Source organism: Streptomyces sp. NPDC044704, from assembly GCF_056433525.1.
The window spans coordinates 1-207,697 of sequence record NZ_JBWKGY010000014.1 but is presented as its reverse complement, the minus strand read 5'-3'; the positions used below and the strand labels follow the sequence as shown (position 1 = coordinate 207,697).

183 protein-coding genes, 2 pseudogenes and 1 riboswitch are annotated in these 207,697 nt (G+C 72.7%); of the genes and pseudogenes, 97 read left to right on the top strand and 88 right to left on the bottom strand.

All coding sequences use genetic code 11. From position 1 onward, the window contains the following. Together AC07B0_RS29310 and AC07B0_RS29305 are read left to right on the top strand one after the other, a co-directional pair. Positions 1–162: adenosylhomocysteinase (locus AC07B0_RS29310; protein WP_469382357.1), on the top strand; the 162-nt coding region annotated here is incomplete at its 5' end. After that, positions 159–833 carry a maleylpyruvate isomerase family mycothiol-dependent enzyme gene (locus tag AC07B0_RS29305; RefSeq protein WP_356876476.1) on the top strand — a complete coding sequence of 225 codons (675 nt, stop codon included), beginning with the start codon at positions 159–161 and terminating at the stop codon, positions 831–833. The genes AC07B0_RS29310 and AC07B0_RS29305, both read left to right, overlap by 4 nt. Positions 834–912: 79 nt before the next feature. Here the strand turns inward: AC07B0_RS29305 and AC07B0_RS29300 are convergent, their stop codons facing one another. After that, positions 913–1,656 carry a PIG-L deacetylase family protein gene (locus tag AC07B0_RS29300; RefSeq protein ID WP_356876466.1) on the bottom strand — a complete coding sequence of 248 codons (744 nt, stop codon included), beginning with the start codon at positions 1,654–1,656 and terminating at the stop codon, positions 913–915. A 282-nt stretch (positions 1,657–1,938) separates the two neighbouring features. Here AC07B0_RS29300 and AC07B0_RS29295 point away from each other — a divergent pair, with 282 nt between their 5' ends. Both AC07B0_RS29295 and mshA read left to right on the top strand, forming a co-directional pair. Then, a complete protein-coding gene (locus tag AC07B0_RS29295) occupies positions 1,939–3,513 on the top strand; it encodes a class I tRNA ligase family protein (protein ID WP_469382313.1) in 1,575 nt (524 codons plus the stop codon). 175 nt (positions 3,514–3,688) lie between these two features. Beyond that, positions 3,689–5,005 carry a D-inositol-3-phosphate glycosyltransferase gene (gene mshA, locus AC07B0_RS29290; protein WP_469382358.1) on the top strand — a complete coding sequence of 439 codons (1,317 nt, stop codon included), beginning with the start codon at positions 3,689–3,691 and terminating at the stop codon, positions 5,003–5,005. Between the two features lie 500 nt (positions 5,006–5,505). Here the strand turns inward: mshA and AC07B0_RS29285 are convergent, their stop codons facing one another. The 9 genes from AC07B0_RS29285 to AC07B0_RS29245 form a co-directional block, all read right to left on the bottom strand. Continuing rightward, a complete protein-coding gene (locus tag AC07B0_RS29285) occupies positions 5,506–6,558 on the bottom strand; it encodes a helix-turn-helix transcriptional regulator (RefSeq protein ID WP_356876462.1) in 1,053 nt (350 codons plus the stop codon). A 234-nt stretch (positions 6,559–6,792) separates the two neighbouring features. After that, positions 6,793–7,230 carry a Fur family transcriptional regulator gene (locus AC07B0_RS29280; protein WP_469382314.1) on the bottom strand — a complete coding sequence of 146 codons (438 nt, stop codon included), beginning with the start codon at positions 7,228–7,230 and terminating at the stop codon, positions 6,793–6,795. Between the two features lie 113 nt (positions 7,231–7,343). Continuing rightward, positions 7,344–8,252, bottom strand: a complete 909-nt coding sequence (locus tag AC07B0_RS29275) for a class I SAM-dependent methyltransferase (RefSeq protein WP_467292972.1) — start codon at positions 8,250–8,252, stop codon at positions 7,344–7,346. 264 nt (positions 8,253–8,516) lie between these two features. Next, positions 8,517–8,996, bottom strand: a complete 480-nt coding sequence (locus AC07B0_RS29270; RefSeq protein ID WP_356876456.1) for a GNAT family N-acetyltransferase — start codon at positions 8,994–8,996, stop codon at positions 8,517–8,519. Between the two features lie 131 nt (positions 8,997–9,127). Next, complete coding sequence (locus AC07B0_RS29265; protein ID WP_469382315.1) at positions 9,128–10,033, bottom strand: M56 family metallopeptidase; 906 nt, start codon at positions 10,031–10,033, stop codon at positions 9,128–9,130. Continuing rightward, complete coding sequence (locus AC07B0_RS29260) at positions 10,030–10,425, bottom strand: BlaI/MecI/CopY family transcriptional regulator (protein WP_356876452.1); 396 nt, start codon at positions 10,423–10,425, stop codon at positions 10,030–10,032. The genes AC07B0_RS29265 and AC07B0_RS29260 overlap by 4 nt, the downstream gene beginning before the upstream one ends. 162 nt (positions 10,426–10,587) lie before the next feature. Beyond that, the gene (locus tag AC07B0_RS29255; RefSeq protein WP_469382316.1) at positions 10,588–10,869 is read right to left on the bottom strand and encodes a metal-sensitive transcriptional regulator; all 282 of its coding nucleotides are present in this window, start codon (positions 10,867–10,869) and stop codon (positions 10,588–10,590) included. Positions 10,870–10,878: 9 nt separating this feature from the next. After that, on the bottom strand, positions 10,879–13,140 hold the full coding sequence (locus AC07B0_RS29250; RefSeq protein ID WP_478863621.1) for a heavy metal translocating P-type ATPase: 2,262 nt from the start codon (positions 13,138–13,140) through the stop codon (positions 10,879–10,881). 95 nt (positions 13,141–13,235) lie between these two features. Continuing rightward, entirely contained in the window at positions 13,236–13,526 is a 291-nt protein-coding gene (locus AC07B0_RS29245; protein WP_478899269.1) for a cation transporter, read from the bottom strand. A 187-nt stretch (positions 13,527–13,713) separates the two neighbouring features. Here AC07B0_RS29245 and AC07B0_RS29240 point away from each other — a divergent pair, with 187 nt between their 5' ends. From AC07B0_RS29240 to AC07B0_RS29225, 4 genes are all read left to right on the top strand, one after another. Then, positions 13,714–14,709 carry a hypothetical protein gene (locus tag AC07B0_RS29240; RefSeq protein ID WP_478899267.1) on the top strand — a complete coding sequence of 332 codons (996 nt, stop codon included), beginning with the start codon at positions 13,714–13,716 and terminating at the stop codon, positions 14,707–14,709. Between the two features lie 46 nt (positions 14,710–14,755). Continuing rightward, a complete protein-coding gene (locus tag AC07B0_RS29235; RefSeq protein WP_356876442.1) occupies positions 14,756–15,037 on the top strand; it encodes a metal-sensitive transcriptional regulator in 282 nt (93 codons plus the stop codon). A gap of 22 nt (positions 15,038–15,059) precedes the next feature. After that, complete coding sequence (locus AC07B0_RS29230) at positions 15,060–15,923, top strand: GNAT family N-acetyltransferase (RefSeq protein WP_478899265.1); 864 nt, start codon at positions 15,060–15,062, stop codon at positions 15,921–15,923. 139 nt (positions 15,924–16,062) lie between these two features. Further along, the gene (locus AC07B0_RS29225) at positions 16,063–16,596 is read left to right on the top strand and encodes a hypothetical protein (protein ID WP_478899264.1); all 534 of its coding nucleotides are present in this window, start codon (positions 16,063–16,065) and stop codon (positions 16,594–16,596) included. 7 nt (positions 16,597–16,603) lie between these two features. Here the strand turns inward: AC07B0_RS29225 and AC07B0_RS29220 are convergent, their stop codons facing one another. The 6 genes and pseudogenes from AC07B0_RS29220 to AC07B0_RS29195 form a co-directional block, all read right to left on the bottom strand. Then, entirely contained in the window at positions 16,604–17,845 is a 1,242-nt protein-coding gene (locus AC07B0_RS29220) for an erythromycin esterase family protein (protein ID WP_478899262.1), read from the bottom strand. A gap of 428 nt (positions 17,846–18,273) precedes the next feature. Then, positions 18,274–18,459 (bottom strand): annotated as a pseudogene (locus AC07B0_RS29215) (CorA family divalent cation transporter); the annotation flags it as partial. A 541-nt stretch (positions 18,460–19,000) separates the two neighbouring features. Beyond that, positions 19,001–22,021 carry a pPIWI_RE module domain-containing protein gene (locus AC07B0_RS29210; RefSeq protein ID WP_478899261.1) on the bottom strand — a complete coding sequence of 1,007 codons (3,021 nt, stop codon included), beginning with the start codon at positions 22,019–22,021 and terminating at the stop codon, positions 19,001–19,003. Positions 22,022–22,103: 82 nt separating this feature from the next. Then, the gene (locus tag AC07B0_RS29205) at positions 22,104–25,775 is read right to left on the bottom strand and encodes a pPIWI_RE_Z domain-containing protein (protein ID WP_478899260.1); all 3,672 of its coding nucleotides are present in this window, start codon (positions 25,773–25,775) and stop codon (positions 22,104–22,106) included. Beyond that, the gene (locus tag AC07B0_RS29200) at positions 25,768–27,003 is read right to left on the bottom strand and encodes a pPIWI_RE_Y domain-containing protein (protein WP_468478843.1); all 1,236 of its coding nucleotides are present in this window, start codon (positions 27,001–27,003) and stop codon (positions 25,768–25,770) included. The genes AC07B0_RS29205 and AC07B0_RS29200 overlap by 8 nt, the downstream gene beginning before the upstream one ends. After that, a complete protein-coding gene (locus tag AC07B0_RS29195) occupies positions 27,000–28,652 on the bottom strand; it encodes a PD-(D/E)XK nuclease family protein (RefSeq protein ID WP_478899258.1) in 1,653 nt (550 codons plus the stop codon). Before AC07B0_RS29195 ends, AC07B0_RS29200 begins: the two co-directional genes overlap by 4 nt. Before the next feature lie 160 nt (positions 28,653–28,812). Here AC07B0_RS29195 and AC07B0_RS29190 point away from each other — a divergent pair, with 160 nt between their 5' ends. Then, on the top strand, positions 28,813–30,360 hold the full coding sequence (locus tag AC07B0_RS29190) for a serine/threonine protein kinase (RefSeq protein ID WP_478899257.1): 1,548 nt from the start codon (positions 28,813–28,815) through the stop codon (positions 30,358–30,360). Positions 30,361–30,368: 8 nt separating this feature from the next. On the opposite strand, the gene AC07B0_RS29185 is transcribed toward AC07B0_RS29190, so the two are convergent. Beyond that, a complete protein-coding gene (locus tag AC07B0_RS29185) occupies positions 30,369–32,447 on the bottom strand; it encodes an N-6 DNA methylase (protein WP_478899255.1) in 2,079 nt (692 codons plus the stop codon). Between the two features lie 723 nt (positions 32,448–33,170). Between AC07B0_RS29185 and AC07B0_RS29180 the strand changes: the two genes are divergently transcribed. Further along, entirely contained in the window at positions 33,171–34,268 is a 1,098-nt protein-coding gene (locus tag AC07B0_RS29180; RefSeq protein WP_478899253.1) for a hypothetical protein, read from the top strand. 48 nt (positions 34,269–34,316) lie between these two features. Here the strand turns inward: AC07B0_RS29180 and AC07B0_RS29175 are convergent, their stop codons facing one another. After that, positions 34,317–34,814, bottom strand: coding sequence for a very short patch repair endonuclease (locus AC07B0_RS29175; RefSeq protein ID WP_478899251.1), 498 nt, complete (start codon positions 34,812–34,814; stop codon positions 34,317–34,319). A 167-nt stretch (positions 34,815–34,981) separates the two neighbouring features. Next, positions 34,982–36,040: a serine hydrolase domain-containing protein gene (locus AC07B0_RS29170; RefSeq protein WP_478899250.1), complete on the bottom strand. Its 1,059-nt coding sequence runs from the start codon at positions 36,038–36,040 to the stop codon at positions 34,982–34,984. Between the two features lie 192 nt (positions 36,041–36,232). Here AC07B0_RS29170 and AC07B0_RS29165 point away from each other — a divergent pair, with 192 nt between their 5' ends. Further along, positions 36,233–37,264, top strand: coding sequence for a phosphotransferase (locus tag AC07B0_RS29165; RefSeq protein WP_478899249.1), 1,032 nt, complete (start codon positions 36,233–36,235; stop codon positions 37,262–37,264). On the opposite strand, the gene AC07B0_RS29160 is transcribed toward AC07B0_RS29165, so the two are convergent. The 4 genes from AC07B0_RS29160 to AC07B0_RS29145 form a co-directional block, all read right to left on the bottom strand. Next, the gene (locus tag AC07B0_RS29160; RefSeq protein WP_478899247.1) at positions 37,261–38,346 is read right to left on the bottom strand and encodes a glycosyltransferase; all 1,086 of its coding nucleotides are present in this window, start codon (positions 38,344–38,346) and stop codon (positions 37,261–37,263) included. The two genes, AC07B0_RS29165 and AC07B0_RS29160, sit on opposite strands and share 4 nt — an antisense overlap. Beyond that, positions 38,343–38,960, bottom strand: coding sequence for a nucleoside/nucleotide kinase family protein (locus AC07B0_RS29155; protein WP_478899246.1), 618 nt, complete (start codon positions 38,958–38,960; stop codon positions 38,343–38,345). Before AC07B0_RS29155 ends, AC07B0_RS29160 begins: the two co-directional genes overlap by 4 nt. Continuing rightward, entirely contained in the window at positions 38,954–39,511 is a 558-nt protein-coding gene (locus AC07B0_RS29150; protein WP_478899244.1) for a PIG-L deacetylase family protein, read from the bottom strand. Before AC07B0_RS29150 ends, AC07B0_RS29155 begins: the two co-directional genes overlap by 7 nt. A gap of 349 nt (positions 39,512–39,860) precedes the next feature. Then, positions 39,861–41,027, bottom strand: coding sequence for a magnesium and cobalt transport protein CorA (locus tag AC07B0_RS29145; RefSeq protein ID WP_478899243.1), 1,167 nt, complete (start codon positions 41,025–41,027; stop codon positions 39,861–39,863). Between the two features lie 152 nt (positions 41,028–41,179). On the opposite strand from AC07B0_RS29145, the gene AC07B0_RS29140 reads away from it, so the two are divergent. Together AC07B0_RS29140 and AC07B0_RS29135 are read left to right on the top strand one after the other, a co-directional pair. Next, complete coding sequence (locus tag AC07B0_RS29140; protein ID WP_478899241.1) at positions 41,180–42,316, top strand: winged helix DNA-binding domain-containing protein; 1,137 nt, start codon at positions 41,180–41,182, stop codon at positions 42,314–42,316. 45 nt (positions 42,317–42,361) lie between these two features. Further along, positions 42,362–44,041 (top strand): AMP-binding protein, encoded by a 1,680-nt coding sequence (locus tag AC07B0_RS29135; RefSeq protein ID WP_469382330.1) that lies wholly within the window; start codon positions 42,362–42,364, stop codon positions 44,039–44,041. 24 nt (positions 44,042–44,065) lie between these two features. Here the strand turns inward: AC07B0_RS29135 and AC07B0_RS29130 are convergent, their stop codons facing one another. Together AC07B0_RS29130 and AC07B0_RS29125 are read right to left on the bottom strand one after the other, a co-directional pair. Next, positions 44,066–44,554 (bottom strand): glutathione peroxidase, encoded by a 489-nt coding sequence (locus tag AC07B0_RS29130; RefSeq protein WP_356876402.1) that lies wholly within the window; start codon positions 44,552–44,554, stop codon positions 44,066–44,068. A 47-nt stretch (positions 44,555–44,601) separates the two neighbouring features. Further along, a complete protein-coding gene (locus AC07B0_RS29125; RefSeq protein ID WP_478899239.1) occupies positions 44,602–45,429 on the bottom strand; it encodes a hypothetical protein in 828 nt (275 codons plus the stop codon). A 266-nt stretch (positions 45,430–45,695) separates the two neighbouring features. On the opposite strand from AC07B0_RS29125, the gene gcl reads away from it, so the two are divergent. Next, positions 45,696–47,483, top strand: coding sequence for a glyoxylate carboligase (gene gcl, locus AC07B0_RS29120; RefSeq protein ID WP_356876398.1), 1,788 nt, complete (start codon positions 45,696–45,698; stop codon positions 47,481–47,483). Between the two features lie 248 nt (positions 47,484–47,731). On the opposite strand, the gene AC07B0_RS29115 is transcribed toward gcl, so the two are convergent. Beyond that, positions 47,732–48,313 (bottom strand): TetR/AcrR family transcriptional regulator, encoded by a 582-nt coding sequence (locus tag AC07B0_RS29115; protein ID WP_469382333.1) that lies wholly within the window; start codon positions 48,311–48,313, stop codon positions 47,732–47,734. 198 nt (positions 48,314–48,511) lie between these two features. Between AC07B0_RS29115 and AC07B0_RS29110 the strand changes: the two genes are divergently transcribed. Both AC07B0_RS29110 and AC07B0_RS29105 read left to right on the top strand, forming a co-directional pair. After that, positions 48,512–49,573, top strand: coding sequence for an agmatine deiminase family protein (locus tag AC07B0_RS29110; RefSeq protein ID WP_478899238.1), 1,062 nt, complete (start codon positions 48,512–48,514; stop codon positions 49,571–49,573). Then, positions 49,570–50,505, top strand: a complete 936-nt coding sequence (locus AC07B0_RS29105) for a nitrilase-related carbon-nitrogen hydrolase (protein ID WP_478899236.1) — start codon at positions 49,570–49,572, stop codon at positions 50,503–50,505. Before AC07B0_RS29110 ends, AC07B0_RS29105 begins: the two co-directional genes overlap by 4 nt. Before the next feature lie 473 nt (positions 50,506–50,978). Here the strand turns inward: AC07B0_RS29105 and AC07B0_RS29100 are convergent, their stop codons facing one another. From AC07B0_RS29100 to AC07B0_RS29090, 3 genes are all read right to left on the bottom strand, one after another. Continuing rightward, positions 50,979–52,436, bottom strand: coding sequence for a catalase (locus tag AC07B0_RS29100; protein WP_478899273.1), 1,458 nt, complete (start codon positions 52,434–52,436; stop codon positions 50,979–50,981). A gap of 228 nt (positions 52,437–52,664) precedes the next feature. After that, positions 52,665–53,555: a 2-hydroxy-3-oxopropionate reductase gene (locus tag AC07B0_RS29095; RefSeq protein WP_356876390.1), complete on the bottom strand. Its 891-nt coding sequence runs from the start codon at positions 53,553–53,555 to the stop codon at positions 52,665–52,667. Positions 53,556–53,630: 75 nt separating this feature from the next. Beyond that, entirely contained in the window at positions 53,631–54,464 is an 834-nt protein-coding gene (locus AC07B0_RS29090) for a TIM barrel protein (RefSeq protein ID WP_356876388.1), read from the bottom strand. A 126-nt stretch (positions 54,465–54,590) separates the two neighbouring features. Between AC07B0_RS29090 and AC07B0_RS29085 the strand changes: the two genes are divergently transcribed. From AC07B0_RS29085 to AC07B0_RS29050, 8 genes are all read left to right on the top strand, one after another. Further along, positions 54,591–54,842 carry a thiamine-binding protein gene (locus AC07B0_RS29085; RefSeq protein WP_356876386.1) on the top strand — a complete coding sequence of 84 codons (252 nt, stop codon included), beginning with the start codon at positions 54,591–54,593 and terminating at the stop codon, positions 54,840–54,842. Next, complete coding sequence (locus tag AC07B0_RS29080; RefSeq protein ID WP_356876384.1) at positions 54,839–55,234, top strand: helix-turn-helix domain-containing protein; 396 nt, start codon at positions 54,839–54,841, stop codon at positions 55,232–55,234. Before AC07B0_RS29085 ends, AC07B0_RS29080 begins: the two co-directional genes overlap by 4 nt. Positions 55,235–55,388: 154 nt before the next feature. After that, on the top strand, positions 55,389–55,895 hold the full coding sequence (uraD, locus tag AC07B0_RS29075; RefSeq protein ID WP_478899234.1) for a 2-oxo-4-hydroxy-4-carboxy-5-ureidoimidazoline decarboxylase: 507 nt from the start codon (positions 55,389–55,391) through the stop codon (positions 55,893–55,895). 2 nt (positions 55,896–55,897) lie between these two features. After that, a complete protein-coding gene (uraH, locus tag AC07B0_RS29070) occupies positions 55,898–56,287 on the top strand; it encodes a hydroxyisourate hydrolase (protein ID WP_281204049.1) in 390 nt (129 codons plus the stop codon). Position 56,288: 1 nt separating this feature from the next. Then, positions 56,289–57,212, top strand: coding sequence for a factor-independent urate hydroxylase (pucL, locus tag AC07B0_RS29065; RefSeq protein WP_356876379.1), 924 nt, complete (start codon positions 56,289–56,291; stop codon positions 57,210–57,212). A gap of 190 nt (positions 57,213–57,402) precedes the next feature. Beyond that, positions 57,403–58,806, top strand: coding sequence for an 8-oxoguanine deaminase (locus AC07B0_RS29060; RefSeq protein WP_356876377.1), 1,404 nt, complete (start codon positions 57,403–57,405; stop codon positions 58,804–58,806). A gap of 352 nt (positions 58,807–59,158) precedes the next feature. Continuing rightward, on the top strand, positions 59,159–60,550 hold the full coding sequence (locus tag AC07B0_RS29055; RefSeq protein ID WP_356876375.1) for a nucleobase:cation symporter-2 family protein: 1,392 nt from the start codon (positions 59,159–59,161) through the stop codon (positions 60,548–60,550). Positions 60,551–60,935: 385 nt separating this feature from the next. Next, positions 60,936–62,027, top strand: coding sequence for a Rossmann-fold NAD(P)-binding domain-containing protein (locus AC07B0_RS29050; RefSeq protein ID WP_356876373.1), 1,092 nt, complete (start codon positions 60,936–60,938; stop codon positions 62,025–62,027). Positions 62,028–62,144: 117 nt separating this feature from the next. Here the strand turns inward: AC07B0_RS29050 and AC07B0_RS29045 are convergent, their stop codons facing one another. From AC07B0_RS29045 to AC07B0_RS29030, 4 genes are all read right to left on the bottom strand, one after another. Beyond that, a complete protein-coding gene (locus tag AC07B0_RS29045) occupies positions 62,145–63,347 on the bottom strand; it encodes a GDSL-type esterase/lipase family protein (protein WP_356876371.1) in 1,203 nt (400 codons plus the stop codon). A gap of 320 nt (positions 63,348–63,667) precedes the next feature. Further along, the gene (gene aceB, locus AC07B0_RS29040) at positions 63,668–65,287 is read right to left on the bottom strand and encodes a malate synthase A (RefSeq protein WP_478899233.1); all 1,620 of its coding nucleotides are present in this window, start codon (positions 65,285–65,287) and stop codon (positions 63,668–63,670) included. Positions 65,288–65,528: 241 nt separating this feature from the next. Beyond that, positions 65,529–66,215, bottom strand: a complete 687-nt coding sequence (locus AC07B0_RS29035) for a nucleotidyltransferase family protein (protein WP_478899231.1) — start codon at positions 66,213–66,215, stop codon at positions 65,529–65,531. After that, positions 66,170–66,376 (bottom strand): hypothetical protein, encoded by a 207-nt coding sequence (locus AC07B0_RS29030; protein ID WP_478899230.1) that lies wholly within the window; start codon positions 66,374–66,376, stop codon positions 66,170–66,172. The genes AC07B0_RS29035 and AC07B0_RS29030 overlap by 46 nt, the downstream gene beginning before the upstream one ends. Before the next feature lie 88 nt (positions 66,377–66,464). On the opposite strand from AC07B0_RS29030, the gene yczR reads away from it, so the two are divergent. Next, on the top strand, positions 66,465–67,952 hold the full coding sequence (gene yczR, locus AC07B0_RS29025; protein WP_356876363.1) for a MocR-like transcription factor YczR: 1,488 nt from the start codon (positions 66,465–66,467) through the stop codon (positions 67,950–67,952). Between the two features lie 9 nt (positions 67,953–67,961). On the opposite strand, the gene AC07B0_RS29020 is transcribed toward yczR, so the two are convergent. Both AC07B0_RS29020 and AC07B0_RS29015 read right to left on the bottom strand, forming a co-directional pair. Next, the gene (locus AC07B0_RS29020) at positions 67,962–68,594 is read right to left on the bottom strand and encodes a response regulator transcription factor (protein ID WP_356876361.1); all 633 of its coding nucleotides are present in this window, start codon (positions 68,592–68,594) and stop codon (positions 67,962–67,964) included. Continuing rightward, positions 68,594–69,787 carry a sensor histidine kinase gene (locus tag AC07B0_RS29015; protein WP_478899229.1) on the bottom strand — a complete coding sequence of 398 codons (1,194 nt, stop codon included), beginning with the start codon at positions 69,785–69,787 and terminating at the stop codon, positions 68,594–68,596. The genes AC07B0_RS29020 and AC07B0_RS29015 overlap by 1 nt, the downstream gene beginning before the upstream one ends. A 134-nt stretch (positions 69,788–69,921) precedes the next feature. Between AC07B0_RS29015 and AC07B0_RS29010 the strand changes: the two genes are divergently transcribed. Both AC07B0_RS29010 and AC07B0_RS29005 read left to right on the top strand, forming a co-directional pair. After that, a complete protein-coding gene (locus tag AC07B0_RS29010) occupies positions 69,922–71,010 on the top strand; it encodes an ABC transporter permease (protein ID WP_356876357.1) in 1,089 nt (362 codons plus the stop codon). Next, positions 71,007–71,696 (top strand): ABC transporter ATP-binding protein, encoded by a 690-nt coding sequence (locus AC07B0_RS29005; protein WP_356876355.1) that lies wholly within the window; start codon positions 71,007–71,009, stop codon positions 71,694–71,696. The genes AC07B0_RS29010 and AC07B0_RS29005 overlap by 4 nt, the downstream gene beginning before the upstream one ends. Positions 71,697–71,761: 65 nt before the next feature. Here AC07B0_RS29005 and AC07B0_RS29000 read toward each other — a convergent pair whose 3' ends face one another. Beyond that, positions 71,762–72,565 (bottom strand): IclR family transcriptional regulator, encoded by an 804-nt coding sequence (locus AC07B0_RS29000; RefSeq protein WP_356876353.1) that lies wholly within the window; start codon positions 72,563–72,565, stop codon positions 71,762–71,764. A gap of 337 nt (positions 72,566–72,902) precedes the next feature. Here AC07B0_RS29000 and allB point away from each other — a divergent pair, with 337 nt between their 5' ends. Together allB and alc are read left to right on the top strand one after the other, a co-directional pair. Then, positions 72,903–74,237: an allantoinase AllB gene (gene allB, locus AC07B0_RS28995; RefSeq protein ID WP_467293459.1), complete on the top strand. Its 1,335-nt coding sequence runs from the start codon at positions 72,903–72,905 to the stop codon at positions 74,235–74,237. Positions 74,238–74,239: 2 nt separating this feature from the next. Continuing rightward, positions 74,240–75,373: an allantoicase gene (gene alc / locus AC07B0_RS28990; protein ID WP_356876349.1), complete on the top strand. Its 1,134-nt coding sequence runs from the start codon at positions 74,240–74,242 to the stop codon at positions 75,371–75,373. Between the two features lie 112 nt (positions 75,374–75,485). Here alc and AC07B0_RS28985 read toward each other — a convergent pair. Next, positions 75,486–75,882 (bottom strand): annotated as a pseudogene (locus AC07B0_RS28985) (SDR family oxidoreductase). A 178-nt stretch (positions 75,883–76,060) separates the two neighbouring features. On the opposite strand from AC07B0_RS28985, the gene AC07B0_RS28980 reads away from it, so the two are divergent. The 3 genes from AC07B0_RS28980 (at position 76,061) to AC07B0_RS28970 (ending at position 78,998) form a co-directional block, all read left to right on the top strand. Then, positions 76,061–76,678, top strand: coding sequence for a dihydrofolate reductase family protein (locus AC07B0_RS28980; protein WP_467293094.1), 618 nt, complete (start codon positions 76,061–76,063; stop codon positions 76,676–76,678). A gap of 145 nt (positions 76,679–76,823) precedes the next feature. Continuing rightward, a complete protein-coding gene (locus tag AC07B0_RS28975) occupies positions 76,824–77,738 on the top strand; it encodes a DMT family transporter (RefSeq protein WP_478899228.1) in 915 nt (304 codons plus the stop codon). A gap of 75 nt (positions 77,739–77,813) precedes the next feature. Continuing rightward, positions 77,814–78,998, top strand: coding sequence for a cytochrome P450 family protein (locus tag AC07B0_RS28970; protein WP_356876341.1), 1,185 nt, complete (start codon positions 77,814–77,816; stop codon positions 78,996–78,998). 34 nt (positions 78,999–79,032) lie between these two features. On the opposite strand, the gene AC07B0_RS28965 is transcribed toward AC07B0_RS28970, so the two are convergent. Beyond that, positions 79,033–80,037: a Gfo/Idh/MocA family protein gene (locus AC07B0_RS28965; RefSeq protein WP_356876339.1), complete on the bottom strand. Its 1,005-nt coding sequence runs from the start codon at positions 80,035–80,037 to the stop codon at positions 79,033–79,035. Positions 80,038–80,179: 142 nt separating this feature from the next. Here AC07B0_RS28965 and AC07B0_RS28960 point away from each other — a divergent pair, with 142 nt between their 5' ends. The 12 genes from AC07B0_RS28960 (at position 80,180) to AC07B0_RS28905 (ending at position 90,166) form a co-directional block, all read left to right on the top strand. Beyond that, positions 80,180–81,190, top strand: coding sequence for a sugar ABC transporter substrate-binding protein (locus AC07B0_RS28960; protein WP_478899227.1), 1,011 nt, complete (start codon positions 80,180–80,182; stop codon positions 81,188–81,190). Beyond that, positions 81,187–82,224, top strand: coding sequence for an ABC transporter permease (locus AC07B0_RS28955; RefSeq protein WP_356876335.1), 1,038 nt, complete (start codon positions 81,187–81,189; stop codon positions 82,222–82,224). The genes AC07B0_RS28960 and AC07B0_RS28955 overlap by 4 nt, the downstream gene beginning before the upstream one ends. Then, a complete protein-coding gene (locus tag AC07B0_RS28950; protein ID WP_469382343.1) occupies positions 82,221–83,081 on the top strand; it encodes an ATP-binding cassette domain-containing protein in 861 nt (286 codons plus the stop codon). The genes AC07B0_RS28955 and AC07B0_RS28950 overlap by 4 nt, the downstream gene beginning before the upstream one ends. Positions 83,082–83,097: 16 nt before the next feature. After that, positions 83,098–84,270, top strand: coding sequence for an ROK family glucokinase (locus tag AC07B0_RS28945; RefSeq protein ID WP_469382344.1), 1,173 nt, complete (start codon positions 83,098–83,100; stop codon positions 84,268–84,270). Next, positions 84,267–84,857 (top strand): hypothetical protein, encoded by a 591-nt coding sequence (locus tag AC07B0_RS28940; protein ID WP_356876329.1) that lies wholly within the window; start codon positions 84,267–84,269, stop codon positions 84,855–84,857. The genes AC07B0_RS28945 and AC07B0_RS28940 overlap by 4 nt, the downstream gene beginning before the upstream one ends. 30 nt (positions 84,858–84,887) lie before the next feature. Beyond that, a complete protein-coding gene (locus AC07B0_RS28935; protein ID WP_469382345.1) occupies positions 84,888–85,520 on the top strand; it encodes an MBL fold metallo-hydrolase in 633 nt (210 codons plus the stop codon). 30 nt (positions 85,521–85,550) lie between these two features. Then, complete coding sequence (locus AC07B0_RS28930; RefSeq protein ID WP_356876325.1) at positions 85,551–86,330, top strand: exodeoxyribonuclease III; 780 nt, start codon at positions 85,551–85,553, stop codon at positions 86,328–86,330. Between the two features lie 83 nt (positions 86,331–86,413). Continuing rightward, positions 86,414–86,854 carry a DUF6278 family protein gene (locus AC07B0_RS28925; protein ID WP_356876323.1) on the top strand — a complete coding sequence of 147 codons (441 nt, stop codon included), beginning with the start codon at positions 86,414–86,416 and terminating at the stop codon, positions 86,852–86,854. A gap of 110 nt (positions 86,855–86,964) precedes the next feature. After that, positions 86,965–87,708, top strand: a complete 744-nt coding sequence (locus tag AC07B0_RS28920; protein WP_356876321.1) for an amino acid ABC transporter ATP-binding protein — start codon at positions 86,965–86,967, stop codon at positions 87,706–87,708. 12 nt (positions 87,709–87,720) lie between these two features. Further along, positions 87,721–88,629 carry a glutamate ABC transporter substrate-binding protein gene (locus tag AC07B0_RS28915; protein ID WP_356876319.1) on the top strand — a complete coding sequence of 303 codons (909 nt, stop codon included), beginning with the start codon at positions 87,721–87,723 and terminating at the stop codon, positions 88,627–88,629. A 17-nt stretch (positions 88,630–88,646) separates the two neighbouring features. Beyond that, a complete protein-coding gene (locus AC07B0_RS28910) occupies positions 88,647–89,291 on the top strand; it encodes an amino acid ABC transporter permease (protein ID WP_356876317.1) in 645 nt (214 codons plus the stop codon). Continuing rightward, the gene (locus tag AC07B0_RS28905; RefSeq protein WP_356876315.1) at positions 89,288–90,166 is read left to right on the top strand and encodes an amino acid ABC transporter permease; all 879 of its coding nucleotides are present in this window, start codon (positions 89,288–89,290) and stop codon (positions 90,164–90,166) included. Before AC07B0_RS28910 ends, AC07B0_RS28905 begins: the two co-directional genes overlap by 4 nt. 42 nt (positions 90,167–90,208) lie before the next feature. Here the strand turns inward: AC07B0_RS28905 and AC07B0_RS28900 are convergent, their stop codons facing one another. After that, the gene (locus AC07B0_RS28900; RefSeq protein WP_478899226.1) at positions 90,209–91,798 is read right to left on the bottom strand and encodes an alpha/beta fold hydrolase; all 1,590 of its coding nucleotides are present in this window, start codon (positions 91,796–91,798) and stop codon (positions 90,209–90,211) included. Between the two features lie 201 nt (positions 91,799–91,999). Next, a complete protein-coding gene (locus AC07B0_RS28895) occupies positions 92,000–93,220 on the bottom strand; it encodes a L,D-transpeptidase (RefSeq protein ID WP_478899225.1) in 1,221 nt (406 codons plus the stop codon). A gap of 305 nt (positions 93,221–93,525) precedes the next feature. Between AC07B0_RS28895 and murJ the strand changes: the two genes are divergently transcribed. Genes murJ through AC07B0_RS28870 form a run of 5 tightly spaced genes read left to right on the top strand, consistent with a single transcriptional unit; the run spans position 93,526 to position 99,201 of the window. Further along, positions 93,526–95,199, top strand: coding sequence for a murein biosynthesis integral membrane protein MurJ (murJ, locus tag AC07B0_RS28890; protein WP_478899223.1), 1,674 nt, complete (start codon positions 93,526–93,528; stop codon positions 95,197–95,199). Positions 95,200–95,239: 40 nt separating this feature from the next. Then, a complete protein-coding gene (locus tag AC07B0_RS28885) occupies positions 95,240–95,920 on the top strand; it encodes a response regulator transcription factor (RefSeq protein WP_356876307.1) in 681 nt (226 codons plus the stop codon). A 6-nt stretch (positions 95,921–95,926) separates the two neighbouring features. Further along, the gene (locus tag AC07B0_RS28880; protein ID WP_478899221.1) at positions 95,927–97,375 is read left to right on the top strand and encodes an ATP-binding protein; all 1,449 of its coding nucleotides are present in this window, start codon (positions 95,927–95,929) and stop codon (positions 97,373–97,375) included. Next, positions 97,372–97,896: a hypothetical protein gene (locus AC07B0_RS28875; RefSeq protein WP_469382348.1), complete on the top strand. Its 525-nt coding sequence runs from the start codon at positions 97,372–97,374 to the stop codon at positions 97,894–97,896. The genes AC07B0_RS28880 and AC07B0_RS28875 overlap by 4 nt, the downstream gene beginning before the upstream one ends. Positions 97,897–97,941: 45 nt before the next feature. After that, the gene (locus tag AC07B0_RS28870) at positions 97,942–99,201 is read left to right on the top strand and encodes a cytochrome P450 (RefSeq protein WP_356876301.1); all 1,260 of its coding nucleotides are present in this window, start codon (positions 97,942–97,944) and stop codon (positions 99,199–99,201) included. Here AC07B0_RS28870 and AC07B0_RS28865 read toward each other — a convergent pair. Then, positions 99,161–99,886, bottom strand: a complete 726-nt coding sequence (locus AC07B0_RS28865; RefSeq protein WP_356876299.1) for a hypothetical protein — start codon at positions 99,884–99,886, stop codon at positions 99,161–99,163. The genes AC07B0_RS28870 and AC07B0_RS28865 overlap by 41 nt on opposite strands. 119 nt (positions 99,887–100,005) lie before the next feature. On the opposite strand from AC07B0_RS28865, the gene ggt reads away from it, so the two are divergent. Next, positions 100,006–101,805: a gamma-glutamyltransferase gene (gene ggt / locus AC07B0_RS28860; protein ID WP_478899219.1), complete on the top strand. Its 1,800-nt coding sequence runs from the start codon at positions 100,006–100,008 to the stop codon at positions 101,803–101,805. A gap of 14 nt (positions 101,806–101,819) precedes the next feature. Here the strand turns inward: ggt and map are convergent, their stop codons facing one another. After that, a complete protein-coding gene (map, locus tag AC07B0_RS28855) occupies positions 101,820–102,587 on the bottom strand; it encodes a type I methionyl aminopeptidase (RefSeq protein ID WP_478899218.1) in 768 nt (255 codons plus the stop codon). A gap of 65 nt (positions 102,588–102,652) precedes the next feature. Here map and AC07B0_RS28850 point away from each other — a divergent pair, with 65 nt between their 5' ends. Next, a complete protein-coding gene (locus AC07B0_RS28850) occupies positions 102,653–102,904 on the top strand; it encodes a helix-turn-helix domain-containing protein (RefSeq protein ID WP_356876293.1) in 252 nt (83 codons plus the stop codon). 25 nt (positions 102,905–102,929) lie between these two features. Here AC07B0_RS28850 and AC07B0_RS28845 read toward each other — a convergent pair whose 3' ends face one another. Next, positions 102,930–103,175: a hypothetical protein gene (locus AC07B0_RS28845; RefSeq protein ID WP_356876291.1), complete on the bottom strand. Its 246-nt coding sequence runs from the start codon at positions 103,173–103,175 to the stop codon at positions 102,930–102,932. A 505-nt stretch (positions 103,176–103,680) separates the two neighbouring features. Between AC07B0_RS28845 and AC07B0_RS28840 the strand changes: the two genes are divergently transcribed. Beyond that, positions 103,681–103,872, top strand: a complete 192-nt coding sequence (locus AC07B0_RS28840) for a hypothetical protein (protein ID WP_356876289.1) — start codon at positions 103,681–103,683, stop codon at positions 103,870–103,872. A 33-nt stretch (positions 103,873–103,905) separates the two neighbouring features. Here AC07B0_RS28840 and AC07B0_RS28835 read toward each other — a convergent pair whose 3' ends face one another. The 4 genes from AC07B0_RS28835 to AC07B0_RS28820 all read right to left on the bottom strand — a co-directional run bounded on the left by AC07B0_RS28835 (position 103,906) and on the right by AC07B0_RS28820 (position 109,875). Further along, positions 103,906–105,525 (bottom strand): glycosyltransferase family 39 protein, encoded by a 1,620-nt coding sequence (locus AC07B0_RS28835; RefSeq protein ID WP_478899217.1) that lies wholly within the window; start codon positions 105,523–105,525, stop codon positions 103,906–103,908. Then, positions 105,522–107,024, bottom strand: coding sequence for an ArnT family glycosyltransferase (locus tag AC07B0_RS28830; protein ID WP_356876470.1), 1,503 nt, complete (start codon positions 107,022–107,024; stop codon positions 105,522–105,524). The genes AC07B0_RS28835 and AC07B0_RS28830 overlap by 4 nt, the downstream gene beginning before the upstream one ends. A gap of 281 nt (positions 107,025–107,305) precedes the next feature. Then, positions 107,306–108,331, bottom strand: coding sequence for a glycoside hydrolase family 26 protein (locus AC07B0_RS28825; RefSeq protein WP_478899216.1), 1,026 nt, complete (start codon positions 108,329–108,331; stop codon positions 107,306–107,308). Next, entirely contained in the window at positions 108,328–109,875 is a 1,548-nt protein-coding gene (locus AC07B0_RS28820; RefSeq protein ID WP_356876283.1) for a glycosyltransferase family 2 protein, read from the bottom strand. Before AC07B0_RS28820 ends, AC07B0_RS28825 begins: the two co-directional genes overlap by 4 nt. Before the next feature lie 487 nt (positions 109,876–110,362). On the opposite strand from AC07B0_RS28820, the gene AC07B0_RS28815 reads away from it, so the two are divergent. The 7 genes from AC07B0_RS28815 to AC07B0_RS28785 all read left to right on the top strand — a co-directional run bounded on the left by AC07B0_RS28815 (position 110,363) and on the right by AC07B0_RS28785 (position 118,845). After that, positions 110,363–110,743, top strand: a complete 381-nt coding sequence (locus AC07B0_RS28815; protein ID WP_356876281.1) for a PPOX class F420-dependent oxidoreductase — start codon at positions 110,363–110,365, stop codon at positions 110,741–110,743. Between the two features lie 45 nt (positions 110,744–110,788). Further along, the gene (locus tag AC07B0_RS28810; RefSeq protein WP_478899214.1) at positions 110,789–112,327 is read left to right on the top strand and encodes a hypothetical protein; all 1,539 of its coding nucleotides are present in this window, start codon (positions 110,789–110,791) and stop codon (positions 112,325–112,327) included. Between the two features lie 167 nt (positions 112,328–112,494). Continuing rightward, the gene (locus AC07B0_RS28805; protein WP_467293142.1) at positions 112,495–113,337 is read left to right on the top strand and encodes a nitrilase-related carbon-nitrogen hydrolase; all 843 of its coding nucleotides are present in this window, start codon (positions 112,495–112,497) and stop codon (positions 113,335–113,337) included. Then, on the top strand, positions 113,334–114,629 hold the full coding sequence (locus tag AC07B0_RS28800; RefSeq protein ID WP_469382353.1) for an aspartate aminotransferase family protein: 1,296 nt from the start codon (positions 113,334–113,336) through the stop codon (positions 114,627–114,629). The genes AC07B0_RS28805 and AC07B0_RS28800 overlap by 4 nt, the downstream gene beginning before the upstream one ends. 10 nt (positions 114,630–114,639) lie before the next feature. Beyond that, positions 114,640–116,040, top strand: a complete 1,401-nt coding sequence (gene hydA / locus AC07B0_RS28795; RefSeq protein ID WP_356876273.1) for a dihydropyrimidinase — start codon at positions 114,640–114,642, stop codon at positions 116,038–116,040. Positions 116,041–116,053: 13 nt separating this feature from the next. Then, entirely contained in the window at positions 116,054–117,055 is a 1,002-nt protein-coding gene (locus tag AC07B0_RS28790; RefSeq protein ID WP_356876271.1) for a TIGR03842 family LLM class F420-dependent oxidoreductase, read from the top strand. Between the two features lie 296 nt (positions 117,056–117,351). Beyond that, entirely contained in the window at positions 117,352–118,845 is a 1,494-nt protein-coding gene (locus tag AC07B0_RS28785; protein ID WP_478899212.1) for an IMP dehydrogenase, read from the top strand. A gap of 52 nt (positions 118,846–118,897) precedes the next feature. Here AC07B0_RS28785 and AC07B0_RS28780 read toward each other — a convergent pair whose 3' ends face one another. The 3 genes from AC07B0_RS28780 to AC07B0_RS28770 all read right to left on the bottom strand — a co-directional run bounded on the left by AC07B0_RS28780 (position 118,898) and on the right by AC07B0_RS28770 (position 120,831). Continuing rightward, positions 118,898–119,044, bottom strand: coding sequence for a hypothetical protein (locus AC07B0_RS28780; protein ID WP_356876266.1), 147 nt, complete (start codon positions 119,042–119,044; stop codon positions 118,898–118,900). A 289-nt stretch (positions 119,045–119,333) separates the two neighbouring features. After that, positions 119,334–119,528: a hypothetical protein gene (locus AC07B0_RS28775; protein ID WP_478899210.1), complete on the bottom strand. Its 195-nt coding sequence runs from the start codon at positions 119,526–119,528 to the stop codon at positions 119,334–119,336. Between the two features lie 202 nt (positions 119,529–119,730). Then, entirely contained in the window at positions 119,731–120,831 is a 1,101-nt protein-coding gene (locus AC07B0_RS28770; RefSeq protein ID WP_356876262.1) for a glutamate--cysteine ligase, read from the bottom strand. 224 nt (positions 120,832–121,055) lie between these two features. On the opposite strand from AC07B0_RS28770, the gene AC07B0_RS28765 reads away from it, so the two are divergent. From AC07B0_RS28765 to AC07B0_RS28755, 3 genes are all read left to right on the top strand, one after another. Beyond that, complete coding sequence (locus AC07B0_RS28765) at positions 121,056–121,880, top strand: inositol monophosphatase family protein (RefSeq protein ID WP_356876260.1); 825 nt, start codon at positions 121,056–121,058, stop codon at positions 121,878–121,880. Positions 121,881–122,130: 250 nt separating this feature from the next. Continuing rightward, the gene (locus AC07B0_RS28760; RefSeq protein WP_356881011.1) at positions 122,131–123,549 is read left to right on the top strand and encodes a phytoene desaturase family protein; all 1,419 of its coding nucleotides are present in this window, start codon (positions 122,131–122,133) and stop codon (positions 123,547–123,549) included. Next, positions 123,549–124,067 (top strand): O-acetyl-ADP-ribose deacetylase, encoded by a 519-nt coding sequence (locus tag AC07B0_RS28755; RefSeq protein ID WP_478899209.1) that lies wholly within the window; start codon positions 123,549–123,551, stop codon positions 124,065–124,067. The genes AC07B0_RS28760 and AC07B0_RS28755 overlap by 1 nt, the downstream gene beginning before the upstream one ends. Before the next feature lie 4 nt (positions 124,068–124,071). Here the strand turns inward: AC07B0_RS28755 and AC07B0_RS28750 are convergent, their stop codons facing one another. Then, positions 124,072–124,554: an Lrp/AsnC family transcriptional regulator gene (locus tag AC07B0_RS28750; protein WP_356881015.1), complete on the bottom strand. Its 483-nt coding sequence runs from the start codon at positions 124,552–124,554 to the stop codon at positions 124,072–124,074. A gap of 145 nt (positions 124,555–124,699) precedes the next feature. Here AC07B0_RS28750 and AC07B0_RS28745 point away from each other — a divergent pair, with 145 nt between their 5' ends. The 7 genes from AC07B0_RS28745 to AC07B0_RS28715 all read left to right on the top strand — a co-directional run bounded on the left by AC07B0_RS28745 (position 124,700) and on the right by AC07B0_RS28715 (position 132,585). Further along, positions 124,700–125,695 carry a DMT family transporter gene (locus tag AC07B0_RS28745; RefSeq protein WP_356881017.1) on the top strand — a complete coding sequence of 332 codons (996 nt, stop codon included), beginning with the start codon at positions 124,700–124,702 and terminating at the stop codon, positions 125,693–125,695. After that, positions 125,688–126,893 carry an amino acid aminotransferase gene (locus AC07B0_RS28740; protein WP_356881019.1) on the top strand — a complete coding sequence of 402 codons (1,206 nt, stop codon included), beginning with the start codon at positions 125,688–125,690 and terminating at the stop codon, positions 126,891–126,893. The genes AC07B0_RS28745 and AC07B0_RS28740 overlap by 8 nt, the downstream gene beginning before the upstream one ends. A 191-nt stretch (positions 126,894–127,084) precedes the next feature. Beyond that, the gene (locus AC07B0_RS28735) at positions 127,085–127,666 is read left to right on the top strand and encodes a BTB/POZ domain-containing protein (RefSeq protein ID WP_356881021.1); all 582 of its coding nucleotides are present in this window, start codon (positions 127,085–127,087) and stop codon (positions 127,664–127,666) included. Beyond that, positions 127,663–128,871, top strand: a complete 1,209-nt coding sequence (locus AC07B0_RS28730; protein ID WP_356881023.1) for an MAB_1171c family putative transporter — start codon at positions 127,663–127,665, stop codon at positions 128,869–128,871. Before AC07B0_RS28735 ends, AC07B0_RS28730 begins: the two co-directional genes overlap by 4 nt. Next, the gene (locus AC07B0_RS28725) at positions 128,868–129,806 is read left to right on the top strand and encodes a DNA-binding protein (RefSeq protein WP_478899207.1); all 939 of its coding nucleotides are present in this window, start codon (positions 128,868–128,870) and stop codon (positions 129,804–129,806) included. Before AC07B0_RS28730 ends, AC07B0_RS28725 begins: the two co-directional genes overlap by 4 nt. A gap of 89 nt (positions 129,807–129,895) precedes the next feature. Next, positions 129,896–130,375 (top strand): DUF3574 domain-containing protein, encoded by a 480-nt coding sequence (locus tag AC07B0_RS28720; protein WP_356881027.1) that lies wholly within the window; start codon positions 129,896–129,898, stop codon positions 130,373–130,375. 152 nt (positions 130,376–130,527) lie between these two features. Continuing rightward, on the top strand, positions 130,528–132,585 hold the full coding sequence (locus AC07B0_RS28715) for a SpoIIE family protein phosphatase (protein ID WP_478899205.1): 2,058 nt from the start codon (positions 130,528–130,530) through the stop codon (positions 132,583–132,585). Between the two features lie 37 nt (positions 132,586–132,622). On the opposite strand, the gene AC07B0_RS28710 is transcribed toward AC07B0_RS28715, so the two are convergent. Beyond that, positions 132,623–135,445, bottom strand: a complete 2,823-nt coding sequence (locus AC07B0_RS28710; RefSeq protein ID WP_478863662.1) for a SpoIIE family protein phosphatase — start codon at positions 135,443–135,445, stop codon at positions 132,623–132,625. Further along, positions 135,442–136,428 carry a GlxA family transcriptional regulator gene (locus tag AC07B0_RS28705; RefSeq protein ID WP_356881031.1) on the bottom strand — a complete coding sequence of 329 codons (987 nt, stop codon included), beginning with the start codon at positions 136,426–136,428 and terminating at the stop codon, positions 135,442–135,444. Before AC07B0_RS28705 ends, AC07B0_RS28710 begins: the two co-directional genes overlap by 4 nt. A gap of 113 nt (positions 136,429–136,541) precedes the next feature. On the opposite strand from AC07B0_RS28705, the gene AC07B0_RS28700 reads away from it, so the two are divergent. After that, complete coding sequence (locus AC07B0_RS28700; protein WP_478899203.1) at positions 136,542–137,150, top strand: cysteine hydrolase family protein; 609 nt, start codon at positions 136,542–136,544, stop codon at positions 137,148–137,150. Here AC07B0_RS28700 and AC07B0_RS28695 read toward each other — a convergent pair. Together AC07B0_RS28695 and AC07B0_RS28690 are read right to left on the bottom strand one after the other, a co-directional pair. After that, positions 137,108–137,620, bottom strand: coding sequence for a GNAT family N-acetyltransferase (locus tag AC07B0_RS28695; protein WP_478899202.1), 513 nt, complete (start codon positions 137,618–137,620; stop codon positions 137,108–137,110). The genes AC07B0_RS28700 and AC07B0_RS28695 overlap by 43 nt on opposite strands. Positions 137,621–137,746: 126 nt before the next feature. Then, positions 137,747–138,895, bottom strand: coding sequence for a glycerate kinase (locus AC07B0_RS28690; protein WP_356881037.1), 1,149 nt, complete (start codon positions 138,893–138,895; stop codon positions 137,747–137,749). Positions 138,896–139,038: 143 nt separating this feature from the next. Between AC07B0_RS28690 and AC07B0_RS28685 the strand changes: the two genes are divergently transcribed. Genes AC07B0_RS28685 through AC07B0_RS28675 form a run of 3 tightly spaced genes read left to right on the top strand, consistent with a single transcriptional unit; the run spans position 139,039 to position 141,795 of the window. Then, positions 139,039–140,757 (top strand): BCCT family transporter, encoded by a 1,719-nt coding sequence (locus AC07B0_RS28685; RefSeq protein ID WP_478899201.1) that lies wholly within the window; start codon positions 139,039–139,041, stop codon positions 140,755–140,757. A 52-nt stretch (positions 140,758–140,809) separates the two neighbouring features. Next, entirely contained in the window at positions 140,810–141,307 is a 498-nt protein-coding gene (locus AC07B0_RS28680) for an NUDIX domain-containing protein (RefSeq protein ID WP_478899200.1), read from the top strand. A 59-nt stretch (positions 141,308–141,366) separates the two neighbouring features. Further along, positions 141,367–141,795 carry a hypothetical protein gene (locus AC07B0_RS28675; RefSeq protein WP_356881043.1) on the top strand — a complete coding sequence of 143 codons (429 nt, stop codon included), beginning with the start codon at positions 141,367–141,369 and terminating at the stop codon, positions 141,793–141,795. Position 141,796: 1 nt separating this feature from the next. Here AC07B0_RS28675 and AC07B0_RS28670 read toward each other — a convergent pair whose 3' ends face one another. The 11 genes from AC07B0_RS28670 to AC07B0_RS28620 all read right to left on the bottom strand — a co-directional run bounded on the left by AC07B0_RS28670 (position 141,797) and on the right by AC07B0_RS28620 (position 154,966). After that, the gene (locus AC07B0_RS28670) at positions 141,797–142,288 is read right to left on the bottom strand and encodes a methylated-DNA--[protein]-cysteine S-methyltransferase (protein ID WP_356881045.1); all 492 of its coding nucleotides are present in this window, start codon (positions 142,286–142,288) and stop codon (positions 141,797–141,799) included. Between the two features lie 11 nt (positions 142,289–142,299). Then, positions 142,300–143,784: an AlkA N-terminal domain-containing protein gene (locus AC07B0_RS28665; RefSeq protein ID WP_478899199.1), complete on the bottom strand. Its 1,485-nt coding sequence runs from the start codon at positions 143,782–143,784 to the stop codon at positions 142,300–142,302. Between the two features lie 175 nt (positions 143,785–143,959). Next, entirely contained in the window at positions 143,960–144,820 is an 861-nt protein-coding gene (pssA, locus tag AC07B0_RS28660) for a CDP-diacylglycerol--serine O-phosphatidyltransferase (protein ID WP_467293173.1), read from the bottom strand. Further along, a complete protein-coding gene (locus AC07B0_RS28655; protein ID WP_356881049.1) occupies positions 144,807–145,463 on the bottom strand; it encodes a phosphatidylserine decarboxylase in 657 nt (218 codons plus the stop codon). The genes pssA and AC07B0_RS28655 overlap by 14 nt, the downstream gene beginning before the upstream one ends. A 186-nt stretch (positions 145,464–145,649) precedes the next feature. Further along, positions 145,650–146,855 carry an acyl-CoA dehydrogenase family protein gene (locus tag AC07B0_RS28650; protein WP_267720682.1) on the bottom strand — a complete coding sequence of 402 codons (1,206 nt, stop codon included), beginning with the start codon at positions 146,853–146,855 and terminating at the stop codon, positions 145,650–145,652. A 2-nt stretch (positions 146,856–146,857) separates the two neighbouring features. Further along, complete coding sequence (locus AC07B0_RS28645; protein ID WP_073909130.1) at positions 146,858–147,370, bottom strand: MaoC family dehydratase; 513 nt, start codon at positions 147,368–147,370, stop codon at positions 146,858–146,860. A 4-nt stretch (positions 147,371–147,374) separates the two neighbouring features. Next, positions 147,375–148,349, bottom strand: a complete 975-nt coding sequence (locus tag AC07B0_RS28640; RefSeq protein ID WP_453433369.1) for an HpcH/HpaI aldolase/citrate lyase family protein — start codon at positions 148,347–148,349, stop codon at positions 147,375–147,377. Further along, complete coding sequence (locus AC07B0_RS28635) at positions 148,346–150,406, bottom strand: protein meaA (protein ID WP_356881054.1); 2,061 nt, start codon at positions 150,404–150,406, stop codon at positions 148,346–148,348. The genes AC07B0_RS28640 and AC07B0_RS28635 overlap by 4 nt, the downstream gene beginning before the upstream one ends. Before the next feature lie 32 nt (positions 150,407–150,438). Further along, positions 150,439–151,776, bottom strand: a complete 1,338-nt coding sequence (ccrA, locus tag AC07B0_RS28630) for a crotonyl-CoA carboxylase/reductase (RefSeq protein ID WP_356881056.1) — start codon at positions 151,774–151,776, stop codon at positions 150,439–150,441. A gap of 411 nt (positions 151,777–152,187) precedes the next feature. Continuing rightward, on the bottom strand, positions 152,188–153,000 hold the full coding sequence (locus AC07B0_RS28625; protein ID WP_356881058.1) for a TetR family transcriptional regulator: 813 nt from the start codon (positions 152,998–153,000) through the stop codon (positions 152,188–152,190). A 163-nt stretch (positions 153,001–153,163) separates the two neighbouring features. Next, positions 153,164–154,966, bottom strand: coding sequence for a 3-hydroxyacyl-CoA dehydrogenase family protein (locus AC07B0_RS28620; RefSeq protein WP_356881060.1), 1,803 nt, complete (start codon positions 154,964–154,966; stop codon positions 153,164–153,166). A 380-nt stretch (positions 154,967–155,346) separates the two neighbouring features. Here AC07B0_RS28620 and AC07B0_RS28615 point away from each other — a divergent pair, with 380 nt between their 5' ends. Beyond that, positions 155,347–155,916, top strand: coding sequence for a HEAT repeat domain-containing protein (locus AC07B0_RS28615; RefSeq protein ID WP_356881062.1), 570 nt, complete (start codon positions 155,347–155,349; stop codon positions 155,914–155,916). A gap of 61 nt (positions 155,917–155,977) precedes the next feature. Here the strand turns inward: AC07B0_RS28615 and AC07B0_RS28610 are convergent, their stop codons facing one another. The 3 genes from AC07B0_RS28610 to AC07B0_RS28600 form a co-directional block, all read right to left on the bottom strand. Then, entirely contained in the window at positions 155,978–156,403 is a 426-nt protein-coding gene (locus AC07B0_RS28610; RefSeq protein WP_356881064.1) for a RidA family protein, read from the bottom strand. Positions 156,404–156,428: 25 nt separating this feature from the next. Then, on the bottom strand, positions 156,429–158,027 hold the full coding sequence (locus AC07B0_RS28605; RefSeq protein ID WP_478899198.1) for an alpha/beta hydrolase: 1,599 nt from the start codon (positions 158,025–158,027) through the stop codon (positions 156,429–156,431). A 112-nt stretch (positions 158,028–158,139) separates the two neighbouring features. Then, positions 158,140–159,216, bottom strand: a complete 1,077-nt coding sequence (locus AC07B0_RS28600; RefSeq protein ID WP_469382285.1) for an Rv2578c family radical SAM protein — start codon at positions 159,214–159,216, stop codon at positions 158,140–158,142. Positions 159,217–159,390: 174 nt separating this feature from the next. Here AC07B0_RS28600 and AC07B0_RS28595 point away from each other — a divergent pair, with 174 nt between their 5' ends. The 4 genes from AC07B0_RS28595 to AC07B0_RS28580 all read left to right on the top strand — a co-directional run bounded on the left by AC07B0_RS28595 (position 159,391) and on the right by AC07B0_RS28580 (position 164,305). Further along, positions 159,391–159,834: an SRPBCC family protein gene (locus tag AC07B0_RS28595; RefSeq protein WP_356881070.1), complete on the top strand. Its 444-nt coding sequence runs from the start codon at positions 159,391–159,393 to the stop codon at positions 159,832–159,834. A 262-nt stretch (positions 159,835–160,096) separates the two neighbouring features. Beyond that, a complete protein-coding gene (locus tag AC07B0_RS28590) occupies positions 160,097–160,930 on the top strand; it encodes a M55 family metallopeptidase (RefSeq protein ID WP_356881072.1) in 834 nt (277 codons plus the stop codon). Between the two features lies 1 nt (position 160,931). Next, complete coding sequence (locus AC07B0_RS28585; protein ID WP_467293460.1) at positions 160,932–162,275, top strand: M20/M25/M40 family metallo-hydrolase; 1,344 nt, start codon at positions 160,932–160,934, stop codon at positions 162,273–162,275. Then, on the top strand, positions 162,272–164,305 hold the full coding sequence (locus tag AC07B0_RS28580; protein WP_478899197.1) for a S9 family peptidase: 2,034 nt from the start codon (positions 162,272–162,274) through the stop codon (positions 164,303–164,305). Before AC07B0_RS28585 ends, AC07B0_RS28580 begins: the two co-directional genes overlap by 4 nt. Positions 164,306–164,374: 69 nt before the next feature. Here the strand turns inward: AC07B0_RS28580 and AC07B0_RS28575 are convergent, their stop codons facing one another. After that, positions 164,375–165,097 carry a hypothetical protein gene (locus AC07B0_RS28575; RefSeq protein WP_478899196.1) on the bottom strand — a complete coding sequence of 241 codons (723 nt, stop codon included), beginning with the start codon at positions 165,095–165,097 and terminating at the stop codon, positions 164,375–164,377. 37 nt (positions 165,098–165,134) lie between these two features. On the opposite strand from AC07B0_RS28575, the gene AC07B0_RS28570 reads away from it, so the two are divergent. The 3 genes from AC07B0_RS28570 (at position 165,135) to AC07B0_RS28560 (ending at position 168,679) form a co-directional block, all read left to right on the top strand. Further along, on the top strand, positions 165,135–165,713 hold the full coding sequence (locus AC07B0_RS28570) for a GNAT family N-acetyltransferase (protein ID WP_478899195.1): 579 nt from the start codon (positions 165,135–165,137) through the stop codon (positions 165,711–165,713). Between the two features lie 4 nt (positions 165,714–165,717). Further along, a complete protein-coding gene (locus AC07B0_RS28565) occupies positions 165,718–166,617 on the top strand; it encodes an arginase family protein (RefSeq protein WP_478899194.1) in 900 nt (299 codons plus the stop codon). 64 nt (positions 166,618–166,681) lie between these two features. Beyond that, entirely contained in the window at positions 166,682–168,679 is a 1,998-nt protein-coding gene (locus tag AC07B0_RS28560) for a DUF5107 domain-containing protein (RefSeq protein WP_478899193.1), read from the top strand. Here the strand turns inward: AC07B0_RS28560 and AC07B0_RS28555 are convergent. After that, on the bottom strand, positions 168,676–169,575 hold the full coding sequence (locus AC07B0_RS28555; protein ID WP_356881086.1) for a LysR family transcriptional regulator: 900 nt from the start codon (positions 169,573–169,575) through the stop codon (positions 168,676–168,678). The two genes, AC07B0_RS28560 and AC07B0_RS28555, sit on opposite strands and share 4 nt — an antisense overlap. Positions 169,576–169,685: 110 nt before the next feature. Between AC07B0_RS28555 and AC07B0_RS28550 the strand changes: the two genes are divergently transcribed. Next, positions 169,686–171,059, top strand: a complete 1,374-nt coding sequence (locus tag AC07B0_RS28550; protein WP_469382292.1) for an MFS transporter — start codon at positions 169,686–169,688, stop codon at positions 171,057–171,059. A gap of 52 nt (positions 171,060–171,111) precedes the next feature. Here AC07B0_RS28550 and AC07B0_RS28545 read toward each other — a convergent pair whose 3' ends face one another. Continuing rightward, positions 171,112–171,999 (bottom strand): methyltransferase domain-containing protein, encoded by an 888-nt coding sequence (locus AC07B0_RS28545; protein ID WP_478899192.1) that lies wholly within the window; start codon positions 171,997–171,999, stop codon positions 171,112–171,114. A gap of 286 nt (positions 172,000–172,285) precedes the next feature. Here AC07B0_RS28545 and AC07B0_RS28540 point away from each other — a divergent pair, with 286 nt between their 5' ends. From AC07B0_RS28540 to AC07B0_RS28525, 4 genes are read left to right on the top strand one after another with little or no spacing between them, the layout of a single operon-like run. Next, positions 172,286–173,545, top strand: a complete 1,260-nt coding sequence (locus AC07B0_RS28540) for an aminotransferase class I/II-fold pyridoxal phosphate-dependent enzyme (protein WP_469384574.1) — start codon at positions 172,286–172,288, stop codon at positions 173,543–173,545. Positions 173,546–173,569: 24 nt separating this feature from the next. Further along, entirely contained in the window at positions 173,570–174,646 is a 1,077-nt protein-coding gene (locus tag AC07B0_RS28535) for an MBL fold metallo-hydrolase (RefSeq protein WP_478899191.1), read from the top strand. A gap of 43 nt (positions 174,647–174,689) precedes the next feature. Further along, complete coding sequence (locus AC07B0_RS28530; protein WP_469384578.1) at positions 174,690–175,397, top strand: formylglycine-generating enzyme family protein; 708 nt, start codon at positions 174,690–174,692, stop codon at positions 175,395–175,397. After that, positions 175,384–176,802, top strand: a complete 1,419-nt coding sequence (locus tag AC07B0_RS28525) for an amidase (protein WP_478899190.1) — start codon at positions 175,384–175,386, stop codon at positions 176,800–176,802. Before AC07B0_RS28530 ends, AC07B0_RS28525 begins: the two co-directional genes overlap by 14 nt. Before the next feature lie 36 nt (positions 176,803–176,838). Here the strand turns inward: AC07B0_RS28525 and AC07B0_RS28520 are convergent, their stop codons facing one another. Together AC07B0_RS28520 and AC07B0_RS28515 are read right to left on the bottom strand one after the other, a co-directional pair. Then, the gene (locus AC07B0_RS28520) at positions 176,839–177,462 is read right to left on the bottom strand and encodes a DedA family protein (protein WP_467293210.1); all 624 of its coding nucleotides are present in this window, start codon (positions 177,460–177,462) and stop codon (positions 176,839–176,841) included. Next, the gene (locus AC07B0_RS28515; protein WP_356883158.1) at positions 177,459–178,235 is read right to left on the bottom strand and encodes an MBL fold metallo-hydrolase; all 777 of its coding nucleotides are present in this window, start codon (positions 178,233–178,235) and stop codon (positions 177,459–177,461) included. The genes AC07B0_RS28520 and AC07B0_RS28515 overlap by 4 nt, the downstream gene beginning before the upstream one ends. Positions 178,236–178,375: 140 nt before the next feature. On the opposite strand from AC07B0_RS28515, the gene AC07B0_RS28510 reads away from it, so the two are divergent. The 5 genes from AC07B0_RS28510 (at position 178,376) to AC07B0_RS28490 (ending at position 185,584) form a co-directional block, all read left to right on the top strand. Continuing rightward, positions 178,376–178,780, top strand: coding sequence for a hypothetical protein (locus tag AC07B0_RS28510; RefSeq protein ID WP_356883160.1), 405 nt, complete (start codon positions 178,376–178,378; stop codon positions 178,778–178,780). A gap of 212 nt (positions 178,781–178,992) precedes the next feature. Then, positions 178,993–181,110: a phage holin family protein gene (locus AC07B0_RS28505; protein ID WP_478899189.1), complete on the top strand. Its 2,118-nt coding sequence runs from the start codon at positions 178,993–178,995 to the stop codon at positions 181,108–181,110. Positions 181,111–181,185: 75 nt separating this feature from the next. Then, the gene (locus tag AC07B0_RS28500; RefSeq protein WP_478899188.1) at positions 181,186–182,616 is read left to right on the top strand and encodes an amino acid permease; all 1,431 of its coding nucleotides are present in this window, start codon (positions 181,186–181,188) and stop codon (positions 182,614–182,616) included. Between the two features lie 95 nt (positions 182,617–182,711). Beyond that, positions 182,712–183,773, top strand: a complete 1,062-nt coding sequence (locus AC07B0_RS28495) for an ATP-binding protein (protein ID WP_356883166.1) — start codon at positions 182,712–182,714, stop codon at positions 183,771–183,773. After that, complete coding sequence (locus tag AC07B0_RS28490; protein ID WP_478899187.1) at positions 183,770–185,584, top strand: vWA domain-containing protein; 1,815 nt, start codon at positions 183,770–183,772, stop codon at positions 185,582–185,584. The genes AC07B0_RS28495 and AC07B0_RS28490 overlap by 4 nt, the downstream gene beginning before the upstream one ends. A gap of 13 nt (positions 185,585–185,597) precedes the next feature. Here the strand turns inward: AC07B0_RS28490 and AC07B0_RS28485 are convergent, their stop codons facing one another. Beyond that, positions 185,598–187,175, bottom strand: coding sequence for an RNA polymerase sigma factor (locus AC07B0_RS28485; RefSeq protein WP_478899186.1), 1,578 nt, complete (start codon positions 187,173–187,175; stop codon positions 185,598–185,600). 235 nt (positions 187,176–187,410) lie between these two features. Further along, entirely contained in the window at positions 187,411–188,172 is a 762-nt protein-coding gene (locus tag AC07B0_RS28480) for a methyltransferase domain-containing protein (RefSeq protein ID WP_467293222.1), read from the bottom strand. A gap of 57 nt (positions 188,173–188,229) precedes the next feature. Then, positions 188,230–188,322: riboswitch (ZMP/ZTP riboswitch) on the top strand. 51 nt (positions 188,323–188,373) lie between these two features. Between AC07B0_RS28480 and AC07B0_RS28475 the strand changes: the two genes are divergently transcribed. Next, positions 188,374–189,219 (top strand): bifunctional 5,10-methylenetetrahydrofolate dehydrogenase/5,10-methenyltetrahydrofolate cyclohydrolase, encoded by an 846-nt coding sequence (locus AC07B0_RS28475; protein WP_478899271.1) that lies wholly within the window; start codon positions 188,374–188,376, stop codon positions 189,217–189,219. Between the two features lie 71 nt (positions 189,220–189,290). Here AC07B0_RS28475 and AC07B0_RS28470 read toward each other — a convergent pair whose 3' ends face one another. The 4 genes from AC07B0_RS28470 to AC07B0_RS28455 form a co-directional block, all read right to left on the bottom strand. Continuing rightward, positions 189,291–190,499, bottom strand: coding sequence for an MAB_1171c family putative transporter (locus AC07B0_RS28470; protein WP_356883174.1), 1,209 nt, complete (start codon positions 190,497–190,499; stop codon positions 189,291–189,293). After that, a complete protein-coding gene (locus AC07B0_RS28465; RefSeq protein ID WP_478899185.1) occupies positions 190,496–191,950 on the bottom strand; it encodes an NAD(P)/FAD-dependent oxidoreductase in 1,455 nt (484 codons plus the stop codon). The genes AC07B0_RS28470 and AC07B0_RS28465 overlap by 4 nt, the downstream gene beginning before the upstream one ends. A gap of 90 nt (positions 191,951–192,040) precedes the next feature. Next, complete coding sequence (locus AC07B0_RS28460; RefSeq protein WP_356883178.1) at positions 192,041–192,604, bottom strand: toxin-antitoxin system, toxin component; 564 nt, start codon at positions 192,602–192,604, stop codon at positions 192,041–192,043. Beyond that, entirely contained in the window at positions 192,601–193,740 is a 1,140-nt protein-coding gene (locus AC07B0_RS28455) for a hypothetical protein (protein ID WP_478899184.1), read from the bottom strand. Before AC07B0_RS28455 ends, AC07B0_RS28460 begins: the two co-directional genes overlap by 4 nt. Before the next feature lie 309 nt (positions 193,741–194,049). Between AC07B0_RS28455 and AC07B0_RS28450 the strand changes: the two genes are divergently transcribed. Further along, positions 194,050–194,475: a hypothetical protein gene (locus tag AC07B0_RS28450; RefSeq protein WP_478899183.1), complete on the top strand. Its 426-nt coding sequence runs from the start codon at positions 194,050–194,052 to the stop codon at positions 194,473–194,475. Here AC07B0_RS28450 and AC07B0_RS28445 read toward each other — a convergent pair. Further along, complete coding sequence (locus AC07B0_RS28445; RefSeq protein WP_356883184.1) at positions 194,461–195,252, bottom strand: helix-turn-helix domain-containing protein; 792 nt, start codon at positions 195,250–195,252, stop codon at positions 194,461–194,463. The two genes, AC07B0_RS28450 and AC07B0_RS28445, sit on opposite strands and share 15 nt — an antisense overlap. A 146-nt stretch (positions 195,253–195,398) precedes the next feature. Here AC07B0_RS28445 and AC07B0_RS28440 point away from each other — a divergent pair, with 146 nt between their 5' ends. Beyond that, positions 195,399–195,704: a 4a-hydroxytetrahydrobiopterin dehydratase gene (locus tag AC07B0_RS28440; protein WP_469384594.1), complete on the top strand. Its 306-nt coding sequence runs from the start codon at positions 195,399–195,401 to the stop codon at positions 195,702–195,704. A gap of 28 nt (positions 195,705–195,732) precedes the next feature. Then, positions 195,733–196,467 carry a class I SAM-dependent methyltransferase gene (locus AC07B0_RS28435; RefSeq protein ID WP_469384605.1) on the top strand — a complete coding sequence of 245 codons (735 nt, stop codon included), beginning with the start codon at positions 195,733–195,735 and terminating at the stop codon, positions 196,465–196,467. A 28-nt stretch (positions 196,468–196,495) separates the two neighbouring features. Here the strand turns inward: AC07B0_RS28435 and AC07B0_RS28430 are convergent, their stop codons facing one another. The 7 genes from AC07B0_RS28430 to AC07B0_RS28400 form a co-directional block, all read right to left on the bottom strand. Continuing rightward, positions 196,496–196,921 (bottom strand): RICIN domain-containing protein, encoded by a 426-nt coding sequence (locus AC07B0_RS28430; protein ID WP_478899182.1) that lies wholly within the window; start codon positions 196,919–196,921, stop codon positions 196,496–196,498. A gap of 10 nt (positions 196,922–196,931) precedes the next feature. Further along, a complete protein-coding gene (locus AC07B0_RS28425; protein ID WP_356883190.1) occupies positions 196,932–197,780 on the bottom strand; it encodes an aldo/keto reductase in 849 nt (282 codons plus the stop codon). 131 nt (positions 197,781–197,911) lie between these two features. Next, positions 197,912–198,682: an ABC transporter ATP-binding protein gene (locus AC07B0_RS28420; protein WP_356883192.1), complete on the bottom strand. Its 771-nt coding sequence runs from the start codon at positions 198,680–198,682 to the stop codon at positions 197,912–197,914. Next, on the bottom strand, positions 198,679–201,546 hold the full coding sequence (locus tag AC07B0_RS28415; protein ID WP_478899181.1) for an ABC transporter permease subunit: 2,868 nt from the start codon (positions 201,544–201,546) through the stop codon (positions 198,679–198,681). Before AC07B0_RS28415 ends, AC07B0_RS28420 begins: the two co-directional genes overlap by 4 nt. A 15-nt stretch (positions 201,547–201,561) precedes the next feature. Beyond that, positions 201,562–202,830: an ABC transporter substrate-binding protein gene (locus AC07B0_RS28410; protein ID WP_478899180.1), complete on the bottom strand. Its 1,269-nt coding sequence runs from the start codon at positions 202,828–202,830 to the stop codon at positions 201,562–201,564. Between the two features lie 167 nt (positions 202,831–202,997). Further along, complete coding sequence (locus tag AC07B0_RS28405; protein ID WP_356883208.1) at positions 202,998–204,821, bottom strand: AMP-dependent synthetase/ligase; 1,824 nt, start codon at positions 204,819–204,821, stop codon at positions 202,998–203,000. Positions 204,822–205,107: 286 nt separating this feature from the next. Beyond that, positions 205,108–205,959, bottom strand: a complete 852-nt coding sequence (locus AC07B0_RS28400) for a LysR substrate-binding domain-containing protein (RefSeq protein ID WP_356883198.1) — start codon at positions 205,957–205,959, stop codon at positions 205,108–205,110. 178 nt (positions 205,960–206,137) lie between these two features. Here AC07B0_RS28400 and AC07B0_RS28395 point away from each other — a divergent pair, with 178 nt between their 5' ends. Together AC07B0_RS28395 and AC07B0_RS28390 are read left to right on the top strand one after the other, a co-directional pair. Further along, the gene (locus tag AC07B0_RS28395) at positions 206,138–207,175 is read left to right on the top strand and encodes a bile acid:sodium symporter family protein (protein ID WP_478899179.1); all 1,038 of its coding nucleotides are present in this window, start codon (positions 206,138–206,140) and stop codon (positions 207,173–207,175) included. A gap of 9 nt (positions 207,176–207,184) precedes the next feature. Beyond that, positions 207,185–207,610: a (2Fe-2S) ferredoxin domain-containing protein gene (locus AC07B0_RS28390; RefSeq protein ID WP_356883202.1), complete on the top strand. Its 426-nt coding sequence runs from the start codon at positions 207,185–207,187 to the stop codon at positions 207,608–207,610. Positions 207,611–207,697 lie beyond the last annotated feature (87 nt).

Sequence of the window (207,697 nt, the reverse complement as noted above, 5' to 3'; positions counted from 1 at the left end):
CCGACCGACGTCTACGTGCTGCCCAAGCACCTCGACGAGAAGGTCGCCCGACTCCACCTCGACGCCCTCGGCGTCAAGCTCACCACCCTGCGCCCGGAGCAGGCCGCCTACATCGGCGTCAAGGTCGAGGGCCCGTACAAGCCCGACCACTACCGCTACTGACCGCCGTGGAGACCGCCGACGAAGTACGCGATCCCTGGCTCCCGGACCTGCTGCTGCGCACCGAACGGGACGCGCTGATACCGCTGTTGCGCCGCACGCCCGAGGCCTCGTACGGGCTGCGCACCGCGTGCCCCGGCTGGACCGCCCGGGACGTCCTCGCCCACTGCGCGGCCGCCCTCGTACGGATCGTCGAAGGCCGGCTGGAGGAAGGGGTCTTCCTCCCCGCCGCCAACGCCGCCGACGTGGCCGAGCGCGCGGACTGGCCGGTGCCCCGGATCGTGGACGAGCTGGAACGCGGGCTCAGCGAAGCGGGCGCGGCCATCGCCGCGGGCGACGGCACGCTGGACGCGGTGGCACTGGGGGAGTGGATCCACGCGGGCGACGTCCGGGAGGCGTTCGGGGCGCCGGGGGCGTACGCCGGGGACAGCCTGGCGCTCGCCCTGCCCCTGCTCCGGACCGCCAGCCGCAGGCGGGAGACGCCACGCCTGCTCGCCGACATCGACGGGCACGCGGGACCGTTGGTCCTCGGCAACGCGGTGCCCGGCCGGCCTCCCGCCCGGTTCGGCGGGGACGCGGCGACGCTGATCCGCCTCTACTCGGGCCGTCCGCTGGTCGCGACCCGCTACGAACTGGCGGGCGCGGCTGAGGAGGAACTGCTCATCTACCGGTGACCCCGGAAAACGGCCGGGCCGGGTCCCGTTCCGCCCACCGCGGCGGAGCGGGACCCGGCCCGGCCGCGGGCGCGTCCGCTCAGTCGATGCGCACGACCTGGAAGGCCTCCGCCATCCTTCCCGCGGGCAGCCCCGCCGACCGCGCGTGCTCACCGAGCCAGTTCCGCAACAGGCCCGCCAGGTCGTCGAAGTGGGCGGTCTGCGAGGTGTGGATGCGCAGGGCCTCCACCTTGCGGTCGAACACGGGGGTGACGTCGACGTACCGGTTCGGCGTGGGGCCCGTCATCAGCCACAGCTCCGGAACGATCCACGGCTCCAGGCCCTCCTCCTTGAGGAGGGACGGGTGTGCGAACGGATTGCGGGCCTCGGGATAGACGGCGCGCAGGGCGGCGTCTCCCACCGCACGGTGGTCGGGGTGCAGGTCGGCGATCCGCGCCCAGTTGATCTCCGGGCTCGGGATGATCGCGCGTTGCGGGCGGACCTCCCGGATCACCCGGCACAGGTCGCGGCGCAGCTCCACGCTCGACTCGACGTAGCTGTCGGGGTAGCCGAGGAAGCGGACGTCGTCGACGCCGCTGCGCTTGGCCGAGTGGACCTGTTCGGCGCGGCGGAGGTCGCCCATGGCCTGGCGCGGCAGCATCTCGTCGTAGCCGCCGGCGCCGCCGTCCGTGACGATGCAGTACGTCACCCGCGTCGTGCCCTGCGCGATCCACCGCATGACCGTCCCGCTGACGCAGAACTCGATGTCGTCCGGATGCGCGGCCACGACCAGCAGGGATTCCGGGGCGCTGAGGTCTGTGCGGTCGGTCGCGAAGTGATCCATGAGATCAGCGTGTTGGGCGCGGACGCGGGCCGCAAGGCGGCCCCTCTGGCGTACTCGCGACATGTCATCTCTACGCCACGGCCCCGCCTTCCTGGCGTTTCCACGCAACGGCGTGAACGCGCAAGCCCGAACCAGACCGTACGGTTCGTTTCTCTGTCAGGCTTTGTATGGGCACCCCGTTCTCCCCTTCCCCTCCCGCCGGAGCGCGGAGCGGGGAGGGCGTCCGCCCCTTCCGTTTCGAGCCTCGCTGCGTACTTCGCACCACAGCGTCAAGGAGGTCCCATGAGCACCCCCGTATGGATCACCGCGACCCCGCCGGCCACCCACGGCGAACTTCACGTCGGCCATCTCGCGGGACCTTACGTCGCGGCGGACGTGCTGTCCCGGTACCTGCGGGCCGAGGGCGAACCCGTCCTGTTCACCACCGGTACCGCCGACCACACCAGCTCCGTCCACGTGCGGGCGCTCCGCGCCGGCCGCAAGCCGGAGGAGGTCGCCGAGGGCTACCGGGAAGCGATCACCGCCGACTGGCTGCGCTCGGGCGTCGAGTTCGACCACATCGTGCGCCCGCGCCAGGACAAGGGCTACGGCCGCTGGCTGGCCGACCTCTTCCGGCGGCTCCACGCGGAAGGCGTCATCGCCGCCCGCACCCGCCTGACGCCGTACTGCGAACCCTGCGGGCGCTGGCTCCACGGAGCGCACGTCACCGGCTCCTGCCCGCACTGCTCGGCCGCCAGCGACGGCGGCATGTGCCACGAGTGCGCCCGCCCCAACGACGGCGGCGACCTGCTGGAGCCGCGCTGCGTCCAGTGCGGCTCCCCGGCCGCACCCCGGCGCTGCCGGCGCCTCTACATCCCCCTGGAGCCGCACCGCGAGGCCCTCGCCGCCTACTGGGCCGCCACCGGCCTCCCGCCGCGCCTGGCCGCGCTGTGCGAGTCGCTCGCCGAGGACGGGCTGCCGGACATCGCCGTGTCCCACCCCGCCGGATGGGGGCTCCCCGTCCCCGTCGACGGTTTCCCCGAGCACCGCATCGACGGCTGCTTCGAGGCGGCCGCGATGCAGCTCTTCGGCCACGGCGACCGTCCGTTGCCCGAACGGGCCATCCACTTCTGCGGCTTCGGCCACGCCTTCTGTCACGCCGTCCTGCTGCCGGTGCTGCTCTTCGCCCAGGGGGTCGAGCTGCCGCAGCGCTTCTGCGTCAACGAGGCGTACGTCATCGACGACGAGGCGCTCGTCTGGGGCTCGGGCCAGAAGGCCTGGGCGCTGGACCTGATCACCGAGTACGGCTCGGACACGCTGCGCCGGCACGTCCTCCAGGCCCGGCCCGTGGCCCCCCGGACGGAGTTCCACACCGACCGGCTCGCCGCCGCCCGCCGGGAACTGGACGAGAGCTGGAACCACTGGCTGTCGCGGCTGTTCACCGCCGTGCGGGAGGAGTGCGCGGGACTGGTTCCGGCGGCGCTGCCCGGCGGCACCGGCTGGGAGGTGCTGGAGCGGCGGCTCCTGCGCGGGGTGGAAGACCTGCGCGAGGCCTATTCGCCCGAGGCGTTCGACCCGCGCAGGGCGGTCGCCCTCCTCGACGAGATGGTCCGGTCGGCGTCCGACTTCGGCCACGTCAACGCGCACGAGGCACACCGCCCCACCGCGGGCCGCCGGCACGAGCCGGTGCTGGCGGCGCAGCTGGCCGTGGCCCGCGCGCTCGGCGCCTGGGCGCGGCCCGTGATGCCCGAGGGCGCGGACCGGCTGGCCGCCGCCCTGCGGGTGCCGCCGGGAGGGCCGGTTTCCGCCGAGGTGCTCGCCCCGCCCGCCCCCGGCACCCGGCTGGCGCCGCCCTCGGGACCGGTGTTCGGCTTCTGACCCCGCCGTCCGACCGGACGGCACCACGGCTCACGGCACGGCAAGACGGCAAGACGGCAAGACGGCAAGACGACAGAAACCTCCCTTCGCCGCGTGACCCCGCGCCGGTCGCACGGCGCGCGAGGGTACGCGCGGCCCCTCCCCGTAGGAGCTCCACGTGTCCCTGCGCGTCGCCATGCTCAGCGTCCACACCTCGCCGCTGCACCAGCCCGGCACCGGGGACGCGGGTGGCATGAACGTCTACATGGTCCAGCTCTCCCGAGCCCTCGCCGAACTGGGCGTCGAGGTCGACCTGTTCACCCGCTGCCGCGGCGAGGCCCGCCCCCGCTGGGCCGACCTGGGCCCCGGCGTCCGGCTGCGGCACCTGGAGGCCGGCCCGCGGGCCGCCCTGCCCAAGGAGGACATGCCCGCCCTGGTGGTGCCGTTCTCACTGGCACTGCTCAAGGAGGAACGGCGCTACGACCTGGTCCACTCGCACTACTGGCTCTCCGGGCAGGCAGGCCGCATCGCCGCCGTCGGCTGGCGGGTACCGCTCGTGCACACCGCCCACACCCTCGCCCGGGTCAAGAACGCGGCCCTCGCGGACGGCGACACCCCCGAGCCGCAGTCACGGATCCGCGGCGAGCACCAGGTGGTCGGCTCCGCAGACCGGCTGATCGCCAACAGCGCCGACGAAGCCGTCGCGCTGCGGAACCTGTACGGGGCCGAAGTGCGAAGAACGGAGGTCGTCCGGCCCGGTGTCGACCTGCGCACCTTCGGCCCCGGCCGGGGCCGGGCCGCCGCGCGGGCCCGGCTCGGCCTGCCGGCCGACGCGTTCGTCCCCCTGTACGCGGGCCGCATCCAGCCCCTCAAGGGGCCGGACGTGATGGTGCGCGCCGTCGCCGAGCTCCTGAGGGAGGTCCCGGCGCTGCGCCGGCGGACCATCGTCCCGGTGGTGGGCGGCAACTCGGGGGCCGGGCCGCGCGGCGACGCCTGGGAACTGGCCCGGGAGCTGGGGGTGGCCGACGTACTGCGGCACCACCCGCCGGTGCCGCCGGCGGAGCTGGCCGACTGGTACCGGGCGGCGGACGTCTTGATGGTGCCCTCGCGCAGCGAGTCCTTCGGGCTGGTCGCCCTGGAGGCGCAGGCCTGCGGTACGCCGGTCCTGGCGTCGGCCGTCGGCGGACTGCCCACCGCCGTACGGGACCGGGTGACCGGCATGCTGGTCCGCGGCAACGATCCGCTGGAGTACGCCCGGTGGCTGCGCTGGTTCGCGGAACACCCGCGGGCGGGCGCCGCGATGGGGAGGGCGGCGGTGCGGCACGCCCGGACGATGAGCTGGCAGACCGCGGCCACCCGGACCCTGGAGGTCTACCGGGACGTGCTGCGGGAGGAGAAGCCGGGCCCGGAGACGAATGAGGCAGGAGCGGCGGCACGCCCCTGCCTCGCCGGCGCCTCTCCCCTGGAGGGTCGAGAAGGCCGGAATTCCACACTAGCAGCACTTTTGGGTTGACCAAAGGAGCGCAAGTGTAACGTCTCCATGAACTCCAGCCGGAATGCGCGGAATTGGCACGGAGCCCTGCCCGCCCGCCGGGACTCCAGATCCGCCTCAGGTGCGCTACAGGAAACTGGTCCGGCCGCGGATGCCGTACGACAATGGAGATGTCTTCGACGGAATGCCGGCGGCACGGACCCGCGGAGACGAAATCGGCAATTCACATTCCTGGAGGAAATCATGTCCGCTGCGCACATCACCCGAATGCACGGGAACACCGGACGCTCCGGCCACGCCCACCCGTCCTGTACCGTCACCGCGCGGACGTCGGCCCGGTCGAACGACAACGGCTGGGACTGAACCGCCCGGCCCCTTTCCGCAACAGAGCCTCGTGATCGCCCCCCCCCGGCGGCCGCGGGGCTTCTCCATTTGCCCCGACCGGGGTGTTGCGCCGGTATTTCGGGCGGGTCATCCGGAGGGGATGCCGGACGGGGCCTCCGGGGTCGGTGTGGGGTGAATCAATCCAGCCAGCCGAGCCGCTGCGCCCGTACGCCGGCCTCGAATCGGCTCGACGCCCCCATTTCCTGCATCAGTTCGGACAGCATGCGGCTCACCGTCCGCAAGGACACTCCCAGATTCCGGGCGACTTTCTCGTCCTTCATGCCCGAGGCGAGCATCTTGAGCGCGGCCCGCTGCTGCTCGGACAGCCCGTCCCCGCCGAGTTCCGGCGCGACGTCGTCGCCGTACGGTGTGGCCGCGTGCCAACAGTGCTCGTACAGCGCCAGGTAGGAGCGCACGAGGGCGGGGCCGCGGGCGAGGATGGCGCCGGCCGACCGGTCGTCGGGGTGGACGGGCAGCACGGCGAACTGCTGGTCGGCGATGATCATGTTCATCGGGGCGGCGGGCGACAGCCGGATCTCGACCCCGGCCTCGACCCGGCGGCGCAGCATCTCCACCGCCTCCGGCGAGGTGGTGATCCGCTGGTGGTAGATGGCGCGGATGCGCACCCCGTTGTCGATCTGTCTGCGGTCGCGGCTGAGCACGCGGTCCGCGACCTCCCGGACCAGGGCCGTCACGTGCATGGACGTCAGGTCGTGCCGGATGACGTCCGTGATGTCCTCCAGCACCTGCTGGATCCGCCCGTAGTCGTCGATGATCTCCACCTCGACCTCGGAACCGCTCAGCGAACCGGGCCGCAGGAACCTGCCGACCAGCGTCTCCAGCGCGCTGTAGGTCCGGTCCGACTCGTCCAGGTGCTCGCGCAGCCGCTCGCGTTCGCGTTGCAGCATCCGCAGCAGGGCGATCTCGGGGTCGACCACGGCGACCGCGTCCGGGCCCGGCCGCCAGGCCTCCGACTGGAGATCGGCGCGCGTCGCGTGCGTGCTGTCCGTGGGCACGATGAGGCCGAGGTCCATCAGCTCCGCACGCCGGCTCTCGCGCTCCTCGGGCGCCAGCCCCAGTTCCGCGAAGACGTCGTTGAGGTTGGACACCCCGCGCAGGCGCAGCTCCTGATAGAGGGCCAGCACCCTGTCGGCCGACTGGATGCCGTCCCTGCCATCGCCCGTTGCCATCGCGAAGCGACCCCCTCGTCTTACGAATCGACAGTCACACTTTGGCACATGCCGGTGAGGGAGTCCCCGCCCCGCGGAAACGGATGTGACGGGCGTCACAATGCCCGGCCGGGGTGATCGACTCTGCTTCCGGGCGGCCGGGACGGGCCGCCCCGGGGCCGCCCGGAGGGGGCTCGCGGACCCAACTCCCGTGCGGGCGCGGCGATGTGGGGCCGGGGGGTGTGAGGGGCCGGGTCAGTCCTGCGCCGTGCCCAGGCAGTCCGGGCACAGCCCCTTGAAGGTGATCTCCGCGTCGCCCATCCGCCAGGCGCGGAGTTCCTCGCCCGCTGGTTCGGGCACCTCGGCCCGTACGTTCTCCACGCGGCCGCAGCGCAGGCAGAGGGCGTGCTGGTGCGGCGGGCCGGAGACCTCGAAGACGGCGGGCAGGCCGGGGCGGTCGAACTTCGCGGCCAGTCCGGTCTCCAGGAAGTGCCGCAGCATCTCGTACACGGCCTGGCTGGTCAGGGTCCCCAGCCGTTCGCGGGCGGCCGCCGTGATGGACTCGACGTCCATGTGCCCGCCCGCCGCCAGCACCTGGAGCACTTCGAGGCGCGGCCCGGTCACGCGCAGACCCACGTCACGGAGGCGCTGGATCACCGCCTCGCGGCCGGTCGACTCCTCCACGACAGCCATCGCTGCGCCACCATCCGTCATCTGGTCCGCTCAAACCTTTGGAGGCATCGTACCTCTTGTCCGCCCCGTGGAACGGGGGAGGGGAGGGCGGATCGGCCCGCGCGGGGCGGAGGTCATCCGTCGGCCCGGCACACGAGGAGGACGCTCTCGGTCCGCTCGTCCAGGCGGTGGCGCCGACGGCGTTCCACGCGCAGTCCCGCCGCCTCCAGTTCGGCGTCGAGGCGTTCGGGGTCCACGATCCACTTGCGGGTGCTCCGCACGACGCGTTCGGTGCTCAGCTTGCCGGTGCGGACGCAGTGGTAGGTGATGTGCTCGCTCATGCCGTCCAGGTCGAAGACCTGCCGGGCCACGGCCCACTCCTCGACGCCGTCGAAGCGGGGCACCTGGAACGCCCAGGTGCGCACCGGCTCGTCCGACAGCCCCCGCAGCCCGTGCGCCGTGAAGTCGAGGGCGAGCGCACCGCCCGGTTCCAGGTGGGCGGCGATCTCGCGCAGCAGCCCGGGGCGGGCGCCGGGCGGGACGGCCGCGACCGTCGTCCCGGCCAGCAGGGCCAGCCGGTACGTCCGCCGCAACCGCAGTTCCGCGAGATCGGCCCGGGTGGTGACCAGACGCCGCGACACCTGGGGTCCGATCCGCCGGCCCCAGGCCCGCAGCCGCTCCAGGCAGGCGGCGTCCCGGTCCACGGCCTCGACGGAGAAGCCCTGGCGGGCGAACGGGACGGCCAGCCGGCCCGCTCCCGAGCCCAGGTCCAGCACCGGGCCGCCGCCGCACCGCCGCGCGAGGCTCAGGTAGCGGACGATGTCCGCGCTGTGCGGACCCAGCAGCGCGTCGTACAGCCACGCGTCGTCCTCGGCGGCCGGCGCGGCCGACTCCAGGCCGGGCAGGAACTCCACGGACGCCGGCAGGGCGCTGCCGCCGCAGGGCGGGACGCCGGGGGCCGCGTACGGGAACGGCGGGACCGGTGCGGGCGCGGTGGGCACGACCGGCATGACGGTCAGGGAAGTGCCGCTCGGTGTGTGCATCGCTCCTCCAGGGGCTCGCTCGGTCCGGCCGTCCGGGCGGGGTTCCCGTGCCGCCGGGACCGCGCCGCTGGTGAAATCCTGTCCTGCGGCGCGGGGTCCGGGCCAGAGCGGCGGGCTGCGTGAACACGCGATGGCGTGGATCTGCCACGCCCGCGGGGTGGAGGAAGGACGGCGGGCCGGCGACCGGGGCGGGCAGCCGTCGCAGGCGGGCGGCCGTCAGAACGTGCGGCCCTCAGAGCGTGCAGCTGTCAGAACGTGCGGCCGTCAGAACGTGCGGCCGAGGCGGACCGGCGTGAGCGCGGTGAACCCGTGATGGGTGAAGAACGGCAGGGCCGGGGCCTGTTCCACGGGCAGCCCGATCCGCTGGGACGTCGCCCCGTGCTCCCGCATCCGTCCGGTGGCCGCCGCCAGCAACGCGGTGCCGATGCCCTGCCGGCGGTGGGCCGGAGCCGCGCACAGGGCGTAGATCTCGCCTTCGGACGCGACGGGGACGCCGCCCGAGACGGCTCCGACGACGGCGCCGGCCGCGTCGGCCGCCACCAGCCAGCCGAGCCAGCCGGGCGCCCCGCCGGGAATTTCAATTTCCGCTCTTATGCGGGGCAGGGCGCAATGGTCCGACACCAGTCGGCGGGCACGGATTTCACCGAGGAGGTCGCCGTAGTCCCCGCGAATCGCCTCGGCGAGGAGCCGGGATATCGCCGTCGCGTCACCGGGCGCTGCCGTCCGCACGTCAGCCAGCAGCATTTGTTCCGCACCTCTCGCCGTACCGGTCCTGAGCCCGCACGCGCCCAGAATAGCGGGCAATTCGAGTGGTCGGGGGCGAGGCGAAATCTACGAATTGGCTTAGTAAATAGCCGGGTTGAGGGGAGCCGCTATCACGTCCAACAACAGGCGACGATCGTGGGAACGATCACCGACACCGCCGCGGTCACCGCGAGCAGCCCGCGCAGCACCGCGTGCCCCACCCGGTGCGGGGTCAGGATGCGGTGCATCCGCACCGCCGCCGACGGGCCGCCCGCCGCGAACGCCCGGCGGGGCGCGCGTCCGGCCGCCAGCGCGTAGAGGGCCGTGGCCAGCGAGTCCCGGGTACAGCCGCGCAGCGCCCGGTCGTCGGCGGCCATCTCCAGGAGCAGCGGCACGGCCTGCCCGCCGATCCGGGCCAGCGGCAGCCGGCGGAAGACGGTCGAGTACGCCCCGGCCGCGGCGACCAGCAGGTGGTGCCGGCCGGCGATGTGGGCCCGCTCGTGCGCGAGGGCGGCGGCCAGCTCCTGCTCCGAGAGGACCTCCACCGCTCCCGAGGAGATCACGACCCGGCGCGAACGCCCCGGCAGGCAGTACACCGCGGGCCGCGCGTCGTCCAGTACCGTCACGCCGAGCTCCGCGTCGTACCGGCCGACCAGCCGCAGCAGTTCGGCGTGCCGGCCGCGGGCCCTGCGCGCCCGCACGAGCTCCCGTACGAAACCGGTGCCGGGCAGCGCCAGTACCGCGAGTGCCGACGCGGCGGCGAGGAGCTCGCGCGCCGTCCCGTCCGCAAGCCGGCGCGGCGAGGGCGGGCTGAGGGTCAGGGCCGCGTCGATCAGCCGGTGACTGGTCTCCGCGGGGAGCAGCAGCTGCGCGGGGAGGATCGCCGTCGACAGCGCGAAGAGGGCCCCGCACGCGATCCACACGGCCAGGCCCAGCCGGGGCACCTGCTGGGCCCAGCGGGCGCGGAGCAGCATCCAGGGGATCAGCAGGCCCGTGATCAGGACGAGTCCGAGGGGCGGCAGGACGTGGTGGTTCACCGGCCGCCTCCGGTGGGGCCGGCGGGGCGGTCGGGCCGGGCGGCGCGCAGGGCGTCGTCCAGCGCCTCGACGTCCTCGTGGGACATGCGCTCCACGAACCGGAGCAAGGTGGCCCTGCGGTCCTGGCTGTCGCCGAGGGCGTCCTGCATGAGCGCCGCGGTGTACTCCTCGCGGCTGCGGACCGCCTGGTAGATCCAGGCCCGGCCGGACTTCTCGCGGCTCAGCCAGCCCTTGCGGTACAGGATGTCGGCCACGGTCATGACGGTGGTGTAGGCGACCTTGCGGCCCCGGTTTATGTCGTCGACGATCTCGCGGACGGATGCGGGGCGTTCCCACTGCCACACCCGGTCCATGATCTCGGCCTCCAGCTCTCCCAGCCGGCGTACGCGCATCCCTCTCGGCCCCTCCCGCTCGCGAGCGGCTCATGGTACGGCCAGCCCCCGCGGCGGGCGCATACCCCCGCCTGGTACGCCGGCCCGGCGCCGGTCCGGGAACGCCGGCCGCCCCTCCACGAACTGCGCGGTGTGGAGGGGCGGTTGACGGGACGGGCGGGGTTACGTACGGATGAGCCGGGCGATGGCCTCGGTGGCCTCGCCGACCTTCACCCGCGCGCCGTCCCCGCCCTGTGCGACGGCCTCGGTGACGCAGGAGCCGAGGTGGTCGTCGAGCAGGGTCACGGCGCAGGACCGGAGCGCCGCGTTGACCGCGGACACCTGGGTGAGCACGTCGATGCAGTAGGCGTCCTCGGTGACCAGCCGCTGCACCCCGCGGACCTGTCCCTCGATCCGCCGCAGGCGTCTGATGACGTCTTCCTTGTGTTCTGCGTAACCGGCCACGGGAGCTCCTCAGTTGGTGGCGGCCCGGAAGCCGCGCAGACGCAGGCTGTTGCCGACGACGAACACCGAGGAGAAGGCCATGGCCGCTCCCGCGATCATCGGGTTGAGCAGTCCCGCCGCGGCGAGCGGCAGGGCGGCCACGTTGTACGCGAACGCCCAGAACAGGTTCGAGCGGATGGTGCCGAGCGTCTTGCGGGCGAGCCGGATGGCGTCGGCCGCCGCCCGCAGGTCGCCCCGTACGAGCGTCAGGTCGCCGGCCTCGATGGCCGCGTCGGTGCCCGTGCCCATGGCCAGGCCCAGGTCGGCCTGGGCGAGCGCGGCCGCGTCGTTGACCCCGTCGCCGACCATCGCGACGCTGCGGCCCTCGGACTGGAGCCGCTTGACGACGTCGACCTTGTCCTGCGGCATCACCTCGGCGATGACCTCGTCGATGCCGACCTCGGCCGCGACGGACTCCGCGACGGCCTTGTTGTCGCCGGTCAGCAGGATCGGCGTGAGGCCCAGGGCGCGCAGCCGGCGGATCGCCTCGGCGCTGGTGTCCTTGACCGCGTCCGCGACCTCCAGGACGGCCCGCGCCTCCCCGTCCCAGGCGACGGCGATGGCGGTGCGCCCGGCGGCCTCGGCCTCGGCCTTCGCCCGCTCCAGGTGCGTGGGCAGGGCCATCGCCCACTCGGCGAGCAGCTTCTCGCGGCCGACGAGGACCGCGTGTCCGTCGACGACGCCCTGCACGCCGAGCCCGGGCACGTTGGCGAAGTCCTCGGGGGCCGGCAGGGCGCCGACCCTCGCGGCCGCGCCGGCCGCCACGGCCTGGGCGATCGGGTGCTCCGAGGCGTGCTCCAGCGCACCGGCCAGGCGCAGTACGTCGTTCTCGTCCACGCCCTGCGCGGTGTGCACCCGGAGCAGGGTCATCCGGCCGGTGGTGACGGTGCCGGTCTTGTCCAGGACGATGGTGTCGACCTTGCGCGTGGTCTCCAGGACCTCGGGGCCCTTGATCAGGATGCCGAGCTGCGCGCCGCGACCCGTGCCGACCATGAGGGCGGTCGGGGTGGCCAGCCCGAGGGCGCAGGGGCAGGCGATGATCAGTACGGCGACGGCGGCGGTGAAGGCCGCGGCCAGGCCGGAGCCGGTGCCGAGCCAGAACCCGAGCGTGGCCAGGGCGAGGCCGATGACGACCGGGACGAACACCGCGGAGATCTTGTCGGCGAGGCGCTGCGCGGCGGCCTTGCCGTTCTGGGCGTCCTCCACCAGCTTGGCCATCCGGGCCAGTTGGGTGTCGGCGCCGACCCGGGTGGCCTCGACGACCAGGCGGCCGCCGGCGTTGAGGGTGGCTCCGGTGACGGCGTCCCCGAGGGAGACCTCGACCGGGACGGACTCGCCGGTGAGCATGGAGGCGTCCACGGCGGAGGAGCCCTCGACGACGGTGCCGTCGGTGGCGATCTTCTCGCCGGGCCGGACCAGGAAGCGGTCCCCGACCTGCAAGTCGGCCGTCGGGACGGTGACTTCGCTGCCGCCGCGCAGCACCGTGACCTCCTTGGCGCCCAGTTCCAGCAGAGCCTTGAGGGCGGCGCCGGCCTTGCGCTTGGAGCGGGCCTCGAAGTAGCGGCCGGCCAGGATGAAGGCGGTGACCCCGGCCGCCGCCTCCAGGTAGATGTTCCCGGCGCCGTCGGTGCGGGCGATGGTGAACTCGAAGGCGTGGGTCATGCCGGGGGTGCCCGCGGTGCCGAAGAACAGGGCCCACAGCGACCACAGGAAGGCGGCGGTCGTGCCCACGGAGATCAGCGTGTCCATCGTGGCCGCGCCGTGCTTGGCGTTGGTCCAGGCGGCGCGGTGGAACGGCCAGGCGGCGTACGTGACGACCGGCGCGGCCAGCGTCAGCGACAGCCACTGCCAGTAGTCGATCTGGAGCGCCGGAACCATGGCCATCGCGATGACGGGCACGGCGAGGGAGACGGCGGTGACCAGGCGCTGCCGCAGCGGGAGCAGCTCGTCCGCCTCTTCGGCATCGGCCCCGCCGGCGCCGGACCCGCCCTCCGTACGGGGCGGAGCCGGCTCCTGCGCGGTGTAGCCGGTGGCCTCGACGGTGGCGATCAGGTCCGCGACGGAGATGTCGGCGTCGAAGGTGACCTTCGCCTTCTCGGTGGCGTAGTTGACGGTGGCCTCGACGCCGTCCATGCGGTTGAGCTTCTTCTCGATGCGGGCCGCGCACGAGGCGCAGGTCATGCCGCCGATGGCGAGCTCGACCTGGGCGGCGCCGGGAGTGATGGTGGTCATGAGGGCTGCTCCTCGTTCGAGCGCGGGGTGGGGGCCGGGGCCCGGTGGACGGACCGGGTCCCGGCGGCCGGGTGGGTCGGGGGCCGGGCGGAGCGTCAGGCCCGGCCGGTCAGCTCGTAGCCGGCGTCGTCGATCGCGGCACCGATCGCGGCGTCGTCGGGGGCGCCGGTTGTCTTCACGGTGACCAGGCCGCCGTCCACGTCCACGTCCACGGAGAGGACCCCGTCGAGCGCGCCGACCGACGCGGTGATGGCGGTCCTGCAGTGTCCGCAGCTCATGCCGGACACGCGGTAGACGGTGGCGGTGGTGTCTACGAGGGCCGTCGCGGTCGTGGCCGCTCCGGCGTTCGTGCCGCAGCTGCCGTCGGGGGTGCAGCAGGAAGACATGGAACTCTCCTTGATCGGTTCAGAGGGTGTCCGGATACCCGGTGGGGGTATCCAGGACCGCTCTTAGGTATACCCCCCGGTGGTATGGTCCCGCAAGGGATCCCACGGCTTGACTTGATACCCCCCAGGGGTATGGTGAAGTCACGGAACCGCTGGACGCGGCACTACGTCGTACGGGAGAGCAGCCATGAACACCGGAGTGAAGACCGCCACCTTTGCCGCCGCGCTCGCGGCGGCCTTCGGGGCCGCGTACGGGGTCGGAGCGGGCGTCGGCCCCGTGGGCTCACCCGCCAAGGCGGAACACGGAGGCCACGCGGCCGCCCAGGCGCCGGCCGGCGCCGACGCCGGACACGGCGGGCACGAGGAGGCCGCCCAGGCCCCGGCCGCCGGCGGGCTCCAGGTGTCCGAGGGCGGCTACGCGCTGAGCCTCGACACACCGCGCGTCGAAGGGGGCGTCGGCGAGCTCAGGTTCTCGATCAAGGACGCCTCGGGCCGCAAGGTCACCGCCTTCAAGACCGAACACGGCAAGGAACTGCACTTCATCGTCGCCTCGCGCGACCTCACCGTGTACCGCCACCTCCACCCGGTACGGGCCGCCGACGGCACCTGGTCGACGCCGGTCGACCTGCCGGCGGCGGGCGGCTACAAGGCCTTCGCCGACTTCGCCCCGGCGGCGGAGGGCGCGAAGGGCGTCACCCTCGGCGCGGACCTCTCGGTCCCCGGCGCGTACGCACCCAACCCGCTGCCCCCGGCCGCGAACACCACGGACGTGGACGGGTACCGGGTCGCGCTGGGCGGAACCCTCGACCCGGGCAAGGCGGGCGAACTCAAGCTCACGGTCAGCAAGGACGGCAAGCCCGTCACGAACCTCGAACCGTACCTCGGGGCGTACGGCCACCTCGTCGCCCTCCGAGACGGAGACCTGGCCTACCTCCACGTCCACCCCAACGAGGGCGGCCCCGGCCCCGACGTCTCCTTCACGGCGACCGCCCCGAGCGCCGGCTCCTACCGGCTCTTCCTCGACTTCCAGCACGAGGGCAAGGTCCGCACGGCCGCCTTCACGGTGAACGCGGGAGGCGGGGCGGCCCCGGCCGCGGACTCTCCCGCGAGCACGCCCGCCGGCAGCCCCGCGGGCACCCCCTCCGGCACCCCTTCGTCCGAATCCGGCGCCCACTCCCACTGACCGCGGTCCGCCGGGCGGCCGGCTCCGACGGAGGAAAGGGATCGCCGTGCACGGATACACCGCACACAAGGACGACGTCCTCAAGCGCCTGCGCCGCCTCGAAGACCACGTGCGCGCCCTGCAACGCATGGTCGAGGAGGAGACCTACTGCATCGACGTGCTCACCCGGCTCAGCGCCGCCACCGAAGCCCTCCGGTCCTTCGGACTGGCCGTACTGGAGGACCACCTCAACTCCTGCGTGGCCGCCGCCGTCGCCGAAGGCGGCGACGGGGCCCGCGACAAGGTCGACGAAGCGTCCCGCGCCATCGCCCGCATGGTCCGCTCGTGAACCCGTTGTCTAGGGTGAGGGGATGAACGGGATGGCGATCGTCACCGACCGGGACGACTGGCGGGGCGGCTTCGAAGAGCGGGTACTGGACGGCTACCGGGCCGCGGGCTGCTCGGAGCCACTGGCGCGGGCCCTGCTGGAACGGGCGACGGAGGGAATCGACGGCTGGACGGTCGCCACCGACGGCACCGGCTGGGTCGCCGTCGGCGTGCGGGAGGCCAACGGCGTGACCGTGGGCCGCATCCACGACCTGACGGCCACTCAGGGACGCGAGTGGGCCGAGCGCTGGTGCGCGGAGAACGGCGCGCAGCGGGTGGAGGTACGGCTGGCAGGAGGCGCGGCGGGACCCTTCGCCGACTACACCGTCCAGCAGCAGATCCGCAAGCGCGCGGTACCCGAACAGCCGTCCCTCCCATCCGAGCTGACGGTCCGTCGCCTGACGGAGGCGGAGTACCCGGCCTGGTACGCCGGCGAGGAGGACGCGTACATCGAGGACATCGTCCGGGCCGGATCCCTGACCCGGGAGCAGGCCAAGGCGAAGTCCGACGAGGACTTCGCCCGCCACCTCCCGCAGGGCTACCTGACCCCGGGGCACGCCTTCTACGCGATGGAGGCGGACGGCCAGGTGATCGGCACCGGCTGGGTCAACCACGGCTTCCTCCCCGGCGTCACCTTCGGCTTCTCGCTGGAGGTCTACGAGGAACACCGCGGCAAGGGCTACGGCCGCGCCGCGATGACGGTCGGCGCATGGGCCACCCGGCAGGGCGGCGACGAGACGATGATGTTCAACGTCTTCGGCGGCAACGACGTCGCGATGCGCCTGTACGACAGCACCGGCTTCACCATCCTGGACGAATACCGCTCACTCGACCTCCCCCGAACCTGACGTCCCCGGCCCCGGGCGGGCGCGACCCCCGAAGCCCGTCGTCGCCGCTCGCCTCTGGCCGCAAAGGAGACCGGCCCTCCGCGTCCGGACGCGACTGGGGGAAGATGATCACCAGGACGAGCAGGAGGCAAGGGTCCCGATGAATCCGTACGCGCACGTGCCCGCCGACGATCCGCTCTTCGGCACGGTCCGGATCGAACTCGACCACGAGGCCGGGACGCTGGGCGTGAGCGGGGACGGCCTGCCGCCGGTCGACATCCGGCGGGCCCCGAACACAGTGCCGGAGAGCCATGTGCCGATCGGGACGCGCGACCCCGAGCACCTCACTCTGCTCGTCGACGGTGCACAGGAGACCCTGCGGCCGTCCAAGGGATTCCTGACCCGGCGCTCGTACCGGGTCGAGGTCGTCTCAGCGGCCCGGGAGTGCCACTATCTGCTGGTCCCGGACTCCCTCGGAACCAGTCGGCTGTTGCGGGACGATCGGCTGCTCGGCGTCTTCACATCGAGCGGCGACGGGCGCGTGTCGGCCGACTGGGAGGCGGAGAGCGAGTCCGAGCGTGCCAGGGACCCGTACGACGCGTCCGTGGGGTACGGGCTCGCCGCGGCATTCGGCACCGGTGCCGAACCGATGTGGCAGCTCACTCTGAACGCCGCGCTCGACCTGTGGCCGTGAGGGAACCTCAGTCCTCCGCCGGGGGCAGCAGGTGGGAGCAGGTCGAGCGTGCCACGAACGCGATGCCGTCATAGTCCTCGGCCGGGACGAGCGGGGCGGTGTTCAAGCGGTAGAGGAACCGTGGGACGTTGGCGCCGAAGCTGCGCTGCGCCTGCGGGGCGTGCAGCCAGGGCGCGGCGTCGGCGGGGGAACCCGCGGCGCGGAAGTCCGCGTAGTAGTCGCCGGGTACGGCGTGCGTGAGTCTGGCCTCCAGGGAGCGGAGGCCGGTGCCGATGCGGTGGCGGGCCGGCGGGCGCTGACGCTCCTTGCCGCGACGGGCCAGGAAGGAGCCCTTGCCGAAGAGGAGGGCCAGCGCGTAGTAGGCGTCGCCGTACCGTTCGCGGAGTTTGCTGCCGAGGGCCGGCACCTGGTCCCCGTACGTGCCCTTCGCGATGTGCCCGTTGTGCGCCCAGACCATGACGCGGGCCTCGGGGTCGTCGTCCACGAGCCGTGCGGCGGCGTCGGCCATGTAGCGGTCACGCGCGGCGAGCACGCCGTCCTCGCCGGCCGGGGCCTCGAAGGGCCGGGTCACCAGGTCGGCGGCGCGGACGAGGATCCGCGCGTGCTCCAGAGCCTCGCCGGCGTCGTCGCCGGGACCCGGCCGCTCGGCGTGGTCCGCGATGAGACGGGCGATCTCCTCTGCGCGTCGCATCAGGGCCTTGTCCGGGTCCGGAAGCGTGCCCGGGCGGGCCCGGGCCAGTACGTCCAAGGCGCTGACGCGCCCGGCCTGTTCGGGCGCGGCCCGGAGCAGAAAGGCGGCGACGGCCTCGACCGAGTCGGCGCACAGCTGGGGGTCGGTTCCCACGAAGCGGACCCGGCGCTCTTCGGGCAGATCGCGGTTGTGGGCGCGCAGCCACTCGACGAGGTCGACCATCTCGCGGGTGCGCCAGGTCCAGAAGCCCAGCCTGGCGACGAGCCGTTCGGGGGAGCCCGTGCCGTACCGGACGTACGCGTCGAGTGCGCGGGCCGCGGACTGGCTGGCCTCCATGGCGAGGGTGGTGAACCCCTCCTCGCGGACCAGGAACTCCACGATGCGGTGCTTCAGCCGGAAGAACTCGCCCGTGCCGTGGGTGGATTCCCCCAGCCCGACGATCCGTGTCCCCCGCAGTGCCTCGCCCAGGGGTTTCAGGTCCTCCACCGGCGCGCCGGGGGTCAGGGTACGCAACGGGTTGGCGTGCTCGTTCAGCCATCGGGAGATGTCGTCGGGCACCGTCTTGCCTCTCCTAACCGCGTACGGGAGGGCGGCACGCGGTCGTGCCCCGGCCTCTCTCACACGTTCATGGGCCAGTTCGTCATCGGTTGTAGCGGCGACCACCGAAAGAACCTGATGCACCGTCATGATCGGGCAGCCGGCAAGGGTGCAAGTCGGCCACGTCTTCGCGAGTCCCTGGTTGACTGCCTGGCCCGCTGACCTGCGCGCAGGCTTTCCGGCCGTGCGTCACGCAGTGGAAATACAGGGCGGACCGAATGGCCGGTTCCTGCGGAGTGCGGCAGGCGACGACTGCGCCGGGCGCCGCCCCGTTGAGGCGGGGGCGCTGTGCGTGGTCGACCCTCTGCCGCGCATTCTCCCCACGGGGACTCTGGGGGCGTGATCCATGGTCGCCTGCGCAGAGCCGGTCAGGCGTGTGAGGTGGGTCGTTACAGCCAGTCGCGCTTCTTGAAAATGACGTACAGGCTCACGCAGACCACCGCCATTAGCAAGATCGCGAAGGGGTAGCCGGCTGCCCAGTGGAGTTCGGGCATGGTCTCGAAGTTCATGCCTTAGATGGTGCCGACCAGGGTGGGGGCGAAGAGGATGGCGGCCCAGGAGCAGATCTTCTTGAAGTCGTCACCCTCACACCGCTGACCTGCGGAAATCGCCCGAACGGTCGGTCCGACCTGCGGCGATCGGCCTTTCCGACCCTTTCGCTGTGCTGCCCGTTTGTACGGCCGATCCTCCCCAGCTGCTCCCCAACGGGCCTCATTCTCCCCGGATTCTCCCCAGCGGAGGCTGCTTGGATGGAGGCTTTCCGCTGGCCGGGCGACGATCTGAGCGACGGGAAGGGTTACGCGATGTAGTGGTGGCGGGGCGGGAGTAGACGGCAGAGGTGGCGCCGGCGGTCTGTTACTTTGCCCACCACTCATCATCTGCTCTGAGCGGCCCCGAACAGCGTTGCTACGTCCTCACGGTCCCGCCCCGCCGCCAGCGCGGCCACTGGCCGGAGCTGCAGGACCTCCTGCGTGGACGGCAACGGATTGCCGTCCAACCACCCATAACCCGGACTCTTTCGGATCCGCATCTTCTCGAAAGCGTTCCCCGCTCTGTCGTCGCGGAGCGGGGGACCCACCCGGTCGGCTTCACGATGCGGGTGCTGGCCGTGGGTGGTCAGCTGTCGAACAGCGTCAGCTGGTCGGCTGTCTCGACTACGTCCGCCTCCTCTTCGAGACCCGGTGCCTGGCCCTGTGCAGGGTCGGAGTCTTTGACCGGGTCAGAGATCTCGGAGACTTCCGAAGAGGTCTCAGGAGACGCACGATGCGGCAGCACGTAGTCCTGGCCGAGACCCGCCAAGTGCAGTGGGAGCGGCAGGGACAGAGCCTCCGGGTAGTCCGGGGGCTGCCGGAGCAGGTGGACTGCGGAGGCGAAGGACTCCGGGGCGTCGCCGGCTTCGAGGTGGCAGCCGAGGACTGCGATCTCCAGGAAATCAGGAGTCCATCCGACCATTCCGGTGTCGATGGTGGGCTCACCCTTGCGCTTGCCCATCCGGATCGGGCGTGGCGCGAGCTTGTCCGCTTCGACGGCGGAAGACTTGAACTGCACCGGCTTGGAGTTGGCCGAGTGGAAGACCCGCCCATCGGGGCCATGACCAGCGGGCAGCCACAAGCCGGCTGCAATGCCGTTCGCCCCGCCGCCTGGATGGACGCCCCACCACTGTGGGGTCTCCCTGCCGCGCCCCGTGCGGACGCGCACGAGACGAAGATCGGGGTCGAGGCGCCGGGAATCCGCCTCACCGTCCCGCATGCGGTCGGGTTCGGTACGGCCGTCCTGGAGCCAGGTCCAGTGGGAGCGGGCGTTCTGGGCCTCGGCCAGGAGCAGAGTGGGTTCGCACCGGAGAGAGGCGCGGATTCGCTGCAGCCATTCCTCGGCGCGACGGCGCTGTTCGGCACGGTCGGCGTGCCAGCTTCGGCGCTTGGGGGCGTCTTCCTCGTCACGCGGCCCGGGCAGCAGAGGACGTACCTCGGCGAGCCGGGTCAGCCTGATCAGCATGGTCGGGTACGGGACCCAGGCCCCTGCGCCGTCGTCGGCATTCGGGTCCCACCCCTGGATCCGGGCCAGCCCCGCGCCCTCGGGGGTCACCAGGACCGCCACCGGTACATCGGTGGCCCACCGGTTCCTACTGGTGCGGTTCCTACGGACCATCCAGACGGCCGCATGGCGCAGGCCGCCGGGAAGACCACTGGCGATGCCGAGCTCGGGATATACCCGTGCGCCGAGCTGGCGCAGCCCGTCGTCCCAGGCCATGCGGGCGCGGTGGTGCTGGTTGTCGACCGTGTTGTAACCCTTGATCTTCTTGGGTACGGCGAGGAACTGGGTGACGTAGCCCGCGTCGGCGAAGCCGAGTCGCAGTGCGAACTTCGGATCATGTTCGGTGCTCGCGAAATCGTCGGCCCGGTCGATTTCTACCAGCGCGAGCGCGGGAGGCGAGCTCGCCTTCGGCGCACGTCCCTTGACGCCGTTGAGCCAGTCGGCGATCTCTGCCCGACGGGAGTACAGAGCGGCTGACACGACGGCTTCCGGACGCCGCGGTCCTTCGGGGAGCTCCAGGCCGTCGGTGAACGAGACCGTGCTGTCGTCGGCTCGACGGTGGACGGGCCGATAGCAGTTCAGCCGGACGGCTAGTTCAGAGGTGACCCATTCCAGTACAACGGGACTTTCGGCACGGGCGTCGAGATGGGTCGCCTCGTCGTGTTCGGGCGCTGCCTCGGGCAGACCGAGCAGCTCCACGAGCGCCGAGATCGTGGTCTCCCGCAGCTCGGAGGTCTGCCACACCAGCTGAAGTTCGAGGACCGGCCTGTCGTCTTCGTCCGGGCCGTTGTAGGCAGAGACCGCGAGGGCGGCGGCGCGCCGCCGTTCGGCCGTCCTGCGCGCCTCATCGGCAGTCCTGTCCTCGGGCTTCACGTTCGTCGGAGGGGCATTGACCGGGCGATTACCAGACAGGACGGACCGGGAGTGGGGTTGTGCGGCGCCGAGCCCTTCGGGCACCGCCTGCTCCGCCCATTCCGTGAGCCGGGAGACCTGGTCCGGCATCAGACCGGGTCCCACCTCGTGACGGCCCATCGCCGTGCGGTAGACGATGCTGGCACGCATCCCGTCGGTGAGCCATTTTTCGGGAGAGGTGAGTAGGTCGTCGACACCGGGGAGTTCGTCACCGAGGACGACTCCACCGAGGAGCCTGGCGGGGCCTCCGTGTGACCAGCGCTCCGAGAAGGTGCCCGTCTCGCGGTCGCGGTACCGCTCCAGCTGAGCGACGGCGAAGCGTTCGCTCAGCGGCACGCCCGGGAGGACAGGAACCCTGGGGCGCAGCAGTACGGTCGTGCGGCTGCCATAGGGAAGGTGCAGGCGCCCGCTCTTTCCGCTCACGCGCGTCGCCCAGCGGCGGATGCTCCAGTGCAGGTGGTAGCGGGGGAGGGGGTCGAAGGGGACGGTGTGCAGGGTGATGTTGAGGACGATCGCGAACCACCACGTGCCCTTGGAGCCGCCCGGCTCGTACGGAATCGGCTGAGAGACGAGTTCGGCGCCCTTGTCGCGGGGCCCGCGAGGCATGGCCCGGAACCGGAGCGCACCGCCTTCGAACGGGTAAGGGCCGAGATCGAGCACGCGGCGGGCCAGCCAGTCGGGGGTGAGCGTGAACTGGTGTCCGGCCGGGGCGGCGGTGCCCCCGTCGGTGTGGCCACACGCGACGAGTTCACGACCTACGGACTCCCACTGCGGGGTGTGCGCGGCGAGTTGGGCACGCACCTCACGGAGCAGGCCGCGGTGCTCGGGTTCGGGACGGATGTCGCGGAGCCAGTGGGCGATGAGAGTACCGAGGACCTCAGGGGGCAGCGGATCGGCAAGGTCGGCGTCCGCGTACAGCCAGCGTGCCGAGTCACCTTCGGGGCGGGAGCCGAAAGGCCGCGGCATGGCCAGGACATCGGGGGCGTAAGCCTGGATCGCCTGTTCCAGGGCTCGGGTGGGGGCCGTGCGCCAAGGCTCGGAATCCTTGTCGCGGCCGGCGTTGCAGAGTTCGAGGACGCTGTCGCGCCACTCCTCGGGGAAGGGCAGGGCCCGGTATCGGCCCATGACGGAGATGTCCTGGCGGTCAGGGAGCCAGGCCGTGGTGCGCACGCGGCGGTAGTTCACGGGCATGTCAGGGTCTTCCTATGAGGTCGGGACGCACGACGTCGAGGCGTCTGCCGTCCGGTGTGGGAAGGAGCCGTGGGTGCTGTTCTCAGGTGGTGCGGTTGAGATGGTCGATCCGACCGAGGGCGCTGTAGAGCGGGGCGTACAGCAGACGGGCGACTGCGGCGTCGGCCGGGTCCGCCGCTCCGGATTCGGCTCCGGGCGACGAAGTGCCGACGAAGTACGGGGCGAGCACGGCCCGCACGGCGTGGAGGAGGCCGGGGCCGGGCCGACGGCCGCCGATGGCCCTGAGCGCGGGGGCCGAAGCCCACGCAGCGGCCGGGGCGAAGGCCGCGTCCACGAAGAGGACCCGGGCGGGTACGCCGCCGCGTACCAGGCGGCCGATGACCTGCCACATGGTGACCATTTGGTCCCAGGCGAAGGCGCGCTGTTCCCAGGGACGGAGGGCGGAGTAGGCGTAGCGGCGGGAGAGCAGCCGACGCCATTCCTTGCGGGCTTCCTGACGCAGCGCATGGCCTGCCTGGTCCAGGTTCTCCGCATTGCGGACCAGATCGGTGAAAGTGGCAGGGCCCACGAGGTCGTCGTTGCGTGATTGGTCGCGGATGAAGCGGGTGATCCAGTCGTTGAGGGCGTACACGGACAGGGACAGGTCGTCGGGCCGGGGATGCGGCCGGGCGAGGAAGACGGCGGTGCCGAAGGCTGCCCTGCCCTGGCCGTTGAGAATGTTGTGGCCGCGTTCCACGGCCATCAACGGGGCCACCAGGATCTCGGCCATGCGGTCCTCGGCAAAGGCGGCGAGGTCGCCCCGGCGGAGGCTTGCCAGCAGGGCCGGGCCATCCACGCCGGGCAGGTGACCCAGGTCGGCGTCGTCCGGCACGAGGACGCGGACCCGGCCCTTCCACCGTTCCGAGCGCTGTCCGTCAATGGTCTCGGCTACGGCGTACGCTTCGCGATAACTGCCGACCAGGACTAGGACGCGTCGGCGGTGGTCGTCGGCGATGCGGGCGAGCTCTTGGTCGAGGACGCTGCCGGCACCTCCGGCGCCGGGCCGGGCGAGCCGGTCGGCCATGGCACGAGCCTGGGGGATCCGAGCTTCGAGCTCGGTGCCGGAGAGCCGCATGGGCTCCCCTGCGGCGTCGTAGAGGAAGTGGGTGGCGAACCGGGTCTGCCCGACACCTTCGAGGGACTTCTCCGACGGCATCAGGACGGCGCCGACAGGAGCGAGGATGTGGGCCCGGGTGGATTCCCCAGCCCAGCTGGTACCTGACATCAGGACGACGTTGGGGCCAGGGCGGCCGATCGCACGGTCCTCGCCGAGACCGGTGAGGGAGAGCAGCAGCTCGCGGCCGACCCCCGTGCAGCGGAAGAAGCGCAGGGTGCCGCTGGTGCGCCCCACCTCGTCGTAGGTGTCCTCCTGGGGCTGGTACTGATAGCCGAGAACGTTGCCCATGGGGGCTTCGGGGATGATCGGCGCGTAGTCGAGCGGTGCGCGGCGGGCCAGTTCCTTGCCCTGCCGGTCGAGGCGGAGAGCCGCTTCCACCATGGGCCACAGATAGGTCAGCCGGTCGAGGCGCTGATGGAGAACGGAGAGGAGGAGCACGAACTCCAGGCGGTCACGGGTGATGCGCTTCCACTCGTCCCGGTCTTCCGGAGTCAAACGGTCGAGGACTGGCGTTCCTGCGAGGAGCGCGTCGAGCAGGGACTGGACCCGGGTACGGGAGGCCGCCGGCGACAGTGTGTACAGCAGGTCCTTCGCGGCGGCGGACAGAGTCGTGGAGAGCGGGTCCGTGAAGTCCCCGTCGCCAAGCGGATCGTCCCGGAAGTCGTCGAGGACGGCGGTGAGCGCGGCACGACGAGGATCGGGCTCCGGCATCGCCGCTGTGGAGTCCTCCGCCCCTTCCGAGTCGTCCTCGTACCCTTCGTAGAGGCTCCGCTCGTCTTCGACTGCCCCTTCGAAGGGTTCGGGGTGTTCCGGATGGCGCGGTAGCTCGAACCATTCCGCGATCAACTTCTCCTGCAAGGCCCAGGGGCTGAAGTACTCCTGGTCCACCCACTCGCGGAGGGTGGTGTCCGAGATGAGCCGTTGGTAGATCCGATCGGCGGCAGTGGCGACCACGGAGAGCGCCGCGTTCCACTGCTCCACGTCCCGGTCGGCGAGCAGAAGCCTGCCACGCCTGCTCAACTCCTCGATCTTGTGCGTGTGCAGCTGGTCGAGCCAGGATTCGGTGCCAGGCTTCACCAGGGTCGCGGAAGGAGCGAAGAGTTCGTCGAAGCGCATCTGGACGGAGTCGGCCTCGTCGACGAAGACCAGGTTGCTGCGCAGACAGGCGAGTTCCAGCTGGCGGAGCCGTTCGTCGTTGAGGTGCGCGGGTACAGGGCTTTGGACGAGGCTGGACGGGTTGGCAACCCAGATGAGTCCGTCGACCTGGTGGCGGGCGGCTCGGTGCCGGGGGCACCGTGACCACAGGGGGCAGCCGTGCGGAGTCGCCAGGGCGGTGCCGTTCGGGCCCCGGTCGGCGGGTTGGCGGGCTGGTGCCGACTGCACGCCCGAAGGGCGCCATGGCGCGGGCAGCGATGCGGCTTCCGTAGTCGTCCCGGCCTCTTGCGTCTCCTTCTCCGGGTGCAGTCGGGTGCACGGCGCATCGCTGTAGGCGAGTGGTTCGATCGCCTCGTTGGCCCGCAGGGCGTCGGCGATGCAGATGGTGCTGAGATTGTCGAAGGCGGGCGCGTGGTGGTCGAGGAGGTTGTCGTGACCGCGGGAGGCGAGTCTGCGGTGGAGGCGCTGTACATGGGTCTCGCGGGTGGAGACGCCGAGCACGGGGACGGCGGGCAGCCCGACGGTTTCGAACAGCTCGCAGAGCCTGAGCTGTTCGGCTGCGTCGCCCACTACGAGAGTGGTCCGCATACCGCGTCGGGCCGCGGTGGCGGCGGCCAGGACCATGAAGGTGCTCTTGCCCGCCCCGACCATGCCGACCAGGTGCAGTGTGCCGTCCAAGACGATGCGGTCGTGCTCGGTGAAATCTCGGCCGTCGGCGTCACGCGGGGCGATGCGTACCTCGGTGAGTCGTTGCTCCCAGCGGCCCGGCCGTTCGACGCCCTCGTCCTCCTCTACCTCGTCCATCCACCGTGCGGTATCAAGGAGTTGTTCGCGGGTGATCTCGATCGGGCCCGATCGGACCGGAGGTCCGGCGCTGAGTTCGTGCCCCTCGATGCCGTCCTCGATCAGGTCGGCCGGAAAGCGCACCGACGCCGCCCGGTTGCCCTCCTGGAACTCGCTGCGTCCTGCCGGCGCGAGCGGCAGCGGGCGGCGCACGAAGTCAGGTACCCGCGAGAGCGCCTCGCTGTAGACAGCGTGGCGGTCGGCCGCAACGGTGGGGACGATGCGCCGGGGCGGGGTCTGCGCACCGGGTTCCGGCAGGTGGTACGCCCGTAGCCGGTCAGGTACGCGCTCGTACCGGGAAAGGGCCTGACGCCATGCGTGGCTGCGGCGCAGTGTCCACAGCAGATGCCGGCCGGCGATGAGGGCCGTCCGATGCTCCTCGCTGGTGACCAGGCCCGCGGCCTCGGCGTACGGGTATCCGCCAAGGAGGACGTATGCGCTCTCGGCGGGCTGGTCCGGGGCGACGAGTTCGAGAAGGTGCAGGGCCAGTTCAACCTGGCAGAGATGGGAGGGTTTGAGGCCTTCGAGACCGGGGTCCCCCGACCAGACTCTCTTCAGTTCCCGGACGACGGATCGGTTCCACTCGATCTGGTCACGCATGGCGGGCTCCGTCGGGGGTGGTTCGATTCGTGCGGGTCGTGGTGAGTCCTGCGGCCCGGGGGCGGGGGCGCGGGGTCCCGATCTCGCGGAGCCGGGCTGTGGCTCGTGAGACCAGGGCGCGGTCGGTGAGCAGAGGCAATCCGCGGGCGCGGGCCGGCCGGGCACGGGCGAAGGCGGCCAGGTAGCCGGGCCGGGCGGCAACCCGGTACTGGGGAACAACCCAGAACCCGTCGTCGTACGGCGGGTCGGCGGGGACCGGGCGGGCGGAGCGGCCGAGGAATACGGGATGGGCCCAGTCCTTGACGTCGATGGCCCAGCGGTGCCCGTCGGGGAACGTGACCAACAGGTCGTAAGCGTCGTACCCGGGCCACATCCGCACATCGAGACCCAGGTCGAGTAGCTGTCGCTCCAGATCGGCCTCGGCCCGTCCCGGTCCGGTGACGAACTGCCTCAGAGGGCGCTCGAGTTGGACCGGTCGTCCGGTCGCCGCCCGTTCCAGTCGTCGTCCCAGCGGCGCCGGCCCGGTCCGGCGGCAGCGGTCCCGTTCGCACCACCATGAGCCGTCGCGTACGGGAACCAGCAGGGTCAGGCAGCGCCCGCAGGTGGTGTAGTGGTCGTTGCGGAGGTAGCTGTCGGGCACGTCCTGGTAGATGCGCATGATCAGTTCGTGGACGGGTTCGAGGACCAGATCTCCACCGAGAGCCGACAGCTCGGCAACGGTGAGCACCGGGCGCCGCACGAGGAGCCTCCTGAATTCTGTGTACGCCTCCTCCTCGCCGTGCTCCCGGCACAGCCTCAGCGCGGTGTGCACGATCATGCGGTCGCGGAACCGGGCAGCGGTGTCGGGACAGCGCTCGGCCCACTCGTGGCACAGGTCACCGGGCCTCCCCGACACCGGGTCGAGAAGCATGTCCTGCGGGCCTGCCGCGTCGGCGGGCAGGTCGAGGGGCCACTCGGCGAGGGGCAGGGTGCGGCAGCGGTCGATCAGCTCGGCGAGCGACGCGGGTGGTTCCTCACCGCGCACGAGGCAGGCGAGAGCCGTGCGGTCCAGCGCGCGCTGGGCCTCGGCGGGATAGGGCAGGGTGAAGGACTCCAGGTCGGCGGTGTCCTCCAAGATGAGCAGCGCCTGGGCGAGCGTCTTCAGCAAGGGCACGCCCTCGTGGGCGGCCCACTCCTCGGCGGGCAGTGGCAGGAAGTCGTCGCTCATGGGGGCGTTCGGGCGGGTCATGCCGCACCGTCCACGGTGTTGGTGCGTTCGCGGCCCGTGGCGCACCAGCCGTGAACGTCGCATGAGCGGCAGTCGGTCCCGGAGGAGGGCGCGGCCTGGTAGCCGCGGTCGGCGGCCCAGTCGGCAACGAGCTCGCGGAGCAGCGCACGGGCGCGGCCGACGGTACGCGAGTCGTGGGGGTCGAGCTCTTCGAGGCGGGCACCGTCGGGGCGCAACACCTCCAGTTCGACGCGGGAGCGGAGGGCGTCGCCGCCGAGGGCGCCACCTTCGACGAGGAGGACAGCGAGGGCCAGTTGTGGGTACTGCCGCATCAGTCCTCCGCCGTGGGTGTAGCTGCTCGTGGTCGTCTTCGTCTCGCGGACCACCACGCCACCCCGGTCGGTGTGGATCAGGTCGCAGTCCGCGACGAGCACCACGTCGGCCTGTGGGTCGTAGGCGACGATCCGCCGTTGAGGTTCGACCGTCTCGTGATCGGCCAGTCCGTCGAAGGGGCAGTGGGCCCGGTGCTGGTGGAGCATGGCGAGGGCTTCGTACTGCTCGTCGGCTGTGAGACCGGGCAGGTGCTCGGGCAGGGGCACCGCACGGCAGGATCCACGGGCGGGATCTGCATGCCGCCCGTTCAGCCAGGCGTCAACCGCCCTTCCCCGGCGGATGGCAGCGCTCTCAGTGCGTCCGTCGCGGAGCTTGAGTACGCGGGTGGCGTGGTACTGCTCGGCGCAGTTCCCGTAGGCCCGAAGGTCGCTGACGGACAGACTGCGACGTTTCCTTGGAGTGGCGGCCACGCCGAGGAGTCCCGGAACCCGCGGGACGGCCACGCAGTCGGGCAGTCCCACACAGCGGACGCAGTCGGCGCTCGGGCGGGCCTCGGTGGCGTCGGCGAGGTCGGCCATCGAGGCAGCGACCTCGGCTCTCAGATAGCGATGCTCGGTCTCCTCCGCCGTCCAGTCGGCGAGTGTCTTTGTACCTCCGTCGGCGAGCCCTACTCCGACCACACGGATCCGCTCCGGCCGGACGTGAGGTCCGGGGAGGGGACTGGAAGGGGCGCCGAACGGCGTCAGGGAGGGTGTGCCGGTCAGCAGGACGTGGGCGACCGCGGCGATCTCCACCGCCGGCCTGTCCCGCTTCACGGTGCCCAGGGAAGGGATCCAGATCTCGCGTACACGCCCGTCCCGAGAGGCGTACCCTCGCCCCCACACGGTGCGTTCGTACTGCGTCACCCCACGGGCATCCGGCTGCGCCAGCTTCTTGCTCCCGGCGACCCAGGCAGGGGCGACCGGCAGGAGGGGGGACTGGCCTGCTGCGCCTTGCGAAGCTTCCCGGTCGGTCCTGGCCGTCAGGTAGTGGTGGGCGGCCTCGCGGGCCCAGGCGACATGGACCGGGGTGCACTTGCGGAAGTTCGCCGGATCTGCAGCAGCCTCGACGAGGCTCCGGCCGCCGTGTTCGACAGCGTCGAGGAGAGCGAAGAACGGCTTGAAGGAGAAGTCCTCGACCGGCTTGGCAGGGAGCCGTCCCGGCGCCTTGACCAGGGCCCTGGCCCGCAGCGCGCGGCCCAGGGGGCAGCCGGCAGGGTCGGGGCGCACCAGCGAGGCGCCGATCCGCAGCAGGGTGCTGTCCCCGATGGAGTGTGGCGGCTTGCGGAACGCGGTCATGGGCCGCTCCTCATGGCTGGTCGTCGGTTGGTCCCTCGGTCGACTCTGGAAGAACCATGGCGTGGTGCTGTGAACAAAGTCAAGCGATGCCGTGAGGGTGCGTCAGTTTCCGCTACTCTGTGCCTCGGTCTGGATCACCCAGGAACGGGGAGGCGTCCACGTGGAGCGCGGAAAGATCGTTGATGGACGTTTCCGGATCGACGGAACCCCATCCGTAGGCGGGATGGGTGCGGTATGTCGTGCGACCGACCTGACGGACAACTCCGTTGTCGCCGTCAAGTTCCTCATTCCCGACGCCGCAAGGTCCGCCCTGGATAGCTGGAGCGTCGAGCCGACGCTCACGGAGTTGCGGCGCTTCGAGCGAGAGATTCGTTTGTATGACCGTCTGGGTGGTGAAGGCGTCCCGTTCCTGGTGCACCACGGCCGTTTTCGGCGCCGCCCCTATCTGGTGATGCAGTACATCGAGGGAACTGACCTGCGGAAATACCTGAATACGAACCGCAGGCACGTCGGAGTGGCGGTCTCCGTCGCTGTCCAGATCCTGGAGACTCTGACCCGAGTACATGAAGCGGACACGGTGCACCGTGACGTCAAGCCCCACAACATCCTCTTGGAAGATGCCACCGGTCGTGCCTACCTGGGTGACTTCGGCATCGCCCTGCTCACCGATCACGACGCGACCCGGTACACCGAGGGGCAGACCCCCGGCACGATGGGGTACAAGGCTCCGGAGGTCCTGGACGGGGAGGAGAACCCCACGGGTGCGGCGGATGTCTATGCCGTAGCCTGTCTGTTCTTCGAACTGGCGGCAGGTCGACCAGTCTTCGTCCACCCGGCAAGTGACATCCAGATGGCGCAGGCCCATTTGCATGAACCACCGCCCCGTCTCGACCGGGTTCTGCCTGGCTTCCCCTCCCAGGTGGCAGATCTGGTCGACTGGATGCTCGCCAAGGACCCTGCTCGGCGTCCTTCTGCGCGCAGTGCCGCCGAGGCGTTGCGGCCGTACCTGCCCCAGCCCGACGACCCCGAGCCGGACCCGGCGGTCTACCCCGACCTCACTCTTCCCTTCCGGCGGCCGGCACCTTTGGCTCGTCACCAGCCGAAGCGCGCCGCACGTCAGGGGGGCCGTTCCCGGGTTCGGCGCCCCGGGGGAGCAGTTGACCGGGACGGCCTCAAGCACGCTCTCGCCACGGCCTACGACGAGATCCACGGTGCTGGCTCAGTGCCGGGTCCGGTGGCCGAGCGGCTGACGGAGTTGCTTTCTCCGGCACAGAGGCGCTGGGGGGTGTTCGATTCCGATGTGCTCACGGCGCGCGTCCTCGTCGCTGACCGGGAGCGGATCCATCATGACGGAGTTGGCGCGGACAAGCGGTACCGGGACGTCGTCCGTGACCTGAGGGGAGTGGCTCAGCCCGGCGAGCCGGCGTTCGCGGCGCTACTCGCGGCCCGCCTGGGGTTGGTGGAATGCCGAGTGTCGTTGCCCGGCCAACGGGACGAGGCTCTCGCCGAGTGGGCGCGGTGCGCGGCGCAGGTCTGGAGTGCACCTGTAGACGGACTCCTCGGGCAGCGCCACCTGCTGTCGCTCATCCGCGAGCTCGGTGCGTTCATGGCCGAGTGCCCGGAGAGGGACTGCTCGCACTCCGAATGTCGTCCCCCGGAACTGATCGAAGTCGTCCTGAACGACTTGCCGGAGGCAGGTCAGGGCTGAGTCGACGCTCAGCGATACGCCAGGCGCCCCGTCGCTAGGAGCGCGGACAGCCCGTCGCTCAGCTCTCGTCCGACGCCCCCCAATTCCGCGAGTGCCTTTTCCATCTCGACCAGCTTCCTGTGTACTTGGCCGTACGCCTGCTGTTCTTCCAGCGGCAGCCGCAGCGCGTGGAGTCGGCGGACGTCAACCCGCGAGGTGTTCGAAGCGTGGGTACCGGCTCGCCTGGCATTGGACCTCTCCCGCAAGCAGGCGGCTAGGAACCACGGGTCGAGGCGTTCTGGATCGACCCGGAGGCGGTACACGTGGTGGCCCAGAGCTCGCGGAGCGGCCGTCTCGACCCATGCGTCGAAGCCGTGCGCGGTCGCTACGACGACCACGTCACCGAACGACGTCAGCGGGAACAGCCCCTCCTGGTGCGCTTGTTCGGCAGCAGTCCGGTCGAGCCACTGCTGTTCTTCCGGGCCGATCGCGAGGAGACCTGTGACCAGTCCGACCCCGTCGTCCGGGACGTCGCCCCGCCGTACCGTTTCCTCCGGCAAGGCGATGCCGGAGAGGATGCTGAGGGCCTTCGCCCGTTCCAGTTCGGCGACGCTCACGGTCCCCAGACTGACGGTGCCCTGCACCGCAGAGAGTTCGCGCAGGGACCTCCCCGCGTCCTGGGTGGCGAGCAGCCCCTTCTCGTACCGGGTCCAGAGGCGACGCAGGTCCACCGGCCTCGTCGGTCCAGCGGCCGCGGCGTGCCGGGCCGGCGTGAGGTCGGTCTCCTCGCCGAGCAGGTCGGTCACTGGAACGGACACGCTGCCAGGCCCTTCACCGCCCTGAAGTGCGTTGAGGATCCGGTCTCCTATCGCATCCCAGTCGATGGCCGGTAGGCGGGGGGTCGAGACTGTGGATGGTGTGTGGCGGCAGTCCGACGCGTCCACCAGGACCACCGAGTCTTGGGAGCGCGGCGCGGGCGCGGCGAGGACCCACAGGTGGAGTCCGATTCCGTAGGGCGGCGCGGCCCCGGCCGGCAGAGCGACCACTGCGCGGATCACTCCAGCCCGGAGCAGGCCTGCACGGATGCGCCGCCCGGCGCGGCGGGCTGCCACCCCCGGGGGCAGGAGGACCACGGCCACACCGCCGTGCCCGGTGACGCCAGCGCCCTTCCCTTCGTCCAGCATGGAGACGACGTGTTGGACCCATGCGAGTTCTGATTCCGTGCGGGGCGGTTGTCCGTACGTCCAGCGCCGGTCCGTGGCGAGTTCCGTGTGGCCCCAGTCGCGTTCGTTGGCGGGCGGATTGCAGAGTACGACGTCGACCGGTTCGGACGGCGGACGGAAGGTGTCCCGCAGCGTGTCCATGGCAGTGACCGAGACCAACGCCTGCTGTCCGGCCTCCAGGATCAGCCTGGCGTCTGCGATCGAGGATAGAACCGGGTCGCGATCGTTCCCCAGGAGCCCAAGAGGGCGGAGGTCGCTCCCCGCTTCTGGCTCGGACCATCGGCGAGCCGCGGCGAGCAGCAGCGTGCCGGTGCCGCAGGCGGGATCGGCGACCGTCCGCACCGGCGCCGCCCCGCGCGCCGCAGCCGCGATGGCAGCCATAAGGGTGGCGAGCGGGGCCGGCGTGGTTGCGATCTGCCGGACGTGCGTGCCAAGCCACCGGTCGAGCAGGAACCGGAAGGTCTCGGCTCCGCCCTCGGTGCCAGCCATGCGCACGGCCTCGTCCACGAGCGCCTGCTCCGCCGGGTCCAGCGCTACATCCTGCTCCGTGCGGCCGGTCACCAACTCCCCGTCAGCCGCCGGAGCACTTGCGAGTCGTGCGCCGACACCCGCGACCACTCGGCCCATCCGGTCCCGATCACTCAGGTCCGCGACCCGCGGCCACAGCCGATCCAGCGGACCGGCGGTCGCCGCGATCTTGTCGTTCTGCTTCAGCCATTCCTCGACAGCCTCGAGGGCGAACTGAGGGCTGGCATCGGTGCCGCCGACGGGCTCGGGGAAGTCGGGGTGCCTGCGCCGCCAGTTGCTCACCGCCGCGCGACCTACCCCCGCAAGGCGGGCGATCGCCGCTAGGGTCACCGACACTTGATCCGTACGTTGGGCCATCTCGCTCCTCCCGGAACGCCAGGTGCCGACAGCCGTCCGGCATGAGCAAGAACCGGCACGTAATCTGTAGCTTGACTTTGCTTTCAGTATATCGATCCAGGGTGCCGGGCACATCTACCGGATCCGGTGTTCCGACTCACCCGCTCGTTGTGTGTGCCCTTTTCCCATAAGGGTGTACAGGATGACGCAGAGACGCCGCTGAGTGGTCGGATGGTGTCCTGGAACCGGCGCAGACTGCGATCTTGGACAGCGCCACGCCAGCCGCCGTTGGGTCGAGCGCCTGCCGCGCGGTGCCCCGACTTCTGCCGGTCCGTGGGGTGCCACTCGTTCACCGGCTTCGCCGCGTGCACCAGCGCGCGGTGATCGCTCAGGCTGTCGTGTCCATCGCCGGTCAGGTCGGCGACCGGGAGGGTGGTCGGCAGCAAGCAGACGGGTGGTGCCATGCGGATGATGGCCAGGGGAGCGACAAGTAGGCGCTTGACGCGATGCAGGGTCACCACCGCTCGGCCTACTGACGAACCAACCAGAGGTCTGGGAACCCCTTTCGGTGCTGATGGCCGATGATGCCTCGGGTGCTGGCGGTGTACGACGGGAGATTCTGGCCGAAGCGAGGGTCCACGAACGAGCCGGTTCTGTGCCCGTACCTCAGTTCCGTCTGCCAGGCTCGGAGTTGTGACGTACGTAGTGACGGCAGACATCTGTAGCCCGGAAGGCGCGTCGGCGATGGATCCGCTGCAGCGTGCCGGAGCCGCGGCGCTGATCGAGAACGGCTTCGCCTCGATCGACGGCATCGAGGGACCAGACGGCATGGAGGTGGACTTCCTCGACACGATCGTGGCCGTACACCCGAGCGGGGCAGTGCTCAAGGTGTTCGTCGACGCCGAGGCGCTCGAGTTCGCGGAGGACGCGGTCCGGGAAGTGGTAGGCGAGGTGCTGACGCGGTCCGAACTGCTCGCAGACTGGGAGGTGAAACGGTGCGAGGTCGACCTGCATCCGGAGCTCGCCCAGGAGAGCCTCACTGGGGCTGACGGCCCCGACGTTCCGCCAGACGATCCCGCGGCCCGGAAAGCACGTCATTCCGAACCACCTCCAGCTGTCGAGGGAAGCGAATACGACGCTCCGGCGAAGGCCGAGGAAGTGCGTGCCCGGATGCTCGTATTGGCAGACGAGCTGCGTTCCTTCCCACCCGTCATGTTTGGTGTACCCGATGACCTCGAGGGCGAGGACGGCAACGATCGGGACTTCGTCGTATCGCCCGAGGACGCTCGCTTGGCTGCCGGCGCCCTGGTCTACGCCATCGATGTCGTGATCGACGAGTTGTTCGATGACGTGCACACCCTGGAAGGGGAGGAGAGCACCGTCGGGGAGTGCGACGGCTCCCTGTGGCACCTGGAGGACCTGCCCGAGAGGTACGTCCTGCAGTACGACACCCGATTCGCCCGCCGCTTCCTGGTGACAGTGATCGCCATGACCACCCGGTTCACGGCCGGGAACTTCGGCCAGCTGAGTTGCATCGCCGAAGAGCTGGCCTTGAGACTGCTGCTGCGTCAGGCGAATGCGAACCTCGAGCTGTTCGGACTCCTCGAAATGGGCGTTTCGGCTGCCCTTGCGACCTTCGCCGACAGCGTGTACGAGGACATGGACCACGAGTGGCTGTACGACGATTCGATGGACGGCATCGACGAGAGCGAGGTCGGCTCCACCCTGGGGGTGGCGCCCATGTCGTTCGATGCTTGGTTCACCCCGTTCAATGAGGGCAGGTACGTGCACCCGTCAGCGGCAGACGAACCGGGTGCTTCAGCGGGAGCCGTATCGTCCTAGTCAGGGCGATGACGCCGTCGTCCGTGGTGGTGCTGTTCCGGCCTGGAGTCACGTGTCGACGTCCCGGGCGTCCAGCCGCAGGGCCAGGGGATGGCCCCGGGTGGCGAGGGCCGCCGTCACGCGCCGAACAGCGCCGTCCACGCTTTCGTGCTCCCAGATGCGGAGTGGTAGCCAGCCCAGGAGCGCGAGGTGCGCATCGGTCTCCTCGTCCCGGTGAACGTTGGTGTCGAACTTCCTGCGCCACCACTCGGAGTTGTGCTTCGGAGCGTGCTGATGTGTCGGGCAGGCGTGCCAGAAGCACCCTTGGACGAACACCGCCGTCCGCCAGCGTGTGAAGGTGACGTCAGCGCGCCGACGCGGCATTCCTGGGATCGGCAGGTCCACGCGGTAACGGAAGCCCAACGCGTGAAGGGCGCGTCGCAGCGTCAGCTCCGGCGCAGTGTCCCGGTTGCGTTGGGCGGTCATCACCTTCCGGACGTTGGCGTCCCGCGGCGCTGGCACGCCCCTACGACTGCCTCTTGTTTCCACCTCCGGACAACTACTCATTGTTCATTCGGTAACCCCGCGGGGTCGCGCTCCCGTGCCTGGTCGGGGTGGAGGCCGCCGCACCGCTGCCGTGGCGTATCAATTCGGACCAACGCAACAAGAGCGACGCGCTACAAAGGACCCTCAGTGAGTTGACGCCTGCGTAAGGCACGCGGACGCAGTTGCAGTCAGGCTTGGATCCTCGGAACATCCGCCGGGAATGCGCTGAGACGGTAGCCGTTGCGGATCTCCGCCAGGGGTTCGCGGTCGCGGTTGTAGCGGAGCTTGTTGGTGAGGAGGACGGCCCAGCGGCCTTGGACCAGGCTGATCCACATGGCCGTGCCGGTGAAGCCGTAGTGGACCCAGACGTCCTCGGCGGGGTCGGTGCCGGGGGCGGGGTGCCAGAAGAGGCCGCGGGCGGGGGTGAGGGCGCCTGTGTGGATGCGGAGGGAATCCTTGGTCCAGGTCGGGCCGAAGGCGACCTGGGTGGGGGAGAGCATGTGGCGGAGGAAGAGAGCGAGGTCGTCGAGGACGGAGAAGGTGCCGGCGATGCCGCAGACGCCGCCCAAGAGGCGGGCGGAGAAGTCGTGGGCGGTGCCCTTGAGGTGGGTGCCGGTGGTGTCGTCGTACTCGGTGGGGGCGCAGCGGGCAGCTTCGGTGGCGGAGAGGGGGCCGAAGCGGGTGCGGCTCATGCCCAGGGGGTGCCAGACGCGGTCGGTGGCGAGTCGGTCCAGGGGCTGGCCCGAGAGGTGTTTGGCGAGGTAGCCGAGGATCAGTGCGGCCCGGTCGGTGTACTCGACGGCCTCGCCCGGCGGGCGGTGGAGGGCCTCGTGGAGGGCGCCGTCGCGGATGTCCTGGGGGTCGGTGCCGTAGAGGTTCTTCAGGTTGGCGCGCAGGGGCAGGCCCGCGGTGTGGGTCAGGAGGTGGTGGGCCGTGGCCCGGGCCAGGGGATGGCCGGCGACCTCGTCCCAGAAGGTGCCCAGAGGGGCGTGGAGGTCGAGTTTGCCCTCTTCAACGAGCGTGCCGATCGTGGACCAGACGGCGAGGATCTTGGTGAGGCTGGCCACGTCGAATACGGTGTCCAGCCGCATCGGTTCGTCGGGCTGGTCGGGGTCGAGGAGGCCGACGGCTCCGCTCGCGCGGACGCCGTCGGCGTCCCCGACCGCCCACACCGCGCCGGGGTAGACCGCCTTGCGAACGCCGGTCTGCAGGAGGTCCTCGATCCGGGCGGTGGAGGGCGTGGTCATGGTCTCCCGATCGTCGTACGGCCGCGGGTGGTCCGTCGGTCAGGGTAGTGAGGCCGCCAGGACTGTTCCGGCTCCGCCACGGGCGAAGTCAGGCGAGTTGGTGACGGAAGCGATCTCGGCTCGCCTCTCCCTCCGACTCTCAGTGGGGATCTGGGTGACGAATTCGGGTGCGGGATTCGGCGTCGGCGTACCGTGCTGGGGGTGACGGATACGACTCGAGAAGATGCTCTGACGGCAGTGCTGCCTAGCCTGTCCGACGCGTTCGGGCTGGGCGCGGTAAGTGATCGGCGGTTCCTTGCCCACGGCCTGATGAACCGCAACTGGCGGCTCGTGACCGCTGCCGGGGTGTTCGCGCTCAAGGAGATCACCGACGTTCCTCTGCCGAAGGTCCGCAGGAACCTTGCGGTCCTCCTGGACCTGGCTCGCGAGGGCATCCCCGTGCCGGCGCCGCTGAGCGCGGCCGACGGCGACCTCGTGGCGGAAGTCGGTGGTCACGGTTACTGCGTCCTGCCGTGGGTGGAGGGCGAGCACCTTCAAGGGACGGATCTCCCGCTCGACCAGGTCCGCGATCTCGGTGCTCTCCTGGGCCGCCTGCACGAGGGCTTGCGGCGGCATGGGCCCGGCGCGGTTCCGGAGCAGGTACCGGCGGCGAAGGTCCGCGACGTGGCCGAGGCAGACCGTGCCGCTGCTGGTCTCCTGAGCCGCTTGCCTTCCGCTCCGGTGACGGACTTCGACAAGGCCGCCGTCGAGGCCCTGCACGACCGCCGCGGCCTTCTCGCGCGGTACGCCGACGCCCGGCCGGACGGCGATGTGCCGACCGGGCCCCACGGGTGGACGCACGGTGATTTCCAGTACCGCAATCTGCTGCGCCGGGACGGCCGGGTGGTGGCGGTACTGGACTGGGACCGGCTCGGGGTCCGGGCGTACGGGGAGGAGGTCGCGCGGACCGCGCAGGTGCAGTTCGGGGTCGGCGGTGTCTTCGACCTCGACCGTGTAGCCGCGTTCTGCTCCGGATACCGGTCCGTGATCGATCTGTCCGAGGGCGACCTCGCCGACTCGGTGAAGCGGCTGTGGTGGAAGCGGCTGACCGACTTCTGGCAGCTGGAGTTCTACCTCGACCGCCAGGACCCCACCTTCGGCGAGATGTTCCTGACGGACGAGGCACTGCTGCACTGGTGGACCGACCGCGCCGACGAGGTGCAGGCCGCCTACGCGGCCCGTTAGCCGGCGGCTGCTGCCGCCGGGATGAGCCCGGCGGCAGCCAGCTCGGGCAGGCCCGGCCGGACCAGCGGCGCTGCTCTGGCGCGGGCCTTCGCGCCGAGGCCGGTCCGGTCGGCCGACTCGATCGCCTGCACCCAGCCGTCCACGTCGTCGGGGTGGAGGATCACTCCGCCGTCCCCGACCGCCTCGGGAATGCCGCCGCGGGACGAGCCGATCGTGGGGACGCCGTGGAGCCCGGCTTCCACGATCACCCGGGGGAAGGCGTCCTCGACCTGGGAGGGCACGAGCAGCAGGTCGTTCGCCGCGTAGATCGAGCCCATGGCGTAGGTGCGGGACACCCAGTGGACGTTCGGGTACGCGGTGAACTCGCTGGCCGTGTCCCACCAGCCCTCGACGAGGGTGAACCGGAGGGCGGGCAACCGGCGGATCAACTGGTGCAGGAGGGCCGCGCCCTTGGCGGGGATGGGATTGACCATCAGCACGCCGCCGGGGACGCGGCCGGCTGTGCCGCGCCCCGCGCCGAGGAGGGGCCCGGCGCCTTCGGCCGGCGCGAACGGCGGGTAAAAGACGACTACCTTCGTGTCGGCGTGGGCCTGGGCCCGTCCCGCGACGAACTTCGACGTGGCGAGGGCGGCGTGCGGTCGGTCGTGGAGGACGCCCATGCTGTTGGCCGAGACCGAGTGCAGCCATCCGGCGACCCGCGAGGACGGGCGGGCAAGTGTGGCGAGGCCGGCCGACCGTTCCTGCGAGGTCACCACCAGATCCGGCCGGGCCTCGGCCAGGAGTCCCTTCAGCGCCGCTTCCACCCGGTCCTGCGGCACGGCCCGGCACGAGACGCCGTTCCACTGGTAGCGGAGCTCCCCGCCGGCCTCATCCCACACGGTTCCGTGGGCCCGGAGGTGGGCGCGCAGGTGGCCGATCTGGGCGGACCCGTTCCAGGGGGCCTCGTGGCTGCCGAGGTAGACGACCCGCCAGCCGGCCCGGACGAACTCTTCTGCCAGGAGCTGCTGGGAGACCTCCGCGCCCCCGATCAGTAGCGGTGGCGGGGTCCGCCGCCATACGAACACCACCGTCGGGCCGGTCACCGGACACCCGCCCAGTACGTGAAGAGGGCTTGCACCACGGCGGCCGTCTCCTGCCGGTCGCCGTCCTCGGAGGCGATGGCCAACTCCGCAGTCGCCGGGCGGTGGGCCGGGCGGCAGAAGTAGTCGCGGAAGTGCGTGAGGAAGGCGGGGTCGTGGAGGAAGTACTCCGGCTCGACCTCATGGTGTCCGGCCGCCTTGCGCCGCAGGTGTAAGAGTTCGGGCGTCACGTCCAGGTACAGGGTGTGGTCCGGCCGCAGGTGTGGCATCTCCTCGGCCCGTCCGGTCAGTTCGGGCAGGACGTTGAAGCCGTAGATCTCGTCCATGGCGTGAGCGTGGGCGAAGAGGGTGTCGACGGTCCGGTCCAGGACGACCAGTCCGCCGTGGCGGCGAGCTGCGTCTACGCGCTCGCCCTCGATCTCCATGAACGTCATGAACGCCTTCACCTGCTCGGCTGCCGACCGGGTGGAGGAAGTGGGGATGTCCTCGCGGCGCGCGAACGACTTCACGTAGCAGGAGATGAACAACGCGTCCTGCATCGCCGGCACCCGGCGCAGCTGCCCCAGGGCAGAGGTCTTGCCCCCGTACGAGGGGCCTTCCAGGCCGAGGATCACCACGACCCCCCGAGCCGGTAGAAGCGTTCCGCGAACTGGCCCCGCGGACGGCCGTCTGGGTCGGGCAGCAGGCTGGCGGCGACGGTGTGTGCGTGCCGGATCGGCCGGTACATCTTCCGCGCGGGGTGCATCTGCGAGCCGTGCATGTGCAGCAGGGTCACCTTGTCCAGGACGGTGGCCGTGATGTCCTCCAGCTCCGGCTCGAAGACGTCGCGCACCCGCTGCCGGAACAGCTGCCGGTCGCATCCGGACAGCCCGTAGGTGGACCAGAAGGCGGCGTCCTCCCAGAACCACCGGCAGCCCAGGCGGCGCGTCGCCTCGTGGACGGCGAGGTGGTCCGGGTGGCGCGTGACGGCGGCCGGAGCGAGTAGCTCCGCGTCGTCCATCCCGTCCAGTACCTCGGCGAGCTCGGAAGTGATCCGGTCCACCTGGGCGGGCTCGGGGGCCCGGTACGGCTTCTCGGCGTCCTTGTGCTCCAGGCCGACCCGGGCCGCCCCGAGGGGCAACAGGGACTGGGCGGCTTCGCGGTCGCGGAGTCCGGAGACCACCTCCACGCTGTTGTAGGTGTTTCGAGGGAGGGGTGGACGCTGCGGGAGCGGGTGAAGACGGTCACCACGGTCAGCGGCCGGGGACGGGCGAGGAAAGTTCCGGAGGCGGACAGGACGAAGTCGTCGTGGTGGGGTTCGATGACGAGCACGGGCCGCCCGGACGGCTTGCGGGGCTCGATCCAGTACGGCGCGAGGGTCAGAGGCCTGGCCGCCATGGGTGGCACAGCCCCAAGGTGCGGGGGAGCGCCCGGCATGGGCGGGCTGCGGATTCTCCCCAGATTCTCCCCAGGGGGTCCTGCAGGCCACTTCTCGGCGTCCGCAGGAGCTAAGTTGATCAATGGTGCTACTGTGTGGTCTACAGCCAGTCGCGCTTCTTGAAGATCACGTACAGGCTCGTGCAGACCACCGCCATCAGCAGGATTGCGAAGGGGTAGCCCGCCGCCCAGTGCAGTTCTGGCATGGTCTCGAAGTTCATCCCGTAGATCGTTCCCACCAACGTGGGTGCAAAGAGGATGGCCGCCCACGAGGAGATCTTCTTGATCTCCTCGTTCTGTTCGAAGCCCGCTTCGGCCAGGGCGCGCATTTCCGCGTTCTGTTGCTGGGAGACCAGGGTGGCGTTGACCGTGAGGATTTCGGTGAGGGCCTGGCGGAAGCCGTCGACGCGTTCGCTGGTGTGGGTGACGTGGTCGGCGACGTCGCGGAGGTAGCGCTGGAGTTCCTCGTCGGTGCCGTACTTGGCGAAGCCGGCCATCAGGCCGTGGAGCATGCCGACCAGGGGGCGGGTGGCGCGCTGGAACTCGACCATCTCGCGGGAGAGTTCGTAGATGCGGCGCGAGACCTCGGGGTCGCCGCGGAAGACCTCGGTCTCGATCTCGTCGATGTCGGTCTGGACGCCCGCGACGACGGGTGCGTAGCCGTCGACCACCGCGTCGAGGATCGCGTACAGGGCGGCCTCCGGGCCGAGGGAGAGGAGTTCGGGGTTCTCCTCCATGCGGCGGCGGACGGAGGAGAGGTCGGGGGCGCCCCCGTGGCGGACGGTGATCAGGAAGTCCGGGCCGACGAAGACGTGCAGCTCGCCGAAGTCCACCTCCTCCAGGGCGTCCAGGTAGCGGGCCGCGCGCAGGACCACGAACAGGGTGTCGCCGTAGCGCTCCAGTTTGGGGCGCTGGTGGGCTTCCAGGGCGTCCTCGACGGCGAGTTCGTGGAGGTTGAACTCGCTGGCGAGGGAGTGGAGTTCCGTCTCGGTGGGGCGGTGCAGGCCGATCCAGGCCATGCCGTCCGGCTGTTCCCGGAGCCGGCGGAAGGTGTCGGCGAGGGTGGTGGGCGAGGCGACGCGCAGGCCGTCGCGGTAGACGGCGGAGTCGATCAGGCTGCGGTGGTCCGGGGGGACCGTGGCGGCGGGGGAGGGGCCGGCGGCGGCCGGAGGCGCGGCGGCCGGGGGAGTGGTACCGGGTGCCGACGGGCGGAGCCGGCCCGGGCGCTTCGCGGGCGGGGAGGGGCGGCGGTCTGGGCGCTCCGGCATCGCAGGTCAGCTCCCGGTCGAACGTACGTTTACGGGCAAGGGGCAGGATATAGGGCGAACCGGATGCGGGGGGCCGCGAGGGCCGCCTCCCCGCCACCCGTCCGTTCGAGTTGCGGACAGAAGTCGTCCGCAAGGGCGGATAGCTTGCTGTCATGGCCTCCAGGACGAAGAACCCGACCGGCGAGAGCGCGACGACCACCCCCGTGCTCGGCACCCGTGCGCTGAACCGTGCCACCCTCGCCCGCCAGCTGCTGCTGAGCCGCGCCGAGATGTCCGCGCGGGACGCCGTCGCCCACCTCCTCGGGCTCCAGGCCCAGAACGTCAAGCCCCCCTACTTCCAGCTCCACGCCCGCCTCGCCGGATTCCGGCCCGAGGAGCTCGCCGGGCTCATGGAGTCCCGCCAGGTGGTCCGTATGGTCACCATGCGCTCCACCATCCATACCCACACCGCGGACGACGCCCTCACCCTCCGCCCGCTCGTCCAGCCCGCCCGCGACCGGGAGGTCGCCTACTTCCGCAAGGGCCTCGTGGGCGTGGACCTGGACCTGCTCCGCGCACGCGCCCAGGACTTCGTCGAGGCCGGGCCCCGCACCATGGCCGAGATCCGCGAGGAGCTCCTCACCCACTGGCCCGCCGCCGACCCGCAGTCCCTGTCGGTCGCCGCCCGCTGCCTGCTCCCGCTCGTCCAGGTCACCCCGCGCGGCGTGTGGGGCCGCAGCGGGCAGGTCCGGCTCACCACCGCCGAACAGTGGATCTGCGAGAGCCCCGGCCCGGCGCAGCAGATCGACGACGTCGTGCTGCGCTACCTCGGCGCCTTCGGTCCGGCATCCGTCAAGGACATGCAGACCTGGGCCGGCCTCACCCGGCTGCGGGAAGCCTTCGAACGGCTCCGGCCGCGCCTGCTCACCTTCCGGGACGAGAACGGCACCGAACTGTTCGACCTCCCCGACGCACCCCGCCCCGACCCCGACACCCCCGCCCCGCCCCGCTTCCTGCCCGAGTTCGACAACCTGCTGCTCTCCCACGCCGACCGGTCCCGCGTCGTCGCCCCCGAGATCAAGGGCCGCACCTGGACCGGCAACCAGGCCCACTGCACCCTCCTGGTCGACGGCTTCCTCGCCGGACTGTGGCGCCTCGACGGCACGGGCCCGGACCCCGTCCTCACCGTCGAGCTGTTCGGTACGCAGTCCCGCGCACGGAAGGAAGAGATCGAGGCCGAAGGACGGACCCTGCTCACCGGGATGGCCGGCGGACCCGGATCCGTGCGCTTCGGGTCAATCCACGGCTGACGCCGCCCTGGTGGACCCCGCACCCGGCGCGGCACGATGCCTCTCATGACGGAGAACAGCGCCACCGACAGCTTCCTCGCCGCACGGGACTTCCTCCTCGCGCGCCGCGGGGACTACGACGCCGCCCACACCGGATTCACCTGGCCCCGCCCCGACCGCTTCAACTGGGCCCTCGACTGGTTCGACCGCATCGCGGCCGGAAACGACGCCGACGCGCTGCGCATCGTCGAGGAGGACGGCGCCGGCCGCAGCATCTCCTTCGAGGACCTCAGCGGCCGCTCCGCCGCGGCCGCGAACTGGCTCCGCGCCCAGGGCGTGGACGCCGGCGACCGGATCCTGGTCATGCTCGGCAACCAGGCCGAGCTGTGGGAGGTGATGCTCGCCGCGATGAAACTGCGCGCCGTCGTCATCCCCGCCACGCCCCTGCTCGGCCCCGCCGACCTGCGCGACCGGGTCGAGCGCGGCGCGGTCCGCCACGTCATCGCCCGCGCCGAGGACACCCCGAAGTTCGACGAGGTACCGGGCACCTACACCCGGATCGCGGCAGGACAGGACGTCCCCACCGGATGGCGGCGGCTGGAGGACCTGCGCGGCGCCGCCCGGGAATTCCGTCCGGACGGCGAGACCCTCGCCACCGACCCGCTGATGCTGTACTTCACCTCGGGCACCACCGACCGCCCCAAGCTGGTCGAGCACACCCACGCCTCGTACCCGATCGGGCACCTGTCCACCATGTACTGGCTCGGCCTGCGACCCGGCGACGTCCACCTCAACATCGCCTCGCCCGGCTGGGCCAAGCACGCCTGGTCCAACCTCTTCGCCCCCTGGAACGCCGGCGCCACCGTCTTCGTCCACAACTACGCCCGCTTCGACGCCGAACGGCTGATGGCCGAAATGGACCGGGCCGGAGTCACCACCTTCTGCGCCCCGCCCACCGTCTGGCGCATGCTGATCCAGTCCGACCTCACCCGGCTGCGCAAGCCCCCGCGCGAAGCCGTCGCCGCGGGCGAACCGCTGAACCCCGAGGTCATCGAGAAGGTCCGGCAGGCCTGGGGCCTGACCATCCGCGACGGCTTCGGCCAGACCGAGACCACCCTCCAGGTCGGCAACTTCCCCGGCGCCCCCGTCAAGCCCGGCTCCATGGGCCGCCCGGCACCCGGCTACACGATCGTGCTGCTGGACCCCGTCACCGGCGAGGAGTCCCCCGACGAGGGCGAGCTCTGCGTCGACCTGCGCCCCCGCCCCGCCGGAGTGATGACCGGCTACCGCGACGACCCGCAGCGCACCGCCGAAGCCATGGCGGACGGCCTCTACCGCACCGGGGACATCGCCTCGCGCGACGCCGACGGCTACCTCACCTACATCGGACGCGCCGACGACGTGTTCAAGGCCTCCGACTACAAGATCAGCCCGTTCGAGCTGGAGAGCGCCCTGCTGGAGCACGAGGCGGTCGCCGAGGCGGCCGTCGTACCGGCCCCGGACGCGCTGCGGCTCTCCGTACCGAAGGCGTACATCACCCTCGCCGCCGGCTGGGAGCCGGACAAGGAGACCGCCCGGGCGCTCTTCGAGCACTCCCGGGCGGTCCTCTCCCCGTACAAGCGGATCCGCCGCATCGAGTTCGCCGAGCTCCCCAAGACCGTGTCCGGCAAGATCCGCCGGGTGGAGCTGCGGGAGCTCACCGCCGCGGGTTCCGCGGAGGAGTACGACGAGGCCGACCTGCGCTGAGCGGGCGCACGCGGGCCGGGGGCCTCAGGCCGGCAGCTGCGCCTCGATCGCGGCGATGACCTCGGGGGCCTCGGGCTCGGTGCGGGGGCGGAAGCGCGCCACGACCTCGCCGGCGGGGGAGATCAGGAACTTCTCGAAGTTCCACTGGATGTCCCCCGCCTCGCCCTCGGCGTCCGCGGTCTTCACGAGCTCCCGGTACAGCGGGTGCCGGTTCTCCCCGTTGACCTCGGACTTCTCCAGCATCGGGAACGTCACGCCGAAACCGGCCGCGCAGAAGGTCTGGATGTCCTCCGCGTTGCCCGGCTCCTGGCCGCCGAACTGGTTGCAGGGCACGCCGATGACGGTGAACCCCTTCTCCTCGTACTTGAACTGCAGCCGGGCCAGGCCCGAGTACTGGGGGGTGAGCCCGCACTGCGAGGCGGTGTTCACCAGCAGGATCGCCTTGCCCTTGTGGGCCGCGAGGCTGGTCGGCTCGTCGTCAAGGGTGGTCAGCGGGATGTCGTACAGGCTCACAGGGCTCTCCTCAGCAGGCAGGGCGGCGGCAACAACAGCCTCCGAGCCTAGGCCCCCGTGCCCACGAGCGCGTCCGCCGGGTCGTTGACCGGCTGCGGCATGCCGGTCAGGTCCATCACGAACAACGGTATGCCCAGGTCGTCCGCACGGGTCCGGGCCTCCTCCGTGTAGCCCGCGAGCGAGAAGTAGACGCTGGTCGCGGAGGCCGTCAGCCCGTTCAGCCAGACGCACTCCACCGCCCGCAGCCCGGCCGGCGTCGTCGTCGGGTCCACCTGCGCGACCACCCCCGGCGCCCGCAGGTCGACCGCCGCCGAGGGGATCGGCAGCCCGTCCGGCTGGCGCACGTCCTGGAAACCGAGCCACCGCAGGTACAGCGCGGCCGTCGCCACCGCGTCCCGGGCCGTCCGGATGGTCACCGGCCGGAACGCCGGCCGCGGCACCGGGGTCCGCCCCGACGCGCTCGTACGCGACTCGGACCGCCCCGGAGCCCCGGCACCCCGACCGGCCCCGTCCGCCCGTACGCCGTCCCGCGCACCCGGCGCCCCGCCGCCCTCCGAGCCCTCCGGTGCGCCCGGCCCGGCCCCGGACGGGCCCTGCGGCTCCGCCTGCTCCGGCGGGTGGACCGGGAGCAGCACCACCGTCCCGCACGAGCCGCACCCGACCTCCGGGTGCGGCCACTCGCTCTCCCGCCCGCAGGCCCCGCAGCGCACGGCCACCCAGCTCTGCGACCAGGTGCGGTGCGTCAGCGGGAGCGGTGGCGAGGACAGGTCCAGTGGAGGCGTCACCGGACTCCCGCAGGCGCAGGGGAAGACCGGGCTGGTGTAGCCGTTCTCGCGCATGCACGCCGGGCAGCGCACCGGTACCGCTTCCGCCATGAGAAAAGGACCCCCTCGTCGCTGTGCGTGGGTCCATGCTCCACCACCCGCGACCACGGGGGCGTGCGAGCCCTCGGATTCCACCGGAATCGCGCCGAAGACCCGGCCATTTGTGCAACTCACCGAAAGAGATGCGGCTTTTGGTGGGTTCCGGGGTGACCCACCGCCTTGACGTGCGCGAAGCCGCCGCTTAGCTTGTTCCGTATAGCAGAACAAAACTTCCGGATTACGGAAAAGCCTGACCGTCGGACCCGCAGGAGAACTCGATGCCCCGTATGACAGCCGCCGCCGCTGCAGTGGAGATCCTCAAGCTCGAGGGCGTTTCGCAAGCCTTCGGCGTGCCCGGCGCAGCGATCAACCCGTTCTACCGGGAGCTCAAGAACGTGGGCGGCATCAGCCACACGCTGGCCCGCCACGTCGAGGGCGCCTCGCACATGGCCGAGGGATACACGCGTGCCAAGGCGGGGAACATCGGTGTCTGCATCGGTACCTCCGGCCCCGCCGGCACCGACATGATCACCGGCCTGTACTCGGCGATCGCCGACTCCATCCCGATCCTGTGCATCACCGGTCAGGCTCCGGTCTCGAAGCTCCACAAGGAGGACTTCCAGGCCGTCGACATCGCCTCGATCGCCAAGCCCGTCACCAAGGCCGCGACCACGGTCCTGGAGGCCGCGCAGGTCCCCGGCGTGTTCCAGCAGGCCTTCCACCTGATGCGCTCCGGCCGTCCGGGCCCGGTCCTGATCGACCTCCCGATCGACGTCCAGCTGACCGAGATCGAGTTCGACCCGGAGACCTACCAGCCGCTGCCGGTCTACAAGCCGCAGGCCTCCCGCGCGCAGGCCGCCAAGGCCATCCAGTTCCTGCTGGAGTCCGAGCGTCCGCTGATCGTCGCCGGTGGCGGCATCATCAACGCCGACGCCTCCGACCTGCTGGTCGAGTTCGCCGAGCTGATCAACGTCCCCGTCATCTCCACCCTCATGGGCTGGGGCACCATCCCGGACGACCACGAGCTGGCGGCCGGCATGGTCGGTGTCCAGACCGCGCACCGCTACGGCAACGCGACGTTCCTGGAGTCGGACTTCGTCCTCGGCATCGGCAACCGCTGGGCCAACCGCCACACCGGCTACAACATGGACGCCTACACCAAGGGCCGCAAGTTCGTCCACGTCGACATCGAGCCCACCCAGATCGGCAAGATCTTCGCCCCGGACTTCGGCATCGCCTCCGACGCCAAGGTCGCGCTGGAGCTCTTCATCGAGGTTGCCAAGGAGCTCAAGGCCGAGGGCAAGCTGCCGGACTTCTCCGCCTGGACCGCCTCCGCGCAGGAGCGCAAGGCCACCCTGCAGCGCCGTACGCACTTCGACAACATCCCCCTGAAGCCGCAGCGCGTCTACGAGGAGATGAACAAGGCCTTCGGCCCGGAGACCCGCTACGTCACCACCATCGGCCTCTCCCAGATCGCGGCCGCGCAGTTCCTGCACGTCTACCGCCCGCGCAACTGGATCAACTGCGGCCAGGCCGGCCCCCTCGGCTGGACCATCCCGGCCGCGATCGGTGCCGCCACCGCGGACCCGGAGACCCCGATCGTCGCGCTCTCGGGCGACTACGACTTCCAGTTCATGATCGAGGAGCTGGCGGTCGCCGCCCAGCACAAGGTCCCCTACGTCCACGTCCTCGTGAACAACGCCTACCTGGGCCTGATCCGTCAGGCGCAGGGCAACCTGGGCATCAACTTCGAGGTCAACCTCGAGTTCGAGAACATCAACACCCCCGAGCTGGGCGTCTACGGCGTCGACCACGTCAAGGTCGCCGAGGGCCTGGGCGTCAAGGCCATCCGCGTCACCGACCCGGACAAGCTGGGCGAGGCCTTCGAGGAGGCCAAGAAGCTGGCGCAGGAGTTCCAGGTCCCGGTCGTCGTCGAGGCCATCCTGGAGCGCATCACCAACATCGCGATGAGCAAGACGGTCGACATGAGCGACGTCACCGAGTTCGAAGAGCTCGCGACCGAGCCGGGTCACGCCCCGACCGCGATCCTCCCGCTGACCGTCTGACCGGTCCGGCAGCGCCGAACGGCCCCCGTCCCTCCCCCCGGAGGGGCGGGGGCCGTCCCGCGTCCGCGGACCTTTCCGGTCACGGCACTAGTGCCGTGGCCGGGAAGGTGTGCCGGGTCGCGGCGTCCGGTGCGGTGCATCTCAAGGCGGAGGGCCGCGGTTCGTACTGGACGTACCTCCGTGGTCCGACAACGCGGAGAGGTGCCGTGCCGGGCGTCGCGACCCGGTGGACATTTCCGGTCACGGCGCTAGCCGGGGTGCGGCCCCAGTTCCGCGTCCACGGCGCCCTCCAGCAGGGTGCGGGCCCGTTCCAGGCTCAGGGAGCCGCTCAGCCAGCGCTCGCTGAGCCCCTCCACCAGGGCGGTGAGCCGCTCCGCGGCGTCCAGCGGCACCGCCCGGAGGTCGGCCAGGCCGGCCGTCTGGGCGTCCGCCACGGCGTCGGCGGTGTCCTGGGTCCAGCTGCGGGTGGACTCGGCCAGGGGCTCGCGCAGGTCGGTGTCGAAGATGGCGCTGGCTCGCAGCTCGCCCCAGGCGATGCTGTTCTCGCGGACGCGCGGGACCTCCTGGAGCTCGCCGAGCAGCAGCTGGAGCAGTACCGCACGGGCGTCCTCGGTGTCCTCCAGGGCCTCGTCGGTGTAGCCGGTGGCGCGGTCGCTGATGAAGGCGAGCGTCCGCTGGACCAGGCCGGCGCGATCCTTGAAGTGGTAGTAGATCAGGGCGGTGGAGACCCCCGCCTCGGCCGCGAGCTCCTCGACGCGCAGGCCTCTGACCCCGTTGCGCGCGATCACCCGTACGGCTGCTTCCAAGATCAACGCTTGTCGGTCGGCCACTCTTGCTCGCACCTTTCGGTCGTTCACCCCTTGACTGACCTTTCAGTCAGGACCCACGATAGTCCCCACCGTGCCCCCTGACCGGATTTTCAGCCGCCTGTCCTTCTGACTGAAATTTCAGTCAGGAAGACTCCCGCACACCACGGCCCGGGACCACACACCCGCACACCCGCACACCCGCACCCGAGGAGCTCTCCGATGAACCCGCGCATGCCGGCCGAATGGACCGAACACGAGGCCTGCCTCATGGCCTGGCCGACCCGCCGCGAACTGTGGGGCCCGGCCTTCGAGGCGGCCAAGCGCGAGTACGCGGCGGTCGCCCGCGCCATCTCCGCCTTCGAGCCCGTCCTCATGACCGCCGCCCCCGGCCTGGCCGACGAGGCCCGGGCCGCATGCGGCGCCGACGCCCCCGGCGGCGAGGGTGCCACCGGCCGCGAGGAGGCGTCCGGCACTCACCCCATCGAGGTCATCGAACTGCCCATCGACGACTCCTGGCTGCGCGACTCGGGCCCGATCTTCGCCCACGCCGCGGACGGCACCCGCGTCGGCGTCGACTTCCGCTTCAACGCCTGGGGCGAGAAGCACCACCCCTGGACCGCCGACGACAAGTTCGCCGCGCTCCTCCTGGACCGGCTCCGCATCCCCCGCGTCCACTCCTCGATGGTCCTCGAAGGCGGCGCCCTGACCGTCGACGGCGAGGGAACCCTGATCACCACCGAGCAGTGCCTCCTGCACCCCAACCGCAACCCCCGCATGAGCCGCGCCGAGATCGAGGACGAGCTCAAGCGCCGCCTCGGCATCGAGAAGATCATCTGGCTCCCGTACGGCGGCCTGGAGGACACCGAGACCGACGGGCACGTCGACGGCGTCGCCGCCTTCGTCGCCCCCGCCACGGTGGTGGTCTCCCTCCCCGACGACCCCGCCCACCCCGACCACGCCCGGATGCGCGCCAACCTCGCCGTCCTGGAGGCCTCCACCGACGCCCGGGGCCGGAGGCTGGAGGTCATAGCCGTCCCGCAGACCTCCCGCGGCGAGGTGGAGGGCGTCCCGATCGAGATCGGCTACCTGAACTTCTACCTCGCCAACGGCGGCTGCGTGGTCCCCGTCGCCGGCACCCCGCGCGACGAGGAGGCGCTCGCCGTGCTCGCCGCCGCCCTGCCCGGCCGCAAGGTCGTCGGCGTACCGGCCCCCGTCCTCGCCTACGGCGGCGGCGGTGTCCACTGCATCACCCAGCAGCTCCCGAAGGAGGCCCGCGCGTGACCCCGTACGCACTCCTCACCTCCCACGGCTCCCCGCTCGGCTCCCCGGCCCGCACGGAACCCGCCGAGCGCGGCATGCTGCGCGTCGGCCTCGTCCAGACGCGCTGGTACCCCGACGCGAACGAGCACGACGACCGGATCCGCGAGGGCGTCGCCCTGGCCGCCGCACAGGGCGCCACGGTGGTCTGCCTGCCCGAACTCACCCGCAGCCCCTACTTCTGCACCACCGACGACCCGATGGCCGACGGCGCCGCACGCCACCTGGAGGACCTCGACACGGGACCCACCGTCCGGCTGGCCGGCGAGCTCGCCACGGACCTCGGCGTCACCGTCCACGCCTCCCTCTACGAGCGCGCCGAGGACGGCGGCCTCGGCTACAACACCGCCGTCTGCGTCGGCCCGGACGGCAAGCTCATCGCCCGGACCCGCAAGAACCACATCCCGGCCTTCCCCGGCTACCGCGAGGACCTCTGCTTCCGCCCCGGTGACAGCGGGTTCCCCGTCGTCTCCCACGAAGGCGCCCGCTTCGGCTTCCCCACCTGCTGGGACGAGTGGTTCCCCGAACTCGCCCGCGCCTACGCCCTGCACGGCGCCGAGATCCTCGTCCACCCCACCGCCATCGGCTCCGAGGTCGGCCTCCCGGACTTCGACACCCGGCCGATGTGGGAACACGCCATCACCGCCAACGGCCTCGCCAACGCCCTCTTCATGATCGTCCCCAACCGGGTGGGCACCGAGGGCCGTTCCACCTTCTACGGCTCGTCCTTCATCTCCGACCCCTACGGCCGAGTCGTGCTGCGCGCCCCCCGCGACCGGCCCGCCGTCCTCGTCGCCGACCTCGACCTCGACCAGCGCCGCGACTGGCTGGCGTTCGGCCTCCTCCAGACCCGCCGCCCCGAGCTCTACGGACAGCTCACCGAGCCGCTGGCGTAGGGGCCTCCCGCGCCGGGAGCACCGCACGGCGGGAACGACGAAGCCCCCCGAACGGCAAAGCCCCCCGAACGGCAAAGCCCCGGGAACGACAAAGCGCCGGGTCACGGGACCGTCCGTGACTCGGCGCTCTGGCTGGTACCGCCCGACGGAGCGAGGCTGGCGCGACAGGACGTTCGCACCGCCGGGCGGAGTTGTCGGGGGGAGGTGGTCCCGCGCACGGAGGGGACGCTGTGCGTGTCCCCTATATGCGCGGGAGATGGCTGGGACCGTGGCGGGCGGGCGACGAGAACTCCGGCGTCGTCTCCCTCAGGTCAAGAGACGGGCCTCGGAACCCATTACCACCGCACTGGCTCGCTCGCTCGCCACGGTCCTCGTCCGGCCCTCACCGCGTACCACCCCTCATCCGGGTCCACGGGTCGGGCTCAGTACCCGGGGCCTGACCTCCCGTCAGGCCCCCGGTACAGCTGTGTGGCTCAGGCGTCGCGCAGGGCGCGGACGGCCTCCTCGACGCGCTTGCCGTAGTCGGCGTCGGCGGCGTGGAAGTGAGCCAGGTTCTTCTCGATGACGTCTTCCAGGGTGACCTGGGAGAGACCGCCGGCGATGTTCGCCACCAGACGCTCCTTCTCGGCCTCCGACATCAGGCGGTAGAGCTCACCGGCCTGGAAGAAGTTGTCGTCCTTGGTGTGGGCCGGGGCCTCGTGGGTGCCCGTGTAGCCGGAGACGGCCTTGGGGGCGCCCAGCGCCAGACCGGTCTCGGCCGGACCCTGGTACGAGTTGGGCTCGTAGTTCTTGTCGCGGCGCGAGCCGTTGCGCAGCGCCATGACGCCGTCGCGGCCGTAGTTGTCGGCCGTGGTGGCCTTCGGGGCGTTGACCGGCAGCAGGGTGTGGTTCACACCGAGGCGGTAGCGCTGGGCGTCGGCGTACGCGAAGAGACGGCCCTGGAGCATCTTGTCCGGCGAGGCGGTGATGCCCGGGACGAAGTTGTTCGGGGAGAACGCGGACTGCTCGACCTCGGCGAAGACGTTGTCCGGGTTGCGGTCGAGGACCAGACGGCCCACGCGCTGCAGCGGGTAGTCGCTGTGCGGCCACACCTTGGTGAGGTCGAACGGGTTGAAGCGGTAGTCCGCGGCCTCGGCGGCGGGCATGATCTGGACGTAGAGGGTCCAGCTCGGGTTCACACCGCGCTCGATGGCCTGGAGCAGGTCGGTCTGGTGCGAGTTCGCGTCCTTGCCGACGAGCTCGGCGGCCTGCTCGCCCGACAGGCAGCGGATGCCCTGGTTCGTCTTGAAGTGGTACTTGACGAAGAAGGCCTCGCCCTGGGCGTTGGTCCACTGGTAGGTGTGGGAGCCGTAGCCGTTCATGTGGCGGTAGGACGCGGGTATGCCGCGGTCACCCATCAGCCAGGTGATCTGGTGCGTCGCCTCGGGGGCGTGCGCCCAGAAGTCCCAGACGTTGTCCGGCTCCTGCTTGCCCGTGAAGGGGTCGCGCTTCTGGGAGTGGATGAAGTCGGGGAACTTGATCGGGTCCTTGATGAAGAACACCGGGGTGTTGTTGCCGACGAGGTCGTAGTTGCCCTCTTCGGTGTAGAACTTCAGCGCGAAGCCGCGGGGGTCGCGGACCGCGTCCGCGCCACCGAGCGAGTCCGCCACGGTGGAGAACCGCAGGAAGGTCTCGGTCTTCTTGCCGACCGTGTTCAGGAACGCGGCGCTGGTGTACGCGGTGACGTCGTCGGTCACCTCGAAGTGGCCGTACGCCGCCGAGCCGCGGGCGTGCACCACGCGCTCCGGGATGCGCTCACGGTTGAACCGGGCAAGCTTCTCGAGGAGCTGCTGGTCCTGGACCAGGAGCGGGCCACCGACGCCGGCGGTGGCGGAGTTCTGATTGTCGGCGACCGGGGCGCCGGACTCGGTCGTCAGCGTGCGCTTCGACATGGTGACCTTCCGTACGGGTAACTGCTGACGGAAAGCGTCTTCCGTCATGCGGAACAGCCTAATTTCGGCGAGAACTAAACGTCAACAGTTTGTTGAACAAAGATTGAGGAGAGGAAATCCGGACGGTGCCGGCGCTTGGGCGCGACAGGACAGGTGTCAGCACCGGCACCATCCGGAAACTCAGGGCCCCGTGAGGGGAGGGGTACTCAGATCTGGATCAGAACCGGATCAGATCTGGGCGCCGGAGAGGCGCTCGACCGCGCGGAGCAGCGCGGAGTGGTCCAGACCGCCGTCACCCTGGGCGCGCAGCGAGGCGACGAGCTGGGCGACGACCGCGCCGACCGGGAGGGCCGCACCGACGTTGCGGGCGGCGTCGGTGACGATGCCCATGTCCTTGTGGTGCAGGTCGATCCGGAAACCGGGCTTGAAGTCGCGGTTCAGGAAGTTGTCCTTCTTGCGGGTCAGGACCGTGGAGCCGGCCAGACCGCCGTTGAGGACGTCCAGGGCGGCGGTGAGGTTCACGCCCGACTTCTCGAGGAAGACGACGGCCTCGGCGCAGGCCTGGATGTTCACCGCGACGATGAGCTGGTTGGCGGCCTTCACCGTCTGGCCGGAGCCGTGCGGACCGCACAGGACGATGGTCTTGCCGAGGGCCTGGAGGACCGGCAGGGCCTCGTCGAAGTCGGCCTGCTCGCCACCCACCATGATCGACAGGACGGCCTCGATGGCACCGGCCTCGCCGCCGGACACCGGGGCGTCGATGACGCGGATGCCCTTCTCGGCGGCGTTCTTCGCGAGGTCGATCGAGGTCTGCGGGGTGATCGACGACATGTCGACGATCAGCGCGCCGGACTTCGCGTTCTCCAGGATGCCGTTCTCACCGTAGGAGATGGCCTCGACCTGCGGGGAGGCGGGCACCATCGTGATGATGACGTCGGCGTCCTTGACGGCCTCGGCGATCGAGCCGGCCGCGCTGCCGCCGGCGGCGGCGAGGCGGTCGAGCTTGTCCTGCTCCAGGGTGAAGCCGGTGACCGAGTAGCCGGCCTTCAGGAGGTTCTCGGCCATGGGGGAGCCCATGATTCCGAGACCGATCCAGGCGATCTTGGGGAGGTTGCTCATGATGAGGGTCCTTCTCTTAATGCTTTGTACGAAAAGTGCGGGGGGTGCCTGGCTGATCGCCTGGACTTTGTCCGCCTATCGGGCGGCGCGGGCCTCGGCCGGCAGCCACTCGAAGGACGCGGCGGCGTCGGCCGCCTTGTACTCGAGGCCTACGTAGCCCTCGTATCCGGCCTTCTTCAGCTGGTCCAGGAGCGCCTCGAGGGGCAGCTCGCCGGTGCCGGGGGCACCGCGTCCCGGCTTGTCCGCGATCTGGACGTGGCCGGTCTTGGCGGCGTACTTTTCGATGACCTCGGAGAGGTCCTCATCGTTCATCGCCAGGTGGTACAGGTCGAGCAGGAACTTGGCGTTCCCGAGGCCGGTGGCCTCGTTGACCTTGTCCACGACCTCGATGCCGGCCGGTGCGCTCACCAGGGGGTAGAGCGGCGACTCGGGCTTGTTGAGGGTCTCGATCAGGAGGATCGCGCCGACGCGGTCCGCGGCCTGAGCGGCCACGACCAGGTTCTTCAGGGCGAGCTCGTCCTGGACGGCGGGGTCCACGCCTTCGACGCGGTTGCCGTACAGGGCGTTCAGCGCCTTGCAGCCCACCGAGGCGGCGAAGTCCGCCGCGACGTTGATGTTGGCGTTGAAGCGGTCCGACTCCTCACCGGGTACCGAGACCGCACCGCGGTCCGGTCCCGGCAGCTGTCCGGCGTAGAAGTTCAGGCCCACCAGCTGGGTGCCGGCGTCCTCAAGAGCCTTCTTGAGGGCGTCGAGTTCCGCTTGAGCGGGGGTGGGGGTCTCGATCCAGGGCCACCACAGCTCGACCGCCGTGAAGCCCGCCGCGGCGGCAGCCGCGGGACGCTCCAGAAGCGGGAGTTCCGTGAAGAGGATCGACAGGTTCACATCGAAGCGCTGGTCCGTGTATCCCATGAGGGGTGTGCGCTCCTTCCGTATTGCGGAAGTTATTTTCTGCTTGATGGAAGACTGCATGGGCTTGCGCGCGGATGTCAAGTGCGGACTCTCGAAAAATCCTGACCGCGCAGTAGGTTGACCTGCGTGCGATTGAGAGTGGAGTTCACGACCGAGCCCTTCGACCTCGAAGAGGCCCCCGCCCATGCCGTGGCCGCTCGCGAGGTCATCCAGAGGGCGCAGCTGGACGCGGTGGACGTCGGCCCGTTCGGCAACACCGCCGAGGGCGAGTCCGACCGGGTGCTGAGCGCGGTGGCCGCGCTGCTGCGCGACTCCCTGGAGGCCGGCGCCACGCGCGTCTCGCTCCAGGTGAACGTGATCCGGGAGGAGACCCCGTGACCGAGCCCCGTGACCACCCGTTCGTCGCCGCGGTCAAGCCCCTGGTGGACGCGATGGGCGGCGAGCTGATGGATCCGGCCCTGGCGCAGCCGGACGACGTGGTCTTGACCTGGGAGGGCCAGGAGCTGCTGGCGGTGCGGCTGCCCCAGCTCTCCGACTCGCTGGACCACATCCTGGCGGCCCTGGAACGCCGGCACGGCGTACCGTTGGCCCAGCTGGACCGGAAGTCCAAGCAGGACGTGGTGCGGATACTCGAGGCGCGCGGTGCCTTTTCCGTCCGGCACGGCGTGGAAACGGTCGCGGGAGCCCTCGGTGTAAGCCGCTTCACGGTCTACAACTACCTGAACAGGGATTCCGCCACCCCGAAAGGGCCGAAGAGCAGCCAAGAGTGAAGGACGAGTCACCGCTGGTGACGAGCCGCCGCCCAATTCACCCGGGCGGCGGCTTTTGTGTACGGGAAGTTTCAACAAAGTGTTGACGCCGTGTTGTCGAGGGCGTTAGCTATGCGCAGCCCGTCTAAGCAACAACAGGCCACGGAGGCCTACCGTGACTTCGAGTCCGACCCCGGGTCTCACCCGGTTCAACGCCTTGGATGACAGCGAGGCCACGGCCGAGCTGCACGAGGTGTGCGCCAGCTCGGCGTGGGGCGGCAAGCTCCTCGCCCAGCGCCCCTTCGCCACCGCCGACGCCCTGTTCGCCGCGAACGAATCCGCCATGGCGGAGCTCACCGCGGAGGACCTGGGCGAGGCGATGGGCGGCCACGCGCCGATCGGCCGGCCGAAGCCGGGGGACCCGACCTCCGCCCGCGAGCAGCGTGGCATGGCCGGTGCCTCGGAGGAGCTCAAGACCGAGCTCCTCGAACTGAACCTGGCCTACCAGGAGAAGTTCGGCCACGTCTTCCTCATCTGTGCCACCGGTGCGACCGGTGAGTTCATGCGGGACGCGGTCAAGGTCCGGATCGACAACTCGCCGGAGCAGGAGCGGGAAATCGCCCGCGGCGAGCTCGTCAAGATCAACAAGATCCGCCTGACCCGACTCGTAGAAGGAGAGTGACCATGAGCACGGCAACCACCGCGTCGGTGTCCACTCACATCCTGGACACCAGCATCGGCAAGCCCGCCGAGGGCGTCGCCATCTCCCTGTCGGCCCGTACGGGTCTCGACGGCGAGTGGGCGGCCCTGGGCGGATCCGCCACCGATGCGGACGGGCGCTGCAAGGACCTGCCGGCGCTGCCGGAGGGCACCACCCACGTGCGTCTCGACTTCGAGACCGAGACGTACTTCTCCAAGAAGCAAGCCGAGGCGCAGCAGGACGCCCCCCGCGTAAGGGACAGCGGTGCGTTCTTCCCCGAGGTCACCATCACCTTTGCGGTGAACCCGGGCGAGCACTACCACGTACCGCTGCTGCTCAACCCGTTCGGCTACTCCGTTTACCGAGGGAGCTAGCATGGCCACGATTCTCGGCCAGAACCAGTACGGCAAAGCAGAGAACCGCGTCGTCAAGATCACGCGGGACGGCGACACCCACCACATCAAGGACCTGAACGTCTCGGTCGCCCTCTCCGGCGACATGGACGACGTCCACTACTCCGGCTCGAACGCCAACGTGCTGCCGACGGACACCACCAAGAACACGGTGTACGCCTTCGCGAAGGAATACGGCATCGAGTCCGCCGAGCAGTTCGGCATCCACCTGGCGCGCTGGTTCGTCAACAGCCAGGAGCCGATCCAGAAGGCGCGCATCCGGATCGAGGAGTACTCCTGGTCCCGGATCGCCACCTCGGACGCCAACTCCAAGTTCATCGGCTCCGACGAGGTGAACCACTCCTTCGTCCGCAACGGCGGCGAGACCCGCGTCACCCAGATCACGTACGACGGCAAGAACTGGGAGGTCATCTCCGGCCTCAAGGACCTCGTCGTCATGAACTCCACGAACTCCGAGTTCTGGGGTTACGTGAAGGACAAGTACACGACGCTGAAGGAGGCCTACGACCGCATCCTGGCGACCCAGGTTTCGGCTCGCTGGCGCTTCGCCTGGTCCGATGACGAGCAGCGGATGCCCAACTGGGAGAAGTCCTACGCCGAGACCCGCAAGCACATGCTCCAGGCCTTCGCGGAGACCTACTCCCTCTCGCTGCAGCAGACCCTGTACCAGATGGGTTCGCGCATCATCAACCACCGTTCGGAGATCGACGAGGTCCGCTTCTCGCTTCCGAACAAGCACCACTTCCTCGTCGACCTGGAGCCCTTCGGGCTCAAGAACGACAACGAGGTCTACTTCGCCGCCGACCGCCCGTACGGTCTGATCGAGGCGACGGTTCTCCGCGACGGCGTTGACGCCCGTATCCCCGTGGACATGACCAACCTCTGAGCGCGGCACGCGCGTCCCGGGGCTCCGCAGTGGCCCCGGGGCGCGCGACACTCTTCAACTTCCTGAATCGGCACCCGGACGCAACACACGGGGCGGCAGTACTGTCAGCTGCCAAGGCCCCCGGCTCCGGCACTCAAATCCCCTGGGTTTTGCCGTGCCCGCACCGCCACTGAAAGCACGAGGAAGTCCCATGGCAGCATCGGCAGCCCCTGACAGCGCCGTCGAGCGCATCGTCATCGAGAACTGTGCGATTGCGACCGTCGACGCCAACGACACCGAGTACGCCTCGGGTCACATCGTCGTCGCCGGCAACAAGATCGAGTCCATCGGCGCGGGCAAGGCCCCCGAGAACCTCGAGAACGTAGTCCGCCGCATCGACGGCACCGGGCACCTCGTGACTCCCGGTCTGGTCAACACGCACCACCACTTCTACCAGTGGATCACGCGTGGCCTGGCCACCGACCACAACCTCTTCAACTGGCTGGTCTCGCTGTACCCGACCTGGGCGCGCATCGACGAGCAGATGACGTACTCGGCCGCGCAGGGCTCCCTCGCCGCGATGGCCAAGGGTGGCGTCACCACCGCGATGGACCACCACTACGTCTTCCCCAAGGGCTCCGGCGACCTGTCCGGCTCGATCATCCGCGCCGCGTCCGAGATGGGTGTCCGCTTCACCCTCGCCCGCGGTTCGATGGACCGCAGCGAGAAGGACGGCGGCCTGCCGCCGGACCACGCCGTCGAGACCCTCGAAGGCGCGCTCTCCGACACCGAGGCGACCGTCAAGAAGTACCACGACGCCTCCTTCGACTCGATGACCCAGGTCGCCGTCGCCCCCTGCTCCCCCTTCTCGGTCTCCACCGAACTGCTCAAGCAGGGCGCCGAGCTGGCCCGCCGCCTGGGTGTGCGCCTGCACACGCACGGCTCCGAGACCGTCGAGGAAGAGCAGTTCTGCAAGGAACTGTTCGGCATGGGCCCGACCGACTACTTCGAGTCGACCGGCTGGCTCGGCGAGGACGTGTGGATGGCGCACAGCGTCCACATGAACGACTCCGACATCGCCGCGTTCGCCCGCACCAAGACCGGTGTCGCGCACTGCCCGTCCTCCAACGCCCGTCTGGCCGCCGGCATCGCCCGCGTCCCGGACATGCTGGCCGCCGGCGTACCGGTGGGCCTCGGCGTGGACGGCACCGCCTCCAACGAGTCCGGCGAGCTGCACACCGAGCTGCGCAACGCGCTGCTGATCAACCGCCTGAACCCGGTCCACCGCGAGCGCGCCCTCAACGCGCGCCAGGCCCTGCGCCTCGGTACCTACGGTGGCGCCCAGGTCCTCGGCCGCGCCGACAACATCGGCTCGCTTGAGGTCGGCAAGTGCGCCGACCTCGTCCTGTGGAACCTGAACACCTTCCTGCACTCCTCGATCGCCGACCCGGTCACCGCGCTGGTCTTCGGTGCGGCGGCCCCGGTGACGGCCTCGTTCGTCAACGGCAAGCAGATCGTCGAGAACAACCGACTGCTCTTCGCCGACGAGGACGCCATCGCGGTGTCCACGCGGGAAGAGGCCCAGCGCCTCGCGCGGATCTCCGCGCAGGCCTGATCCCCCGGAGTCCGGTCGGGGGGGACGGCCCCCGGCCGGCGGCCGCGGACCCGAGCGGGGTCCGCGGCAGCCGTTCCCGGGACGCGCCCGAGGAGAGATCCGAGGGCGCCCCCGGGGCCGGTGACCCGTGACGGCTGCCCCGCAGCACTCGTCCCGCGCCACTGCCACGGCACCACCAGCTCCAGCGCAGCACCCCTCGTGGAACCGGTTTTTGGGCGAATCGTTTCCGCACCCCTTGGGACCCGCATTCGGCACGACCCCACAACTGAAGACAGGCTCGACCAGCACGCTTTCGCACCACCTCCAAGACACCCACGTCCCTGCCGACGTGTTTAACCGACCGGAGGAAGCCGTGGCCGCAACGCCCAGGTTTCGCAAAGATGCAGTCGCAGTACCGGAGGAGAAGCACCCGGTCGACGAGACCTTGCCCCCGCTGAAGATGTTCACGAGCGGCCTCCAGCACGTGGCCGCCATGTACGCGGGTGTCGTCGCACCGCCCATGATCGTCGGCCCCGCCGTCGGTCTCTCCGCCACCGAGACCGCCTTCCTGATGGGCGCCTCCCTCTTCACCGCAGGCCTGGCCACCCTCCTCCAGACCCTCGGGTTCTGGAAGATCGGCGCCAAACTCCCCTTCGTCAACGGCGTCTCCTTCGCCGGCGTGACCCCGATGATCGCCATCGGCAAGGGGGAGGGGGACAACGCCATCCCCGTCATCTTCGGCGCGATCATCGTCGCCGGACTCGTGGGCTTCCTCGCCGCCCCCTACTTCGGCAAGCTCGTCCGCTTCTTCCCGCCCGTCGTCACCGGCACCGTCATCACGCTGATCGGCGTGTCACTGCTCCCGGTGGCGTTCAACTGGTCGCAGGGCGGGAACAGCACCGCCTCCGACTACGGCTCGATGCAGAACATCGGCATGGCCGCCCTCACCCTGGCGATCGTCCTGCTGATGCGGAAGTTCCTGCGCGGCTTCCTCCAGCAGATCTCCATCCTGCTCGGCCTGATCGCGGGCACGCTCATCGCGATACCGCTGAACATGACCAGCTTCGACGCCATCCGCAACGCGGACCTCGTCGGCTTCCCCACCCCCTTCCACTTCGGCGCCCCCCAGTTCCAGGTCGCCGCCATCATCTCGATGTGCATCGTCATGCTCGTCTGCATGACGGAGTCCACCGCCGACATCCTGGCCCTCGGCAAGATCGTCGGCCGGCCGGCGGACGCGAAGACCATCGAGGGCGGCCTGCGCGCCGACACCCTCGGCAGCGCCATCAGCCCGCTGTTCAACGGCTTCATGTGCAGCGCCTTCGCCCAGAACATCGGCCTGGTCGCGATGACCAAGGTGCGCAGCCGCTTCGTGGTCGCCGCGGGCGGCGGCATCCTGATCCTGCTCGGCCTGTGTCCGGTGGCCGCCTCCGTCATCGGGGTCGTGCCGCTGCCCGTCCTCGGCGGCGCCGGCATCGTCCTCTTCGGCTCGGTCGCGGCGAGCGGCATCCAGACCCTGGCCGGCGCGGCCATGGAGCGGGGCGAGAACGCGCTGATCGTCGCCGCCTCCGTCGGCATCGGCCTGATCCCGATCGCCGCGCCGGAGTTCTACCACGCCTTCCCCAAGGACCTCCTCGTCGTCCTCGACTCCGGCATCAGCACCGGATGCGTCGTCGCGATCGTCCTCAACCTGGCCTTCAACCACCTCGGCTCCAGGAAGGGCGCCGCCTCCGAACAGGCCCCGGAACCCGCCTTCGTGCACTGACGCGGGACCCCGGCACGGGGAGCGACGGTACCGGGACCACCGGCACCGCGGCCCCACCCGACCGGCGTGCGGCGGTGCGTACGTCACCCACTGCGGGTGTGACGTGCGCACCGCCGCACGCGTACGCGCGCCGCCCGGCCCCCGCCCCGCAGCAGCGCACGCCCCCGGCGCCCGGACGCACAAGCGGCCGTCGTCGCCGCAGCTCTGGGGCCCGGGAAGACCCGCGGTGCGCACGGTGCGCCCGGGCCCGGAGTTCCCTCCCCGAACCCGCGTGCAGCGTCAAGGACGCGGAAAGACATCGCATGAGCACGTGGTCCCCCCCACCCCCGGGGCCCGCGCGCCGCCCGCTCGTCCCCACCCCTCTGAGCAGACAGGTGGCACAGCGATGGCAGATCTTCCGCAGCTCTGGATGCGCAACGAGACCCGGCCCACCGAACGGCGCGCCCCGCTCACCCCCGACGACGCCGGACGCCTCGTCCGGCAGGGCGTACGCGTCACCGTGGAGGACTCCGCGCACCGGGTCTTCCCCCTCGACGACTACCTGGCCGCCGGCTGCCGCGCCGCCCCGGCCGGCTCCTGGGCCGAGGCCGCGCCCGGGTCGGCGTACGTCCTCGGACTGAAGGAACTCCCGCCCGCGCCCGAGCGCCTGCACCACCGGCACGTGTACTTCGGGCACGCCTACAAGGGCCAGGCCCAGGCGCCCGGCCTGCTGAGGCGCTTCGCGGCCGGCGGCGGAACCCTGCTCGACCTGGAGTACCTCGCCGACGCGCAGGGCCGTCGCCTGGCCGCCTTCGGCTACTGGGCGGGCTACGCGGGCGCCGCCCTTGCCGCACTGCACGCCCGCGGCCGGCTCGCGGCCCCGCTCGTGCCCCAGGCCCGCGCCGAACTCGACGCCCGCCTCCGCGCCTCCGCGCCCGACGGGTTACGGGCCCTGGTGATCGGAGCCGGCGGCCGCAGCGGACGCGGCGCCTGCGACGCCCTCGCCGCGGCCGGAATCCCCGTCACCCGCTGGGGCCGTGCCGCGACGGGCCGGCTGGACAAGGCCGCGCTGCTGGAGCACGACATCCTGGTCAACGCGGTGCTCACGACCCGGCCCGTGGCGCCCTTCCTGACCCCGGACGACCTGGAGGCCGGGGCCCGCAGGCTCTCGGTCATCGCCGACATCACCTGTGACACGGGATCCGAGCTGCACCTGCTGCCCGTGTACGACGAACTCACCGACTGGACGGTCCCGGCCCGGCGCCTGCGCGGCGGGAACCGCCCGCTGGACGTGATCGCCATCGACAACCTGCCGTCCCTGCTCCCGGCCGAGGCCGCCCGCGACTTCTCCGCGGACCTGCTGCCCAAACTCCGCGACCTGCACACCACCTCGGCGGACCCGGACTGGCTCCGCTGCCGCGCCGCCTTCGCCACGGCCCTGGCCGCCCTGCCGGGCCAACCGGGCGCCGCGCAGGGAAGGTTCGAGGTGGCGACGTAGGCCCGGCCGCGGGCGTCGCTGCGGGAGGAGCGGAGCGGGCCGCCGTGGACCGGCCACGGCGGCCCGCTCGTTCGCGCCCCGCGGGCGTCGGGCGACGTCCCCACGGGGTGATCGCGGCTACGGGGCGGGCGTCAGGTACATCCCGCTGTGGTCGCCCCCGGCCGTGTTCTTGCAGCTGACGCCCGAGCCGGCGGGCTGGGCGACGGCCAGTGCCAGGCAGCGCCCGGCTGCCAGCTGTCCGAAGTGGTTCGGGTGCATGGACTCCTGGATCAGGCCCTGCGACTCGTTGTTGTCGATCCAGCGCGCCCATTCGCTCGTCTTCGCCGAGGCCGGGACCGAGGAGCTGACCTGCTTGCTGGCCTTCGCGCACACCTCGCGCCCCTGCATCATGTCCCGCAGGTCGAGGAACTGGGCGCCCTTGGCGGCGGCGACGGCCTTGAGGCGGTTCGAGATCTGGGGTACGAGGGAGTCCCGCGCCCAGTCCGAGTCCCGGTTCCAGAAGGGGCAGCCGCCGGTGTTGAGCCGGCTCCAGTCGCTCTGGGTGTACCGGTTCTCCGCGCCGCGCGGGATCGGCGACGGGTACGACTGGAGCACGATGCGGTACGAGGAGTCCGCGTACCCGGCCGCGCGCATCACGGCGCGGATCTCGTCGACGGACTTGCCGACGTCCGCCATGACCCCGTCCATCTTCGCGTCGACGCCCTCCTGCTGGTCGTCGTGGCAGTAGGAGCCCCAGAGCACGAAGTCGTAGGCGCAGTCCTTGATGATGTCGGCGAAGCCCAGGTCGTTCCCGCCGACGGAGAGGGCGATGATCTTCACGTTGTTGCTCGCGGCCACCGCCGCGAGCCGGTCGGCCTGCGGGGCCTCGCCGTTCTGGGACACGCCGCCGTTCGAGGCCCGGAAGACGTTCCGGGAGACCGCTCCGGAGCAGGCCAGGTTCACGGCCGTCTCGGCGATCGCGCCCGCGCTGAACACCTCGGCCGAGTCCGAGCGGTGACAGCCGCCCGCCGTGGCGCCGTAGACCTTGGAGGGATCGTAGGAACTGCCGCTGACCCACGCCCGGTCGGTGCCGTTCCTGCTCCCGCTGTTGGTCAGGCTGTTGCCCTTCCAGCGTCCGGCCTCGCCGGAGATGTAGCTGTCGCCCATGGACACCACGGCGGTGGGTCCCGTGCCCGGTCCGGGCCGGGGGCCTGCCGCCGAGGTGCCGGCGCCGGCGGCGATCAGTGCGCCGGCGACGGCCGAGACGGCCACCGCGGCCCTGACGGGCCGTCGCACCCGGCCGCCGTTCCTGCTCTTGCTGGCGTTGCGGAATCCGATCACTGCGGAACTCCTGCGGTAGGCCACGCCGGAGACGGCAAGAACTCCGGTGCGTGGCTGGGGAAGTGGGGGATACCGCCGGCCGGTGGCTTTCGGAAAGGTGACATGCCGACGGTTGTTACCGCTAGGTAGCCGCAGATTACGATGGAGTAACGACCGACCGGTCGTTCGGGCCGGTGGATTCCGCTTGTCCGTCCGGACTCCGGTCCGCGGCCGCCGGGCCGTTCCGGCCGGGGCCGAAAACGCCTCCGCCCCCGGCGCCTTGGGGGCGACGGGGGCGGAGGCGGTGTTCCGGCTGCTGTGCGTGACAGCCGAAGCGGTGGTCAGCCGATGAGCTGGTCGTACGCGGGGAGGGTGAGGAAGTCCGCGTAGTCGGCGTCCAGGGAGACCTGGAGGAGCAGGTCGTGGGCCTGCTGCCACTTGCCGGCCGCGAAGGCCTCCTCGCCGACCTCGGCGCGGATGGCGGCGAGTTCCTCGGCGGCGATCTCGCGGGTCAGCTCGGCGGTGGCCGTCTTGCCGTTCTCGAAGACGACTCCGGCGTTGATCCACTGCCAGATCTGCGAGCGGGAGATCTCGGCGGTGGCGGCGTCCTCCATGAGGCCGAAGATGCCGACGGCGCCGAGGCCGCGCAGCCACGCCTCGATGTAACGGGTGCCGACCTGGACCGCGTTGCGCAGGCCCTCGTACGTCGGCTTCGCGTCCAGGGAGTCGATCGCGATCAGCTCGCCGGGGGCGACCGAGACGTCCTCGCGGAGGCGGTCCTTCTGGTTCGGCTTGTCGCCCAGGACGGCGTCGAAGGAGGCCATCGCGATCGGGACCAGGTCGGGGTGGGCGACCCAGGAGCCGTCGAAGCCGTCGCCGGCCTCACGGTCCTTGTCGGCCTTGACCTTCTCGAAGGCCACCTTGTTCACCTCGGCGTCCTTGCGGGACGGGATGAAGGCCGCCATGCCGCCGATCGCGTGCGCGCCGCGCTTGTGGCAGGTGCGGACCAGCAGTTCGGTGTACGCCCGCATGAAGGGGGCGGTCATGGTCACCGCGTTGCGGTCCGGCAGGACGAACTTCTCGCCGCCGTCGCGGAAGTTCTTCACGATGGAGAACAGGTAGTCCCAGCGGCCCGCGTTCAGGCCCGCCGCGTGGTCCTTGAGCTCGAAGAGGATCTCTTCCATCTCGTAGGCCGCGGTGATGGTCTCGATGAGGACGGTCGCGCGGACGGTGCCCTGCGGGATGCCGACGTAGTCCTGGGCGAAGACGAAGATCTCGTTCCAGAGGCGGGCCTCCAGGTGCGACTCCGTCTTCGGCAGGTAGAAGTACGGGCCCTTGCCGAGGCCGATCAGGCGCTGCGCGTTGTGGAAGAAGTACAGGCCGAAGTCCACGAGCGAGCCGGAGGCCGGGCCGCCCTCGAAGCGGAGGTGGCGCTCCTCCAGGTGCCAGCCGCGCGGCCGCATCACGACGGTGGCGAGCTGGTCGGCGGGCTTCAGCGCGTACGCCTTGCCCGTGCGCGGGTCGGTGAAGTCGATGCGGCGCTCGTAGGCGTCGATGAGATTGAGCTGGCCGAGGACGACGTTCTCCCAGGTGGGAGCCGAGGCGTCCTCGAAGTCGGCGAGCCAGACCTTGGCGCCCGAGTTCAGGGCGTTGATGGTCATCTTGCGGTCCGTCGGACCGGTGATCTCCACGCGGCGGTCGTTCAGCGCGGCCGGGGCCGGCGCGACCTTCCAGTCGCCCTCGCGGACCTGTGCGGTGTCCGGGAGGAAGTCGAGGGTGGAGGTCCGGGCGATCTCGGCGCGCCGCTCGCCGCGTCGGGCGAGGAGCTCCGCGCGGCGGGGGACGAACCGCCGGTGGAGCTCGGCCACGAAGGCGAGGGCCGCTTCGGTGAGGACTTCGTCCTGCCGGGGCAGGGGCTCGGCGTCGACGATGGCCAGCGGGGACGGCGCTGGTGCGGACATATCTGTCACTCCTTCAGCGGCGGTGCCTGGCGGCCGCGGGGGAATGCTCGCGCGAGACGGCACGCAGTGCCGTCGGGTGTGGAGAGTTCCGGAATACGGTCGCGGGCGCCGTCTGGGGGTTCAGGGCGCTTCTGACCAGTGGATAGTAATTTCCTCATGGTGGAAGTTCAATGGTTTGTTGATGTCGAGATTCTCTGAGTCGACAGATTCAGCCTGCCGGTGGCCCTCGGTGCCACCTCGGTCACGCCCCGCGCAGGCCCTCCTCCGGCCCGCTCCCGGCCAGTCGTGCCAGGTCGGGAGGGGTGTCGATGTCGAAGTCCACCGCGACGTCCCCGCACTCCACCAGGACGACCTCCTTCGCGTGTTCCCTCAGATGGACGCGCGCACCCCGGTCGCCGGTCGCCGTCCGCACGATGTCCGCCCAGCGGTCCGCCCCGAAAAGGACCGGATGCCCGCGTTCCCCGCCGTACGCGGCCGCTGCCAGGCTCGTGGGGGAGCGGTACGCCTCCCGGACCCGGGTCACCGCCGCGGCGCCGATGCCGGGCTGGTCCACCAGGGACACCAGGGCCGCGCGGGCCCCCGTACCGGCCAGCGAACCGAGGCCGACCCGCAGGGAGGAGCCCATGCCCTCCTCCCAGTCCGGGTTGTCCACCACCACGCAGCCCGTCAGGTCGGCCCGCTCGCGGACCTCGGCCGCCGAGGCCCCGAGCACCACGTGGACCGGACCGCAGCCTGCCTCGCGCAGCACGCGCACCGCGTTCTCCACGAGCGGGCGGCCCCGGTAGGTCAGGAGGGCCTTGGGGTGTCCGCCGAGACGGCGCCCGCCGCCGGCGGCCAGGAGCAGCCCCGCGACCACCGGTCCCTCCCCGGCGTGCGGGGTGGCTACTGCGGCAGCGGACGGGTCGGTGAGGCGTTCGGGTGCTGACATGGCAACGATTCTCGCGCCTTCGAGGCCCGCCGCGGGCGCCCCGCCAGGGCGCGTCCGACGGCGGCCAGCGCGGCGCCGATCCGTAGCGGCTCGGAGATCCGGTTCTCGAAGGCGGCCGCCATGGCCCGCTCGTCACGGTCGGTGAACACCTGCTCGTACATATCGGCTTCTCCTTGCCAATCGGGGTCCAATGAGGCGAGTCTGGACCTGGATTGGCCTGGCTGGCAGAGCCAATCGGGGGAGGTTGGCATGGCGAACGCGCGAGTGGTCCAGACGGCGGACAGAACGATCGGCAGTCGGCAGCTCGCCGCACTGCTCCCCGCGGAGGTTCTGGCCCGCCCCGGCTACCGGGCCCTCGCGGACGCCGTCCGCACCCTGATCCTCGACGGCCGGATCGCCCTGCACGTCCGCCTCCCCGCCGAACGCGAACTCGCCGAGGCCGTCGGCGCCAGCCGCGCCACCGTCACCGGCGCCTACGACCTGCTCCGCGAGAGCGGCTACGTGCGCAGCAGGCGAGGCTCCGGCACCTGGACCGAACTGCCCGAAGGCCACCGCCCCGTCGGCACCCACGCCCTCGTCGGCGGCATCGGCGGACGGGCCGACGACGAACCGGGCATCGACCTCGCCATCGCCGCCATGGGCGCCCCCGACGGCAGCCTCGCGGAAGCCCTGGCCTGGGCGGCGCCCCGGCTGCCCGAGCTCGCCCGCACCCCCGGCTACCACCCCTTCGGGCTGCCCGACCTGCGCACGGCCGTCGCCGACCGCTTCACCCGGCGCGGGCTGCCCACGCGCCCCGAGCAGATCCTCGTCACCGCCGGGGCCCAGCAGGCCTTCGCCCTGGTCGTCAGCCTCCTCTGCCGGCCCGGGGACCGGGTCGTCACCGAGAACCCCACCTACGCCAACGCCCTCGACGCCCTGCGCCACGCCCGGCTGCGCACCGGCTCCATCGCGGTCTCCGACGCGGGCTGGGACCTGGAGATCGCCGAGTCCACGCTGCGCCAGACCGTCCCGCGGCTGGCGTACGTGATCCCCGACTTCCACAACCCGACGGGCGCGCTGATGCCACCGGAACAGCGGCTGCGCCTCCTCGCCGCGACCCGGGCCACCGGTACCTGGCTGGTGGTCGACGAGACCATCGCCGACATCGCGCTGGACGTGCCGGCCCCCGCCCCCCTGGCCTCGCTGGCCCCGCGCGGCGGCGCCGACCACGTGATCACCATCGGCTCGCTCAGCAAGACGCACTGGGGCGGCCTGCGGGTCGGCTGGATCCGGGCCACCGCCAAGATGATCACCGAGCTGACGGCCGTACGCGTCTCCGCCGACATGACCGGCTCCGTACTCGACCAGGTCGTGGCGCTGCCCCTGATGGACGCCCTCGACCGGTCCCTGCCCGCGCGCATCGCCCAGCTGCGCGTCCAGCGCGAGGCCCTCGTCGGGTCCCTCCAGCGACACACCCCCGAATGGTCCTGGCAGCTGCCCCCGGGCGGCCTCTCGCTCTGGGTGGACCTCGGCGAACCGGTGAGCTCCGCGCTCGCCGAACGGGCCGCGGCCGCGGGCGTCCACATCGGCCGCGGAGCCCGCTTCGGCGTGGACCCGGGGACCTTCGAACACCGGCTGCGGATCCCGTACACCCTGCCCGCCGACCGGCTCGACGAGGGCGTACGGCTCCTCGCGTCGGCCTTCCACGACGGCGTACCGCTGGCCCCGGCGGTGGAGCGCCCGCACTGGGTGGCGTAGGCCGTACGGTCACCCGTGCGCGCGGATCAGGCGGCGGGAGCCGGCCACCGCCACGGCCGCCGTGCGGGAGTCGACGCCGAGCTTCGCGTAGACGTGCACCAGGTGGGACTTGACCGTGGCCTGGCTGAGGAAGAGCCGCTTGGAGATCTGCTGGTTCGACAGGCCGTCCGCGACCAGCTGGAGCACCTCCAGCTCCCGCTTCGTCAGCGCCTCGGCGGGCGTCCGCATGCGGTCCATCAGCCGCAGCGCCACCGCCGGGGCCAGCGCCGACTGGCCCGCCGCCGCCGTGCGCACCGCCGCCGCCAGCTCCTCCGGAGGGGCGTCCTTCAACAGGTAGCCGGAGGCGCCCGCCTCGACCGCCGCCAGGATGTCCGCGTCCGTGTCGTACGTGGTCAGCACCAGCACCCGCGGCCCGCCGGGCCGCGCGGTGATCGCCTCCGTGGCCGCCGAGCCGTGCATCCCGGCCCCGAACTGGAGGTCCATCAGGACCACGTCCACCGGCTCCGAGGCCGCCAGCTCCACCGCCCGCTCCGCCGTCGCGGCCTCCGCGACCACCTCGAAGTCCGGTTCGGTGTCCAGTACCGCGCGCAGCCCGGCCCGCACCACCGGGTGGTCGTCGGCGAGCAGCAGCCGGATCGTCATCAGGACGCCTCCAAGGGCAGGGGCAGGGTGACGGCCACGGCGGTGCCCTGGCCCGGGTCGGACTCGACGGTGAACAGCCCGCCGAGGGTCTCGGCCCGCGCGCGCATCGCCGGCAGGCCGAAACCGCCCCCGTCCGCGGGCGCCGAGGGCGCGGCGGCGGGGTCGAAGCCCCGGCCGTCGTCGACCACGTCCAGGGTCACCGAGGTGTCCATGAAGGTCAGGGTGATCTCGGCGCGCCCGGCCCGTGCGTGCCGCACGACGTTGGCCAGCGCCGACTGCGCGATCCGCAGCAGCGCCACCTCGTACGGGGTGGGCAGGACGCGCGGGTCGCCGCTCACGGAGAACCGCACGCGCGGACCGGGCACCCCCGAGCAGAGCCGCTCCAGCGCCCCGGCGAGCGAACCGTGCTCCAGGTCCGGCGGGGTCAGGGCCCGGACGAAGCGGCGCGCCTCGGCGAGGTTCTCCTGCGCGGCCTCCCGGGCCCGGCCGATGTGCTCGGCGGCCGGGGCGTCGGGCGGCAGGGCGCGCTCCGCCGCGCGCAGCAGCAGCTGGATCGAGGACAGGCCCTGGGCCAGGGTGTCGTGGATCTCCCGGGCCAGGCGCTCGCGCTCGGCCAGGATCCCCGCGCCCCGCTCGGCGGCCGCCAGCTCGGCCCGGGTGGCCATCAGCTCCTCGATCAGCTCGCGGCGGCGTTCGCTCTCGCGGTAGAGGGCCTGGTAGCCGAGCACCGTCGCGACGGCCACCGCCCCGCCCAGCAGCGGGCCCAGGAAGGCCCCGGGGGTGACCGCGCCGCTGTGCGCGAGGAACCCGCCGATCGCCGCGCAGGCGGTGACGGCGACGGCCGCTACGCCCCAGCGCAGCCGCAGCAGGTGCAGCTCCAGGAAGTACAGGGGGAAGGCGATCCACAGCCCGTCGGGCGAGACCACCAGCAGCGCGGCCCAGGCCGCCCCCACCGCGGCCAGCCACACCGCGGCGGCGCGCGCGGAGCGCTGGACGGAGGGGGTCAGTACGCCCGCCACGTACACGGCGCCCAGCAGCGCGCAGGCCGCGATCACCGGTTGGGCCCCGGGCCCGGGTGCGGCGACGGCCCGCCCGGCGGCCAGCGCGAGCAGCCCGAAGAGCAGCGCGTGCAGGCACAGCCGCAGGACGCGGGAGACGGGGGTCGGGGGGCGCGGGCGCGGGGCGTCGGACATGGCCCGACCAGCGTAAGTCGGCCGCCGGGAGCTCCGGTCAACCAAAAGTTCGATGTCGGGACGGGTCTTTCGATACGAGGATCACTACTGTGGCGCGATGTCCCGTGCCCACGCGGAAGACCAAGGTGGGGGACATGTTCGTCGCATGGAGAGATCTACGGTTCGCCAAGGGCCGGTTCGCCCTCATGGGCTCGGTGGTCCTGCTGATCACACTGCTGGTCGGCCTGCTGTCCGGGCTCACCTCCGGACTGGCCCGGGAGAACATCTCGGCCATCACGGGGCTGCCCGCGACCCGGCTGGCCTTCGCCGCGCCCGCCGGGGACCAGAAGGTGTCCTTCACCAGCTCCCAGGTGCCCGAGAGCGCCTGGCGGGCCTGGCGCGAGCGGCCGGGGGTGACGTCGGCGGAGCCGCTCGGGATCCGCACCACCAACGCGGTCTCGGGTGAGCGCACCGCCGCCGTGTCCCTCTTCGGCGTCGAATCGGCCGGCCGTCTCGCGCCGGCCGGCGCCGGGCTCACCCAGGGGCAGGTCGTCCTCAGCGAGAAGGCGGCCGAGGAGCTCGGCGGGCTCACCGCGGGCGCCAAGCTGAAGGCCGGTCCGCTGGAGCTGACGGTGGCCGGCGTCTCCGGCACGGCCGCCTACAGCCACACCCCGGTGGTGTGGATGGACCTGAACGACTGGCAGCGCATCGGCAACCCCGGAACCTCCCTGGAGTCCCTGGCCACCGTCCTGGCCCTCGACGGCGACGGAGCCGTGGACTGGGCCGCGGGCGACCGGGCCGCCTCGACCCGCGCCCAGACCGTCGAGGACGCCCTGGGCGCCATAGGCTCCTACCAGGCCGAGAACGGCTCGCTCCAGCTGATGCGCGGCTTCCTCTTCGCCATCTCGGCCCTGGTCATAGGGGCCTTCTTCACGGTGTGGACGATCCAGCGCAGCGGCGACGTCGCCGTGCTGAAGGCGCTCGGCGCCTCCACCCCGTACCTGCTGAAGGACGCCCTCGGCCAGGCCGTGGTGATGCTGGCGATCGGCACCGGGGCCGGCACCGCCCTGGCCGTGGCCGCCGGCGCGCTGATCAGCGGGGGCGACGTGCCCTTCGTCCTCGACGCGGCCACCGTGCTGGTCCCCGCCGCGATCATGATCGCGCTGGGCGTGCTGGGCGCCGCCCTGTCCATCCGGCGGATCACCGCCGTCGACCCGCTGACCGCCCTCGGGAGCGCCCGATGACCCTGCTCGTCCACGACGTCACGCTCACGTACCCCGACGGGGAAGGCCGCCTCACCGCCCTGGACGCGGTGTCCCTGGAGGTGCCCGCGGGCACCATGACCGCCGTCATCGGGCCGTCCGGCTCCGGCAAGTCCAGCCTGCTGGCGGTGGCCGCGACCCTGGTCACCCCGGACTCCGGCCGGGTCGTCGTCGCGGGCCGCGACACCGCCCTGCTCGGCGCCGCCGAGAAGTCGGCCCTGCGCCGGGAGGAGATCGGCATCGTCTTCCAGCAGCCGAACCTGCTGGCCTCGCTGACGGCCCTGGAACAGCTCCAGGTCATGGCCCACCTCTCCGGCCGGCCCTCGGGCCGGATGCGCCGGCGCGCGCTGGAGCTGCTGGAGGCGGTGGGCCTGGCCGACAAGGCCGGCAAGCGCCCGCACGAACTGTCCGGCGGCCAGCGCCAGCGCGTCAACATCGCCCGCGCCCTGATGAACGAGCCCGCGGTGCTGCTGGTCGACGAGCCCACCAGCGCCCTCGACCACGAGCGGGGCGCGGCCGTGCTCGACCTGCTGGTCGCCCTCACCCGGGAGCGCTCCACGGCCACGGTGCTGGTCACCCACGACCACGCCCACCTGGACCGCACGGACCGTACGGCGACGATGGCCGACGGCCGCCTCACCGCGCCGGAGCCGTCCCCGGCGGCCTGAAGCGTACGAAGGCCCCCGCGGCCCCTCCGGAGAGGGGCGGCGGGGGCCTTCGTACGCGTACGGGGTCAGGCCGGGTTCTGGCTCTGGAGGGCCACCGACAGTTCGGCGGCGACGCCCTGGAGGATCGGCACGAAGGACTCGGCGACGGCCTCCGTGACACGGCCGGCCGGGCCGGAGATGGAGATCGCGGCGGCGGTCGGCGAGTTCGGCACCGACACGGCGAGGCAGCGGACTCCTATTTCCTGCTCGTTGTCGTCGACCGCGTAGCCCGCCTTGCGGACCTTCTCCAGCGCCTCCAGGAAGCCCTCGGGCGTGGTGATGGTCTTCTCGGTCGCGGCCGGCATCCCGGTGCGGGACAGCAGGGCGCGGACCTCGTCGGCGGGGGTGTGGGCGAGCAGCGCCTTGCCCACGCCCGTGGAGTGCGGGAGCACCCGGCGGCCGACCTCGGTGAACATGCGCATGGAGTGCTTGGACGGCACCTGCGCGACGTAGACGATCTCGTCCCCGTCGAGGAGGGCCATGTTGGCCGTCTCACCGGTCTCCTCGACCAGACGGGCGAGGTAGGGGCGGGCCCAGGTGCCCAGCAGGCGCGAGGCGGACTCGCCGAGGCGGATCAGCCGGGGGCCGAGGGAGTAGCGCCGGTTGGGCTGCTGCCGGACGTAGCCGCACGCCACGAGGGTGCGCATCAGGCGGTGGATGGTGGGCAGCGGGAGGCCGCTGGCGGCGGAGAGCTCGCTGAGTCCGACTTCGCCCCCGGCGTCGGCCATGCGTTCGAGCAGATCGAAGGCGCGCTCGAGGGACTGGACGCCACCGCTGGCGGCGGTGGGCTTGGCGGAAGCGTCGGTGGTGCTGGCGCTGGACGTCGGCACGGGCGCGGTCCTTTCGGTGCTGGCAGGCAAGGGAGCAGCCTACCGGTCGGTCGGCGGCGGCCCTAGATCCGGGCCCTTGCCGTCCCCGCCGGTCAGAGGCGGTTTGTCCTGGTGGCGGACGTCCTCGGGAAGTTACCCGTCCGGTTCCTGGTGGTGGTAGCTACATTCTGGATAGTGAAATCTTAATTCCATCCTGTGGAAACATCCAATTGCGGCCCGAGAGGGTCAGCGGTCCGTCCGGTCGCTCTTGACTGCTTCCGGATCGGGGTGAAGACTCCGTCAACAGAACGTTGAATTTCGCTCTGTGGAAGTAGATGGGGAGGTTCCGGTGGCCGACGTGGCTGTGGAACTGGTACTGCGCTCGACGCGCGTCATCACCCCCGAGGGGACGCGCGCCGCCTCGGTGGCCGTCGCCGGCGGGAAGATCACGGCGGTGCTGGCGCACGACGCCGAGGTACCGGCCGGAGCACGGCTGGAGGACTTCGGAGACGACGTCCTGCTCCCCGGCCTGGTCGACACCCACGTCCACGTGAACGACCCGGGCCGCACGGAGTGGGAGGGCTTCTGGACGGCCACCCGCGCCGCCGCCGCCGGCGGCATCACCACCATCCTCGACATGCCGCTCAACTCCCTGCCGCCGACCACCACGGCCGACAACCTCCGCGTCAAGCAGGAGGTCGCCCGGACCAAGGCGCACGTGGACATCGGCTTCTGGGGCGGCGCGCTGCCCGACAACGTCAAGGACCTGCGCCCGCTGCACGACGCCGGCGTCTACGGATTCAAGTGCTTCCTGTCGCCCTCGGGCGTCGAGGAGTTCCCCGAGCTCGACCAGGAGCGGCTGGCCGCCTCCCTCGCGGAGATCACCGGCTTCGGCGGCCTGATGATCGTGCACGCCGAGGACCCGCACCACCTGGAGTCCGCGCCGCAGAACCCGGGCCCCAAGTACGCCGACTTCCTGGCCTCGCGTCCCAAGGACGCCGAGAACACCGCGATCCAGAACCTGATCGACCAGGCCCGGCGGCTGAACGCCCGCGTCCACGTGCTGCACCTGTCCTCCTCCGACGCGCTGCCGCTGATCGCCGCGGCCAAGGCCGAGGGCGTGCAGATCACCGTCGAGTCCTGCCCGCACTTCCTCACCCTCACCGCCGAGGAAGTCCCGGACGGCGCCACCGAGTTCAAGTGCTGCCCGCCCATCCGCGAGGCCGCCAACCAGGACCTCCTGTGGGACGCGCTCGCCGACGGCACCATCGACTGCATCGTCTCCGACCACTCGCCCTCCACCGCGGACCTGAAGACCGGCGACTTCGCCACCGCCTGGGGCGGCATCTCCTCCCTCCAGCTGGGCCTCCCGGCGATCTGGACCGAGGCGCGCAGGCGCGGCCGCAGCCTGGAGGACGTCGTCCGCTGGATGTCGGCCGCCCCGGCCGCCCTCGCCGGACTGGCCCAGAAGGGCGCGATCGAGGCGGGCCGCGACGCCGACTTCGCCGTCCTGGCACCCGAAGAGACCTTCACCGTGGACCCCGCGGAACTGCACCACCGCAACCGGGTCACGGCGTACGCGGGCAAGACCCTGCACGGCGTCGTGAAGTCCACCTGGCTGCGCGGCACCCAGATCGCCGACCACGGCACCCCGACCGAGCCCACGGGCCTCCTCCTCGAAAGGCAGAACTGACAGTGGCACAGCGTTCAACTGGACTGGCTTCCTTCACCGGCAACGCGAACCCGTACGGAGGCGGCGACCCGTACGCGGACTACCGCACCGCGGACTTCCCGTTCACCCAGTACGCGAACCTCGCCGCCCGTGAGCTGGGCGCCGGTGTCACCTTCGCCAACGACGAGTTCTTCGCCATGCGCGAGAACCTGCTCATCGCCGAGGCCGCGCACTTCGACCCCGAGCACTTCGGCCACAAGGGCAAGGTCATGGACGGCTGGGAGACCCGCCGCCGCCGCGGCGTCTCCGCCACCCAGCCCTGGCCGACCCCCGAGGACCACGACTACGCCCTGGTGCGCCTCGGCGCCCCCGGCGTGATCCGCGGCATCGTCGTCGACACCGCCCACTTCCGCGGCAACATGCCGCAGGCCGTCTCCGTCGAGGGCACCAACTGGGAAGGCGCCCTCGCGCCGACCCCGGAGGAGCTCCTCGGCGACGACGTCAAGTGGACCGTGCTCGTCCCGCGCACCCCGGTTGGCGGCCACGCGGCCAACGGCTTCGAGGTCAGCGCCGAGCAGCGCTTCACGCACCTGCGCGTCAACCAGCACCCCGACGGCGGCATCGCCCGCCTGCGCGTCTACGGCGAGGTCGTCCCCGACCCGCAGTGGCTCGCCACGCTCGGCACCTTCGACGTCGTCGCGCTGGAGAACGGCGGCTCGGTGGAGGACGCGTCCAACCGCTTCTACTCCCCGCCGACCAACACCATCAACCCGGGCCGCTCCCGCAAGATGGACGACGGCTGGGAGACCGCCCGCCGCCGCGACAACGGCAACGACTGGATCCGCTACCAGCTCGTCGCCGAGTCCGAGATCCGCGCCGTCGAGATCGACACCGCGTACCTCAAGGGCAACTCGGCCGGCTGGGCCTCGCTGTCGGTCAAGACCGGCGAGGAGGGCGAGTGGACGGAGTTCCTGCCGCGCACCCGCCTCCAGCCCGACACCAACCACCGCTTCGTACTGGACGCCCCGGCGGTCGGCACGCACGTGCGGATCGACATCTTCCCGGACGGCGGCTTCTCCCGCCTGCGTCTGTACGGCTCGCTGACGGAGACGGGCGCGGCCGCGCACGCCGCCCGCCACCAGGAGCTGGGCGGCTGACGCCACCCCTCCCGACGACCGCCCCGGGGGCCGACACCCCCGGGGCGCGGGCCCTGACCGAAGGGGCGCACCGCGAGCCGGCGCGCCCCTTCGTCACGCCCGCCGCGCCCCGCTACGCCGCGTGCCCGCCGTCCACGGAGAACTCCGCGCCCGTGACGTACCGGGCGTCCGCTCCGGCGAGGAAGGACACCATGGCCGCCACCTCCCGGGCGGTGCCGAAACGGCCGAGGGCCGTCATCGCCGCCTGGGGCGCCGCGTAGGGCCCGTCGGCCGGGTTCATGCCGGCGTCCACCGGACCCGGGTGGACGATGTTCGGGGTCGCCCGCGTCGGCGCGTACGGCCAGCCCGCGCCGCCCGAGGGCCTCGACCTCGCCGATCACCCCCGCCGCCGCCCCGGCGTCGTCGACGTACGTGATCACGACGTCGAACCCGTCCTCCGCGAGCCGCAGGGCGCCGGCCGCGCCGATCCCGCGACCGCCGCCGGTCACCAGTGCCACGGATCCGTTCATGGTGCTCTCCCTCGTCAGTTGGTTGCGATTTCAATGAAATGGGAGTCCGGGGCGGCCCGCCGGCAGGAATCGGACACGGCGTTTTCGCGCGCCGCGCCGATGAGTTCCGAGGGGTCCGGGAGTCTGAACCCGGGCAAGGACGACCCGGCAAGGACGAACCAGCAAGGAGCGCAGAGCCATGGGCAAGCTGACCCTCACCACCTTCCTGACCCTCGACGGCGTGTACCAGGCCCCCGGGGGCCCGCAGGAGGACACCAGCGGCGGCTTCGAGTACGGCGGCTGGGTGGCGCCCTTCGCCGACGAGGGCATGGGGGAGTTCGCCGCGGAACTGTTCGGCCGCGCCGGGGCGTTCCTGCTCGGGCGCAAGACGTACGAGATCTTCGCCGGGTACTGGCCGAAGCAGACCGATCCCGCCGACCCGATCGCGGGCCCGCTGAACCGACTGCCGAAGTACGTGGCCTCCACCACCCTCAAGGAGCCCGCCTGGGCCGGCACCACCGTCGTGGACGGCGAGCAGCTCCAGGCGGAGGTGGTCCGGGCCAAGGACGCGACCGACGGCGAACTCCAGCTGCACGGCAGCGGGCAGCTGGCGCAGTGGCTGCTCGCCCGGGACCTCGTCGAGGAGCTGAACCTGCTGACCTTCCCGGTGTTCCTGGGAGCCGGCCGCCGCCTCTTCTCCACCGGCGGCCTGCCGACGGCCTTCGAGCTGACGGCCTCCCGCACCACGGGCAGCGGCATCGCGATCCACACCTACCGGACCGCCGGCCGCGCCGCCTTCGGCACGATCGGCGAGTAACCCCTCCGGCGCGCCGGGCCGGCCGGAGCGGGGGAGGGGCGCCGCGGAAACCGGTCGACCGGGAAGATCGACTCGGCTACCGTGGGCCCGCACCCGTGCGAGCCGCCGAAGTCTCCACCCCCTTCCCGCCGCTGGAGACGCCCCGGTGTCCACGCTCGCCGCCCCCTCGCCCGCCCTCGCAGAACGCCGGGCCCGGCTCGCCGACCTGCCCGTGCTGCTCGTCGCCGTCGTCTGGGGCGGCAGCTACCTCGCGGCCAAGGGGATCACCACCCCGCACACCGTGATCGCGGTCCTCGTACTGCGCTTCGCGCTCGTGCTGCCCGTCCTGGTCCTCGCCGGGTGGAGCCGGCTGCGCGCGCTGAACGCCGCCCAGATGCGCGGCGCCGGGGTGCTGGGCCTCGTACTCGGCGGGATCTTCCTGCTGGAGACCTACGGGGTGGTGCACACCTCCGCCACCAACGCCGGGCTGATCATCAGCCTGACCATGATCTTCACCCCGCTCGCCGAATCGGCCGTCCGGCGGACCGCCCCCTCGCCCGCCTTCCTCGGCGCCGCCGCGGTGTCCGTCGCCGGTGTCGTCCTGCTCACCCAGGGCGCCGGGTTCACCGCACCCGGCGCCGGCGACCTGCTGATCCTCGGCGCCGCCCTCGCCCGCACCCTCCACGTGCTGCTGATGGCCCGGATCAAGAGCGTCCAGGACGCCGACCCGCTCTCCCTGACCACCGTCCAGCTCGGCGGCGCCGTCCTGGTGTTTGCCGTCCTCGCGGCCCTGCCGGGCACGGGCGCCTCCCCGTGGGCGGCCGCGGCGGACTTCGGGGCCGCCGAATGGGCCGGCCTCGTCTTCCTCTCCGTCTTCTGCACCCTCTTCGCCTTCTTCGTGCAGATGTGGGCCGTGCGCCGCACCTCGCCCTCCCGGGTCAGCCTGCTGCTCGGCACCGAACCCCTCTGGGCCGCCGCGGCGGGCATCGCCCTCGGCGGCGAGCACCTCGGCGCCGCGGGTCTGACGGGCGCCGCCCTGGTACTCGCCGGTACCGCCTGGGGACGTCGCGCGGCGGGCTGAACGACCGGCCGCGGGCCGCACGATTGTCCGAAAGTAGCTCCGTCCCGCTTGATCGCCGCGCCTACTGTGACGGTCATGCCCGTTCTCGATATCAGTTCGATCGCCGAAGACTTCAACGAGAACCCGTACCCGCACTACGCGCGGATGCGGGCGGAAGGACCCGTCCACCGGGTCAAGGCGACGGACGGCACGGAAATCTGTCTCATCGTCGGTGACGAGGAGGCCCGGCAGGCCCTCGTCCACCCCGCCGTCTCCAAGAACTGGCTGACCTCCGGCCGCAGCTTCGCCGACCGCGAGACCACCGACGCGAGCGCCAACATGCACCGCGCCGACCCGCCCCACCACACCCGGCTGCGCCGGCTCGTGTCCCGGCCCTTCACCTCCCGCCGGGTCGAGGACCTGCGCCCCCGCGTCCAGCAGATCACGGACGAGCTGCTGGACGCGATGGAGGCGGACCCGTCCCGCGGCGCGGACCTGGTGAAGTCCTTCGCTTCCCCGCTGCCGATGACCGTCATCTGCGAGCTCCTCGGAGTCCCCGACGCCGACCGCACCCCCTTCGGGGCCTGGTCCGTCGAGATCGTCTCGCCCACCGGCCAGGAGGCCGAGGACGCCGCCCTGCGGGAGATGACCGCCTACCTGACCGAGCTGACCGACGCCAAGCGCGCCGCCCCCGGCGAGGACCTGCTCAGCGCCTGGACCCTCAGCCGCGACGACGACGGCGACCGGCTGACCCCGCGGGAACTGGTTGCCATGGCCTTCCTGCTGATGATCGGCGGATACGAGACCACCAGCCACCTCATCACCAACGGGGTACGGGCCCTGTTCGCCCACCCCGAGCAGCTGGCGGCCCTGCGCGCCGACTTCGACGGGCTGATCGACGGCGCCGTCGAGGAGATCCTGCGCTACGACGGCCCGGTGGAGTCCTCCACCTTCCGCTTCGCCCGCGAGGACCTGGAGATCGGCGGCACCTTCATCGAGGAGGGCACCGCCGTCCTGATCTCCCTGGCGAGCGCGGACCGCGACCCGGCCCGCTTCGCGCGGCCCGACGTGTTCGACATCCGCCGCCAGGGCCCCGGCCACATGGCCTTCGGCCACGGCATCCACTTCTGCCTCGGCGCCCCGCTCGCCCGCATGGAGGGCCGGATCGCCCTGCGCAGCCTGCTGGAGCGCTTCCCGGACCTCGCCGAGGTGCCCGGGCCGCGCGAGTGGATCAGGGGCGCCCTGGTCCGGGGCGTCAAGCAGTACCCGGTGCGCTGGTAGGCGCCGCACCGTGAGCGCCCGCCGCCGCGGCCCCTCAGAGATCCGGGAGCTCGTCCAGCCGGACCGGACGCCGCTCCCGGCGCGAGCGCTCGCACGCCTCCGCGACCCGGAAGGCGGCGAGCGCCTCCCGGCCGTCGCACGGGTTGGGGCCCTCGCCGCGCACCAGCCGGACGAAGGCCGCCAGCTCGGCCTCGTACGCGGGGGCGAAGCGCTCCAGGAACCCGCCCCACGGCTTGCTCGCCGCGGGCGGGCCCTGCGGTTCGGTCGAGGCGATCGGCGTACGGTCGTCCAGCCCGGCGGAGACCTGGTCCAGCTCACCGGCCAGCTCCATGCGCACGTCGTACCCGGCGCCGTTGCACCGCGTCCCGGTACTGCCGACGAGGGTTCCGTCGTCCAGGGTGAGGACGGCCGCGGCGGTGTCGACGTCGCCGCTCGCGCGGAACCGCGCGGGCCCCGCGTCCGAACCGGCCGCGTACACCTCGACGACCTCGTGCCCGGTCACCCAGCGGACCGCGTCGAAGTCGTGCACCAGGCAGTCCCGGTACAGGCCCCCGGAGGCCGCCAGATATGCGGCGTCCGGCGGCGCCGGGTCGGCCGTCACCGTCCGTACGGTGTGCAGCCGGCCCAGCGCGCCGGAACGGACCAGTTCCCGCGCGGTGCGGTAGCCCGCGTCGAAGCGGCGCATGAAGCCCAGCTGGACCACTGCGCCGACGGCCGTCACCTCCCGCAGCACGGCGAGGCTGCGGGCCAGGTCCGGTGCCATCGGCTTCTCGCAGAACACCGGGAGCCCGGCCCGTACCGCCCGCAGCACCAGCTCGGCGTGCCCCTCGGTCGAGCAGGCCACGACCACCGCGTCCACGCCCCACGTGAAGACCTGCTCCACGCTCGGTGCGGCGGTGGCCCCGAGCCGGTCCGCGAGCCGCGCGGCCCGCCCGGGATCGGCGTCGGCGAGCAGCAGCGAGCCGGCGTCCGGGTGGCGGGCCAGTGCGGCCGCGTGGAACGAACCGATGCGGCCGGTTCCGATGAGCCCGATGCGCATGCACTCAACCTGACCCCGTACGGGGGACCTGTCAATCCGCCCGCGCACGCCCCGATGGCCCTTCATGGTCCACTGTGGCGGATACTGGGCGGCTGGAACCGGAATGACCGATTGATGACGGACGAGGGAAGGGCACGGCGACGTGGCTAGGGTTCGGACAGGGGTACGCGTCGTGGGCGCCGTGCTCGCGGCGGTACTGGGGGCCTCCCTCGCGGGCTGCAGCAGCACGGGCGGCAAGCGCGCCGAGGAGCGGGCGAAGGCCGCCGAGGCGGGCCGGCCCGCCGTGTCCACCCCGCGCTGGACCTTCGCGATGGTCACCCACGCGGGCGACGGGGACACCTTCTGGGACATCGTCCAGAAGGGCGCCAAGGAGGCCTCGGCGAAGGACAACATCAACTTCGTCTACTCCCACGACGACCAGGCACAGCAGCAGGCCCAGTTCGTGCAGAACGCCATCGACCAGAAGGTCGACGGGATCATCGTCAGCCTCGCCAAGCCCGACGCCCTCAAGGACGTCGTCGGCAAGGCGGTCAAGGCCGGCATCCCGGTGATCACGGTCAACTCCGGATCCGCCCAGTCCGCCGAGTACGGGGCCCTCACCCACATCGGCCAGGACGAGCAGATCGCGGGCGAGGCCGTCGGCACCGAGCTGACCAAGCGCGGCAGGAAGAAGGCCGTCTGCGTCCTGCACGAGCAGGGCAACGTCGGCCACGAGCAGCGCTGCGCCGGGGCGAAGAAGACCTTCGGCGGGAGCATGGAGAACCTGTACGTCGAGGGCACCAACATGCCCTCCGTCCAGGCGGCCATCCAGGCGAAGCTCCAGGCGGACCCGTCCGTCGACGCGATCGTCACCCTGGGCGCCCCCTTCGCCCCGACCGCCGTCAAGGCGAAGGACGCGGCGGGCAGCAAGGCCGAGGTGGACACCTTCGACCTCAACGAATCCGTCGCCCGTGACCTCAAGTCCGGCGCCCTCGGCTTCGCCGTGGACCAGCAGCCCTACCTCCAGGGCTACCAGGCCGTGGACCTGCTGTGGCTCTACCGCTACAACGCGGACGTCCTCGGCGGCGGCCGCCCCGTCCTCACGGGCCCGCAGATCGTCACCGGGGCCGAGGCCTCCGAGCTGGAGGAGTACGTCAAGCGGGGCACCCGATGAGCGCCGCCGCCCCCACCGCCGACGAACGCCTCGCGCCGGCCTCCCTGCTGCGCCGCCTCCTCGGCCGCCCCGAACTGGGCGCGGTCGTCGGCGCGGTCGCCGTCTTCGTGTTCTTCTCCTTCGCGGCCGAAAGCTTCCTGCGGGCCTCCAGCCTGAGCACGATCCTCTACTCGGCCTCCACCATCGGGATCATGGCGGTACCGGTCGCCCTGCTCATGATCGGCGGCGAGTTCGACCTCTCCGCCGGCGTGATGGTCACCACGTCGGCCCTGGTCAGTTCGATGTTCAGCTACCAGATGACCGCCAACGTGTGGGTCGGCGTCCTCGTGTCGCTGCTGGTCACCCTCGCCATCGGCTTCTTCAACGGGTTCATGCTGACCCGCACCAAGCTGCCGAGCTTCATCATCACGCTCGGCACCTTCCTGATGCTGACCGGCCTGAACCTCGGCTTCACCAAGCTGATCAGCGGCTCGGTCTCCACGAAGTCGATCGCCGACATGGAGGGCTTCTCCTCGGCCCGCGCGCTCTTCGCCTCGCAGTGGAACATCGGCTCGGTCACCCTCAAGGTCACCATCCTGTGGTGGCTGGCCCTGGTCGCCATCGCCACCTGGATCCTGCTGCGCACCCGCGCCGGTAACTGGATCTTCGCCGTGGGCGGCGGGGCCGACGCGGCCCGCGCCACCGGCGTCCCCGTGGTCAAGACCCGCATCGGCCTCTACATGGGCGTCGCCCTGTGCGCCTGGATCTCCGGCCAGCACATCCTGTTCTCCTTCGACGTCGTCCAGTCGGGCGAGGGCGTCGGCAACGAGTTCCTCTACATCATCGCGGCCGTCATCGGCGGCTGTCTGATGACCGGCGGCTACGGCTCCGCGATCGGCGCGGCCGTCGGGGCCTTCATCTTCGGCATGACGAGCAACGGCATCGTCTACGCCCAGTGGAACCCGGACTGGTTCAAGTTCTTCCTCGGCGGGATGCTGCTGCTGGCCACGCTGCTGAACGCCTGGGTGCGCAAGCGGGCGGAGGCGAGCAAGTGAGCAAGGAAACCGGAACCGGCGCGCAGGCCGCGACGGCCCTCGTGAAGCTGACCGACGTCAGCAAGTACTACGGCAACATCCGCGCCCTCCAGGGGGTCTCCCTGGAGGTCTCGGCCGGCGAGATCACCTGCGTCCTCGGCGACAACGGCGCCGGCAAGTCCACCCTCATCAAGATCATCGCGGGGCTGCACCGGCACGACGCCGGCTCCTTCGAGATCGAGGGGGAGGAGACCGTGCTCGCCAACCCGCGCGCGGCCCTCGACCACGGCATCGCCACCGTCTACCAGGACCTGGCCGTCGTCCCGCTCATGCCCGTCTGGCGGAACTTCTTCCTCGGCTCCGAGCCCACCAGGGGCCGCGGTCCCTTCCGCCGCCTCGACGTGGACCTCATGCGCGAAACCACCCGCACCGAGCTGCTGCGGATGGGCATCGACCTGCGCGACGTGGACCAGCCCATCGGCACCCTGTCCGGCGGCGAGCGCCAGTGCGTGGCCATCGCCCGGGCCGTGTACTTCGGCGCGAAGGTCCTCGTCCTGGACGAGCCCACCGCCGCCCTCGGCGTGAAGCAGTCCGGCGTGGTCCTCAAGTACGTCGCCGCCGCCCGCGACGCGGGCCTCGGCGTGGTCCTCATCACCCACAACCCGCACCACGCCTACCTGGTCGGGGACCGTTTCGTGCTCCTGAAGCGCGGCACGATGGCCGGCAGCCACACCCGGGAATCGATCACCCTGGACGAGCTCACCCGGCAGATGGCGGGCGGCTCGGAGCTGGACGAGCTGAGCCACGAGCTGGAGCGAGTGGCAGAATCAGGACCGGACGCCGCACCCGGCTCCGCACCGGGCACCACCGCACGATGAGGGACGACACGACTCGATGAGCACGTACCGGGACTTCACGCTCGCCCACCGGGGGGCGGCGCGGGGCACCGTCCTGCGGACCGTCGGGACCCGTGAGCGCAGGTCGCTGCTGACCGCCCCGCGCGTCCCGACCGTCGGGATCGACATCGGCGGCACGAAGGTGATGGCCGGCGTCGTGGACGCCGACGGGGTCATCCTGGAGAAGATCCGCGCCGAGACCCCCGACAAGTCCAAGAGCGCCAAGGTCGTCGAGGACACCATCGTCGAACTGGTGCTGGACCTCTCCGACCGGCACGACGTGCACGCGGTGGGCATCGGGGCCGCGGGCTGGGTCGACGCCGACCGCTCCCGCGTCCTGTTCGCCCCCCACCTCGCCTGGCGCGACGAGCCGCTGCGCGACGCCCTCCAGTCGAGGCTCGCGGTCCCGGTCATGGTCGACAACGATGCCAACACCGCCGCCTGGGCCGAGTGGCGCTTCGGCGCCGGCCGCGGCGAGGACCACCTGGTCATGATCACGCTGGGCACGGGCATCGGCGGCGCCATCCTCGAAGGCGGCCAGGTCAAGCGCGGCCGCTACGGGGTCGCCGGCGAATTCGGCCACATGCAGGTCGTCCCCGGCGGCCACCGCTGCCCCTGCGGCAACCGAGGCTGCTGGGAGCAGTACAGCTCCGGCAACGCCCTGGTCCGCGAGGCGCGCGAGCTGGCCGCCGCCGACTCCCCGGTCGCGTACAACATCATCGCCCGGGTCGGCGGCAACGTCGCGGAGATCACCGGACCGCTGATCACCGAGCTGGCCCGCGAGGGCGACGCCATGTGCGTCGAGCTCCTCCAGGACATCGGCCAGTGGCTGGGCGTCGGCATCGCCAACCTCGCCGCCGCCCTCGACCCGTCCTGCTTCGTCATCGGCGGCGGTGTCAGCGCCGCCGACGACCTCCTCATCGGCCCCGCCCGCGACGCGTTCCGGCGCCACCTCACCGGCCGGGGCTACCGCCCCGAGGCACGCATCGCCAAGGCGCAGCTCGGCCCCGAGGCCGGCATGGTCGGCGCCGCCGACCTCGCCCGGCTCGTCGCCCGCCGCTTCCGCCGCGCCACGCGCCGGCGCGTCGAGCGCCACGAGCGCTACGCGCAGCTGGGCCGGCGCACCGCCGCCACGGACGCCCCGGACGCCAAGGACGCAGGACAGCCGTGACACCGCCCTCCCTGCCCCGCCAGGCCCCGTCCCCCGAGGCGGACGGCACGCCCCCGCCGGCCTCCGAGGACCGCAGACACGTGGTCCGGCGCCGCTGGATCACCGCGATCATCATCCTGCTGCTCGTCGGGGTCCCGGCGGGCTACCTCGCCGTCTCCGCCCAGCAGAGCCGCCAGAGCGGCCGCGACAAGGCCGCGAAGGTCGGCGCCGTCAAGGTCCGCGAGGCCTGGCCCTCCAAGGTGCAGCGCAGCATCTACGAGGTGCCCATCCCGATGATGGCCTCCCTGGTCGGGTACCTGGAGACCAACAACTGGCACACCAGCCGGCTGTACGTCCAGTTCGGCGTGACGCCGCAGGAGCTCGACACCTTCCTCGCCGACGTCGGCACCAGCCGCGAGGCGCTCACCCCCGGGGTGTCGATCTCCGCGCACGACGCGGGCGTCGCCGGCTGGAGCTGGAGCCCGAAGCACCGCTGGTACGGGGTCACGCTGGACGCGAAGGAACCCCGCCCCACCCGGGACGTCACCGTCGACCTCACCAACCCGGCGAACCCCCGGGTCTACGTCGTCTCCACCGCGATCCCGTAGGGGGGCGCCCGCGGCCGATAGCCTGGGATCATGAAGCTCACCAAGCGGCTGCACTCCTGCGTCCAGTTGGAGAAGGACGGGCGCACGCTCGTCGTCGACCCGGGCGCCTTCAGCGAACCCGACGCGGGCCTCGGGGCGGACGTCCTGCTGGTCACGCACGAGCACCCCGACCACTTCGAGGAGGGCCGGCTGCGGGCCGCGCTCGACGCGAACCCCGGCGCGGAGCTGTGGACCCTGCGCAGCGTCGCCGAGAAGCTCGCCCCGGCCTACCCGGGCCGCGTGCACACCGTGGGACACGGCGACGCGTTCGCGACCGCCGGGTTCGAGATCCAGGTGCACGGAGAACTGCACGCGGTGATCCACCCGGACATCCCGCGCGTCACCAACGTCGGCTACCTCGTGGACGGCTCGCTCTTCCACCCCGGGGACGCGCTGACCGTGCCCGGCGTGCCCGTCGAGACGCTGATGATCCCGGTGCACGCCCCCTGGAACAAGATCGCCGAGGTGATCGACTACGTCCGTGAGGTCAAGCCCCGCCAGACCGTCGACATCCACGACGCCTACCTCTCCGACATCGCCCGGCCCGTCTACGACACGGCCCTGAACGCCCTCTCCGGCGCCCCGCACGGCCGACTCACCGCCGGGGAGCACACCGACCTGTGACTGTCGGTGCTTGGCGGTAGGTTGGGACGCATGCGCATCGCCACGTACAACGTCAACTCGATCACCGCCCGGCTGCCGCGTCTGCTCGCCTGGCTGGAGAGCTCCGGCACGGATGTCCTGTGCATCCAGGAGACCAAGTGCTCGGCGGAGCAGTTCCCCGCCGACGCGCTGCGCGAGCTGGGATACGAGTCGGCCGTCCACGCCACCGGCCGGTGGAACGGCGTCGCCCTGCTCTCCAGGGTCGGCCTGGAGGACGTGGTGCGGGGCCTGCCGGACGGACCGGACTACGAGGGCGTGCAGGAACCCCGCGCCATCTCCGCCACCTGCGGCGGCGTCCGCGTCTGGTCGGTCTACGTACCCAACGGCCGCGAGGTCGAGCACGACCACTACGGCTACAAGCTGAACTGGTTCGGCGCCCTCACCACCGCCATCGCCGAAGACGCGGCCGGCCCGCGCCCGTTCGCCGTGCTCGGCGACTTCAACGTGGCGCCGACCGACGAGGACGTCTACGACCCGGCGGTCTTCGCCGGCCTCACGCACGTCACCCCCGCGGAGCGCGCCGCCCTGGAGGCCCTGCGGACCGCGGGCCTGTCCGACGTCTTCCCGCGCGCGCTCAAGTACGACCGTCCGTACACCTTCTGGGACTACCGGATGCTCGCCTTCCCCAAGAACAAGGGCATGCGCATCGACCTGGTCTACGGGAACCAGCCCTTCGTGAAGGCGGTCAAGGACGCGTACGTCGACCGTGAGGAGCGCAAGGGCAAGGGCGCCTCCGACCACGCCCCGGTCGTCGTCGACCTGGACGTCTGAGCACCCGGCCGGGATCCCGTGATCACCGGCCGGGCAGGCGCGCCCTGTGGCCAGCGGCCGTTCCTGGTGCCACGCTGGGCGGTATGCGTATCCCTTTCCTGGCCAACTGGCGGAACCGGCACGAGACGGAACAGGGTGCGGGACTCGCCGTCGCCCTCGCCGACGATCCCGAGGGCGTCGCCGAACTGTTCTCGGAGTGCGAGATGCTGCGGGCGCAGGCGAGGGCGGCCGGGCTCGAACTCGACGGGACCCCGGCCTCGTTGGAGGCGCTCGACCAGCTGATGCCGCGCTGGCGGCGCGATCCCGAGGCCGTGCCCTGGCTCGGCAACGACGCCGGCTTCTACCTCGGGACCGTGATCGTCCGGACCATCCCGGGCTCCGCCTGGCAGATCTGGCCGAACGGGCAGCCGGTGATCCGCCTCGCGTCCGGGCGCGAGCTGAACGTGGTCGAGTCGGGGGTGTCCTGGGCGATGACCGGATCGCCCGAGCTCAGCCAGGCCTACGCCGAGGCCTCCGAAGGCTGACCGGCCCGGTCTGCTTTATGTACCTTTTAGGCGTGTCGAGGGGAAGTCCCCTTCGGCGGCTGGATAGTTTGCGCTGACCTCGACACACCGACAAGTGGGCAGGGCAGCGTATGGCCGTCGATCCGTTGATCGAGCTGCGGGACGTCAACAAGCACTACGGGACGTTGCACGTCCTCCAGGACATCAACCTCACGGTCGGCCGCGGGGAGGTGGTGGTGATCATCGGCCCCTCCGGCTCCGGGAAATCGACCCTGTGCCGGACGATCAACCGGCTGGAGACCATCGAGTCGGGCACGATCCTCCTCGACGGCAAACCCCTCCCCGCCGAGGGCAAGGACCTGGCCGGGCTGCGGGCCGAGGTCGGGATGGTCTTCCAGTCCTTCAACCTGTTCGCGCACAAGACCGTCCTGGCCAACGTCTCGCTCGCGCAGATCAAGGTCAGGAAGCGCAAGCGGGACGAGGCCGACAAGCGCTCCCGGGAGCTCCTCGACCGGGTCGGCCTCGCCGACCAGGCCGACAAGTACCCCGCCCAGCTGTCCGGCGGCCAGCAGCAGCGCGTGGCCATCGCCCGCGCCCTGGCCATGAGCCCCAAGGCGCTGCTCTTCGACGAGCCCACCTCGGCACTCGACCCGGAGATGATCAACGAGGTGCTGGAGGTCATGCAGCAGCTCGCCGCCGAGGGCATGACGATGGTCGTGGTCACCCACGAGATGGGCTTCGCCCGTTCCGCGGCCAACCGCGTCGTCTTCATGGCCGACGGGAAGGTCGTCGAGGACCGCACCCCCGAGGAGTTCTTCACCGCTCCCGAGAGCGAGCGCGCCAAGGACTTCCTCTCCAAGATCCTCAAGCACTGAGGGGGCGGCCCGATGAAGCACGTCCGCGCCCTCGGCGCCCTCCTCCTGGTCCTGCTCCTCGCCACCGCCGGCTGCGGCAAGCCCGGCAGCCCCCCGGTCAAGGGCCCGCAGCCCGAGGACCTGCCCGTCTACAAGGTCGCCACCGGCTTCGAGCTGCCCGGCTCCCGCACCTGGCAGCGGGCCAAGAAGCGCGGCCGCCTCGTGGTCGGCGTCAAGGAGGACCAGCCGTACATGGGCGAGAAGGACCCCGCCAGCGGTCGCTACTCCGGATTCGACATCGAGATCGCCAAGATGATGGCGGCCTCCCTCGGCTTCGACCCGAAGCAGATCGAGTTCAAGACGATCGCCTCCGCCAACCGCGAGACGGCCCTCCAGAACGGCCAGATCGACTACTACGTGGGCACCTACACGATCAACGACAACCGCAAGAAGCAGGTCGGCTTCGCCGGACCCTACTTCATGGCCGGCCAGTCCCTCCTGGTCCGCAAGGACGAGAAGGACATCAAGGGCCCCGAGGACCTGGCGGGCAAGAAGGTCTGCTCGGCCGCCGGATCCACCCCCTACCAGCGGCTCCAGAAGGAGTACCCGAAGGCCGTCCTCGTCGCCTACGACACCTACTCGGTCTGCGTGGACAACCTGCTGACCTACCAGGTCGACGCCGTCTCCACCGACGACTCCATCCTGCTGGGCTACGCGGCCAAGGTCCCCGAGGAACTCAAGGTGGTCGGCAAACCCTTCTCCGAGGAGCCCTACGGCATCGGCGTCCCGCGCGGCGACAACGCGCTGCGCCTCGCCCTCGACGACGCCCTGGAGGCGCACGAGAAGAACGGCGACTGGAAGAAGGCCTACGAGGCCACGCTCGGCCTGTCCGGCCAGCCCGCCCCCACACCGCCCGCCATCGACCGCTACCCGGCGGGCTGAGGGGAGAGCGCACCGCCATGAACGTACTCACCGACAACTTCGCCCTCTACGGCAAGGGCTTCCTCGGCACCGTCCAGCTCACGGTCTACGCCTCCCTCCTCGCCCTGGTCCTGGGCTTCCTCATGGCCTCCTTCCGGGTCGCGCCCGTCGGCTCCTTCCGGGTCTTCGGCACCGTCTGGGTGACCGTGCTGCGCAACACCCCGCTCACCCTCCTCTTCTTCGCCGTGCTGCTGGGCCTGCCGCGCTTCGGGATCGTCCTGCCCTTCCAGGTGTTCGCCGTCCTCGCGCTCGGCTGCTACACCTCCGCCTTCATCTGCGAGGTGCTCCGCTCCGGCATCAACACCGTGCCCAAGGGGCAGGGCGAGGCGGCCCGCAGCCTCGGCATGTCCTTCGGGCAGACCCTGGGCGACGTGGTCCTCCCGCAGGCCTTCCGCTCCGTCATCCCGCCCATCGGCTCCACGCTGATCGCCCTCGCCAAGAACTCGGCGATCGCCGGGGCCTTCAGCGTCAACGAACTGCTGGGCACCTACAAGACCCTCAACGAGCTGGGCTACAGCATCATCTGGACCTTCATCTGGATCGCCGTGGGGTACCTGATCATCACCCTGTCCATCAGCGCGCTCTTCCACGTGCTGGAGAAGCGCTACGGAGTCGCCCGATGACCGCCCACGCGCTGCACGGAGACGTGGAGTCCACCGCCCTCTACGACATCCCCGGCCCCCGCGCCCGGCGCCGGCACCTGCTCTACGGGATCGCCTCGACGGCGCTCATCCTCGGACTGCTGGCCTGGATCCTCTACCTGCTCTTCGACACCGACCAGTTCACCGCCGCCAAGTGGAACCCCTTCACCTACGAGGGGATCCAGGAACTCCTGCTCAGGGGCCTGGGCAACACCCTGAAGGCCTTCGTCTACGCCTCGGTGCTCTCCCTCGTCCTCGGCGCGGTCCTCGCCTGCGGCCGGCTCTCGGTGCACCGGCCCCTGCGCTGGCTCGCGACGCTGTGCGTGGAGTTCTTCCGCGCGATGCCGGTCCTCGTGATGATCTTCTTCATCTTCGTCGCGCTGAAGGTCCAGCCCCTGCCCGCGCTGGTCGCCGGGCTGACCCTGTACAACGGGTCGGTCCTGGCCGAGGTCTTCCGTACGGGCATCAACGCGGTGGACAAGGGGCAGCGCGAGGCGGCGTACGCGCTCGGCATGCGCAAGACGCAGGTCATGACCCACGTCCTCGCCCCGCAGGCCGTCCGGGCCATGCTGCCCACGATCATCAGCCAGCTCGTCGTGGCACTGAAGGACACCTCGCTGGGCTACCTGATCACCTACGAGGAGTTCCTGCACGCGGGCAAGCTGATCGCCTCCAACCTGGACTACGACCTGCCGTTCATCCCCGTCGTGATGATCATCTCCCCGATCTACATCGGCATGTGCATGCTGCTGTCCTGGTTCGCGACCTGGGTGGCCCGGCGCGAGCGCCGCAACCCCAAGACCGAGGCGGTCACCCTCCCGGACGCGGAACCGGGAGGGGTGCTGCCGGGGAGGTAGCGGCGCGCGGGGCACCTGCCCCTCCCCGGCCGCGGCCGTGGATCACTGCTCGCGCAGCGGCACCGAGACGTAGCTGGGATCGGTGCGCGGCGAGGAGAAGGTCAGCTGCGCGCCGGTGGGGTTGTGCTCGATGTACAGCGGGTCGACGGTGTCGACGACAAGCGCGAGCCGGTGGCCCTCGGGTACGTCGTAGGCGGTGGAGAAGAGTTCCAGGTCCACGCCGAACGACTGCCCGGGGGTCTTCCCGTGGAAGGTGTACGGGGCGTTGCTGACCAGCTTGCCGAGGCCGAGCGGGCCGACGTCGTAGAGGTAGGCGACGAAGGTGCCGTCGCCCTTGGTGGGCGTCACGGTGGTGTGGAGCTTCACGGTGCCGCGGACGCGGCGCTCCTCGTCGTAGCGCTGCGACTGCCAGATGGCGGCGAAGGAGCGGGGGAGCAGCGGGATGGAAGCCACCGGCGGCGTCTTCAGGAACTGGTCGAGGAGGTTGGACAGCAGCACGACGCCGCCGTTGGCGCCGGAGTCCACGTTGGCGAAGACGTGTTCGCTGTCGGAGAGCGCGATCCGCTCGGTGCCGCCGGAGCCGACCGACTTCCAGTCGGCGTAGCCCTCGTAGCCCCCGGTGCTGCGGGACTTGATCTGGACGGGGGCCTCGGTGTCGATGCCGTTGCGTTCGCCCTTGAGGTAGCGGTCGAACCACCGGTGGGCGCTGGTCCAGGTGTCGTTGGGCAGGCCGAGCAGTCCGGTGGCCTCGGCGGTGGCGTGGTCCCCGGGCCGGAACTCCAGGCGCTTGGGTCCGGTCAGCTTCTCGTAGAAGGCCGCGTACTGGTTGGGCGGGAAGATGGTGTCGCCCCAGGCGTTGCCGAGCATGACCGCCGCCCCGTTGGCGTTGATCCGGTCGACCTGCTCGGAGGCGGACCGCTTGCGGCCCCAGTCGATCATCTGCTGTTCCTTGTCCAGCTTCGAGCCGAGGAAGTCGCCGAGTACCTGCCGGAGTTCGGCGCCCGGGCGGCCGGTGACGGCGCCGGCGGCGCCGAGCAGACCGGCGGCCTGGACGTGCTGGGTGCGCCCGGAGTAGATGGACTCGATGAGGTCGGCCCAGCCGCTGAGCGCGACGACGGCCTTGACGCGCGGGTCGTGCGCGGAGGCCAGCAGGCTGATGCCGGCCCCGTACGAGACCCCGCCCAGGCCGATGCGCGCGGGGTCGGCGGGGGTCTTGGCGAGGGCCCAGTCGATGACGGCGGAGACGTCGGCGACGTCCGCCGGGCCGGCCGTCTCGATCTCGCCGCCCGAGAGCCAGAAGCCGCGCGAGGTGTAACCGACCACCACGTAGCCGGAGTCGGCGAGCTTGCGGGCCTGGGCGATGTATTCGATCTGCGGCATGCCCCAGCTCGTGGGCAGCACGATCAGCGGGTAGGTGCGGCCCGCCACGGCGCCCGCGGGGGTGAAGACGTTGCCCTTGAGGGTGATGCCGCCGGAGCCCGGAATGTCGTGGAAGCGCAGTTCCGGCGAGGCGGCGGCGGTCGAGGTGTGCGCGGCTGCGGGTGCCGCCTGGGCCTGGTGGGGGGCCAGGCCCAGGGCGGCTGCCGCGAGCAGGGTCGCCACGGTCGCTGCGGTGGTGGTGCGGACTGGCATCGGTCGCTCCTCACGTGCGCCGGTGTCAAAGTGACCCGACGGTAACGGGAGGGGCTTACTCGGGGTAACCCGTGAGTAAGTTACGTGGTGGTAACAATTGAACAAGAGTCAGCACCACGGCGGTTTGCGTCACGGCGGCCAGTGCCACGGCGGCCAGTGCCACGTCGGTCAGTGCCGCGGCGGCCGGCGCCCGCGCCGGGGTCAGCCGTTCTGCGCGCCGCCGCCCAGGGCGCTCTTGGCCTTCCAGGCGTCCCAGGACAGGTTCCACTCGCCGTAGCCGTTGCCGATCTCGGCGTTGCCCTTCGACCCCTTGCCGACGACCTCGAAGGGGTCGCCGGGCTGCACCTGCTCGTAGAGGGACTTCGCGTTGGCGTCGCTCATGCCCACGCAGCCGGAACTGCTGTTGGCGTTGCCGAAGTTGCCGGAGTTCCACGGCGCGGCGTGCGCGTACATGCCCGACCAGGTCAGCCGCATGGAGAAGTCGACCATCTTGTCGTAGGAGTCGCCCAGGCCCACCGTCCGCGAATCCATCCGGATGGTGCCCTCCTTCGCCATCAGCACCATTTTCCCGGACCAGGAGGCCTTGTCGCCGCCGGGAGTTCCCGCCGAGACGGGGATCGTCCTGACCGTCTGGCCGCCCTCGGTGACCGACAGCTTCTTGGTGTCGAGGCTGACCTCGATCCGGCGGTCCTTGCCTATCTTGAACTCGGTGTTGTAGTCGCGGGCGAAGAGCCCGCCGCCCTGTCCGGAGTCCACGCCGTTCAGGTTCATCTCGACCTTCACGTCGGTGCCGGACTTCCAGTAGTCCTTCGGCCGCCAGTCCACCCGGTCCTTGCCGGAGTAGTCCTTGAACCAGCCCCAGGAGCCCTCGGTGTTGTCCGAGGAGGTCACCTTCAGCTGCTTCTCCACCTCGGCCTTGTTCTTCACCGGGTTGTCGAAGACGAGCGAGACGGGCATCGCGACGCCCACCGTGCTGCCCTTGGGGATGTTGATCGAGACCTTGTTGACCTTGTCCGCCGCAGAGGTCTTGAACTGGGCGTTCGCGTTCTGGCTGTCGGTGTTCTGCGCCTCGACCTTGTAGTCGGTGCCCGGCGAGGCGTTGCGCTCCGAGGTCCAGCTCTTGCTGTCGGCGGATATCCGGCCGGGCAGTTCCCCGCCCTTGCCGTCCGTCACCTTCACCTGCGCGAGCTTGCCCTCGGCGAGGGTCACGGTGACGGGCTCGCCCGCCTTGACCTGATCGCCCGTGAGGTTCACCGCGATCGCCATGGCCGGCTTCTGCTTCATCTCCGCGTTGCCGGTCCCGCTCCCGCCGGCGTCCGAACCGCCCCCGCAGGCGGTCAGCGCGGCGGCCAGGAGTGCGGTGCCCGCCAGCGTGGCGTGACGGCCCCGGCGCGGCAGTGCGGTACGGCGTGTGCGGCTCAACGGATTCCCCTCCGAAAATAATGATCGTCGTAAGCAAGGAGCGAACGGGGCGCCGTCGGGTTGCGCGTTTTGCGGAAAATATCCGGAGGATTTTTTCCGGTACGTCACCCGCTCCCTCCCGGCGGCAGGTCAGGGCCCTTCGTCCGGGAATCAGGGCCGAAAGGCCCTACCCGGAGCCCGACTTCACCGGCAAGGTGCCGCGTACGCTCCGACCTGCGGCAGGTGCATGCCAGATACACGGGGTACCCTCCAGACTTCGCCCGCCCGACGCCAGCCCGTCGGGCCGCACCGAACGGGAGACCCCGATGACCGCCACCGGAACGAGTCCGGCCGCGGCCCCCGCCGACGCACAGGCCCCCGACGCGCAGGCCCCCGCGAAGAGCGGGTCGGTCCTGCGCAGCGGCGCGCTCATGGCCGCCGGCTCGGTCGTCTCCCGCGCCACCGGCTTCGTCCGCTCCGCGGTCGTCGTCGCCGCCCTCGGCATCGGAATCCTCGGCGACTCCTACGCCGTCGCCAACACCGTCCCCAACATCCTGTACATGCTGCTCGTCGGCGGCGCCCTCAACGCCGTCTTCGTCCCGGAGCTGGTGCGCGCCGCCAGGGAACACGCGGACGGCGGCGCCGCCTACACCGACCGGCTGCTCACCGCCTGCACCGCGGCGCTCCTCCTGCTCACCGCCCTCGCGGTCCTCGCCGCCCCGGCCATCATCGGCGCGTACACCCCCTACAGCGGGGACCAGCTGAGCACCACCGTCGCCCTGGCCCGGTTCTGCCTCCCGCAGATCCTCTTCTACGGCCTGTTCACCCTGCTCGGCCAGGTGCTGAACGCCCGCGGCCGCTTCGGCGCGATGATGTGGACCCCGGTCCTCAACAACCTCGTCGTCATCGGCGTCTTCGGGCTCTTCCTCCACCTCTCCCACGGCGACGCCGACGGCCTCACCGCCGCCGACGCCCGACTCCTCGGGATCGGCACCACCGCCGGCATCGTCGTCCAGGCCCTCGCCCTGATCCCCTCGCTGCGCTCCGCCGGCTTCCGCTGGCGCCCCCGCTTCGACTGGCGCGGCAGCGGCCTCGCCCGCCCCCTGCGCAACGCCGGCTGGCTCGTCCTGCTGGTCCTCACCAACCAGATCGCCTACTGGGTGGTGACCCGCCTGTCCACCACCGCCGGAGACCTCGCGGGCCACGACGGCATGGGCTACACCGCCTACAGCAACGCCTACCAGCTGTGGGTCGTCCCGCAGGGCATCATCACCGTCTCCCTCGTCACCGCCCTCACTCCCCGCATGGCGGCCGCGGCGACCGAGGGCGACCGCGCGTCGGTCCGCCGGGACGTCTCGTACGCGCTGCGCTCCAGCGCCGCCCTCGTGGTGCCCGCCGCCACCGCCTTCGCGGTCCTCGCCCCGTGGCTGATGGGCAGCGTCTTCGGGTACGGACGCACCGCCCCCGCCGACATCGAGGCCATGGCCGGCATCCTGATCGCCTTCGCGCCCGGCCTCGTCGCCTTCTCCGGCCAGTACGTGCTCTCCCGCGCCTTCTACGCCCTGTCCGACACCCGCACCCCCTTCCTCCTCAACCTGGTCATCGCCGGGCTGAACGCCGCCCTGTCGGCCGCCGCGTTCTTCCTGCTCTCCCCGCGCTGGGCGGTCACCGGCATGGCGGCCGCCTCCACGATCGCCTACACCGTCGGCGCCGCCGTGACCGCGTACGCCCTCGCCCGCCGGCTCGGCCCGCGCCCCGGGACCCGTACCGGCCGGACCTCTACGGCCGCGGGCACCCACCTGCGGCTGCTCGCCGCCTGCCTGCCCGCGGGCGCCGCCGGGTACGCCGCCGCCCGTGCCGCCGACCGGTTCGGGGACGTCGCCGCCGCCGGAGCGGGAACCGTCGCGATCCTGCTGGTCGTCGTTGTCCTCGCCGGGCCGCTGCGCCTGACGGAGATCACCGACCTGCTGACCTCCCTGCGGCGCCGAACCGGCCGTTAGCGGGAGGAAGGCCACCGATACTTCTGGGGATACTGGCCGGATGCCACGCGTACTGCTGATCGAGGACGACCCTTCCATCCGGGAAGGCGTGGGACTCGGGCTGCGCCGCCGCGGCCACGAGGTGAGCGCCGCCGGGACCGGCGAGGAGGGGCTCGCCCTGATGGCGGGCTTCCACCCCGAACTCGTCCTGCTCGACCTCATGCTCCCCGGCATCAACGGCGTCCAGGTCTGCCGCCGGATCCGCGAGACCAGCGAGGTGCCGATCATCATGCTCACCGCGCGCGGCGACGACTTCGACATCGTCGTCGGCCTGGAAGCGGGCGCCGACGACTACATCGTCAAACCCGCCCGCACCGAGATCATCGAAGCCCGCATCAAGGCGGTGCTCCGCCGCCTCGGCGACCCGGGCGGCCGCCCCGGCGTGGAGCAGCACGGAGAGCTGGCCGTCGACCGGGCCGGGCTGACCGTCGCCAAGAACGGCGAACGCGTCGCCCTCGCCCCCAGCGAGATCAAACTGCTGCTCCACCTCAGCGCCTCGCCCGAGCAGGTCTTCTCCCGCCAGCAGCTGCTGGAGTACGTGTGGGAGCACAGTTACCACGCCGACGCCCGGCTCGTGGACGCCTGCGTACGCCGCCTCCGCAACAAGATCGAGGACCCCGACGGGAGCCCCCGCTACATACAGACGGTGCGGGGCTTCGGCTACCGCTTCGGACCGCTGTAGCCGGCCGTGCGCCACCTCGCCCCCCTCGGACTGCGCACCCGCCTGATCGCCGCGTTCCTCCTCGTCGCCGCGATCAGCGCGGTGAGCACGGCCGCCCTCACCTACCAGAAGGCGCGCACGGCGATCCTCACCCAGAGTCAGGACACCGCCGTCAGCACCCTGCGCGACCAGCTGGAGGGCCAGACCCTCGCACTGCCGGTGGAACAGCACCAGCTCCAGCGCCTGGTCAACGAGATCGGCAAACGCGGCAAACCGCACCCCTGGGTGGTGTTCGGCGAGTACGGCACCCTGCGCGCCTCCTCCAACGTCACCCCCGCCACCTCCGCGGTCCTCACCGACCGGCTCCGCCGGCAGGTCGCCGCCCACCCCCACGGAGCCTTCCAGCGCGTCCAGGACGCCCGGGGCGAGACCTACCTCACCATCGGCATGCCCGCCGTCTTCTCCCCGGCCGGCGCCTCCGACCGGCCCACCGGCGTCGTCCTCTACGCCGTCATGCCGCTGAACGCCGAGGAACAGACCGTGGACGCCATGGTCGAGGCCGCCCGGCAGGGCGCCCTCCCGGGCCTCGCCATCGCCGTCGTCCCCGCCCTGCTCGCCGCCCGCAGCGTCCTGCGGCCCGTACGGGACATGCGGCGCGCCGCCACACACCTCGGCCGCGGCCGCCTGGACACCCGCATCGAGGTCCGCGGCTCCGACGAACTCGCCGGCCTCGCCCGCACCTTCAACGAGACCGCCCGCGCCCTGGAGGAATCCGTCGCCGAGCTCCGCGAGGCCGAGGTCCGGGCCCGCCGCTTCGCCTCCGACGTCTCCCACGAACTGCGCACCCCCCTCGCCGGGATGCTCGCCGTCACCGAGGTGCTCGACGAGGACGCCGGACAGCTCGACCCCGACACCGCCAAAGCCCTGCGGCTGATCAGCGCCGAGACCGGGAAACTGGCCGTGCTCGTCGAGGACCTGATGGAGATCTCCCGCTTCGACGCCCGCGCCGCCGGACTCAACCTCGACGACGTCGACATCGCCGAAGCCGTCGGCAAGACCCTGGAACGCCGCCACTGGGACGACGGCCGGGTGACCGCCGACCTCCCCGAGGGCATCCGCGCCCGCCTCGACCCCCGCCGCTTCGACGTGATCCTCGCCAACCTCGTCGGCAACGCGCTGCGGCACGGCTCCGCACCCGTGAGGATCTCCGTCCGCACCCGTCCCCGCCCCGACGGGGAACGCCTGCTGATCGAGGTCACCGACAGCGGGCCCGGCATCGTCGCCGAGGTGCTGCCGCACATCTTCGACCGGTTCTTCAAGGCCGACTCCGCCCGCACCCGCTCCGCCGGAAGCGGCCTCGGCCTCGCCATCACCCTGGAGAACGTCCGCCTCCACGGCGGCACCCTGAGCGCCGCCAACGCCCCCGCCGGCGGAGCCGTGTTCACCCTCGACATGCCCCTGGAGGCCACCGCGTGACCCGCCCGCCCGTTCCCGGCCCCCGGGCGGCCGCCGCCGTGGCCGCCGCGGCCCTGACGGCAGCCCTGCTGCTCACGGCCTGCGGGATCGCCCCCACCGGGGTCGTCGAGAGCGGCGCGGCCGCCCGCGTGGCCGTCGCCGCGCCCAGCCGCGGTTCGGTCGCCTACTTCGTCGGCCCCGACGGGAGCCTCGTCCCCTCACCGCAGCCCAAGTACACGCCCAGCGCCCCCCAGGGCAGCGTCGTCGGACTGCTCCGCGGCCCCGGCCGCACCGAACTACAGGCCGGGCTCGGCACCCGGCTCCCCGCCGTCGAGGGCCAGGACCTCGCCGCCGTGTCCGTCGTCTTCACCTCCGACGACCGGCTCGACGTACGCCTCCCCTTCCCGGTCGCCGGCCTGGACGCCCTCGCCCGCAGCCAGCTCGTGTGCAGCGCCACCTCCACCCTCGACCCGGGCTACGAGGCCGTCCTCCACGGCCCGGACGCCAGCCTGGAACCCGAACCCTGCGACCCCGCTCACTGACGCGGACCCTTGCGGGCGCCCCGCCCGGCCGCCACCGTGTGGACCATGGAACGCGCCGCCGACGTCCCCGACGTCTTCGACCCCCGCGTCTACGCCGAGGGCATCCCGCACGAGCGCTACCGGCTGTTGCGCGACCGGCACCCCGTCGCCTGGCAGACCGAGCCCGAGATCCGGGGCTGGCCGGCCGGACCCGGCTTCTGGGCCGTCACCCGGCACGCCGACGTCGTCCGTGTCCTGCGTGACCACGGCACCTACTCCTCCTGGGCCGGCGCCACCCAGATCCGCGACCCCGACCCGGCCGACCTGCCGTTCCTGCGGAGCACCATGCTCAACCAGGACCCGCCCGGACACGGCAGGCTCCGCCGTCTGGTCGCCCGTGCCTTCACCCCCGCCCGCGTCGACGCCTTCGCCGCCCGGACCCGCGACCGCGCCCGTACGCTCCTGGCCGCCGCCCGGGACCGCGCCGAGGACGGCAGCACCGACCTGGTCTCCGCCGTCACCGACGAGTACGCCCTGCTGAACCTCACCGACCTGCTGGGCGTCCCGCCCGCCGACCGGGCCCTGCTGCTGGAGTGGACCGTACGGATCATCGGCTACCAGGACCCCGACGACGCCCCCGAACCCGTCCTCGGCCCCGACGGCACCCCGCTGAACCCGCGCTCCCCGGCCCTGCTCGGCGAGATGTTCGGCTACGCCCGGGAACTGGCCGCGCACAAACGCGCCCACCCCGGCGAAGACGTGATGACCGTCCTCGCGCAGGCCGGGCTGGCGCCGGCCGAACTGGAGATGTTCTTCTTCCTGCTGACCGTCGCGGGCAACGACACCGTACGCAGCGCCGCCCCCGGAGGCCTCCTGGCCCTGGCCCGCCACCCCGACGCCTACCGCCGCCTCGCCGACGGCAGCGCCCCGCCGGACCGGGTCGTCGACGAGCTCCTGCGCGTCCACCCGCCCGTGCTCAGCTTCCGCCGGACCGCCGCCCGCGACACCGTCCTCGCCGGCACCCGCATCCGCGCGGGGGACAAGGTGGTGGTGTTCCACGCCTCCGCCAACCACGACGAACGGGCCTTCGCCGACCCGGACCGCCTCGACCCGGCCCGTACGCCCAACCCGCACGTCTCCTTCGGCGACGGCCCGCACGTCTGCCTGGGCGCCCACTTCGCCCGGCTCCAGCTCCGCACCCTTTACGAGGAGTGGCGCACCGCCCTGCCCGCGCCCGAACTGGCGGGCCCGCCGCGCCGGCTGGTCTCGAACTTCATCAACGGGATCACGCGGCTTCCGCTACGGGTGTCAGGGCCGCCCGCGTGACGTCGGCGGCCAGCTCCGTCACGTCCGGGCCGTAGGCATCGGAGTTGACGACCTTCAGCACGAGGCAGAAGGGTTCCCGGCCGTGGGTGCGGGCCAGCCGCACGTGCTCCCGGGCCAGGTAGCGGGCGGCGGCCTGGTTGCTGACGGCGGTCTGTCCCGACAGCAGGAACACCGGCCGGGTGGCGCGCCCGCCGGCCAGCCGGGCCAGCAGCACGTACTCCACCAGGCCCGCTTCCCACCGGTACGTCTCCCCGCCCACCCGGATGGCCCCGCGGTCCGGACCCGGTTCTTCGGAGGTGACGACCCGCACCCCCGGGAGCATGGAGGCCAGATGGGCCGTCGTACGGGTGTTGGAGGCGGGCCCGCCGACACAGAACTCGGCCCGCTCGCCGAAGCCCTGACGGGCCGTGTCGTGCGGGACGATCTGCACGGTCGCCCCGCAGTCCTTGATCAGGGCGGATATCTCCAGCAGCGCGAAGGCGTCGTTGCGGTGCAGCGAGGAATCCTTGCCGCCCATCTGCCGGTTGACCACGAACAGGCAGTCGGACCCCGTCGGCAGCCCGAGGAAGGCCTGCTTGCGGCGCAGGGCGCGGCGCCACAGGTAGGTCCGGGCGGACCAGCCGAACCCGCCGCTGAGGGCGGTGGCCACCAGCCCGAGCACGATGTTGCGCACGTCGTCGTTCATGCGCCGGATGATAGACACCCCCGGGCGGGCCACCCGGAAGGGGCCGGGCGGAGCCGTCCCCTGACGGGGTGGCGGGGGGAGCGCTAGGCTCTGCGGACGTCGCCGACTGGAGGTCCGCCATGCTCCGTCCCGCCGCCCGCGCCTTACCGCTGTTCGCCCTCGTCGGAGCGCTCGTCTCCACCGGCGCGGCCGCTCCGCCGTCGTCCCCGGGCACCCCGCCCAAGGTGCCCGTCGCCGCCGGCTACGGCGGGGCCGTCGCCAGCGTCGACGCCGACGCCTCCGCCGCCGGGATCGCCGTACTGCGTTCCGGCGGCAACGCCGTCGACGCGGCCGTCGCCACCGCCGCGGCGCTCGGCGTCACCGAGCCCTACTCGGCGGGCATCGGCGGAGGCGGCTACTTCGTCTACTACGACGCCCGCACCCGGCGCGTGCACACCGTCGACGGCCGCGAAACCGCCCCGGCCACCGCCACCGCCACCCTCTTCCAGGAGAACGGCGTCCCCATCCCCTTCGCCGAGGGCCAGACCAGCGGCCTCGGCGTCGGAGTGCCCGGCACCCCCGCCACCTGGAAGAGCGCCCTGGACTCCTGGGGCACCCGGCCGCTCGGCCAACTCCTGAAGCCCGCCGAGAAACTGGCCCGCGACGGGTTCACCGTCGACCCCACCTTCCGGTCCCAGACCGCGGCGAACGAGGAGCGCTTCCGCGACTTCCCGGACACCCGCGAGCTGTTCCTGCCCGGCGGGGAGCTGCCGGTGGTCGGCTCCACCTTCAAGAACCCCGGCCTGGCCGCCACGTACGCCGAGCTGGCCCGCAAGGGGACGGGAGCCCTCTACCGGGGCCCGATCGCCGAGGACATCGTCCGGGCCGTCCGCAAGCCCCCGGTCGACCCGGCCGCCACCCGCAACGTCCGCCCGGGCGACCTGACCACCGCCGACCTGCGCGCGTACGGCACGAAGCGGCAGGCCCCGACCCAGGTGAGCTACCGCGGCCTCGACGTGTACGGGATGGCCCCCTCCTCCTCCGGCGGCACCACCGTCGGCGAGGCCCTGAACATCCTGGAGCGCACCGACGTCTCGAAGCTCTCCGAGACCCAGTACCTGCACCGCTTCATCGAGGCCTCGCGGATCTCCTTCGCCGACCGGGGGCGATGGGTGGGCGACCCGGCCGCCGAGGACGTTCCGACCCGCGGCCTGCTCTCGCAGCGCTTCGCCGACTCGCGCGCCTGCCTCGTCCGGCCGGACCGGGCGCTGACCAGCCCGCTGGCCCCCGGCGACCCGCGCCGGCCGGTGCCCTGCGCCACCACCGGCCAGGCCGCCCCGACCACGTACGAGGGGGAGAACACCACGCACCTGACGGTCGCCGACCGCTGGGGCAACGTGGTGTCCTACACCCTGACCATCGAGTCCACCGGCGGCAGCGCGATCACCGTCCCGGGCCGCGGCTTCCTGCTCAACAACGAGCTGACGGACTTCTCCTTCGCCCCGGCCGCCCCCGGAGTCCCGGACCCGAACCTGCCCGGCCCCGGCAAGCGGCCGCGCTCCTCCATGTCCCCGACCATCGTGCTGGAGCACGGGCGTCCGGTGCTGGCGGTCGGCTCCCCGGGCGGCGCCACCATCATCACCACCGTCCTCCAGACCCTCCTCGGCCACCTCGACCGGGGCCTGCCGCTGGTCGACGCCATCGCGGCCCCGCGCGCCAGCCAGCGCAACCAGACCACCACCGAGCTGGAACCGGGTCTGTGGGACAGCCCGCTCCGCGCCGAACTGGAGGCCCTCGGCCAGGGCTTCCGGCAGAACCCCGAGATCGGCGCCGCCACGGGCGTCCAGCGCCTCCCGGACGGCCGCTGGCTCGCGGCGGCCGAAACCACCCGCCGGGGCGGCGGCTCCGCGATGGTCGTCCACCCGCACGGCAGGCCGTAGAGCCTGTCGGCGGGCTACGGGGCGGTGAGGATCCTCGGGCCGGAGGCGGTGATGGCGACCGTGTGTTCCGCGTGCGCGGCGCGGCTGCCGTCGACGGTGCGCAGGGTCCAGCCGTCGGGGTCGCAGGTGTAGTCGTCGGTGCCGCCGGCGGTCAGCATCGGCTCGATGGCGAGGACCAGGCCGGGGCGCAGCTTCATGCCGCGCCCCGCCGGGCCCTCGTTCGGCACGCCCGGGTCCTCGTGCATGCTGCGGCCAATGCCGTGCCCGCCGAAGCCGTCGGGGATGCCGTACCCGGCGCCGCGGCAGACGCGGCCGATGGCGTGGGCGATGTCGCCGATCCGGTTGCCCGGCACGGCGGCGGCGATGCCCGCGGCGAGGGCCGCCTCGGCGGTCTCGATCAGCCTCAGGTCGGCGGGCCGGGCCTGGCCGACCGTGAAGCTGACGGCCGCGTCGCCGGCCCAGCCGCCGAGCTTCGCCCCGCAGTCGATGCTGACGAGGTCGCCGTCGCGCAGCCGGTAGCCGTCGGGGATGCCGTGCACGATCGCGTCGTTGACCGAGGCGCACAGCACCGCCGGGAACGGCACGGGCGCGAACTGCGGCCGGTATCCGAGGAAGGGCGAGGAAGCACCGGCCGCGCGGAGCACTTCGCGCGCCGCCAGGTCCAGTTCCAGCAGGGACACCCCGACCGCGGCCACTTCCCGGACGGCCGCCAGGGCGTGGGCGACCACCCGGCCGGCTTCGCGCATCTCGTCGATCGACTGGTCCGTCTTCAGTTTCACCATGCCAATAACTATACCGGTATAACTTTACCGGGATAGTAATGGGGGTCCGGGGGTATGATGGGCGCATGGTCCGCACCCCTTTGACACCCGAAGAGCGCGAACGCGGCGAGCGCCTGGGCGCCCTGCTCCGTGAGGCCCGCGGCGCGCGCAGCATGGTCGAGGTCGCGGCGGGCGCCGGACTCTCCGCCGAGACCCTCCGCAAGATCGAGACCGGCCGGGCGCCCACACCCGCCTTCTTCACGGTCGCCGCCCTCGCCGGAGCCCTCGGACTGTCCCTCGACGACGTGATGCGGCGCTGCGCCCTCGTACCCGCCTGACGCCCCCGTCGCTCCCGCCCGGACCTCAGCCCCCGCATCCGATGGGCGGCCGCTCCGGTCCGTGCTCCCACTCCGGCCGGTAACCGGTGCACCGGCACCCACCGCCGTCACCCGTACAGCGGCCCGGCCCGTGCTCCTCGAAACCGTGGGTACAGCCCTCGCACGGGGCCGCCTCCGGGCGGCCGAAGACGGTGGCGAGGGTGAGGCCGATCGCGAACAGGGCGAGCGGCGCGGTGGCGAAGCACAGCAGGAACCAGTCGCCCCCGCTCACCGGCTCAGCCCCCGCAGGGTGCGAACGGCGACCGCTGCCGCTCCCACCAGGACTCGCACCGGCACACACCGAACGGCGAGCGGCACTCCGCGCACGGCGGATCCGCCGGCTCCGGCTCCGTCGCCTCCCACCCGGGAGGCGCGGGCTCGTCCGCGCGCCGGAACAGCCGGCAGCCGCAGGGCGGGCCGTCCCGGAGGCCGAGGCACCGGCCCAGCGAGGGGACGTGAACGCCCCGTTCGTGCTCGCAGTCACCGCACACGTGCGCTGCCATCCCGGCCATCAGAGCCTCATTCCGACGGGACACCGACTCCGGCACCGTACGCGCCCGGTGTGATGGTCCGACAGACCCCGGCCCGGGACCGCCGCCCGCCCCGGGAGTGTCCGGCGGCCGATCGGACCAATCGGCGGTGCGACCCCCGGACCGCGGGGCAAGCGTGAAGGCGTGTCAGCAACGAACGCAACGAAGGCAACGCACGCGGCCCCCGAGACGAACGCAGCTCACACCATGACCACGGCCACCGCCCTGTCCACCGCCACGTCCACCGCCAACGCGTCCCAGCGGCTCGGTCTCGGACTCCTCGGCGCCCTCCTCGCGGGCGGGCTGCTGCTCGCGGCCTGCTCCGCCCCCGACGACCACACCCGCGCCCACGAGCCGGGCGACGCGGTCCTCCCGCACCGGGGCGTCTCCACGCGCTGAGGCGCCTCGCGCGCGAGGGAGACGCCCAGTGCCTCAGGAGTGGACCTTGCGGGTCGCGGCGTCGTCGCCGCGGGACTTGGCGGCCTCGGGGATCCGCTCCAGCAGCAGGACCCGTACGGAGTCCAGCCCGTCCGTGCGGACGACCTTGAACTCCGCGCGGATCGCCCGCGCGGTCCGCTCCGGCATGCCGGTGAACGGTTCGCCGGGATCCGGCGAGGTCGACACCAGCCACAGCCGGTCCGCCCCGGACAGGCAGCTGGCGGGCTCCGGGCACTCCAGCGCGCCGAACGAGCCCAGTTCCTGGGGCGTGCGGTCCATCAGCACGTCGGCGGGCCGGGCCCGGTCGTCGCGGAGCTCGTACGCCAGGGCCCGGCGCTCGGCGAGCTCACCCGCGAACACGATGCCGTCCCGCTCCCGCTGGCCCGCGCGGACGATGCCCGCGGCCCCCCGGAAGTCGGGTTCGCCGGCGACCGGGCCGCGGGCCGCCTCGATGCCCGGCAGCGCCTGGAAGGCGAGCCCGGCGGCCGCGGCCGCCACCAGCACCCAGCCGCCCACCCGGGCAGCCGTGCCCGGTACGGACGCCCCCGGCTCCGCCGCCGGGGGCCGGGCGACCCGGCCCGTGATCCGGCACACCGCCACCGAGGCGAGCAGCACCCACGCGGGCGCCGTGAAGAACAGGTAGCGCGGCAGGAACAGGTGCAGCTGGGCGGCCGTCACGAAGGTGGCCACCGGGGGCAGCACGATCCACAGGGCGAGCGGCAGGGCCCGCCGCCCCGTGAAGCACAGGCCGATCAGGCCCAGCACCATCACCGGGACCGCGACCGCCCAGGAACCGAAGAGGTGCGCGGGGAACTCCAGCAGGTCCTTGACCCCCGGGTTGTTCCAGGCGATCTGACCGCTCTGCCCGGCACCGGAGGCGACCATCGGCAGGACGAAGCACAGCCCCAGGATCCCGGCCGCGGCGTAGGCCCAGCCCACGATCCGGTCGCCGGCCCGGCGCGCCTGCACGACCAGGATCAGGTGCGGGGCGAGCACGGCCAGCGAGGCCAGGTGGCTCCAGCCGACCAGCGGTATCGACAGGGTGTAGCCGACCCACACCCTGAAGGTCGGCTGCTCCAGGGCCCGTACGAGCAGCAGCGTGGACAGCAGCACGGCGGCGACCGCGAAGGCGTACGGGCGGACCTCCTGCCCGTACCGGGTGACGGCCGGGACGACGGCGAAGGCCAGCCCCGCCAGCAGCCCCACCTGCGGGGTGAACATCCGGCGGCCGAGCAGCGCGAGCAGACCCGCGGCGGCGGCCATGGCCAGTGCCCCGGGGACGCGCAGGGCGGTCGCGGAGTCGCCCGCCACGCCCACCCACAGGTGCATCAGCACGTAGTACGGGGTGAAGACCACGTCGATGCTGCGGATCAGCGAACCGAGCTCACCGAAGGACAGGGTGGCGGCCCACCAGGTGGCGTGCTCGTCGCGCCACAGCTGGCGGCCGCCGATCCCGTTCCAGATGGAGGCCGAGGCGACCGCGGCGGGCAGCAGGAACAGGACGGCGGACAGGATCCGGTCCCGGCCCGGGGTCCGGCCGAGGGCCGCCCCGTGCGCGGGCGCGTCCGTGCGCTCGGTCGGCGTCCCCGGCTGGGCGGGGGCGTGCAGGCTCATCGTCTGACCCAGATTCGGTAGTCGTGCTCGCCGCTGCTCGTGGTGAAGGGGAGCACGGCCGCGAGCCGGTAGCGGGAATTGCCGCGCAGGGCCTCCTCGACGACCGCGGCGGTCTGGGGCGTCACCCCGCCGTGCAGCACGATCGCGTGGAAGTGGCCGTCGAGGACGGCGGCGCGGAACGCCTCCGGTCCGCTCTTGCCCTTGTAGTCCATGACGTAGGTGTTCTGCCACTGGCCCCAGTCGGTGACGTCGCGCAGGTAGTAGCCCGGCACCTCCTGCTCCTCCGCGAGGTAGACGCCCTTGTCGTCCACCACCGTGCGCAGGAACTGCGTCATCGCCCGCGAGTCCGGGAAGCTGTAGTACTGCTGCGCCTGCACCATCCCGAAGGTCAGCGTCGCGACGTAGAGCATGATGCCGAGCTGCGGGTGCCGGAAGTGCGGCCCGACCAGGCGGGCCATGCCCAGGCCGGCCATCGGCGCCGCGAACAGCAGGCCGAAGCCGACGTGCTTGTAGAGCGAGACCTCCGTCTGGAGGTGGACCTGGTAGGCGGGCGCCAGCAGCGCCGTGCCCGTCAGCAGCAGGCCCAGCGAGGCCCGGCGCAGCCGGCCCGGGGTCGTCCCGGGCACCCAGGGCATCTCGCCCATGCGGGCGCGCACCGTGTACGCGACGGACCCGCCGAGCGCCGCCAGGAAGAGCAGCCCGCCCCATTCGGCGCTGTGCTGGAGGAGGGTGAACGCGGAGTCCGTGCCCTTGGCCCGGTCCGTGGTCGTGCCGCTGATGCCGCCGAGCGGTCCGGAGAGGACGTAGCCCGCGCCGAGCAGGGCCGCCACGCCCGCTCCCAGCACCGCGCCGCGGCCCAGTGCCCTGACGCCGCGGTGCCGGTAGGCGGTCAGGACCGCCAGCACCACGAGCGTCGGCAGGTACAGGCCCGACGCGTACTTCACGCCGAAGGCCAGGGCGGCCGGCGGCGCCGCGAGGAGCACCGCCAGGGCGTTCATCCGGCCGGTGCGGACCACCGCCCACGCGGACAGCGCCAGCAGGAAGACCGCGGCGGCGTCGTAGGTGGCGAAGTTGCCGAGGATCATCGTCGCCTGGACGACGGAGAACAGCGCGGCCGCGCCGATCGCCGCCCGGACGTTGAACATGCGGTGGGTCAGGGCGTAGAGGAGGGTGGTCGCGCCCAGCATGAACAGCAGGCTGACCAGCCGGACCCCGGTGAGCCCGAAGTGGGTGTCCACCGCGGCGGCGAGCACCGGATACAGCTTCGGGTGGCCGGAGAAGTACGCGGCGAAGTCCACCGGCAGCGGGGTGCCGTCCCGCAGGTTCGCCAGCTCGTAGTGGCCGGCCGCGATGTACAGGGCCTCGTCCTGGAAGGCCGTGCCGCGCAGCCGCAGGGACAGGCCGGCCTGGACGAGCAGGACGCAGAGCAGCAGGCCCCGGCCGAGCAGGGTGCTGCGGCGGGAGTCCAGCGACCAGGCGGACTCCGGGGTCTCGGGCAGGCGGTACCCGGGCTCGGCCCGCTCCGCCTCGGGCGCGCCGGCCTGGGCGGGCACGCGGCCGACCGGCGCCTCCGGTTCGGGTTCCGGGGCGGCGTACGGTCCGGACGGGGCGTACGGATCCGCGGCGGCGTACAGGCCGGACGGGGCGTAGGGATCCGCGGCGGCGTACGGGTCGGCGGCGTAGGTGTCCGCCGCCGCGTACGGATCCGCCGGGGCGTACGGGCGGGGTTCTTCCCCGGGGTACGGGTCGTGGGCCCAGCGGGGGCGTCTCGGGTGCTCGGTCACGGCTTCTTCACGTCGAATCCGAAGCGCGGGTTCTCCGCCTGCTTCCTGAAGGAACGGGCCGCTTCCGGGGTGCTGGTGATGCGCCAGTCCGCTTCCTTGTCGAAGTCGAACCAGATGAAGCCGATGACGTCGTCGCGCTTGAGGGTGCCCTGGAAGAGGTCGGCGATGTCCGCGCTCTTGCGGGTGCCCGACTCGGCCGCCGTCTCGGCTATGAGGAACGGCTTCTGCGTGAAGCGCCGGATCTCCGTCATCGTAGGGCCGTACAGGGTCTCGTACGTGGCCGGGCCGGCCTTGCCGTAGTAGCCGACGACGCCGACCCAGTCGACGTAGTTGTCCCCGGGCCAGTACGGCTGGAGCCGCACGGTCGGCATCGGGTTGATCACGTTGGGGCTCCAGACCCAGATGACCTGGGTGGCGCCCTCCTGCTGGAAGACGTCGTGGACGTGCTTGTACGCCTCGATGAACTGCTGCGGGGTGGCGTTCTTGGTGCCCCAGGGGTACCAGTGGCCGTTCATCTCGTGCGCGAAGCTGAGGGCGACGGGCAGGTTCGTCTCCCGCACGGAGCGCGCGTACGCGCGGATGTACCCGTCCTCGCGGCCGGAGGAGATGTCGGCGAGGCTCTTCTTCATCGGCTCCCAGGCGATGAACGGCACGGCGCCGTACTCCCAGGCGTTGCGGACGAGCTTCGTCTCGTACTGGTCGCCCCAGGCCGAGTAGAACTCGATGACGTTCGGCTTCTTGCCGGCGTCGGAGGCGAACTTCTCGACGGGCTTCATCGACTCGGGCGCGCCGTCGGCGGCCAGGCCGAGGTACTTGTTCTTCGGCTGGAGGAGCGGCCGTACGTCGTAGGGCAGCGCGGGCGCGGCGGAGGTCCGGGAGCCCGCGCCGGAGCCGGAGTCACCCGCGCTCATCTTGTACTCGTCCCGCCCGGAGGAGGAGAAGGTGTTGCAGCCGACGGTGCCCGCGAGCAGGGAGCCGGCGAGGACCGCGGCCGTGAGGCAGCGGCGGAGGGAGACGGTCACGCGTGGGACTCCTGGGCGCGGGGCTGAACGAGGACGCGGCCGACGATGGTCGCGTAGAAGATGCCTGCGGCGAGCATGAGGGCGAAGTCCGGCGGATACATCGTGAGCATCCGCCAGGCCGCCAGCACCAGCCAGAGCACGGCGGTGCCGCCGGTCCAGCCGATCATGCCGATCCAGTAGCGGCGCATGCCGTTCTTCTTGGCGCCGTCGGATCCGGTGGGCTTCCAGCCCATCTCGCGGCCGCGCAGCACGTCCCAGACGGCGAAGGTGTGCGACCAGCCGTACATGAGCCGGGTGGACCAGGCCTCCAGCCGGTACGGGGCCCGGTGCCAGAGCGGCAGCACGAGGGTGACGTACGCGATGCTGGGCAGGACGAGGACGCTGGCCTCGGCGCGCAGCAGGTCGGGCTTGAGGACCAGCAGGGCGAGCGGGATGAGCGGGGCGATGAAGGTGGCCAGAGCGGTCTGGAGGTAGTACAGGAAGCCGGAGACGTAGCACAGGCGCGTCTTGAAGCGCATGGGCATGTCCCAGAACTTCTTGCTGGTGAGCAGGGACAGCGAGCCCATGCACCAGCGGTACTGCTGGTTGTGGAAGGCGCCCGCGGAGTCGGGGCAGACACCGGCGGACAGGGCGAGCGGCACGTAGCGCAGCTTCCAGCCCAGGGCCCGCAGGTCGAAGCCGGTGTACATGTCCTCGGAGTGCTCGATCAGCGAGATCCCGCCGATCTCCTCCAGGGCGGCCCGCCGGTAGACGGCGCACGACCCCACGCAGATGGACCCGTCCTTGTCCTCCCGGGAGGTCTGGACGGACCGGTAGAACTGCTCCTGGACGGCGCCGGCGCCGCGCTCGATCCAGTTCTGCCGGTCGGTGATGCGGAAGAACTGGGGGGACTGGACGATGCCGATCCGCTCGTCGTCGTCCATGTGCGGGAGCAGCTCGTCGAGGAGGTCGGCGCGCGGCGCGAAGTCGGCGTCGAGGATCAGGATGTGTTCGCCGCGGGTCATCGCGAAGGCGTGGTGCAGGTTGCCGGCCTTCTTGAACCAGCCGCGGTTGGGGCGGACGACGTAGGTGAAGCCGAAGTCGCGGGCCATCGCCCCGACCTCCGGGTCCGCCGCGTCGTCGAGGACGTACGCGACGACCTCGCCCTCGTAGGAGGCGGCGAGGCGGCGCACGTGGACCCAGGTGTTGTGGAGCACCTCGATGGGCTCGCCGCACACAGGCAGGTACACGTCGACGCTCGGCCGGACGGCGGGCCGCCAGCGGCGCACCATGCGGCGGTGGGCCTTGATGTCGAAGTCCTTGCTGAAGCCGTCGAGGTACAGCGAGATGAGATAGTCCGCCGTCACGAATGCCAGCGGGGGCAATGCCAGCCAGAACCACGGGCTGGATTTCGTGAACAGGAACTGGCTGGCCGCGAGGCAGGCGAAGCTGAGGAGGGACCCGAAAGTCAGCACCCACAGGTGCCGGCGGGCATAGGAATACTTCTCGACGTCGTCCGGCGGCTGGGGCAGCAGTCCGTGGTGCGCGGCGGTGCCGGACGGCACCGGTCTGCCCCGCCTCCGGGTGCCGCGCCGGGACCGGCTGCCGGCCGTCCTGACAAGGGTCCCGCCGCCGTTGCCGGTACCGCTCCCGATGCCGTTTCCACCGTCCGTGCGGGCAGCTTCCGTCGCACTCATTTCCAGACCCCCCCAGGCCTCCGGGCGACCGAGGCCGCGAAGGCCCCAGAGACACCCGGCCTACACAGCGGACGCATATTCGATCACAATCAGGATAACCCGCGTTTCGGGGAGGAATCGGGGGCCGGGACGAACAAGATGTACCAGGAAATGGTTGCACGACTCCGGATCACGGCTGAATAACGAAGACCCCACCGCCGGTGCGGGGGCGTTCCGTTGCGCGGGGCCGCGGTGTGTGGGCCGAGTGACATGGAATTAACAATTCCGGCATTGTGAACGTCTTGATCCGCAAGGCTGTTGGGGTGGGAATTGCCGGTCCGCCGGCCCCCTTCCGGCCACCCTCTAGGCTCCCTCCATGACCCTTGAAGAGCTGGGCCGGGCCCGGTACGTGAGCCTCACCACCTTCCGCAAGGACGGCACCCCCGTCGCGACCCCCGTATGGGCCGTCGCCGACGGCGGCGAGCTGTACGTGTGGACCCGCAGCGACTCCTGGAAGGTCCGGCGCATCCGCAACGACGGGCGGGTCACCGTCGTGGCCTGCGACGTGCGCGGGCGCGTCGTGGAGGGCGCCCCCGTCCTGGAGGGCCGGGCGCGGCTGCTCGACGGGGAGGGGCTGAAGCGGGTGCGCCGGCTGATGACGCGCAAGTACACCTGGCAGTTCTGGATGGTGGACGTACCCGCCACCCTGGCGCGGCGCGGGAAGCGGCCGCACACCGGGATCGCCGTCAAGCTTTGAGACTCCCGTAGCCCGCCCGTAACACGGGTGGGATCCAATGCGGTCATGGAGACGCCGACTTCACTGGTGATCGGGCAACTCGCGGACTACCTGCGGGCGTTGACGAGCAGACTGGATCCCGGGGCGGGCTGGTACGGGGAGTTCCTGCGGCGGGACCCCGAGGGGATGCGGGCCTGCCTGGACGGGGTCGCGGTCCCGCCGTGGGACGTACTGGACTCCCTGCTCGCCGACCTCGCGGGCGCGGCGGGCGCCGAACCGGCGGCGCACGAGGCGGTGTACGCGGCCCGGCTGAGGGCCGCGGCGGCCGCAGCCCTGGACGGGACCCCGGACGGGGCGCGGGAGTTGCCCGCGCTGCTCGCGGCGGCGGCCGGCCAGCGGGCCGCGTCGGAGGCGGCGGTACGGACCCTGACCGCGCGGCTCGGCGCCGTGGCCGACCCGGGGGAGGCGGCCGCCCTGTCCCGGGAGCTGTCCTGGACCCGGGACGACGCCGCGCGCGCGGCCGCCCGGCACGCCGACCTGACGGCCCGCCTGCACGCGCTCCGCACCGCGCCGCGCCCGGCCCCCGCGGACCCCGCCCCCACCGGGCCTGCCGTGGGGCCCCTCCCGTCCGTACCCCGCCAGCGCGAAGCCCCTCCGGCCCCCCTGCCGCCGCCCGCACCGCCCGCACCGTCGGCCCCGCCGGCATCCCCGACCTGGCCCGGCCCGTCGGCGGACCCCGGACCTCGGGGGCACGCCGGGCCGGTCGCGCCGCCGGTCCCCCCGGCGGACCCCGGAGCCCCGGCGCCCGGCGGCCCCGGGTCCGCCCCCGCCCAGCCCCCCGTCGCGCGGGCCGAGGGGCGGTGGTTGCGCGGTGGCGGGCGGCGGGCCGGAGGGGCCCGGTACGCCGGTGCCACGGCCGGGCCCGACCCGGTGTTCGTCCCGCCGCCGGGGACGGAGGCGGAGCCCGCCGCGTCGGCGCCCCGGGGCGCCCGCTTCGGCGGCCGGCCGGTCACCGCCCCCGGGACGCCGGACCGGCCGAAGCCCGCCCCCGGGGCACCGGAACCGGCACCCCGCACCCCCGCGCCGGAGGTCGCCGCCTTCGTCGCCCGGCTCCTCGACCTGCGCGCACGCGGCCGGGGCGGCGAGGCGCACGCCCTGCTGTGCGAGGCCGCCGCCTGGCCCGCCCGGCTCCTGCCCGCCCTCGCCGCCGGACTCGCCGGCGCCGGGCTCGCCGCCGACTGGGCCACCCTGCTCTGGGAGGCGGCCTCGCTCCCGCCCGGCCGGCTCGCCGAGGCCGCCGCCGCGCTCGCGGACGCGGGCCGCGACACCGACTGCGGACGCCTGCTGCGCCAGGGCGTGGCCCGCCCCGCGGCCGAGGTGGCCGACGCCGCGCTCGCCCTGGGCGCCGCCGGCCGGGAGCGGGAGGCCCACGCCCTGCTCGGGGCCTTCGTGGGCCTGCGCACCGCGGAGGAGGCCGCCGCGCTCGCCCGCCGGGACCCGCACTGGTTCGCCCCCCGGCTGCTCCGGGCCGCCCGCTCCCAGCCCGGTACCCGGCACCGCGACCTGTCGCACGCCCTGCGCGTGGCCGGGATCCCGGAGGCCTGAAGCGCCCGCCTGCCGACCGTAATCGACCGCGTGGAGACGTAACTTGATCGACTACTCCAACTGCGCACGGCGGTCTTGCCCCGGGCTGTGACGCGGCCTACCTTCGACTCCCTACGCACCCCGTCTACGTGCGTAGAAGTCGGCGTTCCCGTCGCGAGGAGCAGCTCATGGCCCAAGTCGTCCGCGCCGCACTCGTCCAGGCCACCTGGACCGGAGACACCGAGTCGATGATCGCCAAACACGAGGAGCACGCCCGCGCGGCGGCTGCCCAGGGTGCGAAGATCATCGGCTTCCAGGAGGTGTTCAACGCCCCGTACTTCTGCCAGGTCCAGGAACCCGAGCACTACCGCTGGGCCGAGGCCGTCCCCGACGGACCGACCGTCCGCCGCATGCAGGAACTGGCCCGCGAGACCGGCATGGTGATCGTCGTACCGGTCTTCGAGCTGGAATCCGAGGGCTTCTACTACAACACCGCGGCCGTCATCGACGCCGACGGCAGCTACCTCGGCAAGTACCGCAAGCACCACATCCCCCAGGTCAAGGGGTTCTGGGAGAAGTACTACTTCCGCCCGGGCAACCTCGGCTGGCCCGTCTTCGACACCGCCGTCGGCAAGGTCGGCGTCTACATCTGCTACGACCGCCACTTCCCCGAGGGCTGGCGCGCCCTGGGCCTGGCCGGGGCCCAGCTGGTCTTCAACCCGTCCGCCACCCACCGCGGGCTCTCCGCGCACCTGTGGCAGCTGGAACAGCCCGCCTCCGCCGTCGCCAACGAGTACTTCGTCGCCGCGATCAACCGCGTCGGCCGGGAGGAGTACGGCGACAACGACTTCTACGGCACCAGCTACTTCGTCGACCCCCGCGGCAAGTTCGTCGGCGAGGTGGCCAGCGACAAGGAGGAGGAACTCCTCGTCCGCGACCTCGACTTCGGCCTGATCAAGGAGGTCCGCGACCAGTGGGCCTTCTACCGCGACCGCCGCCCCGACGCCTACGGAGGGCTCGTACAGCCGTGACCAACCCCATTCCCCTGCACAGCCGCCACCGCACCGTCCTGCCCGACTGGCTCGCGCTCTACTACGACCGCCCCATCGAGCTCACCCACGGCGAGGGCCGCCACGTCTGGGACGCCGACGGCAACCGCTACCTCGACTTCTTCGGCGGCATCCTCACCACGATGACCGCCCACGCCCTGCCCGAGGTCACCAAGGCCGTCTCCGAACAAGCCGGCCGGATCATCCACTCCTCCACCCTGTACCTCAACCGGCCGATGATCGAGCTGGCCGAACGGGTCGCCGCACTGTCCGGCATCCCCGACGCCCGGGTCTTCTTCACCACCTCCGGCACCGAGGCCAACGACACCGCCCTGCTGCTCGCGACGACGTACCGCCGCTCCAACCAGATCCTGGCGATGCGCAACAGCTACCACGGCCGGTCCTTCTCCACCGTCTCCGTCACCGGCAACCGGGGCTGGTCCCCGACCAGCCTCTCGCCGCTCCAGACGTACTACGTGCACGGCGCCGTCCGCTCCCGCGGCCCCTTCGCGGCCCTGCCCGACGCCGAGTTCACCGCCGCCGCCGTAGCGGACCTGGAGGACGTGCTCGGACAGGCCCGCGGGGGAGTGGCCGCGCTCATCGCCGAGCCCGTCCAGGGCGTCGGCGGCTTCACCTCCCCGCCCGACGGCCTGTACGGGGCCTTCCGCGAGGTCCTCGACCGCCACGGCATCCTGTGGATCAGCGACGAGGTGCAGACCGGCTGGGGCCGTACCGGCGAGCACTTCTGGGGCTGGCAGGCACACGGGCAGAACGGCCCGCCCGACATCCTCACCTTCGCCAAGGGCATCGGCAACGGCATGTCCATCGGCGGGGTCGTCGCCCGCGCCGAGGTGATGAACTGCCTGGACTCCAACTCCATCTCCACCTTCGGCGGCTCCCCGGTCACCATGGCCGCCGGCCTCGCGAACCTCTCCTACCTGCTGGAACACGACCTCCAGGGCAACGCCCGCCGCGTCGGCGGCCTGCTCCTGGAGCGGCTGCGCGCCGTCGCCGCCCACGTGCCCGCCGTGCGGGAGGTCCGCGGCCGGGGCCTGATGGCCGGACTGGAACTGACGGAGCCCGGCACCGACCGGGCCGACCCGGCCGCCGCAGCGGCCGTCCTGGAGGCCGCCCGCGCGGGCGGACTGCTCCTCGGCAAGGGCGGCGGCCACGACACCAGCGTGCTGCGCATCGCGCCGCCGCTGTCCCTCACCGTCGCCGAGGCGGAAGAGGGCGCCGACATCCTCGAACAGGCGCTCCGCAGCATCACGTAAGGGGACCCACATGAGCATCCGCACCCTGATCCGCGGCGGGCTGGTCGTCACCGCCGCCGACGAGCTCCACGCGGACGTCCTCGTCGAGGACGGCCGGGTGGCGGCGCTCGCCGCACACGGCTCGGCCGCGGCCCGGGCGTGGACGGCCGACCGCACGATCGACGCGTCCGGGAAGTACGTCATCCCGGGCGGCGTCGACGCGCACACCCACATGGAACTCCCCTTCGGCGGCACCGCGGCCTCGGACACCTTCGAGACCGGAACCCGCGCCGCGGCCTGGGGCGGCACCACCACCATCGTCGACTTCGCCGTGCAGGGCGTGGGCCGCTCCCTGCGCGAGGGCCTCGACACCTGGTACGCCAAGGCCGACGGCAACTGCGCGATCGACTACGCCTTCCACATGATCCTCTCGGACGTCAACGAGGGCACCCTCAAGGAGATGGACCACCTCGTGGGCGAGGGCGTCACCTCCTTCAAGCTGTTCATGGCCTACCCCGGCGTCTTCTACAGCGACGACGGGCAGATCCTGCGCGCCATGCAGCGGGCCTCCGGCAACGGCGGGCTGATCATGATGCACGCCGAGAACGGCATCGCCATCGACGTCCTCGTCGAACAGGCCCTGGCGCGCGGGGAGACCGACCCCCGCCACCACGGCGAGGTCCGCAAGGTCCTCCTGGAGGCCGAGGCCACCCACCGGGCGATCCAGCTGGCCCGGGTCGCCGGTTCCCCCCTGTACGTCGTCCACGTCTCGGCGGAGGAGGCGGTGGCCGAACTGGCCGCCGCCCGCGACAAGGGCCTGCCCGTCTTCGGGGAGACCTGCCCGCAGTACCTGTTCCTGTCCACCGACAACCTGGCGGAGCCCGACTTCCAGGGCGCCAAGTACGTCTGCTCCACGCCGCTGCGCCCGCGCGAGCACCAGGCGGCGCTGTGGCGGGGCCTGCGGACCAACGACCTCCAGGTGGTCTCCACCGACCACTGCCCGTTCTGCTTCCGCGGCCAGAAGGAGCTGGGCCGCGGGGACTTCTCGAAGATCCCCAACGGGCTGCCGGGGGTGGAGAACCGGATGGACCTCCTCCATCAGGCCGTCCTGGACGGGCACATCAGCCGCCGACGCTGGATCGAGATCGCCTGCGCGACCCCGGCCCGGATGTTCGGCCTCTACCCGCAGAAGGGCACGATCGCGCCGGGTTCCGACGCCGACATCGTCCTCTACGATCCGCACGCCGAGCAGATCATCTCCGCCGAGACGCACCACATGAACGTGGACTACTCGGCGTACGAGGGCAGGCGGATCACCGGACGCGTCGACACGGTCCTCTCGCGCGGGGAATTCGTCATCGACCGGCGCGAGTACGCCGGCCGGGCCGGTCACGGGACCTTCGTCCACCGCTCCACCTGCCAGTACCTGTAAGGAGAGTCCCCGCATGGACTTCGGCCTCGTCCTCCAGACCGACCCGCCCGCCTCCCAGGTCGTCAGCCTCATGAAGCGCGCCGAGCGCAACGGCTTCCGCTACGGCTGGACCTTCGACTCGGCGGTGCTGTGGCAGGAGCCGTTCGTCATCTACAGCCAGATCCTGGCGAACACGCAGAAGCTGCACGTCGGGCCGATGGTCACCAACCCGGGCACCCGCACCTGGGAGGTGACGGCCTCCACCTTCGCCACCCTCAACGACATGTACGGCAACCGCACCGTCTGCGGCATCGGGCGCGGTGACTCGGCGATGCGGGTCGCCGGGCGCGCCCCCAACACCCTGGCGCGGCTCGGCGAGGCCATCGACGTCATCCGCGACCTCGCCGAGGGCCGGGAGGCCGAGGTCGACGGCAATCCGATCCGCATCCCCTGGATCCGGGAGGGGAAGCTGCCCGTCTGGATGGCGGCGTACGGGCCGAAGGCGCTCGCGCTGGCCGGGCAGAAGGCGGACGGGTTCATCCTCCAGCTCGCCGACCCCTACCTCACCGAATGGATGATCAAGGCGGTGCGGCAGGCCGCCGTGGAGGCCGGACGGGACCCGGACGCCATCACGATCTGCGTGGCGGCGCCCGCGTACGTCGGAGACGACCTCGCGCACGCCCGCGACCAGTGCCGCTGGTTCGGCGGGATGGTCGGCAACCACGTCGCCGACCTGGTCTCCCGGTACGGGGAGCACTCCTCGATGGTCCCGGACGAGCTGACCGAGTACGTCAAGTCCCGTCAGGGCTACGACTACAGCCACCACGGCCGCGCCGGCAACCCGTCCGCGGACTTCGTCCCCGACGAGATCGTCGACCGCTTCTGCCTGCTGGGCCCGGCCGAGGCCCACATCGAAAAGCTCCGCACCCTGCGCGGCCTGGGCGTCGACCAGTTCGCCGTCTACGACATGCACGACGCCCGCGAGGCCACCATCGACGCGTACGGACAGCTTGTCATCCCGGCACTCAACGGCTGACGGCCCCAGGGCCGCCCAACCCCCGCGGGGGCCGCGCACCCGGCGCGGCCCCCGCGGGGGTTCGCCTCATGGACACGTCAAATGCGGTAGCATCTCGCATGGCGTCAAGGAAGTCAACGCCTGTGCAGCACCGCGCAGGTCGGGTCCGTAGTGCCCCCGCTGTCGATGCGACCGCGCGTGCGAGCACCGTCCCGCCGAGTGCGCCCGCTCTCCCCGGTTGGTGACGATCCGTACTGACCGCACGAGCCCCGCCGGTTCACCCGAACCGGTTCACGGGGCTCCGTTCTGGAGACGACGTGAAAATCCTCCCCGAAATCTCTCGCACGCTGAGCGAGTACCTCCTCATCCCGGGCCTGACCACGGAAGACTGCACGCCGGACAACGTGGATCTCGGGGCGCCGCTGGTGCGGCACCGGATCGGCGAGGAACCGGGGATCCGGATCGCCACGCCCATGGTGAGCGCCATCATGCAGGCGGTGTCGTCACCGGCGCTGGCGGTGGCACTCGCCCAGGTCGGCGGGCTGTCGTTCATCCATCAGAACCAGCAGATCGAGGACCAGGCCGCGGACGTGCTGGCGGTGAAGCGGCACAAGGCCGGCTTCCGCACCAGCGAGGTCACCGTGGCGCCGCGGACGTCCCTCGGAGAGGTCGCCCGGCAACTGTCCGAGGCCGAGCAGGGCGTGGCCGTGGTCACGCGCAGCGGGGACGCGGACGGCGAGTTCCTCGGGATCATCAGCCTCGACGACTTCCACCTGGAGCGCCACGGGGCTTCCGAGACGGCCGGCAACCGGATGCGGGGCCGTGACGGCCTGGTCACCGCGCCCGCCACCGCCTCACTGTCCGAGGCGAACGAGCTGATCTGGCAACACCACCTGGACGTACTGCCGGTGCTCGAAGACGGCAGGGTCGCCTCCCTGGTCCTCAAGCGGGACTACCAGGCCCACAAGACGTACCACCGGGCGAGCGTGGACGGCGCGAAGCGTCTGCGCGTGGGTGCCGGCATCAACTCCCGGGACTTCAAGGACCGCGTTCCCGCACTCGTGGAGGCGGGAGCGGACGTCCTGTGCCTGGACTCCTCCGACGGCTATTCCGAATACCAGGCGAGGACCCTCGCGTTCGCCCGGGAGGCGTTCGGGGACGAGGTTCCCGTCGGTGCGGGGAACGTCGTCGACGGGCGGGCCTTCCGCTACCTGGCCGACGCGGGCGCGGCGTTCGTCAAGGTCGGCATCGGCGGCGGGGCCATCTGCACCACGCGGGCGCAGAAGGGCATCGGCCGCGGGCAGGCCTCCGCGCTGCTCGACGTGGTCGAAGCGCGCGACGCGTACGCGCGGGAGACCGGGGTGTACGTACCGCTGTGCTGTGACGGCGGTCTGCTGAACGACTCGCACATGGCGATGGCGCTGGCGATGGGCGCCGACTTCATCATGCTCGGCCGCTACTTCGCCCGGCTCGACGAGAGCCCGTCACGGAAGCTCCAGATCGGCGGCCAGTGGTACAAGGAGTACTGGGGCGAGGGTTCGAGGCGGGCACAGAACGCGGCCCGGTACGGGCAGGGCGGCCGGATGGTCTTCGAGGAGGGCGTCGACGGCTACGTGCCCTACGCAGGCAGCCTCTACGACAACGTGGAGCGGACCCGGACCAAGCTGATCTCCACGATGATCAGTTGTGGGTCGACCACCCTGCGGGACTTCCACCGGGACGCCGTACTGGTTCCGGTGTCGGCGGAGTCGTTCAAGCAGACCGGGGCCGAGATCGAGGTGCGTCGGCCCGCCATCGACGCCGGAGGGTGACGCGACCGGCCGGGCTGTTGCCCGGCCGGTGCGGGGCCGTCCGGCGCCGGGGTCAGTGCTTGCGGCGCAGGCGGGCGAGCAGGCCGCGCGCCTGTTCGCGCTTGCGCGGGTCGGCGGCCGCCCGGCGGGCCGATTCGATGGTCCGCCGCCCCTGGGGGCTGCGGCTGAACTCCTTGATCCTGGCGAGCAATCCGGCCATGGGCCCTCCCTGAGGTCGCGTCCTACGTCGCCCATGCCCGGGATCCGCGCCGTCAACCGGCCCTGACTGTCCCGGTGTCGGCGGGCGCGGGACGCGGCGGAAGCGTGGGGCGCAGGTGCCCGGGGTGACGGCCCAGCCCGTCGGACCGAGCCTGTCGAACCCAGTCCGTCGGCCCCAGCCCGTGGACCCCGCGCCTGCCGGCCCGTGGCGTCGCCCGGTGACGGCCTCGCGCCGGACCCGGGCGGGCACGTGGCCCGCACCCGGGTGGGGTGCGGGCCACGCGGCGGCGTCAGGCGTCCGGGCCGGGCCGGGTGGGGTGCGGGGTCGGGGCCGGGCCGGTGACGGCCGGGTCGTCGTCCGCCGGCGGCTCGGGCTCGCGGCCCTCGGCCGTACGGACGGGCCGGCCGGACGTCAGGTAACTCCGGAGCTCCTGCTTGGCGTGTTCGTCACGGTAGGGGCTCATCTTGTCGCTGCCGCGCTGCATGTGATCGCTCTCCTCCGGCCGGCGGAACCGGCCCTCGGGTACTCGTACGCTCGCTCTCCGCCGCGCCGCCCGCGGCCCGCTGTCCGGGCCCGCCGTCAGGGCGACGCCGTGCGGTCCTCCCTCCGTCGCCCCCGAGCGTGCCCGGCACACCGCCCGCCACACACCCGAAACGGGAAAAACCGGCCGGGACGGGCCGCCCCGCTCACTCCGCGCCCGCCGTGACGCGCACGCATTCGCGGACCACCGCCTCCAGACCGCCCTCCCGGCGGAGGATCTCGCGCTGGCGCCACGCCCCGGTCCCGCTCACCACCAGCCGGGCCAGCCCGTCGCGGACGTCGTCGAGGTCGCCGCTGTCGGCGAGGGCGTCCGACACGTGCGCGAGGAGGGCGGCGAGCACCTTCTCCGCGGAGGACTCCCGCATGGTCAGCGGATCCAGCAGCGGCCCGTCCAGACCGGAGCGCGCCGCCCGCCAGGAGGCCAGGTGCAGCAGGTCCAGCCCGTGCCGCGCCGGCTCCTCCCCGGCGTGCCAGGCCCGGGCCGCGGTCTCCACCAGCCCCCGGACGAGGGCGGCGACCAGCACGGTCGTGGACGCCTCCAGGCAGACGTCGGCCACCCGGATCTCGACCGTCGGGTAGGACGCGGACAGGCGGGCGTCGAAGAAGACCATGCCCCGGTCGCGCAGGACCCCGGTGGCCACCATGTCCTCGACGCGCCGGTGGTACCCCTCGGCCGAGCCGAACAGCTCGACCGGCCCGGCGGAGGGCCAGCGGTCCCACACCCGGCTGCGGTAGCTCGCGTAGCCGCTGTCCTCGCCCTGCCAGAACGGCGAATTGGCGCTCAGGGCCGTCAGGACCGGCAGCCACGGGCGGATCCGGTCCAGCACCGCCACGCCCTCCTCGTCGGACTCCACCGCCACGTGCACGTGACAGCCGCTGGTGAGCTGCTCCTGCGCGGTCAGCCCGAACTGTTCGGCGATCCACGTGTAGCGCTCGCCCAGGTGGAGCGACGGCCGGACGGGCAGCGGAGAGGTGGCCAGGGCGGCGACCGAAGCGCCGGCCTCCCCGGCGCGCCGGGCCGCCTCGCGCCGCCAGCGCACGATCTCGTCCGCGAGGTCGGGCATGGAGGAGACCGGTTTCGTGGCGAACTCCACCTGTTCCTTCGCCAGCTCCTTCTCGAACACCTCCCGGCCCGTACGGTCGTCCCCCCGCGGGGACGCCGCCAGCACGGGCGCGGCCAGGGCGAGCGCCTCGCCCGTCTCCGAGCTGACCAGCAGCAGCTCTTCCTCGACCCCAACGGTGCGCATGTCCGGCTCCAGATCCCTCGTGTACGTCGGAACGGCGCGTCTGCCCGGTTTCGGTGCCGCCATGCCCGTCAGGGCCCGCCGGTTCCGGGTGCGGACACCCCACCGGGGTGTCCCGGCCGCTGCGGGGCACCGGCCGCCGGGATTCACGGGGAATCCACCCGGTGTGCGGTCCCGCGTCGCGCACCGGCCTGGGGTTCGTCGGCGGGGCGTGCTTTGCTGGGGGCATGATCGATGAATTCCTGGACCGTGACCTGTCCGCCGTCGAAGAGGCCGTCCGCAAGGCGGCGGCGGCCGAGATCATGCCGAGGTTCCGGCAGCTCGCCGAGCACGAGGTGGACGAGAAGAGCGGCCCCCACGACCTGGTCACCGTCGCCGACCGGCTGGCCGAGGAGCACCTCACCGCTTCGCTGACGCGGCTGCTGCCCGGCTCGGCCGTGGTCGGCGAGGAGGCCGTGCACGCCGACCCGGACGTCTACCGGGCCCTGCGCGCCGACGCCCCCGTCTGGATCGTGGACCCGGTGGACGGCACCCGGCAGTTCGTGAACGGCGACCCCGCCTTCTGCACCCTGGTCGCGCTGGCCCTGCGCGGGGAGATCCTCGCCTCCTGGACCTTCGCCCCGGCCCTGGACGAACTGGCCACCGCCGTGCGGGGGCAGGGCGCGTACGTCAACGGAGAGCGGATCCACAGCGGTTCGCCCGATCCGGGCGCCGTGCTGCGCGTGGCCACCGCACACCCGCTGTACACCACGGAGGAGGAGCGGCGGATCCTCGGCCGCCTGGACGTGCCCGGGGTCTCCTCCCGGCCCTGCGGTTCGGCGGGTCTGGAGTACCTGAAGGTGGCCCGCGGGGAGATGGACGCCCTGGCCTTCAACTGGCCCTCGGCGTGGGACCATGCGGCCGGCCTCCTGCTGGTCGGCGAGGCGGGCGGCACCCAGAGCACGGTCGACGGGGTGCCCTTCCGGGTGGACCGGGACAACGCGCTCCCCTTCGCCGTGGGCCGCGACGAGGCCACGACGACCCGGATCCGCGACCTGCTGCGCGGCGCCTAGGGCCTGTCGTCAAACTCCCGTCGTCGCCCGGAGGGCGGCCCTGCGGCGTCTGGTGCGTGCTCTCGGTGCGCCGGGCGGAAGCCCGCGTACTGGACGTACTTGGCTTTCGCCCGGTGCGGCGAGAGCGCGTGCCAGGCGTCGCGGGGCAGACGGGAGTTTGACGACAGGCCCTAGGGGTTGGGGCGGAGCCGTCGGCCGTCGGCGGCGCAATAAGCTGGGGTCAGTGCCCGCCGGACGAAGGAGTCGCACAGTGCCGCCGATCCTCGATGCGGTCGTGGTGGGGGCGGGGCCCAACGGCCTGACCGCCGCCGTCGAACTGGCCCGCCGCGGCCACTCCGTAGCCGTGTTCGAGGCCGCCGGAACCGTCGGCGGCGGGGCCCGTACCGAGGAGCTCACCCTCCCCGGTTTCCGGCACGACCCCTGCTCCGCGGTCCACCCCCTCGGCATCGGATCGCCGGTGTTCAAGACCATGCCGCTGAAGCGGTACGGGCTGGAGTGGCTGCACGCGCCCCTGCCGATGGCGCACCCCTTCGACGACGGCACCGCCGCCGTGCTGTCGCGCTCCGTCGCCGAGACCGCCGCGTCCTTCGGGCCGCGCGACGCGGGCGCGTACCGGCGCCTGGTGGGCCCGTACCTCGGCAAGTGGGACACCCTGGCCAGGGACTTCATGTCCCTGCCGAGCACCGCCCTGCCCCGGGACCCGGTCACCCTGGCCCGGTTCGGGCTGGACGGACTGCCGCCCTCCACCTGGCTGCTGCGCCGCTTCCGCGACGACCGGGCCCGCGCCCTGTTCGCCGGGCTCGTGGCGCACGTCATCGCCCCGCTGGGCGGGATCGGGACCGGCGCCGTCGGCCTGGTCTTCGCCCTGGCCGCCCACGCCGGCGGCTGGCCGATGCCGCGCGGCGGCTCGCAGTCCGTCTCCGACGCCCTCGCCGGCTACCTGCGCGACCTCGGCGGCACCGTCCACACCGGCTACGAGGTCAAGCGGCTCGACGACCTCCCGCCGGCCCGCGCGTACGTCTTCGACACCTCCCCGACCGCCCTGGCCCGCATCGCGCGCCTCGGCCGCGCCTACGAGGGCTACCGGTACGGGGCCTCCGTCTTCAAGCTCGACTACGCGCTGGACGGCCCCGTGCCCTGGACGGCGGAGGAGGCCCGCCGGGCCGGCACCGTCCAGATCGGACCCCGCACCCGCGACATCGACGCGGCCCTGCAACTGGCCTCGGGCGGCCGCGCCCCGCGCACCCCCTTCCTCATCACCGCCCAGCCCAGCCTCGTCGACCCGGGCCGGGCGCCCGAGGGCAAGCACGTCTTCTGGGCGTACGGGCACGTCCCGGCGGGCTGGGACGGCGACCTCACCGAAGCCGTCGAACGGCAGCTGGAGCGCTTCGCCCCCGGCTTCCGCGACCTCGTGCTCGCCCGCGCCACGGCCGGCCCGCCCCAGCTCGCGGCCCGCAACCCCAACTACGTCGGCGGGGACATCGCCTGCGGCGCGGCCTCCGGCCTCCAGCTCCTGCTGCGCCCGAAGCTCACCCTGTCCCCGTACACGACCGCCCATCCGGCGGTGTTCCTCTGTTCCTCGGCCACTCCGCCCGGCCCGGGCGTCCACGGCATGTCCGGCCACAACGCCGCCAAGGCGGTCTGGCGCCACCTTCGGAAGGCCTCGTGATGGTCCGCATCACCCTCGTCCTCGGAGACATCACCGCGGAGCCGGCCGACGCGGTCGTCAACGCCGCGAACTCCTCGCTGCTCGGCGGCGGGGGAGTGGACGGCGCCATCCACCGGCGCGGCGGCCCCGAGATCCTGGCCGCCTGCGAAGACCTGCGGCGCTCCCACTACGGCAAGGGCCTGCCGACGGGCCGCGCGGTCGCCACCACCGCGGGCCGGCTCCCGGCGGCGCACTTGATCCACACGGTCGGGCCGGTGTGGTCCCGCGACGAGGACCGCTCGGAGCTGCTGGCCTCCTGCTACCGCGAGTCCCTGCGCGTCGCCGACGAACTGGGGGCCCGTACGGTCGCCTTCCCGGCGATCTCCACCGGGATCTACGGCTGGCCGATGGACGACGGCGCCCGGATCGCCGTCGAGACCGTGCGCGCGGCCCGCACCGAGGTCGAGGAGGTCCGGTTCGTGCTCTTCGACGAGAAGGCCTACGCGGCGTTCGAGGCCGCCGCCGGAGGCCCGGCGTAGACCGTCACCGGGCCCGCTTCGCCTGGCCGGGGGCGGGGCGCGGGTAGGTCCGGGACTGCTTGACGCTGCCGTAGGCGAAGCTCGACTCGATCGAGGCGATGCCGGGAATGGCGTGGATCCGGTGGCGGACCAGTGCCTCGTACGCCTCCAGGTCCTCGATGACCACGCGCAGCAGGTAGTCGCTGCTGCCCGCCATCAGGTAGCAGTCCTGGATGTGCTCGATCACCGCCACGTGCTCTTCGAACGTCCCGACGGCCTCCGCCGTGTGCCGCTCCAGGCGGATCCGGACGAAAACGGTGACGGGGAGACCGAAGGCGACCTGGTCGACCATGGCCGTGTAGCCCCGGATCAGGCCCGCCTCCTCCAGGCGGCGGACCCGGCGCAGGCAGGGGGAGGGGGACAGCCTCACGCGGTCGGCGAGGTCCTGGTTGGACAACCGCCCGTCGGCCTGCAATTCCCGGATGATCTGCAGATCGACGGCGTCCACGGTTCCTCCAGGGCGTTTCTTGGCAGATCCTGCCCCAAACGTATGTCCGAGCGACAGAACTGGCAATCGGCTGCCCCGGCCCAGGCCCTAGCGTTGCGAGGGAACGGGCCAGACCGGTCCGCGCTCACAGGCTGGAGCAACTTCCTTGGTCGCGACCACTACCACCGGGGCGGCCGCTCCCCTCCGCGCGGAGGGCCCGCGGGCCGGAAACCCCGGCCGCCGCGGGCTCTCCCCCCAGGGCCGGGGCATGCTGGCCCTGCTGGTCACCGTGGCGATCTGGGCCGCCTTCGCGCTCAGCGCCCGCGCCCTGAGCACCTCCACGCTCCTGCCCGCCGACGCCGCCCTGCTGCGCTTCGGCGTCCCGCTGGTCGTCCTGCTGCCCGCGCTGTGGAAGCGCCGCGAGCGCATCGCCGCGGTCCGGCCCGGTCCCGCCCTCAAGATCGTCTGTGGTGCGGGGGTGCCGTTCTTCCTCGCCGCCATGCACGGCGGCGCCCTGACCTCGGCCGCCTTCGTCGGCTCGATCGTCCCGGGCATGGTCCCGCTGTTCGTCTCCGCCCTCATGGCCGCCCGCGGACACGGCCTGCCCCGGGGAGCGCAGACCGCCGGCCTCGCCCTGATCGCGACCGGCGTGATCGCCCTGGTCTGGCGGCACGTCGTCCCCGTCGACACGGACGTACTGGCCGGCGCCGGCACCCTCCTGGTCGCCAGCGGGCTGTGGGCCCTGTACACGGTGGGCCTGCGCGACGTCGACCTCGACCCCGTGGGCTCGATCGGCCTGCTCTGCCTTCCCTCCTTCGCCGTGATCGGACTCCTGGTGCTGACCGGGGTCCTCCCGAGCGGCCTCGCCCACGCCGAGGGCGCGGACATCGCCCTCTTCCTGGTGGTGCAGGGACTCGGCGTGGGCCTGTGCGCGGGCCTGCTCTACGCCTTCGCGATCCGCCGGCTCGGTGCCGAACGCGCCTCGGTCGTCGGCAGCCTCAGCCCCGTCGCCGTCGTCCTGCTCGCCATCCCGCTCCTCGACGAGAAGCCGGCCCTCGCCGTCCTCGTCGGCGTGCCCCTGATCACCGCCGGCGTGGTCCTCGCCAATCGCCGCCCCCGCCCCCACGCCCGCCCGCTCCCCGAGGTTCCCGCAGATGCTTGAGCTCCTTCCCCCGCCGCCCACCGATCCCCTGTGGGACCTGACGTACGAGTTCGGCGGCGACGAGCGGCCCGAGCGGCTGAACCTCGTCCTCGGCGTGTACCGCGACGACACCGGCCGCACGCCCGTGATGGCCGCCGTCCGCGAGGCCGAGATACGCCTCGCCGAGCGCTCCGACTCCAAGGAGTACCGCGGGCTCTCCGGCAACGCCGGCTTCAACCGGGCCCTGCTGGCGCTGGTCCTGGGATCCGGCGGTCCGGCCGACCGGGCCGCGGCCGTCCAGACCGTCGCCGGCTCCGGCGCGCTGCGGCTGCTGGCCGACCTGATCTGCCGGACCCGCCCCGGCACGACGGTGTGGATCAGCGACCCGGCCTACGTCAACCACCGGCCCATCCTGGAGGCGGCCGGCCTGACCGTGCGCACCTACGGCTGGCGCGACGCCGAAGGCGGCTTCGACACCGCCGCGGTCCTGCGCGACCTCGGCGCGGCGCGGCGCGACGACGTCGTCCTCCTCCAGGGCTGCTGCCACAACCCGACCGGCGCCGACCCCTCCCCGCAGGACTGGGAGGCCCTCGCCGACCTCGCCGCCCGGACCGGCTGGGTGCCGTTCGTCGACCTCGCCTACCACGGCCTCGGCGACGGACTGGAGGCCGACCTGGCGGCCACGCGGCTGCTCGCCTCCCGGCTGCCGGAGGTGCTGGTGGCCGTCAGCTGCTCGAAGAACTTCGGCCTGTACAGCGACCGTACGGGCTGCGCCATCGTCGTCGGCGCCTCGGCCACGGCCGTGCGGCACGCCGAGACGGCCCTGCAGAACGCCGCCCGGACCCTGTACTCGATGCCGCCCGAGCACGGCGCCGCCGTCGTGACGGCCATCCTGGAGGACGAGCGGCTGCGCCGCTCCTGGGAGGCGGAACTGGACGTCATGCGCGGCCGGATCGCCGCCAACCGGGCCGAACTCACCGCCCGCCTCGACGCCCTGGGCTGCGAGGTCCAGGCGCGGGCCCTGGCGCGGCAGAAGGGCATGTTCTCGATGCTGCCGCTGACCTCCCCGCAGATGCTCCTGCTGCGCAGGCAGTTCGCCATCTACGGCACCACCTCGGGCCGCATCAACATCGCCGGAATCCCGCCCCACCGGATCCCCTGCCTCGCCCAGGGCATCGCCGCCGTCCTGGAATCACGGCACATGTCGGTGAATTCGTAAACACGGCCCCCGAAAGGCGTGGCCGAAAATCCCTCCGGGCCGGGCGGCCGAATCTGCCGGGGAATGGCCGGATGGAACTCGCCGCACGGATCGCGACGGCGGGCGTGTGGCATCATGGCCGCGTCGTCGCACGGGAATCGGCGGCGCGACTGGGCGAGGACGGCCGCGCAGGGGTTCGGCGGAGGACTGTGATGAAGTTACCTGGCTCTGCGTCATCGACGTCCGAGGACAGAAGGCTCCGGCGCCGCCTCAAGCGGGTCCGCCACACCTGCGAGGAACTCCTCGCGCAGTGGGGCATGGAGCACGGATGCGGGATCGACGAACTCCACCACTATCTGACCGAACAGCGCAACCGGCCCATCCATTTGATATCCACGCCGTTCCCCGAACGCCACCTGTTCGGTATATGGCTGAAAATGGATGACTTCGACGTCATCGTGTACGAGAAGGCCGCCTCCTCTTCACACAAAGAACACATCATCGCGCACGAACTGGCGCACATCGCCTTCGAGCACAAGGGTTCCGTGCAACTCGGCGGAGGCGATTCGGGCCAGCTGGTCCCCGACGTCGACCCCGCGGCCGTCCGCGGCATGCTGATGCGCTCCCGCTACAGCGACGACGAGGAACAGGAAGCCGAGACCATGGCCTCCCTGATCCTCGCGCGGGCCGCGAAGCGCTGGACCGAACCCGCCTGGGGCGTCCCCGCCGACGCCGCCGAGATCGTCGCCCGCATCGAGAACGGCCTCGGCAAGCCGGACCAGGGGTGCGTGTGATCTACGGGATCCTCGCGTGGATCTGCGCCGTCGTCGGCATCGCCGCCTTCGCCTACCGGCTCCCCGACCTGCTCCGCAGACGACACGACATCGCCCTCTGGGCGCTGTGTACGTACTTCCTCTGCTCCGGGATCAGCTTCCTCGTCGACCTCGACCTGCTGCGGCTGCACATCTCCGGATTCTTCGGACTTCCCAACATCACCTCGCTGATCACCCAGATCGCGGTCGTCATCCTCACCGCGGCCCAGCAGGTCGTCCTCGTCTACTGGTCGTCGCCGCCCGCCGAGGCCCGGCGGATGGCCCGCCGGCGCGTGCTGTTCTTCACCGCCGCGCTGTGCGTCCTCGTCCCCACGTCGCTCGCCGTGGGACCCGCCACCAAGTCCGAGACGGCCACCTCCACGATCCTGCTCAGCATCGAGGACGGCCGGTACGCCCTGTACATGTCCTTCTACCTGCTGATCTGCGCCATCGGGCAGTTCGAGACGGTGCGGCTGTCGCTGCGCTTCACCAAGATGGCCAACCGCCAGTGGCTCGCGGTCGGCATGCGGACCGTCACCGTCGGCGCGAGCCTGATCCTCGTCTACTGCGTGACGCGCAGCATCCAGATCGCGGGCACCCGGCTCGACTTCGACGGCGCCGGCCTCGACCCCATCCAGTGGACGAGCGGCAGCATCGGAGCCCTCCTCCAGATCATCGGCTGGACCATCCCCTCCTGGGGCATCCGCGTCACCCGGGCCCGCGGCTGGATCCGCAGCTACCGCTCCTACCTCCGGCTGCGCCCGCTGTGGTGGGCCCTCTACCAGGCGTCCCCGGACATCGCGCTGGACCCGCCCCGCTCCATGCCCCGCGACCTCGTCCCGCCCCGGGACCCCCACTACAGCCTCTACCGGCGCGTCATCGAGATCCGCGACGGCCAGCTGATGCTCCGCACCTCCCTCTCCCTCGCGGACTTCGCCCGCGTCGCCCGCTCCCTGAACCTCCCCGAGGACCCCACCTCACCCCTCGGAGAGGCGCTCCAGGTGCGCGCCGTCCTCAGTCGGCCCGCCGACCAGCGCGCGGAACAGGCCGACGCGGCCGACATCCCCGTACGCCCGCCGTACGAGGACTTCCGCGAGGAGGTGGAGTGGCTGACGGAGGTCGCCGCCTCGTTCACCGCCCTCGGACAGCGCCGCGACGGGCCGGTCGACGCGGGTCTCCTGTCATGAGCGCCCCGGACCACCCCGAGCCCGGGCTCCCCGCCGACCGGGCCGGGGAGCCCGGCGCGCTGCACGCCGCGGCCCTGCGCACGGTCCGGCGCCTCGTCGCCCTGGACACCGAGCACGGCGCCACGGCCGCCGTACCCGCCGTACGGGAAGCCGTACGGAGCTTCCCGCAGCTGTCGGCCGAGCCCGGGAGCCTGCACGCCGAGGACGCGGACCGGCTCGCCGCCCTGGCCGAGCTCGCCGAGGTCATCGGCTGGATCCTGTTCGACGCCGGCCTGCACCCGCAGGCCCGCCGGATGAACGCGCGCGCCCTGGCGCTCGCCGGCCTGTGCGGAGACCGCTGGACGGCGCGCCTGGTGCTGCTCAACCACAGCATGCTCGAAGCCCACACCGGACGGCCGCGGGCCGCCCTGGAGTCCGCCGCGCAGGCCGTCGGACCGAAGCCGCTGCCCGCCCGGGTGAGCAGCCTCGTCCTGATCCGCCAGGCCCACGCGCTCGCCATGCTGGGCGCGAGCCGCGAACCCCTCGTGCTGATCGCCCGCGCCCAGAGCCGCTTCCTGGACGGCGTCTCGTACCGCGACCCGCACTGGGCCTGGTGGATCGACCAGAGCGAGCTCCTCGGCCACCGGGGCTGGGTCCACGCCCGGCTGGGCCGCTGGGACCGGGCCGTCCCCCTCCTGCACGCCGCGGCCACCGCTCCCGGACCGTCCTACCGGCACCTGTTCACCGCCGAGCTGCTGGCGGCCCTGGTGCGCGCCGGGGCCTGGACCGAGGCGGAGGACCTCATCGCGGACCTCGCGCCGCGGGCCGCCGGGATCGGCTCCGTACGGACCACCGGGACCCTGCGCCGCACCGCGCGGGGCCTGCGCCGCTCCGGGGCCGCACCGGGCCGCCTGAAGGACGCGGCCGTCTTCCTGCTGGAGTCCCTGCCCGCCTAGCCGGCGCGGACCGGACCCGCACCCCGAGCACCACCCCCGAGCGCCACCCCCCACCCCCTCCACGAACGACAGACAGGGACTGAAGACACATGCGATCCATCCGGATATCGATGCCCGCCGCCGCCCTCTTCGCGGTGGGCGCGCTCCTGTTCGCCGTGGGGAGACCCGTGGCCGACGTCGCGTTCGACACGCGTGCCACCACGGCCGCCGCGGAGCAGCAGTCCGCCTCCCAGGTGGGCAGCCCCTTCATCTCCACGCACCTGTACTTCGGCACCGGCCGCCACAACGGCCACCCCCCGATCACCGACGCGGAGTTCATGAAGTTCGTGGCCGACGTGGTCACGCCCCGGTTCCCGTCCGGGCTGACCCTCCAGGAGGGCCGCGGCCAGTGGCGGGACAAGGAGGGCGACATCAACGGGGAGCGCTCCTACGAACTGACCGTCCTCTACCCCGTGAACGAGGCGCACCGGCGCAACATCGACATCGAGTACATCCGCCGCCTCTACTGCAAGACGTACGAGCTGGAGTCGGTCGGCCGCGCCGACGTCCGGGCGCAGGCCGACTTCTGATCCGCAGGGGGACCGCCCGGCCAGGGCGGGCGGTCCCCCGACCGTCCCCGCCCGCCCCCCGTCCCCGCGCGGCTCCGCCCCGACGCGCCGTTCCGAGCGCTCGGATAGGGTGAATCGGAAGGAATCAGGCCCCCCGGGGTGAGGTCGGTGCATTGGACACTTACCAGTCGACGAGCGAGGTGCCCGACCAGCCGACACCGGCGGTCGGATACGCCGGCGTACTCCGCGAGCTGCTGCCGATCGCCCTCTGGCGGGAGGACGCGGACGGCCTCGTCGTCGAATGGTCGCTGGCCGCCCAGGACCTGCTCGGACACCGTCCCGAGGACATCCTCGGCAGGCCCGGCACCGCCGTGCTCGTCCCCGAGGCCAACCAGGAGCTCGCCGACGACCTGACCCGCCGCGTCCAGGCCGGCGAGACCGTCGTCGGGACCCTGCCCGTCCGCCACCGCGACGGACACCGCGTGGCGATGGAGATGTGGATCGTCCCGGCCGCCGACCCGCAGGGCCGTACGGGCGCCCTCCTGATCGCCGTGGAGACCTCCGAGGTCCTGCACATGCGGGACTCCCTCGCCGCCCTCCAGAGCCTGTTCACCCAGTCCCCGATCGGCCTCGCCACCCTCGGCCCCGACCTGCGCTTCCTGCGGGTCAACGACGCGCTGGCCCGGATGAACGGCGTACCCGCCGCCGACCACCTCGGCAAGCGCCTCACCGAGGTCGTCCCCGGGGTCAACGCCGCCGCGCTGGAGGAGACCATGCGCAAGGTGCTGGAGTGCGGCAGCGCCGTCGTCGACGTCCGCCGCACCGGCCGCACCCCCGCCGACCCCGACCACGACCGGACCTGGTCCTGCTCCTACGCCCCGCTGCTCGACGGGAGCGGCCGCCGCCTCGGCCTCATCGCCTCCCTCATCGACATCACCGAGGGCCAGCGGGCCCAGCTGGAGGCCGAACGGGCCCGTACCCGCTTCGCCCTCCTCGCCGAGGCCGGCACGCGCATCGGGACGACCCTCGACCTGAACCAGACCGCCCGGGAGATCGTCGACATGCTGGTGCCGCAGCTCGCGGACTCGGCCGACGTACAGGTCCTGGAGGCGGCCCTCGACCCGGACGAGTCGGCGGCCTCCAACCACGGGGTGCTGCGGCGCCTCGCGGCGACCTTCCCCGACCCGGCGGCGCCCACCGCCCGCCTCGCGGCCGGCCAGACCTTCCAGGTCCCGTCCGGGACGGTGTACGAGCGGGTCGTCACCGAGGGCATCCCGATGAACCTGTACGCCTCCGACGTCCCGGCGCTGATCACCGACCCGCGCGCGCAGGCCCTGCGCGACTACCTCGCCACGCTCGGCTCGGCGCGGATGGTGCCGCTGGTGGCGCGCGGGAAGGTGCTGGGGGCCGTCGCGGTGACCCGCGTGCGCGGACGCGAGCCGTTCGACGCCCAGGACTGCGTCCTGATCGAGGATCTCGTCTCGCGCGCCGCCCTCAACATCGACAACGCCCGGATGTACACCAACCAGCGCCGGGCCGCCCTCACCCTCCAGCGCAGCCTCAGCAACAGCGCCCTCCCCGAGGTGGCGGGCCTCGAACTGACCGGCCGCTACCTGCCGGCCAGCGACCACGACGTGGGCGGCGACTGGTTCGACGTCATCCAGCTGCCGCGGGGCCGTACCGGTCTCGTCATCGGCGACGTGATGGGCCACGGCATCCACGCGGCCGCCGTCATGGGCCAGCTCCGCACGGCGGTACGGACCCTCGCCCGCGAGGACGTGCCGCCCGCCCGGCTGCTGCAATCCCTCGACGCGGTCGTCGCGGACCTCGGCGAGGACGAGATGGCCACCTGCGTGTACGCCGTCCACGACCCGGCGACCGGCGGCTGCGCCATCGCCCGCGCCGGGCACCCCCCGCCCGCCGTGGTCACCGCCGACGGGACGGTCACCTTCCTCGACGGGCCGCCCGGAACCCCGCTCGGCACGGGCGGCCGTGACTTCCGCACCGAGGAGGTGCCGCTGCCGCCGGGGAGCCTCCTCGCGCTGTACACGGACGGCCTGATCGAGGCCCGAGACCGGGACCTCGACGAGGGGATGGAGCGGCTCGGCCGGGCGCTGGAGCGGGCCGGGCAGCCGCTCGACGAGCTGTGCGAGGGGATCCTGGCCGAGCTGCTGCCCAGGGCCCCGGAGGACGACGTAGCGGTCCTCCTGGCCCGTACCCGGGCCGTCTGAGGCCCCCGGCGGGCCGTCCCGGCCCCTGCCCCGCCCGTCACCAGGCGAGGTCCTCCAGCGCGTCGATGTCCGGGGCGGGCGCCGCAGCGGGCTCGGGGCCGGCGGTCAGGGACAGCTCCGCCCAGATGACCTTCCCGCGGTCCGTGTAGCGGGTGCCCCACCGCTCGGCGTACTGGGCGACGAGGAACAGGCCGCGGCCGCCCTCGTCGGTCGTGGCCGCGTACCGCAGGTGGGGGGAGGTGCTGCTGCCGTCGGAGACCTCGCAGATCAGGTTCCGGTCGTACAGCAGGCGGACCCGGACGGGCGCCGATCCGTACCGGATGGCGTTGGTGATCAGCTCGCTGAGGACGAGTTCGGCGGTGAAGGAGATGTCCTCCAGCCCCCACGCGGCGAGCTGGGCGGCGCCCGCGTTCCGCACGCGGGACACCGCCGACGGATCCCCGGGCACCTCCCATTCGCAGATGCGGCCGGGATCCAGCCGCCGGGTGTCGGCGACCAGCAGGGCGATGTCGTCGCTCGGGGCCGGGAACAGCAGCGCGGCCAGGACGTCCGCGCAGGCCTGGTCGGGGCTGCGGCCGGGCCGCGACAGGGTCTCGCCCAACAGCACCAGCCCGGTGTCGAAGTCCCGGTCGCGGTCCTCCAGGAGGCCGTCCGTGAACAGGACGAGCCGGCTCCCCTCGGGCAGCCGCAGTCCCGTCGCCTCGAACGGCATGCCGCCCACCCCGAGGGGGAGCCCGGTCGGCAGTTCGGGGAACTCCACCCGCCCGTCGGCGTGCACCAGGGCCGGGCCGGGGTGGCCGGCGCTGGCGATCGTGCAGTTCCCGGAGACGGGGTCGTACACCGCGTACAGACAGGTGGCCCCGGTGATCCCGGCGGGCTCCTCCCCGACGTCGGCGACCTCCCCGGCTTCTGCGGCGTCCGCGCCCCGCACGGCACCGGGGCCGGCCCGGACGCCGCTCTCCAGCTGGTCGATCCGGTCGATCAGCTCGTCCAGGTGGCCCAGCAGCTCGTCGGGCGGCATGTCGAGGGTGGAGAAGTTGTGCACGGCCGTGCGCAGCCGGCCCATCGTCGCCGCCGCGTGCACCCCGTGCCCGACCACGTCCCCCACCACGAGCGCCACCCGCGCCCCGGGCAGGGGGATCACGTCGAACCAGTCGCCGCCCACCCCCGCCTTCGCCGGCAGGTACCGGAAGGCGACGTCCACGGCGCTCAGGTCGGGCAGCACGCGGGGCAGCAGGCTGCGCTGGAGGGTCACGGCGGTGGCGTGCTCGCGGGTGTAGCGGCGGGCGTTGTCGATGGAGACGGCCGCCCGTGCCCCCAGCTCCTCCGCGAAGGACAGGTCCTCCTCGTCGAAGGCCTCCGGGGTGTCGGCGGCCCGCCAGAAGTTCGCCATGCCCAGCACCACGCCCCGGGCCTGGAGCGGTACGGAGATCAGGGAGTGCAGCCCGTAGTCGAGGGCCACCCGGGTACCGGCGGCGTCCTGGGCCCGCCAGCCCATCGCGGCGTTCAGGTCGGCGGCGAGCACCGCGTGCCCGGCGTCCAGGGCCGCGGCCATCGGAGCCGTCGGGACGGCGAACCGGATCACGTCGCCGACGGGCTGGAGCGGCTGGTCGCCGCGCACCCCGGACATCGCCGCCCGGCGCATCTCGGTGTGCGCGCCGGCCGTCCGGGAGGGCTCCTCCCCGCGCAGCACCGGCTCCAGCAGCTCGACGGTGACGAAGTCCGCGAATCGCGGTACGGCCACCTCCGAGAGCTCCTCGGCGGTGCGCACCACGTCCAGGGTGGTGCCGATCCGCACCCCGGCGTCGTAGAGCATCTGGAGCCGTTCCCGGGCCACCTCGGCGCGTCCGGAGAGCGCGGCGAGCTCGGTGGAGTCGCGCAGGGTCATGACGCTGCCGGAGGGCCGGCCGGCGAAGGTCTCGGTGGGGCGCACGTTCACCGCGAGGAGCCGGTCGCCCGCCAGGTGGACCTCGTCCGTGACGACCCGCCCGGAGAGCAGCATCTCCGCGGTGCGCGGGTCGAGGCCCAGCTCGTTCACGTGGCGCTGTTCGGCGTCGGCGGGCAGGTCCAGGAGGCGGCGGGCCTCGTCGTTGGCGAGCAGCAGCCGGTCGTGGGCGTCGACGATCAGGACGCCCTCGCGCACGGCGTGGAGGACCGCTTCGTGGTGTTCGTTCATCCGGGCCATCTCGACGGCGCCCAGGCCGCGGGTCTGGCGCCGCAGCCGCCGGCTGACCAGCGCGGCGCCGCCGGTGCCGAGGAGCACGGCGCCCGCCGCGGCGCCGAGCAGCAGCGGCAGCTGGCCCTCGACCACGTCCCCCACGTTCTGGATCTCGATGCCGGTGGAGACCAGGCCGACGACGGCGCCGGACTCGTCCCGTACGGGGACCACCGCGCGGACGGCGTCGCTGGGCTCGCCCAGGAACACCTCGGTGAAGGACTGTCCGGCCGCGGCGCGGCTCAGGTCGCCGGTGGCCTTCCGGCCGATCAGCTCCGGCCGGGAGTCGGTGTAGCGGACCCCGTCGAGGGTCATGACGGCGACGAAGTCCACCCCGGAGGCCTTGCGGGCGCCCTCGGCCAGCGGCAGGAGCGCGAGCGTCGGGTCCGGTGACCGCAGGGCGGCGGGCAGGCCGGGGGCGTGGGCGAAGGCCTCGGCGGCGGCCAGGGAGCGGTGCCGGGCGTCCTGCCGGCTGTCGTAGCGGGCCTGGAAGACGAGGGCCAGCGTGCCCGCGGTGATCAGCACCATGACGATGACCGCCATCAGCGCGAACACCTGACCGGCGAGGGTGCCGGGCGCGAGGGAGAGGCGCGCGAGCAGGCCTGCCGGCCGCGCTTCCCCGTGTCGACCCGAACGTCCGGTCATGAGCCCTTTCTAACACTGTCGCCGCGTCCGGGTGTGGTGGCCGCCGCCGCCCGGTACGCGCGCGGGCTCTGGCCGACGTGGGTCCCGAAGTGCTGGCGGAAGGTGACCTCGCTGGCGAACCCGGTCCGCCGGGCCACTTCCGGGACCGGGTGGTCGGTGCGTTCCAGGAGTTTGCGGGCCTCGTCCAGACGGCGGCCGAGCAGCCAGCGGTGCGGGGTGGTGCCGGTCGCCGCGGTGAAGTGCCGGGCGAAGGAGCGGGGCGACATGCCGGCCCAGCGGGCCAGGGTGGCCACGTCCAGCGGCTCGTGGAGCCGGCGCAGCGCCTGCTCCCGTACGGCCGCCAGGGCCTCGGCGGTCCGGTCCGCCGCCGGAGTGGGCCGGTCCAGGTACTGGGCGTGGTCTCCGGTGCGGAAGGGGCCGGTCACCATCGACCGGGCGATCGTCGCCGCGGCCTCCGCCCCGTGGGCCTCCCGCACGAGGTGCAGGCACAGGTCGATCCCGGAGGCGACCCCGGCCGAGGTCCACAGGCCGTCGTCCTCGACGAACAGCGGGGCCTCCTCGACGAGCACCCCGGGGTAGCGGGCCGCGAGCTGCGGGGCGAGCCACCAGTGGGTCACCGCCCGGCGGCCCTCCAGCAGCCCCGCCTCGGCGAGGACGAAGGCCCCGGCGCACAGGGCGGCCACCGGCACGCCCCGGGCGTGCGCGGCCCGCAGCGCGGCGAGGACCGGCTCGGGCGTGGGGTCGGCGGGCTCGGCCAGGGCGGGCACGACGATCAGGTCGGCGCTGCCGAGCCAGTCGAGCCCGCGGTCGGGGGTGAGGGTGAGCCCGCCGGGCAGGTCGATCGGGCCGGTGTCCAGCGCGCACCGGCGCAGCTCGAAGGGGGGCACCCCGGCCCGGCTGCGGTCCGGTCCCCAGACCTCGGTGATGACGGCGAGGTCGAAGCTGCGGATCCCGGGCTGGGCGACGATCGCGACGCGCTCCATGGGGCCACTGTGCCAGACGGGACGGCGGCCATGCTGCCAGTCTGGCAGGATCCCATCGATCGGGGTCCCGGGAGCCCCTGGGACGGGACCGGCGCCGGGCACAGGATGGAGCCATGACCGACACCGAGAACGCCCCGCACCTCGCCGCCGACAGCGCCCTGATCGTCATCGACGTCCAGAAGGGCTTCGACGACGCCTCCTTCTGGGGCCCGCGCAACAACCCGGCCGCCGAGGACAACATCGCCGCCCTCATGGACGCCTGGCAGGCCTCCGGCCGCCCGGTGGTCCTCGTACGGCACGCCTCGCGTCCCGGCTCCGTCCTCGCCCCGGACCAGCCCGGATACGCCTTCAAGGACCTCGTGGAGGAGCGCCGCCACGAGTCCCTGCTCGTCACCAAGACCGTGAACTCCGCCTTCTACGGAACCCCCGACCTGGCCGGCTGGCTCACCTCGCGGGGCATCGGCCAGGTGGTCGTCGCCGGGATCCAGACCAACATGTGCGTCGAGACCACGGCCCGGATGGCGGGCAACCTCGGCTACGAGGTCCTCGTGCCGCTGGACGCCACCCACACCTTCGACCTCGCCGGTCCGGAGGGGCTCTCCCTGACCGCCGACGAACTCGCCACCGCCACCGCGGTCAACCTCCAGGGCGGCGGCTTCGCCCGCGTGGTGACCACGGCTCAGCTGCTCTCCGCCGCCCCGGCCGCCCAGCTCACCGCGTAGAACCGCAGCCGCCCGTCCTCCCGGACGAGCCGCATCCCGGCGGCGGCCATGACGCGCTGCGAGGCGGTGTTCTCCACCGCCGTGTCGCCCTCCACCGCGGACGCCCCGTGCCGCCGGGCGTGTTCCAGCAGCGCGCGCAGGGCCTCGGCGGCGTACCCGTGGCCGCGCGCCCCGGGGACCAGCCCGTAGCCGACGGTCACCCGGCCCCGGGCGTCGGCGGGCCCGTGGAAGCCGGCGCCGCCGACCGCCAGGCCGTCCCCGCGCAGCCGGATCTCGTACGCGCCGAACGGCGGCGGGCCGCCCGCCCCGGCGAGGACCCGCAGGTGGCGCTCGGCGCCCGCCCGGTCGGCGGCGTCCGGATACCCCGGTCCCCACCGGTCACCCGGCCCGGGGACGCCGGACAGGAGGCGCAGGGCCCCCTCCCGGTCGAGGGGTACGAGCAGCAGGCGCGGTGTCGTCAGGGCGTCCATGGCACCCAAGGAACACCGCCCGGGGCACCCGGCGCACCCGGATTTCCGGTCCGGGAGTACCCCCGAAGGGGTACGGGCCCGCACCCCCGAAGGGGTACGGGCCCGCGGCCGTGCGTCAGGCCGCCGTCACAGGACGTCGGCGGCGATGTTCTCCGCGACCCGCTCCAGCAGGGGACCGGCGTTCGGGATGGACTTCGCCGGGTCGGGCTCCAGGTCGCTCAGCGGGTACGCCTTGCGGATCCCGGCGGCCTCCAGGGCCTCCTGGGTCAGCAGCAGGCGGCCGCAGACCGCCACGACCGGCTTGCCCGCCGCGCGCGCCGCGGCCGCGACGCCCGCCGGGGCCTTGCCGTGCAGGGTCTGCTCGTCGAGGGAGCCCTCGCCGGTGATGACCAGCGTGGCCCGCTCCAGCGCCGGGGCGAAGCCCAGCACCTCCAGCATCAGCTCGATCCCGGGACGGAACGTCGCACCGAGCAGGAGCGCCCCGTAGCCGATGCCGCCGGCGCCGCCCGCGCCCGGCAGCACCGCGCACTCGGCGGCCTTCGGACCGATCGACTTCTCCAGCACCACCGCGAAGTGCGCCAGCGCCGCGTCGAGGGCCGCCACGTCCTCGGGCGACGCCCCCTTCTGCGGGCCGTACACCGCGGCGCAGCCCTTGGGGCCCGTCAGCGGGTTGTCGACGTCGCTCGCCAGGACGAACTCGACCCCGGCGAAGCGGGGGTCGATCCCGGACAGGTCCGCCGAGGCCAGAGCGGCCAGCGCGCCGCCGCCCGGGCCGACCGGTTCGCCGTTCGCGTCCAGGAACACCGCGCCCAGCGCCGCCAGCATGCCCGCGCCGCCGTCGGTGGTGGCGCTGCCGCCCACGCCGAAGACGATCGAGCGGGCGCCCGCGTCCAGGGCGGCCTTCAGCAGCTCACCCGAGCCGTACGTGGTGGCCGTCAGCGCGGCGAAGGTGCCGGCGGGCAGCAGCTGGAGGCCGGAGGCCTCCGCCATCTCGACCACGGCGGTACCGTCGCGCAGTGCGAAAGCGGCCGTGACCTGGTCGCCGAGGGGTCCGGTGACCCGTACCTCCCGGCGTTCGAAACCGGCCGCCACAGCGGCCGCGACCGTACCGTCGCCGCCGTCCGCGACGGGGAGGGTCTCGATCTCCACGCCCGGTACGGCCTTGCGGAGCCCGGCCGTCACCCGCTCCGCGACCTGAACGGCCGTGAGCGAGCCCTTGAATTTGTCCGCGGCGATGAGCACGCGCGCGGTCTCAGTTACTGCTCCGTCCGTCACCTTGCTAATCCCTTGCTATCGAACAGTGCAGTCGCGCCCCCATGAGCCTATCCGGAGGATCCTCCTATGCCCATGGGTGGCCTGGGCCACATGCGGCGCGCCATGCCCCTAAATACGGATATACGCCTGCATAGTGTGGCCGCATGAGCACGGATTCACTGGAACAGTCACGTCCGGATACTCCAGGTGGGGGATCCGGCGGGCCCGCGGACGGCACTCCCGACCGCAGTGTCGTGACCATCGGCGTGATCGCCGTGCTGGCCGTCGTCGCCTGGGCCGCGCTGGGCAAGGACTCCTTCGACAGCACCTCCGCCACCGCCCTCGGCTGGGTGCTGAACAACTTCGCCTGGCTGTTCGTGATCGCCGCCGACGTGTTCCTCGTCATGTGCGTCGTCCTCGCCGTCAGCCGCTTCGGGCGGATCCGGCTCGGCGCCGACGGTTCCGAACCCGAGTTCACGAACCTCGCGTGGATCGCGATGATGTTCAGCGCGGGCATGGGCATCGGCCTGATGTTCTACGGCGTCGGCGAGCCGCTCACCCACTACCTGAACCCGCCCCCGGCCTCCGGCGCGGCACCCGGCACCGGCGCCGCCGCCCTCGCGGCCATGGAGTACTCCTTCTTCCACTGGACGCTCACCCCCTGGGCCATCTACGGCATCGCCGGTCTCGCCCTCGCCTACGCGACCTTCCGCAAGGGCCGCGGCAACCGCCTCAGCTCCGCCTTCGTCCCGCTGATGGGCCAGGAGCGGGCCGACGGGTGGGCCGGCAAGGCCATCGACCTGCTCGCCGTCTTCGCCACCGTCTTCGGCACCGCGACCAGCCTCGGCCTCGGCGCGCTCCAGGTGTCCAAGGGCCTCAACATCACCACCGGCGTCGAGGACTCCACCACCGTCGAGCTGATCATCATCGCCTCGCTGTCGGCCGCCTTCGTGCTCTCCGCGTTCTCCGGCCTGCACAAGGGCGTCAAATGGCTGAGCACCATCAACCTCGTGCTCGCCGCCGTCCTGATGCTCTTCGTCTTCCTCCTCGGCCCCACCGTCTACATCCTGGACGTCATCCCCTCCAGCGTCGGCGGCTACCTGGACGAACTGCTGCCCATGGCCAGCCGCACCGGCGCCTTCACCGACAGCGCCTGGCTCGGCGCCTGGACCATCTTCTACTGGGCCTGGTGGCTCTCCTGGGCCCCCTTCGTCGGCACCTTCATCGCCAGGATCTCCCGCGGCCGCACCATCCGGGAGTTCCTCGTCGGCGTCCTGCTGGTCCCCAGCGGCGCCACCGTCGTCTGGTTCTGCGTCATGGGCGGCACCGCCATCCGCCTGCAGTCCACCGGCGCCGCCGACCTCGCGACGAAGCTCAAGGAGGGCACCGAGGCCTCGCTCTTCGCGATGCTCGACGCGCTGCCGCTCGGCACCGCCACCTCCTGGGTGGCGATGGTCCTGGTCATGACGTACTTCGTCACCAGCGCCGACTCGGCCTCACTCGTCATGGGCTCGCTGACCAGCCGGGGCTCGCTCAACCCGCCCACCTGGCTCGTCGTCACCTGGGGCGTCCTCATGGCCGCCGTGGCCGCGGTGCTCCTCGTCGCGGGCGGCCTGAAGTCCCTCCAGACCGCGACCATCCTGGTCGCCCTGCCCTTCGTGCTCGTCATGCTGCTGCTGTGCTGGGCCCTGGTGAAGGAGCTGCGCGAGGACCCCGGCGCGGGGCCCGCCCGCCACCACGCGCTCCACGGGCTGCGGGACGCCGTCAAGGCCATGGTCGGCGACGCCGTCACCGGACAGGGGCCGGCCCGCCACCCCCGGCTGCGGCGCGTCGCCGAGTCCAGGGGGCGCGACCGGGAGGACGGCGGTACCCCCCAGGCGTGATCGCGCGGGACTGCCCTGCGGGAAGCCCGGGGAGGCTGGGTAGGGTGGCGCCGTGACCACCACCGATGACTACGCCACCTACATCGCGAGCCTGCCCCGGGTGCTGGCCGGCGCGGCCGCCCTCTTCCGGGACGCCGAGGGCCGGGTCCTGCTCGTCGAGCCCAACTACCGTGAGGGCTGGGCGCTGCCGGGCGGCACCATCGAGTCGGACCTGGGGGAGTCCCCCCGGACGGCGGCCCGCCGCGAGAGCGCCGAGGAGATCGGCGTCGACGTCCCCCTCGGCCGGCTCCTCGCCGTCGACTGGTCCCTGGGCGAGGGCCGCCCGCCGCTGGCCGCCTACCTCTACGACGGCGGCGTGCTCGACGCCGAGCAGCTCGCCGGCATCAGGCTCCAGGAAGAGGAACTGCTCTCCTGGAAGCTGGTCGCACCCGCCGAACTGACCACGTACCTCCTCGGTTCGCTCGGCCGCCGGACGCAAGAGGCCGTCCGCGTCCTGGAGTCGGGCGAGGGCACCGTGGAACTGGAGAACGGCCGCCGCCCCGCGGCGTAGCAGCACCCGGCAGGTCTTGGAGTTACCCGGCGCCGACGCGAGCAGGACAGAATCAGCAGATGATCACGATGTACGCCTGGCCGAGCACGGCCGACGGGCCCGACGCCCTCCCCATGGTCCACTTCACCACCGACCAGCAGGCCGGTGACGAGGTCACCGAAGACGGCTCGCCCGTCTGGCTGTTCGACACCGCGATACGCGAGGGCGGCTGGTCCCCCTTCGAGGACTTCGAGGGCTGGTCCGCGCCCGCCGAGGGATGGCAGGCCTTCTACCGCCGCGAGGACGACCTCCTCGCCGTCACCGGGCCCGCCTCCTGCGAAGGCTGGTACCAGGGCCGTCTCGGCGCCGACCCCGCCTGGGTGGAGGCCGCCGCCGCCCAGCAGGGCGTCGTGCTCCTCGCCGCCCCCGTCCAGCACCCCGACCTCTACGCCTACGCCGTGGAAGCGGGCGCCGGCTTCGCCCTCCTCGTCCCCCTCACGGTGATCTGACCTACCGTCCGGCCCCCTCGAACTCCAGCAGCCGCACCTTGCGCTCGATGCCGCCGCCGTAGCCCGTCATGCCGCCCGAGGCGCCGATCACGCGGTGGCAGGGCACGATGATGCCGACCGGGTTCTTCCCGTTGGCCAGGCCCACCGCGCGCGAGGCGTTCGGCTTGCCCAGCTCCGCCGCGAGCCGCCCGTACGACCAGGTCTCGCCGTACGGGATCCGTACGAGCTGCTCCCAGACGCTGCGCTGGAACGCGGTGCCCTCCAGCCGGACCGGGACGGTGAACTCCTTCAGCTCGCCGGCGAAGTACGCGCTCAGCTGGCGCCGCACCTCGGGGAAGGGCTCCTCGCCGTCCGCGACCCGCTCGCCGAAGGTCTCCTCGGCCGGGCGGTGCCGCTGGCCGGTCATGTACAGGCCGCTGAGGATCCCGTCGGTGGCGACCAGCGTCAGCGGGCCGTAGGGGCTGTCGACGACGGTGTGCTGCTTGCTGCTCATGGCTGTGCTCCTCAGACGGGCAGGTGGTTGACGGCGTGGGCCTCGGTGGCCCACAGGTACTGGACGGCGTAGGCCCGCCACGGCCGCCACAGCGCCGCCCGGGACGTCAGCGCGGCCGGAGTGGACGGCAGCCCGAGTCCCCGGGCCGCCCGCCGCACCCCCAGGTCGGACGGCAGGAACGCGTCCGGGTCGCCCAGTGCCCGCATCGCGATGATCTCGGTGGTCCACGGCCCGAACCCGGGCAGGGCGTTCAGCTGGGCCCGGGCGGCCTCCCAGTCGCTGTCGATGCCGAGCGGCAGCGAGCCGTCCGCCAGGGCCGCGACCAGCGTGGTGAGCGTCGTCCGGCGGCTGCGCGGCATCGACAGCGCCTCCGGGTCGAGGGCGGCCAGGGCCTCGGGGGACGGGAACAGGTGCGTCAGCCCGCCGTGCGGGTCCTGTACGGGCTCCCCGTACGCGGTCACCAGCCGGGCCGCGTGCGTCCGCGCCGCGGCGGTGGACACCTGCTGGCCGAGCACCGCCCGTACGGCGAACTCCGCCGCGTCGACCGTACGCGGCACCCGGCGCCCGGGTGCCTTGTCCACCAGCGGGGCCAGCAGCGGGTCGGCGCGCAGCTGCCCGTCCACGGCCTCCGGGTCGGCGTCCAGGTCGAGCATCCACCGGCAGCGGCTGATCGCGATGGTCAGGTCCCGCAGGTCGGTCAGGGCCAGCCGGCAGGCGATGTGGTCGGGCCCGGGGGCCAGGGCCACCACCCCCGTGCCGTACGGGAGCCGCAGGGTGCGCCGGTAGGCGCCGTCGCGCCACTCCTCGACCCCGGGCACGGCGGTCGCGGCGAGGTGCCCGAAGAGGTTGTCCGGGTTGAGCGGAGCCCGGTACGGCAGGCGCAGGCTGATCGTCCCCGGGATCCGCGGCTGGTCCTCCCTGCGCCCCGCGGCCCGGCCGGCCCGGAAGCGCAGCTCGCTGGGGGAGAGCGCGAAGACCTCCCGGACGGTGTCGTTGAAGGTGCGGATCGAGGAGAACCCGGAGGCGAAGGCGACGTCGCCCATCGGCAGCTCGGAGGTTTCGATCAGCAGCCGGGCCGTCTGCGCCCGCTGCGCCCGGGCCAGGGCCAGGGGACCGGCCCCTAGCTCGGCCAGGAGCTGGCGCTCCACCTGCCGGGTCGAGTAGCCGAGCCGGGTGGCGAGGCCGGGTACGCCCTCGCGGTCGACGACGCCGTCCTGGATCAGCCGTACGGCCCGGGCGACGGAGTCGGCGCGGGCGTTCCACTCGGGGGAGCCGGGGCTGGTGTCGGGGCGGCAGCGCTTGCAGGCCCGGTAGCCGGCCTGCTGGCAGGCGGCGGCGCTGGGCAGGAAGCTCATGTTCTGCACCTTGGGCGGTACGGCCGGGCAGCTGGGCCGGCAGTAGATCCCCGTGGTGCGGACGGCGGTGAAGAACCAGCCGTCGAAGCGGGCGTCCTTCGACTGCACGGCCCGCACGCAGCGGTCGGTATCGGTGTACATGGCTCCAGGATCCCGATCCCGGACCCTCCGGGCTGGCGGTTTTCCGACATCAAGGCTATCCCGCCGGGGCCCGGACGGGCGGCCCTCGCCCGGGGCCCGGCAGGCCCCGGGACGCGCGAAGGCCCCGGGGCCAAGGGCACCCGGGGCCTTCGTCGTGTCGCGTCGAGCGGCCGCGCTACGGGAGCTGCGCCGCCCGTGCCTCGCGCCGGTTGTGCCGGAAGGTGTTGGCCCTCCGGGTCGTCGCGAACAGCGGGATCGTCGCGGCCAGCGCGATCTGGAGCGCGCAGCCGGCCTGGAGCAGTACCTCGCCGCCCGGGGCGTCGAACGCCCAGGCCGCCAGGAGACCCATCGCCCCGACGATCCAGCTGAGCATCGCCGCCGCGAGGATGCCCCGCGGCTTCGGGTACTCGACCCGGCTCACCATGAGCCAGGCCACACCGATGATCGCGAGGAGCGTCGGGATGAACGGCAGCTCCAGCAGCACGACCGAGACGACCGTGAGCGCGCCGAAGGGGCTCGGCATGCCCTGGAACATGCCGTCCTTCATCGTCACGCAGCTGAATCTCGCCAGCCTGAGCACCACGGCCAGCAGCACCACGATCGCGGCCAGCGCGGACATCTTCTGGTGCGCGTCGTCGGCGACCATGCCGTAGACGAGCACGAAGTACGCGGGCGCCAGACCGAAGCTGATCAGGTCGGACAGGTTGTCCAGCTCGGCGCCCATCGGCGAGCTGCGCAGCTTGCGGGCCACGATGCCGTCGAAGAGGTCGAAGACCGCGGCGAGCAGCATCAGTATCACTGCCGTCGCGGCGCTGTGCCGGGCCATGCCCGACTCTCCGCTGCCGGTGAGGTGCGGGATGAGGATTCCGGTGGTGGTGAAGTACACCGCCATGAATCCGCAGGTCGCGTTGCCGAGGGTGAGGGTGTCCGCTATCGACAGCCGCAGCGAGAGCGGCATGTCGTCCTCGGCGGACTCCTCCTCGGCCGACTCCGGCACCCAGCCGGTGGCGGGAGTCTCAGGGTCAGTCACGGTCAATTCGGGTCACCCCCGCGGTGGTGGCCTGACCGACCTCGACCGCGACCTCGACGCCCTCGGGGAGGTAGATGTCGACGCGCGAGCCGAAACGGATCAGACCGATGCGTTCGCCCTGCTCCACCTTGGTGCCGGCCGGCAGGTACGGGACGATGCGCCGGGCGACGGCGCCGGCGATCTGCACCATTTCGATGTCGCCCAGTTCGGTGTCGAAGTGCCAGACAACGCGCTCGTTGTTCTCGCTCTCCTTGTTGAACGCCGGGACGAACCCGCCGGGGACGTGCTCCACGGACGTGACCGTGCCCGCGAGGGGCGCGCGGTTGACGTGGACGTTCAGCGGGCTCATGAAGATCGCGACGCGGGTCCGCCCGTCCTTCCACGGCATGATGCTCTGCACCACACCGTCGGCGGGCGAGATGACGCGGCCCTGCGTGATCTCACGCTCGGGGTCGCGGAAGAACCACAGCATGCCCGCCGCGAGCGCGGTGGCGGGCACGGCCGCCGCGGCCCAGCGTCCGGACTTGCGGGCCCGGGTCAGGCTGAGCGCCGCGGTGGCGACGGTCGGCAGAAGCCACGGCGATGCTCCGCGAGCGATACGTCCACCGAGGAGGCCGACGCGAGGTGCAGAGGTTTGGCTGTGGGGCATGGATGACCTTCGTAGCGGGTGATTGCCGCGCCGTAAACGGGGGGACGGGACGGCGGCTTTACTGGAATGCTATCGGTTGCGCGCAACAACTGGGCAAGCCAGAAGCCGAGTCGATGGCCGCCGTCCAGTCACTGGCTGTGATCCCGTCGCGAAGGATCGTTGGATGATCCGCCGCAAAAGGGACTTTCAGCCCTGGAGCCGGTACTCCTCGAGCAGGCGTCGCCCGATGATCATTTTCTGGATCTCGGCGGTACCTTCACCGATCAGCAGCATCGGAGCCTCCCGGTAGAGGCGCTCGATCTCGTACTCCTTCGAGAACCCGTAGCCGCCATGGATACGGAAGGCGTCCTCGACGACCTCCTTGCAGTATTCGGAGGCGAGGTACTTCGCCATCCCTGCTTCGAGGTCGTTTCGTTCCCCGGAGTCCTTTTTGCGTGCTGCATTGACCATCATCGCATGGGCGGCTTCGACCTTGGTAGCCATCTCGGCCAGCTTGAACTGGATGGCCTGGTGCTCAGCGATCGCCTTGCCGAAAGTGTGACGTTGCTGGGCATAGGAGACACCCAGCTCGAACGCACGCTGTGCGACGCCACAGCCACGTGCCGCCACGTTCACCCGGCCGACCTCGACGCCGTCCATCATTTGGTAAAACCCTCGGCCGGTCTGGCCTCCGAGCACACGATTGGCCGGAATGCGCAGTCCGTCCATGATGAGCTCGGTCGTGTCGACACCCTTGTAGCCCATCTTGTCGATCTTGCCGGGGATGGTCAGGCCCGGACGGACCTCACCGAAGCCCGGCTCCTTCTCGACGAGGAACGTGGTCATCGACTTGTGGGGGGCCGTGCCCTCGGGGTGTCCTTCGTCACTTCGGACCAGAACGGCCACCAGCGTCGAGGTCCCGCCGTTCGTCAGCCACATCTTCTGGCCGTTCAGGACGTACTCGTCACCGTCCTTTACCGCCTTGGACGTGATGGCCGACACATCGGAGCCCAGGGCCGGCTCGGACATCGAGAACGCGCCGCGCACCTCGCCCAGCGCCATCCGGGGCAGGAAGTGGTCCTTCTGCTCCTGGGTGCCGTGCTGCTTGAGCATGTACGCCACGATGAAGTGGGTGTTGATGATGCCCGAGACGGACATCCAGCCCCGCGCTATCTCCTCCACGCACAGCGCGTAGGTGAGGAGCGACTCACCCAGGCCGCCGTACTCCTCGGGGATCATCAGGCCGAAGAGGCCGAGCTCCTTGAGGCCGTCGACGATGTCCTGCGGGTACTCGTCGCGGTGCTCCAGCTGGGTCGCGACCGGGATGATCTCCTTGTCGACGAACTCCCGGACGGTCTTCAGGATCTCCCGCTGGACGTCCGTCAGCCCGGCGGTCTGGGCGAGTCGGGCCATGGCTACTTCCCCTGTTCCTTCAGCGTGGGGCGGCCGGGCTGCTCGCCGCCGCGCTCCTTGATGTACGTCTCGGTCGGGACCATCACCTTGCGCCGGAAGACGCAGACGAGGGTGCCGTCCTGCTTGTAGCCCTTCGTCTCCACGTAGACGATGCCGCGGTCGTCCTTCGACTTCGACGGGGTCTTGTCGAGGACCGTGGTCTCGCCGTAGAGCGTGTCGCCGTGGAAGGTCGGCGCCACGTGCCGCAGCGACTCGATCTCCAGGTTGGCGATGGCCTTCCCGGAGACGTCCGGCACGGACATGCCCAGCAGCAGCGAGTAGATGTAGTTGCCCACCACCACGTTCTTGCCGAAGTCCGTGGTGTTCTCGGCGTAGTTGCTGTCCATGTGGAGCGGGTGGTGGTTCATGGTCAGCAGACAGAAGAGGTGGTCGTCGTACTCCGTGACCGTCTTCCCGGGCCAGTGCTTGTAGACCGCCCCGACCTCGAACTCTTCGTACGTGCGTCCGAACTGCATGGCCCTACGCCTCCGGGATCTCGAACTTGCTGGTGCGCTGCATGCCGGCCGCGCGGCCCTTGCCCGCGATGACCAGCGCCATCTTGCGGCTCGCCTCGTCGATCATCTCGTCACCGAGCATCGCGGAGCCCTTCTTGCCGCCGGCCTCGGAGGTGCACCAGTCGTACGCGTCGAGGATCAGCTCGGCGTGGTCGTAGTCCTCCTGCGAGGGGGAGAAGACCTCGTTGGCGGCGTCGACCTGACCGGGGTGCAGCACCCACTTGCCGTCGAAGCCGAGGGCCGCGGCGCGCCCGGCCACCTCGCGGTAGCCGTCCACGTTCTTGATCTGGAGGAAGGGGCCGTCGATCGCCTGGAGGTCGTGCGTACGGGCCGCCATCAGGATGCGCATCAGGATGTAGTGGTAGGCGTCGGCGCCGTAACCGGGCGGCTGCATGCCCACGACCAGGGACTTCATGTTGATCGAGGCCATGAAGTCGGCCGGGCCGAAGATGATGGTCTCCAGGCGCGGGGAGGCGCCCGCGATGGCGTCGACGTTCACCAGGCCCTTGGCGTTCTCGATCTGCGCCTCGATGCCGATTTTGCCGACCTCGAAGCCCATGGTCTTCTCGATCTGGGTGAGCAGGAGGTCGAGCGCCACGATCTGCTGGGCGTCCTGGACCTTCGGGAGCATGATGCAGTCGAGGTTCTGGCCGGCGCCCTCGACGACCGTGATGACGTCGCGGTAGGTCCAGTGGGTGGTCCAGTCGTTGACGCGCACGACGCGGGTCTTGCCGGTCCAGTCGCCGTTGTTCAGCGCGTCCACGATGGTGTGGCGGGCGCCTTCCTTGGCGAGCGGGGCGCAGGCGTCCTCCAGGTCCAGGAAGACCTGGTCGGCGGGCAGGCCCTGGGCCTTCTCCAGGAAGCGCGGGTTCGAACCCGGCACCGCGAGGCAGGAGCGGCGCGGCCGCAGCCGGTTCACCGGGGAAGAGGGCGTGGTCATGCGGGGACCTCCGTGCTTTCGAGAGAGCTGAGCTTGTTGGCCTTGCGGATCTCGTCGACGATACGGCCGATGATCTCCGTGATGCCGAAGTCCTTCGGCGTGAACACGGCGGCGACGCCGGCCGCCTTCAGTGTCACCGCGTCGGCATTCGGAATGATGCCGCCCACGATGACGGGGATGTCGCCCGCCCCCGCCAGACGCAGCCGTTCCAGCACGTCGGGGACGAGCGCGCAGTGCGAACCGGACAGGATGGACAGTCCCACGCAGTGCACGTCCTCGGCCAGCGCCGCGGAGGAGATCTCCTCGGGCGTCAGCCGGATGCCCTGGTAGACCACCTCGAAGCCCGCGTCACGGGCCCGGACGGCGATCTGCTCGGCGCCGTTGGAGTGGCCGTCCAGACCGGGCTTGCCGACCAGCAGCCGCAGCCGGCCGGAGCCCAGCTCCTCGGCCGTACGGGCGACCTTCTCGCGGACGAGGGCCATCGGCGTGCCCTCCTCGGCGGTGACCGCGACCGGGGCCGAGGACACGCCCGTCGGGGCGCGGAACTCGCCGAACACCTCGCGCAGGGCGCTCGCCCACTCGCCGGTGGTGACACCGGCCCGGGCGCACTCCAGGGTGGCTTCCATCAGGTTCTCGGTGCCCGCCGCGGCCTCCTTGAGGCGGTCCAGGGCCTGCCGGGTGGTCGGGAAGACGAACGGGTCGCCGTTGCCCTGCCGCTCCGAGGACTCCTCCCGCTCGGCCCGCCAGCGCACGATCCGCTCGACCGTCAGCGCCTCCACCGCGCCGTCGACCGTCATGATGGCGCCGTCCAGGTCGGCGGTGAGCGGGTTCTCCTCCGTCTGCTGGAAGCAGTTCACGCCGACGATCTTGTCCTCGCCGGCCTCGATCCGGGCCCGCCGCTCGGCGTGCGAGGAGACCAGCTGCGACTTCAGGTAGCCGGACTCGACGGCGGCCATCGCGCCGCCCATCTCCTGGATCCGGTCGATCTCGGCCAGGCACTCGGTCACCAGGGACTCGACCTTGGCCTCGATGACGTGCGAGCCCGCGAAGATGTCCTCGTACTCCAGCAGGTCGCTCTCGTGCGCCAGGACCTGCTGGATGCGCAGCGACCACTGCTGGTCCCAGGGCCGGGGCAGGCCCAGCGCCTCGTTCCAGGCGGGAAGCTGCACGGCGCGGGCGCGGGCGTCCTTGGAGAGGGTGACGGCCAGCATCTCCAGCACGATGCGCTGGACGTTGTTCTCGGGCTGCGCCTCGGTCAGGCCCAGGGAGTTGACCTGGACGCCGTAGCGGAAGCGCCGCTGCTTCTCGTTCTCGATGCCGTAGCGCTCGCGGGTGACCTTGTCCCAGATGCGGCCGAAGGCGCGCATCTTGCACATCTCCTCGATGAAGCGGACGCCCGCGTTCACGAAGAAGGAGATCCGGGCGACGACCTCGCCGAAGCGCTCCTCGGGCACCTGCCCGGAGTCGCGCACCGAGTCCAGGACGGCGATCGCGGTGGACATCGCGTACGAGATCTCCTGGACCGGGGTGGCCCCGGCCTCCTGGAGGTGGTACGAGCAGATGTTGATCGGGTTCCACTTGGGGATGTGGTTGACCGTGTACGCGATCATGTCCGTCGTCAGGCGGAGCGAGGGCCCGGGCGGGAAGACGTGCGTCCCGCGCGAGAGGTACTCCTTGACGATGTCGTTCTGGGTGGTGCCCTGGAGCAGGGAGACGTCCGCCCCCTGCTCCTCGGCGGCCACCTGGTAGAGCGCCAGCAGCCACATCGCGGTGGCGTTGATCGTCATCGAGGTGTTCATCTGCTCCAGGGGTATGTCCTGGAACAGCCGCCGCATGTCACCCAGATGGGAGACGGGGACCCCGACCCGGCCCACCTCGCCGCGGGCGAGGATGTGGTCGGGGTCGTAGCCCGTCTGGGTCGGCAGGTCGAAGGCGACCGACAGGCCGGTCTGGCCCTTGGCGAGGTTGCGGCGGTACAGCTCGTTGGACGCCTCGGCCGTGGAGTGGCCGGCGTACGTCCGCATGAGCCACGGACGGTCCTTCTGGCGCTCTGTCATCTCAGGCGATCCTTATTGGCCCTTGAGCCGACTCAGATGTTGCGGAAGCGGTTGATGGCTTCGAGGTGGGTGGCGCGGAGCTCGTGGTCGCGGACACCCAGGCCCTCCTCTGGGGCCAGGGCGAGGACGCCGACCTTGCCCTGGTGGAGGTTGCGGTGGACGTCGTAGGCGGCCTGGCCCGTCTCCTCCAGGGAGTAGACCTTGGAGAGGGTGGGGTGGATCTTGCCCTTGGCGATGAGGCGGTTGGCCTCCCACGCCTCGCGGTAGTTCGCGAAGTGCGAGCCGATGATGCGCTTGAGCGACATCCACAGGTAGCGGTTGTCGTACTCGTGCATGTAGCCCGAGGTCGAGGCGCAGGTGGTGATGGTGCCGCCCTTGCGGGTGACGTAGACGCTCGCGCCGAAGGTCTCGCGGCCGGGGTGCTCGAAGACGATGTCGATGTCCTCGCCGCCGGTCAGCTCGCGGATGCGCTTGCCGAAGCGCTTCCACTCCTTCGGGTCCTGGGTGTGCTCGTCCTTCCAGAACTTGTAGCCCTCGGCGTTGCGGTCGATGACCGCGGTGGCGCCCATCGCCCGGCAGATGTCCGCCTTCTCGGGGCTGGAGACCACGCAGATCGGGTTGGCTCCGCCGGCCAGCGCGAACTGGGTGGCGTAGCTGCCGAGGCCGCCGCTCGCGCCCCAGATCAGGACGTTGTCGCCCTGCTTCATGCCGGCGCCGTTGCGGGAGACCAGCTGGCGGTAGGCGGTGGAGTTGACCAGGCCGGGGGAGGCGGCCTCCTCCCAGCTGAGGTGGTCCGGCTTGGGCATCAGCTGGTTCGACTTGACCAGTGCGATCTCCGCGAGGCCGCCGAAGTTGGTCTCGAAGCCCCAGATGCGCTGCTCGGGGTCGAGCATCGTGTCGTTGTGGCCGTCGGAGGACTCCAGCTCGACCGAGAGGCAGTGCGCGACGACCTCGTCGCCCGGGTGCCAGGCGTTGACGCCGGGGCCGGTGCGCAGGACGACGCCCGCCAGGTCGGAGCCGATGACGTGGTACGGGAGGTCGTGGCGCTTGGAGAGCTCCGACAGGCGTCCGTAGCGCTCCAGGAAGCTGAAGGTGGAGACCGGCTCGAAGATCGAGGTCCAGACCGAGTTGTAGTTGACCGAGGAGGCCATGACGGCCACCAGGGCCTCGCCCGGGCCCAGTTCGGGAACCGGGACCTGGTCCAGGTGCAGGGACTTCCGCGGGTCCTTCTCGCGGGTCGTGAGCCCCGCGAACATCTCCGTCTCGTCCTTGTGCACGGTGATCGCGCGGTAGGAGTCGGGCAGCGGCAGCGCCGCGAAGTCTGCGGCGGTGGCGGACTGCGACTGAATCGCGTCCAGGATGTCCTTCACGGTATTGCCTCCGGCGAGCGCTGGTGAGGGTGCGCTGAGGGATACGCGGTGCGCGTGTGCGTGTGGTGTGGGTGGTGCGTGTGCCGTCGGTCCGGCGATGCGGTGGTGCTGGACCGCCCGTGGTGAGGCGGCCGGGGCCTGGTGACGCAGGCATCCGGGGCGCGTTCCGTGCCGAGTGGGCGTGGGCCGCGGGGACATCCGGACGAGATTCAACGTATGGCACCCCGTGTCACTCAGCAAGGCACCGCGTGCCAAAACTTTCTCTCATTTGCCGATTGACCTGCGCAGATGAGCGATGATCGATCAGAGTTACCCGCGAGTAGGGGCAAGTTGGACATACGAAAGCGGCCGCCCCCGGAACCGGGAGCGGCCGCTGTGACGAGCGTCGCCTATTGGTGCTTCCGCACGCGCCTACTTGTTCTTCAGGGCCTCTTCGATGGTCCGCATGACCTCGTCCAGCGGAGCGTCGGTCCGGGCCACCGCGACCAGCACCTGCCCCTCGGTGCGCACCGCCGCCCGCGCCGGGGCCGGCGCGTCCGCGGTGCGGCCCGCTCCGATCCCGGAGCCGAAGGTCTTGCGCACGATCGAGAAGGCGTGGTCCAGCTGCGCCTCCACGTCGCCCTGCCCGCCGGCCCGCAGCCAGCGCCGCAGCACGTGGTTGTGCGCGGTCACGACCGCCGAGGCCGCGACCTCGGCCAGCAGCGGGTCGTCGTTGCCGTCGTGGTGGTCCTGCTCGTCGAAGTGGGCCAGCAGGTAGCGCGTGAACAGCCGCTCGTAGCGGGCCACCGAGGCGATCTCCCGCTCGCGCAGCGCCGGTACCTCGCGGGTCAGCCGGTAGCGCTCCACCGACACCGCGGGGGACGCGGCGTACATCTTCATGACTTCCTTGATCCCTCGGCACACTGTGTCGAGCGGGTGCTCGTGCGCCGGGGCCACGTCCAGGACCGCCTCGGCGCGGGTCAGGGTGTCGTCGTGGTCCGGGAAGATCGCCTCTTCCTTGGAGCGGAAGTGCCGGAAGAACGTCCGGCGGGCCACCCCGGCGGTCGCGGCGATCTCGTCGACCGTCGTGGCCTCGTACCCCTTGGTCGCGAACAGCTCCATGGCCGCCGTGGCGAGCTCCCGGCGCATTTTGAGCCGCTGGGCTGCCGCCCGGGTGCCGGCCGCGCTCTCCGGGGCGTCGGAGGCGGAGGTGGCGCGGGGTGAGGTCTTGGCGGGCTGGGACATAGAGCGAAAGTACTTCATTCGCGCAGGGGAGCGCGCCTGCGGGGGGTGGGAGGGGGAGGGATGCGGGGGAGGGCCCGCACTGGGCTCGGGAGGGTATGTCCGCCGTGAGGGTCCGGCGGACCCGAGCAGCCCTCCCCACGCATCCTGCTCAGGGCCCGGCCGGTTACCGGCGGGCGTACTCACGGAATCCGCGGCCGGTCTTCCGGCCCAGGCAGCCCGCCGCCACCAGGTGCTCCAGCAGCGGGGACGGCGCCAGGCCCGGATCGCGGAACTCCTGGTGGAGGACCTTCTCGATGGCGAGCGACACGTCCAGGCCGACCACGTCGAGGAGCTCGAAGGGCCCCATCGGGTAGCCCCCGCCCAGCTTCATCGCGGCGTCGATCTCGTCGATCCCCGCGTAGTGCTGCTCGACCATCTTGATCGCGTTGTTGAGGTACGGGAACAGCAGGGCGTTCACGATGAAGCCCGCCCGGTCCCCGCAGTCCACGGGGTGCTTGCGCACCTTGGTGCAGACCTCGCGGACGGTGGCGTGCACGTCGTCGGCCGTCAGGACCGTCCGGACCACCTCGACCAGCTTCATCGCGGGAGCCGGGTTGAAGAAGTGCATCCCGATCACGTCCTGGGGCCGCGACGTAGCACGCGCCACGGCGATGACCGGGAGCGAGGAGGTAGTGGTGGCCAGCACCGCGCCCGGCTTGCAGACCTTGTCGAGGCCCGCGAACAGCTCCTGCTTGACCGCGAGGTCCTCGGCCACGGCCTCCACGGCCAGGTCCACCTCGGCGAAGGCGTCCAGCGAACCGGCCGGGGTGATCCGCTCCAGGGTCTGCGCCGCGCCCTCCTCGGTCAGTCGGCCCTTGGACACCGCACGGCCCAGGGACTTCCCGATCGCGGCCTTGGCGGCCTCCGCCTTCTCCTGGCTGCGGGCCGCCAGCACCACGTCGTAGCCGGCCTGCGCGAAGACCTGGGCGATGCCGCCGGCCATGGTCCCCGAACCGGCCACGCCGACCGAGGAGACCGGCCGGCCCGCGCCGAGCAGCGACCCGTCCGGCGGGGTCTGGAGGTCACGCACGATCACCGGGCTGCCCGGAGCCTCGTACGTGTAGAAGCCGCGGCCCGCCTTCTGCCCGGTCAGGCCGGCCTCGGCGAGGTGGCCGAGGATGGGGGCCGGGGCGTGCAGCCGGTCGCCGGAGGAGGCGTACATGGCCTCCAGCACGGTCCGCGCGGTGTCCACGCCGACCAGGTCGAGCAGGGCGAGCGGCCCCATCGGCAGCCCGCAGCCGAGCCGCATCGCCGCGTCGATGTCCTCGCGGGAGGCGTACTTGGCCTCGAACATGGCGGCGGCCTGGTTGAGGTAGCCGAAGAGCAGGCCGTCGGCGACGAATCCGGGCCGGTCCCCGACCGCCACGGGCTCCTTGCCGAGCTCGCGGGCCAGTTCGGTGACCGCCTCGACGGCCGGCGGCGCGGTGAGCACGCAGGAGACGATCTCGACGAGCTTCATCGCGGGCGCCGGGTTGAAGAAGTGCAGGCCCAGCACGCGCTCCGGGTGCAGGGACTCGGCGGCGAGCCGGGTCACCGACAGGGCGTTGGTGCCGGTGGCCAGGACCGCGTCGGGCCGCACGATCGCGTCGAGCTCGCAGAACAGCCGGTGCTTGAGCTCGTAGTCCTCCGGGACGACCTCGATGACGAGGTCGGCGTCGGCGGCCGCGGCGAGGTCGGTGAAGGTGCGGAACCGGGCGAGGACGCCCTCGCGCTCCTGCTCGGTGATCCGCTCCCGGGTGACGGAGCGGGCCGTGGCGGAGGCGAGGGAGGCGGTGGCCCGGCGGGCGGCGGCCTCGCTGACGTCGATGCCGATGACCTCGCGGCCGGCCCGGGCGAGGACCTCGGCGATACCGGTGCCCATGGTGCCGAGGCCGACGACGGCGATGGTCTGGAGGGTGGACTGACTGGACGTGGACGGACGGTCCATCGCGGGACTCCAGTGGAAGAGGGTGACGACTGAGGGTGCCGACGCGCGCTGCACGGCGCGCGTGGATTCCGTACGGAGGAACCGTGCGGGAGGGGCCCGGAGGGAAGCGCCCGGAGAGAGGGAGGGCGCGGCGGGCGGGAACGGCGTGGCCCTGTCCCGGGGCCGCGCCGTGCGTGAAAGGTCGAACCGACTGGCACGGGGCGGCTGCGTCACCAGGCCGTTCCCGTACGTGTGGAAGTGACTGTAACCCGCCGGTAACTGGTCCGCCAGAGTGCGGAGATGTGACCTGTACCGCCCAAATGTACCGATCATCGATCATCGATCAACGAGGTCCGCGGAACCCGCGGTGCGCGGCTCCCCGCCCCCCTAGGGTGGGCCGGGTGAACGACGTGCTGGAGCGCCTGCGGGCCGAGTCGACCGGATCACCCGAGTACGAGGAACTGCTCGCGGCGGGCCCCGACGCCCTGGCCGCCTCCCTGACTTCGGCGGGCCTGCCCCTGTGGGCCCGCGAACTGGCCGCCTACCGGCTGGGACTGGCCGGCGACCGCCGTGCCTTCGAGCCGCTCGTGCTGCTGCTCAACCACCGGGACCCGCCCCGCTGCGAGGCCGCCGCCCGGGCCCTCGCCGTACTGGGGGACCCCCGCACCGCCCGCGCGGCGGCCGCCCTGGCGACCAACTCCCTGCGCACCGCCTACGCCCTGCACCCCGTGCGCCTGCTGGCCGCGCTGCGGGCGCCCGAGTCGGCCCCGGCCCTGATCGCCACCCTGTCCCGGCTGCTCGCGCCGCACGACCCCTACTGGCGGGTGGCGCTCGCCTGCGTGGAGGGGCTGGGGGCGCTCGCCGACGGCCGGGCCCGGGACGTGCTGGTCCGCGCCCAGTCCCACCCCCGGCTGGCGGTGGCGGCGACCGATGCCCTGGGCCGGCTGATGGCCGGACACCCGGACGCCTGAACGCCCGGGCCGCCACCGGGGCCGCCGGCCGTGACGGAGCCCTCCCGCCCCGCCGCCGGGCTCAGTCCCTGACGGGGACGATCGCGAACGCCTCGACCTCCAGCAGGAGTTCCGGCCGGAACAGGGCAGCGACCTGCACCGCCGAGGAGGCCGGCAGCCGGTCCGCGGCGATCACCTCGTCGCGGGCCGCCCGCACGGCCGGCAGGTGGGCCACGTCCGTGACGAAGTAGGTCAGCTTCACCACGTCCTCGAAGCCCGCCCCGGCCGCCGCCAGGCAGCGCCGCAGGTTCTCGAAGACCTGCCGGGCCTGGGCGGCGGCGTCGCCCTCGCCGACCACCTCGCCCTTCTCGTCGAAGGCGCACTGCCCGGAGACCGCCACGAACCGCCCGGTTCCCCAGACGACGTGGCTGTATCCGGTGCCGGGGCTCACGCCCTCCGGAGCGGCGATGCGGGTGAGGTGGTCGCGGTCGTGCGTCGGTGTGCTCATGGCGATGATCTTGCCCCGGAGGGCATCAGCGGCGGAAGCCCAGCAGTCCGTGCAGGGCGGCTCCACCCGCGGACGGCGGGACGGCACGGGTCGCCGCGGCCGGAGTCGGGTCCGCCGGGGCCGGGCAGGACGCGTCGGCGGCCGCCCCCGTCCTCAGGTACGCGGCGAGCTTCTCGTCCAGGCACTTGTTGCCGCTGAGGGCGATGCCGTGGTTGCCGCCGCCCTCCTCCACCACCAGCGCCGCGCCCTTCAGCTTCTCCCGCATGCTCACCGCGCCGCCGAACGGGGTCGCCGCGTCCTCCGTCGCCTGGAACAGCAGCGCGGGCGGCAACTCGGAGTTGGTGACGTCGGGGGCCCGCAGCGGCTCCGTCGGCCAGAACGCGCAGGGCGCGTTGTACCAGGCGTTGTTCCAGGTCATGAAGGGCGCCTTCGCGTGCGTGCTCCACATGTCGGCGCGCCAGGCGTTCCAGTCCTTCGGCCAGGCCGAGTCCCGGCACTGCACCGCCGTGTACACGCTGTAGCCGTTGCCCGCCGACGGCTCCACCGCGCCGAGCCGCTCGTACGCCGCCACCAGCGGCTTCGGGTCCTCCTTCAGCACGTACGCCGCGAAGGCCTGGGCGAGGTACGGCCAGTAGCCGTTGTAGTAGCCGCCCGGCATGTAGGTGTCCTCCAGCTCGGCCGGCCCCACCTTCCCGCCCGCCGGGGTCCCGCGCAGGGAGTCCCGCATCCCGTACCAGAGCTTCTCGACCCGCGCCGGGTCGGTGCCCAGCCCGTACGTGGCGTCGTACTTCGCGACCCAGGCCAGGAAGGCCTTGTGACGGGCGTCGAAGGCCTGGTCCTGGGCGAGGTTGTCCTCGTACCAGACCCCGGCCGGGTCGACCACGGAGTCCAGGACGAGCCGGTGCACCCGGTCCGGGTGGAGGCGCGCGTACACCGCGCCGAGGTAGGTCCCGTACGAGTAGCCGAAGTAGCTGAGCCGCTGCGCGCCCAGGGCCGTGCGCAGCACCTCCAGGTCGCGGGCGGCGGAGACGGTGCCCACGTGCGGGAGCACGTCCGCGTGCTTGGCGCGGCAGGACTCGGCGAAGGCGCGGACCCGCTCCAGGTTGGCGCGCTCGGTCGCCGGGTCGAGCGGAACGGAGTCCGGCCGTACCGGGCTGAAGTGGCCCGCGGCGCAGTCCAGGGCGGGCTCGCTCTTGCCCACGCCCCGGGGGTCGAAGCCGATCACGTCGTACTGGGCGGCGACGTCCTTGGGCAGGGCGGAGGCGACGAACCCGGCCAGGGCGCGGCCGCTGCCGCCGGGGCCGCCGGGGTTCACCAGCAGCGGGCCCTGGGAGGTGGCCGCGGTGTGCGGCACCCGGGTCAGCGCCAGGGAGATCTGCCGCCCGGCGGGCCGGTCGTGGTCGAGGGGGACCGGGAGGGAGGCGCACTGCAGCGTCGGGTGGCGGGGGGTCGCGCAGCCGGTCCAGCGCAGCGCCGCACTGCCGGGCGCGGCGGCGGCCGGGGCGGCGGGGTCCGCGGGGGCCGCCGTGACGGGGCTCGTCAGGACGGCGGCGACGGCGGAGATCGACAGCAGGACGGCGGCGCGCTTCTTCGCGGCGGTGCGCTTCTTCGAGGGGTGGAGCATGGGGCCTCCCAGCCGAGGGTTCTGGGCGGAATCGTCCCGGAAACCCGGCCCGGAAAGCGGGATTGGGCCGTCCATTGGCCCGAAGTGATGAGCCTTCGGGGTCAGGCGCCGGTCACAGCAGGGTGAGCTGCGTCGGCGCGGCCGCCGCGGGCCCGGCCGCCCCCGCGGCCGGTTCCCCGGCCGGGCCGGCCCGGCGGAAGGACGGGCGCCCGTTCGGGCCGATGCCGAATTCGGCCGCCAGCCGGTGGACTTGACGGGTGATCTGGCGCTGGTACCAGGTCGGCGCGTACGAGCCGCCCGCGTACATCCGTTCGTACCGTTCGACCAGGTGGGGGTGGTGCTCGCCCAGCCAGGCCGTGAACCACTCGCGCGCCCCGGGCCGCAGATGGAGTACCAGGGGTGTCACGGACGTGGCCCCGGACTCCGCGACGGCCCGGACGGTCTCCCGCAGCTGCTCCGGGGAGTCGCCGAGGAAGGGGATCACCGGGGCCATGAGCACCCCGCACTCGATGCCCGCGTCGGTCAGGGCCCGTACGGCGTGCAGGCGCGCGGCGGGGGAGGGCGTGCCGGGCTCCACGGTCCGCCACAGGCCGGGGTCGGTGAAGCCGACGGAGACGGATATCCCGACGTCGGTGACCTCGGCCGCCTCCCGGAGCAGGGGGAGGTCGCGCAGGATCAGCGTGCCCTTGGTGAGGATGGAGAAGGGGTTCGCGTGGTCCCGCAGCGCCTCGATGATCCCCGGCATCAGCCGGTAGCGGCCCTCCGCGCGCTGGTAGCAGTCGACGTTGGTGCCCATTGCGATGTGCGCGCCGGTCCACCGCCGCGAGCCGAGTTCGCGGCGCAGCAGCTCGGGGGCGTTGGTCTTGACGACGATCTGCGAGTCGAAGCCGAGGCCGGTGTCGAGGTCGAGGTAGGCGTGGGTCCTGCGGGCGAAGCAGTAGACGCAGGCGTGGCTGCAGCCGCGGTACGGGTTGACCGTCCATTCGAACGGCATGCGCGAGGCGCCGGGCACCTTGTTGACGATCGACCGGGCCCGGACCTCGTGGAAGGTGATCCCCCGGAACTCGGGGGTGTCGACGGTGCGGGTCACGACGGCGTCCGCGCCGAAGAGCGCGGCGGGGCCGGTGGCCCGCGTGCCCCCGGTTCCGTCGGTGTCGTCGGCGTGGTCGGTCAGGCTGTCCCAGCGCATCGGCGCCTCCCTCGGTAGCTCTGGACCCGAGAATAGAACAAGTGTTCCCATGATCGTGCGGACCGGCGGGTCCGGCCCGCCCGGGCGGTGAGCGGGCGGAGCGGATTTGGGCGGCCGGGCCGGAGGTGGTTGGCTTCGCCGTGACGAGCGATCACAACTGCTGGAGGAACAGGTATGGCGCAGGTCGAGGCCACCACGGAGCGGATCATCGGGGCCGACGCGGAGACCGTGTTCGACGCGCTGGCGGACTACAGCGGCACCCGCGGCAAGATGCTCCCCGAGCACTTCAGCGAGTACGAGGTCCGCGAGGGCGGCGACGGCGAGGGCACCCTGGTCCACTGGAAGCTCCAGGCCACCAGCAAGCGCGTACGGGACTGCCTGCTGGAGGTCACCGAGCCCACGGACGGCCAGCTGGTGGAGAAGGACCGCAACTCCTCCATGGTCACCACCTGGACCGTCACCCCGGCCGGCGAGGGCAAGTCCAAGGTCGTCGTCAGCACCGTCTGGAACGGCGCCGGCGGCATCGGCGGCTTCTTCGAGCGCACCTTCGCCCCCAAGGGACTCGGCCGCATCTACGACACCCTCCTGGACAACCTGGCCCGGGAAGTAGAGGGCTGAGCAAGGCCGTTGCCCCCGCCGCCCCGCGCCCGCGCGTGCGGCGGCTCACCGGTTCGGGTGGAATTCCGGCGGCCCGCCAGCCGCCGGAACCCCGCCGCGGTCCGCCCGGAACCCGAACGCCGGAACCCGCCGCCGGCCCCGTCCGCGAGGCGCCCCCAAGCGGCCGCCGGGACCCGCGGTGCGCCGCGCGGGCCGTTCCACGGCGAACGCCCGGACACCCCCTAGGCTGGGCCTCCTGCGACCCGACCCACCGGGGGGCCCGATGAAGATCCTCATCTCCGCCGACATGGAGGGCGCCACCGGCGTCACCTGGCCCGAGGACGTCCTGCCCGGCACGTCCCCGTGGGAACGCTGCCGCGCCCTGTTCACCTCCGACGTGAACGCCGCCGTACTCGGCTTCTACGACGGCGGCGCCGACCGGGTCCTCGTCAACGAGGCCCACTGGACGATGCGCAACCTGCTGCTGGAGAAGCTCGACGCCCGCGCCGAACTCCTCACCGGCCGCCACAAGACCCTCTCCATGGTCGAGGGCGTCCAGCACGGCGACGTCGACGGCATCGCCTTCGTCGGCTACCACACCGGCGCCGGAACCGAGGGCGTCCTCGCCCACACCTACCTCGCCAACTCCATCACCGGGGTCTGGCTGAACGGTCTGCGCGCCAGCGAGGGCCTGCTCAACGCCCACGTCGTCGCCGAGTACGGGGTCCCCGTCGTCCTCGTCACCGGCGACGACCTGACCTGCCGCGACGCCGCCGGCTACGCCCCGGACGCGCGCACGGTCGCCGTGAAGGACCACGTGTCGCGCTACGCGGCCGTGTGCCGCACCCCCGCCCGCACCGCCGCCGACATCCGGGCCGCCGCCACCGGGGCCGCGAAGCTCGCCGTCCGGCACGAGCCGGTGCGCGGCGGCCCCTTCACGGTCGAGGTGGAGTTCGACGCGACGCACCTGTCACTGGCCGCCACCGTGGTTCCCGGCGTCGAACGTTCGGGCGAACGCCGGATCGCGTACACCAGCGGGACCATGTACGAGGGGATCCGGACCTTCAAGGCGGTCACGACGGTCGTCTCGGCGGCCGTGGAGGAGCAGTATGGCTGACATGCACCCGGTGACGGAGGACAGCACAGCACTGGACGGAACGGCGTTCGACGAGGTGGTCGAGTTCACCTCCGCGCTGATCCGGATGGACACCAGCAACCGCGGCGGCGGTGACTGCCGGGAGCGGCCCGCCGCCGAGTACGTCGCCGAGCGGCTGGCCGGAGCCGGGCTGGAGCCCGTCCTGCTGGAACGCACCCCCGGCCGCACCAACGTGGTGGCCCGCATCGCCGGCACCGACCCGACCGCCGACGCGCTCCTCGTCCACGGCCACCTCGACGTGGTCCCCGCCGAGGCCGCCGACTGGACCGTGGACCCCTTCTCCGGCGAGGTCAGGGACGGGGTGGTCTGGGGCCGGGGCGCCGTCGACATGAAGAACACCGACGCGATGGTGCTGGCCCTCGTACGGGCCTGGGCGCGCGCGGGCGTCCGGCCGCGCCGGGACGTCGTGATCGCCTTCACCGCCGACGAGGAGGACAGCGCCGTCGACGGGTCCGGCTTCCTCGCCGACCACCACCCGCACCTCTTCGAGGGCTGTACGGAGGGCCTCGGCGAATCCGGTGCCTTCACGGTGCACACCGGACGCGGCGGCCCCCTCTACCCCGTCGCCGCCGGTGAACGCGGCACCGCCTGGCTGAAACTCACCGCCCACGGCACCACCGGGCACGGCTCCAAACCCAACCGGGCCAACGCCGTCAGCCGCCTCGCCGCCGCCGTCGCCCGGATCGGCGCGTACGACTGGCCGGTCCGGCTCACCGACACCGTCGTCGCCTGCATCACCGAACTCGCCGCCCGGCAGGGCCTGTCGGTCGACCCGCGCGCTCCCGGCTTCGACCTCGACGCGGTCCTGCCCAAGCTCGGCCCGGCCGCCGCCCTCGTGGAAGCCACCGTCCGCAACAGCACCAACCCGACGATGATGAACGCCGGTTACAAGCTGAACGTCATCCCCGGCCACGCCACCGCCTACGTCGACGGCCGGATGCTGCCCGGCGGGGAAGCGGAGTTCACCGCCACCCTCCACGCGCTCACCGGCCCCGACGTGCACTGGGAGTTCCACCACCGGGAGGTCGCCCTCGAAGCCCCCGTGGACGGGCGCACCTTCGCCGTCCTGCGCGAGAGCGTCGAGCACTTCGACCCCGACGGCCACGTCGTCCCCTTCTGCATGGCCGGCGGCACCGACGCCAAACAGTTCTCCCGGCTCGGCATCACCGGCTACGGCTACTCCCCGCTCAAGCTGCCCCCGGGCTTCGACTACTGGTCCCTCTTCCACGGCGTCGACGAACGGGTCCCGGTCGACGCCCTGCACTTCGGCGTCCGCGTCCTCGACCGCGCCCTGCGCGCCCTGTGAACGGCGACCCGGGGACCGCGGCCCCCGGCCCGGACCGGCCCTACGGCAGCTGGCCCTCCCCGATCGACGCCGCGCTCGCCGCCTCCCACGACGGCCGCCCCGAGTACCTGGGCACGGTGGGCGCCGAGGTGTGGTGGACCGAGCCCCGCCCCCGGGAGGGCGGCCGCCGCACCCTCGTGCGCCGGCCCGCCGACGGGCGCGCCGCGCGTTCCGTACTGCCCGCCCCGTGGAACGTGCGCAGCCGCCTCACCGAGTACGGGGGCCTGCCCTGGGTGGGCGCCGAACGGCCCGCCGGGGGCCCGCTCGTGGTGTTCGTCCACCACGCCGACCAGCGGATGTACGCGTACGAACCCGACGCGCCCGGCAGCCCCGGACCCCGCCCCCTGACCCCGCTCTCCCCGGTCGGCGGCGGCCTGCGCTGGGCCGACCCGGTGCTGCGCGGCACCGAGGTGTGGTGCGTGCTGGAGGAGTTCACCGGCCCCGGACCGGGCGACGTGCGCCGGGTGACCGCCGCCGTACCGCTGGACGGATCGGCCGCCGGTGACCGGAGCGCCGTACGGGAGCTCACCGACGACCGGCACCGCTTCCGGACCGGGCCCCGGCTGTCCCCCGACGGACGGAGCGCGGCCTGGCTGGTCTGGGACCACCCCCGGATGCCCTGGGACGGCACCGAACTCCAGCTGGCCGACGTCACCCCGGAGGGTACCCTCACCGCCCCCCGCACCGTCCTCGGCGGGCCCGCCGAAGCGGTGGCCCAGGTGGCGTGGGCGGCCGACGGGACCCTGCTCGCGGTCAGCGACCGCAGCGGCTGGTGGAACCCGTACCGCGTCGACACCGGGGGCGGCGGGGCGGTCAACCTGTGCCCCCGGGAGGAGGAGTTCGGCGGGGCGCTGTGGAAGCCGGGGCTGAACTGGCTGGCCCCGCTGTCCGGATCCCGGGCCGAGGGCTCCGGGGGCGGGCTCCTCGCCGTCCTGCACGGCCGGGGCGCCGCGGTCCTCGGCGTCCTCGACCCGGACAGCGGCGACCTCGTCGACGCCGCCGGGCCCTGGACGGCCTGGCAGCCGACCCTGGCCGTCGTCGGCACCCGCGTCTACGGGGTCGCGGCGAGCCCGCGCAGCGCCTACGAGGTCGTCGAACTGGACACCGCGACGGGCCACGCCCGCGTCGTCGGGGCCCGCGCCGCCGACCCGGTGGACCCCGCCCACTACCCGGAGCCGCAGAGCAGGACCTTCCCCGGCCCGGGCGGCCGGGACATCCATGCCCACGTCTACCCGCCGCACCACCCCGCCGTACGGGCCCCGGCCGCCGAACCGCCCCCGTACGTGGTGTGGGCGCACGGCGGCCCCACCGACCACGTGCCGCCCGTACTGGACCTCCACATCGCCTACTTCACCTCGCGCGGCATCGGCGTCGTGGAGGTCAACTACGGCGGGTCCACCGGATACGGCCGCGCCTACCGCGAGCGGCTGCGCGAACAGTGGGGGGTGGTCGACGTCGAGGACTGCGCGGCCGTCGCCCGCGCCCTGGCCGCCGAGGGAACCGCCGACCCCGGCCGGCTCGCCATCCGCGGCGGCAGCGCCGGCGGCTGGACCGCGGCCGCCTCCCTGACCGCCACCGACCTCTACGCCTGCGCGGCGATCAGCTACCCGGTACTGGACCTGCGGGGCTTCGCCGCCGAGACCCACGACCTGGAATCGCACTACACCGACGGGCTGGCCGGACCGCCGCAGACCCTGGCGCTGCGCTGCCGCGAACGCTCCCCGGTGTCCCGCGCCGACCGGATCACCGCCCCGTTCCTGCTGCTCCAGGGCCTGGACGACCCGGTCTGCCCGCCCGCCCAAGCCGAACGGCTGCTCGCCGCGCTGCGCGGGCGGGGAGTGCCCCACGCGTACGTCACCTTCGAGGGCGAGGGCCACGGCTTCCGGCGCGCGGAGACCATGGCCGCGGCCCTGGAGGCCGAACTGTCCCTGTACGTCCAGGTCTTCGGGATCGACCGGGACGACGTCCCCCGTCTGGCCCTGCACGGCTGACCCCCGGGGTGTGCGCGGCCTGCCCGGCCCGCCGCCGCAAGCGGTGGCGCCGGGCACCGCGGCGGCCGCTCAGGCCGTGTGCAGCCAGACCCGGAGCGGTCCGACCGGGGCGAATCCGGCGCGGACGGCGGCGTCGAGGTCCTCGCCGTGCTCGTAGCCCACGAGGGGCAGCGCCGGCCACAGCCCGGAGGCCGTGGTGACCGCGGCCGCCCACGCGGAGTCCGTGCCGGCCGCGTCCGGGGCGAACAGGTTGGACACCCCGGCCACCCCGCCGCCCGTACTGAGCACGGCTCCGGCGACGATCCGGCCCCCGGAGCGGCCCGCCAGGAAGACGACGTCCGGGGACAGCAGCCCGGGCCGGAACAGACCGGACGCCTCCTCCCCGGCCCACGCGGCCTCCCAGTCCGCCAGTTCCCCGGGGCCGGAGACCCGCGACCACCGCGGGCCGCCGCCGCCGCTGCCGACGGGCGCGGGTCCCGCCGGGCGGTGGATCCACTGCGCCTCGAACAGGACCTCGAAGCCGGCCGGGCCCAGATCGAGCGAGGCGAAGCTGTCCTTCACCGAACAGCCGGGCGAGCCGGTGTCGATCCCGCCGAGCACACCGGCGACCGGGGCGGACGGGGTCAGGGACACCGCGTCGGGGTACAGGGGCGGGGTGCGTACGGCGCTGGTCCAGGCGTCCGGACCGAACACCCCGGCCGCCCCGTGCGTCCGGCAGACCGCGTCGCACCAGTCGGCGTTGTTGCGCGCGGCCGCGCGAAGGAGGTCCGGAGGGTTCTGAGTGGTGATCACAACCAGGATGCTGTCACGCCGGCACTAGCCTGGGAGGATGGAATTTCCGTCCTACACAGTCCAGGGCGCGCGGGTGGGTCTGCGGCCCTTCCGGCAGTCCGACGGGCCCGAGTTCGCGGCCCGCGCGCACGAGAGCCGCGACCTCCACCGGCCGTGGCTGTTCCCGCCCGTCACCGTCGAGGAGTACGAGCCCTACGTGGCCCGCCTCGCGGGGGACGCGGGCCGCGCCGGGTTCCTCGTCTGCGAACTCGCCACGGGGGCCATCGCCGGCTTCGTCAACGTCAACAACATCGTCCACGGCGCCTTCCGGTGCGGCGCCCTCGGCTACGGGGCCTTCGCCCACGCCGCCGGGCGCGGGCTGATGGGGGAGGCCCTCGCCCTGGTCACCGCCCACGCGTTCGCCCCGGCGGACGGCGGCGGCCTCGGCCTGCACCGCCTGGAGGCGAACGTCCAGCCGGGCAACACGGCCTCCCTCGCCCTGGTGCGCGGCCGCGGCTTCCGGCTGGAGGGGTTCTCCCCGGACTTCCTCTACGTCGACGGCGCCTGGCGCGACCACGAGCGCTGGGCGCTGACCGCCGAAATGCCCGCCCCGGAGGGAGCCGATCGCCCAGGATGAGGTCATGAGAACCCTCGTGCTCCTCGACGCCCCGTCCAACCTCGGCCTGCGGCCGCCCGCGCCCGGCACCGTACCCGGCGTGTACAAACTGGCCGGCGCCCTGCGCGAACAGGGACTGCTGCACAAGCTCGGCGCCCGCGAGGGCGGGGTCGTCGTCCCGCCCCGCTACGACCGGGGCGACTGGCGGGAGGGCGACGGCGTCTTCCACGCCGCCGCCCTCGCCCGGTACACCGTGACTCTCGCCGACCGGATCGAGAAGCACCTGCGGGCCGGGGAGTTCCCCGTGGTCCTCGGCGGGGACTGCTCGATCCAGCTCGGCGCCGCGCTCGCCATGCGCCGCATCGGACGCTACGGACTGGCCGCGATCGACGGCTCCGCCGACTTCCGCCATCCCGGCAACGAGGCCGTCAACGGACCCGTCGGCGCCGCCGCCGGCGAGGAACTCGCCCTGGCCACCGGGCGCGGCCAGAGCGACCTGACCGGCCTGGAGGGACTCGGGCCGTACCTGCGCGACGAGGACGTACGCCTCTTCGGGCTCCGTGACGGCGACGCGGACCTCCCCGAACTGCGGGCCGCCGGGATCTCCACCGCCACCGTCGGGGACATCCGCGCGCACGGCGCCGGAACGGTCGCCCGGGCCGCGCTGGAGGGACTGCACCCGCCGGCGACGGCCGGCTTCTGGATCCACCTGGACGCCGACGTCCTGGACCCGTCCGTCATGCCCGCCGTGGACAGCCAGGAGCCCGGCGGACTCCGTCCCGGGGAACTCGCCGCACTGCTGGCCGTGCTGGTCGGGTCGCCGCGCTGCGTCGGGCTCAACGTCACCGTCTACGACCCGGACCTGGATCCGGACGGGAGTGCGGGCGCCCTCCTCGCCGACCTGGTCGCGGACGCCTTTGCGTAATCCTGACCGGTGGTGATCCGCGGAACCCCTGTGCACCGGCCGCGGTGGCGTGTTCCATTCCTTCATGGCCACCACCGTCCGACGTGCCCTGCTGACCCTTCCCGCAGCCCCGTTGGGTCCCGACAACCCCCTGCCCGCCCTGCGCGCACCCGACGGGGTGCACGCGCTGGACGAGCGCGCGCGTCACGGGCTGCCGCGCGACATGGCCCGCCAGATCGGGTACGAGCCGCTGCGCTCGCTGCTGCCCGTCCCGATCCGTGACGGGTACGGACGCGAGCGCGCGGAGCGGGAGTTCGACGCGGTCGTCATCGAGAACGGCCTGCTGCGCGTCACCGTGCTGCCCGCGCTCGGCGGGCGGATCCACTCCCTCGTCCACCTGCCGACCGGCCGCGAACTGCTCTACCGCAACCCGGTGTTCCAGCCCGCCAACTTCGCCCTCAACGGCGCCTGGTTCTCCGGCGGCATCGAATGGAACATCGGCGCCACCGGACACACCGCCCTGTCCTGCGCCCCGTTGCACGCCGCGCTCGTTCCCGCGCCCGACGGGGGCGTGATGGTACGGCTGTGGGAGTGGGAGCGGCTGCGCGACCTGCCGTTCCAGGTGGACCTGTGGCTGCCCGCCGACTCGGAGTTCCTCCACGTCGGCGTCCGCGTCCGCAACCCGCACGAGCGGCCCGCGCCCGTGTACTGGTGGTCCAACACCGCCGTCCCGGAAGGCCCGGGCACCCGCGTCCTCGCCCCCGCCGACGAGGCCTGGCACTTCGGGTACGAGCGCTCCCTGCGCCGGATCCCCGTCCCCGAATGGGAGGGCGGAGACCGCACCTACCCGACGCGCAGCACCTACCCGGCGGACTTCTTCTACGAGGTCCGCGACGCCGACGCGGGCCGGCCCTGGATCGCCTCCCTCGACGCCGACGGGCACGGCCTCGTACAGGCCTCCACGGCCCGGCTGCGCGGCCGCAAGCTGTTCGTGTGGGGCGCCGGCGCGGGCGGCCGCCGCTGGCAGGAATGGCTGACCGAGCCCGGCACGGGCGGCTACGCCGAGATCCAGGCCGGGCTGGCCCGGACCCAGCTGGAGCACGTACGCCTCGAACCCGGAGCCGAGTTCAGCTGGCTGGAGGCGTACGGGCCGCTGAGCGCCGACCCCGCGCGGGTGCACGGCCCCGCCTGGGCCGACGCCCGGGGCGCGGCCACCGAAGCCCTCGACGCCGTCCTGCCCGCCGAGGCGCTCGACACCGCGCACAAGGCCTGGCGGGGCTGCGCCGACACCGCGCCGGGGGAGCGGCTGGCCACCGGCTCCGGCTGGGGCGCGCTGGAGGTGCTGTGCGGGGGCTTCGACCTGCCGGGCACCCCCTTCGAGGAATCCACCCTCGGCCCGGCCCAGGAACCCTGGCTGACGCTGTGGCGCACCGGGGTCCTGCCCGCGCCGCGCAAGGCGGCCCCGCCCGGCGAGGCCCTGGTCGCCGCCCACTGGCGGGACATGCTGGAGACGGCCCCCGCCGACCCGCTGACCGAGTACCACCTGGGCGTGGCCCAGTGGCACGCCGGCGACACCGCCCAGGCCGTACGGAGCTGGGAGCGCGGCCTGTCCCTGGCCCCCTCCCGCTGGCCCCTGCTGCGCTGCCTCGCGGTGGCCGACGTGCTGGCCGGCGACCCGGCCCGGGCCGCCGACCGGTACGCCGAGGCCTTCGCGGACCTCGCCGAGGAGAGCCGCGGCGGCGAGCACTGGACCGCCGCCGAATCCGCGCTGGGCCGGGAGGCGATGACCGCACTGCTCGCCGCGGGCCGGCCCGCCGCCGCACGGGAGGTGTGGGAGCGGCTCCGGCCGGCATCGCGCGAGCAGGGCCGGTTCCGGCTGCTCGCCGCCCGGCTGCTGGCCGCCGAGGGACACGTGGGCGCGGCCCGGCGGCTCTTCGAGGACGGCTTCGAACTCGCCGACCTCCGCGAGGGGGAGGAGGTCCTGTCCGAGGTCTGGGCGGCCCTCTCGGACGCCGCGCTGCCGCCCGCGTACGACTTCCGCATGCGCCCGCCCGGCGGACAGGACGCCGACGGCACTCACTAGCCCAGTTCCTCCCGGACCACCTCGGCCACCAGGCCGCGCAGCCAGGTGTGGGCGGGGTCGGCGGCGTACCGGGGGTGCCAGGCGAGGGAGAGTTCCAGGGCCGGCAGGTCGAGCGGGATCGGGAAGGTGGCCAGGCCGAAACGGCGGGCCGTCGCCGAGTGGACGCGGTCGCCGAGGATGCCGACGAGGTCGGTGTCGAGCAGGGCCAGCAGGGCCGAGGCGAACGTCGGGTAGACGGCCACGACCCGGCGCGTACGGCCCTGTCCGGCCAGGGCCGTGTCGATCGGTCCGGCGAACCGGCCCCGGCGCGAGTAGTTGAGGTGGTCGGCGGCGGCGAACCTGGCGACGGTGACGGCGTCGTCCAGCAGGGGGTGGCCGGCGCGGGCCACGCCCACGAAGCGGTCCGTCAGGAGCGGTTCGATCCGGGTCTCCGGACTCGGGTCGGCGATGTTGCCGAGTTCCAGGTCGGCCAGGCCCTCGCGGAGGTACCGCACGTCCTGTGGGCCCTCGCCGAGGAACCGCAGGGACACGCCCGGAGCCTCGGCCCGGACGCGGGTCAGCAGCGGCGCGCCGAGCCGGACGACCAGGGACTCGTCCGCCTGGACGGTGAAGACCCGCTCCAGCCCGGCCGGGTCGATCTCCCCGGCCGGGGTGAGGACGGCGCGGGCGCGGGAGACCAGCTCGTGGACCTCGGCCCGGACGGCCAGTGCGCGCGGGGTGGGCACCATGACCCGACCGGAACGGACCAGCACCGGATCGCCGAGGGCGCGCCGGATCCGGGCGAGGGTCCGGCTCATCGCCGGGGACGACAGGTTGAGCCGGTCGGCGGCGCCGCCGACGCTGCCCTCTTCGAGCAGGGCGTCCAGGGCGATCAGCAGGTTCAGGTCCCATTGCATGCGGTGCACTTATCTCTTCGCCAGGTTGCATTTGAAGGCAAGTCCGGTGCGAGCCTACCGTGGCAGCACGGCCGGCCCCGTCACTCTCCCTCGGACGAAAGATCCCTGAAATGACCCTGGTTGAAGAGCGCCGCGCGCCGCGTCCCGTCGGCCGCCGCGCCGTGTACGCGGTGATGGCCGCGTGTTCCGTTCTGGTGGTGTCCCTCGTGGCGGCGGTCAACCTCGCGATCCCGAAGCTGGCGGCGAGCCCGCTCGATCCGTCCGCCGGGCAGATGCTGTGGATCGTCGACACGTACGTGCTGGTGTTCGGCTGCCTGCTGATACCCGCGGGCGCGGTCGGCGACCGCTACGGACGCAAGGGCGCCCTGCTGACGGGCCTGGCCCTGGTCGCCGCCGGCGCCCTGTTGTCCGCGGCGGCCCCGGGCGTCGCCGTCCTGATCGCCGGCCGGGCCGTCACCGGCGCGGGGGCGGCCCTCGTGATGCCGGCCACCCTGTCGCTGATGCTGGAGGTGACGGAACCCTCCGGACGCCCCGAGGCCGTCGCCGTCTGGACGGCCGCGACCGGCATCGCCGGCGTCGTCGGGAACATCGGGGGCGGCCTCGTCCTCCAGTACCTGCCGTGGCAGGCCCTGTTCCTCGCCGTCGCACCGTCGGCCGTCGTACTGGGCCTGCTGGCGGCCCGCTTCGCCCCGCGCGGCGAGCGCCGCCCCGCCACCCTGGACGCCGTCGGCTCGGCCCTGCTCGTCGCGGCCGTCGGCACCCTCCTCCACGGCATCATCGAGGGCCCCTCCTCGGGCTGGACCTCCTTGCAGGTGCTGGGCGCGCTCGCCCTGTCGGCCGTCCTGCTGGCGCTCTTCGCGCTGCGCTCCCTGCGTACGGCCCATCCGCTGATCGACCCGCGCGTCTTCCGCAGCCGCAGGCTGCGCGCCGGTTCCCTCGGCGTCGGCGTCGCGTTCTTCGGGCTGTTCTCCCTCTTCTACGTCAACGCCCAGTACCTCCAGTACGCCAAGGGGTACTCGCCGCTGCTCGCCGGCTGCGCCATCGCCCCCCTCGCCCTCGGCATGATGATCGCCTCCCGCCGCAGCATCGCCCTGGCCGCCCGGTTCGGCGACGCGGTCGTCGCCGTGGGCCTCGCCGGGATCGTCACAGGGCTGTTCCTGATCTCCTTCGCCACCGCCTCGACGCCCTATCCGCTCTACGCCCTCTTCCTCGTGGTCCTCTCCGTGGGCATGGGCCTGAGCGTCCCCGTCCTGTCCGCCGCGGTGATGACCTCCCTGCCGCAGGACCGGGCCGGGCTGGGCTCGGGCCTGAACGGCGCCACCCGGGAGATCGGCAGTGCCCTGGGCGTCGCCGTCCTGGGCACGGCCCTGTCCGCCCACGGCTCGCAGGACTTCTCCGGTGCGATGTCCTTCGGCCTGCGCGTCGTCGCCGCCCTGGTGCTCGCGGCGTCCGTCCTGGTCCTGTCCTGGTGGCGCCGCCGGTAGGGCCGCCCTCTCGGCGCCCTTTACTGCTGCGCGTTACTGCTACGCGTCACTGCTACGCGCGGCAGACCAGTTCGCCGTTCAGGACCGAGAACCAGGCGTCGGGGGCCGCGCCCCAGGTGTGCCAGGCGTCGGCGATGGCGTCCAGGCCGGTCCGGGTGGCGTGGCCGCCGTCCGTCGCGATGGCCGCGTACGCGGAGGCCGTCGTGCGGTCCGCCCACAGGGAGGACCACCAGGCGACCTCGTCGGCGGTGGCGTAGCACCAGGACGTCGCGGACGCCGCGACCTCCGTGAAGCCCGCCGCCCGGGCCCACGACAGCAGCCGGCGCCCGGCGTCGGGCTCGCCCCCGTTGGCGCGGGCCACCCGCCGGTACAGGCTCAGCCACTCCTCCAGGCCGGGCGTCGCCGGGTACCAGGTCATCGCCGCGTAGTCGGCGTCGCGCACGGCCACGATCCCGCCCGGCCGGCACACCCGGCGCATCTCGCGCAGGGCCCGGACCGGGTCGCCCACGTGTTGCAGCACCTGGTGGGCGTGGACCACGTCGAAGGATCCGTCGGGGAAGTCCAGGGCGTGGACGTCCGCCGTGCCGAAGTCGACGGCGTCGCCCAGTCCGCGTTCCGCGGCGTGGGCGCGGGCCTGCTCGATCACGTCCGGCGCCGCGTCCACGGCCGTCACCCGGCCTCCGGGGGCCACCAGTTCCGCCAGGTCCGCGGTGATGGTGCCGGGACCGCAGCCCACGTCCAGGACCCGCATCCCCGCGCGCAGGTGGCCGGTCAGGTAGGCCGCCGAGTTGGCGGCGGTGCGCCAGCGGTGCGAGCGCAGGACCGACTCGTGGTGGCCGTGGGTGTAGACGGCCGTCTCGTGGGGCGTGTCGGCGGCAGCGCGGGCGTCGTGGGCGTCGCGGTCGTTGTGGGTGTCGCGGGTGTCGTGGGCGTCGGTCATGGCGGAACCCCTCCTCGTCGAAGCGTTGTGATCACCGTAGGTGATCCGCCCGGGATGTGAGACCTACGTTTTGGAATGTGGACACCACCCTTGTTCCGCAAGGGGATTCGGCAGCCGCGTGGCGGGGCAGGGTGGCGAGGAGCGGTTGCGGGGGAGGGCGGCTCGCCAGGGCGGGGCAGGCCTTCGGTACGGCAGGAGGCGCTGACGGGCACATGCGCCCAAATAATCGTATAAAGGGCAGGGGTCGGTCGGTGGTGGCAGCGGAGAGGCGGGCACGGTGGCGGGGATGGCCGAGGGGACGACGGAAGGACTGGGCCGGGCCAGGGCGTGGGGCCCGGCCGCCCAGGGGCGCGGGCCCGTCCGGTACGGTCCCCCCGCCCCCGAGCCGGGCCTGCCCGTCCTGCCCGAGCTGACCGCCGCCCTGGCCGACGCCGCCGACCGGGCCGCCCCCGAGCCCCCGGGCGGCGGCGAACCCGTACGCGAGGCCGCCTGCCGGCACTGGGCCCGGCGCGGGCTGGCCACCGCCCCGGAGAACGTGGCCGCGGGACCCGGCGCCCCCGCCCTGCTGCTGGCCCTGCTCGGCGCCTACGGCGGCGACGTCATGCTGCCCCGGCCCTGTCCCGCCTGGTGGACCCCGCAGGTCCGACTGCTGGGACGGCGGGCCTACCACGTGCCGACCCCGGCCGAGTGCGGCGGCGTACCCGACCCCTACGCCCTGCTGGAGACCGTGCGCAGGGTCCGCGCCGAGGGCGGCGACCCGCGCGTCCTGCTGCTGTCGGTGGCCGACGACCCGACCGGTACCGTGCCGCCGCCCGAGATGCTCCGCGAGGCCTGCGAGGCGGCGGAGTCCGCCGGACTGTTCGTGGTCAGCGACGAGAGCTGGCGCGACACCGTCCACCGGCCCCACGACACCCTCGTCCTCAGCCCCGCCGAGATGCTCCCCGACCAGGCCGCCGTCCTCGTCGACCTCTCCGGCGCGCTGCTCCCCGGCGGCTGGCCCGCCGCGGTGCTGCGCCTGCCGGGCACCCCGCGCGGAACCTGGCTGCGCGCCCGCACCCTCGACATCCTCACCGCCACCGGCGCCCTGATCGCCGGCCCGGTCGCCGGGGCCGCCGCCCTCGCCCTGGACGAACCCGACGCCGTCGCCGGACGGGCCTACGCGGCGGCCGCCCTGCACGGCACGGTGGCCGCCGCCGCGCACCGGCGGCTGCTGGCCGCGGGGGCGCTCGCCCGGCCCCCGGAGGCCGGCCGGCACCTGTACGCGGACCTGACGCCGCTGCGCGCCGGACTGGCCCGGCACGGCGTGGGCGACGCGATGGAACTGGAGGACTGGCTCGGCGCCCGGCTGGGCACGCCGACACCCGGCGGCCAGCGGTTCGCGGACGAACTGGGCGCGCTGCGCGTCCGCTTGTCGACCGGACCGCTGCTGGGCGCCTCGGCGCGGGAGCGGCTGGCCGCGCTGGGCGCCCCGGATCCCCTGGCCCTGCCGCACGTCCGGGGCGCGCTGGACCTGCTCGGGTCGGTTCTCGCCGGGCTGGCCGACTGACCGCGGCTGAACGGAGACTTCCGGATGAGGGACCAGACCGGCGCCCCCGCGCACCGCGCCGCCGCGTCCACCCCCGGCCCCGCGGCCCGCCCCGTACCGCCCGCCGCGCCCCCGCCCGGCGGCAGCCGCCCCGCCCCGCGGCCGGCCGGGGAAGTCAGGGTGTGGCCGCGGTCGTTCGCGGACCGGCTGACGACGCCGCTGCCCGGGGTCCGGGCCTTCGCGCGCCTCGCCCGCGAGGGGGCGTTCCGGCCCGGCCCCGAGGGGCTCCGCGGGATCCCCGACCTGCCCTGCGCCCCGGCCCCGCTGCCCCCCGCGCCCCCCGGGACGGTCTGCGTCACCTGGGCCGGACACGCCAGCTGGGTCGTGCGCGCCGGCGGCCTGACCGTGCTCACCGACCCCGTCTGGTCCCGCCGGATCCTCGGCACCCCCGCCCGGATGACGCCCGTCGGAGTCCGCTGGGAGGACCTGCCGCCCGTGGACGCGGTGGTGATCAGCCACAACCACTACGACCACCTCGACGCCCCCACCCTCAAGCGGCTGCCCCGCCACACCCCCCTGTTCGTCCCGGCCGGACTGGCCCGCTGGTGCCGCCGCCGGGGCTTCACCCGGGTCACCGAGCTCGACTGGTGGGAGTCCGCCGAACTGGGCGGCGTCCGCTTCGACTTCGTACCGGCCCACCACTGGTCGAAGCGGACCCCCTTCGACACCTGCCGGACCCTGTGGGGCGGCTGGGTGCTCACCGACACGGGGACCGGCCGGAAGGTCTACTTCGCGGGCGACACCGGCTACGGGCACTGGTTCGCGGAGATCGGACGCCGCCACCCCGCCGTCGACCTCGCCCTCCTGCCGGTCGGCGCCTACGCCCCCCGTTGGTGGCTCGGTGACGTCCACACCGACCCCGAGGAAGCCGTACGGGCCTGCACGGACCTCGGCGCGCGCCGGATGGCCCCCATGCACTGGGGCGCCTTCGTCCTCTCGGCGGAGCCGGTCATGGAGCCCCTGCACCGCACCCGGGCGGCCTGGGCCCGGGCCGGCCTGCCCCGCGAGGACCTGTGGGACCTCCCGATCGGCGCCTCGCGCACTCTCGAAGCCGACCCCTAGGGCCCGGCCGTTCCCCGAACTGGTGTCGTAGGATCCCCTGTTCATGGACGCGAGTGCGGGACCGCAGACGATCGCCGTCCCGCCGGGACGGGTCACCCTGTCGGACCGGCGGACGCGGCGCAGCTGGACGGTGGAGCTCGCGCCGTACCGGATCGCGGCCCTCCCCGTCACCCAGGCGCTGTACGCGGACGTCACCGGCCGCCGGCCCAGCACCGCCCGGGGCGACCTGCTGCCCGTCGAGAGCGTGTCCTGGTGGGACGCCGTCCGGTTCTGCGACGCCCTGTCGGAACGCGAGGGACTCGCGCCCGCCCACCGCTTCCACGCCGACGGCCAGGGCGTCGACCTCGTCGCGTCCGCCGACGGCTACCGGCTGCCCACCGAGGCCGAATGGGAGCACGCCTGCCGCGCCGGCACGAGCGGGCCGCACTACGGGCCCCTCGACGAGATCGCCTGGTACCGCGCCAACTCGCAGGAGCGCGTCCACGAGGTCGGCGGCAGGCTCCCCAACGCGTGGGGCCTGTACGACATGATCGGCAACGTCTGGAACTGGTGCTGGGACGTCTACGACGCCGAGGCCTACGGCAGCTACCGGGTGCTGCGCGGCGGCGGCTGGTTCGACGAGCACTGGAGCTGCCGGGCCTCCGCCCGGCGCCGGAGCCACCCGAGCTTCCGGGTCGAGGACGTCGGGTTCCGCGTGGCACGTTCCGTGACCACCACCGAGGGGAGAGGGGACGTCGATGGACGACCGTGAGCTCGTGTACCTGGGAGCCGCCCGGCAGGCCGAACTCGTGCGCGCCGGCAAGGTGTCGGCGCGCCGGCTCGTGGAGGCCGCCCTGCACCGCGCCGAACGGCTGGACCACCGCCTCGGCGCCTTCCGCGTCCTGCTCGCGGAGCGGGCGCTGGCCGAGGCCGACGCCCGCGACGCGGCCCTCGCGGCGGGCGGGCCCGGCGCGGACGGGCCGCTGCTCGGCGTGCCGGTCGCCGTCAAGGACGAGCTGGACGTCGCCGGGGAGGTGACGACCTTCGGGGGCGCCGCCAACCTGACGCCGGTCCCGCACGACTCCGAGGCCGTCCGCCGGCTCCGGGCCGCCGGAGCGGTGATCATCGGCAAGACCACCATGCCCGAGTTCGGCCAGTGGCCGTTCACGGAGTCGGCCGCCCACGGCTACGCCCGCAACCCCTGGAACACCACCCGCACCACCGGCGGCTCCAGCGGGGGCAGCGCCGCCGCCGTCGCCGCGGGTCTCGCGGGCGCCGCGCTCGGCGGGGACGGCGGCGGTTCGATCCGGATCCCGGCCGCCTGCTGCGGCCTGTTCGGCCTCAAACCGCAGCGCGGCCGCGTCCCCACCGCCCCGCACCCGCACCTCTGGTACGCCCTCGGCACGATCGGACCGCTCACCCGCACGGTGCTCGACAGCGCCCTGCTCTACGACGTCCTCAGCGGCCCGGCCGACGGGGACCGCTGGACGGCACGACCCGCCCGCACGAGCTTCGTCCACGCGGCGTCCACGGAACCCGGCCGGCTGCGCATCGCCTACTCCGCCAAACCCGCCGTGCCCGGCGTGCGCCCCCACCCCGAACACGTCGCCGCCCTCGACGACACGGTACGGATCCTGCGCGAACTGGGCCACGACGTACGGGAGGCCGACCCCCGCTACCCCGACACCACGGCGGCGTTCCTGCCGCAGTTCTGCGGGGGCGTCCGCGCCGAAGCGGCGACCGTGGAACGGCCCGACCTGCTGGAGCTGCGCACCCGCCGGACGCTGCGGCTCGCCCGGCTGGCACCGGAGGCCGCGGTGGAACGGGCCGTCCGCGCGGGGGAGCGGATGGCGGAGCGCGCCGGCCGCTGCTTCGCCGGAGCCGACCTGCTGCTCACGCCGACCCTGGCGGCCCGGCCCCGGAAGGTCGGCGCCCTCGACGGCGCCGGCACCACCGCCGCCATGCTCCGCTCCCTCCCGATGATCGCCTACACCGCCCTGTGGAACGTCACCGGTCACCCCGCCGCCTCCGTCCCGGCCGGCTTCGGCTCGGACGGACTGCCCCTCGCCGTCCAACTGGTGGGCCGGGAACACCAGGAGACGACCGTCCTCCAGGTCGCCGCCCAGCTCGAAGCCGTCCGCCCCTGGGCCGACCGCACCCCGGACCTCCCGTACTGACGGGCGCGGTGGGCGCGGCGCCGCCGCGGACCGCGCCTACCGCCGCACCCGCCGCCACACCGCCGGGCCGACGCTGATCAGCAGCGTCAGCCCGACGGCCAGGGCCACGCCCTTCCAGGGCTCGGAGAACAGCGAACCGCCCAGGATCCCGATCAGGCCGTACGTCGCCGCCCACGCCAGGCAGGCCGGGGCGTCCCCCCGGGCGAAACGCCGCAGCGGCAGCCCGCCCAGCAGACAGGCCAGCATCACCGGGATCCGGCCCGCCGGCACCAGCCGCGACAGCACCAGCACCAGCACGCCGTGCTCGTCGAGCTTCGTCCGCGCCCGCTCCAGCCGCTCCGGCGTGGCCCGCCCGCGCAGCGACTCCAGCCAGCGCGAGCCGCCCCGCGAACGCACCCCGCGCTGCCCCAGCCAGTACAGCGAGACGTCCCCCAGGAACGCCGCCAGCGCGGACACCACGAACACCAGCAGCAGGCCGAACGGCAGCGACTGGTGGAACGCCACCACCGCCGCCGTACTCACCAGGGCCCCCGTCGGAATCACCGGCACCAGCGCGCCCAGCGCCACCAGCACGAACAGCGCCGGATACCCGACCGCCTGCTGGGTGGTCTCCGGCGGCACCTGGCCGGCGGCCAGCGCCGCCTCCCGCCACGGGATCACGGCAGCCGCACCCGCTCCCCGTGGGCCGGGACCCGGACCGTCACCTTCGGCGCGAGCCGCCGCGCGTGCCGGGCGAACTCCTCGCCGGGCGCGTGGAACTCGTGCGGGCGCACCGCGTCCATCCCGATCGGCCAGTACGTCCCGTAGTGCACCGGCACCGCCGCCGCGGGAGCCAGGTCCGCCAGGGCCCGCGCGGCCCGCTCCGCGTCCAGGTGCCCCGGACCCAGGTACGGCCCCCACCCGCCGACGGGCAGGAGCGCCACGTCCACCGGCCCGACCTCCTCGGCCATCGTGTCGAACAGACCGGTGTCCCCGGCGAAGTACGTCCGCGCCGCGCCCTCGACCACGTACCCCAGCGCGGGGGACCGCTGCGGCCCGAACGGCAGCCGCCGCCCGTCGTGCCGCGCGCTGACCACCCGGACCCGTACGCCGTCCCGTACGGCCACCTCGTCGCCCGGGGCCACCTCCGCCACCACCAGGTCCCGCAGCCCCGCCAGCCGCTCCAGCCCCGGCACGGCCCGGCGCGCCCCCCGCGGCACCACCAGCCGCGCCCCGCGCGGCACCCGGGCCAGCGACGGCAGGTGCAGGTGGTCGGAGTGCAGGTGCGACACCAGCACCACGTCCGCCTCGGCCGCCCCGGGCGGGGGCATCGCCCCGCGCCGCCGCCGCAGGTGCGCGAGCCGCCGGGCGAACAGCGGATCGGTCAGCAGCCGCACCCCCGAGTCCCGCACGGTGCACGTGGCGTGCCCCCACCAGGTGATCTCGACCGCCACCACGGTCCTCCCTCCCTCGGCCCCGCCTCCCGTCGAGCTTAGGGGGTGTCCGCACGGTCCCGCCGGGCGTGCCGCCGGAGCGGGGCGGATCCTCCCGGCCCCCTCCTCCCGGGGCCCGGATCGGAGTAGGGTCGGGCGCCATGGATGAGCTGCGCGTGGCCGCTATCGCCAGCCTGGCCCCGCTTGAGGAACTCGACGCCGATCCCTTCGCCGTGGACACCCGGAGCCAGCACGCCATGTGCGCGCGCTGGGCCGCGGAGCGGGGCTACGTGGTCACCCGGCACCTGCTCTTCTACGGGCTGCGGGCCGACCACTGCGGACTGTGGTGTGACGTGGAAGCCGGCCAGGTCGACCTGTTCGTCGCCCCCAACCGGAGGGTCCTGGCCCGGGCGCTGAGCTCCGTCGAGGAGTTCGCGGCCGAGTGCGCGCGGCGCGGCGTACGGCTGGAGACCGCCGGACTGGACGAGCCGCAGTACACCTCCGCGATGAAGGCCGAGGTGCACCGCAGGCTCTCCATGCCGACCGCCGGCTACGACGGCACGTAGGCCGCCTCTTCCGGATCCACCCCGGGCTCTTCCGGATTCACCCCGGGCTCTTCCGGATCCACCCCGGGCCGGTGCCGCCCGGGGTCCCGTCGGTCCGGCCCGCCGTACGTCCGTGCGCCACCCGTGTCGCCCGCCGCGCCCCGCCGCCCTGTGCGACGCTGGCCGGGGGGCCGCTGGTGGGGCGCGGCCCGGGACGTGAGGCGGGTACGGGCGTGTGGCGAGGGCGGTTGCGGTGGCGGGCCGCGGGCGGCGCACTGGTGCGGGTGGTCATCGTGTGGGCGGTGTCCACGCTGACCCTGCTCGTCCTCGCCGGGATCCTGCCCGACTTCCGCCTCCAGTCCGCCGACGGCGACAGCGTCACCCGGATCGGGCTGACCGCGGGCTGGGGCGCCGGCGCCTTCGGCCTGCTGAGCGCTCTGGTGTGGCCGGTGCTCGTACGGGCCCTGCTGCTGGTCCCCGCACTGGTCCTCGGGCTGCTCGTCTTCTTCCTCAACGGCTCGCTGCTGCTGATGGCGCTCAGCCTGATCCCCGACGACCGGGGCACCCTGGCCCCCGAAACGGCGGTGGTCGTCGCCGCGGTGATGTCCGCCGTGGCCTCCGCCACCTCCACCGCGCTCGCGGTGCGCGACGACGAGGCGTACCGGCGCCGCCTGTACCGGCTCGCCGACCGGCGGCGGCGCCGCCAGCGCCGTGCGGGCGCCCCGGGAGCGCCCCCGGCCGCCCCCGGGCTGGTCTTCCTCCAGCTCGACGGCGTCGGCTACGAGGTGCTGCGCAGGGCGGCCGCCGAGGGGCTGATGCCGACGGTGGAGGGCTGGCTGGAACGCAGCCACCGCGTCATGTCCTGGCGCACCGACTGGTCCAGCCAGACCGGAGCCAGCCAGCTCGGCATCCTGCACGGCTCCAACTTCGACGTCCCGGCGTTCCGCTGGTACGAGAAGGACACCCGCGAGGTGATGGTCTGCAACCGGCCGACCAGTGCCGCCGAACTCCAGCGGCGGGCCGTCCTGCGCACCGGTGACGGCGGGCTGCTGACCCTGGACGGGGCGAGCCGGGGCAACCTGTTCAGCGGCGGCGCCGACCAGCTGGCCCTGGTGCTGTCCGTCGCGGCCCGGCGCGGGCGCGCCAACCGCTCCCGCGCGGGCTACTTCGCGTACTTCTCCGACCCGGCCAACGCCGTCCGGACCGCCCTCTCCTTCACCGCCGAAGTGGTGCGCGAGATCGGCCAGTCGCTGCGCTCCCGGGCCCGCAAGGACGAGCCCAGGGTGGCGCGCGGCGGCCTGTACCCCGTGATCCGGGCGTTCGCGACGGTGATCGAGCGGGACGTGGTCGTCTCGGCGGTGATCGGGGACACCCTGGCGGGCCGCGCCGCGGTCTACGCGGACCTGGTCGCCTACGACGAGGTCGCGCACCACTCGGGCCCGCACGGCGGGGACACCGACCGGGTGCTGGCCCGGCTGGACCGGAGCCTCGCGCTCATCGCCCGGGCCGCCGAGCACGCCCCGCGCGCCTACCGGTTCGTCCTGCTCTCGGACCACGGCCAGAGCCCGGGGGAGACCTTCCTCGGCCGCTACGGACTCACCCTGAAGGACCTGGTCCGCGCCGGCTGCGGACTGCCGGTCTCGCGCCGGGCCGGCGGCACGCGCAGCGGGGCCGAGGCCCGCGCGGCCGTGCTGGCGGCCCTCCACCGGCCGGAGGAGGAGGACGGCGAGGAGGTCCATCCGCCCCCGGGCTCCGACCCGGTGGTGCTGGCCTCGGGCAACCTCGGACTGATCTCCTTCCCGGACCTGCCCGGGCGGGCCCCGCGCCGGTGGATCGAGCGGGCCCACCCCGCCCTGCTGGCCACCCTGGCCAACCACCCCGGGGTGGGGTTCCTGCTGGTGGACGGCGAGGTGCTCGGCCCGGACGGCGCGTCGGCGCGGCTGGACGTACCGGGGGCGGCGGAGGAGCTGCTGGCGGCGTTCGGGCCGGGCGCGGCCGACGCGGTCCGCCGGACGGACTCCTTCCCGCACGTGGCCGACATCATGGTCAACTCGGCGTACGACCCGGTGAGCGGGGCCGTGCACGCCTTCGAGGAGCAGATCGGCTCGCACGGCGGTCTCGGCGGGGAGCAGGGGCACCCGTTCCTGATGTGGCCCACGGAACTGTCGGACCCGGGCCGGGAGCTGGTGGGTGCCGAGGCGGTGCACGATGTCCTGCGCCGCTGGCTGCGCGAGGCGGACGGCCCCCAGGTGCCGCTCGCGGACCGGCCGGAGGAGGATCCCCGGCGGGAGGCCGACCCGGACGGAACCTTTCCTTCCGCAGGGGTGCCCGCACCGGACGAAACCCGGTGATTTGGTGCGGAGTTCACGGTGCCCGACCATGGGGCGTCCTGACCAGCATGTGAGACATTCCGAGGCGCACCCCCGATGACCAGCACCGCAGCCCCAGCCCCGACCACCACCGGGGCCACGGGCCCCGCGGAGGCCACCGGACCCGCCGGGGCCGCCGCGGCCACGGGACCCGCCGGCCAGGGCGGCGGTCCGCACGCCCGCCGCTTCGGCCTCCCGACCGCCGTCTGCCTGGTCATGGGCAACATCATCGGCGGCGGGATCTTCCTCCTCCCCGCCTCGGTCGCCCCCTTCGGCACCGTCAGCCTGCTCGCCTTCGGTGTGCTGACCCTCGGCGCGATCGCCCTCGCCCTGGTCTTCGGCCGCCTCGCCGAACGGCACCCGCAGACCGGCGGGCCGTACGTCTACGTCCGCGCCGCGTTCGGCGACTTCGCGGGCTTCCTCGCCGCCTACAGCTACTGGATCACCACCTGGGTCTCGAACGCCGCCCTCGCGGTCGCGGCCGTCGGCTACCTCTCCGTGCTCTTCCCCGCGATCGGGGACCACAAGTGGTCCATGTGCCTGGCCGCCCTGGCCGTCCAGTGGCTGCCCGCCCTCGCCAACCTGGCCGGCACCCGGTACGTGGGCGCGGTCCAGCTCGTCGCGACCGTGCTGAAGCTCGTCCCCCTGCTGCTCGTGGCCGTCGGCGGACTGTTCTTCTTCGACCCGGCCAACCTCGGCCCCTTCCGGGCCACCGACCAGAGCGCCGTCGGAGCCGTCTCCGCCTCCGCCGCGATCCTGCTCTTCAGCTACCTGGGCGTCGAGTCCGCCGCCGTCAGCGCCGGCGAGGTCCGCGACCCGGCCCGCAACGTCGGCCGCGCCACCGTCCTCGGCACCGCGGGCGCCGCCACCGTCTACCTGCTCGGCACCCTCGCCGTGTTCGGGCTGGTCGCCCACGACCGGCTGGTCTCCTCCGAAGCCCCCTTCACCGACGCCGTCAACGCCATGTTCGGCGGCACCTGGGGCGGCACGCTCGTCGCCTGCGCCGCGGTGGTCTCGATGGTCGGCGCGCTCAACGGCTGGACCCTGCTCAGCGCGCAGACCCCGTACGCGGCCGCCCGGGACGGGCTCTTCCCGAAGGTCTTCGCGACCAAGCGGCGCGGGGTCCCCGTGGCCGGCGTCCTCGTCACTGTCGTCCTGGCCTCCGGGCTGACCGTCTACAACTACACCGCCGGATCCGAGGGCGTCTTCGAGGTCCTGGTCCTCGTCACCACCTTCACCGCGACCGTTCCCTACCTGCTGTCCACCGCCGCGCAGATCTTCTTCCTCCTCTCCGGCCGGTCCGAGCGGGTCCACCGCGGCCGCCTGGTCCGCGACGCCGCCCTCGCCTGCCTCGCCTTCGGCTTCTCCATGTGGCTCGTCGCCGGCTCCGGCTACGCCGCCGTCTACCAGGGCGTCCTGTTCCTCTTCGCCGGCGTCCTCCTCTACGCCCTCATGGCCGCCCGCCGCCAGCGCGGAGCCGCCGGCTAGGAACCGTCGACGCGGGAAAACCGGGTGCTCCGGGGGCCGCGGTGCGCACACACTGGGCGCACCACAGCCCCCGGCCCCGAAGGACGACCGCACCCGTGCAGGCAGCCGCCACCGTCACCCCCGCCCAGATCCCCGAACTCCTCCTCGGCCTCGCCACCGTACGGCCGGTGTTCCTCTGGGGGGCGCCGGGCATCGGCAAGTCCTCGCTCGTGCGGAAGTTCGCCGACTCGCTGGGCCTGGAGTGCGTCAGCCTCCTCGGTACCCAGCTCGCCCCCGAGGACCTGATCGGCGTCCCCCAGATCCGCGACGGCCGCTCCGTGTTCTGCCCGCCGGAGGCCATCGCCCGCGACGAGCCGTACTGCCTCTTCCTCGACGAACTCAACGCAGCGAGCCCCGACGTCCAGAAGGCCTTCTACTCGCTGATCCTCGACCGGCGCATCGGCTCCTACGAGCTGCCCGCCGGCTCCATCGTCATCGGCGCGGGCAACCGCGCCACCGACAACGCCCTCGCCCGGCCCATCGCCTCCGCCCTCGTCAACCGCCTCACCCACGTCCACCTGCGGGCCTCCGCACAGGACTGGCTGGTCTGGGCCGGCGAGCACGGCATCCACCCCTGGATCACCGACTACCTCACCGACCGCCCTGACCACCTCTGGTCGCAGCCGCCGAAGACCGAGGAGCCGTTCTCCACGCCGCGTTCCTGGCACATGCTCTCGGACGCCCTGCACTCCTTCGGGACCGGACTGGACGAGGAGACCCTCAAGGTCGTGGCCCACGGCACCCTCACCCCGGCGCACGCCGTCTCCTTCTGCGGCTACGCCAAGATCGTCCGGCACTCCTTCGGCATCGAGGCGATCTTCAAGGGCGAGGCCTCCTGGCCCACCCGCCTCGCCGACCGCGACCTGCTCTACTACCTCGCCGACGCCTTCCGCGGCCGCCTCGTCAAGGAACTCCCGGCCCGCAAGGAACACGTCTCGCCCGCCGTCCGGCAGATCTCCCACCGGGCCAAGTCACTGCTCGTGCAGCTCGCCGAGATCTCCGTCGAGGTCGCCCAGACCGTCATCGCCGACGACGCCGACGGCCTGCCCGTCCTGCCGTCCTGGTTCCTCGTCGAGGCGGCCCGTGACATGCCCCGCCTGGTCGAGGCCCGCCGATGAGCGCCGCGCGCGGCCGCGCCCGGAAGGAAGCCGGGCCCGACCCCGCCGACCGGGCCTTCGCCGAGGGACTCGCCCTGGTCAAGCGCAACCCCGCGCTCGCCGCCGTCGAAGCCAGGATCTGCCGCCCGGCGAAGTGCCCGGACACCCCCGCCTCGGGTCTGGCCGCGGTGGACTCCAACGGCACCGTCCACGTCCACCCCACCCGGCGCGCCGAACCGGCCGAGTGGGCCTGGGCCCTCGCCCACGCCTTCCTCCACCTCGGCTTCGGCCACGTCCCGGCCGCCGAGGACCCGGACCGGCCCCGGCCCGACCGCTTCGACCTCGCCGCCCGCTGCGCCGTCGTCAACCGCTTCCTGCTGACCTTCCCGGCCGGCCGGGCCCCCGACCACCTGCCCGCCGGCTACCCCGGCGGCGACGAGGACGCCCTGGCCGCCCGCTGGCGCCGCGACGGCATCCCCGCCGCGTACGAGCAGTGCGGCACCGCCGGGGACGGCCCCGACCAGCTCCTCGTGGCCTGGAACTCCTGGAACACGGCCGTCCCGGACTGGGAGACCGCCTTCGCGCACGCCCTGACCCGCAGCGTCTCCGCCGCCATGGACGTCGCCGGAGGCCGCCGCGACCGGGCCACCGGCGAGCGCCTGCGCCAGCACCCCTGGGACCGGGCCCTGAACTGGTTCGTCTCCTCGTACCCGCTGCTCGGCGGGCTCGCCGGGGGCCTGACGATCGTCGCGGACGCCGAGGTGGCCCGCGCGAACGGCATCGCCGTCGCCGCCGTCAGCGCGAGCGCCGGGGAGATCTACGTCAACCCGCTGCGCACCCTCACCGACGGCGAGTGGCGGTTCGTCCTGGCCCACGAGATGCTGCACGCCGCCCTGCGCCACGGAGAGCGCCGCGGCGCCCGCGACCCGTACCTGCACAACGTCGCCGCCGACTACGTGGTCAACGGCTGGCTCGTCGAGATGGACGTCGGGGACATGCCCGACGGACTGCTGCACGATCCCGCCCTGAGCGGCCTGTCCGTCGAGGAGGTCTACGACCTCATCGCCACCGGCCTGCGCCGCGGCCGCCGGCTCGCCACCCTGCGCGGCAAGGGCGTCGGGGACATCCTGGGCGAGCCCCTGTCCCACCCGGCGAGCGTGCCGTACACGGACCTGGACGAGTTCTACCGGCGCGGCCTGGTCCAGGGCTTCGACCTGCACGCGCACGGGGACCGCGGACTGCTGCCCGCCGGCCTGGTCGAGGAGATCCGCGCCCTGGCCCACCCGCCGGTGCCCTGGGACGCGCGGCTCGCCCGCTGGTTCGACGAGTACGTTCCCCGGCCGGAGCCCGTACGTTCCTACGCGCGCCCGGCGCGCCGCCAGGCGTCGACCCCGGACATCCCCCGCGCGGGCCGCCACTTCCCGCCCGAGGAGATCGCCCGCTGCACCTTCGGGGTGGTGCTCGACACCTCGGGCTCCATGGACACCGCCCTGCTCGGCAAGGCGCTGGGCGCGATCGCCTCGTACGCGGAAGCCCGCGACGTACCGGCCGCCCGCGTCGTGTTCTGCGACGCGGCGCCGTACGACGCGGGCTATCTGCCCCCGACCGAGATCGCGGGCCGGGTACGGGTGCGCGGCCGGGGCGGCACGGTGCTCCAGCCGGGCATCGACCTGCTGCTGCGGGCGGAGGACTTCCCGCCCGGCGCACCGGTGCTGGTGATCACGGACGGGTGGTGCGACACCCTGCGGATCCGGCGCGAGCACGCCTATCTGGTTCCGCAGGGTGCCTCCCTGCCGTTCACCCCCAGGGGGCCGGTGTTCCGGCTCGCCTGAGGACCCCGAGGGTTTAGTCGAGGTAGTCGCGCAGCACCTGCGAACGCGACGGGTGGCGCAGCTTCGACATGGTCTTGGACTCGATCTGACGGATGCGCTCACGGGTGACCCCGTACACGCGGCCGATCTCGTCCAGGGTCTTCGGCTGGCCGTCGTTGAGGCCGTACCGCATGGAGACCACGCCCGCCTCGCGCTCCGAGAGCGTGCCCAGGATGGACTGGAGCTGCTCCTGGAGGAAGGTGAACGACACCGCGTCGGCCGGCACGACCGCCTCGGAGTCCTCGATGAGGTCACCGAACTCGCTGTCGCCCTCCTCACCCAGGGGGGTGTGCAGGGAGATCGGCTCGCGGCCGTACTTCTGGACCTCGATGACCTTCTCGGGGGTCATGTCGAGTTCCTTGCCCAGCTCCTCCGGGGTGGGCTCGCGGCCCAGGTCCTGGAGCATCTGGCGCTGCACGCGGGCGAGCTTGTTGATGATCTCGACCATGTGCACGGGGATGCGGATCGTGCGCGACTGGTCGGCCATGGCACGCGTGATCGCCTGCCGGATCCACCAGGTGGCGTACGTGGAGAACTTGAAGCCCTTGGTGTAGTCGAACTTCTCCACCGCGCGGATCAGACCGACGTTGCCCTCCTGGATCAGGTCCAGGAAGAGCATGCCGCGGCCGGTGTAGCGCTTGGCCAGGGAGACCACGAGACGGAGGTTGGCCTCCAGCAGGTGGTTCTTGGCGCGGCGGCCGTCCTCGACGAGGATCTCCAGCTCGCGCTTGAACGCGGGCTTGTGGTCCTCCTCCTCTTCGAGCTTGTACTCGGAGAACAGGCCCGCCTCGATGCGCTTGGCGAGCTCGACCTCCTGCTCGGCGTTGAGGAGCGGCACCTTGCCGATCAGCTTCAGGTAGTCCTTGACGGGGTCGGCGGTGGCACCGGCCACCATGACCGTCTGCGCCGGGGCGTCGTCCTCGTCGTCGTCGGACAGGACGAAGCCCTGGGTGCCGCCCGTCTTGGGCGCCTCCTCCTCGGCCTCGTCGGCGAGGTCCTCGGCCGCCCAGTCCTCGCCCTCGACGGCGGGGGTCTCGCCCTCGTCGGAGTCCTTGGCACCGGCCTTCTTCGTGGCGGCGGTCTTCTTGGTCGCCGTGGCCTTCTTGACGGCGGTCTTCTTGACCGTGCGCTTCTTGGGCTCGGCGGCGGCCTCGGCCGTCACCTCGTCCTCGGCGCCGGCCGGCGATGCGGATATCGCCGCGGCGGTGGCCGGGGCGGCCGTCTTGCGCGCGCCGATGGGGCGCGGCGCGGCGGCCGCCTTCTTGGTCACGGTGCGGGCGGGGGCCGCGGCCGCCTTGCGGGGCTTCTTCGCGGGAGCCTTGGTGGCGGGGGCGGCGCTGACGTGGAGGGCGACGCCCTCCTCGTCCAGGACCTGGTTCAGGCTGCGCAGGACCCGCTTCCACTGGTCCACCGGGATGCGGCCGGCCTCGAAGGCCTGGCGCACATCGTCACCGTTGATGTGACCCTGCTCGCGGCCGCGCTCGACGAGCGCGACGAGGGCCTCCGATTCGGCGATCTCCGGAGGGAACGTACGGGACGGGCTGAGCGACACAAGGAGCCTCTCGTTGCGAACAGATAAGGGGTGAGCGGGACATCATCGCGCGAACTCGGGAAACAGACCCGAGGGGGGTCTGTATTCCGGGCCGCGCGAGGACACCTGTCGGTTCATCGCATGCCCGAGTCGATTCGTTACGCGCTGAATTGAGTGACCTGCGCCACGCTGTGGCCGCGCAACCGATCCGGCGGAGATCCGTCCGCCTCGCGACCGCTTCCCGCAAGGCCTCATCTCAGCCCTTTTTGCGGGCTTCGATGAGGAAGCGGGCGGTGTGCGCGACGAACGGGCCCTCGCGTTCGATCCGTTCGTGGAGCTCGCGCAGCCGGTCCCGGTACTGCCCGACCGTGAAGCCGGGCACCATCCAGATCACCTTCCGTAGAAAGTAGATCACGGCTCCGATGTCATGGAACTCCGTCCGCAGTCGTTCGGAGCGCAGATCGACCACCTCCAGGCCCGCTTTCGTGGCGTCGGCGACCGCGTCGTCGGGGTGCCGGCCGCGCCGCACCTCCTCCGGCTGGGGGCCGAGGAAGTACTCGACGAGCTCGAAGACGCTCGCCGGGCCGACCTGCTGGGACAGGTAGGTGCCGCCCGGTTCCAGCACCCGGGCGATCTCGTCCCACCAGATGGTCACCGGATGCCGGCTGGCGACCAGCTCGAAGGCCTCGTCACCGAAGGGCAGCGGCGGCTCGTCGGCGTCCGCGACCACCACCGCGCCCAGCGGGTGCAGCAGCCGTGTCGCCTTCAGGATGTTCGGCGGCCAGGACTCGGTGGCCACCGTCAGCGGCGGCAGCGGTCCGGACCCGGCGAGCACCTCGCCCCCGCCGGTCTGGATGTCCAGCGCGGAACGCACCCGGGCCAGACGCTCGCCCAGGAGCCGCTGGTAGCCCCACGAGGGGCGCTGCTCGGTGGCGCGGCCGTCGAGCCAGGAGAAGTCCCAGCCGTCGACGGAAACGGATTCGGCCTCGGCGACGAGATGGTCGAAAGTACGCGTCATGTCTCGATCGTCCCAGCTCGGGCCCCGGTGAACCACCGGATATGTCGACTACAGTGGTCGGCGGGCCGTGACTGGCGTTCGGGTGGATCACCACCGGGGAGCGGCCCGGCGTACCCCGTACGTCGACTGCCGCGCGCCTGGGCGATCCGCGATCCGCAGCGACGTTCAGGAGACCCCGTGACGACTGCCACCGCCCAGCTGATGGACGGCACCGCCCTCGCCCGCCGCATCTCGGAGCAGACCGCCGCCCACGCGGCCGCGCTCACCGAGCGCACCGGCACCGCACCCTGCCTCGCGACCGTCCTGGTCGGCGAGGACCCCGCGTCCGTGACGTACGTACGCATGAAGCAGAACCGTTGCGCCAAGGCCGGGATCACCTCCCGCCACGTGGAGCTGCCGGCCACGACCACCACCGAGGAGCTGGTGGCCGCCCTCACCGAGCTCTCCGAGGACCCGCAGATCAGCGGCATCCTGCTCCAGCACCCCGTCCCGCACCACATCGACGAGCGCGCCGCCTTCGAGGCCATCGCCCCGGGCAAGGACGTCGACGGGGTCACCATGCACTCCTTCGCCGCCATGGGCTTCGGCCTGCCCGGCTTCGTCTCCTGCACCCCCGGCGGCATCATGCGCCTGCTGGAGGCCTACGACGTCGACCTCACCGGCAAGCACGCCGTCGTCGTCGGCCGCAGCGCCATCCTCGGCAAGCCCGCCGGCATGCTCCTGCTGGAGCGCAACGCCACGGTCACCTACTGTCACTCCCGCACCGTCGACCTGCCCTCGATCGTGCGCCAGGCGGACGTGCTCGTGGCCGCCGTCGGCAAGGCCGAGTTCATCCGCGGCGAGGACATCAAGCCCGGCGCCGTCGTCCTGGACGCCGGCTACAACGAGGGCAACGTCGGCGACGTCCACTTCGAGTCGGCCGCCGCCCGCGCCTCCCTGATCACCCCCGTGCCCGGCGGCGTCGGCCCCATGACCATCGCCGTGCTGCTGGAGCAGACCGTCCGGGCCGCCGCCGCGCAGGCCGGACTGGACCTCGCGGAACTCTGACCCCTTCCGCCTTCCGCACGCGACGCCCCGGACCCCTCGGTCCGGGGCGTCGCGCGGCCCGGGGCCACCGCTCAGGCGACAGCGCCTGCCGCAGCCGTACGGCGGGCCGCGGCGACGACCGGGGAGGTGCGGAACGCGCGGGCCAGCGGGGCCAGGGGCTGCCCGCCGAGCCCGTGGGGGGCCGGGCCGTCCGGGCCGTCCGGGCCGGAGACGGCCGGGGGGCCTTCGGTGCCCGCCCGCTCGGCGGCCGCCCGGTGCCGGCAGGCGGCGGCGAGCATGGCGGCGTCCGCCACGACGGCGGCGGCCCGTTCGTCGAGGCCCTGGGCGCGCGCGGCCCCGTACGCGAGTGACCGCACCCCGGGGTCGAACCAGCCGGCCAGGGCCAGCAGCCCGTCGTCGATGACCGACTCGCGGTGGATCAGCCGGATCCCGATCGGCGACCACCAGGTCAGCGGCACCGTCGTCACGCTGCGGGCGGCGAACCCGCGCAGCGCCTTCCACAGCGGGCGCAGCCGCCGGTACTGGCTGTAGTCCCGCCACAGCGCCGACCCGCCGAGCATCGGCACGAGGAACCCCGACCCCACCAGCAGCGCCGCCGCGGAGGCCAGCGGCGGGGCCACGTACGTGGACAGGACGTCCCAGTCGTGCCCGGCCCAGCGGGCGCCCACCGCGGCCCACTTCGCCGCGAGGTACCCGAGGTCCATGAGCCCGCCGAGCATGAGCAGCGCCAGCCCCGAGCGCAGCGACCGCAGCGCGGGATCGACGCGCAGGGTCCACTTGAGGCACAGCACGCTCAGCGCCGTACTGCCCACGGTGTGCGACACCAGGTAGAGGACGATCATCTCGCGCAGCCAGGGCGTGTTCGCGTAGTACGTGTCCAGGTCCCGCAGCCGTTCCACCGGCGCGTCCCCGATCACGAACAGGGTCACGATCAGCGCGCTCACGGCGCCGAACGCCCCCACCGTCACCCGCGTCGCCCGCCGGACGCCGGCGGGCGGACCCCCGGCCCAGTGCAGGATCAGCACGACCGAAGCCCCCGAGAACGCGGTGAGGACGCTGTACACGAGCGGGGCGGCGAAGTTGACGACGCCGGTGATCTCGTTGACCGCGGCCAGGGAAGGCGGCGCGGCCAGGAACGTCAGCAGGCAGCCGACGACCAGCAGCGCGCACACGGCCCGCATCAGCGGCTGGTCCCAGTTCCGGCGCAGCGCCGGGGCCTTGATCAGCAGGGCCAGGACCATCACCGAGCCCGCCACGTACAGGACGAAGTCCTCCCTCACCGGGCGCGTCCGGCGGGGTCCGCCCCCAGCTCGCGCCCCCCGCCCGCTCCGGCGGCTCCGACGAGCCCGGCGACGGCGCGCTCGGCGGCGGTCAGCGGCGGCGCCTTGAGGGCGCCCCGCGGGGAGGCCCGCAGCACCCGCCGGACGATGTCGGGCCGCAGCCAGTGGGTGGGCGGGCTGGTCATGGTGATGACCTCAAGGAACGCCGCGGTGAGCGGTTCCTGCGTGGTGGCCCCGGTCACGAGCCGGCTCACGTACGCGTCGAGGAGTCCCGCGCCCGGCCGGGGCCGCGTACCGGTCGCCCCGGGATACCTGATGTCCTGCGAGGCGGCGAGCTCCCAGGCGGTGGCGACCGGCGGGGCGAGCGCGCGCTGGGCGGCGTTCCCGAAGCCGGGCCGGGCGAGTCCGCCATTGCGCAGCAGGGCGCGTACGGCGAGCAGTCCCTGGGCGGCGACCGTCATGCCCTGCCCGTAGAGCGGGTTGAAGGTGGCCACCGAGTCGCCGACGGCGAAGAAGCCGTCGGGCAGGTCCGCCTTCTCGTAGTGGATCCGCCGGCCGGCGGTGCCCTGGGTGACGGCGACGTCGCCCAGCGGCGCGCGGCCTTCGAGGAGCTCCCCGACGATCGGATGCCGGACGCCCTTGGCGAACGGGACGAACGCGTCGGGGTCGTTGGTGGGCCGGCCGCCGCGGGTGCCGGAAAGGGTGGCCTGCCACTGCCCGTTCTCGATCGGGACGATCGTCGCCGTACGGCCGGGTACGGGCACCCGGGGGTCGGACTGGACGTTGACGATCGGGAAGCCCAGCTCGTGCGCCCCCTCGGGCGCCTCGAACAGGCGGGTCGCGTAGACCAGGCCGGAGTCGACCTCGGAGTACCGGATGCGGCCCGCCCCGGCCGCCTCCAGCCAGCCGAGGGCCCGGGAGCCGCGGCCGCCGGCGTCGACGACGAGATCGGCCTCCACGACCACGCCCTCCCCGTCCGGGGTGTCGACGCGGACGCCGGTGATCCGCGCGGCGCTGCCCTCCAGGCCCCTCACCCGGCTGCGCTGGAGGAGGGTGACCCCCGGCAGCGCGGTGACCCGGGCACGGACCACGGAGTCGAGCAGGTCGCGGCTGCAGGAGATGCTGAACTGCTTCTCCGCGCACCGCGGGATCCACCCCCGCGCGGTCAGGGTGACCAGGTCCGTCGGCAGGCTGCGGCGGATCGCGCCGGCCGCCGTCCACTGCTCGCCGATGCCCGGCAGGATCTCCTCCACCGCGCGCGCCCCGCCCGACCACATGACGTGGACGTGCCGGGCCTGCGGGAGGCCGCGCCGTGGCGTCGGGCCGTCGGGCAGCGCGTCGGCGTCGATGATCGTGACCGTCGCGTACTCGGCGAGTACGGCGGCCGCGAGCAGTCCGGCCAGGCTGCCGCCGATGACGACGGCGTGGCGGGACGGGGTGGACTGGGTCATCGTGTGGTGCTCTCTGTCAGGCCGCGCGGAGGGCAGGCGGCGAAGGTGAGGAAGCGGAGGCGGCCGGGACGGGCGTGCCGTGCGGGGCGCTCAACGGCCCCAGCCGAGCGAGGTGTTGATGCGCTCGATCTCCTCCGGGAACTGCTCCTGCCTGGGGGGAGTGAGGAAGGCCTTCAGGAGCATGCCGAGGTACAGGCCGAAGGTCTCGGCCCGGATCTCCGCGGGATCCTCCCGGTCGGCGCGGGCGGCGGCCTGCCGGACCACGTGCTCCAGCGGGGCGTCCGGACGCAGCAGTTCCGCGAGACTGCCGTGGGGGGACGTGAGGCGTGCGGCGACGGCCATGCCGGGGCCGTGGCCGTCGCAGGTGCCCTCGTGCACGTGCCACAGCTCGTGGCAGGCGATGACGAGCTGGTGCTCGGGCCGGGTACGGGCCTCGATGACGAGGAGGTCGCGGTCGTCCAGCTCCAGCCAGAGCCCGCTCGCCGTGTCGGCCGGGAACGGAACGAAGCGGAACTCCACGGGGCGGCCGCCGCGGAGCCGTGCGAAGGCGGCGCAGAGCCCGCCGATGATCAGGCCGGCGTCGCAGGGCGCGGCGAGGCGCGCGTCGGCGAGTAACCGGGCGCCGAGGCTCCGCATGGCCCGTGTGGTCCTCATGCCCCGTCCCCCTCGCCGTCCCGGTCCGCCCCGGCGGCCTCCTCGGCCCCACCGGCCCCTGCACCACTGCCCGTACCGCTTCCCGCATCGCTTCCCGCGCCGGGTACGGGCCCGGTCCCGGGGCGCGGGCCCGCCTCCGTGCCCGGGGCGTCGGCCCGGCGGGGGACCGGCTGGCCCTCGCGGGCCAGGAGGTCGTCCAGGTAGTCGGCCAGGGACTTCCAGCCCGCCGGCGAGAGCCGCCCCGCGCGCGTGACGATGCTCCGCACGTCGTGGGCGCGCAGCACCGCCAGCATCGGGTTCGCCCCGTCCGACCCGTCCGCCCCGGCGGCCCGCAGTTCCCGCTCGATGCCGCCGAGCACCCCGGCCAGCGCCTGCGCGTCCCCGTCCAGCAGGAAGCCGCCCTCCACGCCGTAGAACCGCTGGATCCCCGCGGCCGCCGCGAGGTTGGGCAGCCCCTCGCCCTGCGCCAGCCGGGTCAGGGACTGGCCGGAGGCGTCGAAGGAGCCCGCAATGGCCGTCAGGGAGTGCGGCTGGCCGTCGGCGCGCGGCCGGGTCCGGCGCAGGTGCTCGAAGCGCAGCCGCACCTGCTCCCTGAGCGGCAGCCGCGGCGGATTCCCGTCGAGCGTGAGCCGTATGGCCTGCGGGGTGAGGCCGCTGAGGTACGAGAGGTGATCGAGGTCGTCCGCGGCGGCGGGGCCGTCCGGGCCGGCCGTGGCCAGGGCCCGTTCCACCGCGCTCTTGCTGTCGGCCAGCAGGAAGCCCGCGTACACCCCGAAGAAGCGCTGCACGCCCGCCGCGTGACCGAGCCGGGGCAGTCCGGTGCCGGCGTTGAGCGGGCCGAGGGAGGCGCCGGGCGCGTCGAAGTCCTCGGCGATCGCGGCGAGGGACCACTCCCGGCCGTGCTTGTCGCGGCGGGTGGCGCGCAGCCGCAGGAACCGCTGGTGCACCCGGCGTTCCAGGGGGACTTCGGCGGCCGTACCGGCCACCACCTGCGGAATCAGCGCCGGTTCGACCCCGGACAGGTGCCCGAGCCGCTCCACGGCCAGTACCTCGTCGGGGTCCCGTCCGCACCGCCGGGCCAGTTCCACGACGCGGTCCCAGGCCGCGCTGAGATCGGATCGGGCGGCGGCTCGCACCGGGTAACTCTCCGTACGTCGACAGGGCGTTCGAGTGACAGGGCTCCGTGAAGCCTAGCCCCCCGCCCCCGCCCCGAACCAGCACGACCCCCACATTCCCTGCGGTCGGTCTCAAAAAAAGTGGGGACGCCACCCCTTGCCCCGAAGGCCCCCTCGCCCCCGTCCCACGGGCGGCCGTTACCCGGGAGGTAATCGACCCCCCGCCCGCCGCGGCGGCACAGTGGGGGCATCGGGCTCCGGGGGCGCGCACTCGCAGCCGGGGCCCGGTACCCCCGCCCGCGCACACGACTCCGACGGAGGCCCACCGCCATGTCCGCGACCCTGTTCGGCAGCATCGCCCGTACCACCGTCCCGCAGACCGCACTGCGCCGCTTCCTCGGGCTCGACGCCGTGGTCACCGGCGGCAACGGGCTCGCCTACGCCGCCTTCTCCGCCCCGCTCGGCCGGCTGCTCGGCGTCGACGCCGGGCTCCTGTTCGCGCTCGGCGTCCTCCTCGTCCTGTACGGCGCCGCCGTCGGCTACCTCGCGTCCCGGACCCGCCCGGCCGCCTTCCCCGTGAAGTGCGTGATCGAGACCAACTGCGCCTGGGCGGCGCTCAGTCTCGTCGCGCTCTTCGTGTGGCTGGACCCCACCACCGCCGGCGCGGTGTGGATCCCGGCGCAGGCGCTGACCGTCGCCTCCTTCGCCCTGCTCCAGCAGCTGGCGCTGCGCGCCTCGGGCTCAGGAGCCCGCTGAGCGAAGGTACTTGGCCGTCGCCGGGTCGGCCGGCAGCAGCGTCTCGATGGCCAGCTCGGCGACCGTCACGTCCATCGGCGTGTTGAAGGTGGAGATGGACGACACGAAGGACAGGATCTGCCCGTCGTGCTCGATCCGCAGCGGCAGGGCGATGTACGGGACCGCTTCCTCCAGGGGCTCGCGGTCCCCCGGCCGCTCCGCCACCGGGTACGCGGCGACCTCCTCGTACAGGGCGCGCAGCGCGGACGAGCGGGCCAGCGCGATCTGCCGCTCCATCTGGGCCAGCAGGTGCCCCCGCCATTCCCGCAGGTTGTGGATCCGCCGGGCGAGGCCCTCCGGGTGCAGGGTGATCCGCATGGCGTTCAGCGGCGGCGCCAGCAGGTGGTCCGGCATCCCGTCGAGCAGCATCATGACGCCCCGGTTGGCGGCGACGACGTCGTACGCGGCGTCCACCACCAGCGCCGGGTACGGCTCGTAGGCGCTCATCAGCCGCTCCAGGCCCTCGCGGAGCACCGCCATGGAGGGGGCGTCCAGCGGGGTGTGCGGGTACCGGGGGGCGTAACCGGCCGCCATCAGCAGGGCGTTGCGGTCGCGCACCGGTACGTCGAGGTGGTCGGCGAGCCGCAGCACCATCTCCTCGCTCGGCCGGGACCGGCCGTTCTCCACGAAGCTGATGTGCCGGGACGAGGAGTCGGCGCGCCCCGCCAGCTCCAGCTGACTGATCCCGCGCCGCTCCCGCCAGGTGCGCAGCAGGGCTCCCACGTTCGCCGTCGTCATGCCCCGACGGTAGCCGAGACCGGAGCTCGCGGGCGGCCCGGAACAACCCGCACGCACCACGGCGCGGTCGGTCCCCTCCGGCCCCCGCTGTGCGAACCTTGACTCCTCATCACGGACGTACGCCCACGGGAGAAGGAGCCGGCCGCATGCCGAGTCAGCCGCTGTCGCAGAAGGAGATCGAGGACCGCCTGCGGGAACTCCCGGGCTGGGCCTTCGAGGACGACCGGATCCTCCGCACCTACCGGCTCCGCACGCACATCGCCGCCGGCGCCCTCGTCGCGCACATCGCCGCCGTCCAGGACGAGTTGAACCACCACTCCGACCTCACCCTCGGCTACAACACGGTCCGCCTGGCGGTCAACAGCCACGACGCCGGAGACGTCGTCACCGAGACCGACTTCGCCCTCGCCGAACGGGTCGAAGCCCTCGCCCCCGCCCACGGCGCGAGCTGAGCCCCCGCACGTGCCGAACACCAGGAGCCTGCTCGACTACGACGCCGAGGCCGCGTCGTACGACGCCACCCGCGGCGGTGTCCCGCGCGCCGAAGCCGCCGCCGGGGCGGTGCTCGGCCTGGTCCCGGCCGCCGCCCGCACCCTGCTCGACCTGGGCTGCGGCACCGGCATCGTCACCGCCCGCCTGGACCGGCCCGGGCTGCGCGTACTGGGCGCGGACACCTCGTACGGGATGGCCGCTACGGCCGCCCGCCGCGGGGTGCCCGTAGTCCTCGCCTCCGGCACCGGCCTGCCCGTACGGACGGGCTCCCTGGACGCGGTGAGCGCCGTGTGGCTGCTGCACCTGCTGCGCGAACCCGGCGCCGTGCCCGGCCTCGTCGCCGAGGCCGGGCGGGTGCTGCGCCCCGGCGGGGTCTTCGTCACCACCGTCGACAAGGACGCCGCGCACGACGTCGGCAGCGACATCGACGCACTGCTCGCCCCGCACCTGACGGCCGCCCCCGCGGACGCCTCCGGCCTGGTCGAGGCCTGCGCGGCCCGGGCGGGCCTGCGGCCGGCCGGGGAGACCCGCTTCACGGGACACGGCCAGGGCCGCAGCCCGCGCGAGAGCGCCGCCGCGCTCCTGGCGGGCCGGTACGCCTCCCGGATCAGCCCCCGCGGCATCGGCGCGGCCGAGCTGGCGGCCGCCCTGGAGGCGCTGCCCGCACCGGACGAGCCGCGCGCGGAGCCGACGTACCGGGTACGGAGCTTCGTACGGCCCTGACGGACCCGCGTTCCGGCGGCCCGCGGGGCTACACCGGCTCCAGGCGCCACCACTGGGACGGGGAGTCGGTGTCCTCGCCCTGGCGGGCCCGGCCCTCGCCGTCCGCCTCCAGCAGCAGCTCGCTGACGCACGCGACGAGGGACACCACCCCGGGGTCGTCCAGGTGCTCCTCGACGAGCCACTCCTGGGCGCCGAAGGCGTTGGCGCGCCACACCTGCACCCGGGCGCCGGCCTCGGTGGAGGCGTTCGCCACGTCGAGGCGCCGTTCGTTGTCCTCGCTCACCACGTGGAAGATCCCGCCGCCGCTGTGCACGGGGGAGATCCGCCAGCGGCGGGCGGCCGTCGGCGCGGGGGGCCCGTCGGGGCCGACCCGCACCCGGGAGGCGCCCTCCAGCTGGAGCACCAGCCCGCTCTGCACGTTCCTGATCCGGTAGATCCCGTCGGGAAGGTTCACGCGGACGCCCTCAGACGTCGAAGACGGCCGGGTCCGGCCCGATGCGGCGGCCCGCCGCACTCGCGCCGAGGGCGTCCAGCGCCGCGACGTCGGCCGCGTCCAGCTCGAACCCGAAGACGTCCAGGTTCTCCCGGATGCGCTCCGGGGTCACGGACTTCGGGATCACGACGTTGCCGTGCTGGAGGTGCCAGCGCAGCACCACCTGCGCGGCGCTGCGGCCGTGCCGGGCGGCGATCTCCTCGACCGCGGGCAGCGTCAGCAGCTCCTTGCCCTGGCCCAGCGGGGACCAGGCCTCGGTGACGATGCCGCGCTCGGCGTGCAGGGCCCGCAGTTCCTCCTGCGGGAACAGCGGGTGCAGCTCGATCTGGTTCACGGCGGGCACCAGGGAGCTCTCGGCGCCGAGCCGCTCCAGGTCCTGCGGACGGAAGTTCGACACGCCGACCGCCTTGGCGCGGCCGTCGGCGGCGATCTCCTCGAAGGTCTTCCAGATGGTGAGGAAGTCGTCGCGCATCGGGCGCGGCCAGTGGATCAGGTACAGGTCGACGTGGTCGACGGCCAGCTTGGCGAGCGAGTCCTCGAACGCGCGCAGCACCTCGTCGCGGCCCCAGGCGTGCGAGGGCCCGTTCCACAGCTTGGTGGTGACGAACAGTTCCGCGCGCGGCACCCCGGACGCGGCCAGTGCCCGCCCGGTACCGGCCTCGTTGCCGTAGACGGCCGCCGTGTCGATGCTGCGGTAGCCGGCCTCCAGCGCGGTGCCCACGGTCCGCTCCGCCTCGGAGTCCGGGACCTGCCAGACGCCGAAGCCGAGCTGGGGCATGAGCGTGCCGTTGTTGAGCTTGACGGTGGGGACCTGGTTCACGTGTGGTCGATTCCCTCGGGTCGGTGCGGTCGTGGCCCGGGCCACGGTGCCGGGCCACGGTGTACGAGGGGCGACAACCGGCCCCCCGTACACCGTATTCCCGCCACCCGGGGTGACGCCGCCGTGGCACGTCACGCCGTCCCGAGGTACGCCTCCCGCACCAGGGGGTCCGCCCGTACCTCGGCCGCCGTCCCCTCGGCGAGGACCGTTCCCAGGTCCAGTACGACGACCCGTGCGCACAGGTCCATCACGAAGGCCACGTTGTGCTCGACCAGCAGCACCGCGCAGCCCTCCTCCTCGGCGAGGCGCCGCACCACCCCGGCCAGCTGCTCCCGCTCGGGCGCCGCCATCCCGGAGGCCGGCTCGTCGAGCAGCAGCACCGTCGGCGGGTCGGCCACGGCGCGGGCCAGCTCCGCCATCCGGGCCCGGCCGACGGGCAGCCCGCCGGCGTACCGTGCCCCCAGCGTCCCGAGCCCGCAGGAGGCGAGCACCCGTTCACCCCGCTCGCGCCGCTCCCGTTCCCGGCGGCGCCGTGCCGGGAACGCCACCAGGTCGGCGGCGAGCCCGCCCCCACCGCCCCGCCACTCCTGCGCGACGAGGAGGTTGTCGGCCACGCTCAGCTGCCCGAACAGCTGCTGCCGCTGGAACGTCCGGCGCATCCCGTGCCGGGCCCGCCAGACGGGGGAGCGGCGGGTGACGTCCACCCCGTCGAGCAGGATCCGCCCCCGGTCGGGCCGCCGGATCCCGGACAGCACGTCGAACAGGGTGGTCTTGCCCGCCCCGTTCGGCCCGATCAGCCCGCACACCTCCCCGGCGCGGACCCCGAGGTCCACGCCCGTCAGGGCCCGGACGCCGCCGAAGCGCACGCTGATCCCGCTCGCCTCCAGTACGTACCCGCTCATGTCGCCATCCCCAGGTAGGCCTCGGTGAGCCGGTCCGCCTCCACCTCGGCCCGGGGGCCGCACCAGGAGACCCGGCCCTGGGAGAGGTAGGCCACGGTGTCGGCGATGCCCAGGATCTCCGCCGCCTTCTCCTCCACGAGCAGCAGTGCGGTCCCGGCGTCGCGGAGCTCGGTGAGGACCCCGTACACCTCCTCCACGACGCGCGGCGCGAGCCCGAGCGACGGTTCGTCCGCGATCAGCACGTCCGGCGGGCGCTGGAGCAGCGGGGCGAGCGCCAGCATCTGCTGTTCCCCGCCCGACAGGGCGCCGGCCGTGACGGAGCGCCGTTCCCCGAGGCGGGGGAAGCGGTCGTAGACGGCCGCCCGGGCGGTGGCCTCCGGCAGGTAGAGGGCCAGGTTCTCCTCGATGGTGAGCGAGGGGAAGATCCCCCGCCCTTCGGGGGCGAGGAGGACCCCGGCCCGGGAGCGGAGCACGGCTCCGTCGCGGGTGGCGTCCCGCCCGGCGACGAGGACCGACCCGGCCGCCACGGGCAGCAGTCCGGCGGCGACCCGGCAGGCGGTGCTCTTCCCGGCCCCGTTGGGCCCGAGCACGGCGAGGATCTCACCCCGCCGCACGGCGAGCCCGACCCCGTGCAGCACGAGCCCCCCGTCGTACCCGGCGGCGACACCCCGCAACTCAAGCGCTACCCCGCCACCGGCCCGGGCAACGGGCCCCCCGGCCCCGGCCCCGGCACGGGCCGCGGCTCCGGGCCCCGGCCCCCGCCCCGGTCGTCGGGCGGGCGGTACGGAGGCCTCGCCCGGGTGCGGGGTGGCGGGCTCCGTACGGGGCCCTGCGGCGGGCGGCGGCGCGGAGTGGGCCGGCCCGGAGCCGGAGCCGGGACCGGGACCGGGTTCCGCGGTGGACCCCCGGACGCCGGCTCCGGTGCGGGGCTCCCCGCCGTCACCCCCGGCCAGGGGAAGGGCCCGGCGTCGGGCCCACCGCACCGGCAGGGCGGCGCAGTACCCGTCCGGGTCGTTGGCCAGGGCCAGTCCCGCGAGCCCGAACAGGATGACGGGCAGGTGCGCCGACTCCGTCACGTAGTCCGACAGGATCCGCGGGGCCACGGCGTACACGAGCCCCGCCACCACCGCGTACTGCGGCCTGCGCACCCCCGCCGCCACCACGACCGCGAGCCACACCAGCCCCGTCATCGCCGTGAAGTCGGTCGCGGTGACGCGGGTGTTGAAGGAGGCGTACAGGACGCCCCCGAAGCCGGCCAGCCCGGCCGACAGCGTGAACAGCATCAGCTTCGTGCGCAGGACGGACACCCCGGACGCCATCGCCGCCGCGGGCGCCGACCGTACGGCGAGCATCGCGCGCCCCGACGGCGACCCGCGCAGCGCGGTCAGCGCGGCGGCCACGGCGGCGACCAGGACCAGCAGGGCCACGCCCAGGGCCCGGTCGTCGGACAGGTCCAGCGGACCGATCACCGGTCGGGGTACGGACCATCCGGAGTCCCCGTTGCGCAGCCAGCGCAGCTGGAACAGCACCTGGTCGGCGAGGAACGCCAGGGCGAGGGTCGCCAGCGCGAGGGAGCGCCCGCCGAGGCGCAGCGCGGGCAGCGCGACCAGCGCCCCGAGCACGGCCGCCGCGCAGGTGCCCACCGCGAGGGCCGCCACGAAGGGCCAGCCCCGGCTCATGAGGAGGCCCGCGACCAGCGCGGCCCCGGTGACGAAGGTGGCCTGGGCCAGCGAGACCATCGCGCCGAGCCCGGTGACCACGGTGAAGGACATGAACACGAGCGCGATGGCCAGGCCCTGCGCGAGCAGCCCGGTCCAGAAGGGGGTGGTGACGGTGTAGAAGGCCACGCCGAGCAGGACCGCGCCCGCCGCCCACGCCCCCCAGCGGCGGTTCCAGGACGCGCCCGCGAGATGGTCCGGGGACGGTACGTCGACCGCCGCGGTCCCCGCGGTCCGCGCCCGCCGGGTCAGTACGAGCAGCCCCCCGAACAGGATCAGGAAGGGCACCGCCGTGCGGAAGCCGGTGATCCCCTCGGCGAACGAGGCGTAGCCGGCAACCAGGTTCTGCAGGACCCCGAGCCCCAGCCCGCCCGCGAAGGCGAGCGGGACGGAAGCGAAGCGCCCGATGACGGCGGCGGTCGCGGACACGAACAGGAACAGGGTGAAGTCGTGGGCGGACAGCCCCAGCAGGGGGGTCGCGAGCACCCCCGCGAGCCCCGCCAGCGCCGACGCGATCATCCACGCCACCGAAGACAGCCGGTCGGCGCTGATCCCGCGCAGCTCGGTCAGCGACCGGTTGTCGACGGCGGCCCGCAGCCGCAGGCCCAGCCGGGTGTGCCGCATCAGCACCCACAGGGCGACGGCCACCGCCGCCGTGACCACCCAGGTGATCAGCTGGTCGGAGTCGATGCCGACGCCGTCCGCGAGCTGCCAGGACCGCGCGGGGCTCGGCCCGACCCCGGGCAGTCCGAACTGGTTCTCGGCGGGCTCGACCGGCGCGCCCGCGTCGGCCAGCAGCTCCACGGCCCACAGCCCGGCGGCGGGCAGCGCCACCAGCAGGCCGATGGTCGCCACGATCTGGGCGGTCTCCCCGATCCGGGCGAGCCGCCGGAACATCAGCCGGTCCAGCCCCCATCCGAGGCCGGGCGCGAGGACGCACACCACCAACAGGGCGGCGGGGACGGCCGGCCAGCCCAGACCGGAGTGCAGCTCGTAGAAGGTGAGCGCGCACAGGTAGGCGGTGGCCCCGTGCGCGAAGTTGAACAGCCCGGACGCCGAGTACGACAGCACCAGCCCGGTGGCCAGCAGTGCGTACAGGGCGCCGGAGACCAGGCCGCTCAGCACGAAGACGAGCAGATCTGCCATGCCGCTGTCCCGGCCCTACGTGAAGGGGATCGGTTCGTGGCAGGTGAACGGCACGGACACCTCGTACTTGCCGTCCTTCAGCTGGACGAGCGCCCCGCAGCCGAAGCTGTCCTTCTGTCCCTCGGGCTCCGCCCGGTCGCCGACGAGGGTGCCGGTGTCGGAGAAGCCCTGTGCGGCGGCCTGGAAGGAGGCGACGGTGAGGTCCTTCCCGGCCTTCCGCGCGATGGCCAGGAACAGGTCGGCGGACATGTACCCGGTCAGCATGTGCATGTTGAGAGGTACGTCCTGTCCGCCCGCGGCCGCCTTGATGTCCGCCTTGAACCGGGCCATCTGCGGGTTGTCCGACTCGAAGGGCTCGAACTGGAGCAGGACGTGCACCCCGTCGAGGGCCTGCTTGGTGGCGTCCTTGGTGAGCAGTCCGGGGTCGTAGTCGGTCGGGTCGGACAGCACGCCCTGGTAGCCGGCGCGCTTGAGCGCGGTGAACAGGCCGATGTTGTTGGGGGTCTGCATGACGGAGACGACGGCGTCGGGGGCCTTGCCGCCGTTGCTGCCGAGGATGTCCTTGACGTAGGCGGACCAGTCGCTGGGGACGGCCGACGCCGGTACGGAGGCCTTGGCGTAGGAGACCGTGAACCCGGCGCTGGTGAAGCCCTGCCGGAAGGTGCGGATCCCGAAGGTCCCGGCGTCGCTGTCGTTCGCGATGATCGCCACCGACTTGCCCTGCTTGCCGCCGAGGACCTTGCCGATGCCCTCGGGCCAGGTCTGGTTGATGCTGCCGCCCGGGCTGGGGACCAGGCAGCCGTTGAACCCGTAGATGAACTTGGGCCCGCAGAAGGACGGCAGGGTGCCCCAGCCGAAGGTGGGGACCTGTTCCTGTTCCAGGAAGTCCGCCCCGGTGAAGGTCACCGAGCTCATGGGGGAGACGGCGAAGACCTTGTCCTGCTGGACGAGCTTGCGGGCGGCGGCGAGGTTCTTGGCGGGGTCCTGGCCGTCGTCCTCGGCGCCGATGTAGTCGATCTTCCGGCCGTTGACGCCGCCTTCGGTGTTGGCCCGCAGGTAGCGGGCCTTCGCCCCGAGGTCGGTGTCCTTCTTGCTGTAGCCGCCGGCGCTGGTCATCGAAACGATGCCGCCGACCTTGATGGAGTCGGCGCTCACACCGCGCACGGTCCGGTCGCCGCCGCCCCCGGGCTTGCCGGGACTGGTCTGGTCGGAGGCGGAGTTGCAGGCGGAGACGAGCGCGAGGGCGGCCGCCACGGCGGCCAGGGCGCGGATGGATCGCGGCATGGGTGGATCCCCCTCCGGTCGGAATCCACGCATTCTGTGCGTGACCTGACGCACCGTCAATATCAATGACCAAGTAAAATGACGGATCGTCAGATCAGGGTCACCGGGTGGTGCGGAGCCGGAAGGCAGGGGCGTCGCGCCGGCCGCGGGGCCGCCACCGCGCCCCGTCACGACGGGTACAGTCCGGCCACCTCCCGCGCGTACACCTTCTCGATCGCCCGCCGCTTGAGCTTCAGCGACGGGGTCAGCAGCCCGCGCTCCTCGGTGAACTGCTCGGCCAGCACCCGGAACGTACGGATCCCCTCGGCCTGCGACACCAGCGTGTTCGCCGCCACCACCGCCCGCCGCACCTCGGTCGCCAGCTCCGGATCGCCCACCACCTCCGCGGCCGTCCGCTGTGGCAGCCCCCGCATCGACAGCCAGTGCGCGACCCCCTCCATGTCCAGGGTCACCAGCGCCGCGATGAACGGCCGGTCGTTGCCCACCAGCACGCACTGCGACACCAGGGGATGCGAACGCACCCGCTCCTCCAGCGCGGTCGGCGAGACGCTCTTGCCGTTGGAGGTCACCAGGATCTCCTTCTTCCGCCCGGTGATGGTCAGGTACCCGTCACGGTCGAGCCGTCCCAGGTCCCCGGTCGCCAGCCACCCGCCGCGCAGCACCTCCTCCGTCCCGCGCGGATCGTTCAGGTACCCGGAGAAGACGTGCCCGCCGTGCAGCCACACCTCCCCGTCCTCCGCGATGCGGACCGTACCGCCCGGGATCGGCGGCCCCACCGTCCCGTACTTCGTCGCCCCCGGCGGGTTCGCGGTGGCCGCCGCGCTGGACTCCGTCAGCCCGTACCCCTCGAACACCGTGATGCCCGCCCCGTCGAAGAACAGCCCGAGCCTCCGCGACATCGCCGAACCGCCCGACATCGCGTGCCGCACCCGGCCGCCCATGGCCTCGCGGACCTTCCCGTAGACGAGCTTCTCGAAGAGCTGGTGCTCCATCCGCAGCCCCGCCGAGGGCCCCGGACCCGTCCCGAAGGCCTTCTCCTCGCGCGCCTCCGCATACCGCACGGCCGTCTCCACCGCCCGGTCGAAGGGCCCCGTACGCCCTTCCGCCTCGGCCTTGCGCCGGGCCGCCGCGAACACCTTCTCGAAGACGTACGGAACCCCCAGCACGAAGGTCGGCCGGAACGCCGCCAGGTCCGGCAGCAACTGGGCGGCCGCCAGCACCGGCGCGTGCCCCAGCTTCACCCGCGCCCGCACGGCCGCCACCTCCACCATCCGCCCGAACACGTGCGCCAGCGGCAGGAACAGCAGCGTCGACGGCTGCTCACCAGGCCCCGCCTGGAAGACCGACTCCCAGCGGGCCACCATCGTGTCGGCCTCGAACATGAAGTTCGCGTGGGTCAGCACGCAGCCCTTGGGCCGGCCCGTGGTCCCGGACGTGTAGATGACCGTCGCCACGGCGTCCGGGGTCACGGCCCGCCGGTGCCGGTGCACGACGTCCTCGGCCACCGTCCGCCCGTCCGCCACCAGCCCCGCGACCGCCCCCGCGTCGAGCTGCCACAGCAGCCGCAGCCCCGGCAGCCGCTCGATGACCGAACCGACCGTCATCGCCTGGTCCTCGTCCTCCACCAGGCACCCGACGCAGTCCGAGTCCTGGAGGATCCAGTGCACCTGCTCCGCCGAAGACGTCGGGTAGACGGGGACCGGCTGCGCCCCGATCGCCCAAAGCGCGAAGTCGAACAGCGTCCACTCGTACCGCGTACGGGACATCAGCGCGACCCGGTCCCCGAAGCGGATGCCCTGCGCGAGGAGCCCCTTGGCCAGCGCGAGCACCTCCCCGGCCAGCTCCCGGGAGGTCACGTCACGCCATACCCCGTCCGACTTGCGGCCGAGGACCACCCGGTCCGGGTCCTGGCCCGCGTACGCGAAGACGACGTCGGCCAGACCGCCGACCGGCGCGCCCGTGACCACGGGCGGGACGCTGAACTCGCGCAACATCGCGCTCCTCTCCCTGCGGCTGCGCGACGCTACCCCACCCGGCCCCGCGCCCGGCACCCCCGCGGAAACCTCCACAAGATCCCTACGGGCCGGACCGCGCCCCGCCCGCCCCCGGCCCGGCGCGACCCGGTCAGGCCCGCCCCGCGGCCCTGGCCTGCGGGAGTCCACCCCGGGCGCGCCCACCGCCGGGGAACGCCGGCCGGCCCGCCGGGCCCGGGCCGCGCGGGCGGCGCGGCACCCGAAAGGGAGGCTCAGGGCGTGCTGCGAACGCCCCGCCCGGGCCCTACGCCGGTCTGCTCAGGCGGTCGCCGCCCGCGAGGACGGCCGCCGCGAGGGCTTCCGCCGCCGGGGCCGGCCGCCGGCCCCGGAGCAGGGCGAACTCGACCGGGCCCAGCTCCGGCAGGCCCCCCACCCGGGCCAGCCCCGGCGGGATCAGCCCCCGGGTGTGGGCCATCACCCCGAGCCCGGCGCGGGCCGCCGCGATGAGCCCGCTCAGGCTGCCGCTCGTACAGGCGATGCGCCAGGCCCGGCCCTCCCGCTCCAGCACCTCCAGCGCCCGGGCCCTGGTGATGCCCGGCGGAGGGAAGACGATCAACGGCACCGGGCGCTCCGGGTCCACCCGCAGCCCCTCCGCCCCGATCCACACCATCCGGTCCCGCCACACCAGCCGGCCGCGCTCGTCCCCCGGCCCGCGCCGCTTGGCCAGCACCAGGTCCAGCCGCCCCGCGTCCAGCCGCTCGTGCAGCGTGCCCGACAGCTCCACCGACAGTTCCAGGTCGACCTCGGGGTGCTCGTGCCGGAACCCCTCCAGGATCTCCGGCAGCCGGGTCAGGACGAAGTCCTCCGACGCCCCGAACCGCAGCCGCCCGCGCAGCCGCGTCCCGCTGAAGTACGCGGACGCCCGCTCGTGCGCCTCCAGGATGGTCCGCGCGAAACCCAGCAGCGCCTCACCGTCCTCCGTCACCGCCACGCTGTGCGTGTCCCGGACGAACAACGGCCGCCCGGTCGCCTCCTCCAGCCGCCGCACGTGCTGGCTGACCGTGGACTGCCGCACCCCGAGCCGGGCCGCGGCCTGCGTGAAACTCAGCGTCTGGGCCACGGTGAGGAAGGTGCGCAGCTGGACCGGGTCGTACATGCGGCCACGCTAACCCCGTTCATCACGTTCCGCGATGGCAGTCAGTGCGGTGTGCGGGTTTCCCGATGGGCACCGGCCCCGCACCATGGCCAGAGGGCCCTTCCCGGCCCCGCCGGGGAACGCGGCACCCGCCGCGTCCGGCCCGGACCCGACCCGACAGCGAGCGAGCACCCCGCACATGCGCCGCCCCCGTTTCCCCGCCCGGCTCCCGCTGGACCCGTACGTACTGGCCCTGCTCGCCACCGTCGGCCTCGCCGCTCTGCTGCCCGCCCGGGGCCCGGCCGCCGGCGTCGCGGACACCGCCTCCGGTGCCGCCGTGGCCCTGCTCTTCTTCCTCTACGGGGCCCGGCTCTCCACCCGCGAGGCCCTCGACGGCCTGCGCCACTGGCGGCTCCACCTCACCGTGCTCGCCTGCACCTTCGCCCTCTTCCCGCTGCTCGGCCTGGCCGCCCGCGGCCTCGTGCCCGGCCTCCTGACCCAGCCCCTGTACAACGGCCTGCTCTTCCTCTGCCTGGTCCCCTCGACCGTGCAGTCCTCCATCGCCTTCACCTCCATCGCCCGGGGCAACGTCCCGGCCGCGATCTGCGCGGGCTCCTTCTCCAGCCTCGCCGGGATCCTCCTCACCCCCCTGCTCGCCGCCGCCCTCCTCGGCAGCCGCTCCGGCGGCTTCTCCCCGGACTCCCTCCTCAAGATCGGCGCGCAGCTCCTGCTGCCCTTCCTCCTCGGCCAGTTCCTGCGCCGCTGGGTCGGCGGGTTCCTCGTCCGCCACAAGAGGGTGCTCGGCTACGTCGACCGGGGCTCGATCCTGCTCGTCGTCTACGCCGCCTTCAGCGCGGGCGTGGCGGCCGGGATCTGGCACCAGGTCAGCCTCCCGCGGCTCGGCGCCCTGCTGGCGGTGGAGGCCGTACTCCTCGCCGTGATGCTCCAGGTCACCTGGTACGGGGCCGGGCGCCTCGGATTCGGCCGCGAAGACCGCATCGCCATCCAGTTCGCCGGGTCGAAGAAGAGCCTCGCGGCCGGACTGCCCATGGCCAGCGTCCTGTTCGGGGCCCAGGCCGGCCTCGCCGTGCTGCCGCTGATGCTGTTCCACCAGATGCAGCTGATGGTCTGCGCGGTCCTGGCCCGGCGCCGCGCCCAGGACCCGGCGACCGGTCCCGCCGGGGATGTGGCGGAGGTCTCCCGCGTCGTCCAACACCCCGCCCCGCAGGGTCGGTAACGTGCGTCGGTGACCTGGATACGCCCGCTCGCCGCCCACGCCCCGCGCCCCTGCACCCTGGTGGTCTGCCGGGGCTGCTGCTGCGGCGACCCCCGCAAGAACCCGGGCTCCGACCACGCCGGCCAGCTCGACCGGCTGCGCGAGGCCGCCGCCGCCTCCGGGGGCCGCCTCGCCGTCCGCACGAGCGACTGCCTCGGACCCTGCGCCCAGGCCAACGTCATCGTGGTCCAGCCCACCACGGAGAACCGCCGGCGGGGCGCCCGCGCCGTCTGGTTCGGCTTCGCCCTGGACGACACCGCCACGGACGAGATCATCGCCTGGGCCGAGTCCGGCGGCCCCGGCAGCACCCCGCTCCCCGCCACCCTCGACCTCCACCGCATCGACCCCCCGGAGCCCAAGCCGGCCCCCGCCCCGCGCCGCGGCCGCCGCCGCTAGGGCCTGTCGTCAAACTCCCGTCTGCCCCGCGACGCCTGGCACGCGCTCTCGCCGCACCGGGCGAAAGCCAAGTACGTCCAGTACGCG

Bases quoted from the DNA above. Each gene is read 5' to 3' on its own strand.
- AC07B0_RS29300 (WP_356876466.1), bottom strand. From the start codon at position 1,656: ATGGATCACTTCGCGACCGACCGCACAGACCTCAGCGCCCCGGAATCC.
- AC07B0_RS29295 (WP_469382313.1), top strand. From the start codon at position 1,939: ATGAGCACCCCCGTATGGATCACCGCGACCCCGCCGGCCACCCACGGC.
- mshA (WP_469382358.1), top strand. From the start codon at position 3,689: ATGCTCAGCGTCCACACCTCGCCGCTGCACCAGCCCGGCACCGGGGAC.
- AC07B0_RS29285 (WP_356876462.1), bottom strand. From the start codon at position 6,558: ATGGCAACGGGCGATGGCAGGGACGGCATCCAGTCGGCCGACAGGGTG.
- AC07B0_RS29280 (WP_469382314.1), bottom strand. From the start codon at position 7,230: ATGGCTGTCGTGGAGGAGTCGACCGGCCGCGAGGCGGTGATCCAGCGC.
- AC07B0_RS29275 (WP_467292972.1), bottom strand. From the start codon at position 8,252: ATGCACACACCGAGCGGCACTTCCCTGACCGTCATGCCGGTCGTGCCC.
- AC07B0_RS29270 (WP_356876456.1), bottom strand. From the start codon at position 8,996: ATGCTGCTGGCTGACGTGCGGACGGCAGCGCCCGGTGACGCGACGGCG.
- AC07B0_RS29260 (WP_356876452.1), bottom strand. From the start codon at position 10,425: ATGCGCGTACGCCGGCTGGGAGAGCTGGAGGCCGAGATCATGGACCGG.
- AC07B0_RS29250 (WP_478863621.1), bottom strand. From the start codon at position 13,140: ATGACCACCATCACTCCCGGCGCCGCCCAGGTCGAGCTCGCCATCGGC.
- AC07B0_RS29245 (WP_478899269.1), bottom strand. From the start codon at position 13,526: ATGTCTTCCTGCTGCACCCCCGACGGCAGCTGCGGCACGAACGCCGGA.
- AC07B0_RS29240 (WP_478899267.1), top strand. From the start codon at position 13,714: ATGAACACCGGAGTGAAGACCGCCACCTTTGCCGCCGCGCTCGCGGCG.
- AC07B0_RS29230 (WP_478899265.1), top strand. From the start codon at position 15,060: ATGAACGGGATGGCGATCGTCACCGACCGGGACGACTGGCGGGGCGGC.
- AC07B0_RS29225 (WP_478899264.1), top strand. From the start codon at position 16,063: ATGAATCCGTACGCGCACGTGCCCGCCGACGATCCGCTCTTCGGCACG.
- AC07B0_RS29210 (WP_478899261.1), bottom strand. From the start codon at position 22,021: ATGCCCGTGAACTACCGCCGCGTGCGCACCACGGCCTGGCTCCCTGAC.
- AC07B0_RS29205 (WP_478899260.1), bottom strand. From the start codon at position 25,775: ATGCGTGACCAGATCGAGTGGAACCGATCCGTCGTCCGGGAACTGAAG.
- AC07B0_RS29200 (WP_468478843.1), bottom strand. From the start codon at position 27,003: ATGACCCGCCCGAACGCCCCCATGAGCGACGACTTCCTGCCACTGCCC.
- AC07B0_RS29195 (WP_478899258.1), bottom strand. From the start codon at position 28,652: ATGACCGCGTTCCGCAAGCCGCCACACTCCATCGGGGACAGCACCCTG.
- AC07B0_RS29185 (WP_478899255.1), bottom strand. From the start codon at position 32,447: ATGGCCCAACGTACGGATCAAGTGTCGGTGACCCTAGCGGCGATCGCC.
- AC07B0_RS29180 (WP_478899253.1), top strand. From the start codon at position 33,171: ATGGATCCGCTGCAGCGTGCCGGAGCCGCGGCGCTGATCGAGAACGGC.
- AC07B0_RS29175 (WP_478899251.1), bottom strand. From the start codon at position 34,814: ATGAGTAGTTGTCCGGAGGTGGAAACAAGAGGCAGTCGTAGGGGCGTG.
- AC07B0_RS29170 (WP_478899250.1), bottom strand. From the start codon at position 36,040: ATGACCACGCCCTCCACCGCCCGGATCGAGGACCTCCTGCAGACCGGC.
- AC07B0_RS29145 (WP_478899243.1), bottom strand. From the start codon at position 41,027: ATGCCGGAGCGCCCAGACCGCCGCCCCTCCCCGCCCGCGAAGCGCCCG.
- AC07B0_RS29140 (WP_478899241.1), top strand. From the start codon at position 41,180: ATGGCCTCCAGGACGAAGAACCCGACCGGCGAGAGCGCGACGACCACC.
- AC07B0_RS29135 (WP_469382330.1), top strand. From the start codon at position 42,362: ATGACGGAGAACAGCGCCACCGACAGCTTCCTCGCCGCACGGGACTTC.
- AC07B0_RS29125 (WP_478899239.1), bottom strand. From the start codon at position 45,429: ATGGCGGAAGCGGTACCGGTGCGCTGCCCGGCGTGCATGCGCGAGAAC.
- gcl (WP_356876398.1), top strand. From the start codon at position 45,696: ATGCCCCGTATGACAGCCGCCGCCGCTGCAGTGGAGATCCTCAAGCTC.
- AC07B0_RS29110 (WP_478899238.1), top strand. From the start codon at position 48,512: ATGAACCCGCGCATGCCGGCCGAATGGACCGAACACGAGGCCTGCCTC.
- AC07B0_RS29100 (WP_478899273.1), bottom strand. From the start codon at position 52,436: ATGTCGAAGCGCACGCTGACGACCGAGTCCGGCGCCCCGGTCGCCGAC.
- AC07B0_RS29095 (WP_356876390.1), bottom strand. From the start codon at position 53,555: ATGAGCAACCTCCCCAAGATCGCCTGGATCGGTCTCGGAATCATGGGC.
- AC07B0_RS29090 (WP_356876388.1), bottom strand. From the start codon at position 54,464: ATGGGATACACGGACCAGCGCTTCGATGTGAACCTGTCGATCCTCTTC.
- uraH (WP_281204049.1), top strand. From the start codon at position 55,898: ATGAGCACGGCAACCACCGCGTCGGTGTCCACTCACATCCTGGACACC.
- pucL (WP_356876379.1), top strand. From the start codon at position 56,289: ATGGCCACGATTCTCGGCCAGAACCAGTACGGCAAAGCAGAGAACCGC.
- AC07B0_RS29060 (WP_356876377.1), top strand. From the start codon at position 57,403: ATGGCAGCATCGGCAGCCCCTGACAGCGCCGTCGAGCGCATCGTCATC.
- AC07B0_RS29050 (WP_356876373.1), top strand. From the start codon at position 60,936: ATGGCAGATCTTCCGCAGCTCTGGATGCGCAACGAGACCCGGCCCACC.
- aceB (WP_478899233.1), bottom strand. From the start codon at position 65,287: ATGTCCGCACCAGCGCCGTCCCCGCTGGCCATCGTCGACGCCGAGCCC.
- AC07B0_RS29035 (WP_478899231.1), bottom strand. From the start codon at position 66,215: ATGTCAGCACCCGAACGCCTCACCGACCCGTCCGCTGCCGCAGTAGCC.
- AC07B0_RS29030 (WP_478899230.1), bottom strand. From the start codon at position 66,376: ATGTACGAGCAGGTGTTCACCGACCGTGACGAGCGGGCCATGGCGGCC.
- yczR (WP_356876363.1), top strand. From the start codon at position 66,465: ATGGCGAACGCGCGAGTGGTCCAGACGGCGGACAGAACGATCGGCAGT.
- AC07B0_RS29020 (WP_356876361.1), bottom strand. From the start codon at position 68,594: ATGACGATCCGGCTGCTGCTCGCCGACGACCACCCGGTGGTGCGGGCC.
- AC07B0_RS29015 (WP_478899229.1), bottom strand. From the start codon at position 69,787: ATGTCCGACGCCCCGCGCCCGCGCCCCCCGACCCCCGTCTCCCGCGTC.
- AC07B0_RS29010 (WP_356876357.1), top strand. From the start codon at position 69,922: ATGTTCGTCGCATGGAGAGATCTACGGTTCGCCAAGGGCCGGTTCGCC.
- AC07B0_RS29005 (WP_356876355.1), top strand. From the start codon at position 71,007: ATGACCCTGCTCGTCCACGACGTCACGCTCACGTACCCCGACGGGGAA.
- AC07B0_RS28980 (WP_467293094.1), top strand. From the start codon at position 76,061: ATGGGCAAGCTGACCCTCACCACCTTCCTGACCCTCGACGGCGTGTAC.
- AC07B0_RS28970 (WP_356876341.1), top strand. From the start codon at position 77,814: ATGCCCGTTCTCGATATCAGTTCGATCGCCGAAGACTTCAACGAGAAC.
- AC07B0_RS28965 (WP_356876339.1), bottom strand. From the start codon at position 80,037: ATGCGCATCGGGCTCATCGGAACCGGCCGCATCGGTTCGTTCCACGCG.
- AC07B0_RS28955 (WP_356876335.1), top strand. From the start codon at position 81,187: ATGAGCGCCGCCGCCCCCACCGCCGACGAACGCCTCGCGCCGGCCTCC.
- AC07B0_RS28945 (WP_469382344.1), top strand. From the start codon at position 83,098: ATGAGCACGTACCGGGACTTCACGCTCGCCCACCGGGGGGCGGCGCGG.
- AC07B0_RS28935 (WP_469382345.1), top strand. From the start codon at position 84,888: ATGAAGCTCACCAAGCGGCTGCACTCCTGCGTCCAGTTGGAGAAGGAC.
- AC07B0_RS28930 (WP_356876325.1), top strand. From the start codon at position 85,551: ATGCGCATCGCCACGTACAACGTCAACTCGATCACCGCCCGGCTGCCG.
- AC07B0_RS28925 (WP_356876323.1), top strand. From the start codon at position 86,414: ATGCGTATCCCTTTCCTGGCCAACTGGCGGAACCGGCACGAGACGGAA.
- AC07B0_RS28920 (WP_356876321.1), top strand. From the start codon at position 86,965: ATGGCCGTCGATCCGTTGATCGAGCTGCGGGACGTCAACAAGCACTAC.
- AC07B0_RS28915 (WP_356876319.1), top strand. From the start codon at position 87,721: ATGAAGCACGTCCGCGCCCTCGGCGCCCTCCTCCTGGTCCTGCTCCTC.
- AC07B0_RS28910 (WP_356876317.1), top strand. From the start codon at position 88,647: ATGAACGTACTCACCGACAACTTCGCCCTCTACGGCAAGGGCTTCCTC.
- AC07B0_RS28905 (WP_356876315.1), top strand. From the start codon at position 89,288: ATGACCGCCCACGCGCTGCACGGAGACGTGGAGTCCACCGCCCTCTAC.
- AC07B0_RS28900 (WP_478899226.1), bottom strand. From the start codon at position 91,798: ATGCCAGTCCGCACCACCACCGCAGCGACCGTGGCGACCCTGCTCGCG.
- murJ (WP_478899223.1), top strand. From the start codon at position 93,526: ATGACCGCCACCGGAACGAGTCCGGCCGCGGCCCCCGCCGACGCACAG.
- AC07B0_RS28885 (WP_356876307.1), top strand. From the start codon at position 95,240: ATGCCACGCGTACTGCTGATCGAGGACGACCCTTCCATCCGGGAAGGC.
- AC07B0_RS28870 (WP_356876301.1), top strand. From the start codon at position 97,942: ATGGAACGCGCCGCCGACGTCCCCGACGTCTTCGACCCCCGCGTCTAC.
- AC07B0_RS28865 (WP_356876299.1), bottom strand. From the start codon at position 99,886: ATGAACGACGACGTGCGCAACATCGTGCTCGGGCTGGTGGCCACCGCC.
- ggt (WP_478899219.1), top strand. From the start codon at position 100,006: ATGCTCCGTCCCGCCGCCCGCGCCTTACCGCTGTTCGCCCTCGTCGGA.
- map (WP_478899218.1), bottom strand. From the start codon at position 102,587: ATGGTGAAACTGAAGACGGACCAGTCGATCGACGAGATGCGCGAAGCC.
- AC07B0_RS28850 (WP_356876293.1), top strand. From the start codon at position 102,653: ATGGTCCGCACCCCTTTGACACCCGAAGAGCGCGAACGCGGCGAGCGC.
- AC07B0_RS28840 (WP_356876289.1), top strand. From the start codon at position 103,681: ATGACCACGGCCACCGCCCTGTCCACCGCCACGTCCACCGCCAACGCG.
- AC07B0_RS28835 (WP_478899217.1), bottom strand. From the start codon at position 105,525: ATGAGCCTGCACGCCCCCGCCCAGCCGGGGACGCCGACCGAGCGCACG.
- AC07B0_RS28815 (WP_356876281.1), top strand. From the start codon at position 110,363: ATGACCCTTGAAGAGCTGGGCCGGGCCCGGTACGTGAGCCTCACCACC.
- AC07B0_RS28810 (WP_478899214.1), top strand. From the start codon at position 110,789: ATGGAGACGCCGACTTCACTGGTGATCGGGCAACTCGCGGACTACCTG.
- AC07B0_RS28805 (WP_467293142.1), top strand. From the start codon at position 112,495: ATGGCCCAAGTCGTCCGCGCCGCACTCGTCCAGGCCACCTGGACCGGA.
- hydA (WP_356876273.1), top strand. From the start codon at position 114,640: ATGAGCATCCGCACCCTGATCCGCGGCGGGCTGGTCGTCACCGCCGCC.
- AC07B0_RS28790 (WP_356876271.1), top strand. From the start codon at position 116,054: ATGGACTTCGGCCTCGTCCTCCAGACCGACCCGCCCGCCTCCCAGGTC.
- AC07B0_RS28780 (WP_356876266.1), bottom strand. From the start codon at position 119,044: ATGGCCGGATTGCTCGCCAGGATCAAGGAGTTCAGCCGCAGCCCCCAG.
- AC07B0_RS28775 (WP_478899210.1), bottom strand. From the start codon at position 119,528: ATGCAGCGCGGCAGCGACAAGATGAGCCCCTACCGTGACGAACACGCC.
- AC07B0_RS28770 (WP_356876262.1), bottom strand. From the start codon at position 120,831: ATGCGCACCGTTGGGGTCGAGGAAGAGCTGCTGCTGGTCAGCTCGGAG.
- AC07B0_RS28765 (WP_356876260.1), top strand. From the start codon at position 121,056: ATGATCGATGAATTCCTGGACCGTGACCTGTCCGCCGTCGAAGAGGCC.
- AC07B0_RS28755 (WP_478899209.1), top strand. From the start codon at position 123,549: ATGGTCCGCATCACCCTCGTCCTCGGAGACATCACCGCGGAGCCGGCC.
- AC07B0_RS28740 (WP_356881019.1), top strand. From the start codon at position 125,688: ATGCTTGAGCTCCTTCCCCCGCCGCCCACCGATCCCCTGTGGGACCTG.
- AC07B0_RS28735 (WP_356881021.1), top strand. From the start codon at position 127,085: ATGAAGTTACCTGGCTCTGCGTCATCGACGTCCGAGGACAGAAGGCTC.
- AC07B0_RS28725 (WP_478899207.1), top strand. From the start codon at position 128,868: ATGAGCGCCCCGGACCACCCCGAGCCCGGGCTCCCCGCCGACCGGGCC.
- AC07B0_RS28720 (WP_356881027.1), top strand. From the start codon at position 129,896: ATGCGATCCATCCGGATATCGATGCCCGCCGCCGCCCTCTTCGCGGTG.
- AC07B0_RS28710 (WP_478863662.1), bottom strand. From the start codon at position 135,445: ATGACCGGACGTTCGGGTCGACACGGGGAAGCGCGGCCGGCAGGCCTG.
- AC07B0_RS28705 (WP_356881031.1), bottom strand. From the start codon at position 136,428: ATGGAGCGCGTCGCGATCGTCGCCCAGCCCGGGATCCGCAGCTTCGAC.
- AC07B0_RS28700 (WP_478899203.1), top strand. From the start codon at position 136,542: ATGACCGACACCGAGAACGCCCCGCACCTCGCCGCCGACAGCGCCCTG.
- AC07B0_RS28695 (WP_478899202.1), bottom strand. From the start codon at position 137,620: ATGGACGCCCTGACGACACCGCGCCTGCTGCTCGTACCCCTCGACCGG.
- AC07B0_RS28685 (WP_478899201.1), top strand. From the start codon at position 139,039: ATGAGCACGGATTCACTGGAACAGTCACGTCCGGATACTCCAGGTGGG.
- AC07B0_RS28675 (WP_356881043.1), top strand. From the start codon at position 141,367: ATGATCACGATGTACGCCTGGCCGAGCACGGCCGACGGGCCCGACGCC.
- AC07B0_RS28670 (WP_356881045.1), bottom strand. From the start codon at position 142,288: ATGAGCAGCAAGCAGCACACCGTCGTCGACAGCCCCTACGGCCCGCTG.
- AC07B0_RS28665 (WP_478899199.1), bottom strand. From the start codon at position 143,784: ATGTACACCGATACCGACCGCTGCGTGCGGGCCGTGCAGTCGAAGGAC.
- AC07B0_RS28655 (WP_356881049.1), bottom strand. From the start codon at position 145,463: ATGCCCCACAGCCAAACCTCTGCACCTCGCGTCGGCCTCCTCGGTGGA.
- AC07B0_RS28650 (WP_267720682.1), bottom strand. From the start codon at position 146,855: ATGGCCCGACTCGCCCAGACCGCCGGGCTGACGGACGTCCAGCGGGAG.
- AC07B0_RS28645 (WP_073909130.1), bottom strand. From the start codon at position 147,370: ATGCAGTTCGGACGCACGTACGAAGAGTTCGAGGTCGGGGCGGTCTAC.
- AC07B0_RS28640 (WP_453433369.1), bottom strand. From the start codon at position 148,349: ATGACCACGCCCTCTTCCCCGGTGAACCGGCTGCGGCCGCGCCGCTCC.
- AC07B0_RS28635 (WP_356881054.1), bottom strand. From the start codon at position 150,406: ATGACAGAGCGCCAGAAGGACCGTCCGTGGCTCATGCGGACGTACGCC.
- AC07B0_RS28625 (WP_356881058.1), bottom strand. From the start codon at position 153,000: ATGTCCCAGCCCGCCAAGACCTCACCCCGCGCCACCTCCGCCTCCGAC.
- AC07B0_RS28620 (WP_356881060.1), bottom strand. From the start codon at position 154,966: ATGGACCGTCCGTCCACGTCCAGTCAGTCCACCCTCCAGACCATCGCC.
- AC07B0_RS28610 (WP_356881064.1), bottom strand. From the start codon at position 156,403: ATGAGCACACCGACGCACGACCGCGACCACCTCACCCGCATCGCCGCT.
- AC07B0_RS28605 (WP_478899198.1), bottom strand. From the start codon at position 158,027: ATGCTCCACCCCTCGAAGAAGCGCACCGCCGCGAAGAAGCGCGCCGCC.
- AC07B0_RS28600 (WP_469382285.1), bottom strand. From the start codon at position 159,216: ATGCGCTGGGACAGCCTGACCGACCACGCCGACGACACCGACGGAACC.
- AC07B0_RS28595 (WP_356881070.1), top strand. From the start codon at position 159,391: ATGGCGCAGGTCGAGGCCACCACGGAGCGGATCATCGGGGCCGACGCG.
- AC07B0_RS28590 (WP_356881072.1), top strand. From the start codon at position 160,097: ATGAAGATCCTCATCTCCGCCGACATGGAGGGCGCCACCGGCGTCACC.
- AC07B0_RS28585 (WP_467293460.1), top strand. From the start codon at position 160,932: ATGCACCCGGTGACGGAGGACAGCACAGCACTGGACGGAACGGCGTTC.
- AC07B0_RS28570 (WP_478899195.1), top strand. From the start codon at position 165,135: ATGGAATTTCCGTCCTACACAGTCCAGGGCGCGCGGGTGGGTCTGCGG.
- AC07B0_RS28565 (WP_478899194.1), top strand. From the start codon at position 165,718: ATGAGAACCCTCGTGCTCCTCGACGCCCCGTCCAACCTCGGCCTGCGG.
- AC07B0_RS28560 (WP_478899193.1), top strand. From the start codon at position 166,682: ATGGCCACCACCGTCCGACGTGCCCTGCTGACCCTTCCCGCAGCCCCG.
- AC07B0_RS28555 (WP_356881086.1), bottom strand. From the start codon at position 169,575: ATGCAATGGGACCTGAACCTGCTGATCGCCCTGGACGCCCTGCTCGAA.
- AC07B0_RS28550 (WP_469382292.1), top strand. From the start codon at position 169,686: ATGACCCTGGTTGAAGAGCGCCGCGCGCCGCGTCCCGTCGGCCGCCGC.
- AC07B0_RS28545 (WP_478899192.1), bottom strand. From the start codon at position 171,999: ATGACCGACGCCCACGACACCCGCGACACCCACAACGACCGCGACGCC.
- AC07B0_RS28540 (WP_469384574.1), top strand. From the start codon at position 172,286: ATGGCCGAGGGGACGACGGAAGGACTGGGCCGGGCCAGGGCGTGGGGC.
- AC07B0_RS28535 (WP_478899191.1), top strand. From the start codon at position 173,570: ATGAGGGACCAGACCGGCGCCCCCGCGCACCGCGCCGCCGCGTCCACC.
- AC07B0_RS28530 (WP_469384578.1), top strand. From the start codon at position 174,690: ATGGACGCGAGTGCGGGACCGCAGACGATCGCCGTCCCGCCGGGACGG.
- AC07B0_RS28525 (WP_478899190.1), top strand. From the start codon at position 175,384: ATGGACGACCGTGAGCTCGTGTACCTGGGAGCCGCCCGGCAGGCCGAA.
- AC07B0_RS28510 (WP_356883160.1), top strand. From the start codon at position 178,376: ATGGATGAGCTGCGCGTGGCCGCTATCGCCAGCCTGGCCCCGCTTGAG.
- AC07B0_RS28500 (WP_478899188.1), top strand. From the start codon at position 181,186: ATGACCAGCACCGCAGCCCCAGCCCCGACCACCACCGGGGCCACGGGC.
- AC07B0_RS28490 (WP_478899187.1), top strand. From the start codon at position 183,770: ATGAGCGCCGCGCGCGGCCGCGCCCGGAAGGAAGCCGGGCCCGACCCC.
- AC07B0_RS28480 (WP_467293222.1), bottom strand. From the start codon at position 188,172: ATGACGCGTACTTTCGACCATCTCGTCGCCGAGGCCGAATCCGTTTCC.
- AC07B0_RS28475 (WP_478899271.1), top strand. From the start codon at position 188,374: ATGGACGGCACCGCCCTCGCCCGCCGCATCTCGGAGCAGACCGCCGCC.
- AC07B0_RS28465 (WP_478899185.1), bottom strand. From the start codon at position 191,950: ATGACCCAGTCCACCCCGTCCCGCCACGCCGTCGTCATCGGCGGCAGC.
- AC07B0_RS28460 (WP_356883178.1), bottom strand. From the start codon at position 192,604: ATGAGGACCACACGGGCCATGCGGAGCCTCGGCGCCCGGTTACTCGCC.
- AC07B0_RS28450 (WP_478899183.1), top strand. From the start codon at position 194,050: ATGTCCGCGACCCTGTTCGGCAGCATCGCCCGTACCACCGTCCCGCAG.
- AC07B0_RS28445 (WP_356883184.1), bottom strand. From the start codon at position 195,252: ATGACGACGGCGAACGTGGGAGCCCTGCTGCGCACCTGGCGGGAGCGG.
- AC07B0_RS28440 (WP_469384594.1), top strand. From the start codon at position 195,399: ATGCCGAGTCAGCCGCTGTCGCAGAAGGAGATCGAGGACCGCCTGCGG.
- AC07B0_RS28420 (WP_356883192.1), bottom strand. From the start codon at position 198,682: ATGAGCGGGTACGTACTGGAGGCGAGCGGGATCAGCGTGCGCTTCGGC.
- AC07B0_RS28415 (WP_478899181.1), bottom strand. From the start codon at position 201,546: ATGGCAGATCTGCTCGTCTTCGTGCTGAGCGGCCTGGTCTCCGGCGCC.
- AC07B0_RS28410 (WP_478899180.1), bottom strand. From the start codon at position 202,830: ATGCCGCGATCCATCCGCGCCCTGGCCGCCGTGGCGGCCGCCCTCGCG.
- AC07B0_RS28400 (WP_356883198.1), bottom strand. From the start codon at position 205,959: ATGTACGACCCGGTCCAGCTGCGCACCTTCCTCACCGTGGCCCAGACG.
- AC07B0_RS28395 (WP_478899179.1), top strand. From the start codon at position 206,138: ATGCGCCGCCCCCGTTTCCCCGCCCGGCTCCCGCTGGACCCGTACGTA.